The organism is Cryobacterium sp. PH31-AA6, from assembly GCF_030063195.1.
Classification (GTDB): Bacteria; Actinomycetota; Actinomycetes; order Actinomycetales; family Microbacteriaceae; genus Cryobacterium.
Map to the genome: position 1 here is coordinate 1 of NZ_JASISS010000005.1, position 163,395 is coordinate 163,395.

General features: G+C 68.5%; 157 protein-coding genes, 2 tRNA genes, 2 pseudogenes and 1 riboswitch. Of the genes and pseudogenes, 79 read left to right on the top strand and 82 right to left on the bottom strand.

The window, feature by feature from the left end; all coding sequences use genetic code 11:
• Positions 1-186: 186 nt before the first annotated feature.
• The 3 genes from QMG61_RS05595 to QMG61_RS05605 are packed head-to-tail and all read left to right on the top strand — an operon-like array spanning position 187 to position 3,022.
• Positions 187-1,158, top strand: coding sequence for a sugar ABC transporter substrate-binding protein (locus QMG61_RS05595; RefSeq protein ID WP_283493354.1), 972 nt, complete (start codon positions 187-189; stop codon positions 1,156-1,158).
• Positions 1,155-2,201, top strand: a complete 1,047-nt coding sequence (locus tag QMG61_RS05600; protein ID WP_283493355.1) for an ABC transporter permease — start codon at positions 1,155-1,157, stop codon at positions 2,199-2,201. Before QMG61_RS05595 ends, QMG61_RS05600 begins: the two co-directional genes overlap by 4 nt.
• Positions 2,198-3,022 (top strand): ATP-binding cassette domain-containing protein, encoded by an 825-nt coding sequence (locus QMG61_RS05605; RefSeq protein WP_283493356.1) that lies wholly within the window; start codon positions 2,198-2,200, stop codon positions 3,020-3,022. Before QMG61_RS05600 ends, QMG61_RS05605 begins: the two co-directional genes overlap by 4 nt.
• A 23-nt stretch (positions 3,023-3,045) precedes the next feature.
• On the opposite strand, the gene QMG61_RS05610 is transcribed toward QMG61_RS05605, so the two are convergent.
• Positions 3,046-3,912: a PhzF family phenazine biosynthesis protein gene (locus tag QMG61_RS05610; protein WP_283493357.1), complete on the bottom strand. Its 867-nt coding sequence runs from the start codon at positions 3,910-3,912 to the stop codon at positions 3,046-3,048.
• Between the two features lie 122 nt (positions 3,913-4,034).
• Here QMG61_RS05610 and QMG61_RS05615 point away from each other — a divergent pair, with 122 nt between their 5' ends.
• The 3 genes from QMG61_RS05615 to QMG61_RS05625 are packed head-to-tail and all read left to right on the top strand — an operon-like array spanning position 4,035 to position 5,658.
• Positions 4,035-4,628 carry a sulfite oxidase-like oxidoreductase gene (locus tag QMG61_RS05615; RefSeq protein ID WP_283493358.1) on the top strand — a complete coding sequence of 198 codons (594 nt, stop codon included), beginning with the start codon at positions 4,035-4,037 and terminating at the stop codon, positions 4,626-4,628.
• Positions 4,629-4,642: 14 nt separating this feature from the next.
• Positions 4,643-5,362, top strand: a complete 720-nt coding sequence (locus tag QMG61_RS05620) for a ferredoxin reductase (protein ID WP_283493359.1) — start codon at positions 4,643-4,645, stop codon at positions 5,360-5,362.
• Complete coding sequence (locus QMG61_RS05625) at positions 5,359-5,658, top strand: DUF6510 family protein (RefSeq protein WP_283493360.1); 300 nt, start codon at positions 5,359-5,361, stop codon at positions 5,656-5,658. Before QMG61_RS05620 ends, QMG61_RS05625 begins: the two co-directional genes overlap by 4 nt.
• 91 nt (positions 5,659-5,749) lie before the next feature.
• Here QMG61_RS05625 and QMG61_RS05630 read toward each other — a convergent pair whose 3' ends face one another.
• From QMG61_RS05630 to QMG61_RS05640, 3 genes are all read right to left on the bottom strand, one after another.
• A complete protein-coding gene (locus QMG61_RS05630) occupies positions 5,750-8,248 on the bottom strand; it encodes a glycoside hydrolase family 65 protein (RefSeq protein WP_283493361.1) in 2,499 nt (832 codons plus the stop codon).
• Positions 8,245-9,054: an HAD family hydrolase gene (locus QMG61_RS05635; protein WP_283493362.1), complete on the bottom strand. Its 810-nt coding sequence runs from the start codon at positions 9,052-9,054 to the stop codon at positions 8,245-8,247. The genes QMG61_RS05630 and QMG61_RS05635 overlap by 4 nt, the downstream gene beginning before the upstream one ends.
• Positions 9,055-9,468: 414 nt before the next feature.
• Positions 9,469-10,335 carry an NAD-dependent epimerase/dehydratase family protein gene (locus tag QMG61_RS05640; protein ID WP_283493363.1) on the bottom strand — a complete coding sequence of 289 codons (867 nt, stop codon included), beginning with the start codon at positions 10,333-10,335 and terminating at the stop codon, positions 9,469-9,471.
• Between the two features lie 144 nt (positions 10,336-10,479).
• Here QMG61_RS05640 and hemG point away from each other — a divergent pair, with 144 nt between their 5' ends.
• The 6 genes from hemG to QMG61_RS05670 all read left to right on the top strand — a co-directional run bounded on the left by hemG (position 10,480) and on the right by QMG61_RS05670 (position 17,490).
• Positions 10,480-11,964, top strand: coding sequence for a protoporphyrinogen oxidase (gene hemG / locus QMG61_RS05645; protein WP_283493364.1), 1,485 nt, complete (start codon positions 10,480-10,482; stop codon positions 11,962-11,964).
• Positions 11,961-13,172 (top strand): TIGR04053 family radical SAM/SPASM domain-containing protein, encoded by a 1,212-nt coding sequence (locus QMG61_RS05650; protein WP_283493365.1) that lies wholly within the window; start codon positions 11,961-11,963, stop codon positions 13,170-13,172. Before hemG ends, QMG61_RS05650 begins: the two co-directional genes overlap by 4 nt.
• Before the next feature lies 1 nt (position 13,173).
• Complete coding sequence (locus tag QMG61_RS05655; RefSeq protein ID WP_283493366.1) at positions 13,174-14,280, top strand: ferrochelatase; 1,107 nt, start codon at positions 13,174-13,176, stop codon at positions 14,278-14,280.
• Positions 14,281-14,382: 102 nt separating this feature from the next.
• Entirely contained in the window at positions 14,383-15,570 is a 1,188-nt protein-coding gene (locus QMG61_RS05660) for a LolA family protein (RefSeq protein ID WP_283493367.1), read from the top strand.
• A complete protein-coding gene (locus QMG61_RS05665; protein ID WP_283493368.1) occupies positions 15,567-16,544 on the top strand; it encodes an ABC transporter ATP-binding protein in 978 nt (325 codons plus the stop codon). Before QMG61_RS05660 ends, QMG61_RS05665 begins: the two co-directional genes overlap by 4 nt.
• A gap of 145 nt (positions 16,545-16,689) precedes the next feature.
• Positions 16,690-17,490, top strand: coding sequence for an ABC transporter permease (locus QMG61_RS05670; protein ID WP_283493502.1), 801 nt, complete (start codon positions 16,690-16,692; stop codon positions 17,488-17,490).
• A gap of 11 nt (positions 17,491-17,501) precedes the next feature.
• Here QMG61_RS05670 and QMG61_RS05675 read toward each other — a convergent pair whose 3' ends face one another.
• The gene (locus tag QMG61_RS05675; protein ID WP_283493369.1) at positions 17,502-18,197 is read right to left on the bottom strand and encodes a nuclease-related domain-containing protein; all 696 of its coding nucleotides are present in this window, start codon (positions 18,195-18,197) and stop codon (positions 17,502-17,504) included.
• A 245-nt stretch (positions 18,198-18,442) separates the two neighbouring features.
• On the opposite strand from QMG61_RS05675, the gene QMG61_RS05680 reads away from it, so the two are divergent.
• Both QMG61_RS05680 and QMG61_RS05685 read left to right on the top strand, forming a co-directional pair.
• Positions 18,443-19,084, top strand: a complete 642-nt coding sequence (locus tag QMG61_RS05680; protein ID WP_283493370.1) for a hypothetical protein — start codon at positions 18,443-18,445, stop codon at positions 19,082-19,084.
• Positions 19,085-19,088: 4 nt separating this feature from the next.
• On the top strand, positions 19,089-19,541 hold the full coding sequence (locus QMG61_RS05685) for a DUF2269 family protein (RefSeq protein WP_283493371.1): 453 nt from the start codon (positions 19,089-19,091) through the stop codon (positions 19,539-19,541).
• A 123-nt stretch (positions 19,542-19,664) separates the two neighbouring features.
• On the opposite strand, the gene QMG61_RS05690 is transcribed toward QMG61_RS05685, so the two are convergent.
• The 10 genes from QMG61_RS05690 to QMG61_RS05735 form a co-directional block, all read right to left on the bottom strand.
• A complete protein-coding gene (locus tag QMG61_RS05690; RefSeq protein WP_283493372.1) occupies positions 19,665-20,492 on the bottom strand; it encodes a sulfite exporter TauE/SafE family protein in 828 nt (275 codons plus the stop codon).
• Positions 20,489-21,400 carry a 3-hydroxyisobutyrate dehydrogenase gene (mmsB, locus tag QMG61_RS05695; protein WP_283493373.1) on the bottom strand — a complete coding sequence of 304 codons (912 nt, stop codon included), beginning with the start codon at positions 21,398-21,400 and terminating at the stop codon, positions 20,489-20,491. The genes QMG61_RS05690 and mmsB overlap by 4 nt, the downstream gene beginning before the upstream one ends.
• Positions 21,401-21,497: 97 nt before the next feature.
• Positions 21,498-22,559, bottom strand: a complete 1,062-nt coding sequence (locus QMG61_RS05700; protein ID WP_283493374.1) for a DsbA family protein — start codon at positions 22,557-22,559, stop codon at positions 21,498-21,500.
• On the bottom strand, positions 22,560-23,789 hold the full coding sequence (locus QMG61_RS05705; protein ID WP_283493375.1) for an aminotransferase class V-fold PLP-dependent enzyme: 1,230 nt from the start codon (positions 23,787-23,789) through the stop codon (positions 22,560-22,562). It abuts the gene before it with no gap.
• 23 nt (positions 23,790-23,812) lie between these two features.
• On the bottom strand, positions 23,813-25,327 hold the full coding sequence (locus QMG61_RS05710; RefSeq protein WP_283493376.1) for a multicopper oxidase family protein: 1,515 nt from the start codon (positions 25,325-25,327) through the stop codon (positions 23,813-23,815).
• The gene (locus QMG61_RS05715; RefSeq protein ID WP_349357980.1) at positions 25,327-25,584 is read right to left on the bottom strand and encodes an SHOCT domain-containing protein; all 258 of its coding nucleotides are present in this window, start codon (positions 25,582-25,584) and stop codon (positions 25,327-25,329) included. The genes QMG61_RS05710 and QMG61_RS05715 overlap by 1 nt, the downstream gene beginning before the upstream one ends.
• Positions 25,585-25,709: 125 nt before the next feature.
• Positions 25,710-26,684 (bottom strand): F510_1955 family glycosylhydrolase, encoded by a 975-nt coding sequence (locus QMG61_RS05720; RefSeq protein ID WP_283493378.1) that lies wholly within the window; start codon positions 26,682-26,684, stop codon positions 25,710-25,712.
• Positions 26,685-26,781: 97 nt separating this feature from the next.
• Positions 26,782-27,285, bottom strand: a complete 504-nt coding sequence (locus QMG61_RS05725; protein WP_283493379.1) for a hypothetical protein — start codon at positions 27,283-27,285, stop codon at positions 26,782-26,784.
• 165 nt (positions 27,286-27,450) lie between these two features.
• Positions 27,451-28,056, bottom strand: a complete 606-nt coding sequence (locus tag QMG61_RS05730) for a gluconokinase (protein WP_283493380.1) — start codon at positions 28,054-28,056, stop codon at positions 27,451-27,453.
• A gap of 1 nt (position 28,057) precedes the next feature.
• Positions 28,058-29,464 (bottom strand): GntP family permease, encoded by a 1,407-nt coding sequence (locus QMG61_RS05735; RefSeq protein ID WP_283493381.1) that lies wholly within the window; start codon positions 29,462-29,464, stop codon positions 28,058-28,060.
• 270 nt (positions 29,465-29,734) lie between these two features.
• Here QMG61_RS05735 and QMG61_RS05740 point away from each other — a divergent pair, with 270 nt between their 5' ends.
• The gene (locus tag QMG61_RS05740; RefSeq protein WP_283493382.1) at positions 29,735-30,499 is read left to right on the top strand and encodes a FadR/GntR family transcriptional regulator; all 765 of its coding nucleotides are present in this window, start codon (positions 29,735-29,737) and stop codon (positions 30,497-30,499) included.
• Positions 30,500-30,513: 14 nt separating this feature from the next.
• On the opposite strand, the gene QMG61_RS05745 is transcribed toward QMG61_RS05740, so the two are convergent.
• Both QMG61_RS05745 and QMG61_RS05750 read right to left on the bottom strand, forming a co-directional pair.
• Entirely contained in the window at positions 30,514-31,800 is a 1,287-nt protein-coding gene (locus QMG61_RS05745) for an ATP-binding protein (protein ID WP_283493383.1), read from the bottom strand.
• A 68-nt stretch (positions 31,801-31,868) separates the two neighbouring features.
• Positions 31,869-34,490, bottom strand: coding sequence for an excinuclease ABC subunit UvrA (locus QMG61_RS05750; protein ID WP_283493384.1), 2,622 nt, complete (start codon positions 34,488-34,490; stop codon positions 31,869-31,871).
• 315 nt (positions 34,491-34,805) lie between these two features.
• Between QMG61_RS05750 and QMG61_RS05755 the strand changes: the two genes are divergently transcribed.
• Positions 34,806-34,994, top strand: coding sequence for a hypothetical protein (locus QMG61_RS05755; protein WP_283493385.1), 189 nt, complete (start codon positions 34,806-34,808; stop codon positions 34,992-34,994).
• Between the two features lie 83 nt (positions 34,995-35,077).
• On the opposite strand, the gene QMG61_RS05760 is transcribed toward QMG61_RS05755, so the two are convergent.
• The 7 genes from QMG61_RS05760 to QMG61_RS05790 all read right to left on the bottom strand — a co-directional run bounded on the left by QMG61_RS05760 (position 35,078) and on the right by QMG61_RS05790 (position 40,862).
• The gene (locus tag QMG61_RS05760; protein WP_283493386.1) at positions 35,078-35,626 is read right to left on the bottom strand and encodes a helix-turn-helix domain-containing protein; all 549 of its coding nucleotides are present in this window, start codon (positions 35,624-35,626) and stop codon (positions 35,078-35,080) included.
• 97 nt (positions 35,627-35,723) lie between these two features.
• Positions 35,724-38,069, bottom strand: coding sequence for an MFS transporter (locus QMG61_RS05765; RefSeq protein ID WP_283493387.1), 2,346 nt, complete (start codon positions 38,067-38,069; stop codon positions 35,724-35,726).
• 65 nt (positions 38,070-38,134) lie between these two features.
• Positions 38,135-38,458 carry a YciI family protein gene (locus QMG61_RS05770; protein WP_283493388.1) on the bottom strand — a complete coding sequence of 108 codons (324 nt, stop codon included), beginning with the start codon at positions 38,456-38,458 and terminating at the stop codon, positions 38,135-38,137.
• Between the two features lie 36 nt (positions 38,459-38,494).
• Entirely contained in the window at positions 38,495-38,983 is a 489-nt protein-coding gene (locus QMG61_RS05775) for an SRPBCC family protein (protein ID WP_283493389.1), read from the bottom strand.
• A gap of 5 nt (positions 38,984-38,988) precedes the next feature.
• A complete protein-coding gene (locus tag QMG61_RS05780) occupies positions 38,989-39,984 on the bottom strand; it encodes a TIGR03086 family metal-binding protein (protein WP_283493390.1) in 996 nt (331 codons plus the stop codon).
• The gene (locus tag QMG61_RS05785) at positions 39,984-40,304 is read right to left on the bottom strand and encodes an ArsR/SmtB family transcription factor (RefSeq protein WP_283493391.1); all 321 of its coding nucleotides are present in this window, start codon (positions 40,302-40,304) and stop codon (positions 39,984-39,986) included. Before QMG61_RS05785 ends, QMG61_RS05780 begins: the two co-directional genes overlap by 1 nt.
• Positions 40,305-40,379: 75 nt before the next feature.
• A complete protein-coding gene (locus QMG61_RS05790; RefSeq protein WP_283493392.1) occupies positions 40,380-40,862 on the bottom strand; it encodes a heme-degrading domain-containing protein in 483 nt (160 codons plus the stop codon).
• Positions 40,863-40,999: 137 nt separating this feature from the next.
• On the opposite strand from QMG61_RS05790, the gene QMG61_RS05795 reads away from it, so the two are divergent.
• Entirely contained in the window at positions 41,000-41,203 is a 204-nt protein-coding gene (locus QMG61_RS05795; protein ID WP_283493393.1) for a three-helix bundle dimerization domain-containing protein, read from the top strand.
• A 171-nt stretch (positions 41,204-41,374) separates the two neighbouring features.
• Here the strand turns inward: QMG61_RS05795 and QMG61_RS05800 are convergent, their stop codons facing one another.
• Positions 41,375-41,884 carry a universal stress protein gene (locus QMG61_RS05800; protein ID WP_283493394.1) on the bottom strand — a complete coding sequence of 170 codons (510 nt, stop codon included), beginning with the start codon at positions 41,882-41,884 and terminating at the stop codon, positions 41,375-41,377.
• 174 nt (positions 41,885-42,058) lie between these two features.
• On the opposite strand from QMG61_RS05800, the gene arsD reads away from it, so the two are divergent.
• Genes arsD through QMG61_RS05815 form a run of 3 tightly spaced genes read left to right on the top strand, consistent with a single transcriptional unit; the run spans position 42,059 to position 44,927 of the window.
• Complete coding sequence (gene arsD / locus QMG61_RS05805) at positions 42,059-42,484, top strand: arsenite efflux transporter metallochaperone ArsD (protein ID WP_283493395.1); 426 nt, start codon at positions 42,059-42,061, stop codon at positions 42,482-42,484.
• 13 nt (positions 42,485-42,497) lie between these two features.
• Positions 42,498-44,300 (top strand): arsenical pump-driving ATPase, encoded by a 1,803-nt coding sequence (gene arsA / locus QMG61_RS05810; protein WP_283493396.1) that lies wholly within the window; start codon positions 42,498-42,500, stop codon positions 44,298-44,300.
• A gap of 45 nt (positions 44,301-44,345) precedes the next feature.
• The gene (locus QMG61_RS05815; RefSeq protein WP_283493397.1) at positions 44,346-44,927 is read left to right on the top strand and encodes a dienelactone hydrolase family protein; all 582 of its coding nucleotides are present in this window, start codon (positions 44,346-44,348) and stop codon (positions 44,925-44,927) included.
• 75 nt (positions 44,928-45,002) lie between these two features.
• Here QMG61_RS05815 and QMG61_RS05820 read toward each other — a convergent pair whose 3' ends face one another.
• Complete coding sequence (locus QMG61_RS05820) at positions 45,003-47,033, bottom strand: glucose PTS transporter subunit IIA (RefSeq protein WP_283493398.1); 2,031 nt, start codon at positions 47,031-47,033, stop codon at positions 45,003-45,005.
• A gap of 248 nt (positions 47,034-47,281) precedes the next feature.
• Positions 47,282-47,346: riboswitch (guanidine-III (ykkC-III) riboswitch) on the top strand.
• A 12-nt stretch (positions 47,347-47,358) separates the two neighbouring features.
• On the opposite strand from QMG61_RS05820, the gene QMG61_RS05825 reads away from it, so the two are divergent.
• Positions 47,359-47,682: a DMT family transporter gene (locus tag QMG61_RS05825; RefSeq protein ID WP_283493399.1), complete on the top strand. Its 324-nt coding sequence runs from the start codon at positions 47,359-47,361 to the stop codon at positions 47,680-47,682.
• 66 nt (positions 47,683-47,748) lie between these two features.
• Here the strand turns inward: QMG61_RS05825 and QMG61_RS05830 are convergent, their stop codons facing one another.
• Positions 47,749-48,576, bottom strand: coding sequence for an SDR family NAD(P)-dependent oxidoreductase (locus tag QMG61_RS05830; RefSeq protein ID WP_283493400.1), 828 nt, complete (start codon positions 48,574-48,576; stop codon positions 47,749-47,751).
• A 409-nt stretch (positions 48,577-48,985) separates the two neighbouring features.
• Here QMG61_RS05830 and QMG61_RS05835 point away from each other — a divergent pair, with 409 nt between their 5' ends.
• Positions 48,986-49,660, top strand: coding sequence for a haloacid dehalogenase type II (locus tag QMG61_RS05835; RefSeq protein ID WP_283493401.1), 675 nt, complete (start codon positions 48,986-48,988; stop codon positions 49,658-49,660).
• Positions 49,661-49,747: 87 nt separating this feature from the next.
• Here QMG61_RS05835 and QMG61_RS05840 read toward each other — a convergent pair whose 3' ends face one another.
• On the bottom strand, positions 49,748-50,041 hold the full coding sequence (locus QMG61_RS05840; protein WP_283493402.1) for a putative quinol monooxygenase: 294 nt from the start codon (positions 50,039-50,041) through the stop codon (positions 49,748-49,750).
• A gap of 61 nt (positions 50,042-50,102) precedes the next feature.
• The gene (locus tag QMG61_RS05845; RefSeq protein ID WP_283493403.1) at positions 50,103-50,417 is read right to left on the bottom strand and encodes a hypothetical protein; all 315 of its coding nucleotides are present in this window, start codon (positions 50,415-50,417) and stop codon (positions 50,103-50,105) included.
• A gap of 201 nt (positions 50,418-50,618) precedes the next feature.
• Here QMG61_RS05845 and betT point away from each other — a divergent pair, with 201 nt between their 5' ends.
• From betT to QMG61_RS05860, 3 genes are read left to right on the top strand one after another with little or no spacing between them, the layout of a single operon-like run.
• The gene (gene betT / locus QMG61_RS05850) at positions 50,619-52,757 is read left to right on the top strand and encodes a choline BCCT transporter BetT (RefSeq protein ID WP_283493404.1); all 2,139 of its coding nucleotides are present in this window, start codon (positions 50,619-50,621) and stop codon (positions 52,755-52,757) included.
• Positions 52,754-54,229, top strand: coding sequence for an aldehyde dehydrogenase family protein (locus tag QMG61_RS05855; RefSeq protein WP_283493405.1), 1,476 nt, complete (start codon positions 52,754-52,756; stop codon positions 54,227-54,229). The genes betT and QMG61_RS05855 overlap by 4 nt, the downstream gene beginning before the upstream one ends.
• 27 nt (positions 54,230-54,256) lie before the next feature.
• Positions 54,257-55,831, top strand: a complete 1,575-nt coding sequence (locus tag QMG61_RS05860; RefSeq protein ID WP_283493406.1) for a GMC family oxidoreductase — start codon at positions 54,257-54,259, stop codon at positions 55,829-55,831.
• Here the strand turns inward: QMG61_RS05860 and QMG61_RS05865 are convergent.
• From QMG61_RS05865 to QMG61_RS05885, 5 genes are all read right to left on the bottom strand, one after another.
• A complete protein-coding gene (locus QMG61_RS05865) occupies positions 55,828-57,057 on the bottom strand; it encodes a DUF2254 domain-containing protein (RefSeq protein ID WP_283493407.1) in 1,230 nt (409 codons plus the stop codon). The genes QMG61_RS05860 and QMG61_RS05865 overlap by 4 nt on opposite strands.
• 62 nt (positions 57,058-57,119) lie before the next feature.
• Positions 57,120-58,364 (bottom strand): MFS transporter, encoded by a 1,245-nt coding sequence (locus tag QMG61_RS05870; RefSeq protein ID WP_349357991.1) that lies wholly within the window; start codon positions 58,362-58,364, stop codon positions 57,120-57,122.
• Between the two features lie 32 nt (positions 58,365-58,396).
• Complete coding sequence (locus QMG61_RS05875) at positions 58,397-58,621, bottom strand: YgaP-like transmembrane domain (RefSeq protein ID WP_283493408.1); 225 nt, start codon at positions 58,619-58,621, stop codon at positions 58,397-58,399.
• A gap of 59 nt (positions 58,622-58,680) precedes the next feature.
• Positions 58,681-59,301, bottom strand: coding sequence for a class I SAM-dependent methyltransferase (locus tag QMG61_RS05880; RefSeq protein WP_283493409.1), 621 nt, complete (start codon positions 59,299-59,301; stop codon positions 58,681-58,683).
• A 121-nt stretch (positions 59,302-59,422) separates the two neighbouring features.
• Positions 59,423-60,790, bottom strand: coding sequence for a helix-turn-helix transcriptional regulator (locus tag QMG61_RS05885; protein WP_283493410.1), 1,368 nt, complete (start codon positions 60,788-60,790; stop codon positions 59,423-59,425).
• 120 nt (positions 60,791-60,910) lie between these two features.
• On the opposite strand from QMG61_RS05885, the gene hxlB reads away from it, so the two are divergent.
• Positions 60,911-61,513: a 6-phospho-3-hexuloisomerase gene (gene hxlB, locus QMG61_RS05890; protein WP_283493411.1), complete on the top strand. Its 603-nt coding sequence runs from the start codon at positions 60,911-60,913 to the stop codon at positions 61,511-61,513.
• A gap of 91 nt (positions 61,514-61,604) precedes the next feature.
• Entirely contained in the window at positions 61,605-62,228 is a 624-nt protein-coding gene (gene hxlA, locus QMG61_RS05895) for a 3-hexulose-6-phosphate synthase (RefSeq protein ID WP_283493412.1), read from the top strand.
• 28 nt (positions 62,229-62,256) lie between these two features.
• Here hxlA and QMG61_RS05900 read toward each other — a convergent pair whose 3' ends face one another.
• From QMG61_RS05900 to QMG61_RS05910, 3 genes are all read right to left on the bottom strand, one after another.
• Positions 62,257-62,925, bottom strand: coding sequence for an HAD hydrolase-like protein (locus QMG61_RS05900; protein ID WP_283493413.1), 669 nt, complete (start codon positions 62,923-62,925; stop codon positions 62,257-62,259).
• A 137-nt stretch (positions 62,926-63,062) separates the two neighbouring features.
• The gene (nucS, locus tag QMG61_RS05905) at positions 63,063-63,758 is read right to left on the bottom strand and encodes an endonuclease NucS (RefSeq protein WP_283493414.1); all 696 of its coding nucleotides are present in this window, start codon (positions 63,756-63,758) and stop codon (positions 63,063-63,065) included.
• A 26-nt stretch (positions 63,759-63,784) separates the two neighbouring features.
• The gene (locus tag QMG61_RS05910; RefSeq protein WP_283493415.1) at positions 63,785-65,035 is read right to left on the bottom strand and encodes an MFS transporter; all 1,251 of its coding nucleotides are present in this window, start codon (positions 65,033-65,035) and stop codon (positions 63,785-63,787) included.
• A 97-nt stretch (positions 65,036-65,132) separates the two neighbouring features.
• Here QMG61_RS05910 and QMG61_RS05915 point away from each other — a divergent pair, with 97 nt between their 5' ends.
• From QMG61_RS05915 to QMG61_RS05925, 3 genes and pseudogenes are all read left to right on the top strand, one after another.
• Positions 65,133-66,542, top strand: a complete 1,410-nt coding sequence (locus tag QMG61_RS05915; RefSeq protein WP_283493416.1) for a pyridoxal phosphate-dependent decarboxylase family protein — start codon at positions 65,133-65,135, stop codon at positions 66,540-66,542.
• Positions 66,543-66,623: 81 nt separating this feature from the next.
• Positions 66,624-66,857, top strand: a pseudogene (locus QMG61_RS05920) (aldehyde dehydrogenase family protein); the annotation flags it as partial.
• An 18-nt stretch (positions 66,858-66,875) separates the two neighbouring features.
• Entirely contained in the window at positions 66,876-67,148 is a 273-nt protein-coding gene (locus tag QMG61_RS05925; RefSeq protein ID WP_283493504.1) for an aldehyde dehydrogenase family protein, read from the top strand.
• Positions 67,149-67,179: 31 nt separating this feature from the next.
• Here QMG61_RS05925 and fdxA read toward each other — a convergent pair whose 3' ends face one another.
• From fdxA to sufB, 5 genes are all read right to left on the bottom strand, one after another.
• Complete coding sequence (gene fdxA, locus QMG61_RS05930) at positions 67,180-67,503, bottom strand: ferredoxin (protein ID WP_283493417.1); 324 nt, start codon at positions 67,501-67,503, stop codon at positions 67,180-67,182.
• A 45-nt stretch (positions 67,504-67,548) separates the two neighbouring features.
• Complete coding sequence (locus tag QMG61_RS05935) at positions 67,549-67,887, bottom strand: metal-sulfur cluster assembly factor (RefSeq protein ID WP_283493418.1); 339 nt, start codon at positions 67,885-67,887, stop codon at positions 67,549-67,551.
• Between the two features lie 32 nt (positions 67,888-67,919).
• Positions 67,920-68,684: a Fe-S cluster assembly ATPase SufC gene (sufC, locus tag QMG61_RS05940; RefSeq protein WP_283493419.1), complete on the bottom strand. Its 765-nt coding sequence runs from the start codon at positions 68,682-68,684 to the stop codon at positions 67,920-67,922.
• Positions 68,685-68,782: 98 nt separating this feature from the next.
• The gene (gene sufD / locus QMG61_RS05945; RefSeq protein WP_502847013.1) at positions 68,783-69,982 is read right to left on the bottom strand and encodes a Fe-S cluster assembly protein SufD; all 1,200 of its coding nucleotides are present in this window, start codon (positions 69,980-69,982) and stop codon (positions 68,783-68,785) included.
• Positions 69,983-71,401, bottom strand: coding sequence for a Fe-S cluster assembly protein SufB (gene sufB / locus QMG61_RS05950; RefSeq protein WP_283493420.1), 1,419 nt, complete (start codon positions 71,399-71,401; stop codon positions 69,983-69,985).
• 354 nt (positions 71,402-71,755) lie between these two features.
• On the opposite strand from sufB, the gene erpA reads away from it, so the two are divergent.
• On the top strand, positions 71,756-72,112 hold the full coding sequence (gene erpA / locus QMG61_RS05955; RefSeq protein WP_283493421.1) for an iron-sulfur cluster insertion protein ErpA: 357 nt from the start codon (positions 71,756-71,758) through the stop codon (positions 72,110-72,112).
• A 10-nt stretch (positions 72,113-72,122) separates the two neighbouring features.
• On the opposite strand, the gene QMG61_RS05960 is transcribed toward erpA, so the two are convergent.
• Together QMG61_RS05960 and QMG61_RS05965 are read right to left on the bottom strand one after the other, a co-directional pair.
• On the bottom strand, positions 72,123-72,470 hold the full coding sequence (locus tag QMG61_RS05960) for a hypothetical protein (protein WP_283493510.1): 348 nt from the start codon (positions 72,468-72,470) through the stop codon (positions 72,123-72,125).
• A 5-nt stretch (positions 72,471-72,475) separates the two neighbouring features.
• Positions 72,476-73,077, bottom strand: a pseudogene (locus QMG61_RS05965) (amino acid transporter); the annotation flags it as partial.
• A 250-nt stretch (positions 73,078-73,327) separates the two neighbouring features.
• Between QMG61_RS05965 and QMG61_RS05970 the strand changes: the two are divergent.
• Positions 73,328-73,885 carry a hypothetical protein gene (locus QMG61_RS05970; RefSeq protein ID WP_283493422.1) on the top strand — a complete coding sequence of 186 codons (558 nt, stop codon included), beginning with the start codon at positions 73,328-73,330 and terminating at the stop codon, positions 73,883-73,885.
• A 1-nt stretch (position 73,886) separates the two neighbouring features.
• Here the strand turns inward: QMG61_RS05970 and QMG61_RS05975 are convergent, their stop codons facing one another.
• Complete coding sequence (locus tag QMG61_RS05975; RefSeq protein ID WP_283493506.1) at positions 73,887-75,218, bottom strand: MATE family efflux transporter; 1,332 nt, start codon at positions 75,216-75,218, stop codon at positions 73,887-73,889.
• A gap of 280 nt (positions 75,219-75,498) precedes the next feature.
• Positions 75,499-76,812 carry an HNH endonuclease signature motif containing protein gene (locus QMG61_RS05980; protein WP_283493423.1) on the bottom strand — a complete coding sequence of 438 codons (1,314 nt, stop codon included), beginning with the start codon at positions 76,810-76,812 and terminating at the stop codon, positions 75,499-75,501.
• A 527-nt stretch (positions 76,813-77,339) separates the two neighbouring features.
• Here QMG61_RS05980 and QMG61_RS05985 point away from each other — a divergent pair.
• Positions 77,340-79,304: a M13 family metallopeptidase gene (locus QMG61_RS05985; RefSeq protein WP_283493424.1), complete on the top strand. Its 1,965-nt coding sequence runs from the start codon at positions 77,340-77,342 to the stop codon at positions 79,302-79,304.
• A gap of 72 nt (positions 79,305-79,376) precedes the next feature.
• A complete protein-coding gene (locus tag QMG61_RS05990; protein WP_283493425.1) occupies positions 79,377-80,285 on the top strand; it encodes a serine hydrolase in 909 nt (302 codons plus the stop codon).
• A gap of 68 nt (positions 80,286-80,353) precedes the next feature.
• Here the strand turns inward: QMG61_RS05990 and QMG61_RS05995 are convergent, their stop codons facing one another.
• Positions 80,354-80,569, bottom strand: coding sequence for a YbdD/YjiX family protein (locus QMG61_RS05995; RefSeq protein WP_283493426.1), 216 nt, complete (start codon positions 80,567-80,569; stop codon positions 80,354-80,356).
• The gene (locus QMG61_RS06000; protein WP_283493427.1) at positions 80,566-82,860 is read right to left on the bottom strand and encodes a carbon starvation CstA family protein; all 2,295 of its coding nucleotides are present in this window, start codon (positions 82,858-82,860) and stop codon (positions 80,566-80,568) included. The genes QMG61_RS05995 and QMG61_RS06000 overlap by 4 nt, the downstream gene beginning before the upstream one ends.
• Positions 82,861-83,016: 156 nt before the next feature.
• Between QMG61_RS06000 and QMG61_RS06005 the strand changes: the two genes are divergently transcribed.
• Positions 83,017-84,402 carry a glycine--tRNA ligase gene (locus tag QMG61_RS06005; RefSeq protein WP_283493428.1) on the top strand — a complete coding sequence of 462 codons (1,386 nt, stop codon included), beginning with the start codon at positions 83,017-83,019 and terminating at the stop codon, positions 84,400-84,402.
• A 99-nt stretch (positions 84,403-84,501) separates the two neighbouring features.
• Here the strand turns inward: QMG61_RS06005 and QMG61_RS06010 are convergent, their stop codons facing one another.
• Positions 84,502-85,113 (bottom strand): GNAT family N-acetyltransferase, encoded by a 612-nt coding sequence (locus QMG61_RS06010; RefSeq protein WP_283493429.1) that lies wholly within the window; start codon positions 85,111-85,113, stop codon positions 84,502-84,504.
• Between the two features lie 31 nt (positions 85,114-85,144).
• Positions 85,145-86,512 carry a glutamyl-tRNA reductase gene (locus QMG61_RS06015; RefSeq protein WP_283493430.1) on the bottom strand — a complete coding sequence of 456 codons (1,368 nt, stop codon included), beginning with the start codon at positions 86,510-86,512 and terminating at the stop codon, positions 85,145-85,147.
• 71 nt (positions 86,513-86,583) lie between these two features.
• Between QMG61_RS06015 and hemE the strand changes: the two genes are divergently transcribed.
• From hemE to QMG61_RS06075, 12 genes are all read left to right on the top strand, one after another.
• Positions 86,584-87,741 carry a uroporphyrinogen decarboxylase gene (gene hemE, locus QMG61_RS06020; RefSeq protein WP_283493431.1) on the top strand — a complete coding sequence of 386 codons (1,158 nt, stop codon included), beginning with the start codon at positions 86,584-86,586 and terminating at the stop codon, positions 87,739-87,741.
• Between the two features lie 31 nt (positions 87,742-87,772).
• Positions 87,773-89,482 carry a protoporphyrinogen/coproporphyrinogen oxidase gene (locus tag QMG61_RS06025; RefSeq protein ID WP_283493432.1) on the top strand — a complete coding sequence of 570 codons (1,710 nt, stop codon included), beginning with the start codon at positions 87,773-87,775 and terminating at the stop codon, positions 89,480-89,482.
• A gap of 123 nt (positions 89,483-89,605) precedes the next feature.
• The gene (locus QMG61_RS06030; protein ID WP_283493433.1) at positions 89,606-89,974 is read left to right on the top strand and encodes a YtxH domain-containing protein; all 369 of its coding nucleotides are present in this window, start codon (positions 89,606-89,608) and stop codon (positions 89,972-89,974) included.
• Positions 89,975-90,012: 38 nt separating this feature from the next.
• A complete protein-coding gene (locus tag QMG61_RS06035) occupies positions 90,013-90,459 on the top strand; it encodes a phage holin family protein (protein WP_283493434.1) in 447 nt (148 codons plus the stop codon).
• Positions 90,449-90,766, top strand: a complete 318-nt coding sequence (locus QMG61_RS06040; RefSeq protein ID WP_283493435.1) for a hypothetical protein — start codon at positions 90,449-90,451, stop codon at positions 90,764-90,766. The genes QMG61_RS06035 and QMG61_RS06040 overlap by 11 nt, the downstream gene beginning before the upstream one ends.
• A gap of 83 nt (positions 90,767-90,849) precedes the next feature.
• On the top strand, positions 90,850-91,614 hold the full coding sequence (gene hemQ, locus QMG61_RS06045) for a hydrogen peroxide-dependent heme synthase (RefSeq protein WP_283493436.1): 765 nt from the start codon (positions 90,850-90,852) through the stop codon (positions 91,612-91,614).
• Entirely contained in the window at positions 91,614-92,726 is a 1,113-nt protein-coding gene (locus QMG61_RS06050; RefSeq protein ID WP_283493437.1) for a ferrochelatase, read from the top strand. The genes hemQ and QMG61_RS06050 overlap by 1 nt, the downstream gene beginning before the upstream one ends.
• Entirely contained in the window at positions 92,723-93,676 is a 954-nt protein-coding gene (hemC, locus tag QMG61_RS06055) for a hydroxymethylbilane synthase (protein ID WP_283493438.1), read from the top strand. The genes QMG61_RS06050 and hemC overlap by 4 nt, the downstream gene beginning before the upstream one ends.
• On the top strand, positions 93,676-94,467 hold the full coding sequence (locus QMG61_RS06060; protein WP_283493439.1) for a uroporphyrinogen-III synthase: 792 nt from the start codon (positions 93,676-93,678) through the stop codon (positions 94,465-94,467). The genes hemC and QMG61_RS06060 overlap by 1 nt, the downstream gene beginning before the upstream one ends.
• A 137-nt stretch (positions 94,468-94,604) precedes the next feature.
• Positions 94,605-95,591 (top strand): porphobilinogen synthase, encoded by a 987-nt coding sequence (gene hemB, locus QMG61_RS06065; protein WP_502847015.1) that lies wholly within the window; start codon positions 94,605-94,607, stop codon positions 95,589-95,591.
• Positions 95,591-96,916 (top strand): glutamate-1-semialdehyde 2,1-aminomutase, encoded by a 1,326-nt coding sequence (gene hemL / locus QMG61_RS06070; RefSeq protein WP_283493441.1) that lies wholly within the window; start codon positions 95,591-95,593, stop codon positions 96,914-96,916. The genes hemB and hemL overlap by 1 nt, the downstream gene beginning before the upstream one ends.
• A 77-nt stretch (positions 96,917-96,993) precedes the next feature.
• The gene (locus QMG61_RS06075) at positions 96,994-97,338 is read left to right on the top strand and encodes a hypothetical protein (RefSeq protein ID WP_283493442.1); all 345 of its coding nucleotides are present in this window, start codon (positions 96,994-96,996) and stop codon (positions 97,336-97,338) included.
• Between the two features lie 40 nt (positions 97,339-97,378).
• On the opposite strand, the gene QMG61_RS06080 is transcribed toward QMG61_RS06075, so the two are convergent.
• The 5 genes from QMG61_RS06080 to trhO all read right to left on the bottom strand — a co-directional run bounded on the left by QMG61_RS06080 (position 97,379) and on the right by trhO (position 101,524).
• Positions 97,379-97,759 (bottom strand): DUF1304 domain-containing protein, encoded by a 381-nt coding sequence (locus QMG61_RS06080; protein ID WP_283493443.1) that lies wholly within the window; start codon positions 97,757-97,759, stop codon positions 97,379-97,381.
• Between the two features lie 9 nt (positions 97,760-97,768).
• Positions 97,769-98,785, bottom strand: a complete 1,017-nt coding sequence (locus tag QMG61_RS06085) for an MDR family oxidoreductase (protein ID WP_283493444.1) — start codon at positions 98,783-98,785, stop codon at positions 97,769-97,771.
• A 35-nt stretch (positions 98,786-98,820) separates the two neighbouring features.
• Entirely contained in the window at positions 98,821-99,657 is an 837-nt protein-coding gene (locus tag QMG61_RS06090) for an ABC transporter permease (protein ID WP_283493507.1), read from the bottom strand.
• 2 nt (positions 99,658-99,659) lie between these two features.
• Positions 99,660-100,547 (bottom strand): ABC transporter ATP-binding protein, encoded by an 888-nt coding sequence (locus QMG61_RS06095; protein ID WP_283493445.1) that lies wholly within the window; start codon positions 100,545-100,547, stop codon positions 99,660-99,662.
• Between the two features lie 71 nt (positions 100,548-100,618).
• A complete protein-coding gene (gene trhO, locus QMG61_RS06100; RefSeq protein WP_283493446.1) occupies positions 100,619-101,524 on the bottom strand; it encodes an oxygen-dependent tRNA uridine(34) hydroxylase TrhO in 906 nt (301 codons plus the stop codon).
• A gap of 136 nt (positions 101,525-101,660) precedes the next feature.
• Here trhO and QMG61_RS06105 point away from each other — a divergent pair, with 136 nt between their 5' ends.
• Positions 101,661-102,149: a YbhB/YbcL family Raf kinase inhibitor-like protein gene (locus QMG61_RS06105; RefSeq protein WP_349358029.1), complete on the top strand. Its 489-nt coding sequence runs from the start codon at positions 101,661-101,663 to the stop codon at positions 102,147-102,149.
• 31 nt (positions 102,150-102,180) lie between these two features.
• Positions 102,181-103,113 (top strand): LysR family transcriptional regulator, encoded by a 933-nt coding sequence (locus QMG61_RS06110; protein ID WP_283493448.1) that lies wholly within the window; start codon positions 102,181-102,183, stop codon positions 103,111-103,113.
• On the opposite strand, the gene QMG61_RS06115 is transcribed toward QMG61_RS06110, so the two are convergent.
• From QMG61_RS06115 to QMG61_RS06125, 3 genes are read right to left on the bottom strand one after another with little or no spacing between them, the layout of a single operon-like run.
• Positions 103,056-103,916 (bottom strand): aldo/keto reductase, encoded by an 861-nt coding sequence (locus QMG61_RS06115; RefSeq protein WP_283493449.1) that lies wholly within the window; start codon positions 103,914-103,916, stop codon positions 103,056-103,058. The genes QMG61_RS06110 and QMG61_RS06115 overlap by 58 nt on opposite strands.
• Positions 103,913-104,974 (bottom strand): NAD-dependent epimerase/dehydratase family protein, encoded by a 1,062-nt coding sequence (locus QMG61_RS06120; protein WP_283493450.1) that lies wholly within the window; start codon positions 104,972-104,974, stop codon positions 103,913-103,915. Before QMG61_RS06120 ends, QMG61_RS06115 begins: the two co-directional genes overlap by 4 nt.
• Entirely contained in the window at positions 104,968-105,939 is a 972-nt protein-coding gene (locus tag QMG61_RS06125) for an aldo/keto reductase (RefSeq protein ID WP_283493451.1), read from the bottom strand. Before QMG61_RS06125 ends, QMG61_RS06120 begins: the two co-directional genes overlap by 7 nt.
• Before the next feature lie 137 nt (positions 105,940-106,076).
• Between QMG61_RS06125 and QMG61_RS06130 the strand changes: the two genes are divergently transcribed.
• Positions 106,077-107,138, top strand: coding sequence for an alpha/beta hydrolase (locus tag QMG61_RS06130; protein WP_283493452.1), 1,062 nt, complete (start codon positions 106,077-106,079; stop codon positions 107,136-107,138).
• 39 nt (positions 107,139-107,177) lie between these two features.
• The gene (locus tag QMG61_RS06135) at positions 107,178-107,741 is read left to right on the top strand and encodes a thioesterase family protein (protein ID WP_283493453.1); all 564 of its coding nucleotides are present in this window, start codon (positions 107,178-107,180) and stop codon (positions 107,739-107,741) included.
• A gap of 15 nt (positions 107,742-107,756) precedes the next feature.
• Here the strand turns inward: QMG61_RS06135 and QMG61_RS06140 are convergent, their stop codons facing one another.
• The 4 genes from QMG61_RS06140 to QMG61_RS06155 all read right to left on the bottom strand — a co-directional run bounded on the left by QMG61_RS06140 (position 107,757) and on the right by QMG61_RS06155 (position 111,709).
• Positions 107,757-108,269, bottom strand: coding sequence for an SRPBCC domain-containing protein (locus QMG61_RS06140; protein ID WP_283493454.1), 513 nt, complete (start codon positions 108,267-108,269; stop codon positions 107,757-107,759).
• A 113-nt stretch (positions 108,270-108,382) separates the two neighbouring features.
• Positions 108,383-109,981 carry a phytoene desaturase family protein gene (locus QMG61_RS06145; RefSeq protein ID WP_283493455.1) on the bottom strand — a complete coding sequence of 533 codons (1,599 nt, stop codon included), beginning with the start codon at positions 109,979-109,981 and terminating at the stop codon, positions 108,383-108,385.
• A 9-nt stretch (positions 109,982-109,990) separates the two neighbouring features.
• Positions 109,991-110,743, bottom strand: a complete 753-nt coding sequence (locus QMG61_RS06150) for an SDR family oxidoreductase (RefSeq protein ID WP_283493456.1) — start codon at positions 110,741-110,743, stop codon at positions 109,991-109,993.
• A 9-nt stretch (positions 110,744-110,752) separates the two neighbouring features.
• Positions 110,753-111,709, bottom strand: coding sequence for a LysR family transcriptional regulator (locus tag QMG61_RS06155; protein WP_283493457.1), 957 nt, complete (start codon positions 111,707-111,709; stop codon positions 110,753-110,755).
• 146 nt (positions 111,710-111,855) lie between these two features.
• On the opposite strand from QMG61_RS06155, the gene QMG61_RS06160 reads away from it, so the two are divergent.
• From QMG61_RS06160 to QMG61_RS06175, 4 genes are all read left to right on the top strand, one after another.
• Complete coding sequence (locus tag QMG61_RS06160; RefSeq protein ID WP_283493458.1) at positions 111,856-115,464, top strand: proline dehydrogenase family protein; 3,609 nt, start codon at positions 111,856-111,858, stop codon at positions 115,462-115,464.
• A gap of 176 nt (positions 115,465-115,640) precedes the next feature.
• A complete protein-coding gene (locus QMG61_RS06165; RefSeq protein WP_283493459.1) occupies positions 115,641-116,663 on the top strand; it encodes a 3-oxoacyl-ACP synthase III in 1,023 nt (340 codons plus the stop codon).
• Entirely contained in the window at positions 116,660-119,614 is a 2,955-nt protein-coding gene (locus QMG61_RS06170; RefSeq protein WP_283493460.1) for an alpha/beta fold hydrolase, read from the top strand. The genes QMG61_RS06165 and QMG61_RS06170 overlap by 4 nt, the downstream gene beginning before the upstream one ends.
• A gap of 107 nt (positions 119,615-119,721) precedes the next feature.
• Complete coding sequence (locus QMG61_RS06175; protein WP_283493508.1) at positions 119,722-120,681, top strand: NAD-dependent epimerase/dehydratase family protein; 960 nt, start codon at positions 119,722-119,724, stop codon at positions 120,679-120,681.
• A 127-nt stretch (positions 120,682-120,808) separates the two neighbouring features.
• On the opposite strand, the gene QMG61_RS06180 is transcribed toward QMG61_RS06175, so the two are convergent.
• Positions 120,809-121,177 (bottom strand): GntR family transcriptional regulator, encoded by a 369-nt coding sequence (locus tag QMG61_RS06180; RefSeq protein ID WP_283493461.1) that lies wholly within the window; start codon positions 121,175-121,177, stop codon positions 120,809-120,811.
• Between the two features lie 89 nt (positions 121,178-121,266).
• Here QMG61_RS06180 and QMG61_RS06185 point away from each other — a divergent pair, with 89 nt between their 5' ends.
• Positions 121,267-121,716 carry a YdeI/OmpD-associated family protein gene (locus QMG61_RS06185; RefSeq protein WP_283493462.1) on the top strand — a complete coding sequence of 150 codons (450 nt, stop codon included), beginning with the start codon at positions 121,267-121,269 and terminating at the stop codon, positions 121,714-121,716.
• A gap of 38 nt (positions 121,717-121,754) precedes the next feature.
• Positions 121,755-122,525 (top strand): ABC transporter permease, encoded by a 771-nt coding sequence (locus QMG61_RS06190; protein WP_283493463.1) that lies wholly within the window; start codon positions 121,755-121,757, stop codon positions 122,523-122,525.
• A 115-nt stretch (positions 122,526-122,640) separates the two neighbouring features.
• Here the strand turns inward: QMG61_RS06190 and QMG61_RS06195 are convergent, their stop codons facing one another.
• A complete protein-coding gene (locus QMG61_RS06195; RefSeq protein ID WP_283493464.1) occupies positions 122,641-123,078 on the bottom strand; it encodes an Lrp/AsnC family transcriptional regulator in 438 nt (145 codons plus the stop codon).
• Positions 123,079-123,496: 418 nt separating this feature from the next.
• Between QMG61_RS06195 and ddaH the strand changes: the two genes are divergently transcribed.
• Both ddaH and rocD read left to right on the top strand, forming a co-directional pair.
• Complete coding sequence (ddaH, locus tag QMG61_RS06200; protein ID WP_283493465.1) at positions 123,497-124,360, top strand: dimethylargininase; 864 nt, start codon at positions 123,497-123,499, stop codon at positions 124,358-124,360.
• Positions 124,357-125,595, top strand: a complete 1,239-nt coding sequence (gene rocD, locus QMG61_RS06205; protein WP_283493466.1) for an ornithine--oxo-acid transaminase — start codon at positions 124,357-124,359, stop codon at positions 125,593-125,595. Before ddaH ends, rocD begins: the two co-directional genes overlap by 4 nt.
• 187 nt (positions 125,596-125,782) lie before the next feature.
• On the opposite strand, the gene QMG61_RS06210 is transcribed toward rocD, so the two are convergent.
• The 3 genes from QMG61_RS06210 to QMG61_RS06220 form a co-directional block, all read right to left on the bottom strand.
• A complete protein-coding gene (locus tag QMG61_RS06210; protein WP_283493467.1) occupies positions 125,783-127,042 on the bottom strand; it encodes an alpha-hydroxy acid oxidase in 1,260 nt (419 codons plus the stop codon).
• A gap of 52 nt (positions 127,043-127,094) precedes the next feature.
• The gene (locus QMG61_RS06215; protein ID WP_283493468.1) at positions 127,095-127,811 is read right to left on the bottom strand and encodes a FadR/GntR family transcriptional regulator; all 717 of its coding nucleotides are present in this window, start codon (positions 127,809-127,811) and stop codon (positions 127,095-127,097) included.
• A 135-nt stretch (positions 127,812-127,946) separates the two neighbouring features.
• Positions 127,947-128,981 (bottom strand): glycerophosphodiester phosphodiesterase family protein, encoded by a 1,035-nt coding sequence (locus QMG61_RS06220; protein WP_283493469.1) that lies wholly within the window; start codon positions 128,979-128,981, stop codon positions 127,947-127,949.
• A gap of 199 nt (positions 128,982-129,180) precedes the next feature.
• Here QMG61_RS06220 and QMG61_RS06225 point away from each other — a divergent pair, with 199 nt between their 5' ends.
• Positions 129,181-129,939, top strand: coding sequence for a dienelactone hydrolase family protein (locus tag QMG61_RS06225; protein ID WP_283493470.1), 759 nt, complete (start codon positions 129,181-129,183; stop codon positions 129,937-129,939).
• Positions 129,940-129,974: 35 nt separating this feature from the next.
• Here QMG61_RS06225 and QMG61_RS06230 read toward each other — a convergent pair whose 3' ends face one another.
• Complete coding sequence (locus tag QMG61_RS06230) at positions 129,975-130,370, bottom strand: DUF3592 domain-containing protein (protein ID WP_283493471.1); 396 nt, start codon at positions 130,368-130,370, stop codon at positions 129,975-129,977.
• A gap of 104 nt (positions 130,371-130,474) precedes the next feature.
• On the opposite strand from QMG61_RS06230, the gene QMG61_RS06235 reads away from it, so the two are divergent.
• Positions 130,475-131,941, top strand: coding sequence for a peptide MFS transporter (locus QMG61_RS06235; protein WP_283493472.1), 1,467 nt, complete (start codon positions 130,475-130,477; stop codon positions 131,939-131,941).
• 41 nt (positions 131,942-131,982) lie between these two features.
• Here QMG61_RS06235 and QMG61_RS06240 read toward each other — a convergent pair whose 3' ends face one another.
• Together QMG61_RS06240 and QMG61_RS06245 are read right to left on the bottom strand one after the other, a co-directional pair.
• Positions 131,983-133,320, bottom strand: a complete 1,338-nt coding sequence (locus tag QMG61_RS06240; protein ID WP_283493473.1) for an MFS transporter — start codon at positions 133,318-133,320, stop codon at positions 131,983-131,985.
• Entirely contained in the window at positions 133,317-133,736 is a 420-nt protein-coding gene (locus QMG61_RS06245) for a MarR family winged helix-turn-helix transcriptional regulator (protein ID WP_283493474.1), read from the bottom strand. The genes QMG61_RS06240 and QMG61_RS06245 overlap by 4 nt, the downstream gene beginning before the upstream one ends.
• 169 nt (positions 133,737-133,905) lie before the next feature.
• On the opposite strand from QMG61_RS06245, the gene QMG61_RS06250 reads away from it, so the two are divergent.
• Together QMG61_RS06250 and lplAB are read left to right on the top strand one after the other, a co-directional pair.
• Entirely contained in the window at positions 133,906-134,757 is an 852-nt protein-coding gene (locus QMG61_RS06250; RefSeq protein WP_283493475.1) for an alpha/beta fold hydrolase, read from the top strand.
• Between the two features lie 9 nt (positions 134,758-134,766).
• Positions 134,767-135,819: a lipoate-protein ligase LplAB gene (gene lplAB, locus QMG61_RS06255; protein WP_283493476.1), complete on the top strand. Its 1,053-nt coding sequence runs from the start codon at positions 134,767-134,769 to the stop codon at positions 135,817-135,819.
• Between the two features lie 105 nt (positions 135,820-135,924).
• On the opposite strand, the gene QMG61_RS06260 is transcribed toward lplAB, so the two are convergent.
• Complete coding sequence (locus tag QMG61_RS06260) at positions 135,925-136,245, bottom strand: GNAT family N-acetyltransferase (RefSeq protein WP_283493477.1); 321 nt, start codon at positions 136,243-136,245, stop codon at positions 135,925-135,927.
• Between the two features lie 34 nt (positions 136,246-136,279).
• Between QMG61_RS06260 and QMG61_RS06265 the strand changes: the two genes are divergently transcribed.
• On the top strand, positions 136,280-137,218 hold the full coding sequence (locus tag QMG61_RS06265; protein WP_283493478.1) for a DNA-methyltransferase: 939 nt from the start codon (positions 136,280-136,282) through the stop codon (positions 137,216-137,218).
• A 78-nt stretch (positions 137,219-137,296) separates the two neighbouring features.
• Positions 137,297-138,223, top strand: a complete 927-nt coding sequence (locus tag QMG61_RS06270; protein ID WP_283493479.1) for an LLM class F420-dependent oxidoreductase — start codon at positions 137,297-137,299, stop codon at positions 138,221-138,223.
• A 148-nt stretch (positions 138,224-138,371) separates the two neighbouring features.
• Here QMG61_RS06270 and QMG61_RS06275 read toward each other — a convergent pair whose 3' ends face one another.
• The 7 genes from QMG61_RS06275 to QMG61_RS06305 form a co-directional block, all read right to left on the bottom strand.
• The gene (locus QMG61_RS06275) at positions 138,372-139,400 is read right to left on the bottom strand and encodes a LacI family DNA-binding transcriptional regulator (protein WP_283493480.1); all 1,029 of its coding nucleotides are present in this window, start codon (positions 139,398-139,400) and stop codon (positions 138,372-138,374) included.
• Positions 139,401-139,439: 39 nt separating this feature from the next.
• On the bottom strand, positions 139,440-140,282 hold the full coding sequence (locus QMG61_RS06280) for a carbohydrate ABC transporter permease (protein ID WP_283493481.1): 843 nt from the start codon (positions 140,280-140,282) through the stop codon (positions 139,440-139,442).
• Positions 140,279-141,262 (bottom strand): carbohydrate ABC transporter permease, encoded by a 984-nt coding sequence (locus tag QMG61_RS06285; RefSeq protein ID WP_283493482.1) that lies wholly within the window; start codon positions 141,260-141,262, stop codon positions 140,279-140,281. The genes QMG61_RS06280 and QMG61_RS06285 overlap by 4 nt, the downstream gene beginning before the upstream one ends.
• Positions 141,263-141,384: 122 nt before the next feature.
• Positions 141,385-142,668: an ABC transporter substrate-binding protein gene (locus QMG61_RS06290; protein ID WP_502847014.1), complete on the bottom strand. Its 1,284-nt coding sequence runs from the start codon at positions 142,666-142,668 to the stop codon at positions 141,385-141,387.
• A 202-nt stretch (positions 142,669-142,870) separates the two neighbouring features.
• A complete protein-coding gene (locus tag QMG61_RS06295) occupies positions 142,871-146,338 on the bottom strand; it encodes a 1,3-beta-D-glucan phosphorylase, GH149 family (protein WP_283493483.1) in 3,468 nt (1,155 codons plus the stop codon).
• Between the two features lie 160 nt (positions 146,339-146,498).
• Positions 146,499-147,182, bottom strand: coding sequence for an NAD(P)H-binding protein (locus QMG61_RS06300; protein ID WP_283493484.1), 684 nt, complete (start codon positions 147,180-147,182; stop codon positions 146,499-146,501).
• 55 nt (positions 147,183-147,237) lie between these two features.
• Positions 147,238-149,010 carry an MDR family MFS transporter gene (locus QMG61_RS06305; protein WP_283493485.1) on the bottom strand — a complete coding sequence of 591 codons (1,773 nt, stop codon included), beginning with the start codon at positions 149,008-149,010 and terminating at the stop codon, positions 147,238-147,240.
• 115 nt (positions 149,011-149,125) lie between these two features.
• Here QMG61_RS06305 and QMG61_RS06310 point away from each other — a divergent pair, with 115 nt between their 5' ends.
• Both QMG61_RS06310 and QMG61_RS06315 read left to right on the top strand, forming a co-directional pair.
• On the top strand, positions 149,126-149,974 hold the full coding sequence (locus QMG61_RS06310; RefSeq protein ID WP_283493486.1) for a M15 family metallopeptidase: 849 nt from the start codon (positions 149,126-149,128) through the stop codon (positions 149,972-149,974).
• Between the two features lie 140 nt (positions 149,975-150,114).
• Positions 150,115-150,840, top strand: a complete 726-nt coding sequence (locus QMG61_RS06315) for an amidase domain-containing protein (RefSeq protein ID WP_283493487.1) — start codon at positions 150,115-150,117, stop codon at positions 150,838-150,840.
• Positions 150,841-150,993: 153 nt separating this feature from the next.
• Here QMG61_RS06315 and pgm read toward each other — a convergent pair whose 3' ends face one another.
• Positions 150,994-152,610, bottom strand: a complete 1,617-nt coding sequence (pgm, locus tag QMG61_RS06320; protein WP_283493488.1) for a phosphoglucomutase (alpha-D-glucose-1,6-bisphosphate-dependent) — start codon at positions 152,608-152,610, stop codon at positions 150,994-150,996.
• 36 nt (positions 152,611-152,646) lie between these two features.
• On the opposite strand from pgm, the gene pheA reads away from it, so the two are divergent.
• Positions 152,647-153,615: a prephenate dehydratase gene (gene pheA, locus QMG61_RS06325; RefSeq protein ID WP_283493489.1), complete on the top strand. Its 969-nt coding sequence runs from the start codon at positions 152,647-152,649 to the stop codon at positions 153,613-153,615.
• 14 nt (positions 153,616-153,629) lie between these two features.
• Here pheA and QMG61_RS06330 read toward each other — a convergent pair whose 3' ends face one another.
• Positions 153,630-154,625, bottom strand: coding sequence for a diacylglycerol/lipid kinase family protein (locus tag QMG61_RS06330; RefSeq protein ID WP_283493490.1), 996 nt, complete (start codon positions 154,623-154,625; stop codon positions 153,630-153,632).
• Between the two features lie 49 nt (positions 154,626-154,674).
• Here QMG61_RS06330 and serS point away from each other — a divergent pair, with 49 nt between their 5' ends.
• From serS to QMG61_RS06355, 5 genes are all read left to right on the top strand, one after another.
• A complete protein-coding gene (gene serS / locus QMG61_RS06335; protein WP_283493491.1) occupies positions 154,675-155,940 on the top strand; it encodes a serine--tRNA ligase in 1,266 nt (421 codons plus the stop codon).
• Positions 155,937-156,776 (top strand): HAD family hydrolase, encoded by an 840-nt coding sequence (locus tag QMG61_RS06340; protein ID WP_283493492.1) that lies wholly within the window; start codon positions 155,937-155,939, stop codon positions 156,774-156,776. Before serS ends, QMG61_RS06340 begins: the two co-directional genes overlap by 4 nt.
• A 118-nt stretch (positions 156,777-156,894) precedes the next feature.
• A tRNA-Ser gene (locus QMG61_RS06345) sits at positions 156,895-156,979 on the top strand.
• 41 nt (positions 156,980-157,020) lie between these two features.
• Entirely contained in the window at positions 157,021-158,277 is a 1,257-nt protein-coding gene (locus QMG61_RS06350; RefSeq protein ID WP_283493493.1) for an LCP family glycopolymer transferase, read from the top strand.
• A gap of 85 nt (positions 158,278-158,362) precedes the next feature.
• Positions 158,363-158,453, top strand: a tRNA-Ser gene (locus QMG61_RS06355).
• Positions 158,454-158,506: 53 nt separating this feature from the next.
• Here QMG61_RS06355 and QMG61_RS06360 read toward each other — a convergent pair.
• Together QMG61_RS06360 and QMG61_RS06365 are read right to left on the bottom strand one after the other, a co-directional pair.
• Positions 158,507-159,625, bottom strand: a complete 1,119-nt coding sequence (locus QMG61_RS06360; RefSeq protein WP_283493494.1) for a site-specific integrase — start codon at positions 159,623-159,625, stop codon at positions 158,507-158,509.
• Positions 159,626-159,628: 3 nt separating this feature from the next.
• A complete protein-coding gene (locus tag QMG61_RS06365) occupies positions 159,629-160,150 on the bottom strand; it encodes a hypothetical protein (RefSeq protein ID WP_283493495.1) in 522 nt (173 codons plus the stop codon).
• A gap of 397 nt (positions 160,151-160,547) precedes the next feature.
• Here QMG61_RS06365 and QMG61_RS06370 point away from each other — a divergent pair, with 397 nt between their 5' ends.
• The 6 genes from QMG61_RS06370 to QMG61_RS06395 all read left to right on the top strand — a co-directional run.
• Positions 160,548-160,922: a hypothetical protein gene (locus QMG61_RS06370; RefSeq protein WP_283493496.1), complete on the top strand. Its 375-nt coding sequence runs from the start codon at positions 160,548-160,550 to the stop codon at positions 160,920-160,922.
• A complete protein-coding gene (locus tag QMG61_RS06375; protein WP_283493497.1) occupies positions 160,922-161,065 on the top strand; it encodes a hypothetical protein in 144 nt (47 codons plus the stop codon). The genes QMG61_RS06370 and QMG61_RS06375 overlap by 1 nt, the downstream gene beginning before the upstream one ends.
• Positions 161,065-161,223 carry a hypothetical protein gene (locus tag QMG61_RS06380; protein ID WP_283493498.1) on the top strand — a complete coding sequence of 53 codons (159 nt, stop codon included), beginning with the start codon at positions 161,065-161,067 and terminating at the stop codon, positions 161,221-161,223. The genes QMG61_RS06375 and QMG61_RS06380 overlap by 1 nt, the downstream gene beginning before the upstream one ends.
• A 331-nt stretch (positions 161,224-161,554) precedes the next feature.
• Positions 161,555-162,865: a DUF3631 domain-containing protein gene (locus QMG61_RS06385; protein WP_283493499.1), complete on the top strand. Its 1,311-nt coding sequence runs from the start codon at positions 161,555-161,557 to the stop codon at positions 162,863-162,865.
• Positions 162,862-163,176, top strand: a complete 315-nt coding sequence (locus QMG61_RS06390) for a hypothetical protein (RefSeq protein ID WP_283493500.1) — start codon at positions 162,862-162,864, stop codon at positions 163,174-163,176. Before QMG61_RS06385 ends, QMG61_RS06390 begins: the two co-directional genes overlap by 4 nt.
• 2 nt (positions 163,177-163,178) lie before the next feature.
• On the top strand, positions 163,179-163,395 hold a 217-nt coding region (locus QMG61_RS06395; protein WP_283493501.1), incomplete at its 3' end, for a hypothetical protein.

The window sequence follows — 163,395 nt, forward strand, 5'->3', positions numbered from 1 at the left end:
ATACCCTTTCGTATGATCCGCCGGGAGTGGGTCACCTGCGGTGGCTCGACCACCTCGCGGGCAGCCGATTTGTTCGGCGAAGCACTGATCCCGATCGAGTTTGAGACAATAACTGTGGCCCTCAGGGCCGAGTGAATCCAGCAACCCTTCGAGTGCACTGAACTCGGGGCAGTCCCGAGGAACAAAATGAAGCACTCAACACGTTGGCTGGCGGCCCTGGTCGTCATCCCGATCGCACTCACCGGCTGCACCGCCAACGGCGTCAAGGACGCCGGCACGACCGGAGTTGCCTCCGGTGAGAAGGCGACCATCGCCGTCGTCACGCACGGCACAGCGGGCGATGCCTTCTGGGATGTCGTCAAGAGCGGAGCCGAGCAGGCGGGCAAGGATCTGGGAGCGACCATCACCTATCAGGGTGACGGCGACCCGGTCAAGCAAAGCCAACTCATCGACGCTGCGGTCGCCTCCAGGCCGGACGGCCTGATTGTGTCCATGGCGAACCCGGACGGCGTCAAGGGTGCCGTCGAGAAAGCCGTCGCTGCGGGAATTCCGGTCATCACCATCAACTCCGGCCTCGAGAAATCCGAGGAGTTCGGTGCGCAGACCCACATCGGGCAGAGCGAATTCATCGCGGGCCAGGCTGCAGGCGAGAAATTGGCCGCGGCCGGCGTGAAGAACGCGATCTGCGTGATCCACGAGGCCGGAAACTCCGGCCTGGAAGAGCGCTGTAAGGGCGCCGCAGACACGCTCGGGGGCACCATGAGCAATCTGCAGGTCGACGTGGCCAACCTCGCGGACACGCAAAACACCATCAAGAGCAAGCTCCTCGCTGATCCGTCCGTCGACGGTGTGCTCACGCTCAATTCGTCGATCGCTGTGGCCGCGAGCCAGGCTGTGACCGAGGCGAAGAGCAAGGCGACCCTGGCGACATTTGACGTCTCCGCAGACATCACAACGCTCATCGAGGATGGGAAGATTCTGTTCGCCGTGGATCAGCAGCCGTACTCCCAGGGGTACCTCCCGGTCGTGTTCCTTGTGCTGGAGAAGCGCAACGGCGACGTCGTCGGCGGCGGGCAGCCCGTCTACTCCGGCCCGGCCTTCGTGACCAAGGAGAACGCTGCGAAGGTCGCGAAGTTCGCGAAGAGCGGTACGCGATGACCCCAACAGCCACTGTGTCCCAGGGTGCGGACGAACGCATCCGAAAGGCCGGCCCGCTGATCACGATGCTGCGCCGACCCGAGGTCGGAGCGGCGGTTGCCGCCCTGGCGATCTTCCTCTTCTTCTCGCTCTCGACCCAGACCTTCCTGACTCCCGCGGGCGTCTCGACCTGGCTCTATTCGTCCTCCCTGTTCGGCGTCATGGCCGTCGCCGTTGCCCTGCTCATGATCGGTGGCGAGTTCGACCTCTCCGCGGGAGCCATGACCGGCACCACCGGACTCATAGTGGGAGTGATCACCACCGAGTGGGGCGTGAACATCTGGCTCGCAATGGTGATAGCCCTCGTGGTGGCGCTGGCCATCGGCGCCGGCAACGGCTACATCGTGATGAGGACGGGCCTGCCCAGCTTCATCGTGACGCTGGCGACCTTCTTCATTCTTCAGGGACTCAACCTCGCCGTGACAAAACAGATCACGGGCACCGTTGCGATTCAGGGCCTGAGCGCGGTTCCAGGCTTCGACGCCGTCAAGATCTTCTTCGGGTCGTCCTTTCCGTTCCTCGGGATGGACCTGAAGATCTCCGTGGTCTGGTGGGTCATTATTGTTGCCCTTGCCACCTGGGTCCTCCTCCGCACGAAGGCCGGGAACTGGATCTTCGCGGTTGGCGGGGCGGTAGCGAGTGCTCGCGAGATGGGTGTTCCGGTGCTGAAAACCAAGGTCGGCCTGTTCATGGTCACGGCCGGAGCCGGTTGGCTGGTGGGAATGCTGCAGCTCTTCGACGTATCCACCGTGCAGGCGACGACCGGCATCGGCCAGGAGTTCATTTACATCATCTGCGCGGTGGTCGGCGGATGCCTGCTCACGGGTGGTTACGGCTCCGCCTTCGGCGCGGCCCTCGGTGCGCTCATCTACGGAATGACCCTGCAGGGCATCGTCTTCGCCCAATGGGACAACAACTGGTTGAAGGCGTTCCTCGGCGGGATGCTCCTGCTCGCCGTTCTCGTCAACCTCTACGTTCGCAGGCAGGCAGGAGTCCGATCATGACCGAGAAGATCTCAGCCGGCGCCCCGCCCATCCTCGAAGTGCGAGACATCGGCAAGGCCTACGGTTCGATCATCGCGTTGCAGGGCGTCAGCGCGTCGGTCAGCGCCGGGGAGGTTCTCTGCGTTCTCGGCGACAACGGCGCAGGCAAGTCCACGTTCATCAAGATCCTCGCCGGAGCGCACCAGCACTCGGAGGGCACGCTTCTCGCCTTCGGTGAGGAGCGCAGATTCTCCAATCCACGCGAGGCACTGGACCTCGGAATCGCCACGGTCTATCAAGACCTGGCCGTGGTGCCGCTGATGCCGGTCTGGCGTAACTTCTTTCTCGGTTCTGAGTTGACTCGGGGGGTCGGGCCGTTTCGCAGGCTCGATGTCCAGGCGATGCGCACGATCACCAGGGACGAACTCGCCAAGATGGGGATCGATCTTCGGGACGTCGATCAACCCGTCGGCACGCTCTCCGGGGGAGAGCGGCAGTCGGTCGCCATCGCACGAGCAGTGCACTTCGGCGCCAAGGTCGTCATCCTCGACGAGCCGACCTCTGCGCTCGGCGTCAAACAGGCCGGTGTCGTACTCACCTACATCGCCCGCGCACGGGACCGCGGGCTTGGCGTGGTGTTCATCACCCACAACCCGCACCACGCCTATCCCGTCGGCGATCGCTTTCTGCTCCTGAACAGAGGTACGAGCCTGGGCGATTTCGCAAAGAGTGAAATCACGATCGAAGAGATGACCGGACTGATGGCGGGAGGCGCGGAACTCGAGGCGCTCGCCCACGAACTGGAGCGACCGACCGGCGCGTCCGGGGCCCCGGCGCCCTGACCGTTCCCCTCCGCCAGCCGCTCTCAGGCGATCGTCACCGCTGACCCGCTGACCACGATCCCCCCGGAGCGGGGGATCTCGACCGTGAGCAGGCTCGGCCGCCCCACATGCTCACCCTGGTGCACCACGACCGTCGCGGGCGCGGCAATCGAGCCGGTCGCGCGGAGGTAGCCGCCCAGCGAAGCCGCCGCCGATCCGGTCGCGGGGTCCTCGGTCAGGGTGCCCACCGGAAACAGGTTGCGCGCCGCGAAATCGGTCGGGGTGGTCGCGTGCAGCACGGAGACGGTTCCCTGCCAGCCCTGGGCATCCATCAGCGTGCGCATCGATGCCGGGTCGAAGGTGAACCCGTCGAACCGTGCCCGATCCCGCACGACCACGATCGGATGCCAATTGCCTGCGAAGGCAGAGCGCAACGGATACCGCGCGTCCAGGTCGCTGCGCATGAGCCCGAGCAGGGAGAGCAGTTCGTTCTCGATCTCGGGCTCGAGCGGCGCCAGCTCCGGCTCCACGCTCGTGAACGCGGCGACGATCCCGGCCGCTCCGGCCGTCGTCTCGATCACGACCGGGCCGACGGGGGTGTCGAACACGAAGGTGCCCACCCCCTCCCGCTCTGCGAGAGCGATCGCGGTGGCGATCGTCGCGTGTCCGCAGAACGGCACCTCCGCAACCGGGGAGAAGAAACGGATCCGGAGTCGGCGCGGGTCCCCTGTGACGTCGCGCTCGGTCACGAACGCGGTCTCGGCGTAACCGACCTCGGCGGCGATGCCCTGCATGGCCGAGCCGTCAAGCTCGCCGGCCGACAGGACGATTCCGGCCGGATTGCCTCCCTCCGGCGTGGCGGCGAACGCGGCATACCGCAGCACGGCTGGTGGTTCCTCGGTGGTAGTCACAACGATCCGTTCTCTGGGCTTTCGGCACGCTCTGGGACACCGTAGACCATGGGAAGGCGCGGCGGTAGGCTCCTACCACTTGGCCCTGTCGGCCCGGTGTCTGTGTTGCGGAGGAGAAGACCATGGGCATCATTTCGCCAGGATTTTTCGGTCGTAGACGAAGGGACGTGCCCGGACTGCCTCCTGGTCAGCACCTGACCGAGGATTTCCCCGTCCTGTCCGCGGGGCCCACTCCGAGAATTCGTGAGGACGAGTGGGAATTCACCATCAGGACCGAGGCCGGCGGGGCTCATCGGTGGAGCTGGGAGGAGTTCATCACGCTGCCGCAGGAAGACGTGACCGTCGACATCCACTGCGTCACCAGCTGGTCGAAGCTCGGCACCGGCTGGCGCGGGGTCTCCCTCGACACCTTGCTCGACTCGGTCGAGTCGACGGCCGAGTACAGCATGGCTCACAGCTACGGCGGCTACACGACGAATGTGCCGGTCGCGGATCTGCGCGATGGAAAGGCCTGGATCGTGCATCAATTCGACGGCTCGGCGCTGGCGGCCGAACACGGCGGGCCCGCCCGGCTCCTGATTCCCCACCTCTACTTCTGGAAGAGCGCCAAGTGGGTGCGCGGCCTCGAGTTGCTCCGTCACGATGCTCCGGGATTCTGGGAAAGCAACGGGTATCACCTGCACGGCGACCCCTGGCGCGAAGAGCGGTACTGGTGAGAAGCGGCTGGAACGTGGCAGACGTCCTGGAGGTGCGAGTCGAGACGCCGACTGCCCGGACGATCCGGTTGCGGTTGCCGGGACTCACCGGGCACCTCGCCGGACAACATATCGACGTGCGACTCACCGCGGAGGACGGGTACAGCGCGGTCCGCTCCTACTCGGTGGCGTCGGCCCTGCCAGGCGACGAACTGGAGATCACCGTGGAGGAACTGGCCGATGGGGAGGTGTCGCCCTATCTCGTCACAGGGCTCTCGCCCGGCGACCGGCTCGAGGTGCGAGGCCCGATCGGCGGCTGGTTCGTCTGGCGCCCGGAAGACCACTCTCCTGTGCAGCTCATTGCCGGGGGATCGGGCGTCGTGCCACTGATGGCGATGATCCGCGCCCACGAGGCATCCGCCAACCCGTCGGAGTTTCGGCTGCTCTACTCGGTGCGCGACCCGGAATCCGCCTTCTACCGCAGCGAACTCGAGTCGATGTCCCGATCGTCGCACCGATTCACGCTGACCTGGGTCTACACGCGCCGGGTGCCGCCGGGCTGGCCGACTCCCGCCGGGCGACTGGATGCCGCGACCCTCGAATCCGTCGTGTTTCCACCCGGGATCGCCCCGGCCGTGTATGTGTGCGGCGCCACCGGTTTCGTCGAGGCCATTGCGGACCGACTCGTTCAGGCCGGGCATTCGCCGGACCGGATCAGAGCCGAGCGCTACGGAGGAATGGACGGAAGTTCATGATCGAGTCACACGACGGGGCGTTGATGGCCGCGGGCAACGATGACTATCTCGACGGGAACGCCGCCGCGGGGCCCCTCTCCGAGCTGTTTGCCCTCGACGTGACCGTTGCCCGTGGGCAATGCGAGCACTGCGGTGCCGTCGCGGTGCTGGCGGGTGCGCGCTGGTATCCGAACTCACACGGTGTGATCCTGAGCTGCTCCATCTGCGATGGAGTGCTCCTGCGCCTTGTCGAGCGCGATGGCCGGCGTTGGCTCGACCTGCGCGGTCTCGGCTTCCTGGAGTTCGGCCCCGGCTAGGCGAGCGCGGTCCCTATGTCCCGGGCCGGTGGTGCTCCAGGCCCAAAAAAGGCCCCCACCGAAGTGGGGGCCTTCTCTCGTTACCGGCTGGTCAGTCCTGGGTCTCGAAGTCGAACTCGTGGGAGATCGTCGGGATCGAGGAGGTGATGACGGTGCCGTCCGCGCGGTGGCCGCCCTCGAATGCAGCCGCCGAGGGGGCGCCCGGGTCGCGGAGACCCTGGTGGGACAGCGGGACCGTCACGGGGTGGCCGGCCCGAAGGTCGAACTGCACGCCGCGCACGGCGAGCTTTGCGGTGTCGCCGTCTTCGATGGTGAGCACGATCTCCTCCTGCCTGAGGTCGAATCGCACCCGGGTGCCCTTGAGCGTGATCCGGAAGGTGAGTTCCTCCCAGTCGACGGGCAGGCGCGGGTCGAGGGTGATCCGCCCGTTGTGGTCGCGCAGGCCGCCGAAGCCGTAGACGAGCGCACTCCAGACGCCGCCGGCCGACGCAACGTGCACGCCGTCCGCAGCGTTGTGGTGGAGGTCGGCGAGGTCGACGAAGAGGCCGGAGGTGAAGTGCTTGAGCGCGAGCTCGTGGTAGCCGACCTCGGCCGCGATGATCGACTGGACGACGTCGGACAGGGTCGAGTCGCCGGTCGTGATCGGGTCGTAGTAGTCGAAGTCCGCGCGCTTCTGTTCGGCCGTGAATTGGTCGCCCTGCAGGAGGAGGGCGAGCACGACATCGGCCTGCTTGAGCACCTGGAAGCGGTAGATCACGAGGGGATGGTAGTGGAGCAGGAGCGGCCGGTGAGCGTCCGGCGTCGCCGAGAGGTCCCAGCGTTCCTTCTCCAGGAACTGGGCATCCTGCGGGTGGATGCCGAGCGTCTCGTCGAACGGGATGTGCATTGCCTCAGCGGCGAAGGCCCACTCCACGACCTCCGTCTGGTCGAGGCCGAGTCGCGCGACCATGGCGTCGTAGGACTCGATGTCGATGTAGCGCAGACGCCGCACGGCCGTCACGGCTGAGCGGAGGTTCGCCCTGGCCATGATGTTCGTGTACAGGTTGTCGTTGACGACGGTCGTGTACTCGTCGGGTCCGGTGACGCCGTGGATGTGGAACACGTCGTTGCCGTTTCCGCGCCAGAACCCGAGGTCAGCCCACATCCGGGCGGTCTCGACGAGGATGTCGATCGCCTCCCGGGAGAGGAAATCCTCGTCGCCGGTGGCGGAAACATACTGGCCGAGGGCATAGGAGACGTCGGCATCGATGTGATACTGCGCTGTTCCGGCGGCGTAATAGGCCGAGGACTCGAGGCCGTTGATCGTGCGCCACGGGAAGAGGGCACCGAGCTGGTTGAGCTCACGGGCGCGGACGCGCGCATGCTCGAGCATCGCGTGCCGGAAGCGCAGGGCGTTTCGGGCGGCGTTCGGGGACGTGTAGGTGAGGAACGGCAGCACATAGACCTCGGTGTCCCAGAAGTAGTGGCCGCCATAGCCGGAGCCGGAGACCCCCTTCGCGGACACTCCCTGGCCGTCGGCGCGCATCGAGGCCTGGGCGAGCTGGAACAGGTTCCATCGGGTGGCCTGCTGCAGCGAGGGCTGGCCGGCCAGCTGGACATCCGTGCGGGCCCAGAAGGCGCTGAGCCAGTCGCGCTGCGCGGTGAGGATGGACTCGAGGCCCTCGTCCCGAGCGCGGTCGAGCGTGCGGTCGCAGCGGTCGGCGAGCTCGTGAGTGGGCACGCCGACCGAGGTGTGGTAGCTCAGGGTCTTGGTCAGGCGGATGACGTTGCCCTGCGTGGCCTTGATCTTGTAGACGTGCTTCGCGACGTCGTCCCCGATCTGCGAGGACTCCTCGAACTCGTCGGCAGTGTCGATCGCGTGGTCTGCGCCGCAGGCGATGGTCATGCCCGAGTTGGTGCAGCGGAAACCGAGGAGGTAGCGGCCGTCCGAGGCTCGCTTGAACCGCGGCTGCAGCACCCGCTCGGTGAATGACTCGGCCTTGCGCGGGTCGAAGTCCTTGCCGTTGGTGGCCTTGGGCTGGTCGTACTCGCCGATGCCGTCCTGGCGGTTGAGAATCTGGCTGGAGATGACGATCGAGGCATCCGCATCGAGCAGGGTCACCTCGTACTGCAGCACGGCGAGGTGACGTTCGGTGAAGGAGACCATCCGGCGGGACCGGATCAGCACTCGCTTGCCCGATGGCGTCCGCCAGACGAGGGAGCGCGAGAGCACGCCGTCGGCGAAGTCCAGGCGGCGTTCGTAGCTGAGCAGGTCGGCGAGGGTCAGCACGAGGGGCTCGTCGTCGACGTAGATGCGAATGACCTTGGCATCGGGGGCGTTGACGATGGTCTGGCCGACGCGAGCGAAACCGTAGGCCTCCTCCGCGTGCCGGATCGGCCAGGTCTCGTGGAAGCCGTTGATGAAGGTGCCCTGCACGTGGCCGTCGCGACCCTCGTCGACGTTGCCGCGCAGACCGAGGTAGCCGTTGCCGACCGCGAACAGGGTCTCGGTGCGGCCCATGTCGTCGCCGGAGAACGCTGTCTCGACCAGCGCCCACTCATCGACGGGGAACCGGTTGCGGTCCAGGGGATCCGAGGGGTTCAGGTTCATGCGTTCGCCTCCGTGGTGGCTGAGGTGGTGTTCGGGATGGAATTAGCGGCTGCGTGCACGAGCTCGTCGAGGTCGGAGACCACGATGTCGGCGCCCGCGTCGAGCAGCGTCTGCCTGCCCACGCCCCGGTCGACGCCGAGCACGAGCCCGAAGTTGCCGGCGCGGCCGGCCTGGATGCCCGACTGGGCGTCTTCGACGACGACGCACTCGGCAGCGGTGAGCCCGAGCAACTCGGCGCCCAGCTCGTAGGTGGCGGGGGCCGGCTTGCCGGCCAGCCCGCGGGAGGCGGAGAGGAGGCCGTCGACGACGACCTCGAAGCGGTCGCGGATGCCGGCGGCGGCGAGAGTCATTTCGCCGTTGCGTGAGCTGGTGACGACGGCGACGAGGAGTCCGGTCTTCGTGGCGAGGTCGAGGAACTCCAGCGAGCCCGGGTACGGCGTCACGCCCTCCTCGGCCAGGGTCTCATTGAAGGCCTCGTTCTTGCGGTTGCCGAGGCCGCAGACAGTGTCCAGGTCGGGGGAGTCCGTCGGCAGGCCGTCGGGGAGGGTGATGCCGCGCGAGGCGAGCAGTGAGCGCACGCCGTCGTAGCGGGGCTTGCCGTCGATGTACTCGAAGTAGTCGTTGTCACTGTAGGCGGGAGAGACGCCCTGTTCCTCGAGGAATGGGGTGAAAAGCCGCGACCAGGCGTGCATGTGCACTTCGGCGGTCGGGGTGAGCACGCCGTCGAGGTCGAAGAGCACGCCGCGCAGGCTGTGCAGGCGGTCGAGTGCTTCGGCGTGGGAAAGGGGGTTCTGCGGAGATGTCATGTGTGGTGCCCTGCTCGGTCTCGGCCTGGATAAGGGGTTCAGCTTGTCGATTGACGGTGAATCAGGATGCGGGCCAAGGTGGGGGTTCTGCCACTGAGTTGTCGCTGGGAAGTGTCATCGCTGGGGAAAGAGCCTTTCCAGCCACCGGTGCTCGGCTGCAGGCGGAGCACCACGGAGTTGTGGCTTGAGTGCTGTGATCGGGAGGCGGCCGTGCGGTGGTGGGATCTCAGCCAACGGCGGCAAAGATTGCGATTGACGCGATGCGGACCAGGTCCGGGGAATGCATACGTCGTGATAACAGCAATAATTCTATGCCCAGGACGGCGCTTTTCCACCCGTGGGTTTGGTGTTGCCCGACCGCGGGGCAGACGGAAGTGCGGGGATCGGCCGTCGACAACGGCCGATCCGGTCCACTCAGTCGGTCGCCGGGGCCGCCACGACGTGGTCGCGCCAGCTGTGTTCCGGGGCGAAACCGAGCATCCGCCTGGCCTTGTCGATGCAGAGCAGGGTCTCGTTGGTGCCGACCTGCTTGCGGAACTCGACGCCGGGGAACACCTCGGCCGCGAGCTCGGTGTCGGGCCGGCTCATCACGGTGTCGGCGGCGGCGATGATGAACGCCTCGAAGCCGGGCTGCGCGTTCTCCAGGGCCCGCAGCACGGCCTGGGCGCCGTCGCGGCCGTCGATGTAGCCCCACAGGTTCCACTTGCGCAGGGTGGCGTCGTGGTCGAAGGCGGGGAATGCCGCATAGTCCTCCGGGTCCTTCACATTGGAGAAGCGCAGGGCGGTGATGCTCAGCGTCGGGTCCCAGCGGGTGAGCTGGATCGCCATCGTTTCTTCCAGGTGCTTGACCAGCGAGTAGGTGCTCTCCGGCCGCGCCGGGTATTCCTCGTCGACGGGCAGGTAGGGAGGGTCGAGGTCGAACGGCAACCCGAGCACCGTCTCACTCGACGCGTAGACCAGCCGGCGGATGCCGGCGCGCCTGGCCGCCTGGAACACGTTGTAGGTGGAGAGGATGTTGTTGTGGAAGGTGGCGACGTCAGGAACCAGTCCGGGGGCGGGGATGGCGCCGAGGTGCACAATCGCGTCGAACCCTGAGTGCCGGTCGTCGACTCCGAGCACGGCGTCGATGACCTGCCCGTAGTCGGTGAGGTCGATCAGCACGAGGCCGGGACTCTTCTCCCCGACACGGTCGAGGTTGAGCACCTCGTGCCCCTCCTCGATGAGCCTCCGAACGACCGTCTTGCCGAGTTTTCCGCTTCCGCCGGTGACCACAATTCTCATCAAACGCTCCTTAAGTCTTCTCAGCCATGCTACGAGCCTTCCGGGCGGCCGGGTTCCGTGCACAGAAGTGCACGCCGCCGGTTTCGACGGTCGCACCGGTCCTCCACCGCGGAATCCGTGGCAACGACCGCCGTAGGATCGAAGATGACAAGGATTGCCCCTGGCTGTCGGCTGCGCTGGCTCGCCCGGCAATTGGAGGAATATACAGTGCACTCGCGACAACGAATTGTCATTATCGGCGGCGGAATCAGCGGATTGACGAGTGCACACTATCTGCATCGCCGGCTCGCGGACGAGGTGCAGATCACCCTGGTCGAGGGCTCTCCGCGGCTCGGCGGGAAGATCGCGTCGGTGCCGTTCGGTGGCCACTCCGTGGACGTCGGACCTGATGCCCTCATGGTGCGTTCCCCCGCGGTCGCGACCCTGATCGAGGACCTCGGCCTCGGGGACCTCGTCGTCGCGCCCAACGCGAGCGGTGCGCGCATCTGGTCACGGGGGAAACTGCGCCGGCTGCCGGCCGGCACGCTGTTCGGAGTCCCCGACCGGCTGCTGCCCCTGCTGCGGAGCGGGCTGCTCTCACCCGCCGGAGTGGCCAGGGCCGCCCTCGACATCGTCCTGCCCCGCCGTCGGCGTCCGCAGCCCGCCGATCCGACCATCGCCGAGCTGGTGCGCCCGCGGATGGGCGCCGAGGTCTTCGACCGGCTGGTCGACCCGCTGCTCGGCGGAGTGCACGCCGGTCGCGCCGACGAACTCAGCGCCCTGAGCACCGCGCCGGACATGGCGAGCCTCGCCCGCGACAACCGCAGCCTCTACCTCGCCCTCGGCAAACGCCGCCGCTCAGCCCCGCCGCAAACCGCCGGTTCCCCACTGGTCACCCTGCGGGGCGGACTGGCCACCCTGATCGACGCCCTCGCCGCCCGGCTGGCCGGCGACGACATCCGCCTCGGCAGCCCGGCGTCACTGCTCACCCGGACCGCGAGCGGCTACACCGTTCTCCTCGCCGACGGCACGAGCATCGAGGCGGATGCCGTCGTGCTCGCCACCTCGGCGGCCGTGACGGTTGGCCTGCTGGGCGCCGAGTCGCCCGCACTGGCCGTCTCGTTGGCCGAAATCCCTTACGTCGACGTGGCCACCGTCTGCCTGGCCTACCCGAGCGCCGCGGTCCCGACCGACCTCGACGGCACCGGATTCCTGGTGCCGCCGATCGAGGGCCGGCTCGTCGTCGGCTGCACCTGGTCGAGCGCCAAGTGGCCGCACCTCGCCGATGACGACCTCGTGCTGATCCGCTGCATGGTCGGCCGACGCGGCGACGCCCGCTGGCTCGACCTCGATGACGACACCCTCGTCGGCCGGGTCCACGGCGAACTGGTCGAGGCCATGGGCCTGACCCAGGAGCCGATCGACCGGCACATCGAGCGCTGGCCCCAGGGGATGCCGCAATACGTTGTCGGGCATCAGGCCCGGCTTGACGCCGCGGCGACGGCCCTGCTCGCCCTCCCCGGCATCCACCTCACCGGGTCGTCCTACCGCGGGGTCGGACTGGCCAGTTGCATCGTCGACGCCGAACGCACCGCTGACGCGATTGCCGCCCTGACCGCTGACCGTTCCGTCACCGAGGTGGCGTCGTGAGCGTCGGAGACGTCCACGTCGGCGCCGAGGTGAACACGGTCGACCGCGCCGGCGTGCTGCCCAGCCTGCCGACCAAAAAGCGCGGCGCCGGCCCCGACTACGCGCTGCGGCCGATGCTCGTCTTCTGGGAGACCACCCGCGCCTGCGCGCTCGCGTGCCGGCACTGCCGCGCCAGCGCGACCATGCAGGCCCTGCCGGGCGAACTCACCACCGAGCAGGGCAAGAACCTGATCGACCAGGTCGCCGGGTTCGGCCGACCGTATCCGATCCTCGTGCTCACCGGCGGCGACTGCCTGATGCGCCCCGACCTTTTTGAGCTCGTCGAGTACGCCACCGGCCTCGGCCTGCCGACCGCGCTCTCGCCGTCGGTCACGCCCACCCTGACCAACGAGATGATCGCGAAGATCGCGGCCAGCGGGGTCAAGGCGGTTTCGATCAGCCTCGACGGTGCGATTGCCGCGACTCACGAGGGCGTGCGCGGCATTGACGGCCACTTCGAGGACACCGTGCGGGCCATCCGCGCGCTCTCCGCCGCCGGGCTCACCGTGCAGGTGAACACGACAGTGATGCGCGCCAACGTCGACGAACTGGCGGATGTCGCGGCCCTCATCGCCGATGCCGGTGCGTCGATCTGGGAGGTCTTCTTCCTCGTGCAGGTCGGCCGGGGCGTCTCCACCGAGGCCGTCTCGGCGCTCGAGCACGAGGAGATCTGTCACTTCCTCTTCGACGCGTCCCAGCACGGCTTCATCGTGCGCACGGTCGAGGCGCCGTTCTTTCGCCGGGTGGTTGCCCTCCGCCGGGCCGGAGAGCCGGCACCGGTCACGCCGCGCTACCTGGCGCTGACCGAACGCCTGGAAACCCTGATGGGTGCCCCGATCGGACTGCCCAGGGCGCAGACAGCCTCCACCCGGGACGGCAAGGGGATCGTCTTCGTGGCCTACGACGGCGAGGTCTACCCGGCCGGGTTCCTGCCGCTCGGCCTCGGGAATGTCGGCACAACGCCCCTCGCGGAGATCTACCGCGACAACCCCCTGCTCAAGCAGATCCGGGCGACCGAGTTCACCGGGCGCTGCGGCAGTTGCGACTACGCGGACCTCTGCGGCGGTTCACGGGCCAGGGCCTACGCCGACAGCGGGGACCCGCTCGGCGAGGACCCGGCCTGCCCCTACCAGCCGCCGGCGGCCGTGAGCCCCGGCGCCGGCGCCTGACATGGCGTCCACAACGCCGACGCCCGACCTGGCACTCGGCATCCGGGCCTACGACGCCGTGCTGCTGCTCGGATTCGGTGGGCCGGAGGGCCAGGACGACGTCATTCCGTTCCTGCGCAATGTCACCCGCGGGCGCGGCATCCCCGAGGCCCGGCTGGAGGCCGTGGCGACGCACTACCGGGCGTGTGGGGGGATCAGCCCCGTCAACGCGCAGAACCGCGCGTTGAGGGCGGCGCTCGAGGCCGAACTCGCGAGCCGCGGCATCGACCTGCCGGTCTACTGGGGAAACCGCAACTGGACTCCGTACCTCGGCGACACCGTGGCCGAGGCGACCACGGCGGGGCACACCCGGCTGCTCGCGCTCACGACCAGCGCCTACAGCTCATACTCGAGCTGCCGGCAGTACCGGGAGAACCTGGCCGAGGCGGCCGCTCATCCCGAACTCGACGGCCGGGTGAGCATCGACGCGGTGCGCCCCTACTTCGACCACCCCGGCTTCGTCACGCCGTTCATCGACGGGCTCAGGTCCGCCCTGGCCGACCTCGCCGCGCGCAACCTGGCGCCCGCCGACACGCACGTGCTCTTCACGACCCACTCGATCCCGTCTGCGGATGCCGCCGCGAGCGGCCCGCGCGACCTGGACTGGGGGCCGGGCGGCGCCTACGAGGCGCAACACCGCGCCGTCGCCGCCGTGATCATGGACGCATTGCCGGCCGAGCACCGCCCCGACTGGTCTTTGGCGTTCCAGTCGCGCTCCGGCCCACCCGGGATGCCCTGGCTCGAGCCCGACGTCAACGACGCGATCACCGCGCTGGCGCACCGCGGCGGCAGGGCCGTCGTGGTCGTCCCGCTCGGCTTCATCTCCGATCACATGGAGGTGATCTGGGACCTCGACACCGAGGCGGCCGCCACGGCCGCCGCGCTCGGACTGGCCTTCCTGCGCACGCCGACGCCCGGGCTGCACCCGGCCTTCGTGAGCGGGCTGGTCGACCTTCTGCTTGAGCGCGCGTCGACCGACGACGCCTCGGTCAGGCCCGCGCTCACCGGACTCGGGCCGTGGCGCGATGCGTGCTCACCCGGCTGTTGCGAGAAGGCCGCCGCCCGCTGAGAATCCACCGAGTGCGCACGCTTCCTGAACCGGGAGGGGTGTGGTTCGCCGGGACCGGACGTAGGATCGTAAGAGGATCAACTCCAGTCGAAGGAGGCTCGGATGGGCCGCAATCTACGCACCTGGCTCCCCGTGGCGGTCGTTCCCGCCGTCGTGATCATCGGCGCCCTGACCGTGCCGCTCCAGGCCGGAGCCGCCGTCGACCTGCCGGACAAGACCCCCGCCCAGGTGCTCGCCATGATCGGCGACAGCAGCGTGCAGGCGCTCTCCGGCACGATCGAACAGACCTCGGAACTCGGCCTTCCCGAACTGCCCAGCGCGGGAACGGGCTCCGGCAGCAACGCGGGGACCGGCGCATCCGCGTCCGCCTCCTCCGCCCTGGAACTGCTCACCGGTTCACACACGGCACGGATCTACGTCGACGGACCGGACAACCTCCGCGTGCAGATCATGGACCGGCTCGCCGAACGCGACCTTGTTCGGAACGCCACCGACCTGTGGATGTACAACTCCAAGGACAACACCGCCCTGCACGTCGCCCTCCCCGACCCGGTCGGAATGACGGGGCCCTCGACCGACAGCGCCCAGCAGACCCCCGCCCAGCAGACCCCGGCCCAGCTGGCCGAGCGGATGCTCGCGGCGATCGACCCGAGCACCGCGGTGAGCGTCGGCAAGGACACCCGGGTGGCGGGTCGCACGGCCTACGAGCTGCGGCTGACGCCCCGAACCGACGAGACCCTGGTTGGCGAGGTATCGATAGCGGTCGACTCCGAGACGGGCATGCCGCTCCGCGTCGAGGTGCTGGCGCGCGGCCAGTCCGCCCCGGCGTTCTCCCTCGCCTATTCCACGCTCTCCCTCACGGCGCCGGATGCCGACCGGTTCGAGTTCACCCCGCCCGCCGGGGCGTCGGTCGAGGAAAAGGCGTTGCCGGATGCGTCCGCCCTGCACGAGAAGATGAGTGACGCCGCGATGCCCGGCATCGAAGACGGAAAGATGCCGACCACCAAGGCCGAAGCCAAGGCGCTCGCCGAGCAGTTCAAGAGCGGCGGGGGCATGCTCCCCGGTGTGAGCGTTGCGGGAACCGGCTGGGCATCCGTCGTCGAGCTGCCGGCCGGCACGGTGTCGGCCGACGTTCTGGCCGACCCGATGCTCGCGCAGGTCACCGAGAGCGTCGATGGCGGTCGGCTGCTCTCCAGTGCCCTGATCAATGTGTTGGTCACCGACGACGGCCGGGTCTTCGCCGGTTCCGTGCCGTCGGCGCGGCTCCAGGCCGCGGCCGTCGGGGGTTGAGCTCCGCTACCCCGTCCGTCGACCTGGCGATCGAGACCCGGGGGCTGACCAAGCGGTTCGGCCACCAGACGGCCGTCGACGGCATCGACCTTGCGGTGCCCCGAGGCGCGGTCTTCGGCTTCCTCGGCCCGAACGGGTCCGGCAAGACCACGTCGATCCGGATGCTGCTCGGGCTCGCGTCGGCCAGCAGCGGCGACATTGCCGTGCTCGGCCAGGAAATGCCCGGCCGGCTGCGCGATGTGCTGCCGCGGGTAGGCGCCCTGGTCGAGGGGCCGGCCTTCTACCCGTTCCTCTCCGGAGCGGCCAACCTGCGCCGGCTGGACGCTGCAGACCCTGGGGCCTCCTCGGCCACGCGCACCGAACGGGTCCGCCTGGCCCTGGAGCGGGTCGGCCTCGGCCATGCGGCCGGCAAGAAGGTGCGCGCGTACTCGCTCGGCATGAAGCAGCGCCTCGGCATCGCCAACGCGCTGCTGGTCCCACGCGACCTGCTCGTACTCGACGAACCGACGAACGGGCTCGACCCGCAGGGCACCCGTGAGGTTCGCAGCCTGGTGCGCTCGCTCGCAGCGGAGGGAACGACGGTTTTCGTCTCCAGCCACCTGCTTGCCGAGGTTGAACAGATGTGCACCCACGCCGCGGTGATGAGCGCCGGCAGCCTCGTGGCCCAGGGCACCCTCGACGAACTTCGCCGGGTGGGCGAGGCCCATGTGCGAGTGCGCACGCCCGATATCGCCGACGCCCGGCGGATTCTGGCCGGCCTCGGCCTCGTCGCCGAACGGTTCGAGGCTCCGGGCGATCCGCACGCGGACGGCGTGCTCAGCGCGCCCCTGCCCGCCGAGGCGGCGGCCCCCGAAACCATCGTCGCCGCCCTCGTCGCGGACGGCGTGCGGGTGCGCGGCTTCTCCGTTGTCGGTGCCAGCCTCGAGGAACGATTCGTGGCCCTGACCGGGGAGGGGTTCGACATTGCCCAGTGACATTCAGCCCAGTGACATTCAGCCCAGTGACATTCAGCCCAGTGACATTCAGCCCAGCGACACGCGGTCCAGCGACACGCGGTCCGGCAATACGCCGGGCGCCGGGCCGATCGAGTCCGTCGGGCGCGCCTCCGGCTGGGCGCTGATGGTGTCGGAGCTGACCGTGCTGTTCCGGCGTCGACGCACCTGGGCGATGTTGCTCGCGTTGGCGGCCGTACCGGTGCTGATCGCCGTCGCTGTGCGACTGACGAGTTCCCCGGTGGCCCCTGGGCGAGGCCCGCCCTTCCTCGACCGGGTCACCCAGAACGGCCTCTTCGTGGCGATCACCGCGATGGTGGTTTGCATCCCGCTCTTCCTGCCGCTGACCATCGGCGTTGTGGCCGGCGACACCATCGCCGGCGAGGCGGGCCTCGGAACGCTGCGCTACCTGCTCGTGGCCCCGGCCGGGCGGGTGCGCCTGCTCGTCGTCAAGTACGCGGGCGCCGCCGTGTTCTGCCTGGCGGCCACCCTCACCATCGTCGTGTCCGGAGCGGCAATCGGTGCCGCCCTCTTCCCGGTCGGCCCGGTGACGCTGCTTTCCGGCGACACCATCGGGGTGGGGGAGTCCGTGCTGCGTTCGCTGCTCATCGCCGGGTACGTCACCGTCTCGATGCTCGGCCTCTCGGCGATCGGCCTGTTCATTTCCACGCTGACGGACGTGCCTGTCGGGGCGATGGCGGCCACGATCGTGGTCTCGGTCGTGTCGCAGGTGCTCGACGCGCTTCCGCAGCTCGACTGGCTGCATCCGTGGCTGTTCAGCCACTACTGGCTCGATTTCGCGGACCTGTTGCGCCAGCCGATCGAGTGGTCGTCGTTCGGCACCAATGCGCTGCTGCAGGGCGGCTACCTGCTGGTCTTCGGAGCGCTGGCCTACGGCCGGTTCGTCACCAAGGACATCCTGTCCTGACGCTCGCCGGCTCAGCCCGCGAGCTGGCGCAGCAGGGCCAGGGTTACCAGGACCATCGCGGTGGTCAGGCTGACCGCGAGCAGTGCCGCGAGGGGAAGCCGGACCGTGCGCTGCCGGCGGGCCGCCCGGATCTCCGCCTCCAGGGCGAAGAACCGGTCCAACAGGGCATCACCGGTGCCGACCGCGGTGTTGGCCCACATCGCCGGGTTGTCGAACAGCTCGACAATGCCCCGCCGATCCGACTCGTCGAGGACAACGGGGAGTGCCGCCAGCCACGCCAGGAGGTTCTTCAGGTCCAGAACGGTGACGTGCGACCCAACCGAGAGGGAGAGGATCTCCCGGGGGGCGACGAACACGACGACCGGGTGAATCGGCGGGATTGACGACCAGCGGTCCTGAAGGAGGGTCGAGACGTACTGCTCCTCGAATTCCGAATGGCGCAGGTACGGAACCGGTTGGCCGTCCACGGTCAGCTCGTTCCGGGAGACCCCGATGGGCAGGTCGCGGTGATGTTTGGTGTTGATGGTGACGATGCCGCCCGGACCGATGAGAATATGGTCGATGTCCCAGCCGTCCAGGCCGATCGGCAGCGAGTGGAAGACCGCCCACTCGGAGGAGAGAGTCCTCAGGCGTGCCCCGACGGCGATCTCACCCAGCGCACCCTGGTAGAGACCTTCGCAGTTCCGGCCGAGCGGGGATCGCCCCACCAGGCGCTCCCACCGGCTTCTGGGCCGGGCGCTGTCCTGCAACCGAAGAAGTCTCTCGATAATGGACTGGGCTGCGCGTCGCTTCCGGGTCCCGCCACCGTTCAGGGTTACCACGATGCTCCTTGGGTCATGATGATCGATGTCCCTACTGAACCTAGCTCAGGGCAGGCGTCAGACGCTCTGGGGGAGGAACTGTCGTCAGCCGCGACGGGTTACGCTCGATGCAGGCCAGCCAGGGAGAAACCGTGACGCACTCGTATCCGCTCTATGTGGCCATTCGGGCTCAGTGCTTCTGTTGCCAGGCGCTGCAGCCCTTCACCTTCACCTCCGCGACCGACCAGGTGGTCTGCGCGGTGTGCCGGCATCACCTCGGCGACGACAAGGCGGAGCGCCGCGACTCAGAACACGTACAACTCTGGCTGGCGCAGTACGCCGACCTGCAGGAGGTGCACCGGAAGGGCATCGAGAAGGCGACCGCGGATGCCACGGAGGCCGGTGCGACGATCCTGACCCTGACCGGGCAGGTCGACGAGCTCCGCGGCCTGGTCGCCGGTCGCTTCGACCGCACGGTGAGCGGGGAGATCCGCGCCGTGCTCGAAAACGACCTGGTCAAGCGGGCCGAACGCCGGGGCATGCTGGCGTTGCGCCAACTGGACTGGGCGATGGCCGTGATCTGGCGGCTCGGGACGCTGCACCACGATGACCCCGCCCGTTCCGGCTCCTGCGTGTGCGGGCGAACCGTCACGGCCTGCGCGGAGGGCCGTGCCCTCGACCCGCAGCGGCAGGCCGTGGCCGATTGGGAGAAGAAGAACCTGGCCCTGCTCGCCGCCGGGCAACGCCACGGCCTCCCCGCCGACCACCCGGGTGTCGCCGACGGCATACGCTGAAGCCATGGAAATTCTGTTCAATACCCTGCACATTGTCGCCGCGGTCTTCATCGTCGGTCCGATGGCCATCCTGCCGATGACCGCCATGCGTTCCATTCGCGCGGGGGAGGCCGGACAGGTCGCCACGCTGGCGAAGTCGGTGAACCTCTTCACCCTGTTGTCGATCATCGTCGCGTTCTTCGGCTTCGGCGCCCTCGGGGTCGCAGACCCGGAGGAGGGTTTCTCCTTCGGCTCAACCTGGGTACTGCTCTCGATCCTCTTCTACGCGATCGCCCTGGCCGTCAACCTGTTCGTCGTCGTCCCGGCCATGCGCCAGGCGGCCGAGGCGATCACGGTCGCCACGGGTGCGGCCGGCCCCGACACCAAGGTCGCCGGGTACTCCCGGGTGGCTATGGGTTCCGGGATCTCGTCGCTCATGCTGGTCATCGTGGTCGTGCTGATGGTCTGGAAGCCGTAGCTCAGGCATCCGTTTCGCGGCGCGCGGGTCGTGCGCCGCTGCGCGGGAGGCACAACTCCCGCGCTTCGGCGCGGCGCCCGCGGGCGGCCGGTGCGAGGTGAGACCCGCTCCAGGTGAGGGGGGTCAGGTCACGAAGAGCACCACGGCGGCGATCACCGCGACGAGCACGAGGATCGTGCGCAGCACCGGCGCGGGAAGCCTGCGCCCGATCCGGGCGCCCAGCCAGCCTCCCGCGGCCGAACCGACGCCGATGAGAAGCGCGATCCGCCAGTCCACCGTGCCGCTGGTGATGAAGATGATCGCCGAGACGAGGTTCGCCACCCCGGCGAGCACGTTCTTGGCCCCGTTCGCACGGTGCAGGTCGGTGGACCAGAGGATGCCGAGCAGCGCGAGCAGCACGACGCCCTGGGCCGCGCCGAAGTAGCCGCCATACACGCCGGTGGCGAGCACTCCGATAATGAGCCCGAGGGTCAGCGGGCGCGTATCCGGTGTCGCCGTCCGGGCATCGGGCTGGGCCGTTCCGGGGGTGGCTGCCTGGCTTGCCGTGCCGGCGGGAACCGCGGTTGACCTGCGCCTCACGAAGCGGGCCACGCGGGGCTGGATCGCCGAGAGCAGCGCGGCCAGCAACAACAGGAACGGGACGACTCCGGTGAAGAACTCCCCGGGCAGTACGAGCAGCAGCAATCCGCCGGCCACCCCGCCCACCGCAGAGAAGAGCGCCATCGCGGCCACCGGGCGCCACTGCGTCGCCAGCTCCCGCCGGTAGCCGACGGCTCCGGCGACGGAGGCCGGCACCAGACCGACCGTGTTTGAGACGTTCGCGGTGATCGGCGGCACGCCCAGTGCCAGGAGCACGGGGAACGTGATCAGGGTGCCGGCGCCGGCGACCACATTGATGATCCCGGCCGCGATCCCGGCCAGCAGGATGATCGCGCCGTCGAGCAGCGTCACGCGGGAGCGGCGGGAGCGGCGAGGGTCCCGTCGACGAGCCTGACGATCGCGGAGCAGTCCAGGCCGCCCTCACCGGCGTCGATCAGTCGCTGCATGAGCCGCTGCACGTGCTCGCCCATCTCCAGCGGCGTATCCGTCGCCTTCGCCGCGGAGATGGCCAGGTTGATGTCCTTGCTCGCCAGTTCGGCCGTGAACGTCGGGGCGAAGTCGCGGTTGGCGGCCGAGCCCGGCACCACCCCGGCAACGGGATACCAGGTGCGCAGCGCCCAGCTGTCGCCGGAGGACACCGACGCGATGTCCCAGAACACCTGCTTGTCGAGCCCCAGCCGGTCCGCGAGCACGGCGCCCTCCGCCGTCGCGGCCAGGTTGATGAAGAGCATCAGATTGTTGCAGATCTTGGCGGCCTGGCCCGTGGTCGCGCCCCCGGTCGGGATGATGTTGGCTGCCATCGGCTCGATGAAGCCGCGTGCATCCGCCACGGCCTCGGCGTCGCCGCCGATCATGAACGTGAGCGTGCCCGCCTCAGCGCCGCTGATCCCCCCGGACACCGGGGCGTCCACGAACCGGAAGCCGGCCTCGGCGGCGGCATCGTGCAGCCGCTGGGCCGACTCGATGTCGATGGTGGAGGAGTCCAGAAGCAGGGTGCCCGGCCCGGCGGAGGCCAGCACGCCGTCATCGTTCAGGTAGACGGCGAGGGCGTGCTCGCCCTTGGGCAGCATGGTGAAGACGGCGTCCGCCCCGGCCACGGCATCCGCGATGCTCGTGGCCGGGACGACCCCGGACGCCGCCGCGTTCGCGAGTGCGGCCGGGCTCAGGTCGAAACCGCGCACCGTGTGTCCGGCCTTCACGAGGTTCGCCGTCATCGGGCCGCCCATATTGCCGAGGCCGATCCAGCCGATTGTTGCCATGACCCAAGCTCCTTTGCCTCCCGCGCCGGTGTTCCGCGCGTCTTTCGTAGTCTGCGTCAGTCTGGCAGACGCGTGCCGGGTCCGTCCCGGCGTGGGGTCAGTCCAGGTCACCCACCGAGACCAGCCCGTCGTGCCGACGCCCGTCGAAGATGATGGACGGGATCTTGACGGTGTGGATGCGCTCCTCGACCAGGGTCTTGTTGTCGGCGATGATCCGGGCCACCTCGGTCGACGCGGCGACGGATGCGACGGTGTCGACCTGCGCCCGGCTCAGCCCGAACTCCTGCGCCCAGTCCTGCAGCAACGTGGTGGCCTCGGTGGCGTCGGTGCTGTTGAACACGCTCTGCCAGGACACGCCCTCGGCGTTCTCCTCGGTGTAGATCCGTTTGAGGATCTGCCAGTCGACCGGGGTCTTCGCGTCGGCGAGCGGGTTCAGTCGCAGCGCCTCGAGGTACTGGGTGACCAGCAGCGAGTTCGGGAACTTGTAGCCCGTCGCCGACTGGATCGGGTAGGCGATGTAGCTGAGGTTCTGCCGGTCGTCGAAGCCGGCCTCCTCGATGTTCTGGAACAGCTCCATGCAGTACGTGCAGCCGGGGTCGATGACCTCGAGCGCGGTCGGCTTCTTCGCGTCCAGGCCGTTGAGGTAGCTGGCATTGGCCGGCAGGTAGGTCTCCGCATCCCAGTTCTGCATTCGGGAGGGGATCGCCGAGAACGTCTCGCCGAGCCGCGCGAAGTCGTTGCCGAAGGCACCGACGATGTCCCAGGCCGCGAGGGATTCGCCGAAGGTCGGGGTTTGGTCGGGGATGGAGCAGGCCTCGGCGCCCAGACTGCAGGACGCGGAGTCCTGCTTGTTGCAGGTGCCGTAGACGTAGAGGTTCGCCGCGCTCTCGACGACGACGTAGCCACTCCAGATGGTCGTGAGCACGACGAGGAAGGCGACGACCTCGAGGACGACGCTGGCCGGGCCGACGAGGCCGGGCCTGCGGACCGCGAGCGGCGCGAGCATGTGGTCCTTCAGGTCTTGCTTGAAGGTCGTGTCGCAGGGGCGGAAGGTGATCCGGCGTAGCGTGCAGCTCGCCGCTTTCGCGAGGTAGCGCCGGTACCGCGCCGACACGGCGCCCATGAACAGAAGAACGATGAAGGCGGCAATGCAGAACATTTAGGAGAGGCCTTTCATGAGGCGCGCGAGGGCGTCGTGCGCCCGATCCACGTCCGCCGTGGTCGAGTGGAGTCCGAGCGAGAAGCGCAGCAGCGGGGGCAGGCCGAGACGGTTCTTCAGGTAGTGGTGGGCGCAGAAGTAGCCGCTGCGAGCGGCGATCCCCGACTGGGAGAGGAAGACGGCGAGCCGGTGCGAGTCCTGCTTCGGCGCGTAGACGCTGATCACCGGGCTGGCAGCGGCGTTGACCACGGTCAGGTTGGGGATGTCGGAGAGCGAGTCGAAGAGACGCTCCGACAGCACGGAGAGGTGTTCCGCCGGCGGCCGGCCGCCGGGGCGAACCTGGCCGAGCCAGTCGGTGGCGTGCCGGAGAGCGATGATCTCCGCCCAGGCCTGCAGTCCGGGTTCGAGCAGGGCGCCCGGGTCGTTCGGAAGCAGGTCGTAGGAGTCCTCGCGGACATCCGCGACCATCCCCCCACCGACGAAGGACAACTCGAGCGAGGCCAGCAGTGCGTGCCGGGCGATGACCACGCCCAGACTCGCGCTGTACATCTTGTGCGCGGAGAAGCAGATCGCATCCGCTTCGGTCTTCTGGAGCAGGGCGCGCTCGTGGGCCATCGACTGCGCGGCATCGAGGATGACGATCCCGCCGCGGGAGTGCGTGTCGCGCACGAGCTCGGCCAGGTTTGTCAGCAGGCGGCCGTCGATGTTCGAGGCGGTGTTGACGACCACGATCGCGCGTTCGAGCTGGGCCGGTTCGTAGAGCAACGCGCCGTCGGCGGCCCGGTCGAGCACGAGCCGGGGCACGCCCAGCCGTTTCGCCGCCGTCATGGTGGGCAGGAAGACCGAGTTGTGCTCGATGTGGCTGGTGACGACCCGGGCGTAACGGTCGTGCGGCAGCTGCTGCAGCAGCAGGTTGAGGCCAAAGGTCGTGTTCAGGGTGAATGAGACCGCGTAATGGCGGCCCGACAGGCCGAGCAGGCCGAGCACGCCCTGGCGGGCGGCCGCCACCTCGTCGTCGACGCGCCGGCCCCAGGCATATTTCACCCGACCGCCGCACGCGTTGTAGCCGGTGTAATACTCCGTGAGCGCATCAAGCACCGGCTGCGGACGCAGACTCTGGCAGGCGGAGTCGAGATACACCACCCCCGGTTCGAGGTAGGAGAAATCGGCGAGGCGGTCCGTCCCGATGGGCTCCGGCGTGGTCCGCCGGAAAAGTCCGTTGTGTTTCATGGTCCTGATTCTTTGGGCTCGGTCTAGGCGAGCGGTTGGTCGGCCGGACGCACGTCGATGACGCCCATCATGCCGTTGTCTTCGTGGTCGAGAATGTGGCAGTGGTACACGGTCTTGCCCGGGAACCCGGTGAAGTCGATCCGCACCCGCACGACACCACGGGCCGGCACATTGACGACGTCCTGCCAGAGCACGCTGTCCACGCTTCGTCCGTCGCGTTCGATGATCTGCATGGGCCAGACGTGCAGGTGCATGGGGTGATCCATCTGGGTGGCGTTGGTCAGGGTCCATTCCTCGACGCTGCCGCCCCGCACGGTGGTGTCGACGCGGCCGCCGTCGAATTCGCGGCCGTTGATCGTGAAGGCCATCCCGCCGCCCATCCCGCCGCCCATCCCCATGGCGAAGACGAACTCCCGGCGGGCCGTGACGGCAGCGCCGCGGAGGTCGACGGGTTTCCTCTGGGCGGGGAATGATGGCAGCGCGGCGACGCCGGCGCCAGCGACGGTCACCGTGGCGAGGTCAATGATCCCAGTCGTCCCTCCGAGGGCGTCGCCGCCCATCATCCCGCCCATCCCGGCGCTTCCCCGGTCGTAGGCGACGGCGCGCAGCACCCCGTCGCCCTCGGCCGCCGTGACCCAGAGATCCGCTCGGTTGCCGGGTGCCAACAGCACCTCGTCCACGCTCTCCGGCGCTTCGAACCTCCCGGAGTCCAGGCCGAGAAGCCGAAGGTCCTGGCCGTCCAGGCGCAGGCGCAGGTAGCGGGACACACAGACGTTGACGATGCGCCAGCGTTCGCGCTCGCCCGGACGCATGCCGAGGTTCGGCTTCAGCTGGCCATTCACCAGCACGAGCTCACCCTCGCGGCCGCGCATCCGTTCGCCCAGGCTGGACCTCGTCAGGTTTCCCGACTCGTCAAGGGTGATGTCGGAGATCACGAGCACGCGCTCACGGGCCGCCGGGATCGGGCCGGGATCGTCGACGATGATCGCGCCGTAGAGTCCGCCGAAGACCTGGTCGGCCACCAGGCCGTGGTGGTGCGGGTGGTACCAGTACAGGCCGGGCGGATGGTCGGCCGGCAGCCGGTACTCGTAATCGAATGAGTCGCCGGGCTCCACCATGACGAACGGGTTGTCACCGTTGCCCGCTGGTGAAACGTGCAGGCCGTGTACGTGCAGGTTGGTCGCCTCGGCGAGTCCGTTGTGCAGGCGCACGGCGACCCGGTCGCCGGCCCGAACGCGGAGGGTCGGGCCGGGAAGGCCGCCGTTGTAGCCCAGCGTCGTCGCGCCCCGGCCGCCGATGGTCACCCGGCCGGGTGCGGCATCCAGCTTCACCTCGAGGAGGCCGTCGGCGCTTCGCAGCTCGGAGGGCTGGCGTAGGGTGTCGCCCGGAACGGCCCCGAAGGCCGAGTCGGGTGCCTGGCCGCCGGCCGCGCCCTGGCCTTCCCGGCCGCTCCAGATCAGGCCGGCACCACCGATCGCGGTGCCGGCGACGCCCAGGCTGCCGAGCGTGAGGGCGGCCCGACGGCTGATCGGTTTCACTACACGCCCTCGCCGAGAACCCGGAGCTGTTCACGGTACTGCTCGACAGTGAGCTCACCCCGCGCGAAACGCTCGTCGAGGATCTCGTGGGCGCGACTCCTGCCCGGAACGCCGGGTGGCGTCGTCCGCGGGTCTTGCGCGTTCGGGGGGGCCGGCGTGTTCCGGTCGACTCCGCCGGCGAACAATCGAACCATGAGCACGACGAGCAAAGCCAGGCCGACCACGGCCAGCAGGCCGAACACCCAGGCCCATCCCATTCCCCCTCCGTAGCCATACATCATGAGTGGTCTCCCTTCGTGTGTGACGGAGTCTCCGTCGGTGCCAGTATGCCCCCGGGGGTAATGAAGAAGGTCGCGCCCCTGATCGATCTCCGGCTCATGGCCTAGGCCTCTGCCGGGACGAGGACGGTCCAGGTCGCTCCGAAGTCGTCGCTCGCCACGACGCCGCGGTCGTCCGCGGCGAGGATCCACGGCACGCTGCCGCCGACGTAGCTGAGGGCGAGGGGTGCCCCCTCGGTGTGGCCACCCTCGACCCAGGGACCGGCGGTGGACTCCTGATGCCAGACCAGGCCGTCCAGGTCGATCCCGACGAGGCCTCCGCCCGTCTGTGCATCGCCGACGTCGATCAGATACAGAATCGGTGCGGCGGGTTCCAGACTGAAGGTGCGGCCGGCATCGCTGCTGCTGACGAGTCCCTCGGCCGTGGTCGCGTAGACCTGGTCCGGATTGGCCGGGTCGGCCGCGAGGTCTCGCAGCGGGACGGTTTCGCCGGTCGTCCAGGTCGCGCCCGAGTCGTCGCTGATCGCCAGGGTGCCCTTGCCGGAGTCGTAGCCGTACACCCGCAGATCGTCGCCGGACAGCGGCACGGCGTCGAGATCGTGAAAGTCCGTCTCGCCCTCGAGTGACAGCTGAGTCCAGTTTTCCGCGGCATCCGTGCTGGAGATCAGGCCCAGGTTGGGGAGGGCCAGATCGGATGGCGCATCGGGATCGGGATGCCCGGAGGCCAACAACCGGCCGGGCTCGGCCACCGTGAAGGCCATGAAGTCGAGCACCCGGCCGGCGATCTGGGTCGGCTGTGCCAGGTCGCCAGCCGAGGATCGGGCCGGATAGCTGGACGGAAGCGTGTCCGTGGGGATCAGCCACATTCCCTGGTGGGTGGCCACGAACGTCTGCCCCGAACCGGTGTCCGCGCCGAGGCCGTGAATGTGCTCGAAGGCCGCGGCGGAGACCGAACCTGCGGGTGCGGCATCCGGGCTCGGAGCGCACCCGGCCAGGACGAGCGCGAGGCCGGTCGTGAGGGCGGCGGCACAACCGAGGCGCCCGGTCCTGCGTGTGGTGGGCAGGGAAATGTTCATCATCAAGTCATCCATTCGTCGTCAAGTCAGGTGTGAAACCGGTGGCCGTGGATCACGGCATCGCCACGCTGCCCGGCACGGGCAGGTGGGCGGATTCGGTCTAAACGCGACTGATGGAGAGGAGGGTGAGGCTGGGGCGATGCAGGTGTGGGGGAATGGCCCGGAAACTGTCGTTGACGAAACCGCCGGAGGCCAGCACCAGGCCGGAGTCGGCCGGCATCCGGGCGAGGACGGCGTGGGGGCCGACCGCGAGCACGTTGGGGCACGTCGTCGCCACCGTGCCGCTGCCGCCGAGCGAATTGCGCTGGGTGCACAGCGTCGGCTGGTTCGCGGGTGCGGCCAGGGTCATCGTCGGACCGGTGCGGGTCGTGGACAGCACCGGGAGCTCAGCGGTAGGCCGGGTGTCGGTCGCCACGTGATGCGCGGCCGTTCCGGTCGCTGCGGAGAAAGCCATCGAGTGGCTGGCGCTGAAGCCGTGGACCGCGATCAGGCAGAGCACGGTGGCCACCAGGGTGACCATGGTGAGGAGCACGGCGCGTGGCCAGGGGGCCCGTGAGGGGGTGTTGCGCGTTGTTGGCACCGTGGAGGAGGCGATCGGGTTCATCTTCCTCCGCTCGTCCGGCACGGGTGTGCGGCACGGCCACCGGCCGACACGCCGACAGGTACCCCTTCAGATTAGCCGATCTCCGCGGGGAACCCTGTGCGCCCCCGGTGCGCACGAACGGCCCCGCGCAATGCGGGGCCGTTCGTCAATCACGTGGTCGCTCTGCTACTCGGTCCGGCGCTCCGCGTCAGCGGCCGGAGCTGCGCGGCCGACCGATGATTTCCCCGGCTCCGTGGCACCGAGGCTCGATGAGCCCGGACGCGGCGTCAGCCCGAGCCGACGCACGATCTCTGCGGCCTCCTCGGCCGGTGCACGTCCCGCGTCGATGGTGATCGCCCGCTCGTCGGGGTCCGGCACCTCGAGGGTCGCCACCTGCGAGTCGAGCAGCGAGGTCGGCATGTAGTGGTCGTGCCGGGTGGCGAGCCGCCGCCCGATCAGGTCTTTCGACCCGGCCAGGTGCACGAAGATCACGTTGTGCTCGCGCAGCACGTCGCGGTAGCGGCGCTTGAGCGCGGAGCAGGTGATGATCCCGGGCACCCCGGCCATGGTGTGCTCGATGATCCACGACGAGATTGTGTCGAGCCAGGGCGCGCGGTCCTCATCGTTCAGGGCGTGGCCGGCCGACATCTTGTCGATGTTCTCCTGCGGGTGCAGGTCGTCACCCTCCTCGAGGTCCCAGCCGAGCTGGCCGGCGAGGATGCCCGCCACCGTCGACTTACCGGAGCCGGAGATGCCCATGATGACGAGGACGGGCTGCTGGTTCTCGAACATGCTAGATCACGATGTTCAGGAGGAGCACGCCGGCCAGGCCGGTGACCGAGATGAGACACTCCATGACGGTCCAGGTCTTGAGGGTCTGCCCGACCGTGGTGCCCAGGTATTCCTTGACGAGCCAGAAGCCGGCGTCGTTGACATGGGAGAGGAACAGCGAACCGGCGCCGATCGCGAGCACCATCAGGGAGAGGTCCGTGCCGGTCAGGCTGGCGGCAACGGGGGCGAGGATGCCGGCGGCGGTGACGGTCGCGACCGTCGCCGAGCCGGTGGCGACGCGCACGAGCGCGGCGACTATCCAGGCGAGGAGGAGCACCGAGATGCTGCTGCCTGCGACGGCGTTCGCGATGACCCCGCCGATTCCGGTGTCGATCAGGACCTGCTTGAACCCGCCGCCGGCGCCGACGATGAGGAGGATTCCGGCGATCGGGGGCAGCGAGTCGGCGAGCGACGTCGACACCGCGGCGCGGTCCATGCCGCCGCCACGGCCGAAGACGATCATGGCGTAGATGACGGCGAGGCCCAGGGCGATCATCGGGGTGCCGAGGAAATCGAGTGTCGCGTTGAGCGGGTCCGTCGAATTGGGGGCGATGGCGTCGGCGATCGACCTGGCCAGCATGAGGACGACGGGCAGGAGGATGCCGGAGAGGGTGATCAGGAAGCTGGGGCGCTTGGTCTGCGTCTCACCGGCACCGAGGTCTTCGGTGGTGATGAACAGCGCGGGCACGGGCACGGAGACCCAACGGCTGGCGAACTTGCTGAAGATCGGGCCGGCGACGATCACCGTGGGGATGGCGACGAGAACGCCAATCGCGAGAGTGAGGCCGAGGTTGGCGCCGAGGGCCGTGACGGCGACGAGGGGGCCGGGGTGGGGCGGGACCAGGCCATGCATGACCGACAGCCCGGCGAGGGCGGGAATGGCGATCCGGATGAGGGACATGCCACTGCGTCGTGCGACGAGGATGATCACCGGGATGAGGAGCACAAGGCCGACCTCGAAGAACATCGGCAGGCCGATCAGGCCGCCGATCAGCGCCATCGTCCACGGCAGCGTGCGAACACTGGAGCGAGTGACCAGCGAATCGACGATCCGGTCGGCTCCGCCCGAGTCGGCGAGCAGCTTTCCGAACATGGCCCCGAAGCCGACGAGGATGCCGACACCGGCCATGGTTCCGCCGAAGCCGGTGCTGAAACTGGTGACCGCGGCGCCCGGTGCGAGCCCCGCGCCGGCGCCGACGCCGACGGCGCCGATCGCGAGGGCGAGGAACGGGTGGACCTTGAGCCAGGTGATCAGCACGATGATGACGGCGATGCCGACGAGCGCGGCGATGATCAGCTGGGCGTCGCTTCCGGCCGGGGTGATCGGCACAACCGGCGCGGTGGCCATTGTCGCAAGGGAGAGATACATCTGAATGTCCATTCCGAGGCCGCGTCCCTGCGACCCCATCGTCAAAGTGGTGCACGGGGAATCGTCCGGCCGGCTGCGAGTCCGGTCTGGCGGGAAAAAACACCGTGCGGTAATTAATCTGATTAATCAGATATTTGAGTGTCGCATACGTTCGGTGGTTTTGGAAACGGCGACGGCACAATTCGCCGATACGATCGCGGTGGCGCTGTGAACGGCCGACGCAGGCTCGCCGCGAGCGACCGAGGCACCCGGCACCGGAAGGAAATACTGATGATCACTGGCGTTGGCCCCGGCTCGTGGCGCGAACGAGGACTGCACGCCCGCGTGCTGAACTCCCTCGGCCAGGAGATCGTCGACGGCGGCTACGCGCCCGGTGACATCCTGAACCTCGACGAGATCATCACGACGTTCGCGGTCTCTCGATCCGTGCTGCGCGAGGCGCTGCGGGTGCTGCAGTCGCTCGGCATGGTCGAACCACGCCAGCGCGTCGGCACGCAGGTGCTTCCGCGTGAGGCCTGGGACCTGATGAACCCGCAGATCATCGTCTGGCGCGGCCGCGGGCCCGAGTACTTCACCCAGATGCGCGAGATGCTCGAACTTCGGCTCGGGATCGAGCCGGTCGCGGCCCGGCTGAGCGCCAGGTTGATGACGCCTGAACAGCTCGCCGGCGTCGCCGAGGCCGCCTCGGCGATGGTCGCCGCCGATCTCGCCGGCGACGGCCGCGGGTTTCTGGAGGCGGACGTCGCCTTCCACTCGTTGATCCTGATCGGTTCGGGCAACGGCGTCATGGGCCACTTCGCCGGCACGGTTGCAGCCCTGCTGCGCACCAGGGAGGAGGAGAAACGGTTCACCATCACCGAGTACACCCCGCCCTCCGCGCACCGGCACAACCAGCTCGCCGTCGCTCTCGCCGAGCGCGACGGTGACGCCGCCTACCGGTGGTCGTACGCGACCATCGAGGCCACCCTGGCCGAGTTCATGCAGGAGGCCGTCGCTCCGTCCGGTCGGGGGCCCTCTGGCCGGACCCGCGGCTGACGCCGCGGCATCGCTCACAGCCGGGCGAGACGCTCGATGTCCTCCAGGAACTCGGCCGCCACCTGTGCCGAAACCGTGGTGCGCGTCGAACGGATTGCCGCCAGGTAGTCCTCGGTGCCCGGGCCGCTCGCATCGGCGTCGCCGCGGTCCTCGAAGAGCGCTCGCTCCAGCGCCTGCTGGGAGGCCCGCCGGGCGGCATACTCGATGTCGGCCGGCGAGAACCCTCCGCTCGCCTCCACCAGGGTGGCCAGGTCGACGGTTCCGGCGAAGGGTTTCGGGATGTATCCCTCCCAGATGGCCTGGCGGGCGGCATCGTCCGGCAGGCCGATCGGGATGACATAGTCGAACCGGCCGTGCCGGAGCAGGGCGGAGTCGAGGGCCCGGATGAAGTTGGTCGCGCAGACGAGTAGCCGGCCCGGCTGCTCCCGGAAGGCCGGGATGATCTTGAGCAGTTCATTGGTCACGCCCTGGAGGGGCGAGGGGGGTTCGCCGCCACGCTGCGCGGCGATCTCCTCGACCTCGTCGATGAACACGACCGCGTGCTCCAGCTCGGAGATCTTGAGGAAGGTCTCTCGGAGCGCCCCGGCCAGACCCTGGGGGTCTCCGGCGAGCCGCGACGGGAACACCTCGACGAACGGCCATTCGAGCCGGGAGGCAATGGCCTTCGCGAAGGTGGTCTTGCCGGTGCCGGGAGGGCCGAACAGCACGACGGCCTTGGGCGGAACGACGCCGTACAGGTCGGCCATCTCCGGTTTCGCCAGGGGCATGACGAGACGGCGCTCGAGCAGCTCCTTCTCCGTGCGCATGCCGCCGACCCCGGCCCAGAGGTCTCGGGGAAGCACCCGGCCGCCCAGCTCGCTGAGGGCGCGCAGGCCCTCGCGTTGCACGGGGATGTCGCGCTCGAAGTAGCGCAGGTGTTTTTTCACCTCGAAGCCGCGGTTGAGGAAGGCGTCGACCCGGCTGGCGGTCTCGGGCATCAGGGCGGACAGTTTCGTGATCCCGTGCGGCGCCATCCGCGCCTCGAGGGCCGCGAGCATGGCGCTGCCGATGCCCTGGCTCTGCCACACCTGCCGGGTGGCGAGGAAGACGATCCAGCCCTGGGCGTGCGCGGCCCGGCCGACGGCCGCGCCGACCACCTCATCGCCGTGCAGAGCGACGACGGCGTGGTCCATCTGGCAGGAGGCCAGCACCTCGGAGAGCCCATAGACCGGCTCGGTCTTGGCGGCCGTGATCTCCTGCCAGAGCTGGAGGATGCCGTCGAGGTCGTCGGCATGGAAGTCCCGAATACGCCAACCGGTCATTGAGGCTCCTTCGCGTCATGAGGTGTTCTGACAAATCTAGAACACCCGGAAGCCGAGTCGAGACGGCGCTACCCGGCGTTGCCGTCGGCGAGCCGCCTGGCGAGGTAGGGAGCTGTGCGGCTCGATGCGTGCGCGGCCACTTTCTCCGGCGGCCCCGAGACGAGGATGCGCCCGCCTGCGTCGCCGCCGGCCGGCCCGAGATCGATCACCCAGTCGGCCGCGGCGACCACGTCGAGGTCGTGCTCGACCACGATCACCGTGTTGCCGGCGTCTACCAGCCGATTCAGCTGACTCAGCAGGAGCCGCACGTCGGCCGGGTGCAGGCCGGTGGTCGGCTCGTCGAGGAGGTAGAGGGTGTGCCCGCGTCGGGCCCGCTGGAGCTCGGTGGCGAGCTTGATCCGCTGGGCCTCGCCGCCGGAGAGTTCGGTGGCCGGCTGGCCGAGCCGGAGGTAGCCGAGGCCGACCTCCCGGAGCGTGACGAGGCTGCGCGCGGCGGCCGGGACATCCGCGAGGAACTCGGCGGCGGCGTCCACGGTGAGGCCGAGCACATCCGCGATGGTGTGGCCGTCGTAGCGGATCTCCAGTGTTTCGACGTTGTAGCGGGAGCCGCCGCAGGCCGGGCACGGCGCGTAGCTGCCCGGAAGGAAGAGCAGCTCGACGGCCACAGACCCCTCGCCGAGGCAGGTCTCGCAGCGGCCGCCTGGCACGTTGAAGGAGAAGCGTCCGGCGCCGTAGCCGCGCGTGCGGGCCTCGTCGGTCGCGGCAAAAGCCGAGCGCACCGCGTCGAAGAGCCCCGTGTAGGTGGCGAGATTGGAGCGCGGGGTGCGGCCGATCGGTTTCTGGTCGACCCGCACGAGCCGGTCGACGGCGGCCAGCCCGGTGATGTCGTCGACGGACGTGCTCTCGGCGACCGTGCTCGGGGCGTCCGTGTTGACGGCGTCCGCGCCGAGGGAATCCGGCTCGGCGACGTCCCGGTCGCCAGGCTGCAGCGCGTGTCGCACGGCATCGGCGAGGACCTGGCTGACCAGCGTGGACTTGCCCGAGCCGGAGACGCCGGTCACCGCGGTGAGCACCCCGAGCGGGAAGCTGGCGTCGAGGCCGCGGAGGTTGTGGCGGCTGATGCCGTGCAGGCCCAGCCAGTCGGCCGGAACCCGGCGGTCCGGCTCGGCCGTTGTGGCGGAGGGGGCAGTGAGACCGTCCCCGGCCTCGGTGCCCGCCAATTCGGTGCCGGCGACGTCGGTGCCGGCGAAGAGGAAGCGGCGGGTGATCGATTCCGGCACGTCGGCAAGTCCGGCGATGGGTCCACTGTAGAGCACGGCGCCGCCCTCGGTGCCGGCCCGCGGCCCGACGTCGACGACCCAGTCGGCGCTGCGCACGACGGCCATGTTGTGCTCGACGACGAAGACGGAGTTGCCCGACTCCCGGAGCTGCGCGAGCACGACGAGCAGCGGTTCGGCGTCGGCCGGGTGCAGCCCGGCCGAGGGCTCGTCGAGCACGTAGATCACGCCGAACAGCCCGGAGCGCAGCTGGGTGGCGATGCGCAGGCGCTGCATTTCGCCGGGGGAGAGGGTCGGGGTGGCCCGGGCCAGGCTCAGGTAGCCGAGGCCGAGCTCGAGCAGCACCTCGATCCGGGAGAGCAGGTCGCGGGTCAGCGTCACGGCCACCTCCGTGACCTCGCCGGATGCCGCATCCGGCCGGGCCGCCCCGGCCTCGGTGAGCTCCGTCGTCGGCCGGATCACGTCGGCGAGCCCGGTCAGCGGCAGCGCGGCCAGCTCGGCGATCGTCAGGCCGGCGAAGGTGACGGTGAGCGCCGCGGGGGTCAGCCCGGTACCGCCGCAGAGCGGACACGGCCCCGACTCCACGAAACGCAGCGCACGTTCGCGCTGGCTTTGGCTTTTCGAGTCGGCCAGGGTGTGCATGACGTAGCTGCGCGCGCTCCAGAACCGGCCCTGGTACGGCTTGGCGATCCGGTCGCGCTGGGGCACGACCTCGACCACGGGCTGCTCCTCGGTGAACAGGATCCACTCCCGGGCGGCGGCAGGAAGGTCACGCCAGGCCGTGTCGACGTCGTAGCCGAGCACGATCAGGATGTCGCGCAGGTTCTTGCCCTGCCAGGCCCCTGGCCAGGCGGCGATGGCGCCGTCGCGGATGCTCAGGGTCGGGTCAGGCACGAGGGAGTCGGCCGTGACGGTGTGCGCGGTGCCCAGCCCATGACAGCGCGGGCAGGCTCCCGCGGCCGTATTCGGCGAGAAGGAATCCGACTCCAGGCGCACGGCACCGGCCGGGTAGGTGCCGGCCCGGGAATACAGCATCCGGAGCGAATTGGAGAGCGTGGTGAGTGTGCCGACCGACGAACGGGAGCTGGGGGTGCCGCGTCGTTGCTGCAGGGCAACCGCGGGCGGCAGCCCGGTGATCTCGTCCACCCGCGGGCTGTGCCCCTGCTGGATCAGGCGACGGGCATATGGCGCCACCGATTCGAGGAACCGCCGCTGGGCCTCGGCGAAGATGGTGCCGAACGCCAGGGACGACTTGCCTGAGCCGGAGACCCCCGTGAAGGCGACGATCGCGTCGCGCGGCACGTCGACGTCGACGTCCCTCAGGTTGTTCTCCCTCGCGCCGCGCACGCGAACGAATCCGGTCGGCGCGGCACTGGTCGGTTCGGAGGGCTGGCGGGAGGAATGCGGTTGCATCCGCACGACTCTAGCGGGCGAGACTGGCCGATTCCCCTGTGCGGGCATGCCGGAGGTATCATAGGGGATGCGATCCCGTCCACTGATGGTGGTGGGTCGGTGGGACATCCCTCGCAAAGTCCGATGCCAAACCGTGACAATCTCGATCGCTCATTCACCGAACCAGGCTCAGCGGCGTGCCGTTCATTTCACGTTTGAGACTGAGAGACCCATTGGCCGATTCCACGATAACTTCAACCCCCCACTACGTTTCGACGCTTCGGTGGGCAGCACTCAAGCGGGAGTTCGTGTCCCGCCAGGTCGCCGGCGGCGACCGTGACGACGACCGAGACTGAGGGCACCGTGGCCGAATCCACCCCGATTGACTCGACGCAACCGGCAAACCAGGTCTCCCTTCCCCGGTGGGCGGAGTTGAAGCGTGCCTATGTGGCACGCCAGGGCAAGGAGCACGGCGCCTCAGCGAAGGGTGCGGCCGACCCCGACCCGATCGCCCCGGAGCACTGACCGCCCGTCCCCAGCACTGAGTTGCAGAGATAGCACCCTCGTGCGCCGAGAAGAGGTGCGTTGTCCGTAATTGAGGGCTGGGGTCACGGCGCGGGAGCGAGAATCCAGAGCACTTCGCACTCGTCGGCGTCCGACGGGTTGCGCCAGGTGTGCGGGTCGCGGCCGCGGAAGGTGAGCGCGTCGCCGGCCTCGAGGGAGAACGTCTCCTCACCGATGACGATGACCAGGGTGCCGCGCAGTACGTAGGCGAATTCGACCTCGGTGTCGAGCGCGTAGAGGTCCAGGCCGGCCGAGCCGCCGGGGTCGATCACCGAGCGGATGACCTCGACCTGGCTTTGATTGCCGGGCGTCAGCAGGCTCTCGGTGGCGCCCCTTCCGCCGAAATTGATCGGTGCGCCGTGCCCTGCGCGCACGATCTGGGTGGGCGGCGCCTCGAACAGTTCGCCCACGCGCAGCCCGACCGCGTCGCAGATGGCCACCAGGGTGGCCACGGACGGCGAGACCTGGTCACGCTCCAGCCGGCTGACGAATCCCTGGGTGATCCCGGCGCTGGTGGCGACGGCCTCGAGCGTGAGGCCCTTGCCCAGCCGCGCCGCGCGCAGTCGCGCGCCGATCGGAACCTGACGTGCCATGAGGAACCCTTGCCTGTCGACCTGCCGCGCGGCCGTGCAGCGGGCTGCCGTCGGCTGGTCACTAGGCTACCGGTCGCACCGGATCACCGCCCTGCCGTCAGGGTCGCCGGAAAAGCTCCACGGGCATCATCGAGAGAGGTGCGCGCAGGGCGATGAGCGCCCTGGCCTGTTCGTCGAGGACTTTGTCCTCCGTGGTGATCAGGGTGAGGGGGGTGACCGGTTCGGCGTGCCCGTCCGGCCCCATCGCCACGAAGATGCTCATGCACGCGGTGGTGAGCTGGAGGTCGTGCGGGTTCCTCGGGCTGCCCGAGCGCACGCGAATGCTGATGTGCATGCTGCGATGGCCGGTGTGAATCAGCCGGGCATCCACCTCGACGATGTGCCCGATGTGAATGGGCCGGTAGAAGTGAATGCCGCCGGAATAGACGGCCACCGCCGCCTCCGAGCTCCACGCCGCCGCGGTGGCGTAGGCGGCCTCGTCGATCCAGCGCATGACGGTGCCGCCGTGGGCGTTCCCGCCCCAGTTCGCGTCGGCGGGAGCGGCCAGAAAGCGGAACACGGTGCGCGGCGTCGTGCCAGCGTCGGTATATTCTGCTGAGCGCATGACGGATTGGATGCGTTTGCGGGGCTCCAGCCTGGCCTGCGCGTTCTGCTGCAGTTCCCGGTCGACGTCCGAGTGGGGCACCCAGGTCGGTACCTCCCGGGGCTTGCCGGTGTCGTTGACGGCGACGAAAACGAGGATGCAGTGGGTCGCTGCACTATATTCCCTCGCGCGCACATCCGTGGTTTCGACCGTGACCAGCACGTGCATGCTCGTGCGTCCGGTGTGGATGATCCTGGCGTGTACCTCGACCAGGTTGCCCGGCTTGATCGGCCGGGTGAAGTGCACGTTGCCAACGTATGCCGTCACGGTGTCCGAGGCGCTCCAGCCGACCGCGCAGGCATACGCGGCCTTGTCGATCCACTCCAGCACGCTGCCGGCGGCCACCGTGGCTCCCGAGGCCGCCACGTCCTGGGGGACGGCCATGAAACGCAGCGTGATGCGGTCGGAGGGCTCAGCGGGCCCATCGGTGGCGGCGGTGGTCGGTGTCGTCGGGGTGATCACGGGAACTCCAAGGGAGCCGGGTCGGGGGCCTGGTTCCAGAATCCCACGCCGGACCTGGATAGGGGAAGGATCAACCTGCCGCGCATCGAGGCGTTGCCTCCGGATCGTTGCCCAGAGCAGGGCGACGGCCAGCCCCTGGAGGATGACGACGATGGTGGTGAGCACCGATACCCGGTCATAGAGCGCCCCGGCCAGCGCTCCACCCGCCAGTGCTGCCGCACCCTCGAAGGCGGCGAAGATGCCGTAGGCGGTGCCGCGCAGGCCGTTCGGCACCAGATCCGCGACGAGCGCCTTGACCGTGGACTCCTGCACACCGGTGGCGGTGCCCCAGAGCACGGCGCCGACGATGACGGCGCCGAGCTGGGCCGACAGGGAGAGCCCCGGCACGAAGGCGATCATCAGGGGCAGGGAGTAGAGCACGCCGGAGCCGAGCCTGTCATAGGCGTACCCGCTGGCCAGAGCGCCAAGCGCGGCCGAGCCCATGGCGGTCGCGTAGACGAGCGGAACCGCCGCGAGGGGAAGAATGCCGGCATCCACGAGGTGGAAGGCGATCACGCCGAAGCTGACCAGTCCGATCGTCGACACGCCAACGGTCGACGCGAACAGGTAGAACGTGCGCGGAAGCCTGAAGGCCGCAGGAGGGTCGGCCGGGTTGCTCGCACTGACCGGCGGCGTCACGGGCCGAGGCCGGTCCCGGCTGCCCTCATAGACGCTGAGGTCTGGCACGCGTGCGCGCATCCAGACGAGGATGCCGATCGCCAGGGCACCCGGAACCGCCAGCACGGCGAAGGCCGGCCAGATCACCGTCGTCGCGGCGATCACGGCGGAGACGAGCAGCGGTCCGAGCAGCGCCCCGGCCTGGTCGAGGGACTTGTGTACGGCGAAGCCCCGCCCGCGGCCGACGGCACCGGCCGCGTTCGCGAGGAGCACGGTCTTCGCCGGGCTGCGGATCGCCTTACCGGTGCGTTCGGCCAGGATGAGCGCGCTGGCGAGCACCAGGCCGGCACCGCCCACGAAGGGGGTGACGGCGAGCAGGGGAACGCAGAGCGCCGTCAGGGCATAGCCGGCAATGGTGAAGGTCCAGTAGCGGCCGGTTCGATCCGACCAGGGTCCGGAGACGAGCCGGAGGACGAGCGCACAGGCCTCGCCCAGACCCGCGACGACGCCGACGATCAGTGCGGATGCCCCGAGCTGGCCCAGAAGCGGGCCGGTGAGTGACTGGGCACCATTGGAGGCGATGTCGACGACGAGGCTCACGATACCGAAGTTCAGCACCACCCGCCAGGCCGACCACCGGCGTGCGGGCGGTGCGGCGCCGACGGACTCTGGCTCGACCATCGGTGCCTCCTGACGAAGAGGGCGGCCGGCCGGGGTGCCGGCCCCGGCCGGATCTTGATCTGAGGTTACATCTGTCCGAGTTCGAAGATCTGCAGGCTGAACCGGCCCTTGCCTTCGCTGAGGAACGGGTGGCCGTCCGCGAGGGCTTTCGCCTGGTCGAGGTCAGCGGCCTCGACGATGCTGTACCCGGTCAGGTCGGCCGCCGGTGCGGTCGATCCGTCGTCGACGACAGCGGCGCCGCGGGCGAACGGGGCGCCGCCGTCGACGAGAGCCGACCCGATCCGACCCATCCAGGCTCCCCATGCCGCGGTCTCCTTCTCACTCTGTTCAGGAGTGAACTGGTCCATTGGGGTGGCGGGGCCCTGGTAGATGTAGATGAACTTGCTCATGGTGTTTCCTTCCTGTCGGGGCACCGGGCCGGGCGGTCAGGTGCGGTTTTCGTGGGTATCGGGCACCCCCGGGCCTGTGGCTCCGGGGTCGGTCGCTTCGAGGATGCCGGCGAGTCGTCGTAGGTCCCCGGTGATATTGGATCTCATCGCCACCGCCATGAACGGGGCGACGAGCCGGGAGAAGCCGCTCGGCGCGCCGCTGTTGCGCAGGGTCATCCGGGTGCGCGAAGCGTCCAGGGCGGCCCAGGTGTATTCGGTGCGCATCGGGAATGGGCCCTCCAGGGTGCGCATCACGAGCCGTTCGCCAGGCACGTACTCCTCAATCTCATAGGTGTAGTCGAGGGTCCGGCCGAGGAACGTCGCGATGAAGGCGATCCGTGCGCCGGGGGCCAACGGTCGCGGACTGCGCCACTCCGCAGAGGCGATTCTCGAGTACCACGTCGGCGCGTTGTCGGGATTGGCCGCGTAGTCCGCGACCTCCCGGCAGGGACGGCTGATGATGATCTCCGTTCGCACATCGACCACGGGAATCACTCCGAGTCCCGGCGGCCGGTGAAGGCCAGCAGCCGGGTCAGGCTCGAGGCCGAGTCCTCGACCTCCCTGGCCGCGTGGAATCTGCCGGAGCCGCGGACCGGGTCGGTAATCGTCCGGCGGGCCAGGTCGAGGACGTAGTCGGAGAGCGCCGGGGCCACCTCCAGGTGTTGCCCGGTCGCGGTCGCCAGATCCCAGGCGTGCACCAGCAACTCCAGGTTCAGCATGTTCGTCACCGTCGTCGTGGGAATGCGGCCCCGCCCGAGGTCGAGGGTGCCGTCCAGCCCGCGGAGCCTGAGGGCCTCGAGGGTCTTCTGGGCGATGTCGGCGATCCGCACCTCGGCAGGGGCAGCGGCGGGGCCGGCGGAGGAGGTGGAACCGGGCACGGGGATCCCGAGGGCCGCGCCGATCCGGGTAATCGAACCGTCGAGGTGAGTGACAAGTTCGACGACGGTGAAATCCTCGCACGGAGTCTGGGCATCCACGTTCTCCGCGGTCACGCCGCGCAGCACGCGCTGCAGAATGGCGAGGGCCGCCTCGGCGCTGGCAAACGGGTCGAGCGGATCCGGGCTGGCGGCCCACTCGTCCGGCCCGACGTCACCCTCGACGCCGAGGGTGACCAGGCGGCCGAGGAAGTGGTTCCAGCCCTCCGCGTGGCTTGCCGCCTGCTCGGCGGTGAGGCCGTCGTGAACGAGCCGCAGGGTCGTTCCGCCCTCGACCGCGTCGAGGGTGATCGAGACGGTGGAGGCCCCGGGCGGCAGGTCGGTCGAGCCCTCCCAGCCCCAGGTGAGCACGACCCGCTTGCCCGGTTCGATCTCGGTGAAGGTGCCGGCCGCGGAATGGCCGGGCAGGATGGTCCACCGGTACTCACCGCCCACCCGAAGGTCGACCCGGGCGGCGACGGCCTTCCAGCGGCGCAGGCGCTCCGGCTCGGTGACCAGCCGGAAGACCGCGTCGGGGTCGAGCGGCAGAAAGACGGTTTTGTCGAAGGGCATCAGGATTCTCCTTGTGCGTGGCGCGGACGAGTGTCCTGCGCATCGGCTACGAGCTGATCGAGTTCGCTGGTCCAGAAGGCGTCGAAAAGGCCGCGGAGCCGGTTCATTCCCGCCCGGTCCAGACGGTAGTGGCGGTTGCGGCCCTCCTTGCGGGCGGCAACCAGCCCGGCGCCTTCGAGCAGCAGCAGGTGCTGCGAGATCGCGGAACGGCTCACCGCGAACTCGCCGGACAACTCGGTCACGGTGCGCTCTCCGTGGGCGAGTAGTTGGAGCAGCCGGCGCCTGCTGGGTTCGGTTGCCACCTCGAGCAGATCGACCATGAAGAAAGGTTAGCAGTCGCTAACGCATCTGGCAATGGCTCGGTCGCCCAGGCCGGAGCCGTGAGGTGGAGCGGATCAGCCTCGTGCGAGCCGGTGTTCCGCCAGCGCCTCGACGACGAGGTCGTGGTCGTCGCGCTGGGCCAGTCCGGAGACGCCGACCACGCCGATCAGCGAGCCCCGCACGCGCAGCGGGAATGCGCCTCCGTGGGCGGCGTGCGTCGCCGGGTCCAGGTTCGACGACGTCTGGAAGTCCCGCCCGAGGGAGCGGAACCGCGTGCCGACCGCGAACGAAGAGTTCGCGAAACGGCGCACGACCCGGAACTTGTTCTCGAGCCAGGCGTCGTTGTCCGCACTCGAGCCGGGCAGCGCGGCGTGGAAGACCCGCTGGTCGCCGAACATGATCGAAACGGCGATCGGATGCCCGCGGTCCAGGCCCAGCTCGACGAGCCGGGAGCCGACGGCCCAGGCGTCGCCGAGGTCGAAGGAGTCGAATTGGATGGTGCGTTCCTGGTCGAGCAGGATCGTGAGAAGCTCTGCGGCCTCCGATGCGTCCGTCATGGCGCGCCTTTCGACGGGCGCGTCGGTGTGCGCCCGAGGTGCCAGTCTTCCATGGGCCAGACCCGACGAGGCCGGCAAAGCCGAGCGGGGCCGGGCGGCGAGTTGACCAAACGTCGGGCGGGGCAGACACTGGACAGGTGAACCCTCAAGAGGAAAACCGTGCCGTCGCCAAGGTCATTGACCGTTTGGCCGAGAAATTCCCCGAAGCACCGCGAGAGCGCATCGAAGAGACCGTGCACGAACAGCAGTCCGCACTGGCGGACAATCCCGTGCGCGATTATGTTCCCGTTTTGATCGAGCACGCTGCGAGGGATCGCCTACGGAGCCCTGCGGCACGCTGAACGCGGCCGGCGACTGGGGTCGTTGAGTCAGTTCGATCTCGATCCCTCGCTTCGCCGGCGAGCAGTACGCGGTCGTCGTCGACCATGATCACGTCCGCTTCGGCTTCCCCTCGCCGGGACCCGCAGCCCGGGACGCGGGCGCGACGGCGGTCAGCCGAGTTTCAGTTCAGGTCAGCCCAGTTCCCAGGGGAGCCGTTCGTCAATCGGAATCGGAGCGAGCGGGATCATCACCACCGGGCGATGCTGGCGGTGAGCGAGCCGCACCGCGATCGACCCGGTGAAGAAGGCCTGGAGACCGCCACGGATGCCCGATTCCCGGGTGCCGACGATGATCATCGCTGCGCCCAGGGTCTCGGCGAGATGGCCAAGGGCCAGGGCGGGGTCGCCGGCCAGGGCCCGCGTGCTCCACGTCACCCCGCGCCCCTCGAGCAGGGTCTCGAGGTGGGCGAGCAGACCGGGGTGGAACCCCTCGTCACCGAGGTCGGTGATGTCGGGGTCGAACGACAGGGTGGACATGCTGCCGTCCTGGTGTTCGGAGACCATGTACCGGCCGGAATCGACCCAGGCGAAGACGAGCTCCGCGGCGAAATGCGAGGCGAAAACAACCGCCTGCAGCACGACGGCGTCGGGCTGGCCGAGTGCGACGCCCACGATCACCGTGGCCGGATGCCGTTCGGTCATGTTGTGCTTCCTTTCGACGGGCTTCGATGCCAGTGTGATCGTGGCACCGACCAGACTCGAGCGCGAGGGACACGCTATCGGCACGCATTGATCGATGTTCATCGATATGATGGAGTCACCGACACCACGGACAAGTCGTCCCCCCACGGATGCCGGACCAGGAGTTGGTGCGCAATGGCAAACATCCAGATTTTCGAACCGGGCCTGTGCTGCGGCACGGGAATCTGCGGCGTCGATGTGGACGAGGCACTGATCACCGTCTCGGCCGACCTCGACTGGGCGAAGTCCCGGGGCGGGCAGGTCACTCGGTTCAATCTGGCCCAGGAGCCGTTGGCCTTCGTCGAGGACGCGGTGGCCAATGCCTTCCTGCAGACGGCCGGGGAAGAGGGGCTCCCGCTCACCGTTGTCGACGGCGCCACGGTGCTGACCGGGCGGTATCCGTCGCGGGCGGAGCTGGGCAAGTGGGCCGGAATCAACGCCCACGACTCCGCGGTGCAGCCGGAGGGCTCACCACGCCTGCTCGCCATGGCGGCACCGGCCGCGACGCCCGACGCCGAGTCGGCCTGTTGCGGCGGCGGCGCCGACGGTGGCTGCTGCTAGTCAGGGGAACGCTATGACCGGCCCCCGCTTCCTCGACCATCCACCGCGCTTCCTCTTCCTCACCGGCAAGGGCGGGGTGGGGAAGACGTCGATCGCCTGCGCGAGCGCGGTGCGCCTGGCCGACGGTGGGGCATCCGTGCTCCTGGTCAGCACCGACCCCGCGTCCAACGTGGGCCAGGTCTTCGGCGTGGTGATCGGCAACACTCTCACCCCGATCGACGCGGTGCCCGGGCTGACCGCCCTCGAGATCGATCCGGAACAGGCGGCGGAGCAATACCGTGAACGGATCGTCGGACCTGTGCGGGGCCGCCTGCCTGCCGCCCAGGTGGCCTCGATCGAGGAACAACTGTCCGGCGCCTGCACCACCGAGATCGCCTCGTTCAACGAGTTCACCGAACTGCTCACGGATGCCGGCTGGACCGCCGCGTACGACCACATCGTCTTCGACACGGCCCCTACTGGGCATACGATTCGGCTGCTCCGGCTGCCCGGCTCGTGGACCGACTTTCTCACCGAGGGAACCGGCGATGCCTCCTGCCTCGGGCCGCTGTCGGGGCTCGAGAAGCAGCGCGAGGTCTACGCGGAAGCCGTTGCGGCGCTGTCCGACCCTGACCGGACCCGGCTGGTGCTGGTCGCCAGGGCACAGCGTTCGACCCTCGCCGAGGCCGCCCGCACCCAGGCCGAACTGGCCGGGATCGGCATCACCGGGCAGCATCTGGTCGTCAACGGGATCCTGCCCGAGCCGGTGGGGGACGCCGGGAACGGCCAGGCGGGCGACCGGCTGGCCGCGGCCATCCGGGCCAGAGAACAGGGGGCGCTCGCAGCGATGCCCGAATCCTTGCGGAACTCACCGACTGACCTCGTGGCGCTGAAGAGCACGAACATGGTGGGGCTCAGGGCGTTGCGGGGTCTGCTCGAACCGGAAGTCGTGCCGGTGCAGAGTGGCCCGTCGGCGCAGGTGGACCCGGCGCCGCTGGCTGCCCTCGTCGACGAGATCGCGGCCGGCGGCCACGGGCTCGTCATGCTGATGGGCAAGGGCGGGGTGGGCAAGACCACCATGGCGGCGGCGATCGCCGTGCAGCTGGCCGAACGCGGACACCACGTACACCTGACGACGACGGACCCGGCTGCCCACCTCGTCGACACGCTGGTCGGCGAACTCGCGGGGCTCGAGGTGTCCCGGATCGACCCGGCCGTCGAGATCGCGACCTACACGGAGCGGGTGATGCGCACCAAGGGCGCCCACCTCGACGAGCAGGGCAAGGCAATGCTCCGGGAGGACCTCCGGTCGCCCTGCACGGAGGAGATCGCCGTCTTCCAGGCCTTCTCACGGGTCACCCGCGACGCGAAGGACTCCTTCGTCGTGATGGATACGGCCCCGACCGGTCACACCCTGCTGCTGCTCGACGCCACGGGCTCGTACCACCGCGAGATCCAGCGTCAGATGGGCCCGGGAATGCACTTCACCACTCCGATGATGAAACTGCAGGACCCGGAGCAGACCAAGGTCATCCTGGTCACCCTGGCCGAGACGACACCGGTGCTCGAGGCCGCCGAACTGCAGGACGACCTGCTCCGCGCCGGAATCACGCCGTGGGCCTGGATCGTGAACAACTCGATCGCGGCGGCGGAGCCGCGGTCCCCGCTCCTGCGGCTGCGGGCTCAGGGTGAACTGCCGGAGATCGCTCGCGTGCGAGAGCTGGGGGCGCCCCGGTTGGCGGTCGTTCCCCTGCTCGCGGTCGAGCCGGTCGGCATCCCGGCACTGGCCGCCCTCGGCGGGTTCCCGGCGCTGCAGGAATCCGACCGCCGGGTGTAGGGTCCTCTCGCCGGTCGACCTCGCCGGTCATTGAAGGAGGCAGTCATGACCCGGATCGTGTTGTTCCACCACGCGCAGGGGCTGACCCCGGGGGTGCTCGCCTTCGCCGACCGGCTCCGCACCGCCGGACACGAGGTGCATACTCCCGACCTGTTCGACGGTGCGACCTTCGGAACCATCGAGGCCGGCATGACTCATCTGGGCGAGCTCGGGTTCGAGGAAATCATGGACCGCGGCGCCCGCGCAGCCGAAAATCTCGGCGGGGACCTGGTGTTCGGCGGGTTCTCGTTGGGCGTGGTGCCGGCCCAGATGCTGGCCCAGACCCGCCCCGGCGCATTGGGTGCCGTGCTGTGTTACTCCTGCGTGCCGGCGACGGAATTCGGGGAGGCGTGGCCGGCCGGGGTGCCGGTGCAGATCCATGGCATGGACGCCGACCCGTACTTCGTCGGCGAGGGTGACCTCGATGCAGCCCGCGCCATCGTCGACTCGGCGCCCCTCGCCGAATTGTTCCTCTACCCGGGCGATCAGCACTACTTCGCCGACAGCTCGCTGCCGTCCTACGACGCCGCGGCCACGGAGCTCCTGGTGCAGCGGGTCAGCGACTTCCTGGCCCGGGTTCGCGGCTGAACGCCCGGAAACGACACAAGGTGGGCAGAAAACTCTCTGCCCACCTTGTGCCCCGGCTGTGTTACCCGGAGGGTTCTACTTTGCGCCGACCGTGATCAGCGGGCTGCCCACCTCGACCGAGCCGGATGCGGCCTGGTCGATCGAGCCGAACTTCTTCGGGTTCGTCACGAGCACCGGGGTGACCAGCGAGTAGCCGGCCTCCTCGATCACGGCGCGGTCGAAGGTCACCAGCGGAGTACCGGCCTCGACCCGGTCGCCTGCGGAGACCTTGACCTCGAAGCCCTTGCCGGCCAGGTTGACGGTGTCAATGCCCACGTGAATGAGCATTTCCACGCCGTTGTCGAGCAGCAGCCCGAAGGCGTGGCCGGTCGGCTGAGCGACGACGACCTTGCCCGCACCGGGTGCGTACACGGTGTCCCCGGTCGGGTCCACTCCGACGCCGAGTCCGACGATGCCCTTGCTGAACACGGGGTCCGGCACGTCGACGAGGGGAACGACGATTCCGGCAACCGGCGAACCGATCGTGGCGAGCACGGTGGCAACCGCGGTGCCCGTACCGGCCATTGAAGCGACGGCAACCGGCGCTGCGACGTGCGAGGCAGCAACGGCGGCCTTCTTGGCGCTCTCTGCAGCTTCGTCCTCGGCAGCCTGAGCGGCAACTTCGGCCTTCTGCTCTGGCGTCTGGTAACCGGAGAGGATCACGAGGATCATCGCGGTGAAGAAGGCTGCGGCAATGGCGATCGTGTACAGCGGGATGTTGTCGAACGCGGGGATCGTCAACAGCGAGGTGAACACGAATGCGCTGGTCTTCACGCCGCCGCCGAGACCGATGATAACGCCACCGACGAGGCAACCGATGAGCATCCGCGGGTAGATGCGCTTGAACCGGAGGTGGATTCCGTAGAGCGATGGTTCGGAAATACCACCGAGGAGTCCGGCCGCAAGAGCGCCGGTCGCTGTCTGCTTCATCAGCCTGTCCTTCTCGCGGATGGCGAGGAAGAGCACACCGGCAGTCGCGCCGAAGGCCGCGAAGTTCCAGGCACCCATCGGGCCCTGGATGAAGTCATAGCCGAGGGACTGGATGTTGAGCAGCATGACCGCGTTCAGGGGCCAGTGCAGGCCGAGCGGAACCATGAACGGGTAGGCCAACGGAATGACAACCGCGAAGATGAACGGCGAGAAGTCGTTGATCGAGTTGAGGAAGTTACCGAGCCCGGCACCGCCGTAGACGCCGATCGGGCCGATGACGAATGCGGTCAGCGGGATCATGACGAGCATCGCGATGAACGGCACGAAGATCAGCTGAACGCTGGACGGGATGATCTTCTTCAGGTACTTGGTCAGCAAAGCGAGGACCGCGGCCATGATCAGCGGCGGGAACACCTGCGAGCTGTAGTCGAAGACGGTCAGCGGCAGTCCGAAGATCTGCACGACGGATGCGTGGCCGCCGAAGACCGACTCTGCACCGTCGGTCTGCCCGATCGCGGCGAAGCCGGGCAGCATGACGACGGCCATGATGCCGAAGCCGACCCAGGGGTCGGCGCCCATCCGCTTGGACGCGTTGTAGGCAACCATGAGCGGCAGGAAGACGAAAACACCCTGCCACATCAGGTTCACGAACTGCCAGGACGGGTCCAGGGTGACGCCCGGCGCGTTCCAGGCCGGAATGACACCGAGGGTCGCCATCAGGGCCATGAAGGTGATGAACAGTGACGCGCCAAGCAGCGCACCCAGGATCGGACGGAACGAGTCGGACAGAACCTCGAAGAATGTGTCGAGTCCGGCGAACTTTCCGCGGGGTCCCTTTGCGCGTTCCGCTGCCTTAACGTCGGCGATGCTGTCGCCCTTGCCCATGTTCTTCAATTCGGGAAGCGCCATAATGTCGTTGTACACGGTCTCAACGGCTCCGCCGATGACAACCTGGTAGCGGTTGCCGGTCTGCGGGACGGCGCCGAGGACCAGGGGGATCGCCTCGACGGCCTTCTGATCGATGCCCGACGCGTCCTTGAGCGTGAAGCGTAGGCGGGTGGCGCAATGGGTGAGGGCCACCACATTATCGGCCCCTCCAATGCTGTTAATAATGTCTGCAGCGGGTTTCGATGCCACCGTGGACTCCTTTGGTATTGGTGCGGAACACGTGGTTCCCGCTTGGCACAACCCAGCGCGTACCTAATAGCCGCCTGAGAAGTTCCTACTTGTCGTGCATATCATTAGCAATGATAAGGGATTTCGGCCGTATCGGCGAAAGCGCTTGCATACGGCGGTGCCGGAGAGTGCCCGGACGCGGTGCCGGAGAGTGCCTGGACGCGGCGCCGGGGACTCCCCGTGAACGCGCAGGCTGCTCCGATAGCCTGATCAGGCCGCGAACCGCGGCACCGGACGAGGGATCAGTACCCGGCACGCGACAAGACTGGCCAGGAAAGTGGTCGTCATGTCATGGATCGTACTTATCGTGTCCGGTGTTCTCGAGGCCGTCTGGGCCACCGCGCTGGGCAAGTCCGCCGGCCTCACCAGGCTGTGGCCATCGGTGGTCTTCGTCGGGGCGCTGCTGCTCAGCATGGGCGGGCTGGCCTGGGCCATGCGAGACATATCCACCGGCACGGCCTATGTGGTCTGGGTCGGGACCGGAGCGGCGCTCACCGTTCTCTATGCGATCGTCTTCGATGCGGAGCCGGCGTCGCCGGTCAAGATCCTGCTCATTCTCGGGCTCGTGGCGTGCGTGGTCGGGCTCAAGATCGTTGACGGCGGGCACTGAACCGTCCGACCGGGCCGGCCGGGGGCATCCGCCGCGCGAATGCCCCCGGTCGACCGCGACCGTTCGCTAGATGCTGCGGTGGTCGCGCACCGCGAGCTCAAGAGCCTCAAGCCCGGGTGCGAGGGCCGCGTCGACCGCCAGCGGGTCGGTGACGTTCAGCTCCTGCATCGCCCGGCGGCCTTCCGGGGCGGTGTTGATCTCATGTTCTCCGGCCTCGAGCGCGGCAATCAGGTCGGTGATGACGTCCTCGAGGCTCCGGCGTCCCCAGCCGAGGTCTGCCCCGGCGTTCTGCGAGGCCATCATGGCCGTGTCGGTCGCACCGGGATAGACGGTCGCGACGTGAACGCCCGTTCCGATCAGCTCGCGGCGGAGGGACTCGCCGAACTGGGCGATGCCCGCTTTCGTGGCCGCGTAAATCGAGTAGAAGGGCATCCCGACCAGCGCAATCCCACTGGAAACGTTCAGGAGGATGCTGCCGTGCCTCTGCCCGCTCTGACGCAGTGCGGGCAACAGGGCCTTGGTCAGCAGGATCGGGGCGGTGAGGTTCAGATCGATCATTGAGTGGACATCCGCGTCGCGCGTCAGCTCGAGCCGGCCCGCCCGCACATTGCCGGCGTTGTTGACGAGGAGGTCGACGACTCCCCAGGACGCGACCGTCTCCGCAATCCGCTCAACGGAGCCGGGTTGGGTGAGGTCCTCGACGAGGATCTCGGTCGTGCCGCCTTCCACGGCGACGAGCCGCGCGGTTTCGGTGAGTGTGGCCAGGCGGCGACCGACCAGCAGCAGGTGGCCTCCACGACGACCGAACTCGAGTGCGAGGGCTCGCCCGATTCCCTGCCCGGCGCCCGTGATGATTCCGCGTCGGTTGGTGAGGTCCAGAGTGGTGCGATCCATGGGAGATCTTCTTTCCGTTGATTCCGGCGGGGCGACGGCGGCCGGTCTTCCCGGCCGCCGTCCCCGATGCGTCTCAAGGAGAACCACGCGCGGGGGGAGAAATTCCCGGCTGTATGGCCCCTGAGAGCGACCGTGGTTGTGTTACCCGGCGACGGACGCCTCTGCCGCGACGACGACCTCGCCCAGCGTCCTGCCGGACTCCACTAGCGCGTGCGCCGCCCGGAGGTTCTCCGCGTTGATCGGATCCTGGCTCGTGGGGTCGGCTGCGCGCGGCTGGTTGTGTAGGCGATAGCCTTCATGGTTTGGGTCATGGGTCAACCAGGACCCAGGGGTACTAGCTACCGTCAAGGGCCACTGGTAACTTTCGGATACCAAACAACGGGCCTCATCACCGACCAAGGAGCCGACAGTGAACACCACGCCGTCAGTGATCGTTTTCGACGTCAACGAGACCCTCTCGGACATGTCCCCGATGGAGGCCCGGTTCATCGAAATTGGCGCCCCCGGTCACCTGGCCCGCACCTGGTTCGCCGCCCTGTTGCGCGACGGCTTCGCCCTGGCCGCGGCGGGTGGCAGTGCGAAATTCTCGGTGGTCGGCGCCGACGTCCTGCGCGGTCTGTTGCGCGATATCGCCCTCACCCGAGCCCTGGACGAGGCCGTGACTTTCGTCATGGACGGCCTTGGGGAATTGACCCTGCACCCGGACATCACCGACGGGGTCCGGACCCTGAGAGGCGCTGGCTATCGCCTCGTGACGCTGTCCAACGGGTCAGCGCAGGTGGCCCAGACCCTGCTCGGCAGTGCGGGGATCCGGGATGACTTCGACGCCCTGCTCACGGTCGAGGACGCCCCGGCCTGGAAACCGGTCCGATCCGCCTATCAGTACGCCGCGGATGTCTGCGGGGTTGAGCCGGCCGAGCTGCTCCTGGTCGCCGTGCACCCGTGGGACATCCACGGGGCAGCCCAGGCGGGCCTGCGGACTGCCTGGCTGAATCGAACCGGCGCGGACTATCCCCGCTACTTCGAGACCCCGGACTACACGGTCTCTGCCCTGGGCGAGCTCGTGGGCCACCTGCGGGCCTAGGCACATTCAGCCGTCGGTAGCGCTCCGTCCGGCAGGCCCTCGGCGGCGGTCCAGCTCCCACTCAGCGCGATCGCAGTGTCTGCCGATTCAGATGTCGACGGCGGTCTCGAACTTCGACACCTGAGGGGCGGCGGCCAGAAGCGAGCCGAGTTCGGTCGCCCCTGCGCCGGCGCGCCATTCGCGGTACGCCGCATCGGCTTCGGCAGAAGCCCACCGCTCCAGCAGGATCAGGTGAGCTGGGTCTTCGGAATCGATGAGGACGTCGACGCCCAGGCACCCCTCAAAGGCCCGGGTCCCGGCGAGGATGTCCCGCAGCACGGCCGGCGCGCCGGCTTGCGCCTCTGGCTTCAGGCGGAGGTCGAGAAGAACGGTCAGGGCCATGGTGCTCCAAACTTGGTGAGGGGAAGACGAGTCGCGGTGTGGCTTGGACATTGAGGATCTGCTAGCCGTCTACACCGAGGTTACGGATGCTTGCCTCGCCCTTGTTCTCGGTCAGCAGCGGCCATCCACCGGACGTGATCGGCTCGGTGACCTCGTGCAACGTGACGCAGAATCCGCAGACACCCAGGATATTGTCTTCGAGTGCGACGGCGAGAGGATTCATCTTGTGCCCGTGGTTCGAGATGGCGGCCAGGTCCTGCTCTACGACGCGACCGTCAAGGCAGCGAAGGTGGGCCGCGACGCCGGCCTGGTTCGCGAGGCAAGCTGAGATCCAGCGTTCACGCACGTCGACGATGATCCGCTTCGCGGTCGACATTTCGGCTTCCAGCAGACATCATGGCAGGTAAGCCTTTTCCACCACCCTCGTTTGAGGACAGCCAGGACCCCGCTATCCGCAATGGAAGCGACAGCGCCTGTGCCCGTGAACTGCTTGCCTCCACTCCCTGCGTATTTCTGCGCACACCTGTGCACCTCTGCTCGCCTGACCGATTGTCACCCCATTTAAGGACGTGCGGCCATGGCCGAACAACCGATCTCAGCTTCATCCAACAGTGCCCCACCGGCATCCCGCCCGTCGGAGCCCGCCACGACCAGGGTCAATAAGACCGTCTTCCTCGGGTCCGCGACGGGCATCATCGCGATTGCGCTGTGGGCCATCCTCGCTCCAGAGAACGCGAACGCGGTGATCGGCTCCGTCGTCACCTGGGTGTCGACCAACCTTGGCTGGTACTACTTCCTCATTGTCACTCTCGTTGTGATCTTCGTCGTCGGGACTGCCGTGTCCAGAGTCGGCAAGACCAGGCTCGGACCCGACCATTCCCGGCCACAGTTCAGCCTGTTCACGTGGACGGCGATGCTTTTCGCGGCGGGGATCGGCATCGACCTGATGTTCTTCTCCGTATCCGAGCCGGTGACCCAATACCTTGCTCCACCGACGGGCGACGGCAGCACCGTCGAGGCCGCCCGCCAGGCCATGGTCTGGACGCTCTTCCACTACGGCGTCACCGGTTGGGCGCTTTACGCGCTGATGGGATTGGCGCTGGGCTACTTCGCCTACCGGCACAATCTGCCACTCAGCATCCGCTCCGCCCTGTACCCCATCTTCGGCAAGAGAATCCACGGCGGAATCGGCCATGCCGTGGACATCGCGGCGATCCTGGGCACAATCTTCGGCATCGCCACGTCACTCGGAATCGGTGTCGTACAGCTCAACTACGGGCTGAAGTTCATGTTTGACATGCCGGAGAACGTCTACGTGCAGGGATCACTGATCGCCTTGTCCGTGCTGATGGCCGGTGTGTCAGTTGTTTCCGGCGTAGAGAAGGGCATCCGTCGGCTGTCCGAGATCAACGTCATCCTGGCCATCGGCCTGATGCTCTTCGTGCTCATCGTCGGCAACACGAGCTTCCTGCTCGACTCCATCGTGCAGAACATCGGTGACACGCTCAGCCGATTCCCTGGCATGACTCTGGACACGTTCGCCTACGACCGCCCGGATGCCTGGATGAACGGGTGGACGTTGTTCTTCTGGGCCTGGTGGATCGCCTGGGCGCCGTTCGTCGGACTGTTCCTCGCCCGCATCTCACGCGGCCGCACCATTCGGGAGTTCGTCGCGGGCACGATGATCATCCCGTTCGCGTTCATCCTGCTTTGGATCTCCATCTTCGGCAACAGTGCCCTCTCGATCGTCATCGGCGGCGACGCGGGCTTCGGTGACGTGGCGATGAATTCGCCGGAACGGGGCTTCTACTCGCTGCTGGCAGAGTTCCCCGGCGCGCCGTTCAGCGCCGCCGTTGCCACCTTCACCGGCCTGCTCTTCTACGTCACCTCCGCCGACTCCGGTGCGCTCGTGATGGCGAATTTCACCTCGCACCTCAAGGATGCGGATGCCGACGGACCCAAGTGGCTGCGGCTGTTCTGGGCCATCACCACTGGTGTGCTGACGCTGGCCATGCTGCTGGTGGGCGGCATCCCGACGCTGCAGAACGCGACCATCATCATGGGGCTCCCGTTCTCCGCGGTACTGCTCTTCATCATGCTGGGCCTGTACAAGGCGCTACGACTCGAACAATCCCTGTCGGACAGCTACCGGGCGAGCCTGCCCGGCCTTCTCTCCGGTCGCTCCGGCGAGACGGCACGCGGAGGAAACTGGCGGCGGCGGCTCTCCCGCGCCATGAGCTTCCCCGGGCAGCGCCAGGCCGAACGATTCGTGGCCCAGGTGGCACAGCCCGCACTGCAGGAGGTGCATGACGAACTGGTCGCCCAGGGCGCCGACGTCACCCTCAGCCAGGGACTCGTGGATGGGCTGCAGATCCCGCACCTCGACCTGCTGGTCTCGATGGGTGACGAGCGCGGTTTCAAGTACCAGATCTACCCGGTGCAGTTCGACACCCCCACCTATGCGGTGAGGGCGGCGTCGGCCGGCGCCAAGTACTACCGGATGGAGGTGTTCTCCCTGGAGGGCAGCCACGGCTACGACCTGATGGGTTACAGCAAGGAACAGGTCATCACCGATGTGCTCGACCACTACGAGACACACCTGGATTTCCTGCACCTGAACCGGGAAGCCCCCGGCGGCAACACCCTGGTGGCGGACGATCATCTGGCCAAAGACAATTGGGAAGCCGACTTCGAGTCGGATGAGGTACCACAATGACCGCGACGACACTCTTCATCGATGGGGCCTGGGTCGGGTCGTCCGACGGCGGAACCCGCCAGATCTCCTGCCCGGCGGACGGAACTCCCGTCGGCATCGTTTCCGAGGCGACGACGGCGGATGTCGAGTCCGCGATCCGCGCGGCCCGCACCGCCTTCGACGCGGGCGCCTGGCCCTCCACGCCGGCACCCGAGCGGGGCGATTTCCTGCTTCGGGTGGCCGCAGGACTGCGGGAGCGGAAGGACGCCTTTGCCCGGGCCGAGACGCTCGACACCGGCAAAAGGCTGGTCGAAAGCGAGATCGACATGGACGACATCGCGAACTGCTTCGCCTACTTCGGCAAGCTCGCCGGCCAGGACGCCGGACGGGTCGTCGACGCGGGCGATGAAAGCGTGGTCAGTCGCATCGTGCACGAGCCGGTCGGGGTGTGTGGCTTGATCGCGCCGTGGAACTACCCGCTCCTGCAGGCCGCGTGGAAGATCGCCCCTGCCCTCGCCGCCGGGAACACGTGCATCCTCAAGCCCAGCGAACTGACCCCGCACACCTCCATCCTGATGATGGAACTCCTGGACGATCTCGGCCTGCCGAAGGGCGTGGCCAACCTGGTACTCGGCGCCGGTCCCGTGGCCGGCGCGCCGCTCTCCAGCCATCCCGATGTCGACATGGTCTCCTTCACCGGCGGTCTGGAAACCGGAAAGAGGATCGCGGCGGCGGCCGCCGCAACGGTGAAGAAGGTGGCACTCGAGCTCGGCGGGAAGAACCCCAACGTCATCTTCGCCGACGCCGACTTCGACGCCGCCGTGGACAATGCGCTCAACGGCGCCTTCGTGCACTCCGGCCAGGTTTGCTCAGCCGGTGCGCGCATCGTGGTCGAGGAATCGATCGCGGAGAAATTTGTCGACGAGCTGGTGCGTCGGGCCGGGCAGATTCGCCTCGGCGGTCCGTTCGATCCAGACGCTGAGACCGGCCCGCTGATCTCCGCCGCGCACCGCGACAAGGTCAGCGCCTACGTGGCCAGGGGTGTTGCCGAGGGCGCCCGGCTCCGCTGCGGCGGAACCTGGGGAGAGGGCGACCTCGAAAAGGGCTTCTATTACACCCCCACAGTGCTCGACCAGGTGCGCCGCGGCATGTCCGTGGTCATCGATGAGGCCTTCGGCCCAGTGGTGACCGTGGAGACGTTCCGGGGCGAAGACGAGGCCGTTGCAATCGCCAACGACACCGTCTACGGTCTCGCGGGTGCGGTCTGGTCGCAGGACGCGGGGAAGTGTCAGCGGGTCGCCAAGCGGCTCCGCCACGGCACGATCTGGATCAACGACTTCCACCCCTACCTGCCGCAGGCCGAGTGGGGCGGTTATGGCCAGTCCGGCACCGGTCGGGAGCTGGGGCCAACCGGCCTGGCGGAGTACCAGGAAGCAAAGCACATCTACCAGAACACGGCCCCGCAGGTCACGGGTTGGTTCGCTGTCCGTTAGCGGGCGTCGAGAAGAGGAATGCAGGCCATGACAGAACTCACCATCAAGGAATTCGACTACATCGTGGTGGGCGGCGGTTCCGCCGGCGCAGCCGTCGCAGCCCGGCTGAGCGAGGACCCGGAGGTGTCGGTGGCGCTGGTCGAGGCCGGTCCCGACGACCGCGGCATCGATGCAATCCTCCGGCTGGACCGCTGGATGGAGCTGCTCGAATCCGGCTATGACTGGGACTACCCGATCGAACCGCAGGAGAACGGTAATTCCTTCATGCGTCATGCGCGCGCGAAGGTGATGGGCGGCTGCTCCAGCCACAACTCGTGCATCGCCTTCTGGGCGCCCAGGGAGGACCTGGACGAATGGGCAGGCAAGCACGGCGCTGAGGGGTGGGAGGCCGCGAGCACGCTGCCCCTGTTCACCCGGCTGGAGACCAACGAGGACACGGATGATCACCACGGCCAGGACGGCCCGGTGCACCTGATGAACGTGCCGGCCACCGACCCGTGCGGGATCGCTCTGCTCGATGCCTGCGAACAGGCCGGAATCCCCCGGGCCAGGTTCAATGCCGGCACCACGGTGGTCAATGGCGCAAGCTTCTTCCAGATCAACCGTCAGGCCGACGGCACCCGCGCGTCCTCGTCGGTGTCCTACATCCACCCGATCATGCAGCGGGAGAATTTCACGCTGCTGACCGGCCTGCGGGCGCGCAGGCTCGTCTTCGACGAGGCCCTCCGTTGCACCGGCGTCGACGTCGTTGACGCGGCTTTCGGCAGGACGCACCGACTCACCGCGCGCCGGGAGGTCATCCTCTCCGCCGGGGCGATCGACTCGCCGAAGTTGCTCATGCTCTCCGGGATCGGCCCGGCCGAGCACCTGCGCGACCACGCAATCACGGTGCTGGTGGATTCACCGGGCGTCGGCGAAAACCTGCAGGACCACCCGGAGGGTGTCATTCAGTGGGAGGCGAAGAAGCCCATGACGTCGACGTCCACCCAGGGGTGGGAGCTCGGCATCTTCACGACCACGGAGGACGGTCTCGACCGCCCCGACCTGATGTTCCATTACGGCTCGGTACCCTTCGACATGCACACCGCGCGCCAGGGCTATCCGACCACGGAGAACGGCTTCTGTCTGACCCCCAACGTCACCCATGCCAGGTCGCGCGGCACGATTCGGCTGCGCAGTAACGACTATCGGGATAAGCCGATGGTGGACCCGCGGTACTTCACCGACCCCCACGACATGAGGGTGATGGTCGCCGGCATCCGCCGGGCACGCGAAATCGTCGCCCAACCGGCCATGGCCGAGTGGGCTGGGGTCGAACTCTACCCGGGTGACGCCGTGCAAACGGATGCCGAGATCACCGAGTACATCCGCAAGACCCACAACACCGTGTACCACCCCGCCGGAACGGTGCGGATGGGCGCGGCGGGCGACGTCGGGTCTCCACTCGACCCGCAGCTCCGGGTCAAGGGCGTGACCGGGCTTCGCGTCGCCGACGCCTCGGTGATGCCGGAGCTGGTCACGGTGAACCCGAACATCACGACCATGATGATCGGTGAACGCTGCGCCGATCTGGTGAAGGCGGCGCGCGCCGAAGTGGGCTAGCCCCGGGCCGCCGGGCCGCCCTGCGCCGGACGGCGCAGGTCGCTGACGACGGCGTTGAGCAGCTCCGTCGTGGTCGGCCCCGCGACCGCCAGCAGGCGATCGGCCAGGCGGAGGGCGGTGGCGACGACGAGGGGATGAGCGAGGCCGTAGGTGGTGACGCCGGCGAATACGTCGCGAATGAGGTCGTCGGGATCGGGCCAGTGCACCAGCACCCGCGGGTTCCCGTCCGCATCCGTGAGCGCCGTCGGCGCGGACGGTCCTTTCAGGAGGGGGACCAGGGCGGTGGCCGCGAGATCGAGGGCGGTGACGGCGGTGTACGGGTCGTTGCTGCCGGAGGCGAGACCGCGCACGGCGACTTCGACGAGTTGCTGCAGGGCGAAGCGAACGTCCTGGCGTGGGGTGCGAGCGGTCCCCACCGTGAAGGCCGCCCGAACGCCGTTGACCACGTCGGCCGCGTGGCCGGACGGGGAGACCTGCACGAGGGGTTCTCCGTGGACCACGTAGTCGCCGGGCATTGCGACCACGTCGATGAGGCATCCGGCATTCTCCGCGATCCGCTCGAGTTGGTCGAGGTCGACCTGCTCAACGTATCCGTCGGTCGCGGTCGTGACCGGAGCCGGATCGTAGAGCGGGAGGCGGGGCGAGTGGAGTGTGCGCTCGGCTGCCTCGGCCGGGTAGATGAGGGCGATGGCGCCGAGCAGGTCGTCCTGGACGCGACGTTGCAGGGTGGTGATCTGCACGGAGTCGGCGATGTGGTGGATGAAGAACACCAGCACCGCCACGTTCACGATGCCGATGAGGACGGCGGCGTGGATGGACACCGACGGGACGAAGCCGCTCCCGTCGGCGGCGGAGCGCACGGAACGCAGCACGACCAGGGCGTAGAGGAACGTGGAGGTGAAGACCGCCAGGACGATCTGGTTCGCACGGTCGGCAAGGAAGTTTCGCACCAGGCGGGGCCCGTAGGTGGAGGAGGTCGTCGCGAGGACGGAAATCGTGATCGAGAACGAGGTGCCGGCGACCGTGATCATCGAGGTGCCGATGATCGAGAGGATGCTTCGTGCGGAGGAGGCGCTGAGCGCGTCCAGGAACACCAGGCGGGTGCCGTTATCGATCAACGTGCGATCAAGGAAGACCAGGGTCTCCGCCACGATAATCGCAACGATCCCGAAGACGGCGGGGAGGAACCAGAACGATTCCCGCGTGCGAAGCAGAAAGGAGCGCATAACTCCTCATCTAATCACGATGCAGAATCAGGGACCCAGGGTTTCCGCACCCGCGCTCGAAGCTAGCGACCTCGCCTCGCCGCGACGAGTCTCAACGTCGACCAGCTCACGATCACGGCCACGAGGATCATGGTGACCAGGCCGAGCCCCGAATAGCCGGCCATCGAGAGGATCGGGCCGGCCAGGGCGCCACCGAGAGCACCGGCCGCGTTCATCGACAGGTCGGAGAAGCCCTGCAGCGGGGCGCGATCGTGCACGCCGACGGCCTCGGCGATCAGCGCGGAGCCGGCGACGACGGATGCCGACCAGCCCAGCCCGAGGAGGATCAGGCCGGCAGTCATGGCGACCGTGGATTCGCCGTTCAGCCAGAAGAGGGTCAGCGCAGTCAACAGCAGCGCCTGGCCGGTGAGGATCACCGGCATCCGTCCGACCCGGTCCGCGAGGGCGCCGAAGACGGGGGAGAGGGCGTACATGCCGGCCACGTGCAGGCTGATCGTGAGGCCGACCACGGTGAGCGTGGCGCCGTGGTCGCGCAGGTGCACGGGGGCCATCGACATCAGGGCCACCATCGTGGCATGGCTGAGGGCGATCACGGCAACGGCGAACCGGGCATTCGGGTTGGACCGGACGATTCCCAGCCCGCCGATCCGGCGCTCGCCGGCGGGCGGGCTCTGGCGGGTGGCCAGCGCCGTGAGCAACGGGTCAGGTCGGAGTCCGACCGAGTAGACGACGGCCGCGCCGAGCGTGGCGAGCAGGGAGAACGCGAACGCCCCGGTGAGCGGCGGGAGGCCGAGGAACGCGCCGACGACCTCGCCGGGGCCGAACAGGTTCGGGCCGAGCACCGCCCCGAGGGTGGTCGACCAGACGACGATCGAGAGGTCGCGGGCGCGGAAGCGAACGCTGGCCAGGTCGGTTGCGGCGAACCGGGCCTGGAGATTGGTGGCCGACCCCGCCCCGAGGAGCATGAGCGCGAGCAACAGCAGCGGGAACGTGTCGACGGCCACGGAGGTGATCGCCAGCACGGCTCCGGTCCCGGCGATCACGGACCCGGTCGCCAGGGATCGACGGCGGCCGCGGGCCTGGGCGAGTCTGGCGAGCGGCACGGCGACGAGTGCCGCGCCGAGCGTGCTCATCGTGGCGGCCATGCCGGACCAGGCGCTGGAGCCGGAAAGCTGGGCGGCCAGCAGGGCTCCCAGGGACAGGGTGGCTCCCATGCCGATGCCGCCGAGGATCTGGCCGATGATGAGTACCCGCACCACCCGGCGCTGCATCGGGCTGTGGTCGGGTGGCGTGCTCGGCGGCGTCACGGGTCGCGACCCGGTCGCGGGCTGGTCGCGGTTCAGGATGGGTAGCTCTTCCGGAAGGCGCGCCCCTGCAACGGCTTGCCGGCGAGCGGGGCGAGCAGGCAGAAATCGAACGCGCCGGCGGCGATGAACACAGCGCCGAGGGCGGCCAGAATCCACCACCAGCCGCCGAGGAGCACGGCCAGGAGCACGAGGATGAGGCCGGCGAAGACTCGCGCCCAGCGACCGGGGGTGGATCCGAGGAACTGAAGAATGAACATCACGTGCTCCCTTGTTCGGTGACTCTCAATATACCCCTTGGGGTAATTGGCGCCGCGCCTCAGGCCGTGGCGACCAGGATGGTGTCCAGCGCCACCCCGCCGGTGTCCGCGGGGGACTCCGGGTCGGCGGCCACGTCCCGGCTGACGGTTTCGCAGCGCAGGATGTGTTCCGGCCCCGCGATCGACGACAACAGTTCCGGGGTGTAGAGGATGTCCGGGTTGCCCGGGCCGTGGCCGCCGGCCGCGATATTGGCCCGGTCGTGGCCGAGCACGAGCAGGTGTCCGCCGGGCGCGAGCCAGTCCAGTGCCCGGGTGAACAGGGTGCGGAGCAGCGCCTCCGGCAGGTGCAGGTACATCACGGTGACCAGGTCGAAGCGTTCCCCGGGTTGCCAGGTCGTGGCATCCGCCACCAGCCAGTCAACGTCGACGCCGGAGGCCGTCGCGTGCTCGGCGGCCTGGGTGATCGCTTCGGCGGAGAAGTCGAGCCCGGTGACGTTCCAGCCCCGGCCGGCCAGCCAGATTGCGTTGCGGCCGTCGCCGGTCGCCAGATCGAGCGCGCGCCCCGGCTTCCAGGGCGCCACGGTGTCCTGGACGAGCTTCGCCGGCAGGGCCGACCAGAGGCGAGCGTCCTGGCCGTCGCGCGCCTGCCGGTAGCGGATGTCCCACTCGTGTGCGTCCATTGCGAGGTCCCCTTCGATACTGCCGGCTTTCGATCTGGCAATTTTCGCACGGTGGATGGATCGTTGATTACCCGGCCTGAGCAGTAGCCGGTTCGTGGCCGGTTCGTGGGAGCGGACGCCGTCAACGGGCGAGCGAGGCGAGCTCCGCCCTCGTGGAGGCACCGACCTTGCGAAGCAGGTTCGCCACGTGGAACTTGACGGTGTTCTCGCTGATCGACAGCGCCTCGGCGATCGCGCGGTTGCGCAAACCGGAGGCGACCAGTTCCAGCACGCCCTGCTCGCGGGGGCTGAGGCCCCATTCGGCGGCCGGAGCCAGGGCGGCGACCGGCGCGTCCAGCGGCAGGGTCACCACCATCTCGGAGCCCCACCCCGCGGTGGCCTCCACCTCGAGGCTGCCGCTGAGCGCGGCAACCCGGCCGGCCAGTCGGCTCACGCTGGGAACGTCGGTGGTGAGGTCGCCCGGCCCGTCGTCGCGGACGCGGATGAGCAGGTTGCTGCCGTCGCAGTCCCACTGCACCCGCACCCGGCCCACCCCCTCCTGGTCGATCAGGGCGAGCACGGCGCCGCGAACGATGGCCCGCCCGGCGTGGGCAACCTCGCCGGGGAGCGCCCGGCCGTTGAGCGGAGGTTCGATGAACTGCACGTCCAGGTCGCCGAACCGCACGAGCGGCCGGAGATCGTCACGCAACCGCTCGAAGGCCTGGGCGACCGGTTCCTCCGACAGCGACCGGTCGCGGTCCGAGACCGCCCGCAGTCGCACCATGGCCTTCGTCGTCAGGTCGATCGCGTTCTGGCGCGCCGCTTCCGGGCTCGCGTCTCGCGCGCGCAGAACGGCGAGGAGCGACTCCAGGGTGGTCGCGTGTGCGTCGGTGAGGTCGGCGATCACCCTGGCCCGCTCAGCGGATGCGGCCCGCGAGTCGAAGAGGTAGGCGGGCGGAGCCGCGGCCACCTGACGACGGATGCCGGCGGCGACGAGCTCCCACAATTGGCCGATCACGGCCAGGGACCGGTCCGGTCCGGTCTCTGGTTCGTCCTCCGAAGCTCCGTCCTCCGAAGCTCCGTCCTCCGAAGCTCCGCCCTCCGTAACGGTGCCGGGTCTGCCGGGCGTCTCGTCCGACTCGGATTCCGGCCCCGGCTCGGGGTCGGTGAGCACGAGCAGCGCGCCCGTCGCGGCGAGCCAGACCGCTACCGGGTGAACCTCGGCGCCGATCATCGCGCCGGCCAGCCACCGGGGTGCGGAGCCCTCCGGCAGGGAGCAACGAAGCGTGTCCAATTCCGCGATCGATACCCGGTCGCTGATCCTGGGGTCTCCGGCCTTCTTCTGCGGCCGCCCGGTGCAGTCTTCGGTGAAGATCACCAGGGCGCTGTGGCCAAGGAGGGGGCGCACCAGCTCGGAGAGGCTCGCAGCCACGCCGAGGAGCGGGCTCGAGAGCACCAGGTCGACGCGCTCGAGCAATTCGATCGAATGGGGTTGGAGAAGGATGTTCACGACTTCAGCCTATCCATTCCCACGTTTGACTCGCTGAATCCACGTCGACCTACCCGGACGGGTAGGCGTACCGTCCTTTTGGCGGGCCGCGCGCCTGCCCGGAACGGCGCACGATGAGGTATGCCTTCCCGCAGCACAGCCTCGCACCCCGAGTCCACCCCCTCGGTCCTGCCCGCCCTTGAACTCATCGCTGCCGAGAACGCCGCCGCCATTCGCCGGCTGCAGGCGGACGCCGGGGCGTCCCTGGACTCGGCCGCCGCACGGTTGCTGGCCGCCCGCAGCGTTTTCGTCCTCGGGGTCGGCCGGTCGGGCCTCGCGCTCAAGATGACCGCGATGCGCCTCATGCACCTGGGACTCCGGGTGCACGTGGTGGGGGAGACGACGTCGCCGGCGATCGGCCCCGGCGACGTGCTGCTGGTGGCCAGCGGCTCGGGCACCACCGGTGCGATCGTGCGTGCGGCCGAGGCTGCGGCCGCGGCCGGCGCCGGGATCGTGGCGATCAGCACGGATCCCGACTCGACGCTCGGCGGCCTGGCCGATGTGACGGTCGTCGTTCTTGCCGCCCGGAAGCAGGACCACGACGGGCAGGTCTCGGCCCAGTACTCCGGCGGCCTGTTCGAGCAGAGCGTCGTGGTCATCGGCGACGCCATCTTCCACGGCTTGTGGAAGGCATCCGGCGCATCGGCCGAGGAGCTGTGGCCACGCCACGCCAACCTCGAATAGTCCGGCACCGTCTCGCCCACCCCGGCCTCCCAGCCCAGCCCGTCTTTCCGACGAATCCAGTCAATCCAACCCACACAGAAAGAAGAACACCATGAAGCTTCAAGTAGCCATGGACGTGCTCACCACGGATGCCGCCCTCGCGCTGGCCGCCCAGGTCGCGCCGCACGTGGACATCATCGAACTCGGCACCCCGTTGATCAAGGCGGAAGGCCTGCGTGCCGTGACCGCCATCAAGGCGGCGCACCCGGATAAGACGGTCTTCGCCGACCTCAAGACCATGGATGCCGGGGAACTCGAGGCGGACCTGGCCTTCACGGCCGGCGCCGATCTGGTGACCGTGCTCGGGGCGGCCGGTGACAGCACCATCGCCGGGGCGGTCGCCGCGGCGCGGAAGCACGGCAAGAGAGTCGTCGTCGACCTGATCGGGGTCGCCGACAAGGTGACCCGCGCCCGAGAGGTCACCGAACTCGGCGCCGCGTTCGTTGAGATGCACGCCGGCCTCGACGAGCAGGCCGAGCCCGGCTTCTCTCTGGCGACGCTGCTCAACCAGGGCGAGACGGCCCGGGTGCCGTTCTCGCTGGCCGGCGGAGTGAGCGTTGCGACGATCGCGTCCGTGCAGCGGGCCGGCGCATCGGTAGCCGTCGCGGGCGGCGCGATCTACGGCGCCCAGGACCCGGCGGCCGCTGCCCAGGCCCTGCGCGCGGCGATCATCTAAGCCTCGCGCGCACCGAGTGCGAGGTGGGTCAGCCGAGCAGGAGCCTGGTGAGCTGGTCGACCGAGTAGACGGTCGCGGTCGCCGCGACGGCCTCGGCGGGGGAGCCGTAGCCCCACTCGACGAGGATGGTGGGAACGCCGTGGGCGGCGGCACCCTCGGCGTCGTAGCTGCGGTCGCCGACCATGACCGGGGTCGCGAGGTCGGCGCCGACGGCGCCGAGGCGGTTCAGCGCCTCCGCCACGATGTCGGCCTTTGAGCTCCGCGTCTCCGTGTCGGACGCGCCGACCATGACCGTGAAGTACTTGGCGAGGTCGAAGTGCTCGAGGATCGCGACCGCGCTGTGTTCCGGCTTGCTCGTGGCCAGGGCCAGGGGAATCTTCGCCTCGTGGATGCGCTCGAGCAGGCCGGCCACGCCGGGGTACACGGCCGTGTCGAGCATGTTCTCGCCGTGATAATCGGCCCGGTAGACGGCGAGGGCCTCGAGGGCTTCGTCCGGCGTCATTCCGCCGTACTCACGGAAGGCCGCAAGCAGGGGCGGGCCCACGTAGGCGAGGAGCTCGGCGGCCGGCGGAACCGGGCGGCCGAGGAGGGCGAAGGTGCGGGCCAGGGAGTTGGTGATGGCCGGGGCGGAATCGGTGATCGTTCCGTCGAGGTCAAAAAGGATGGCACTCCAGGTGCGCGTCAATGTCGAATTCACTCGCCCATCCTAGGCGGCGCGGCCGCACAAGTGCACACCAAAAAAGGAAAGCTCAATTTTATTCTGGAATTTCCGTGACCGCCAGCCTCTTGTGCGGTGAGTCCTGGTTCTGCTAGAGAGCGGTCAGGCCCTCGGGCCTAGAACAATTTGGACTGGGTGTCGTCGAGACCGCGCATGGCGTCGTAGTCCAGCACCAGGCACCGGATGCCGCGGTCCTCGGCGAGCATCCGCGCCTGGGGCTTGATGATTTGCGCCGCGAACACGCCGGCCACGGGGGCAAGGTGCGGGTCCCGGTTCATCAGCTCGAGGTACCGGGTCAGCTGCTCGACGCCGTCGATGTCGCCGCGGCGCTTGAGTTCGACCGCGACCGATCCGCCCGCGGCGTCCCTGGCCAGGATGTCGACCGGGCCGATCGCCGTCATGTATTCGCGACGCACGAGGGTGTGGCCGTCGCCCAGCAGATGGATGTGCTCGGCCAGGAGTTTCTGCAGGTGCGCCTCGACGCCGTCCTTGATCAGGCCAGGGTCGATTCCCAGCTCGTGGGCCGAATCGTGCAGCACCTCGTAGATGCTGACGATGAGCTGGTCGGCGGTCTTGGCGTGGGTGACCGTCCAGACCTCGGTGACTCCGGCATCCGTCTGGTCGTCATCGGGCTCGGCGACGGCGAGGGCGCAGGGCGGGCTCATCCAGTTCAGCGGCTTGTACGAGCCTCCGTCGGAGTGCACGAGCACGCTGCCGTCCGACTTGATCATCAGCAGCCGGGTGGCCAGCGGCAGATGTGCGCTGAGCCTTCCGGCGTAGTCAACGGAGCATTGGGCAATTACGAGGCGCACCCGTTGAGCCTAACCGGAGACGTGGCCTAACCGGAGACGTGGCGGGTTTCGCGCGCAGCCGGCGCGGCCAGCCCGGCGAGCACCATCAGCCCCAGGATGAGGAACAGCGCGTTGAGGATGCCCCAGGACTGGCCGAGAATCCCCAACACGGGCGGGCCGACCAGGAACGCGAAATAGCCGATCATGGCGACCGCGCTCACCCGCGCGGCGGCGTTCTTGGTGTCGTCGGCGGCGGCGGACATCCCCACCGGGAAGCCGAGGGAGGCGCCGAGCCCCCAGAGCACGGTGCCGGCGTAGATCAGGGCGTGACTGGGCGCCAGGATGAACAGCAGCAGGCCGAGCACGCCGAGCACCGCACAGCTGCGGAGCACCGGCACACGACCGAAGCGATCGATCACGGGTCCGCCGATCACCCGGCCGACGGTCATCGCCGCGACAAACACTCCGAAGACGATCGCGCCCTCGGCGTTGCTGAGGCCATGGCCGTCGACGGAGGCCAGCGCCAGCCAGTCGTTTGCCGAGCCCTCGGCGAAGGTCATCCCGAGCACGATCATGCCGATCAGCAGGATCTTCAGGTCCGCCCAGACGGTAAGGCTCTCCCGAAGGCGTGCGCGGCGGCTTTTCCCGCTCGTGGCGGGTGAATCGGCCGCGATCTCGACCGGCGGGTCCACCAGCGGGATGTAGCGCAGGGCCACGACCGCCGTGGCGAGCACGAGGATGGCGATCCCCGCGAGGTGCCACTGCACAGCCAGCCCGACCAGGGAGGCGCCGGCGCCGATGAAGGCCCCGACCACGGTGCCGAGGCTGAAGCAGGCGTGCATCAAGGGCATCAGCGTCTTGCCGATCTCGCGCTCCGCCGCCGCGCCTTCCACGTTCATCACGACATCGAGCGAGCCGATGCCGAAACCGACGAGGGCCAGGCCGCAGAAAACGAAGGGGGCCGAGCCGAGACTGGAGCCGGCTCCGACGAGGAACAATCCGATGACCGTGAGCGTGATGCTGAGCAGCATCGACCGTCGCGCGCCGAATCGGGCGAGCATCCAGACGGCGGAGACCAGCCCGAGCACGGATCCGGCGGAGAGGCCGAAGATGAGGATGCCGACCTCGGCGGTGCTCAGCCGCAGCCCATCGCGCACGGCCGGAATCCGAGACATCCAGGTGGCGAGGGTGAGCCCGCTGATGAAGAAGATCACGAAGACCGCGTTGCGCCAGGCGAGGACGCCTCCGGTCACCTGGCTGGGGCCGGCCGTGCGGGTCTGGTCTGCGGGCTGGGTCACTGGTCAATCCTCGATATCGGTGTCGGCGGTCCGCCGAGCAGCCGTCCCTTCCAAAACTAGCCGACCCGATCGTTCGGCGGAGGAGTACGCTGGCGCCATGTCGGCCAAGCCGGACGCCTTCGATGCGGCATTGCAGCGGGCGAGAGTGCACTCGATGGAGTGGCTCGCGTCGATTCCCACCCGCCCGGTCGGCCCGGCGGTGCAGGCCGACGACCTGCTGGCCGGATTCGCCGCTCCACTGCCGGAGCAGCCCACCGATCCGGCCGCTGTCATCGACGAACTCGCGCGCCTGGCCGAACCCGGCCTGATGGCAATGCCCTCCGGGCGCTTCTTCGGCTGGGTGATCGGGGGGACGCTCCCCGCGGCGCTCGCCGCCGACTGGCTGGTCAGCGCGTGGGACCAGAACGCGGGTATGCGGTTCGCCACCCCCGCTGTCGCGGCGGCGGAGGAGGCTGCCGCGGGGTGGCTGCTCGACCTGCTGCACCTGCCGTCCGGGTCCGATGTGGGCTTCACGACCGGCGGGACGACCGCCAACTTCGTCGGCCTTGCCTCGGGGAGGCAGGCCGTGCTCGACCGCCTCGGCTGGGACCTGGCCGGCCAGGGGCTGTCCGGGGCGCCGCGCATTCGGGTGTTCGTGGGCGCGGAACGGCACGCCGTCATCGACCTCGTACTGCGTTACCTCGGTCTCGGCGCGCCCGTCGTCGTCGACGCCGACGAGCAGGGGCGCATTCTCCCTGACGCCCTGGCCGCCGCCATGGATGCCGGCGAAACCCCCGCAGGGCCGGCAATCGTCTGCCTGCAGGCCGGAAACCTGCACTCGGGCGCGTTCGATCCGATGGCGCAGGCGATCACCGTGGCGCACGAGCGCGGGGCGTGGGTGCACGTGGACGGCGCGTTCGGCCTCTGGGCCGCGGCGAGCCCGCGCTTCCGGGAGGCACTTGCCGGGCTCGAACTCGCCGACTCGTGGGCAACCGACGCGCACAAGACCCTCAACGTGCCCTACGACTGCGGCATGGCCATCGTGACCAGGCCCGAGGTCGTGCGCGCGGCATTCGGCGTGCACACCGCCTATCTGATGACGGACACGTCGGGCCCCGGGGACCAATTCGACAAGGTGCCGGAACTCTCCCGTCGCGCCCGCGGTGTGACCGTCTGGGCCGCGCTGCGCTCGCTCGGCCGGGCGGGCACCGTCGACCTCGTGGAACGGCTGGCCGACCGGGCCGCCGAACTCGCCGAGGGGATCAGCCGCATTCCCGGCGCCGAGGTGCTCAACGACGTGGTGTTCACCCAGGTCAGCGTGAGCTTCGGTGACGATGAGCGCACCCGCCGGGTGACCGCGGCACTGCTCGACGGGGGCGTCGCCTGGATGTCGGGGTCGCGCTGGCACGGCCGGGACGTGCTGCGGATCTCGGTGAGCAATTGGTCGACGGATGCCGACGACGTCGCGCTCTCCCTCGCCGCGCTCGAACAGGCGGTCGCCTCGGTTGACGCGATAGAATTATCCTGATCAGAGGAGAATCCGGTTGGTTCCATCGACGCTCCGATGTGCGGGGAACCACCGAGGGCAGGCTGAGGGGCATCCGCCGCCGATCTGGACCGGGCCGTCGGCGCAGCCCGGCGCGCGTTCACCGGCCACGGCTGGCGCGACCTGACACCCACTGAGCGGGCCGGCCACCTGCTGCGACTGGCTGACGAGGTCGAGAAGCGGGCCGAGGCGATCTCGCACACCAACACCTGGGAGAACGGGTCCCCGGTCGCGGAGACCGCCAGGGCAGCGTCGAACGCAGCCGCAGTCTTCCGCTACTTCGCGTCGCTCGCGCCGCACCTGGAGACCCCCGACATCCGACCCTTCCCCGACGTCACCCCCGGGATGCGGATCGCCAACAACACCGGCTTCGGCCTCGGCGGCATCGTGTTCTCGACGGATGTCGACGCGGCGTTCGAGGTGGCCGCCCGAATGGACACCGGCTCGATCGGGCTCAACTTCTTCGCGTCGAACCATGCCGCGCCGTTCGCGGGCCGCCACGACTCCGGCCTCGGCGTCGAGTTCGGGCTGGAGGGACTGCACGTGTACCTCAAGCCGCAGTCGGTGCACCGCCGCATCCGCCCGTAGCGGGCGCGGCGGTGCCGGTAGAGACGATGGGTCAGGGCCGCACCTGCGGGGGCAGAGCGGCGATGATCGGGTGGTCCTTCTGGAAGACGCCGGACTTCGCCGCCCCGCCGGGCGACCCGATGTCGTCGAAGAACTCGACGTTGGCCTTGTAGTACTCGGCCCACTCCTCGGGCACGTCATCCTCGTAGAAGATGGCCTCGACCGGGCAGACCGGTTCGCAGGCGCCGCAGTCGATGCACTCGTCGGGGTGGATGTAGAGGGCGCGGCCGCCCTCGTAGATGCAGTCCACCGGGCACTCGTCCACGCAGGCGCGGTCTTTCACGTCCACGCAGGGCAGGGCGATCACATAGGTCACCGGCACACCCCGATCGGAGTGTGCCGTGACGGCGCCGGGGGCAGGCTAGATGGTGAATCCAAGGGCGCTCATCATCTCCCGGCCGTCGTCGGTGATCTTCTCGATGCCCCACGGCGGCATCCAGACCCAGTTGATGCGGAACGAGTCGACGACGCCGTCCAGGGCGATGCCGGTCTGCTCCTCGAGCACGTCGGTCAGCGGGCAGCCGGCCGAGGTGAGCGTCATGTGGATGATCAGGGCGTTGTTCTCGTCATCCCAGCCCAGGTCGTAGATCAGCCCGAGGTCGACGATGTTGATGCCGAGTTCCGGGTCGATCACGTCCTTGAGGGCCTCCTGGATGTCATCGAATCGCTTCGCGGTCAGCGTCGACTCCGTCGACTGCATCGGGGCCGTTTCCGCGGTGGCCGTTTCGAGGTTCAACTGGCGACCGCGGCGCTCTGGTAGCGATCGTAGCCCTCGTCCTCGAGCCGGTCGGCGAGTTCGGGGCCGCCCTGCTCCGCGATCCGGCCGTCGACGAACACGTGCACGAAGTCCGGCGTGATGTAGCGCAGGATGCGGGTGTAGTGCGTGATCAGGAGCAGGCCCAGGCCGGTGTTCTCCTTGGCCCGGTTGACGCCCTCCGACACGATCTTGAGCGCGTCGACGTCGAGGCCGGAGTCGGTCTCGTCGAGAACGGCGAACCGGGGCTTCAACAGTTCGAGCTGCAGGATCTCGTTGCGCTTCTTCTCACCGCCGGAGAAGCCCTCGTTCACGTTGCGCTCGGCGAAGGCCTTGTCCATCCGGAGCGCCTTCATCGACTCGCGCACGTCTTTGATCCAGGTGCGGATGGCCGGGGACTCTCCGTCGATCGCGGTCTTGGCGGTGCGCAGGAAGTTCGTGACGGTCACGCCGGGGATCTCGACCGGGTACTGCATGGCCAGGAACAGGCCGGCGCGGGCGCGCTGGTCCACGGTCATCGTGGTGACCTCTTCGCCATCGAGCAGGATGGAGCCGCTGTCGACGGTGTACTTGGGGTGACCGGCGATCGTATAGGCGAGGGTGGACTTGCCGGAGCCGTTCGGGCCCATGATGGCGTGGATCTCGCCCTCGTTGATGGTCAGGTTCACACCGTGCAGGATCTGCTTGGTGCCCTGGTCGGTCTCGACACTGACGTGCAGGTCTTTGATCTCAAGAACAGACATGGATTCTCTTTCATTCTTCGGCGCGTGCGCCGGTATATATATAGGGGGGAGCGGCCGACGGGTCGGCCGGGGTTCGCCGGCTGCGCGGCGCCGGATGCTTAGCTCGGGGTGCTCTCGGTCAGTTCTGCTTCGATGGCGGCCTGGAGGCGGTCTTCGAGCGTGGGGGATCCGATCTGCTGCACGATTTCGCTGAGGAAACCACGCACGACCAGGCGCCGCGCCTCGTCTTCCGTGATGCCGCGGGACTGCAGGTAGAACAACTGCTCATCGTCGAAGCGGCCGGTCGCACTCGCATGCCCGGCACCCTTGATATCGCCGGTCTCGATCTCCAGGTTCGGGATCGAGTCCGCCCGGGTGCCCTCGGTGAGCACGAGGTTACGGTTCTGCTCGTAGCTGTCGGTGCCCGTCGCGTTCCGGCCGATCAGCACGTCTCCGATCCACACGGTCCGGGCGCCCTGCCCCTGCAACGCACCCTTGTACGTGACCCGGCTGCGGCTGTTGGGGGCGTCGTGGTTGACGAACACCTGCTGCTCGAGGTGCTGGCCCGCGTCGGCGAAATACAGGCCCAGCAGTTCCGTGTCCGAGCCTTCGCCCGCGAGCCGCACAGACGGGTTGACCCGCACGATGCTGCCGCCCAGGGACACGACCACGTGCTTCAGGCGCGCGTCACGGCCGATGGTCGCGAAGTGGTTCGCCAGGTGCACGGCCGTGTCACCCCATTCCTGCAGGCTCACCACCGTCAGGTGCGCCGAGTCGCCCAGGATGATCTCGACGTTCTCACTCAGCCGGGCCTCGCCCGTGTTCGAGAGGATCAAGATCGCCCGGCTGAACGGCTTCGCCTCGATGATCGTGTGCGCGCCCCGCGGCCCGGAACCCAGGTCCGCCCGGGTGAGCGTGACCTCCTTGGCGTCCTCGCCGCTGATCGTGATCGCGAGGGCCCTGTCGAAACTCGACCAGGCGTTCGCCGCGGCGCGTTCCTCCGGGGCCCCGGCGGCACCGATCCTCGGGTCGGTGCGGTCGACCCAGGCGACGCTGACCCCGGGAACGGCTGCCGACTCGACCGGGTACACGGACCCGTCCAGGACCCCCTCGGTCAGGTCGGTGAACTTCTTCACCGGGGACAGCTTCCAGACCGCTTCACGCCCGGTCACGGGAGCGAAATCGGCCACCTGGACGCTCGTGAACCGCCCGGAGCGGGTCTGCACCGGAACGAAACCGAACCGGCCGTCCGTGTGCTCTTTGATCCCCTGTTGCTCGGAGGTGGGCATGGCTGTATTGAGGGTTGCAGTCGCGGACATCTAGCCGACCGCCCCTTCCATGCCCATTTCGATGAGTTTGTTGAGTTCAAGGGCGTACTCCATCGGGAGTTCCCGGGAGATCGGTTCGATGAAGCCGCGCACGATCATCGCCATCGCCTCGTCTTCGGGCATCCCTCGGCTCATCAGGTAGAAGAGCTGCTCCTCACTGACCCGCGACACCGTGGCCTCGTGGCCGAGCTGCACATCGTCGACGCGGATGTCGATCGACGGGTAGGTGTCGGAGCGGGACTGGGTGTCGACCAGCAGGGCGTCGCAGCGCACCGTGTTCGCGGAGTGATGGGCGGTGGCATCCACCCGCACCTCGCCGCGGTAACCGGACCGGCCACCCCCACGCGCAATCGACTTGGACACGATCGACGACTGGGTGTACGGCGCCATGTGGATCATCTTGGCTCCGGCGTCCTGATGCTGGCCGGGGCCGGCGAAGGCCACCGACAGGGTCTCGCCCTTGGCGTGCTCACCCATCAGGTAGATCGACGGGTACTTCATCGTGACCTTGGAGCCCAGGTTGCCGTCGATCCACTCCATCGTCGCGCCCTCGGCCGCCGTCGCGCGCTTGGTGACCAGGTTGTAGACGTTCGTGGACCAGTTCTGGATGGTCGTGTAGCGAACGCGCGCGTTCTTCTTCACCACGATCTCCACCACCGCCGAATGCAACGAATCCGACGAGTATGTGGGAGCCGTGCAGCCCTCGATGTAGTGCACGTAGCTGCCCTCGTCGGCGATGATCAGGGTGCGCTCGAACTGGCCCATGTTCTCCGTGTTGATGCGGAAATAGGCCTGCAACGGGATCTCCACGTGCACGCCCGGCGGCACATACACGAAGGACCCGCCCGACCACACGGCCGTGTTCAGGGCGGCGAACTTGTTGTCACCGGAGGGGATGATGGTGCCGAAGTACTCCTCGAAGAACTCCGGGTGCTCCTTCAGTGCGGTATCGGTGTCCATGAAGATGACGCCCTGCGCCTCGAGGTCGGCGTTGATCGCGTGGTAGACCACCTCGGACTCGTACTGCGCAGCGACCCCGGAAACCAGGCGATTGCGCTCCGCCTCGGGGATGCCGAGCTTCTCGTAGGTGTTCCTGATGTCCTCGGGCAGGTCGTCCCAGGTCTGGGCCTGCTTCTCCGTGGACCGCACGAAGTACTTGATGTTGTCGAAATCGATGCCCGACAGATCGGCGCCCCAGGTCGGCATGGGCTTCCGCTCGAACAGTGCGAGGGCCTTGAGGCGACGCTGCAGCATCCACTCGGGTTCGCTCTTGAGGTTGGAGATGTCGGTTACCACCTCCGGCGAGATCCCGCGGCGGGCGGAGGCGCCCGCGGCATCGGGATCCGACCAGCCGAATTCGTAGACGCCGAGTGTTTCGAGTTCTGGGCGGTCGAGAAGGACGTCAGGCATGTTTACCTCTTCTTCCATCCACCACAACCCGGATATCAGTCCGGTCATCCCCGGCCGGTCTCGATGAGGAGAACCGCGGGAACGGGTTGTGAGGACGGCTACTTTGCGCGCCTTTACACGTTCAAGGATCACGCCGTGCTGCATCGCGGTCATCTGGACCGCGCGCATAAGAAACCATTGAACACTTCACCCTAGGCTCTTGGTTTTGCTCTTGGCTAGGGTTCGGAGCGGTTTGGGGGCGGCCAGACCGGTCACAGATCAGAAGAGCCTAGAGTGTCTGAATACTCGTGCAGACGACTTCGCCCCACCGAGCGGGCCCGGCGCGAGCCCCAACGTGAAAGTCCGAGGAACCCCATGACCGGCACCATTGCTCCCACCAGGCCCGCCCACGGAGTGGGCCTGACCGAGGCGGCCGCGCAGAAGGTACGCAGCCTGCTAAGCCAGGAAGGCCGCGAAGACCTGCGACTGCGCGTCGCCGTGCAGCCTGGCGGCTGCTCCGGCCTGATCTACCAGCTCTACTTCGACGAGCGCATCCTCGAGGGCGACGTGCAGGTCGACTTCGACGGCGTCGAGGTCATCCTCGACAAGATGAGCGTGCCGTACCTCGAGGGTGCCTCCATCGACTTCGAAGACACCATCGCGAAGCAGGGCTTCACCATCGACAACCCGAACGCCGGTGGCAGCTGCGCCTGCGGGGATTCCTTCAGCTAGCGAAGATTCCTCAGCCGCCGCCGACGTGGATGCCGGGTCGTCGGGCCGGGTCTGACTCGCTGGTGCGGAGGATCTCCCGCGCCACCTGCGCGGTGTCGCCCTGCCCGAGCAGAAGGTAGCGGAAGAGGTGGGTTACCGGATTGCCCTCCGACCACTCGAAGTAGGCGTGCGGCCGCACACCGGCGGCGTCCCGGAGCGCCAGCAGGATGGCGGCGATGGCGTTCGGGGCTGCCGGGCTCTTCGCTCGCAGTACCCGGTAGCCGTCGACTTCGACGCCGCGCACCTGCAGGCGTTCGGTGAAGCCGGACGGGTCGACGACGTCGATCTCCAGGAACAGGAGGTCGGCCGCCCCCGGCACCGGGGGAGCAGCAGGAACAGCGCAACCAGGGGGATCGCGACCGAGATGGCCGCGCTGAAGCCGAGGAGGAAGACCCCGCCGAGGATGAGCAGCAGCACGACCGTGACGGTCACGGCATGTCCCTGAATGAAGGCCGGCGAGAACGGGTTCTCCAGAAGGTGCACCGTCGCATCCGCCGACGACAGCGTGATCGTGATGATCCAGCTCGTGGCGACGAAGCCGAGCAGCACGAGCACGAAGACCTACCCGCGCCAGAACGGCAAGAGCCGCTCCAGCATCACCACCGACCCCTGGCCGCGCGGGCTCTCCCTGGCCACCCGCCGGTACATCGGCAACATGCCGAGCAGGGTCAGGGCCACGATCAGCAGCGTCGCCAGCGGCGAGAGGGCGCCGGCTGCCAGGGCCGCGATGCCGGGAAATAGTCCACACCGGTCAGGCACATCACCTTCCACCAGGAGTTGGTCGCCGTGGTCTCTTCGCTGCTCTCCGGCCCCACCGGCTGCACCGGGTTCTGGAGCATCCAGCGCGTGAAAGCGCTGGTCGGGGCCGTGGCGCGCGGCGGGCGTGGCACGCTCGCGGGAATCAGCGGTCCGGCAGGTGATGTCATGGTTTTCTCTCCCGGTGGCATCCGGCCTGCCTCGGGGCCCGGTGGAACCACGTCGGCAGATCACCATTGTCGACCCGTTCGCCGTTTCCTGGCCATTCGCGGCGCGGTGATCCGCAACGTCGCCGGGGCGCGCCCGCCGGACCGCCGGGCACGACCATAATCGACGTGTACCCCCTGGGCAGTCGGCCCACCGGGAGGAGAGGTCCCGAGCCGGGCATCCGCCCGCGCTCGCCGCCGGAAAGCGACGTCCATGCCAGGCATTCCCACCACCCGGGTCGCCGTTCGGGCCGTCTGGGAGAGCGGAACCCCGGACTACGCCGACGTCGGCGACGCCGAGACCGCCGGCCGGGTGCTCACCGCGCTCCTGCGGTCCGCCCTCGAGCTGCTGCAGTACCGCCGGCTCGACTGGGCTCCCGACGCGATCCAGCTCGTGTCCAGCGACCTGACGGCCTACCTCCGGTTTCCGGCGGCCGACGAGCGCACGGCGGATGTCGCGGTGCAACTCTCGCAGGCCCTCGCCGCCCACGCCACGGACGGGCTGAACCTCGGCCGGATCATGGGGGCCAACCCGCCCTGGCGGTCGGCGCGCATCCTCGTGCTCGCCGACGAGGACGGCGCCTCGACCACCCGGCTCGACCTCGATCCGGAGGGGGAGTGCCGGGTGTCCTGGTACGGCCCCTTCGACAACGCCCGCTTCACCGAGATCGCCATCGGGTTCGCACTTTTCCTCACCCACATCGTCGCGAATGTGTTCGACGACGACGACGGCAGCGAGACGTTCGAGGAGTCGTTCGACTGGGTGATCTGATTCAGCGCGCTCCGACGACCATCCAGGTCGAAGCACGGGCGCGCAGGCCCAGGGTCACCGCGCGGGCGCCGAGGTAGCCGAAGGCGAACGCCGCCATCAGCCAGGCCAGCCCGGCCGCCCCGGCCGGCGCCCAGAGCAGCGCGCCGACGGCCAGCGGAACGAAGGCGGCCAGGTTCACGACACCCGTGACGGCAAGGTACCGGGCGTCGCCGGCTCCGATCAGCACGCCGTCGAGCACGAAGACCACGCCGCCGAGCGGAACGGACAACCCGAGCACGATCAGCGTGGCCGGGAGCAGGGTGCGTACCTCGGCTGCATTGGTGAAGAGGGTGCCGAGCACGCCGCTGGTGGCGATCACGAGCAGTCCGAGCACCGCGCCGCTGAGCAGGCCCCACTCCAGGCAGCGCCGCAGCACGGCCCGCACGCCGGCCAGGTCCCCGGCGCCGAGGCCCCGGCCGACCAGTGCCTGCGCGGCGATGGCCAGCGCGTCGAGGGCGAACGCGAGGGTGGCGAACAGCGTCATCGCGATCTGGAAGGCCGCCAGTTCGGGCGAGCCGAGGCTCGTCGCCGTGAACACCGCGAGCAGCATTGCCGCGCGGAGGCTGACCGTGCGGAGGAAGAGCCAGCCACCGCTGGTCGCACCGCGCAGCACGCCCGCGCGGTGCGGGCGCAGCCTCGCCCCCTCGCGCCGGGCGTGGCGCCCGACCACGACGAGGTAGACGGCGACCATGGCCCACTGGGCGACGATCGTGCCGAGAGCGGAGCCGATGAGACCGAGCCCGAGCCCGTAGATGAACCACAGGTTCAGCAGGATGTTGGCCGAGAAGCCGAAACCGGCCACCCAGAGCGGGGTGCGGGTGTCCTGCAGCCCGCGGAGCAGGCCCGTGGCCGCGAAGACGAGCAGCATGGCGGGGAGCCCGAGCATCGAGAGGCCGAGGTAGCCTGAGGCGGCATCCGTGACGGCCGGCTCGGCCCCGAAGGCACCGACCAGGGCCGGGGCGGCCAACCAGCCGGCCGCCGCGAGCAGCACGCCCAGGCCGAGGGCGAGCCACAGGCCGTCGATGCCGACCGAAACCGCGCGCCCCCGGTTGCCGGCGCCCAGCCAGCGGGCCACGGCGGGGGTCGTGCTGTAGGCGAGGAACACCATCAGGCCGATGATCGTCTGGAGGACCGCACTGGCGAGGCCGAGTCCGGCCAGTGGCACCGTTCCGAGGTGCCCGACCATTGCGGAGTCAGCGAGCAGGAACAGAGGCTCGGCGATCAGGGCGCCGACGGCGGGAATGGCGAGGCGCAGGATCTCGCGGTCGATGGGCTGCGGGCGGAGGAAGGAGATGCTCCAGAGTATCCGTCCGGCCGTGCGGAGATGAGCTCGTCCTCCTGTCGGGATCAGGCCCGGCCCAGCCCGCGCCCGTTTCCGCAGCCCGCGCCCGCGGGCGCGGTAGCGCCCTGCCGTTCCCGTCGCGGCGAGTCTCCTGGTCGGGGCGGCCTCGCGCCGTCCGATCCTGTCTCCCGGTGGTCGAGCCGGTCGAGACCGGGACGGCCGGCGGGGCCTCGCGACGGGCTCGACCACCGGCTCGAGGCCTGTTCCGGAGCTCCGGCGGCGACCGGTCGGGTCAGAAGGGGGCGGGTTCGGGCGCGGGCGGCTCGTTCGGTGGCGGTCCCGAGGCCGGGGGCGCGGTCGCGTCCGGTGGTGCGGCTTCCGTGGGCGGCGGGGTGGTCTGGATGAATGTGGCGGGTTCGGTGGTGAAGGTGCGCCCGGTGGGGGAGGTCCATTGGAGGAGTCCGTTGTCGAGGTGTCTGACGGTCCAGCCGGTTTCGCTTTTGAGAGCGTGGCAGCCGGGGCAGAGGTGGGCGAGGTTGTCGTGGGCGGTGAGTCCGTTGAATTGCCAGTCGAGGGAGTGGTCGAGGTCGGAGTGGGCTGCGGGTTTCGTGCAGCCGGGGAATCGGCAGGTTTCGTCGCGGAGTCGGAGCCACCGTTTGAGGTGTGTGGGCACTGGGTAGTGGTCGCGGCCGACGGAGAGTACGACGCCGGTCTCGGGGTGGGTGAGGAGCCGGGTGAAGCCGGCTGCACCGCCGGCGAGGCGCCTGGCGGTGTCGGGGTCGATCGGCCCGTATCCTTCGAGGTGGCCGGGTTCTTCGGACTGGTCCATCAGGGTGAGTACCGGAACGGTCACGTTGACGGTGGCGCGGATCCCGGCGCCGATGCCGGTGGGGGTGACCCCGTCTAGGAGCAGGTCGGTGAGCACGTCCGTTCGCAGTTGGCTGAGGGTGCGGGGTTCGTCCGGGGTGTGCAGGCTCAGCGCCGTGGTGGTGATGCGCAGGTATGCGGCGTGCACGCGTTCGGCGGTGTCGTAGAGCCAGAGCGAGGCCATCCCGTCGGCTTCGGCCTCCATCATCACCCTGCGGTCGAGGACGGATATCGTGTGCCGGGCCTGGATCGTCTCGGGATGCAACCGTTCCCGGAGCACCCGGGCCTTGTACTTGAGCTTGGACGCGGTCAGGTGCCCCGCCGAGCGCAGCAGTGCGGCCTCGAACGCGGCCTTGGCGGCCGAGGGGACCCTCCACGCCTGCCCGATCAGCACCTGCGCGTGCCGGTAGCTGATCTCCCCGGTCTGGAGTGCGGCCCGGGTTGCCGGGAGTTCCTCGGCCAGGGCGCGGCTGTCTTCGATCAGGTTCTCCGCGGTGCGTTGCGGGAGACGCAGGGTGAGCGCCAGTTCGCTGACGAACTCACGCTGCGCGACCGTCTCCGCGGGCCACCGGCCGCCCGGCACGGCCCGGCTCGCGGCCGTGGCCTCGCTGAACCGGCGGGCCTCGTCCACGAGAGCCGCCCGCCGCGCACAGGCCGACGCGATCTCCCGCTCGGCCGCGGCGATCGCGTCGAAACGGCTGCCGAGCGCCTCCTGCCGGGCGATGAAAGCTGCTGTCATGCGAGTCAGATTACGGGCAGCCACCGACATTCCCGGCCCCGAATCGGGCCGGTTTGACAGGTGTGGATAAGCTGATCAGGAGCGGAATGTGGAGGGGGTCTCGACAGGCTCGACCACCGGGGGTCTCGACAGGCTCGACCACCGGGGGTCTCGACAGGCTCGACCACCGGGGTGCTCGACCACCGGGGGTCTCGACAGGCTCGACCACCGGGGTGCTCGACCACCGGGGGTCTCGACAGGCTCGACCACCGGGGTGCTCGACCACCGGGGGTCTCGAGCACGAGGGTGCGCTCGCGGCCCGCGTTGGCGCTCGGGGCGCGCGGTCTACGGTGCGCCCGCTTCCCGGAGGCGCGCCGCGAGGGCTCGGAGGGTCTCGACGAGCTCGACCACCGGGGATCGACTCGCGCGGCTCGATCACCGGGGGCGCGACCGGGACGCCGGGACGCTGGGACGCTGGGACGCTGGGAGGGTGCCCAACGCCGCGGTGGCGAGGTCGATCCGGGCTGCGCAGCGAATAGGCTGGGAGCATGACTGCTCAGGGGACCGCATCCGGAATCGACCGCGACGAACTCGACCCGGGAGTGCGTCCACAGGATGACCTGTTCCGCCACGTGAACGGCAAGTGGATCGGCCGCGCCGAGATCCCGGCGGACAAGGCCCGCTGGGGTTCCTTCTACCTGCTGGCCGAGGAATCGGAGAAGGCCGTGCGGGAGATCATCCTCGAGGCCCAGACAGCCGAGCCCGGCTCGGAAGAGCGCAAGTTCGGCGACCTGTACGCCAGCTTCCTCGACGAGCAGAAGGTCGAGGCGCTCGGCGCAACGCCGCTCGCCGACGACCTCGCCACGGTCGACGGCATTTCCTCCATTCCCGTGCTCCTGGGCACCCTCGGACGCCTCGAACGCGCCGGCGTCGCGGGAGCCTTCCAGCTCTACGTCGACAACGACCCGGGAAACCCGGAGCGCTACCTTGTCTTCGTCGAGCAGTCCGGGCTCGGCCTGCCCGACGAGTCCTACTACCGCGACGACACCTCCGGCGCGATCCGCGAGGCGTACCAGGCCTTCATCGAGCGGATGTTCGGCCTCGCCGGGATCACGGACGCCGCGGCCAGGGCCGCCCGCGTCTTCGAGCTCGAGACCGAACTGGCGACCCATCACTGGGACAAGGTCCGGTCCCGCGACAGCGAGAAAACCTACAACCTCAAGACCTGGGGCCAGGTCACCGCGCTCGCAGCGGGGGCCGACCTGCAGCTCTGGCTCGAGGGGCTCGACGCTCCGGCCACGGCCTTCGATGACGTCGTCGTGCGCCAGCCCAGCTTCATCACCGGACTCGCCGAGATGCTGACCGAGGAGCGACTCCCGGCCTGGCAGGACTGGCTGCGCTGGCAGATCATCCGTTCGAGCGCCGCCTACCTCTCTGGCGACTTCGTCGACGCCAGCTTCGATTTCTACGGCCGCACCCTCACCGGCACGCCCCAGCTGCGCGACCGGTGGAAGCGCGGCGTCTCCCTCGTGGAGGGCGCCCTGGGCGAGGCCGTCGGCCGCATCTACGTCGAGCGTCACTTCAAGCCCAGCGCCAAGGCCAGCATGGACGTGCTCGTTGCCAACCTGGTCGAGGCCTACCGCCGCAGCATCGCCGACCTCGACTGGATGACCGAGGAGACGAGGGCCCGCGCACTTGACAAGCTCGAGAAGTTCACCCCGAAGATCGGCTATCCGGTGAAGTGGCGCGACTACTCCACCCTCGCCATCGACCCGGGTGACCTCATCGCCAACGTGCGCGCCACCAACGAGTTCGAATTCCAGCGCGAGCTCGGCAAGATCGGCAACCCCCTCGACCGCGACGAGTGGTTCATGACCCCGCAGACCATCAACGCCTACTACAACCCCGGATTCAACGAGATCGTCTTCCCCGCCGCCATCCTGCAGGTGCCGTTCTTCGACGCCGACCGGGATGCCGCGGCCAACTACGGCGCGATCGGCGCGGTGATCGGCCATGAGATCGGGCACGGCTTCGACGACCAGGGCTCCAAGTACGACGGCGACGGGCTGCTCACCGATTGGTGGACCGAGGAAGACCGTGCCGCCTTCGAGGAACGCACCAGCTCGCTGATCGAGCAGTTCAACGCCCTGGCTCCCCGGCAGGTTCCCGACCACTTCGTCAACGGCGCTCTGACCATCGGCGAGAACATCGGCGACCTCGGCGGCCTCTCGATCGCGTGGAAGGGTTACCTGATCTCCCTGGCCGGCGCCGAGCCGCCCGTGATCGACGGGCTTACCGGGGCCCAGCGTTTCTTCCTCTCCTGGGCCCAGGCCTGGCAGCTCAAGATGCGTGACGCGGAGGCCATTCGCCTGCTCGCGATCGACCCGCACTCGCCCAACGAATTCCGCTGCAACCAGATCGTCAGCAACATCGACGACTTCTACGCCGCGTTCGATGTCGTCGAGGGTGACGCGCTCTGGCTCGCCCCGGACAAGCGCGTCACCATCTGGTGAGAACCCTCCAACCTCGTTGAGTTATGGTGTTGCCGGGCCAGCAGGTCCGGCGCACGGAAGGACCCGCATCCGGTGGTGAAGCCAGCCCAGGGCTCAGAACGACGGTCGCGGCATGCCGCCGCGCAGCTCGGAAAACACGGCGGCGCGAAACCCGGCGCGAACTTCGGCCGTGGATTCCAGGCCCTCGGCGACCTCGCCGTCAACGGGGTACAGGTCTCGGCGCGCGCCACCGACCTGGTCACCGGCCGGGTGCTGTTCTCCGTCGACGACCACGTCGTGATGCCGACCGCCGGGATCGGCACGGTTCTGGTCCTGATCGAGGTCGCGGCACGGTTGCGCGAGCCCGACTTCGGCGCGTACACGAGCCTGGACCGCACCCACCTCGACTCGGTCGGCGGATCGGGCGTCTGGCAGCACCTCCAGGCTCCGTCGCTGCCCGTGGCCGACCTCGCCGCGTTGGTCGCCGCCACCGGCGATAACCTGGCCGCGAATGTGCTCATCCGTGCGGTCGGTCTCGAGGCCGTGCGCGCCCGCACCGAACAGCTCGGCCTCTCTCGCACGGCGCTGCTCGATCTGGTGCGCGATGAACGCGGACCCGACCACGCGCCTCAGCTCTCGGTCGGAAGCGCCAAGGACCTCACCTGGTTGTTCACGGCGCTGGCACGCGGCGAGATCGTTGACGCCGCGGTCAGCGAGCGGGTGATCGGCTGGCTGTCCCTGGGCAGCGATCTGTCCATGGTGGCCAGCGCATTCGGCTTCGATCCGCTCGCCCACCGCGAGGGCGACCACGGCATGCTGCTGGTGAACAAGACCGGCACGGACGCCGGGGTGCGCAGCGAGGTCGGGATCCTGCGCGGTCCGCGCGCCGGCGTGACCTACGCGGTGTCGATGTCGTTCGCCGATACGGCGCTCTCGGCCAGGCTCGCCGTGCTCGACGGGATGCGGGCGGTCGGCCTGGACCTGCTCGAATACGTGCACTGACCGGCTGAAGCCGGAAACACGGATGCCTCCCCGGGTTGGCGGGGAGGCATCCGTTCAGCGTCGGCGGGTCAGCAGCACCGACCCTGCGGGTTGGTGTCCTGGCGGTCGGTCTGGTCGCGCCAGAACTCGCGCTCGGTCATCACCGGGGGAGTCTCGCCCGCGTCGCAGGCGTGCCTGGACTCGTGATGGGCCCGGTACTTGTCGTAGGCGTCTTCCCCCATCACGCCCTTGATGAACCAGGCCAGATCCCGCGCCCCCTTCTTCAGGAGCCCGACGGTGTTCATGAACGGTTCGACTTTGCCGACCTTGCCGACTTCTCGAGCCGGGCCTGGGCGTCCCAGCTGGCGCCGAGCTCCTTTTCGGCTGCGGTGGGCAGGAACCCGGAGGGCGCGAACATCTGCGACGGAACGGCAGGGTCTTCGCTGGTGCCGAAGTCGCGGCTCTTCCAGGAGTGCCAGGTGGCCTGGATCGCGGAGACCATCACGATGATCGCCAGCACGACGAAGAGGATCGACAGGACTCCCTGCACCATCGTGTTGCGCACGACGGCCTCCATCGCGGCCACGGACTTGGCCGTGCCGAAGCTGGTCTCTCCCGCCGCCAGTGCCTCGGAGAAGGCCCGGTTCTGGGCGAAGTAGCCCACCGCCGGGATGGTGGAGAAGATCTTGAGGAACGACGCCGAGATGGTCACGACGGCGGCGAATGCCAGCGGCATGGCCACGATCCACAGGTACTTGAACATGCCCCGCTTGGCGACGATGGCCATGCACACGGCCAGGGCGATCGCGGCGAGGAGCTGGTTGGCGATGCCGAAGAGCGGGAACAGGGTGTTGATGCCGCCGAGCGGGTCGGTGACGCCCATCATGAGCACCGCACCCCAGGCCAGGACCATGATCCCGGTGGTGAGCCACGCCCCGGCACGCCAGGAGGTGTTCTTGAACTTCGGGAAGACGTTGCCGAGGCTGTCCTGCAGCATGAACCGCGCCACCCGGGTGCCCGCGTCGACGGCGGTCAGGATGAAGAGCGCCTCGAACATGATCGCGAAGTGGTACCAGAACGCCATCATCCCGCTGCCGCCGGCAACCTGCTGCATGATGTGGGCCAGGCCCACCGAGAGGGTGGGGGCGCCACCGGTGCGGGAGACGATGGTGGCCTCGCCGACATCCTTCGCCGTCTGGGTGAGCATGTCGGGGGTCAGGTTGACGCCGGTCAGGCCGAGGCTGTTCACGAAGGCGACTGCTCCCTCCACGGTGCCGCCGGTGAGCGCGGGCGAGGAGTTCATCGCGAAGTAGATGCCGCGGTCGATCGACAGGGCGGCCACCAGGGCCATGATCGCGACGAAGGATTCCATCAGCATGCCGCCGTAGCCGATGAACCGGGTCTGGCGTTCCTTCTCGATCAGCTTCGGGGTGGTGCCGGACGCGATCAGGGCGTGGAAGCCGGAGAGGGCGCCGCAGGCGATCGTGACGAAGAGGAACGGGAAGAGCGAACCGCTCACGACGGGGCCGCCGTTGGCGGTGAACTCGCTGAAGGCCGGCACCGAGATCTCCGGGCGCACGACGATGATCGCGATCGCGAGCATCCCGATCGTGCCGATCTTCATGAAGGTGGAAAGGTAGTCCCGCGGGGCCAGCAGCAGCCAGACCGGCAGGATGGCGGCCACGAAGCCGTAGACGATGATGCCGATCGCGAGCGGAACCGGGTCGACGTGGAAGAACGCCGCGCCCCACTCGGTGCTGGAGATCATCCCGCCGCCGATAATGGCGGCCAACAGCAGCACGAAGCCGATGATCGAGATCTCGCTGACCTTGCCGGGGCGGAAGAAGCGCAGGTAGCAGCCCATGAAGAGCGCGATCGGGATGGTCATCGAGACCGAGAAGACGCCCCAGGGGCTGGCGGCGAGGGCGTTGACGACGACGAGCGCGAGGATGGCCACGATGATGACCATGATCGCCATCGTCGCGACGAGGGCGGCCGTGCCGCCGACCTTGCCGAGCTCGTCCCTGGCCATCTGGCCGAGGGAGCGGCCACCGCGGCGCATCGAGAAGAACAACACGAGGTAGTCCTGCACGGCGCCGGCGAGGACGACACCGACGATGATCCAGATCGTGCCCGGCAGATAGCCCATCTGGGCGGCCAGGACCGGGCCGACGAGCGGTCCGGCGCCGGCGATCGCGGCGAAGTGGTGGCCGAAGAGCACGCGGCGGTCGGTGGCGGCGTAATCCTTGCCGTCGGCCTTGTACTCCGCGGGGGTCGCGCGGCGGTCATCGGGCTTGAGCAGGTGCTTCTGGATGTAGTTCGAGTAGAAGCGGTAGCCGATGAGATAGGTGCAGACGGCGGCGAAGACGAACCAGATCGCGTTGACCGTCTCCCCGCGAACCACGGCCAGCATCACCCAGCTGAGTCCGCCGAGCAGCGAGATGCCGCCCCAGATGGCGACCTTCGCGGGGGTCCAGTGGGCCTCCTCCGCGTCGTGCGTGGTTTGGTCGAGGGCAACTGGCAGCAGGGCCGGATCCCGATCCAGCACCCCCGCCTCCCCCATCGAATCGTTCGGCGTGCGGGGCGTGGCGCCCATGGTCTCTCCTTTGAGGTTCCGCACCGGCTGCGGGAATCCTTAGCAAGGCTAACAGCTGGACGCCGGAGTGGGGACGAACGCCTAAAATAGGCTGAGCGCCGCCGGGCTACCGACCGCGTGCGACACACTTTCCCACCTTCGACCATTGGAGCCACCGTGGCCGCCCCCACCCGCCTCGATTCCGTCATCGCCCTCGCCCGCCACCGCGGGTTCGTCTTCCAGGCCGGTGAAATCTACGGCGGATCCCGCTCCGCGTGGGACTACGGACCCCTCGGGGTGGAGCTCAAGGAGAACATCAAGAAACAGTGGTGGCGCTTCATGGTCACCAGCCGTGACGACGTGGTGGGCCTGGACTCCTCGGTGATCCTGCCCCGCAAGGTCTGGGAGGCATCCGGCCACGTCGAGGTCTTCAGCGACCCGCTGGTCGAGTGCACGAGCTGCCACAAGCGGTTCAGGGCCGACCACCTCGAGGAGGAATTCGAGGAGAAGAAGGGCCGCCCGCCCGAGGGCGGCATCGACGGCATCCCCTGCCCGAACTGCGGAAACCGGCACATCTGGACCGAACCGCGCGCCTTCTCCGGCCTGCTCAAGACCTACCTCGGCCCGGTCGACGACGAGGCCGGCATGCACTACCTGCGCCCGGAGACCGCGCAGGGCATCTTCGTGAACTTCGCCAATGTGCTCCAGGCCGCCAGGATGAAGCCGCCGTTCGGCATCGGCCAGATCGGCAAGAGCTTCCGCAACGAGATCACCCCCGGCAACTTCATCTTCCGCACCCGCGAGTTCGAGCAGATGGAGATGGAATTCTTCGTCGAGCCCGGCACGGATGAGGACTGGCACCAGTACTGGATCGACCAGCGGATGGCGTGGTACACCGGTCTCGGCATCGACGTGGACAACCTGCGTTTGTTCGAGCACCCAGCGGAGAAGCTCTCGCACTACTCCAAGCGCACCGTGGACATCGAGTACCGCTTCGGCTTCACCGGCAGCGAATTCGGCGAGCTCGAGGGCGTCGCGAACCGCACCGACTTCGACCTGAAGACGCACGCGGCGGCATCCGGCAAGGACCTCTCCTACTTCGACCAGACCAGGAACGAACGCTGGGTTCCGTACGTGATCGAGCCGGCCGCCGGCCTGACCCGTTCGCTGATGGCCTTCCTGGTTGACGCGTACCACGAGGAAGAGGTGCCCAACGCGAAGGGTGGCGTCGACAAGCGCACCGTGCTGAAGCTCGACCGGCGCCTGGCGCCGATCAAGGTCGCCGTGCTCCCATTGTCCCGCAACGAGGCGCTCTCGCCGATGGCCAAGGCGCTCGCCGCCCGGCTGCGCGAGTCGTGGAACGTGGACTTCGACGACGCCGGCGCGATCGGCCGCCGCTACCGTCGCCAGGACGAGATCGGCACGCCGTACTGCGTCACGGTCGACTTCGACTCGCTCGAGGACCAGGCGGTCACCGTGCGCGACCGCGACACCATGGCCCAGGAGCGGGTGCCGCTGGACAAGCTCGACGCCTACCTCGCCGAGCGCCTCCGCGGCGCGTAGTTCCCGTACCTCGCGACCGTCGGCGCGGTTGAATCACGGAAAGAGCACCTTCACCTTGCCCGTGAAGGTGCTTTTTCCGCGATTGAGCGCCGTTCGGGGTTATGAACGAGTGGTCCAGTCGCGGGCGAGGATGGCGAACACCTGCAGGTCGGACCACTCGCCCTTGAAGAACTCGCTCTCGACGAAGTGGGCCTCGAGGCGCATCCCGAGCCGGAGGCAGAGGGCGACCGATGCTTCGTTCCGGGGATCGAGTTCGGCGAACACCCGGTGTGCGCCGAGCTCCCCGAAGGCGAGGTCGAGCACGGCAGTCGCGGCCTCTGTCGCGAAGCCCTGGCCATGCCAGTCGGGGTGGAAAACCCAGCCGAGCGCGATTTGCGCGTTCTCGCGGTCCTTGAGGAACACGCTGAGGTCCCCGATCACCGGTCCGGGTGCGCCATCGGCGCCGACGAGTTCGGCCGCGAGGATGAGACCGTCACCGTCGTCGGCCAGGTGGGTGAATGCGGCTCGCTTCCGCGTGTGCTCCCGCGACTCGGCGGCGTTCCGCTCCGGCCAGGGCAGATACCGCACCACGTCGGGCCTGGCCTGGTAGGCGGCGACGTCGTCGGCGTCGTCCTCCGTCAGTGGGCGCAGCAGCAGGCGCTCGGTGTGGATCGGGTGGGCGTCGAAAGGGACGGTTGCGGAGGTGCCCGCCCCGGTCACGATTCTTGCCACGTCACGCGGTTTGCCATGTCAGGTCTGAGGTTCAGGAGGCGTTCGGGGTGATCTCGACGTCGTCCGTCGCGGCGGCGACGGCGGGGAGGTCGACCTGGATGCCGAACATCGCGTCGAGCCCGGTCAGGAAGGCGGCCTGCTCCCCGGCGCGGGCGAGCTCCCTGGAGCGCACCATCGGGGTGTGCAGGAGCACGCTGGCCAGGTGCCGCAGCGCCACCTCGGTCTGCTCGCTCGAGTCACTGCGGCGGCGGGCCCGCTCGATTTCCGCGTCGAGCAGGCCGAAAATGTGGCTGCGCAGGGCGACGACGGCCGGGGCGAGACTCTGTTCCTCGGCGACGGCCGAGAACTTGCGCGCGGCCCGGCCGACGAGGAGGCGGGCGTCGCTCGTGGCGTTGAGCTCTTCGAGCGGGGCGTGGATGCGGATGGTCTCGAGGTCGAGAAGCTCCACCCCGGCCAGCTCCGTCACATCGGGGTCAACGTTTCGCGGCAATCCGAGGTCGATGATCAGTCGCCGGGGCTCGGTCGGTGCCTCGTCGACGGGGCAGCCGGCGGTTGCGGCCGGGGACGCGGCATCCGCCTGGGCCTGCAGAACCTGGGCCTGCCCGGCGCGGAGCAGGGCCGCCGTGATCACGTGGTGATCGACGGTCGTGCAGGTGAGGATGAGGTCGACGCCGGCGGCCGCGGCGGCGAACTCCGATTCGGCGACGGCGGTTATCTGGTGCGAGGCCGCGAATTTGTCGGCGCGCCCGGACGGGGAGTAGACCAGCACGTTCTCGGCGCCGAGGTCGCGCAGCGCCGCCAGGGAGGCCCCGGCGTAGCGGCCGGTCCCGACCAGGAGCACGCGGGTCTCGGCCCAGTCGGCGATGCGGCTTTCGGCCAGTTCGAGTGCCAGCCGCACGAGGGACCGGCCGGCGGCGCCGATCCCGGTGCGATTCTTGATCCCGCGGGAGGTCTGCGACGCGCGCTGGAAGAGCCGTTCCAATTCGGGGCTGGTGGTACCCACCAGCCTGGCCTGCTCGAGCGAGCGCCGCACCTGGCCGGCGATCTCGCCCTCGCCGACGATCACGGATTCGAGGCCGCTGGTCACGGCGAACAGATGCTCGGCGACGGTGTTGCCGTGCACGAGATCGAGCGTGGCCCCCAGCACTTCCGCAGCGACGCCGGTGGCAGAACTGACCCCATCGAGCGCGGCGTGCACGGCCGCCTGGGGATCTGCGCCGGCCGGCTCATCCAGGTCGAGGTAGGCCTCGAAGCGGTTGCAGGTTGCCACGACAATGGCACCGACGAGCGCGGGGTGGCGCTCCAGAATGTTCGCCGCGGCATCATTCGCACCGACAGACAATTTCTCCAGCACGTCGAAGCTGGAGTTCTTATGGCTGGCGGACAGGCAGATCAACACCGTTGGAGTCTACTTTGCGATTCTGGGGGTCGAATCGTCCGGGCCTTCGAAGTTTGACAGAATTGGGACAAATGAACCTCGAAGCGCAGCATCCCCTCGCAACCGGACTCACCGCCGACGCCCGTCTTATCCGGGCCTATCAGGGCACTCGTCCGGAGGTGACCCCCGTCTGGTTCATGCGCCAGGCCGGGCGTTCCCTGCCCGAGTACCGCTCGCTGCGGGTGGGCACCCGGATGCTCGACGCCTGCCTCGACCCCGAGATGGCCAGCGAGATCACCCTGCAGCCCGTGCGCCGCCACAACGTCGACGCGGGCATCCTGTTCAGCGACATCGTGATCCCGCTCAAGCTCGTCGGCGTGGACGTCGAGATCGTCGCCGGCATGGGCCCGGTCCTGGGCAAGGCCGTGCGCACCGCGAAAGACGTCGCCGAACTCACCGCCCTCGACCCGTCCGTGCTCGACACGAGCCTCGCCCCGATCCGCCAGGCGGTCGCCCGCACGATCGCCGAGCTCGGCTCCACCCCGTTGATCGGCTTCGCCGGCGCTCCGTTCACCCTGGCCGCCTACCTGGTCGAGGGCGGGCCGTCCAAGGATCACATCCACGCCCGTACCCTGATGCACGCCGACCCGGAGGCCTGGGCCGCCCTCATGGCCTGGACCGCCGAGATCACCGGCCGTTTCCTGCGCGCGCAGGTGCTGGCCGGGGCGAGCGCGGCCCAGCTGTTCGACTCCTGGGCCGGCGCCCTCTCGCTGGACGACTACACCCGTTATGTCGCCCCGGCATCCGCCGCCGCGATCGCCCACGTGCGCGACCTGACCTACACCGAGAACGGCGCCCCGACGGATGCCGACCAGACCGGCGAGACGACGGCCACGCGCCGCAACGTGCCTGTCGTGCACTTCGGCGTCGGCACGGGCGAGCTCCTCAAGGAGATGCACGGGGTGGGCGCCGACGTGGTCGGAGTCGACTACCGGGTGCCGCTGGACGAGGCCAACCGCCGGCTCGGCGGCATGGTCCCCGTGCAGGGCAACATCGACCCTGCCTTGCTCGCGGCGCCGTGGCCGGTGCTCGAAGCGCACGTGCTCGACGTGCTCGAGCGGGGCCGCACCGCCCCGGCCCACGTGCTCAACCTCGGCCACGGCGTCCCGCCGCTGACCGATCCGAACGTGCTCACCCGCCTGGTCAGCTTCGTGCACGAGATCGGCGCCTCCGCGCCGGTCGCCTCCTGATCGTTCGCCGACCGGGGAGCTGAGAGCGCGCATGCGGGACGTCATCGTCATCGGCGGAGGTGTGGCCGGCCTCGTCGCGGCCAGGGCGTGCGCCCGGGTCGGACTCTCCGTGACCGTGCTCGAGGCGTCGAGCACGGTGGGCGGTGCGGTCGCGAGTCACCAGGTGGCCGGCCTGACCCTGGATAGCGGCGCCGAGAGCTTCGCGGTGCGCCGCAACGCGGTCGCCGAGTTCGTCGATTCCCTCGGTCTGAGCGGTGAGGTCGTCGCCCCGAATGCTGCCGGGGCCTGGCTGCACCTGCCCGACGATGGTCCAGGCGGCGGTGCGATCAGCGTGCCCCTTCCCCAGGCCGGGGTGCTCGGGATTCCCGGCTCACCGCTGGCCGACGACGTGCGCCGGGTGATCGGCTGGGGCGGCGCGGTGCGCGCCTACCTCGACCGGCTGATGCCGGTGCTCACGATCGGCCGGGAGCACAGCCTCGGCGACCTCGTCCGCAAACGGATGGGCCACCGCGTTCTCGAACGGCTCGTCGAGCCCGTCGCCGCCGGAGTGTACTCCTCGTCTGCCGCCGAGCTCGAGATCGACGTCGTCGTGCCCGGGCTCAACGCCGCACTGACCACCGCCGGGTCGCTGTCCGGGGCGGTCATGTCCCTCCGGTCCGCGGCGCCGGCCGGCTCCGCTGTCGCGGGCCTTCGCGGCGGCATGTCGCGGCTGGTGGTCGCGCTCGTGGCCGATCTCGACCACTTCGGGGTCGAGATCGTCACGGCGGCGCCGGTCACCTCGTTGGCGCGCAGCGGGCAGCCCGACGCGGAACCGACCTGGCGCGTGCGGCACGAGGTGCCGGAGGAAGCCGCCGCTGAACCCGCTGAACCCCCTGAACCCGCTGAACCCGCTGAACCTGCCGAACTTGCTGAACCTGCCGAACCTGCCGGACCTGCCGGACCTGCTGAACCTGCTGAACCTGCCGGACCTGCCGGACCTGCCGGACCTGCCGAACCTGCTGAACCTGCCGGACCTGCCGGACCTGCCGAACCTGCCGGACCTGCCGAACCTGCCGAACCTGCCGAACCTGCCGAACCTGCCGGACCTGCCGAACCTGCCGAACCCCTGACCCTGGACCGCGAGGCCCGCTTCGTGATCCTCGCGACCCCCGGCGCGCAGGCGCTTCGTCTGGTGGCCGGCATCGCCCCCGAGCTGACCGAGCTCGCCGCGCTCGACTGGCCGGAGCCGACCGCGGTCGAATTGGCCACGCTCGTCATCGAGGCTCCGCTGCTGGACACGCACCCCAGGGGAACGGGCGCGCTCGTTGCGGCCGGCACCCCCGGTGTGACCGCCAAAGCACTCACCCACGCGACCGCGAAGTGGGACTGGCTCGCCGAGGCGGCCGGACCGGGCCGCCACGTCATCCGTCTCTCCTACGGCCGGGCCGGCGAGGAAAGCCCGACGGCAGCCCTGGCCGACCCGGAGCTGCGTGCCCTCGCCCTGCGGGACGCGTCGGCCATCCTCGGGGTCGACCTCGACGCGGGCGCGGTGCTCGGCTTCGCCCGCACGGTGTGGGGCGATGCCCTCTCTCCGGCGACCATCGGGGCGCCGGACCGGGTTCGACAGGTCCGGGCCGCCGCCGAGGCGACGCCGGGCCTGGAACTGACCGGCGCCTGGCTGGCCGGCACGGGGCTCGCGTCCGTGATTCCGGACGCCCTCGCCGCCGCCGCCCGGGTCAGGCACGCGGCGCTCGGCATCTGAACGAGCCGGCACGATGCCGGGGAATCGCCCGTCCGGTCCGGATTTCCTCCGGCTCCGCCCTGCGCGTGAACCCGGGGCGGGATACGCTGGTCAGACACATGAACGTCGAGGAATGGAGTGACAATGCGGGGAAAGCTTCTTTTCATCACGGGCGGACTCGTCGGTTACGTCCTGGGCGCCCGCGCCGGGCGTAAGCGTTACGAGCAGATCGTGGCTGCCGCAGAGAACGTCTGGAGCGCCCCGCCCGTGCAGCGCCGCGTGACCGAGGTGCGCGACTTCGCCCTCGAACGCGTCGGTGACGTGCCGAGCGCCTTGTTCGACGCCGGCAAGAAGATCGTCACCGCGGTGCAGGCGAAGACGACCGGGTCGACGGATGCCGTGAGCACCCCGGCCAAGCCTGCCGCCTCGGCGAAGGCGAAGGCTTCGGCCAAGCCCACTGCGGCGAAGCCCGCGACGGCCAAGCCCGCCGCAGACGACACCACGACGAAGTAACCGCAGCGAACACTCGAGGAACCAAGGAAGGCAATGCTGTGAGCAACAGCGAATTCAACCCGAATGGTGTCAACCCCGGTGGCCTCGGCCCCAGGACAAAACGATCACTCGTCGTGCTGCTCGGCCAGCTGCCCGGTCAGATCATCGCGCTGGTCAAGGCTGAACTCGCTGCTTTCAAGGCCGAGATCGCCGGCAAGGCGAAGAACATCGGACTCGGCATCGGGCTCTTCGCCGTGGCCGGAGTCTTCGCGTTCCTCGCCGTGATCGTGCTGATCGCCCTCGCGGTGATTGCGCTGGCGCTCGTGCTGCCGCTGTGGCTGGCGACGCTCATCGTCGCGGTGTCGCTGCTGCTGATCGCGGCGATCCTGGTTCTGATCGGCCTGAACCGGGTCAAGGCGGGCACGGCCCCCGACCCGGAGGGCATCACGGCAAGCATCCGACGCGACGTTGACGCGTTCAAGGGAGTTGGCGAATATGAGCACTGACAAGGCCAGGACGACCGACCAGGCGAAGGCGGACATCGTCACCGGCGATACGACCAGGAACCCTTCGAAGACCGAGCTGCGCGCCGACGCGATGGCAGCCAGGTTCGAACTCGCGCGCACGCTCGACGCGATCGAGTACAAGCTCAACCTGCCCAAGCAGGTCCGCAATCGCGCACTCCTGCTCAAGCGGCGGCTGCACCGTCTCGGTGAGGACAACCCGGCCGCCCTGGCCGGGATCGCCGTCGCCGGTGCGCTCGTGGCCGGAGCGGCGGTCTGGCTCGGCGTGAAGGCCGTGCAGAACCGCTGAGTCACCTCGCGGAATCCCGGTCGAATACGCGGGTTCCGGCCGAGCTTTTGGCTCTGGTCGCAAAGAAGTAGAGACTAGTACTCATGACTCACCCGGCTGCCGGAGAGGCAGTAAACCCACTTCACCCGACCAGTCCCGCCGAGACCGCATCCGCGGCCGACGCCTCCGCGGAATCCCCCCAGGGGTTCACGCTCTTCACGGTCCTGCGCAAGGATCCGACCAACCCGGATGACCTCGACGGGCGCGACGTGCCGCACGCCGTGCTCGAACTCGACGATGTGGTGAAACTGGTCGAGGCGGAGGGTGTCACCGTGCGCGGGTTCTACGACGTCTCCGGCCTGCGGGCCGACGCCGACGTGATGATCTGGACCCACGCGCCCGAGGCGGAGACGCTGCAGTGGGCCAACCGGGAACTGCGCCGCAGTCGACTGCTCAAGAGCCTGCTCCCCACCTGGAACGCCATGGGAGTGCACCGCGACGCCGAGTTCAACAAGAGCCACGTGCCCGGTTTCCTCCGCGGTGTCGAGCCGAAGGGCTGGCTGACGGTCTACCCGTTCGTGCGCAGTTTCGAGTGGTACCTGCTCCCACAGGCCGAGCGCAGCGCCATGCTGGCCGACCACGGCCGCAAGGGCGCCGCCTACCGCGGTGCGATCGCCAACACGGTCTCCGCATTCGCCCTCGGTGATTACGAATGGCTCCTGCCGATCGAGAGTGACGACCTGACCGAGCTGGTCGACCTCATGCGCGGACTGCGCGAGACCGAGGCCCGCATGCATGTCCGCGAAGAGATCCCGTTTTACACCGGCCGCCGCATCGACACGGCCGAACTCGTCGAGGTGCTGCAGTAATGGCCCGCTACGACGCCATCCTGCTCGCCGGATTCGGCGGGCCGGAGGGCCAGGACGACGTGATCCCCTTCCTGCGCAATGTCACGCGTGGCCGCGGCATTCCGGAGGAGCGCCTCGAAGAGGTGGCGCACCACTACCGCCACTTCGGTGGCGTCAGTCCGATCAACAACCAGAACCGCGTGCTCAAGGCCGCCCTCGAGGCCGAGCTGGCCACCCGCGGGATCGACCTGCCCGTGCTCTGGGGCAACCGCAACTGGGGTCCCTACCTGCGCGACGTCGTCGCTGAGGCGCACACGAACGGCCAGGACCGGCTGCTCGCCATCGCCACCAGCGCATACAGCTCCTACTCCGGCTGCCGTCAGTACCGCGAGGACTTCGCCGAGGCGCTCTCCGCCAACGAACTCGAGGGCATCGTCCAGATCGACAAGGTGCGCCAGTTCTTCGACCACCCCGGCTTCGTGATGCCGTTCATCACCGGGGTCCGGAAGGGCCTCGAGGACGTCGCAGCCTATATCCCCGGCATCGACCTCGCCACCGAGGTGGAGATCCTCTTCTCCACCCACTCGATCCCCATGACGGATGCCGCCAAGAGCGGCCCCGCGACCCTCGGCTTCGGTGAGGGCGGCGCCTACAAGGCCCAGCACCTGGCCGTCGCGCAGGTCGTCATCGACGGCGACTCCGTGGCCGAGCCGATCGCGAGCCCCTGGCAGCTGGTCTTCCAGTCCCGCAGCGGGCCGCCGAGCATGCCGTGGCTGGAGCCCGACATCAACGATGCCATCGCACTGCTGCCGGCCAGAGGCATCCGAGCCGTCGTCATCGTTCCGCTCGGCTTCGTCAGCGACCACATGGAGGTCATGTGGGACCTCGACAATGAGGCAACGGAAACCGCCAGGGAACACGGTCTCTTCTCGGTGCGGGTGCCGACCCCCGGGGTCGACCCTGCCTATGTCAGCGGGCTGATCGATCTCGTCGTGGAGCGGCTCACCGACCTTCCCGTCTCCGAGCGCCCGGCGATGACGGACCTGGGTCCCTGGTACGACGTGTGCCGACCGGGTTGCTGCGAGAACGTGCGCCTCGGGTTCAAGCCCGCCGTCGCCGGGATGGCACCGTGAGCCCCATTCGCGTCGGCACCCGGGGGAGCGCCCTGGCCCTGGCCCAGACGACGCAGATCGCCAACCGGATCGCCACCGCGGCCGGGGCTGAGGTCGAGATCGTCCAGGTCACGACCCACGGCGACACCTCCAGGGAGCCGTTGTCCAGCCTCGGTGGAACGGGCGTCTTCGCCAGCGCCCTCCGGGATTCGCTGCTCGCCGGGGAGTGCGACCTGATCGTGCACTCGCTCAAGGACCTACCCACCGCCGAGTATCCAGGCCTGGTCATTGGGGCGACGCCCAAGCGCGCGGATGCCCGTGACGTGCTCTGCGCGCGTGACGGTTTCACCCTCGCGACCCTCCCGCAGGGGGCCCGCGTCGGCACCGGATCGCCTCGCCGGGTGGCGCAGCTGCGCTCGCTGCGCCCCGACCTCGACGTCGTCGACATCCGCGGGAACGTCGACACCAGGCTCGGTCGCGTGGTGGAGGGCGATCTCGATGCCGTCGTGCTCGCGGCCGCCGGCCTCGGCCGGCTCGGGCTGCTGACCACCTTCGAACCGGAGTTTCTCGAGCTGTCCGCCTGGCCGACCGCGCCGGGCCAGGGTGCCCTGGCGATCGAGGTGCGCTCCGGCCGGCCGGACCGCGCGCTGGAACGAGCGCTGGCCGCCATCAACCATTCCTCGACCCAGGCCACGACGACGGCGGAGCGGCTCGTCCTCGCCCGCCTCGAGGCCGGGTGCGCCGCGCCGATCGGCGCCATGGCCGCGATCGACGACGGACTCCTCTTCCTTACCGCAACGGTGTACAGTCCAGATGGTGCTCAAAGTGTCGTGAGCTCACATGCGGCGACACCTGAATCATTTTCCCTTGCACACCTGGTCGACGCCGCCCAGGACGTCTCAGAACGTGTGTCCCGAGACCTGCTCTCCGGCGGTGCTGCCGACTTCGCCCCGATGAAGGTGACTTCGTAATGACCTGGCGTTACAAGACCAAACCGAACCTGACCAAGCCGCTGACCGGCTGGCGCGTCCTTGTGCCGCGCGGTGGACCGTGGGGCGACCACGTCGCCGCCGACCTGCGCGCCAGGGGTGCGCAGCCGGTCGTCGCGCCGATGATCAACTTCGCCGCGACCGATGACGCGCCCGCCCTCGAAGCGGCACTGGCCAGGCTCGCTGCCGGCGACTTCGACTGGATGACGGTCACCAGCGCCACCACGGTCGATGTTCTGTCGTCCCACCGGGCATCCGTCGCCGCCGGCACCCGGATCGCGGCCGTCGGCGAGACCACCGCCGCGGCGCTGATCGCCGCCGGGTATCGGGTCGACATCGTGCCGTCGGAGGACAACTCGGCCCGCGGCCTCCTCTCCGAGTGGGAGGCGGCGACCCAGGGTGTCGTGCCGCTGCGCATCCTCACCCTCCGGTCGGAGATCGCCAAGCCGCTGCTCACCGAGGGACTGCGCCGGATCGGCCACGAGGTTGAATCGGTCGTCGCATACCGCACCATCGGCGTGCCGGTCGCCGACCGGGTCGTGGCCGACGTGCTGGCCGGCCGCGTTCAGGCGGTGCTCGTCACCTCGGGGAGCGTCGCCCAGCAGGTGCAGGACCAGCTCGGACCGGTTCCGGAGAGCACGATCGTCGCCTGCATCGGGCCGCGCACGGCGAAGGATGCCGCGGCGATCGGGCTCAGGGTCGACGTCGTCGCCGACGCACCGAGCGCCGAATCGCTGATCGAGGCCCTGGTCCAGGTGGCGCTCTCCCGCTAACCCCGCTAACCCCCCTCGTCCCCGCCCCCAGACCTCCGACCCCGCGAACTGTGAGTTGCGCACCATTTCGAGCCCCAAAACGGTGCTTAAGTCACTGTTCGCGGAGCCTCGGCCGGGCGACGTAGGGTTAACGGGTGATAAACCCCGTCATCCGCCCGCGACGGTTGCGCTCTACACCCGCGCTCCGTCGCCTGGCCAGCGAAACCCGCCTGCACCCCTCCGAGCTCGTCCTACCGATGTTCGTTCGGGAGGGCACCGGTGATTCGGTGCCGATCCAGTCGATGCCCGGGGTCGTCCAACACACCATCGACAGCGCGAGGCGCGCCGTCGTGCAGGCGGCCGAGGCAGGCATCGGCGGGATCATGCTCTTCGGGGTGCCCGCCGTTCGCGATGCCATCGGCACCGGCGCGACCGACCCCGACGGGATCCTCAACGCCGCGACCCGGGCGCTCGTCGCCGAGGTCGGGGACGCCCTCGTCGTGCAGACCGATCTCTGCCTCGATGAGTTCACCGACCACGGCCACTGCGGAATTCTCTCCGTCGACGGCAGCGTCGACAATGACAGCACCCTCGAGCGTTACCGTGAAATGGCACTCGTGCAGGCGGCATCAGGGTCGCGGCTGCTCGGCCTCAGCGGCATGATGGACGGCCAGGTGGCCGCGGTTCGCGACGCGCTCGACCAGTCCGGCTACGTCGACACCGCGGTGCTCGCCTACTCGGCCAAGTACGCCTCCGCCTTCTACGGGCCCTTCCGCGACGCCGTGGAATCCACCCTCGTCGGTGACCGCCGCAGCTACCAGCTCGACCCCGCCAACCGCAGGGAGGGCGTGCGCGAGGCCCTGCTCGATATCAGCGAGGGTGCCGACGTCGTCATGGTCAAGCCGGCCGGGAGCTACCTCGACGTGCTCGCCGACGTCGCCGCCATCAGCGATATTCCCGTCTGGGCATACCAGGTGTCCGGCGAATACGCGATGATCGAGGCCGCCGCCGCCCACGGCTGGATCGAACGCCGGCGAGCGATCGAAGAATCCGTGCTCAGCATCCGCCGTGCCGGCGCGGATGCCGTACTCACCTACTGGGCCGTCGAGCTTGCCGACTGGCTGAACGAAAGGCCCACCCGCTGATGACCCGCAACGACGACCTCTTCGAGCGCGCCCAGCGCGCCATCCCCGGCGGCGTGAACTCGCCCGTGCGCGCCTTCCGCGGTGTCGGCGGCACGCCCCTGTTCCTGGTCAAGGCGAAGGGCGCATACGTCACCGACTCCGATGGGCGCGACTACGTGGACCTGGTCAGCTCCTGGGGCCCGGCCATTCTCGGCCACGCCCACCCAGGGGTGGTCCAGGCGGTGCAGGATGCCGCGGCCCTCGGGCTGTCGTTCGGGGCTTCGACCCCCGGCGAGACCGTGCTGGCCGAGCTGATCGAGGCCAGGGTGGGTGCGGTTGAGAAGCTGCGTCTGGTCTCTACCGGCACGGAGGCGACGATGACGGCCATTCGCCTGGCCCGCGGTTTCACCGGGCGTGACCTGCTGATCAAGTTCGCCGGTCACTACCACGGGCACTCCGACGGGCTCCTGGCGCAGGCCGGGAGCGGCCTGGCCACCCTCGCCCTGCCCGGCTCGGCCGGCGTCACGGCGGCGACTGCCGCACAGACGCTCGTGCTGCCCTACAACGACCTCGCGGCCGTGAGGCTCGCCTTCGAGGCCCACCCCGGCCGCATCGCCGCCGTGATCACCGAGGCCGCCGCCGCGAACATGGGTGTCGTCGCCCCGGACCCCGGCTTCAACGCCGCCCTCACCGACCTCGCGCACGAGCACGGTGCGCTGCTCATCATCGACGAGGTGCTCACCGGTTTCCGGGTCGGCCCGGCCGGCTACTGGGGGCTTGAGAACGCGGGTGCGCTGCCGCGGTACAGCCCCGACCTGTTCACCTTCGGCAAGGTCATCGGTGGCGGCCTGCCCGTGGCGGCGCTCGGCGGCCGGGCCGACGTGATGGACCACCTCGCCCCCAACGGCCCCGTCTACCAGGCCGGCACCCTCTCCGGAAACCCGGTGGCGGTCGCCGCGGGCATCGCCACGCTGGAGGCCCTGGACGAGGGCGTGTACGCCCAACTCGATGCCACGGCGTTGCGCCTCTCCGGTGCGGTTTCGGCCGCGCTGAGCGCGGAAGGCGTCGCGCACAGCGTGCAGCGGGCCGGCAGCCTGTTCAGCTTCGTGTTCGGCGAGGAAGCCGCGGCATCGGCGCCGCGAGACTACGCCGAGGTTCAGCGCCAGGAGGCCTTCCGGTACGGGCCGTTCTTCCACTCCATGCTCGAGCAGGGGGTGTCCCTGCCCCCGTCGGTGTTCGAGGCCTGGTTTGTCTCGGCCGCCCACGACGAAGGTGCGATCGAGTGGATCCTCGAGTCGCTGCCCAACGCCGCGAAGGCCGCCGCGGCAGCCACGGAGGATGTGTGAGCATCCGCTACCCGGACGTTATTCCTTTGTGAGGATTCGATAAGCCGATTTCCGCCCGGAACAGGCAGACTAGGAGCATGGCTTCCCTCCGCGTTCACCCCGACCGGCTTGAGATCCACCTGACTGCGGCGGAGAAGACCCTCTCGCTCCGGCGAGAAGACATCGTGGTGCAGCGGGAGAACATCCGCTCGGTGACCATCACCGACGACCCGTGGATCTGGATCCGCGGAATCAAATCTCCCGGCCTCGAGGTGCCGCTCGTGCTGGCGGTCGGCACGTGGAAGTTCCATGGCGGCAAGGATTTCCTCGCGATCAAGCGCAGGCGCCAGGCCGTCGTGATCGACCTCGGTGACGAGGATTTCGCCCGCGTCATCCTGACCACCAACCACGCACCCGACCTGATCGCCTCGCTCCAGCTCTGAATTCGCTCAAGCCGAGTTCGCCCTAGCCCTGTGCCGGGTGTCAGCCGACCAGGAAGAGAACGAAGCCGATCAGCGGCAGGGTGCCCTGGGTCAGGGCGGCCCGCAGATAGCCGGCCCCCGTCGTCGTCAGCACCGTCGCCGCGAGCACCATCGAGCCGGTGCAGAACAGCACCAGGGCGGTGCCGGCGGCACTCTGGCCTCCGAAGAACAGCAGCAGACCGATGGCGGCGCCGACGCCGAGGAACAGGTTGTAGAAACCCTGGTTGTAGGCCATCGGCCTGGTTGTTTCCGCATCGGCCTGGCTGCGCACCCCGAACCGTTTCCAGGTGGCCGGACGCGTCCACCACACGCTCTCCATCAGAAAGATGTAGCCGTGCAGCAGCGCCGCGAGGGTGACGAATACTGCCGCGGCAATGATCATTGCTGAATCCTAGCTACGAACGGCGACCACGGTGCGCCCGTGGATCGTGCCCGCGAGGATGCGTTCGGCCGCCCCGAAGGCATCGGTGAGGCCGATTTCCTCGGTGAGACCGTCGAGCAGGTCGAGGTCGAGGTCTGCCGACAGTCGGGCCCAGGCCTCCTCCCGCAGGGGGAGCGGCGCCTCGACCGAGTTGATGCCGAGGAGGCTGACGCCTCGCAGGATGAACGGCATGACCGTGGTCGGCAGGTCGGAACCCTGGGCGAGCCCGCAGGCGGTCACGACGCCGGCGTAGTTCATCTGGGCGAGCACGTTGGCCAGGGTGTTGCTGCCGACCGAGTCGATTGCCGCGGCCCAGCGCTGGGCCTGCAGGGGCTTGCCGGCTTCGCTCAGGCTCCGACGGTCGACCAGTTCCGCGGCACCGAGCCGACGCAGGTAGCCGCCGAGCTCCTCGGCCCGGCCGGTGGAGGCGTGCACGCGGTAGCCGCGCGCGGCCAGGAGGGCGATCGCAATCGACCCGACGCCGCCGGCGGCGCCGGTGACGAGCACGTCCCCGGCGTCCGGCGTGATTCCGGCCCGTTCGAGCGCCAGCACCGAGAGCATCGCCGTGAACCCGGCCGTGCCGATCGCGGCCGCGCGCCGTGCGCTGATGCCCGCGGGCAGGCGGACGAGAGACGCGCCGCTCACCCTGGCGCGCTCGGCGAGGCCGCCGTGATGCGTTTCGCCCAGTCCCGCACCGTTCAGGATGACCTGGTCTCCGGGGACCCAGCGCGGGTTGGTGCTCGACTCCACCGTGCCGACTGCATCGATTCCCGCGATCAGCGGCCAGACTCGCGCGACGCCCGGCCGACCCATCATGGCCAGGCCGTCCTTGTAGTTGACGCCCGAATAGTCGACCGTGATGGTCACGTCGCCGGGCATCAGGAACCCGTCATCGACCGTGCGCAGTGCCGAACTCTGGGTCTTCTTGCCCGTCGCGTCCTCTGTGCGGTCGACGACGATTGCGCGGAACTGGGTCTCAATACTCATGGGCCGAGCCTACGCTCCGTCCACAGGGCTCTGGATCAGGTGACGTCGCGGCGCCAGCTGACGAAGTAACCACCGACCGTGGTGACGGCCGCATAGGCGAGCAACACGAGCCCGCCCAGCCACCAATCGAGCGAGGATGTCACGCCACCGACCGGACTCGCCACCGTGAACACGCTCGCACCGACCAGGGCATCCGACGCCGCCCCGGGGAGGAACTGTCCGATCCCCGCCGTGGCCTCGGTGAACATCGAGGCGAAGCGAAGCAGCGGCTCGACGAACTGGGTGAACGCGAGCACGATCACGATCGAGGCCACCTGGCTGGGCACGAGAACCCCGAGGCCCACCCCGATGGTCGCCCAGAGGGCCATGGCCAGGAGGATGCGGCCGAACAGGGCCCAGGTGTCCCCGTCGCCGAGGAGGGTATCCACCCCGAACGCATTGATGACCAGGCTGCCGACGCCGACGGAGGTCAGCAGTGCGATGACCCCGAAGGCGCCACCGGCCAGGAACAGGGCGATCGCCTTCGCGCCGAGCACCTGGGCTCGCCGGGGGTTGGCCAGAAACGTCGGGGTGAGGGTCTGATGCCGGAACTCACCGGTGGTGGCCAGCGCGCCGAGCAGCACGGGAAACACGTAGCCGACGGAGGACGCGAAGCTGTAGACCAGCGGGGGCAGGCTGCCGACGGGTGGGGCGCCCTGGCCGGTGCCACCGGCGGCGTCGGGGGCGATCGCACCGCTCTGGATACCGGCGAACAGCGCCGCGAGTCCGCCCGAAAGCATGCCGATGTAGCCGAACATCACGATGGCGAGCACCCACCAGATGCGGGTGGTGAGAAGCTTGGCGAACTCGGCCCTGATGGCGCGCAGCAACATGGTCACAGCGAGTCACCGCCGTCCACGAGGGTGAGGAACGCGTCTTCGAGGCCCTTCTTCTGACGATGCAGGACGCTCACCTCCACGCCGGCGGTGTAGGCGATGTGACCGATCGTCCCGGGGTCGGCGGCCGTTGCCAGCAGCCCGGTGCGGCCCGGGGAGAAGGCAATGCCCGCCTGGGTCAGCGCGGTCGCCAGGGCGTCGCGATCCGGGGAGTCCACGACGATCTGCGAGGCGACCTGGGTTTCCAGGCTGGACAGCGGCCCACGGTGCACCAGCCTGCCCTTGGCGATGATGATCACGTCGTCCACGCTCTGCTGCACCTCGCTGAGCAGGTGCGAACTGACCAGGACAGTGCGACCCTCGGCGGCCATGTCCCGCAGGAAACCGCGGATCCACTTGATGCCCTCCGGGTCGAGGCCGTTGATCGGTTCATCGAGCACGAGGACCCCCGGGTCGCCGAGCAGCGTGCAGGCCAGTCCGAGGCGCTGGCGCATGCCCAGGGAGTAGCCGCCGACGCGCTGGCCGCCGTGCTCGGCCAGGCCGACCAGGTGCAGCACCTCGGCCACCCTGGTCTGCGGCAGCCCGGCCGCGGTCGCGGAGATCGCGAGGTGGTTGCGTGCCGTGCGTCCGGGGTGGAAGCTGGCGGCCTCCAGGGCCGCTCCCACCGTTGCCAGCGGGTGCGGCAGGTCGTGGTAGCGCAGGCCGCCGAGGGTGGCGGTGCCTGAGCTGGGGCCGATGAGGCCGAGCAGCATCCGGAGGGTCGTGGTCTTGCCTGCGCCGTTGGGGCCGAGGAAGCCGGTGACCCGCCCCGGCTCGACGGTGAAGGACAGATCGTCCACCGCGGTGACGTCACCGAATCGTTTGGTGATATTCCTGAATTCGATCACCGATCCGACTGGCATCCGCGCACCCCGTTTTCCTATTTGACCTCAGACTATGCCCTGGTTTGCGTGCCCGGTCAGTGCGGCGCGGCGTGCCCGGCGCAGGCCGGCGCGCCTGCCTCTGCGCACGCCTCGCAGACGACCAGCTGTTCCCGGCAGGAGACGTCCCGGCAGTTGAGCATGTGCTTGGTCGGCTCTCCGCACGCCCGGCATCGACCGAGCACGGCGGCGTGGTCGCTGAAGTCCACGGACATCCGCTGGTCGAAGACGTACAGCGACCCGTTCCACAGGCCGTCGTCCCCGAACGCCTCGCCGTAGCGCACGACGCCGCCGTCGAGCTGGTAGACCTCGCCGAACCCGCGGTCCTTCATCAGCGAGCTGAGCACCTCGCAGCGGATGCCGCCCGTGCAGTAGGTGACGACGGGCTTGCCCTTGAGATGGTCATACTTGCCGCTGTCGAGTTCGGCGACGAATTCGCGCGTGTTGGCGACGTCGGGCACGACCGCGTTCCGGAACCGGCCGATCTCCGCCTCGAACGCGTTGCGGCCGTCGAAGAAGACCACGTCGTCGCCGCGCTCCTCGACCAGGGTGTTCAGTTCGGCCGGGCTCAGCTTCTCGCCGCCGCCGACGACGCCCGCGGCGTCGACCCTGAGCTGGCCCGGCGCCCCGAAGCTGACGATCTCGTCGCGAACCTTCACGACCAGCCGGGGGAAATCGAGGCTGCGGCCGGCCCGGTCGAGCGCCGTACCGTTGCTCCACTTGAAATCGATCTGCTTGAACGCCGCGTAGTCGCGCGTCTTCCGCACGTAGCGCTTGAGCGCGGCGAGGTCGCCGCCGATCGTGCCGTTGAGGCCGTCCGACGAGATCAGGATCCGCCCGCGGATGCCCAGCGACTCGCAGAGGTCGCGTTGCCAGAGGCGCACGGCATCGGGGTCGGCCAGCGGGGTGAAGACGTAGTACAGCAGAATCTTCGGGATGGCCATCGGCCCATTTTACCGGGCCTCGCGTACGGGGCGAATTTCCCTAGGCTGGAGTCACCCCATTGGAGGCAACGTGAATTCACCTGATCCCCTCGCCCGCTTCGGCGAAGTCCCGCTCTTCGGGCTGGCCAGCACGGACATGACCGCCGGCCGCCCCCTCGCCCCGGCGCAATACGGCGTCGGTTCGGGCGGCGCGAACACGTCGCCCCAGCTTTCCTGGTCCGGCTTCCCCGCGGAGACTCGGAGCTTCGCGGTCACCGCCTACGACCCTGACGCGCCGACCGGCTCGGGATTCTGGCACTGGGCCGTTTTCAACCTCCCGGTGACCGTCACCAGGCTCCCGGCGGGAGTGGGCGCGGCAGGCGGCCACCTGCTACCGGCGGGCGCCGTCACCCTGCCCAACGAGGAGGGCCAGCGCTCCTTCATCGGTGCGGGACCCCCCGCAGGCACCGGCACGCACCGCTACCAGTTCATCGTGCACGCCGTCGATCGGCCCCGCCTCGACGTCGGCCCGGGGTCGACGCCGGCCGTGCTCGGCTTCACCCTGCACTTCCACACGCTGGCCCGAGGCATCCTCGAAGCGACGGGTGTGTTCGGCGGGGCCACGGGTGACACGGAGAACCATTAGAAGCTGGGCCATCCAGCAGTAGAATTGCTCAATGGAACTGCGTCAGCTCGAACACTTCGTCGCCGTGGCCGAGGAACGTCACTTCACCCGCGCATCAGAGCTGCTGCAGATCTCACAGTCGGGCCTGTCGGCCTCGATTCGCGCGCTGGAGATCGAGCTGGGCACGTCGCTGTTCATCCGCAGCACCCGGCGCGTCGAACTCACGGCGGCCGGCCGCGCCCTCCTGGCCGATGCCGTACGCACCCTGGCCAGCGCGGCCGCCGCCCAGAACGCGGTGGCTGCCGTGCGCGGACTGATGCGCGGCACCCTCACGGTCGGTGCCGAGCCGTGCCTCGGCTCGGTCGACCTCCCCGCCGAGCTGGCCGAGTTTCGCAGGCTGAACGCCGGCGTCGAGATCCGGCTGCGTTACGCCGGCTCCGTCGACCTCGTCGAAAGCGTCGCAACCGGGCAGACGGATGTCGCGCTCGTGGTCGAGACCGGCGACACCCCGCCCGGCGTGTGCCTCCGACGGCTGAGCACCCAGAAGCTGATCGTGCTCTGTCACCCGGCGCATCCGCTCGCCGGCAGCGCCGAAATCGAGATGGACGACCTGCGCACCGAGCCGCTGGTCGGTTTCCACCCAGGCTGGGGGGCGCATGTGCTGACCCGGCGTGCCTTCGCCGCCGCGGGCTTCGACTACCGGGCCACGCTCGAGGTCAACGACGTTCACCCGCTGCTCGACCTCGTCGGCCACAACCTGGGGATCGCGATCGTGCCGGAGAGCTTCGCGGGGAAGCGGCCCGACGCGTTGCGGGCGGTGCCGCTGCACGCGGGCATGCCGCAGTGGCACGTCGCGGTGGCCGTCGCCGACCAGCCGAGCCCGGCCGCCACGGCGTTCCTCGACCAGCTCCGCGGCCGGGTGCCCACTCAGGCGGCGTCGAGCGTCGCCGATTCCTCCGCCGTGAGCGTGAACTCGGCCGCCTGAACCGAGTCCCGGATGCTCTCCGGGCGGGAGGCGCCGGGGATGGGGATCACCTGGGGCGACTTCGACAGGTGCCAGGCCAGGCAGACCACCTGCGGGCTCACACCGTGCGCAGCGGCGACGGCCTGGAACGCGGGGAACCGGTCGCCGAGCGACGCGGCGGACTGGATGCCGCCGAGCGGCCGCCAGGGGAGGAACGCGATGCCGAGTTCGTCGCAGAGCCGCAGCTCCGGCTCGCTGCTGCGGAATGCCGGCGAGAACTGGTTCTGCACCGACGCAAGGCGCCCGCCCAGGATCTCCCTGGCCAGCAAAATCTGCTCCGGGTTCGCGTTGGATATGCCGGCCAGCTCGATGGTGCCGGCATCGAGCAGGTCACGCAGGGCCCCGATCGAGTCGGCGTACGGCACGGCGGGGTCGGGCCGATGGAATTGGTAGAGACCGATCGCGTCGCCGCCAAGGCGTTTCAGCGATGCTTCAGCGGCCTGTTTCAGGTATTCCGGCCGGCCGTCCTGCGTCCACGTGCCGTCACCGGGCCGCAGGTGCCCGCCCTTCGTCGCCACCAGCACGGACGACGTGTCGCCGCCCCAGGATGCGATCGCGCCGGCAATGAGGCTTTCGTTGTGGCCCACCTCGTCCTTGTGCAGGTGGTATGAATCCGCCGTGTCGAAGAGAGTCACGCCGGCATCGAGGGCGGCGTGGATGGTGGCCACGGAGCGGGCTGTATCGGGCCGACCCTCGATCGACATGGGCATGCCGCCGAGGCCGATCGCGCTGACCGTGCGCTGGGCGATGAGCCTGGTTTTCATGAGTCCTTCGATCCCCCGGCAGCGCCGGATCCGGGCCGTGCGGCCGCGATGAGTGTGTCGAATGTGCGCTCCAGCGCCGGGTCGCGCCGTTGCTGTTCCGGGTGTGCGTCGAACCAGGCGATGGCGGCCCTGGCGCCACGCCAGAGCGGCGTCGTGCAGACGAACTCCGGCACCAGCGCCCTGACCTTGGTGTTATCGAAGATCACCGAATGGGCCTTGTCGCCGAGAAACGACGCACCCAGGTCTGGATTGGCGGCCGCGATCGTGTCCGAGGTCACGTGCACGAGATCGGGTTCTGGGGCGCCGGCGGCCGCGGCGTACACGGCATAGATGGCGTTCCACGGCAGGACCTCGTCCGAGGTGATCGTGAAACTCTCGCCCACCGCTTGCGGAAGACCGAGCAGCCCGACGAATGCCTTCGCGAAGTCGCTGCTGTGGGTGAGGGTCCAGAGGGACGTGCCGTCACCGTGCACGACAACCGGCGCCCCCGCCCGCAGCCGGATGATGTCCGACCAGCCTCCGCTGAGCGGGATCTGGGTGCGGTCGTAGGTGTGCGACGGGCGCACGATCGTCACCGGGAAACCGCGCTCGCGATACGCGGCCAGGAGCAGGTCTTCGCCGGCGATCTTGTCTCGCGAGTACTGCCAGAACGGGTTGCGCAGGGGAGTCGATTCCCGGATCGGCAGCGCGGCGGGCGGCTTCTGGTAGGCCGAAGCCGAGCTGATGAAGACGTACTGCGCGGTGCGCCCCTCGAACAGCTCGATGTCGGCCGCGACCTGGCCGGGCGAGAAGGCGACGAAGTCGACGACGACGTCGAAGCTGCGGCTGCCGAGCGCCGCCCGGACCGACCCGGCGTCACGGATGTCCGCGACCAGCACCTCGGCTCCGGCCGGCACGGGGCGGAGCGTCTGGTGGCCGCGGGTGAGGACGGTCAGCCGGTGGCCGGCCGTGACCGCCCGCTCCGCCGCGGCGGCGCTGATGACCCCGGTGCCCCCGATGAACAGAATCGTCAGCCCGGATCCGGCGCGCGCGAGGGATTCGGACGCCGGCGTCACCATGCGTAGTGTTCCGGTGCCGGCTTCTTGCCCGGGAAGATCTCGTCCAACCGCGCGAGGGCGGTCGCGTCGAGGCGCACCGTGAGCGCGCGCACCGCGGCATCCAACTGGCCCTGGGTGCGCGGGCCCACGATCGGGGCGGTGACGGCCGGCTGGTGCAGCAGCCAGGCGAGTCCCACGTCGCCGGGCTCGTGGCCGAGCTCCGCGCAGAAGTCTTCGTACTGGCCGAGCGCGGTGCGGTGTTTCTCCAGCAGCTCGCCGACCTTGCCCTCGAGGCGGCGCTTGCCCTCGTGTTCCGCGCGGAGCACCCCGCCGAGCAGCCCGCCCTGCAGTGGAGACCAGGGGATGATGCCCAGACCGTTGCTCACGGCGGCAGGAATGACCTCGAGCTCGATGTCACGGGTCAGGAGGTTGTAGATGGACTGCTCGCTGACCAGCCCGGTGAAATTGCGCCGTCGGGCTTCCGCCTGGGCGGTGGCGATGTGCCAGCCGGCGAAGTTGCTGCTGCCGGCGTAGAGGATCTTGCCCTGCGTGACGGCCGTCTCCATCGCCTGCCAGATCTCGTCCCACGGGGTGTTTCGGTCGATGTGGTGGAACTGGTAGATGTCGATGTAGTCCGTCTGCAGTCGGGTCAGGCTCGCGTCGAGTGCGCGCCGGATGTTGAGCGCGGACAGCTTGCCCTCGTTGGGCAGCCCGCTCATGTCGCCGTACAGCTTGGTCGCGAGCACCGTTCCCTCCCGGCGTCGTCCGCCCTGGGCGAACCAGTTTCCGATGATCGTCTCGGTGCCACCCTTGCCGGTGCTGTCGCCGTAGACGTTGGCGGTGTCGAAGTAGTTGATTCCGTGGCCGCGGGCGGAGTCCATGATCGAGTGCGCGTCGACTTCCGGGGTCCAGTGGCCGAAGTTCATCGTGCCCAGGCAGAGGCGGGAAACCGCCAGCCCCGAGCGGCCGAGTTGTGTGTAGTCCATCTGCCCAGCATCCTCTCGCGACGAGCGACCTGTCCAACAGCGGGTGCGGATGCCATTGTGCGGCTGGGCTTCTCAATCATCCGAGAAAGGTGAGTTGCTCTCAGCTTGCTCACGGTCCGGCGGTTTACAGTCATCGGGTGATCCAGACGCACCACGCACCGCAGACGACGAAACAGCAGACGACGAAACAGCAGACGACGAAGCCACACAAGGAAACCGCGCTCTCGCGCGTTCCCGTCTGGGTCTGGCGGGCGCTGATGCACCGCATAGCGCCCGGCGAACTGCACAAGTTCAACGCCGAGCCGATCGACACCGTCGACTACCATTTCGACCTCGACTACGCCGGTGACGGCATCCGTGATCACCGCCTCGATGTGCTGGTGCCCCACGATTCGCCGGAACCGCTCCCCGTCTACATCTACTTCCACGGTGGCGGCTGGACCTCGGGCGACAAGGCCCCGCTGACGAAATACTGCGCGAGCCAGGCGGCTGACGGCATGATCGTCGTCAACGCGAACTACCGGATGGCCACAAGCTTCCAGCTCAAGCACATGCTCGAGGACGCGAACGACGTGCTCGACTGGGTGGCTCGCAACATCGAACGTTTCGGCGGCGACCCGACCCGAATCGTGCTCGGCGGAGACTCGGCCGGAGGGCACATCGCCGCGCTCCTCGCGGCCTCAGCGTACGAACCCCGGCTGGCCGCCTATTACGGCATCCGGCCGCGGGTCGAGCCGGAGAACCTGCGCGGCCTGGTGCAGCACTGCAGTATCGCGGATGTCTCGGTGATCTTCGAGCGCGGCTTCGTGTTGAGTCTCAACTTTCTGCGGATCCTGCTGCCCGCGCGCGGGCGCGGGCTCGTACTGCGCGCCGCCGCCCGGTTCATGTCGCCGATCGAGTGGCTGGACAGCGGATTCCCGCCCGTCTTCGTCACCACCTCTGAACGGGACTACTTCTACCGGGCCAACCTGAATTTCATCGCCGCGCTGCGTCGCCGTTCCATCGTCGTGGACACCCTGATCTACGAGCGGGGCCAGGCGAACACGCACCACACCTGGCAGCAGGATGCCCGGCACCCGGAGTCGCAGGAGGTCTACCGTCGGCTCGGAGCGTTCGTGCGCCGCGTCGCCGCGCTGCCGGTCGCGCTGCCGACCGCCCTGCCGGCCGCCGGTCCGATCGGCGGGCTGCAGGCGGTTTAGCCGTCGCCGGCCGTCGCCGCGAAGGGCTAGCATCCAAGGGTGCACATGCTCTGGCGAACCCTCCTCCACAGTCTGCTTTCCCGCTTCGGCCCAAAGCTCGGACACTATGACGTGGCCCGTACCCGTTTCATCACCCTGCCGACCGATCAGGACATCCTCCGGCACATGAACAACGGGGTCTACCTGTCGATCATGGACATCGCTCGGTTCGACTTGCTGCACCGAACCGGCATCTGGGCGATCTTCCTCGCCAAGGGCTGGTACCCGGTCGTCGTGTCGGAGACCATCAGCTTTCGCAAGTCCCTGACCCTGGGCCAGCGTTTCACGGTCGAGTCGCGCATCCTCGGTTTCGACGAGAAGGCCGTCTACCTTGAACAGCGTTTTGTGCGCCCGGACGCCGACGGAGAGCCGGAGGTCTACGCCCAGGGCTTCATCCGCGGGCGGTTCCTCAAGCGCAGCGGCGGCGTCGTCACGATCGACGAGCTCGTCGACGCGGTCGGCGCGGTTCCGGAATCCGTCACCGTGCCGCACTGGTTGCTCGAGTGGAGCACGGATGTCGCGATGCCCGCGACACGTGCGGCCGCGCCCAGCGTCTGGGAGTAGCGCCCGCCCGGTCGGTCAGTGGGTCGGCTCGGTGGCGCGCTTGGGCACGACGAGTTCCCGGTAGTACTCCGCGTGCGGGTGGTAGTGCGCGTGTTCGGGGAGCGGCTTGCCGAGCCGGGCGGCGACCAGGCGATCGAAGTAGTAGTCCCAGTGCGGGCCGACGGTCACGGCGTCCGACGCGCTGTGCAGGCGCTGGCCGAAGGTCAGGGTGGTCATGCCCGCACCCTCGACGAGGTGCAGGATCACGTGCCGGGCGGCGTCACCCTCGCCGATATTCACGGTGAACCGCTTCGGCGGGATGCACGTGAGGATCGTGACGTACTCCCACTCCGCGTCCGGCTCGTCGAGGCGGAAGCGCACGGCGCCCGTCTCAGGGGAGCCGGTGTAGGTTCCGATCCAGCCGGCGAGGCCGCCGGGTCGACTCAGGCTCGCCCACACGTCGTCGATCGGCGCGTTGAAGAGCCGGTCGAGCATGAGATAGAGCCCGTCCTCGCGCTGGGCGAGGCGGCCGGTTGGCTTGGCTGACATGGGAACCTCCACGGTGAGTGAGGCACGAGCCTCACTACCAAGCTATGCCCATCTCCGGTCCGAGACCAGCGGCGACGCGAAGCTCGCGCGCCCCGGCCTCACGTGGTTCCCGGTCAGGAGTCTTCGAGCACCGCCATGGCCGCGTTGTGCCCGCCGATTCCGCTCACCCCGCCGCCGCGCCGGGCGCCGGCGCCACAGATCAGGATCCGCGGGTGCGCGGTGGCGACTCCCCAGCGGGCCGCCGGGGTGTCCCTCGGCTCGTCGTCTTCGAGGAACGGCCAGTCGAGCGGGCCGTGGAAGATGTTGCCGCCCGGAAGGTTGAGCGCGTGCTCGAGGTCGAGGGTGGTCCTGGTCTCGACGCAGAGGTCGCCCTGGGCATCCGTCAGTAGCAGGTCCTCGATCGGCTCGGCGAGCACAGAATTGAGCGACGCGAGCACGGCCGCCTGGAGCCTTGCCCTGGTGGCGTCGTTGTTCTCGTCGTTCAGCCAGCGATTCGGTGCGTGCAGGGCGAACACGGTGAGGGTCTGGGCACCGGCCGCGATCAGCTCGGGGGAGAGGATGCTCGGGTCGGTCAGCGAGTGACAGTAAATCTCGCAGGGCAGCAGCTCCGGGATCACGCCGTTGGCCGCCTGGTCCCAGGCGCCCTCGAGCTGGCTGAAGGTCTCGTTGATGTGGAAGGTGCCGCCGAACGCGGCCTCCGGCGACACCGAGGGGTCGCGCAGCTTCGGCAGTCGGCGAAGCAGCAGGTTCACCTTGACCTGAGCGCCCTCCGGTTTGACGATGGCCGCTGCCGGGGCAGATGCGGGGCCGGGCTCGCCCCCGGCCGTTGCGGCCAGGAGCTCCTGCAGGACCCACGGGGCGACGTTGGAGAGTACGTGCCGGCCGACGACGACCCGTTCCAGGTCCCCGCGCCGATATCTGACCTCGCCATCCGGGCTGACCGAGGTGACCGGTGCGCCGGTGACGATGCGGGCGCCGGCCTCGCGGGCCGCGTGCTCGAGGGCCCCGGTGACGGCTCCCATCCCGCCGATGGGCACGTCCCAGTCCCCGGTCTCATTGCCGATGACGTGGTAGAGAAAACAGCGGTTTGCGTCGAGGGACGGGTCATTCGTCGAGGTGAACGTGCCGATCAGGCCGTCGGTGGCAACAACGCCGCGCACGAGATCGTTCTCGAACCGCTCGGTAATGACGGCGCCGAGCGGGCTGTCGATGAACTGGTTCCAGACGGTGTCGTTGCCGACCAGGCGCCGCGCCTCTGACCGGGTCGGCAGCGGCTCGCAGACCGTGGGGAAGAGTGCCCTGGCGAGGGTCTCCGTGTCGCGGTAGAACGCGTTCCAGGGAGCGAAGTCCGCGCCGGCGCCGACCCGGTCGAAGCTCGCTCGGGTAGCGGCGTCGTCGCCACGGTCGACCAGCAGTCCGCCCGTCGTGTCGGCGGGGTCGGGGGTGTACGAGGAGTACCGGCGCCGGGCGAGTTCGATCGACAGGCCCAGCTCGTCGATGATTCGCTGCGGGAGGAGGCTGACCAGGTAGGAGTAGCGGGAGAGTCGGGCGTCGACCCCGGGGAAGGCCTCGGCGGAGACGGCAGCGCCACCGACGTGGTCGTCGCGTTCGAGCAGGATCACGCTCTTTCCGGCCAGGGCGAGGTAGGCCGCGGCGGTGAGGCCGTTGTGGCCGCCGCCGACAATCACGACGTCGTGAGTGGGTTCAGTCATGACTTGAGACTAGTCAGTCTGTGAGTCCAGCCAGTCCTCGAACCTGACTCTGTCGATGGTTGTGACTGCGTGTGGGAGGAGGCCGCCGGTGGCGATGCCTGCACCGAGAAACGGGGCCGAGAGCACCCGGGTTCTGGGTTCTTCGACGGCAGCGATGCGGCGGGCGAGCTCGGACAGATCGTGTTGATCCGGGCCGGCGATTCGCCGATCGGTCTCGGCACGGTGTCCGTCGGCAACGACGTCGGCCAGAAACGTCGCCACGGAGCCGGCGGACACGGGCTGGGCGAGCATCCGCGGCACGAGCGCGATCCGGCCCACCCTGACCTGACCCAGCAGCGACCGCGCGAGCTCGAACCACTGCGCCGACGAGACGACCGTCGACGGTACTCCGGCAGAGCGGTAGACGGCTTCCTGCGCGGCCTTGCCTCGGTAGTACCCCAGCCGGGAGTTGACCCGAGGGTCGCCCACGTTCAGGATCGACAGGCAGATCAGGTGGCCGACTTTCGCTGCGTGGGCGGCGTCTGTGACGGTGCGCGCGGTCGTGGAGAAGAACCCGATCGCCTTCCTGGCCGACAGCGTCTGCTTGTTCAGGCAGTCCAGAACGGCATCGGCTCCGGCGAAGGCTTCGGCGAGGCCCTTTCCGGTGACGGCGTCAACCCCAGTCGAACGCGAGGCGCGCCCCACGCTGTGGCCGCGGGCCTCCAGCAGGTCGGAGACCCGGCGGCCCATCTCGCCCGTGGCCCCGAGGACAATCACTCGCACCCCGGCAGCCTACAACTGCACGACTGCATCCGCTGCGGCGTGGCCGGCGGACCAGGGCGCGGTCGGCCCGGCCACCAGGCCGACCGCCCTGGCCAGCGCGTCGCGCACCGCGAGCACGCCGGGCCGGTTCGCGCTCGATCGTCGGGCGGCGGAGAATACCGCGCGGTGTGGCCGTCCCGGCAGGTCGACCAGGTTCACGGTGGGATCCTGGCCTGCCCAGATCAGGTCGGGCAGGATGCCGACGGCGTTGCCCGATTCGATCAACCGGATGTGCGCGATCAGATCGGCGGTCTCGAATCGCACGTCGGGTTCGAAGCCGGCCGAGCGACAGAGCTGCCTGGCCCAATGCCGCGAAGCCGTGCCCTGTGGTTCCATCACCCAGGGCAGGCCCGCCGCCTCGTCCAGCGACGTGGGGGCCGGTTGGCCGGCGAGAGAGGGAGGTACGGCGAGCCGGAGCGCGTCCGTCGACAGGTTGACCCGGTCGAGGTCCGGCCAGTGCGCGCGGGTGTGCCCCGGGTACTGCTCCGCCAGCACGAGGTCGAAGTCCCGCGCGGAGACCTCGAACAGTCCGCGCTCCGGTTCTCGTTCGGTGACCTCGATCCGGAGGTCGGGATAGTCCCCGGCCAGCAGGGTGAGCGCCTGGGGGATCAGGGCGTGTGCGGCCGACTGGAACAGGGCCACCCGTACCGTGCCGGACACGGTCGTCAGCGACGCCTTCATCTCCGCCTCGGCCAGTTCGAGGCGTTCGAGGAGATGGGTCGTGTGCTCGACCAGAATCTCGGCCTGCGGGGTGAGCCGCACCCGGCGTCCCACCTTCTGCAGGAGCGGAACCCCGGCCTCCGTCTCGAGCAGGGCGAGTTGCTGGGAGACCGCGGAGGGGCTGTAAGCGAGGGCCTCGGCGACCCCGGCCAGGGTGCCGCGAATCTTCAGTTCGCGCAGCAGGCGCAGGCGCCGGACATCCAGCATGGGAGGTTCCTTCGGATCGTTCTCAATTGATAAGTAATTGTAATCAATATCATTCGTGAAGAATCGCTTTTGCTAAAGGGACTGGGGGCGCACACTGAAAATAGAATCCTCTGGTATGAGGCGCGCCGCAACGAAAGACTAACCTCATGACCATGACCAACCCCTCTTCCCCCGCGCAAAAAGACCTGAGCGTCGAGGTCGTCGCGCTCGTCGAGAAGTGGCTCGCCGACAGCGCCACCATCCCCGCCGACATCTCGGCCGAACGCCTCGCCGGGGTGCTCAAGGATCCGAACGGTCTGGACTTCACGGTCGGCTTCGTCGACGGCGTGATGCGGCCGGAAGACCTGATGGTCGCCGGCTACAACCTGCAGGCCGTGGCCAAGAAGGCGCCGGGGTTCCTGCCGTCGTACATGCGCGGGGCGATCGGCCTCGGCGGGGTGTTCGGCCCCGTGCTGCCCTGGGTCGTCATCCCCGCCGCCCGCAAGGTGCTGCGCCAGATGGTCGGCCACCTCGTCGTCGACGCCACGCCGGACAAGCTCGGCCCGGCGATCGCTCACCTGGCCGAGTCCGGCAACCGTCTCAACATCAACCTGCTCGGTGAGGCCGTGCTCGGCGAGAAGGAGGCCCTCCGCCGGCTCGAGGGCACCCTGGCCCTGCTGCTCCGCGACGACGTCGACTACGTGTCGATCAAGGTGTCATCGATTGCCAGCCAGCTCTCGATGTGGTCCTTCGACGAGGCCGTCGACCGGGTCGTCGAGCGCCTCACCCCGCTCTACGAGCTGGCGTCGGCCTCGGTTTCTCCCAAGTTCATCAACCTGGACATGGAGGAGTACCGCGACCTCGACCTCACGATCGCGGTCTTCGAGCGCATCCTCGACCTGCCGCAGCTCATCAACCTCGAGGCCGGTATCGTGCTGCAGGCCTACCTGCCCGACGCGCTCACCGCGCTGCAGGGATTGACCCAGTGGTCGCAGGGCCGCAGGGCCGCCGGCGGCGCACCGATCAAGGTGCGGGTCGTCAAGGGTGCCAACCTCGCCATGGAACACGTCGATGCCGCGGTGCACGACTGGCCGCTCGCGACCTACGGCACCAAGCAGGACAGCGACACGAACTACAAGCGGGTGCTCAGCTGGGCGCTCACCCCCCAGAACACGGATGCGGTCAAGATCGGTGTCGCCGGCCACAACCTCTTCGACGTGGCCTGGGCCCACCTCCTCTCCAAGCAGCGCGGCGTGGATGACCAGGTCGAGTTCGAGATGCTGCTCGGCATGGCCACCAGCCAGGCCGCGGCCGTGCGCAAGGACGTCGGACGTCTGCTGCTCTACACACCGGTCGTCAACCCGGCCGAGTTCGATGTTGCGATCACCTACCTGATCCGTCGTCTCGAGGAGAACGCAAGCCAGGAGAACTTCATGTCGGCCGTGTTCGAGCTGACCAGCACGCCCGCCCTGTTCGAGCGGGAGAAGCAGCGTTTCCAGGCCTCGCTCACCGAGCTCGACGCCACCGTGCCGACGCCGAACCGCACCCAGGACCGCTCCGTGGTGACCCAGCTCGAAGCCGAACCCCGCACGGAAGCGGAGACGGCGGGCACCGATGACGGCCTCACCGCGGCCGTGCTCGGCCTCAGTCGCGGGTCGGCCGTCACCGCCCTTGACCCGGACGCCGCTTCCGCGGCCGCCCAGCCCGCGACCCCGCGGTCCGGTTTCCACAACGAGCCGGACACCGACCCGTCGTTGCCCGCGAACCGCGCCTGGGGTCGCCGCATCCTCGCCAGGGTCGACGCCTCCCGACTCGGCGTCGACGCCATCGCCGAGGCCGCCGTGACCGACGCCGACCAGCTCGACTCTCTGATCGCATCCGTCGCCGCCAGCGGTGAGGCCTGGGGCCAGCTGCCCGGCGCCGAACGCGCCGCCGTGCTGCACCGGGCCGGGCTCGCGCTCGCCGCCAACCGCGACCGCCTGATCGAGGTGATGGCCGCCGAGACCGGCAAGACCATCGCCGAGTCCGACCCGGAGGTCAGCGAGGCGATCGACTTCGCCCACTACTACGCCGAGCGGGCCAAGGCCCTCGACGCCGTGCAGGGCGCAATCTTCGTGCCGTCCAAGCTGACCGTGGTCACCCCGCCGTGGAACTTCCCGGTCGCGATCTCGGCCGGCGGCGTGCTCGCGGCCCTCGCCGCGGGTTCCGGCGTGATCGTCAAGCCAGCCAAGCTCGCCCAGCGCACCGGCGCCGTGATGGTCGAGGCGCTCTGGGAGGCCGGAGTGCCCCGCGAGTTGCTCGCGCTGGTCGACCTCAAGGATCGTGCCCTCGGCACCCAGCTCATCTCGCACCCCGCGGTCGACCGGGTCATCCTGACCGGCGGCTACGAGACCGCCCAGCTCTTCCGCAGCTTCCGGGAGGACCTGCCCCTGCTGGCCGAGACGAGCGGCAAGAACGCCATCATCGTCACCCCGTCCGCGGACATCGACCTCGCCGCGATCGACGTGATCAGGAGCGCCTTCGGTCACGCCGGCCAGAAGTGCTCCGCAGCAAGCCTGGTCATCCTGGTCGGGTCCGTCGCCCGGTCGGAGCGTTTCCTGCGCCAGCTGGTGGATGCCGCGACCTCCCTGCGCGTCGGCTACCCGACAGACCCCAACACCCAGATGGGGCCGATCATCGAACCGGCCGAGGGCAAACTGCTGCACGCCCTCACCACGCTCGGCGCCGAGGAATCGTGGCTCGTCGAGCCCCAGCGACTCGACGAAGAGGGCAAGCTCTGGTCGCCGGGCATCCGCACCGGAGTCGCGCCCGGGTCCTACTTCCACCTCACCGAGTTCTTCGGCCCCGTGCTCGGCGTGATGCACGCCCGCAACCTCGCCGAGGCCATCCGCTTTCAGAACGCGGTCGACTTCGGCCTGACCTCCGGCCTGCACTCGCTCGACTCGGCCGAGCTGGCCGAATGGCTCGACACGATCGAGGCCGGCAACCTCTACGTGAACCGCGGCATCACCGGGGCGATCGTGCAGCGCCAGCCGTTCGGCGGCTGGAAGCGCTCGGCCGTCGGCCCCGGCACCAAGGCGGGCGGCCCGAACTACCTGTTCGGCCTCGGCAACTGGGTGACCGACCCGGGACGCAACAGCTCGACCCTGCACCTGCGCGGGTTGGAACAGCGCGTCACCGAGGTGATCGAAGGCTCGCAGCCGGTGCTGGACTACGCAGACTTCGACGTGTTGCGTCGCTCCGCGCTCAGCGACGCCCTCGCCTGGCGTGAGGAGTTCGGCGCGGTCAAGGACGTGTCGAACCTCGGCTACGAACGCAACCTGTTCCGCTACCTGCCGCTCCCCGTCACCATTCGCCTGACCGAGGACGGGACGCTCTCGAACCTGCTCCGGGTGATCGCCGCGGCGACGCTGTCGAAGTCCCGTTACGTGGTGTCCAGCGCGATCCCGGTGCCGCCGATCGTGCGAAACCACCTCGCCGAGCGCGAGATCCCGGTCGCCGTCGAGAGCGATGCCGAGTGGCTTGAGCGCGCGGCCGCCGGTGGCATCACGACCAGCCGGGTGCGTCTGATCGGGGGAAACCCTCTCACGGGGGCAACGGATGCCGCATCCGCCCTCGCGCACGCCCTCGGCGGCAGCCCCGACATCGCCGTGTACTCGCACCCGGTCACCCAGGCCGGGCGGGTCGAACTCCTGCCGTTCCTTCGGGAGCAGGCAATCTCGATCACGAACCACCGGTTCGGCAACCCGAGCACCCTCTCCGACGGCATCATCTAGGCACCGCCTCCCCGCCCGCGAGATCGCGGCCGCCAACACGCGTAAAATAGGCCGTTGGCGGCCGCACCATCGGGCTCGACGCGTACAGCGGGCGCACGGACGACGATCAGGTTTCTGGTGGATGATGACCGGGGCCCTGGCTCGCCACGGCCGCACACTCGACAGGGGAACCATTGTTGGACGGAAACGCAACGACGACGCACAACAACGTCGCCCTGCTGTCGGTCGCGAGTATGCTCGCGCCGCGCATCACGACGTCAGCGGACATCGACGACCGGCTCCAGCCTGCCCTCAAACGGCTTCGGCTCCCGACCGGGCTGCTCCAACGCGTCGCCGGGGTGCAGGAACGACGCAACTGGGATGAGGACACCACCTTCGACGATGCCGCCGTCTCCGCCGGCAAACTCGCCCTCCGCCAGGCGGGCATCGAGCCCGGCCAGGTCGGCCTGTTGATCAACACCTCCGTCACCCGCAAGCACCTCGAACCCTCCGTCGCCGTGCGGATCCACCACGGACTGGGCCTGCCGTCCTCGGCCACCAACTTCGACATCGCCAACGCCTGCCTCGGCTTCGTCAATGGGATGACCCTCGCCGCCCAGCTGATCGACTCCGGCCAGATCGACTACGCCGTCGTGATCGACGGCGAGGATGCCGACGAGATCCAGTCCAACACGATCGAACGGCTGGGCCGTCCCGACATTTCCCGCAAGGACTTCATGAGCGAGTTCGCGAGCCTCACCCTGGGTTCGGGCGCCGCGGCCGCGGTGCTCGGGCGGGCCGACCGGCATCCGGAGGGCCACCGTATGCTCGGCGGCGTGACCCGCGCCGCAACCCAGTTCAACGGGCTCTGCGTCGGCAGCGTCGACGGTATGTTCACCGACGCGAAGGCGCTGCTCAAGGGCGGAATGGAACTCGTCGTCTCGGCCTGGACCGAGGCAAAACGCGATTGGAACTGGTCGAGCATGGACCGTTACATCCTGCACCAGGTGTCCGACGTGCACACGAACGCGATCGTGAAGGCGACCGGCATCGAACGAACCAGGGTGCCGCTGACCTATCCGCTGTTCGGCAACGTCGGCCCGGCCTCGATCCCGATCACCCTCGCCGAAGAGGCCAGGACGCTCCAGCCGGGCAACCGGGTGCTGCTGATGGGCGTGGGCAGTGGGCTGAACACGGCCATGATGGAACTCGCCTGGTGACCGGTCCCGGCAGGACCTACCGTCTCCCTCCGGCCGCCTTCACCCCGGCCGCTGCGACGCTTCCGCCCGGCGGGCTGCCGGGACTCGACCCGGCGTACTCTCGTCTGGTCGAGGTCACCGAGAGCGGCACGGCCGTCCCGGCCAGCCGCACCTGGCACATCCTCGACAACGCGGCCCGGCTGGCGGAGCTCGGGGTCACCCCGGTCGGCACCGTGCTCTGCGTGCATGGCAACCCGACCTGGTCTTACCTGTGGCGCGAGCTGCTGACGGCGGCGACGGATGCCGCGGCCGCCGGCCGGGACGCCTGGCGGGTCATCGCGGTCGATCAGCTCGAGATGGGCTTCTCCGAGCGCACCGGCCTGGTGCGGCCGCTGGCCCGCCGGGTCACCGACCTCGGTGACCTCACCGACTCCCTCGGGCTGGCCGGACCGGTGGTCAGCTTCGGGCACGACTGGGGCGGAGTGGTCTCCCTGGGCTGGGCCGTCGACCACCCCGAACTGCTCGGCGCGGTGATGCTGCTCAACACCGCCGTGCACCAGCCGGAGGACTCGCCCATCCCGGCGCCGCTCCGGCTCGCGCTCGCGGGGCCCGTGCTGGCCGCCGGGACCGTGACGACGCCCGCGTTCCTCGAGACGACGCTCGCGCTGGCGCACCCGCCTCTCTCCGCAGCCGTCAAGCGGGCCTACCGGGCCCCGTATCGCGGCGCCGCCCGTCGCGGCGGGATCGGCGCGTTCGTCGCCGACATCCCGGTGGACTTCGGTCACGAGAGCGCCGCCGAGCTCGACCGCATCGCCGAGTCGATCCGTGCGCTGCGCGTGCCAGCCCTGATGCTGTGGGGTCCCCGGGACCCGGTCTTCAGCGACCGCTACCTCGACGACCTTGCCTGCCGCCTGCCGCACGCCGACGTGCACCGGTACGAGGGCGCCGGGCATCTGATCGCGGAAGACGTGGACTACGCCGCCGCGGCCCTGACCTGGCTGGGCGAGACCTCGGTGGTCGAGTCTGTCGAGACCCCGCCCACCTCGGTGGTCGAGCCTGTCGAGACCCCGCCCACCTCGGTGGTCGAGCCCTCGGTGGTCGAGCCCCCGGTGGTCGAGCCTCCGGTGGTCGAGCCTGTCGAGACCCCGCCCACCTCGGTGGTCGAGCCTCCGGTGGTCGAGCCTGTCGAGACCCCGCCCACCTCGGTGGTCGAGCCTCCGGTGGTCGAGCCTGTCGAGACCCCGCCCCCCTCGGTGGTCGAGCCTCCGGTGGTCGAGCCTGTCGAGACCCCGGCCCCCTGGGCCGCCGGGCCGCACCATCCGCTCTGGCACTACCTCGACGAGCTGCGCTACAGCGACGAGACTGCCCTCGTCGACATGTCACCTCCAGGCGGCGGCGCACCCCGCGTCGTCAGCTGGCGACTGCTCTCCCGCCGGGTGCGCCAGCTCGCCTCCGGCCTCGACCTGATCGGGGTGCGGAAGGGCGACCGGGTGTCGCTGCTCGTGCCGCCCGGCGCCGACCTCACCGCGGTGCTCTACGCCTGCCTCCGGATCGGGGCGATCGTCGTCGTGGCCGATGCCGGGCTGGGCCTGCGCGGCCTGACCCGCGCCGTGCGCGGAGCACACCCCGACCACGTGATCGGGGCCACCCCCGGGCTCGTCGCCGCTCGCGCCCTCGGCTGGCCGGGGCAGAAGATCTCGGTCGCCCGGCTGCCCAGGCCGGTACACCGCGCGCTTGACGTGTCCTTCACCCTCGCCGAACTCCTCTCGCTGGGCGTCGCCGAGGAACTGCCGGCGCCTCCCGGCCCTGGCGACACCGCCGCGGTGCTGTTCACCTCCGGTTCGACCGGCCCTGCCAAGGGCGTCGTCTACACCCACGCCCAGTTGGCCGCCGTCGCCTACGCGCTGCACGCCCAGTACGGCGTTGGCCTGGGCACCGGCCTGGTCGCCGGGTTCGCGCCGTTCGCCCTGCTCGGCCCGGCGCTCGGCGCCCGCTCGGTCACCCCGGACATGGACGTCACCTCGCCGAAGACCCTCACCGCGACCGCCGTAGCCGCGGCCGTTGCCGCGATCGACGCCACCGTGGTCTTCCTCTCCCCGGCGGCGCTCGCGAACGTCGTCGCCACCGAGGCCGCACTGACCCCGGCCGACCACCGCGCCCTCTCCGGCGTGCGGAGCTTCCTCTCCGCCGGTGCCCCGGTGGCCGAACCGCTGCTGGCCGGCGCGGCCCGACTGATGCCGAAGGCGAGCGCGCACACCCCCTACGGGATGACCGAGGGCCTGTTGATGACGGACATCACCCTCGAGGGCATCCGGGATGCCTCGCCGAGGTCCCTCGCCGACCTGGCCGGACCGGGCGGTGTGTGCGTCGGCCGACCGGCGGCGACCACCCGCATCCGGATCAGCGCCCTCGATGCCGGCGGGGCCGCGACCGGGGAACTCTCGGATGCCCCGGGCGTCACCGGCGAGATCGTCGTCTCCGCGCCGCACACCCTCGACCACTACTCCCGGCTGTGGCTCACCGACCGGGCGGCGCGGCGCGGTGCGGTCGCCGGGGAACGCTGGCACCGCAGCGGCGACGTCGGCCACTTCGACTCGGCCGGACGGCTCTGGATCGAGGGCCGCCTGCCCCACGTCATCGCGACCGCGTCGGGCGTGTTGACCCCGGTCGGCCCCGAGCAGCGGATCGAGGGCGTCGCCGAGATCGCCCGCGCCGCCATCGTCGGTGTCGGCCCGGCCGGAACCCAGCAGGTGGTTGCCGTCGTCGAGACCCGCCCGCCCGGTCGTCGGGTCGCGCTGGCCACGCCGGGCCTCGCGGACGCCGTGCGGGAAGCCTCCGGCCTGCCGCTCGCGGCGGTGCTCGTCGTGCCGCACCTGCCCACCGACATCCGGCACAACTCGAAGATCGACCGCAGCCGGCTCTCCCGCTGGGCCGACACCGTGCTCTCCGGCGGGCGGATGAGCCGCCCGTGACCGGTTCCGCGGGTGCTGCGCCGCACCGCGGGACTCCCGCCACCCGCGGAGCGGCGCGGCACCCGCACACGGGGACCGCGGGGGCGCCGGAGACGGCGGCGCTCAGGGTGCTCGTCACCGGCGCAAGCGGGTTCCTCGGTCGCGCCGTCGCCGCCCGGATCGCCGCCGCCGGGCACGAAGTCTTCACCTTTCAGCGCCGGGCGTCCGGAGTGCCGGGGGTGGCGGACCGGCTCGGCTCGATCGGTGACCCCGTCTCGGTCGCCCGTGCGGTCGCCGACATCGATGCCGTCGTGCACCTCGCCGCGAAGGTTTCCCTCGCGGGCGAGGCGGCCGATTTCGAAGCCGTGAACGTGGGCGGAACCCGCAGCCTGCTGGCCGCGGCGGAGGATGCCGGCGCCTCCCGTTTCGTCTACGTGTCGTCGCCGTCCGTGGCGCACGCCGGGGCATCCATCGTCGGCCTTGACGCCCTCCCGGCCGACCCCGACCGGGCTCGCGGCGACTACGCCCGCACGAAGGCCAGGGCCGAGCTGATCGCGCTCGCCGCTGACTCCCCGCGGCTGCGCGTCGTCGCGGTGCGCCCGCACCTGGTCTGGGGGCCCGGCGACACCCAGCTCGTCGCGCGAATTGTGGAGCGCGCCCGGGCCGGACGGCTGCCGTTGCTCGGGCACGGCGCCGCCCTGATCGACACCACCTACATCGACAACGCGGCCTCGGCCATCGCCGCGGCGCTGGAGCGCGCCGACGCCGTGCACGGGCGCGCCTATGTGGTCACCAACGGCGAGCCCCGGCCGGTGGCCGAGCTGCTCGCCGGAATGTGCGAGGCCGCGGGAGTGGCTGCCCCGGGCTGGCGGGTACCGGCGGTGCTCGCCCGCGGCGCCGGATCGCTGATCGAGGCGGCCTGGCGGGTGCGGCCGGGCGCCGATGAGCCACCGATGACCAGGTTCCTGGCCGAACAGCTCTCGACCGCGCACTGGTTCGACCAGCGCCAAACCCGGGCCGACCTGCATTGGACCCCCGAGGTGACCCTCGATGAGGGCTTCCGGCGGCTCGCGGCGTCGTACCGGTAGCATCGGGCCGGGTCGGGTCCTGGTCGGCGTCGGCGTCCAGGTCCTGGTCGGCGTCCGCGTCGGGGTCAGGGTCCCGGTCGGGTCCGGGTCGGGTCCTGGTCGGCGTCGGCGTCGGGGTCAGGGTCCGCTACGGACGAATCCCGAGGGCCGCCGCCACGATCCGGAGGGCCTCGGCCGCGTCAAGTCCGAGCGCCCGCGCCCGTTCGGCGTAGGCGATCGCGGCCAGTTGCGCCTGCTTGTGAGTGGCGTCCCCGGTCGCGGCGATGAAGGAGCCGAGCCGGCCCCTCGTCTCGATCACCTGGTCGCGCTCGAGTTCGCGGTAGGCCCGGGCGACCGTGTTCGCGGCCAGGCCGAGCGTCTCGGCCAGGCGGCGCACGGTGGGCAGTTTGTCGCCCGGCGCGAACGCGCCGCTGCGCACGCCCTCGATCACCTGCGTCCGCAGCTGCTCGAACGGCGGCGTCGGCGAGTGCGGGTCCAGCATCAGGGTGATGGCCATGTGACTCCTTTGTGCAATTTATGTACCAAGCTAATCGCCGGTTAGCCGCGAGGCAAGGCGGACGGCCCAGGGCGGGGCATACTCGAGTCATGAAATTCACCACGGTGCTCGAACTCGGCGGCAAGACCGCGACCGGAATCCCCGTGCCCGAGGCTGTCGTCGCGGCCCTGGGTGCCGGCAAACGGCATCCGGTCGTCGTGACCATCGGCTCGCACAGCTACCGCAGCTCGGTCGCGCCCTACCGCGGGGCGTACATGATCGCGATGAGCGCGGAGAACCGCGCGCTCGCCGAGGTGGCCGCCGGGGACGAGATCGAGGTTGACCTCCGACTCGACACCGAGCCCCGTGAGGTGGAGGTGCCCGCTGACTTCGCCGCCGCCCTCGCGAACGAGGATGCCCGCGCCGCCTTCGACGCGCTGTCCTATAGCAACCAGCGCCGGCACGTGCTCGCCATCGAGGGGGCGAAGGCCGCAGAGACCCGCGAGCGGCGCATCCTCGCAGCGCTCGCCGAACTGGTGCCGCCGTCCCCGGCCGAATAGTACGAGAGCGCACGGTCGGCGGTCGGTAGGCTCTGAGGGTGACCTGGCCCAGCGACCTGCCCGCCCAATTGGCGGGGCTCCTGCCGAGCCTGGTCGGCATCCTGGTGCTGATCAGCATCGTCTCTTTGGTGTTGAAGGCCTACCGGGTGTCGCGCCCGTTCGCCCCGGCGCTCGCCGTGTTGCGCGGTGCCCTCCAACTCGCGGCGATCAGCCTGATCCTCAGTGGGATCATCTCCGACCCGTTCTGGGTCGGCGTCGGCCTCACGGTCATGTTCATCGCGGCGGTGAGCACGGTCAACCGTCGGCTCGGCGCCACCCGACGGCACTTCGGCTGGGTGGCCGCGTCGATGGGGCTCGGCATCCTGGTCACCCTCGGCGTGGTCTTCTCGGTTGGAGCGATCGAATTCTCCCCGCGGTATGTGCTCTCGTTCGGTGGAATCGTCATCGGCAACGCGATGTCGATCGCGACGCTCTCCGGCCGCCGGTTCGGCGAGGCCGTCACCGAGCACTGGGATGAGGTGGAAGGCTGGCTCGCGCTGGGCGCGACTCCCCGTCAGTCGACGGCGGAGCTCGCCCGCCGGGCCGCCTACTTCGCGATGATCCCGTCGACCGACCAGACGAAGACCACCGGGCTGGTCACCCTGCCTGGCGCCTTCGTCGGCGCGATCTTCGGCGGGGCGAGCCCGCTCGAGGCCGGCAGATTCCAGATCGTCGTGCTGGCCGGCATCCTCTGCGCCGGCTCAATCGCCGCCGTCACCCTGATCCGTTTCCTCGCCCCGGTCACCCACCGCCCGGTCCCGATCCCCTAAACCCCGCCCGCTCCTACCCGCGAGAGTGCACTTTTCGCCCGTTCGCGGGTGGGGAGGGGGCGAAAAGTGCACTCTCGCGGACGGGGACGAAGTGGGGCGAGGCGAGGCGGAGCGGCTACTGGGCGGCTCGGTGGATGAGGCGGGAGAGCACGATGGCACTGCGGGTGTGATCAACGTTCGGGGCGAGCCGTACCTTTTCGAGTGCCGCTTCCAAGCCGGCGATGTCGCGCGCCCTGATGTGCACAATGGCGTCGGCGCTGCCGGTGACCGTGCCGGCATCGACCACCTCCGGCACGCCGGAGAGGATGCGCAGCAGCTCTTCCGGCGCGACCGTGCCGCGGCAGAACAACTCGACGTAGGCCTCCGTGCTCATGCCGTCGATGGCCGGGTCGACCTGGATCGTGAACCCGCGGATGATGCCGTCCGTGACCAGCCGGTCCACTCGCCGTTTCACGGCCGACGCAGACAGGCCGACGATCGAGCCGATGTCACCGTAGCCGGCGCGGGCATTCTGGCGAAGAAGATCGAGAATGCCGCGGTCCAGGTTGTCCATCCCGCGAGTCTAGGCGAAATCGTTGCGCTTTCGAGGGCTTTCGCGCACCAAATTTGCGCCCGATAGCGGGAATCACTGGATACCTGCGCAGGGTTCTGTTGCCGCGGCGGCGACCGCGGGTCCGGTCTCGACAGGCTGGACCATCGGCACGTCCACCGCTACGGCGACCGCTACGCCGACCACTGCGGCGACCGCGGCGCCGGTCTCGCACGCATGCGTGCGCGGCGAGCGAGGATCACGCAGGAATCGAGCGTGATTTAGCGTGACATGCCGATTCATGCTGTGTGAGACTGGAACCGGCGTCCCTGCATGGTCTTCGGTTTCAGCCGGGCAGGGCTCTCGTGAGTGACCTGGTCCGCCATCCACCCCCGTGTTCCGATCTTGCCCCCAGCGGCGGAACGCAGACGAAGGAGCTCCAATGACGACCAATCTCGACGCGCTCGTCTCGCCAGAGGCACCCGTGCGCACGCCGGTCAAGCGCACGATCCTGATGTGCAAGCCCAGTTATTTCACGGTGGTCTACCGGATCAACCCCTGGATGGACCCGGCCGTGCCCACCGACACCTCGCTGGCCGTCGCCCAGTGGCAGACGCTCTACGACACGTACATCGGCCTCGGCTTCGACGTGCACCTGATCGACCCGATCGACGGCCTGCCCGACATGGTCTACGCGGCCAACGGCGGCTTCGTCATCGACAACATCGCCTACGGCGCGGCGTTCACCTATGAGCAGCGCCAGCCCGAGGGCCCGGCCTACATGGACTGGTTCCGCGACAACGGCTTTGACGTGCGCGCGCCGAAGGAGATCAACGAGGGCGAGGGCGACTTCCTCCTCGTCGGCGACGTCATCCTGGCCGGCACCGGCTTCCGCAGCGCCTCGCACAGCCACGAAGAGGTCTCGGCGATCTACGGCCGCCCGGTGATCACGCTCAACCTGGTCAACCCGAACTTCTACCACCTGGACACGGCCATCGCTGTGCTCGACACGTCACCGGGCTCAGGGAACGGCCACATCGCCTACCTCCCGAGCGCCTTCGATGAGCCCAGCCTGGCCATCCTGCGTGAGCGCTACCCGGATGCCGTGATCGTCACCGAGGAAGACGCGGCCATCCTCGGCCTCAACTCCTACTCCGACGGCTACAACGTGGTCATCGCCGCCCGAGCCAAGGACTTCGAACGCCAGCTGCGCGAGCGCGGCTACAACCCGATCGGCGTCGACCTGTCCGAGCTGCTGCTCGGCGGCGGCGGCGTGAAGTGCTGCACCCTGGAGCTGCGCCGATGACCGACCTGCAGGCCAGCCGCACCCTCGGCCAGGCCGACTACATCGCCCTCGAGAACGAGCATGCGGCCCACAACTATCATCCGCTGCCCGTCGTCGTGGCCTCCGGCGACGGCGCCTGGGTGACGGATGTCGACGGCAAGCGCTACCTCGACTGTCTGGCGGCGTACTCCGCGGTCAACTTCGGGCACTCCAACCCGGTGCTGCTCGAGGCCGCCCGCGCGCAGCTCGGCCGGATCACGCTCACCAGCCGCGCCTTCCACAACGACCAGCTCGGCCCGTTCGTCGCCGCGCTGGCGAAGCTCGCCGGCAAGGACATGGTGCTGCCGATGAACACGGGCGCCGAGGCGGTCGAGTCGGCCGTCAAGGTGGCCAGGGCCTGGGGCTACCGGGTCAAGGGCGTCGCGGACGGACTGGCCAACATCATCGTGGCCGGCGAGAACTTCCACGGCCGCACCACCACGATCATCAGTTTCTCCGACGACGAGTCCGCCCGCAAGGACTTCGGCCCGTTCACGCCGGGCTTCCGCACGGTGCCCTATGGGGACGCCGCCGCGCTGGAGGCCGCGATCGACGAGAACACGGTCGCCGTGCTGATCGAGCCGATCCAGGGCGAGGCCGGCATCGTGGTGCCTCCCGCGGAGTACCTGCCCGCCGTGCGCGAGATCACCAGCCGCCACAACGTGCTGTTCATCGCCGATGAGATCCAGTCCGGCCTCGGCCGCACGGGCGCCACGTTCGCCTGCGACCTCGTTGGCGTCGTGCCCGACCTGTACCTGCTCGGCAAGGCGCTCGGCGGCGGGATCGTCCCGGTGTCCGCCGTCGTCGGCGACACGGATGTCCTCGGGGTGCTCCGTCCCGGTGAGCACGGTTCCACCTTCGGTGGAAACCCCCTGGCCGCGGCCGTCGGCCTTGCCGTGGTCGAGATGCTCGCCACCGGCGAGTACCAGGAGCGTGCGCGCGTGCTCGGCGCCCGGCTGCATGACGGCCTGCTCGGCCTGGTCGGCCATGGTGTCGTCGCCGTGCGCGGCGCCGGACTCTGGGCGGGAATCGACATCGACCCCGCGCTGGCCTCCGGCCGTGCCGTCTGCGAAGCACTGCTGGAGCGCGGCGTGCTCGCCAAAGACACCCACGGGTCGACCGTGCGGCTGGCCCCGCCGATCGTCGTCTCGGAAGAGGACATCGATTGGGCGGTCGCGCAGCTCGCCGCCGTGCTCGAGGAATTCGCGGCGGCCTAACCCGGCCGGCCTAACCCGGCCGGCCTAACCCGGCCGGCGCGACCCGGCCGGCGCGACCTGGCCGGCGCGACCTGGCCGGCGCGACCTGGCCGGCGCGACCTGGCCGGCGCGACCTGGCCGGCGCGACCTGGCCGGCGCGACCCGGCCGGCGCGACCCGGCCGGCGCCACCCTGCGGCCTAACCCGGGTCAGCGTGAGGCGGGGATGCCCGCCGGCCGGGCGATCGGGCTGAGCCGGGCGAGCTGGGTGACGTGGCCGGGTTCGAGTTCCTCGAGCGAGTTGACGCCGAGCAGCCGCATGGTGCGGGTGATCTGGTCGCTGAGGATCTCGATGGCGCGGTCTACTCCGGCCTCGCCGCCGGCCATCAGGCCGTAGAGGTAGGCGCGGCCGACCAGGGTGAACCGGGCGCCGAGGGCCACGGCGGCGACGATGTCCGCGCCGCTCATGATCCCCGTGTCCAGGTGCACCTCGAGGTCGCTGCCGACCTCGCGGACGACCTTCGGGAGCAGGTGGAACGGGATCGGGGCCCGGTCGAGCTGGCGGCCGCCGTGGTTGGACAGGATGATGCCGTCAACGCCGAGTTCGGCGAGCCGGGTCGCATCCGCCACGGTCTGCACGCCCTTGACCACGATCTTGCCCGGCCACTGCGCCTTGATCCAGGCCAGGTCCTCGAAGGTCACGGTCGGGTCGAACATCGTGTCGAGGAGGTCTCCGATGGTGCCGCTCCATCGGTCCAGGGTCGCGAAGGCGAGCGGCTCGGTGGTGAGGAAGTTGATCCACCATTCGGGCCTGGGCAGGGCGTTGAGCACCGTGCCGACGGTCAGGGCTGGCGGGATGGAGAACCCGTTCCGCTTGTCGCGGAGCCTGGCCCCGGCGACCGGCACGTCCACGGTCACCAGCAGGGTGTCGAACCCGGCCTTCGCCGCCCGGTCGACCAGGGCCATCGACCGGTCGCGGTCCTTCCACATGTAGAGCTGGAACCAATTGCGCCCGTCCGGGTTCGCCGCCTTCACATTCTCGATCGAGGTGGTGCCCATTGTGGAGAGGGAGAACGGGATGCCGGCCTTCGCGGCAGCGTGCGCCCCGGCGGTCTCACCCTCGGTCTGCATCATCCGGGTGAACCCGGTCGGCGCGATCCCGAACGGCAGTGCGACCGGCGCCCCGAGCACGTCCCAGCCGGTCGAGACCGCCGAGACATCGCGCAGGATTGCGGGGTGGAACTCGATGTCCTCGAATGCCTGACGCGCTCGGGCGAGAGAGATCTCCGACTCGGCAGCGCCCTCGGTGTAGTCGAACGCGGCCTTCGGGGTGCGGCGCTTCGCGATGGCCCGCAGGTCGTGAATGGTCAGCGCATTCTCCAGGCGGCGTTTCCTGGCGTTGAGTTCCGGCGCCTTGAACCGCATCAGCGGAGCGAGGTCTGTGAGCCTGGGGATTCGTCGTTGAACCATGCGTGGGTGTCCGTTCGGTCTGGTGGTCAGCAGTGGGCGGCGCGCGGGCAGGTCAGGGGTGAAGCGGATGGCCGTGCGTTTCGGCGTAGTAGCCCTCGATGTGAGCCACCACGAGCGTGCGGGCCCGTGCGGGCTCAGTGGTTCGAATGGCGGCGAGGATGCCCCGATGTTCGCCCCTGAGCCGGGCGGAGGTCTCCGCCCAGGAGGCCAGGCCGAGCGCCCCGGCTCGCGCGTAGCCCTCGATGGCGCTCCGGAGCCCGGCCATCGTTGCGGTGATCACCTGGTTGCCCGAAGCGGTGGCCAGCGAGAGGTGGAACTGGGTGTCGAGCGCGAGGAACTCGGCCTCGGTCAGCTCCGGATCGTCCATGGCCTCGAGCAGCTGCTCCGACTCGGTGAGATCGGAGACGATGGCTGCCCCGGCCAGCTCGGCCACGACCGCGGCCTCCAGGATCAGCCGGGTCTTGACGACATCCGCGACGGGGAAGCCCTGAGCGGCGACCTGCAGGCGCATCAGGGCCGACATGCCGCCCCCCGGCAGGGCGACGATGATCGCGCCCGCAGACGGGCCGGAACCCGCAGCGGTGCGGATGAGCCCGAGCACCTCGAGCACGCGGAGCGCCTCGCGAACGCTGGAACGACCCACACCGAGGGCCGCGGCCAGGGCGCGTTCGGCGGGGAGGTGGTCGCCGGGGGACAGGCGGCCGGACAGGAGGTCGGACTCGATGCTTTCGAGCACGAGTTCCCACGCGCGGCGCTCGGTGCCTGGCACAGGGTCCTCCTCGACGTCGGGGCGGCAGTCGTGCCCGGATCTCGGCAACTGCTGTGGTCTGACCACGTTACCTGACGAGGCCGCGTCGGTCCAGCCTCTCGGTGGAGACGGCGGGTATGCCGCCGCCGGCATCCGCTATCGGGTGTATGCGCGGGGCAGCTTGAGACCCCGGTCGGCCATGATCTGCCGCGCGCGGGTCGGGTAGTCGGTGATGATGCCGTCAACGCCACCGTCCATCAGGCCACTGATATCTGCCGCCTCGTTGACGGTCCACGGGATAACGGTGAGCCCGAGGGAATGCGCCTCGGCAATCATCGCCGGTGTGGCCGAGGCGAAGTTCGGCGAGATGACGTCGTAGCCTTGTGCGGCGGCGGCCTGGGCGAGGGAACCGTCGAACGAATCGATGTCGATCCCGCCGAGGTTCGGGCTCATGCCGGGCGCTCCCACGCCCAGCCAGTCGTCTCCGGCGGAGAGGGCGACCAGGGCAAGGTCCGGAGCGATCTCCCTGGTGAGGTTCAACGAGGCCCAGTCGAAGCTCTGAACCGTCGTGTTCGAGGCCAGGCCGGACCCCTGGATCTCGCCGACGACCCTTCTGGTCAAGGCCGCCATCTCATCGGTGCCGTCCGGGCCGGCCACCTCGACCTTGGTCTCGATGTTCAGGCGAACCTTCCCGGCGTGGTGGTCGAGGACCAGGGCGAAGACGTCCTGCAGCAGGGCGACGTGGTTTCCGGCGATGACCGTTTGAGAGGGGAAACCGGGGAGCTGTTGGTAGCCGCAGTCCATCGTGCGAATCTCGGCGAGGGTGAGGTCACGCACCCGGTCGTTCGCGTACGGGAACGCGGGGTCGCCGACGAAGGCGGGGGCGGTGTCCGCACACTTGCTCGCCGTCATGACGTCGTCGTGCCAGACGACGACCTGGTCGTCCCTGGTCAGGTGGGTGTCCAGTTCGAGGGTCGAGACGCCAAGCTCCAGAGAATGGGCGAACGCGGCCGTCGATTCCTCGGTCCATTCGCCCCGTCCGCCACGGTGGGATTGCAGGTCGAAGGAGGAACGTCGGTCGTCGTCCTCGTGGCGCGGCTCCGCGGCCACGGCCGGAGTAGCCAGCGACGCCGCGGCCATCGCCGTTGAGAGTGCAGCCGTGACGGCGGTCTTGATGAGAATTGAACGCATTGTTGGTCCCCCTGGTGGAGCCTGTGCCGGGGCGGCGGAGCGCCGCCCACCGACCCAAGCTAGGAAGCAGAGATTGCCGGGCCGGGTCGCCCGCGTGTCTCCGCGGTGAACGCGCGGGGAGATCCGAGCGGGCCGCGTCCGGACGCCCGCTCTCGTTCAGGGGCTTGCACTACGATTCAGCCACCAGAGGGAGCCCATCATGACGACTGCTGCGAAACTGATCGACCTCACCCTGCCCGGGTCGCCCGGCGGCAGCGCGGGGCTCACCGCACTCCTCGGCGTCCCTGCGGGGGAGGGCCCCTGGCCCGGCGTGGTGCTCGTGCACGAGGCCTTCGGTCTCACCGACGTGATGCGTCGCCAGGTCGTCCGGATGGCCGAGGCCGGTTACCTGGCGCTGATGCCCAACCTGTTCACCGAGGGCGGGCCGCGCAGGTGCCTGATGGCTACCTTCCGTGCGCTGCAGGCCGGTGAGGGACGTGCGTTCGTCGATATCGAGTCCGCGCGCACGTTCCTGACCGGCCGATCGGACTGCACCGGCCAGGTCGGCGTTCTCGGCTTCTGCATGGGCGGCGGGTTCGCCCTGGTCGCGGCCGCGCGCGGCTTCGACGCCGCATCCGTCAACTATGGGCGGCTACCCGTCGACGTCGACGCGGCCCTCGTCGGCGCCTGCCCGATCGTCGCGAGCTACGGCGCGACCGACGCGTCCCTGAAGGGAGCCGCCGGCAAGTTCGAGGGCGCGCTTGTGCGCAGCGGGGTTCCCCACGACGTCAAGGAATACCCGGGGGCCGGGCATGCCTTCCTCAACGACGCCGAGAGCGGGCCGCGCGTGCTGCGCTTCGTGCTCCGACGCATCCTCGGCGCCGGCCCCGACCCGGTCGCGGCAGCCGACGCCTGGCAGCGAATCGATGCCTTCTTCGGTGCCTACCTGACCACCCCGAAGAAGGCGCCGGGCAGCTAGCGCGTGGCCTGGACGGCCGGTCTCGCCGCCGCTGGTCAGACGAACATCAGCACCACACCGACCACGGCCGCGGCGACCCCCGTGCCCAGCAGGATGAGTCCGGTCAACCGCAGCGCCCTGCCCGCGGACTCCGGCGAGTGGGTGTGACAGCGCGACGGCGTTCGGGAATTGAACCAGACCGGCACATCCTCCCCGGCGGGCAGCTCACTCGTCTCGTGGGTGGTCGCGGGGCACTCGTGTACCTCGCCGTCGCGGTCGAACCAGCGGATGACCGTGCCCGTCCCCGACGTGGCGATCACCCCGTCGGTCAGGATCCACCCGCCCTTGATCCCGCGCACGAACATCCCGGCGAGGTAGAGGATCACGCCGAGGACCAGGCCCACGATGGACAGCACCTCGCTGATCAGCGAGGTGAGAGCGTGCGTGTCCAATCCGGCCCTTCCGGCAATAGCGGTGCGGTATTTTCGATCGTATCGTGCGGGGGCCGCCCGGCCCCGATGCCCCCGCTCTGGGGGGTGCGCGGTAGGGTCAAGCAATGAGCACGGTCGCGGAACGTACCCCAACGCACGAGGACAGTAGCTTCTTCGGGCAACCGCGAGCACTCGCAAACATCTTCGGCGTGGAGATGTGGGAGCGGTTTTCCTTCTATGGGATGCAGGGCATCCTGCTGCTGTATTTGTACTACTCGGCGACCAGGGGCGGACTGGCCATCCCCCAGGCGACGGCCGCGGGGATCGTGGGTGCCTACGGCGGCGGCGTCTACCTCTCGACCATCCTCGGGGCCTGGGTTGCTGACCGGCTGGCCGGGTCGGAGCGGGTGCTGTTCTACAGTGCCATGGTCATTGCGGTGGGCCACCTCGCCCTCGCGCTCATCCCCGGGGTCGCCGGCGTCACGGTCGGACTGATCCTGATCGCGGTCGGCAGCGGTGGCCTCAAGGCCAACGCGACCTCCGTCGTCGGGGCGCTCTACCAACGGGACGACGCCCGGATCGACGCGGGCTTCTCTTTGTTCTACCTCGGGATCAACCTGGGCGCCTTCTTCGGCCCGGTCCTGACCGGACTGCTGCAGTCAACCCTCGGCTTCCACTACGGCTTCGGTCTGGCGGCGGTCGGTATGACGATCGGCCTGGTGCAGTATTCCTTCGGGCGGAAGCGCCTGCCGGAGATCGTGCACCACGTGCCCAACCCGCTCCCGACCGAACGCCTGATGCCCTACCTCGCAGCGGCCCTGGCCGGCGTCGCCGCGATCGTGGTTCTCGTGCTGGTGGGCGTCATCACGCCGACCAGTCTGGTCACCATCATGATCGGCCTCACGGTGATCGCCACGATCAGCTACTTCGTCGTCATCCTGCGCAATCGCCAGATCACGACGGTGGAACGCAAACGCGTGTACGCGTTCATCCCGCTCTTCATCGCGAGCGCCGCGTTCTGGTCGCTGTCGCAGCAGCAGTTCACCGTGGTCACCATCTACGCCGACGAGCGCCTGAATCGCGACCTGTTCGGCTGGGAACTGCCGGTCTCCTGGATTCAATCGTTCAACCCGATCTTCATCATCCTGCTGTCCGGCGCATTCGCGGCACTGTGGACCAGATGGGGTTCGCGGCAGCCGTCGACGCCGGTCAAGTTCGCGATCGGAACGGCCGTGATGGGCGTCGCCTTCCTTCTGTTCCTGCCCTTCACCGGCGGCGGCGCGAATTCGACCCCAATGGCGGCGATGGTCGGCATCCTGCTCGTGCTCACGGTGGCCGAACTCCTGATCGGCCCGGTCGGCCTGGCGATCACCACCAAGTTGGCACCCGAGCCGTTCAAGACCCAGATGGTGGCGCTGTTCTTCCTCTCGATCGCGCTCGGCACCGCCGTCTCTGGCCGGCTGGCGGAGTGGTACACCACGGTCCCGGAGACGCTGTACTTCAGCGTGATCGGCGGCGTCGCCATCGGGCTCGGACTCCTGCTGGCGCTGATTTCCCGCCCGATCCTGCGGTTGATGAACGGCGTGCGCTGACAGTTCGGGGGCACTGACGTTCGGCGTGCGCTGACGGATGCCTAGCGGCTGGCCGTGGCCTCGACGATCGCGATCTCGCGGGTTGCGGTCTCCGGCGTCCCGGTAGCCAGGTCGCGCCCGTCGCCATCGTGCCGGAGCAGCAGCCGGGGTGAGCGCCCCGGACGGTAGCGCACGCGCAGACTCCGGTACCGCACCATCCAGAAGAGCACCGCCCCGGCCGCCAGGAGGCCGGACAGCGCTGCGACGCCGAGCGCCCAGCGGGGGCCGTATTGGTCGGCCACCCAGCCGACCAGCGGCGCCCCGAGCGGGGTGCCGCCGGCGAAGATCGCCATGTACAGCGCCATCACCCGGCCGCGCATCGCCGGTCTGGTCGTGGTCTGCACGTAGGCGTTCGCGGTGGTCATCAGGGTCAGCGAGGCGAATCCGATCAGCGCGAGCGACAGCGCGAAAGTGGCGTAGTTCGGCATGACGGCGGCCAGGGCGCAGGACAGCCCGAACACCGCCGAGCCGGCCACCACGAGGCGCAGGCGTGGCCGACTGCGCCGGGCGGAGAGCAGCGCTCCGGCGACCGACCCGATGGCCATGATCGAACTGAGGAAACCGAATTCGCCCGCGCCCATCCCGAATTCGACCGTGGCCATGGTCGCCGTGAAGATGGCGAAATTGAAGCCGAATGTACCGACCAGAAAGACCGTGATCAGCACGACAACGATGTCGGCTCGATGCGACACGTAGCGGAAGCCGGCCATCAGCTGGCCTCGCTCACGGGATGCCCGCGGCTGTGATCGCAACTGCTCGGTGCGCAGCATCGCCATCGCGACAACGGTCGCGCCGAAGGTGGCCGCGTTGATGATGAAGACCCAGCCGGCACCGATGGCGACGGTGAGCAGCCCGGCGGCCGCGGGGCCGATCAGGCGGGCGCCGTTGAACGACGCGGAGTTGAGAGCCACCGCGTTGGAGAGTTTGTCGTCCGAGACCAGTTCGGAGACGAAGGTCTGGCGCGCCGGGGCGTCGATCGCGGCGACGATGCCCAGGCCGAGGGCGAACAGGTAGACATGCCAGAGTTGGGCGATGCCCGTGACCGTGATGAGGCCGAGCCCCAGCCCGAGCAGGCCCATCAGGCTCTGGGTCACGATCAGCAGCCTGCGCCGGTTGAACCGGTCGGCGATGAGCCCCGACCACGGCATCAAAACGAGCTGCGGCCCGAACTGCAGCGCCATGACGATACCCACCGCCGTGGCGTTGTGATCGGTCAGGTCGGTGAGCACGATCCAGTCCTGGGCCGTGCGTTGCATCCAGGTTCCGATGTTCGACACCAGGGCGCCCGCGAACCAGATTCGGTAGTTCGGGACGCTGAGGGAACGGAACATGGCACTCAACTGTCGGTGAGCTCCTTCATGAGGTCGATGGCTTCCGTGAGCACGCGGCGCTGTTCCGGCGTGAACTTGACGATGCGCTGGGCAAGCCAGGCGTCCCGGCGCTTGCGCGTGTCGCGCATCATGGTGCGCCCGGGCTCGGTCACGGTGAGGATCACCTTACGTCCGTCATCGGCCGACATGGCGCGGTTCACCAGTCCGGCCTGTACCAGCGCGTTCACGGTGCGGTTCATCGACGGCGGCGTCACTTTTTCGTGCTCGCTGAGCTCGCGGAGGGTGAAGGGGCCGTAGAAAAAGAGCGTTCCCAACGCCGAGAACTGACTGCCGCTGAGTTCGTTGTCGGCCTTCTCCTGGCGCAGGCGTCGGGCCAGGCGCCCGTTTGCCAGCCGGAAGTCGTGGCTCAACTCGGCCACCGTCATTCGACGACCGGTTGACGAGCCGGAGGCGGGGGGCGCTGAAGCCGATGTTGATTCCATAGATACCAACCATAACCACTTAGCGACGCTAAGTATTCCCGCCCCGCTCGTTCAGGTGGCAATTTTTCGGCCGGTACCGGCGCGGCTTCGCCAGGCCTGACAGACTGGCTCCGTGCCTACCTACACGGACGACTTCGGCGTTGCCATCACCTACTACGAGTGGGCGGTGCCGGAGCCGCGGGCAATCGTGCAGCTCGTCCACGGTGTCGGTGAGCATGCCCAGCGGTACACAGAGGTCATCGGTCGGCTGAATGCCGCGGGCTACAGCGTCTACGCCGACGACCATCGCGGTCATGGCCAGACCGGGGTGCACCAATACAATGGCGATCTCTCCCGGCTCGGTCGGCTCGGCAAGGGCGGGCTGCGGGCCGCCGTCGCCGCCGTGCACCAGCTCAGCGGAATCATCCGGGCCGAGCGCCCCGGAGTTCCGCTGGTGCTGCTCGGTCACAGCTGGGGTTCGTTCATGGCGCAGATGATCCTCAACCGGCACCAGGAGGAGTACGACGCCGTGGTGCTCAGCGGTACCGCCTACCGGATGCCCGGTTACCTCGACGGCGGCGACCTGAACCGCAGGCACAAGAACCTGGGCACGACGGGCGTGGAGTGGCTCAGTCGCGACCCGGCCGTCGCCGAGGCGTTCGTCGCCGACCCGCTGACCACCGCCGTGCCGCTGGCGAAGCTGTTCGGGATCCGGGATGCCGCGCGGCTCTTCGGGCGCCCTGCCCGCGGGCTCCCCGCGTCGCTTCCGCTGCTGATTCTGGTCGGCAGCGACGACACGGTCGGAGGGGAGCGAAGCGCTCGCATGCTCTCAAAGGCATACTCGGAGCGGTCGGGGCTGCGCGACATCCGTCTGATCGTTTACCCCGGCGCCAGGCACGAGGTCTTCAACGAGACCAACCGGGCGCAGGTCTTCAGCGACCTCATCGTCTGGCTGAACGAGCGGGTACCGCCCCGCGCCGATTAGTCTGGTGTCATGCACGGTGAATACAAGGTTCCTGGTGGCAAGCTCGTCGTCGTCGATCTCGAGGTCGTCGACAACACGATTGTCGACTTCCGGCTGGCCGGTGACTTCTTCCTCGAGCCCGACAGCGCGCTCGGTGACATCAACTCCGCGGTGAACGGGCTGTCCGCGGACAGCGATGCGGTGAGCATTGCCGCCGCGGTGCGCCTGGCCCTCCCGGCCGACGCCACCCTGCTCGGGTTTTCGCCGGAAGCCGTCGCGGTCGCGATCCGCCGTTCGCTCGCCAGGGCCAGCAGCTGGCGCGACTACCAGTGGCAGATCATTCACTCTCCGCGTCCCGTTCCGCCGGTGATGCAGATGGCGCTCGACGAGGTGCTCGCGACCGAGGTCGGCGAAGGTCGCCGCAGCCCCACGCTGCGGATCTGGGAGTGGAACGAGCCGGCCGTGGTGATCGGCAGCTTCCAGTCGCTGCGCAACGAGGTGGACCCGGTCAATGCGGAGAAGCACGGTTTCACCGTGGTGCGCCGGATCAGCGGGGGCGGGGCCATGTTCATGGAGGCCGGTTCGGTCATCACCTACTCCATCTACGCGCCCACCGACCTCGTGCTGGGGATGACCTTCGCGGATTCCTATGCCTACCTCGACGAGTGGGTGCTCACTGCGCTCAAGTCGCTCGGCATCGACGCCTACTACCAGCCGCTCAACGACATCACGAGCCCCAAGGGCAAGATCGGCGGGGCGGCCCAGAAGCGCCTCGGCAGCGGGGCCGTGCTGCACCACGTCACCATGAGCTACGACATGGACGGCGAGAAGATGGTGCAGGTGCTCCGGATCGGGCGGGAAAAGCTCAGCGATAAGGGGATCACGAGCGCGGCCAAGCGCGTCGACCCCCTGCGCAGCCAGACCGGCCTCAGCCGCGCCGAGATCATCGACCGGATGAAGGAGACCTTCACCGGGCTCTATGACGCGGTCGGCGGAGACGTGACCGAGGAGGAATACGCCAAGGCTGCCGCGCTGGTGGAGAGCAAGTTCGGCACGGCAGACTGGATCGGGCGCGTCCCGTAGGACGCCCGCCCCCTCACTAGCTCGCGAGAGTGCAGTTTTCGCCCATTCGCGAGCCACGAGGGGGCCAAAACTGCACTCTCGCGGGCACGACGGGTTGCGGGTGGGCTACTTGCCGCGGGTGAGGAGGTCCTGGTATTCGGCGTGGGTGTCGATCCAGCTGACCACGTAGGGGCAAACCGGCACCACGGTGAGCTCGGTGCGCACGCGCACGTCGTCGAGGGCCTGCTCGACCAGGATGCTGGCCAGTCTCTGGCCGCGGCGCGCCGGATCGACCTCGACATGGGTGAACAGCACTTCCGTGCCGTCGACCTCGTAGTCGGCGAACCCGGCCGCAACCCCGTCGACCTGGAGCGAATAACGGGCCAGGGCGGGCTCGTGGCGGACGATGGCCGTCGACGACCCGGTGGACGCAGAGTCAGTAGTCATCTCATTAGCGTAAGCCGCCTGACACAATGAAGGAATGCCAACCGCGTGGTCCCAGTCGTCTCCCAGCCGTGTCGTCCATGCCGATAACCTCGAGATCCTGCCCGGGCTGCCGGCCGAAGCGTTCACGTTGATCTACCTCGACCCGCCGTTCAACACCGGCCGGAAGCAGAACCGCCAGTCGACGACATCCATTCGATCGAGCGTCGCGGTGGACGCCGGGGCGCTCGGGGCCCACGCGGCGGGCACGATCACCGGGTTCAAGGGCCAGCGCTACGAGCGGATCAAGGGCGACCTGCTCGGCTACGACGACCAGTTCGAGGACTACTGGGCGTTCCTGGAGCCCCGCCTGATCGAGGCCTGGCGGCTACTGGCCGACGACGGCACCCTCTACCTCCACCTCGACTACCGTGAGGCGCACTACGCGAAGGTGCTGCTCGACGCGCTCTTCGGCCGGGATTGCTTCCTCAACGAGCTGATCTGGGCCTACGACTACGGCGCCAAGTCGAAGAACCGCTGGCCGACCAAACACGACACGATCCTCGTCTACGTCAAGAACCCGGCCCGGTACTACTTCGACTCGACCACGGTCGACCGGGAGCCGTACATGGCGCCCGGCCTGGTCACCCCGGAGAAGGTGGCCAAGGGCAAGCTGCCGACGGATGTCTGGTGGCACACGATCGTGTCGCCGACGGGCAAGGAGAAGACCGGGTATCCCACCCAGAAGCCGGTCGGCATCCTGCGCCGGATGATCCAGGCCTCCAGTCGTGAGGGCGACTGGGTGCTCGACTTCTTCGCCGGCAGCGGCACGACCGGCGCGGTCGCCGCGGCGCTCGGCCGCCGGTTCGTGCTGATCGACCGGAACCCGGAGTCGATCCAGGTCATGCGGGCGCGGTTCGCTTCGCTGCCCGAGGTGGAGTTCATCGCCGCCGCCGCCGCGGACGCGGACGCCGCCGCCGCCGACGCCATCGCCTGATCTCCACGGGCTCGATCACCCCGTCGGTGGTCGAGCTTGCCGGGATCCGAGCCCGCCCGGACCTGAAACACTGGAACCATGAGACTCCGGATTTTCACCGAACCGCAGCAGGGCGCCGACTACGACGACATCCTCGCCGTCGCCCAGACCGCGGAGAATCTAGGCTTCGACGCCTTCTTCCGCTCGGACCACTACCTCGCGATGGGCGAGCACGTCTCAGGCCTGCCCGGGCCGACGGATGCCTGGACCACCCTCGCCGGACTCGCCCGCGAGACCTCCCGCATCCGCCTCGGCACGCTTGTCTCCTCGGTGACCTACCGAGCGCCGGGCATCCTTGCCATCCAGGTGGCGCAGGTCGACCAGATGTCGGGCGGCAGGGTGGAACTCGGCCTCGGCACGGGCTGGTTCGAGCAGGAACACCTGGCCTACGGCATCCCCTTCCCGGCAAGAAGATTCGGCATGCTTGAGGAGCAGCTCGAGATCGTGACCGGCCTGTGGTCCACGCCCGTCGGTGAGCAGTACAGCTTCGCCGGGGAGCACTACACAATCGTCGATTCGCCCGCACTGCCGAAGCCGACGCAGTCCCGTGTGCCCGTGATCGTCGGCGGCGGTGGCGCGAAGCGCACCCCGGCCATGGCGGCTCGGTTCGCGACCGAATTCAACCTGCCGTTCCCCGACTTCGCGGATGTCCCCGGGAAGTTCGCCGGGGTGCGGGCCGCCTGCGAGGCCATCGGTCGCGACCCGCGCGAGCTCGTCTACTCGACCGCCCTGATTGCGATCGCCGGCCGGGACGAGGCCGAGTTCGCCCACCGCGCCGCCGCGGTCGGCCGCGAACCGGCCGAGTTGCGCGAGCACGGCCTGGCCGGGACCGCGTCGGAACTCGTTGATCGGCTGGGCGCACTCGCCGCCGACGGCGTCGAGTGCGTCTACCTGCAGATCATGGACCTGTCCGACCTCGACCATCTCGACTTCATCGCCCGAGAGGTCATGCCCCAGCTGGATTGAGCCGCTGGGGCGCGCCGCTCCTGCGGTTGGCAGCATCCGGGACCGCCGCGCCCGTTTCGGCGGGCCGCGCCGGCGCCGGCGGGCGCGCCCTGCGGAAGAGGGCGCGCCCTGACGAGGTGATGCGCCAAGTGGGGGACGCGCGGCCGGCCTAGGCCGAGTCGCGCAAGACCAGATGGGTCGGCATGATGGTGCGATGCGGCACCTGCTCGTCGCCGGCGAGCCGCCGCAGGAGGGTGTCCGCCATCGCGTAGCCCATTTCATTGGAGGGCTGGTGCACGGTGGTCAGCGGGATCGGACCGGAGGTGGCGGCCGGACTGTCGTCGAACCCGACGATGGCAATGTCTCCCGGCACCGACCTGCCGAGCTCCTGCAGAACGGCCACCGCGCCGGTGGCCATCAGGTCGCTGGCCACGAAGATGCCGTCGATGTCGGGGCAACGCTCCAGGAGGCGGCGGGTGGCCGCGGCCGCGCCGACGACAGTGAAGTCCGCGTACTCGACGGCATCCGTCGGCATCCCGACCCGGTCCAGCGTTCGCTGGAACCCGGTCACCCGGTCGATGCCGGCCGGCATGTCGATCGCCCCGGAGATCGAGCCGATCCGGCGGCGACCGATGTCGATCAGGCGCTGGGTGCCCCGCTCGGCGCCCGCGGCGTTGTCGACGTCGACAAAGTAGGCCTCGAGGTCGTCCGCCGCCGATGGACGGCCGCCGAAGACCACCGGCATCGTGGCCTGGAGTTCGGCGACGAAGTCGTCACCGGTGTGGTGCGAGATGATCAGGGCCCCGTCCACGTTGCCCGACCGCAGGTACCGCAAGGTCTTGTGCAGGGGGTCACTCGACGCGACGAGCAGGTTGAGTGTGTAGTCGCTCTGGTCGAGCCTGCGGGTGATGCCCTGCACGACGGCGGCGAAGTACGGGTCGCCGAAGAAACGGGTCATATCCTCGGGCACGACCAGCGCGAGGGCCTGGGTCTGCCGACTGGCGAGCGATCGCGCGGCCCGGTTGGGAACGTAATTGAGCTCGTCGATGGCAGCGGTGACGGAGGCGACGATTCCGGGCCGGACCTTCGTTGACCCGTTGACCACCCGGCTCACGGTCGCCCGGGACACCCCGGCCACCTCGGCCACCATCTCCAAGGTCGGCTGGGGAGGTCGCGCCTGGCGCACACTGGATGTCATGGCGTCACTCTAATCGACCGTGTCCGTGTGCGAGCGGGGTCATCCCTTGACCGCGCCCTGCATGATGCCGGCCACCAACTGCTTGCCCAGGACGATGAAGACCAGAATCAGCGGGATGATCGACAGTACGACACCGGCGAGCACGAGGGAGTAGTCGACGTAGAAGGCCGCCTGCAGTTGCTGCAGCGCCACGGGGAGGGTCGGGTTTCCAGGGCCGAGCACGATGAACGGCCAGAAGAAGTTGGTCCAGGTTCCGATGAAGGTGAACAGGGCCAGCATCGCGGCGGCCGGGCGGGCTGCCGGGAGCCCGATGTGCCAGAAGCTGCGGATCATGGACGCGCCGTCCATGCGCACGGCCTCGATCAGTTCGTCCGGGAGTGCGTCGCGCAGGTACTGGGTCATCCAGAACACGCCGAACGCGGTGACCATGGCGGGCGCGATGACCGCCCAGAGGCTACCGGTCCAGCCGAGCCGCGCCATGACGATGAACAGCGGTACGATGCCGAGCTGGGTGGGAACCGCCATGGTCGCGATCACGAAGATGAGCAGGCCCTCACGCCCGCGGAACTTCAACTTGGCGAAGGCGTAGCCGGCCAGCGTGGAGAACACGACGACGCTCAATGAGACCGCGCTGGAGACGATGATGCTGTTGCCGAGGGCGGTCCAGAACGGAATGCTGTCGATGACGGTCGCGGCGTTGGCAATGAAGTTGCCGCCCGGAATCCACATCATGCCGTTTTTGTTCAGGGCTGAGGCATCCTGGCTGCCGATCAGGAACGACCACCAGATCGGGAAGGCCGAGCCGAGCAGGACCGCGATCAGGATTCCGTAGACCCAGATCCCGGGGCGGCGGTCGTGGCCGCCGATGATGGTCTTGCTCATGAGATGCCTTTCGCACGGGTGCGCAGCTTGCGGTCAGCGGATCCGGCGATGCGCCGGGTGATCATGAAGTTGATGATCGCGATGACGATGATGATCAGGAAGAGCAGCCAGGCCACGGCGGAGGCCCGGCCGAAGTTGCGCTGGCCCCAGCCGAGTTCGTAAATGTAGAGCGTGAGCGTCTGCCACTGACGGTTCGCCCCGCCCTGGCCGACGTTGTCGAACATTCGGGCCTCGTCGAAGATCTGCAGTCCGCCGATCGTGGAGGTCAGGATGACGAAGATGATGATCGGGCGAAGCAACGGCACGGTGATCGACCAGAAGGTGCGCAGCCGGTTGGCGCCGTCGATGATGGCGGCCTCGTAGTAGTCGCGGGGGACCGCCTGCATGGCGGCCAGGAAGATGAGGGCGTTGTACCCGGTCCAGCGGAAGTTGACCATCGTGGCGATGGCGATGTGGCTGGGGATGACGTCAACGTGCCAGCGGATGGGCTCGAGCCCGAGGCTCATGATCCCGCTGTTGATGAGGCCGAACCGGTCCCCGAAGAGGTCGTTGAAGATCAGGGCGACCGCGACGGGTGCCACGACGTAGGGGAGCAGAACACCCATGCGCCAGAAGGTCTTACCGCGCAGGTTGAAGTCGAGCACGGCGGCGATGGCGATTGCGGCTATGACCTGGGGGATGCTCGAAAGCAGGAAGATGCTGAAGGTGTTGCGCAGTGAGGTCCAGAAATACGGCTGGCCGAGAACCGTGGTGAAATTCTCCAGACCGACGAAGTCACCCTGGCCTCCGATGAGGTTCCAGTCGTGCACCGACACCCACGCCGTGTACAGCAGAGGGAAGAGTCCCACCAGGCCAAAGAGGAGAAAGAACGGTGAGATGTAGAGGTAGGGCGAGAAGCGCACGTCCCATCGGCTGAGCCGGTGGCTGAGGGCAATGCGACGGATGCTGCGGGCAGTCACCTCGGCGGCGGCGGTAGTCATGGATATTCCTTGCGTCTGTGTCGGTGGTCGAGCGGGTCGAGACCGGTGTCTGGTTCGCGGTTGGCGGTCTAAGGCTGTCGAGACCGAGTGGCCTCGACAGCCTTAGATCGCGCGGTGGCTGGTTAGCCGAGTGCCTTCACGTCGGTGACCCACTGGGCCCACGACTCGTCGGCGGTCATTGTGCCATCTTCGACGCGCGTGAGCGCCTGCTGCATTGCGTCGTTGATCGGGAAGTAGTTGACACCCTTGAACGGCGTCACGTCTACGGCCGCGGCACGGTTGGCGAGGATCTCACCGGTCGGTGCGTTGTTGAAGAACTCGTTGGTTGCTCCGAGGAGTTCATCGCTGGCGAGAGCATCGATCTGGCTCGGGAAGGTGCCCTTCGCGGCGAACGCCTTGAGCTGCTGCTCCGGGGCGGTCAGCCACGCGGCGAGCTTCTTGGCTTCATCCTGGTGCTTGGACTGGTTGGGAACGGTCAGGTACGAGCCGCCCCAGTTGCCGCCGCCGCCGGGGAACGTGTCGGCGATGTCCCAGCCGGTGACGCCCTCTGCGTTGCCCGAGATCACGCCGAGCATCCAGCCCGGGCAGAGCTGCGTGGCGAAGCCGTTGTTCTGGAAGCTTGCGGTCCAGTCGTCGCTCCACTGTCCCAGGTGTGCGGAGAGTGTGCTGCTGGCTGCGAGAACGCTCGTGTACGCCTCTTTCACCTGCGGGTTCTCGGTGGCGATGATGGTGCCGTCCGCCTTCTCGTAGGCGTTGGGGATCTGGTTGACGACGCCCTGCCAGGTTGCTCCGGCGGAGTCGAACCACGGCACGTTGGTGCCGGCGGCTACGAACTTCTCACCGGCGGCGTAGTAGCTGTCCCAGCTGGTGCCGAGGAGCTTGGCGACCTCGGCGCGATCGGTCGGCAGGCCGGCCGCGGCGAACAGGTCGGAGCGGTAGCAGACGGCCTCAGGGCCGATGTCGGTGCCGTAGGCGATCAGGCGGCCGTCGGCGTCCGTGGCGGCCTCGGTCTTCCATTTCAGCCAGCGGTCCTTGACGTCGGCCGAGGACAGGTCGGCGAACTGGTCCGAGTAGGTCAGGAGCTCGGGGAGCCAGTCGACCTCAATGGCTTCGACGTCGCTCAGGCCGCTGCCGGCTGCAAGCCGGGTGGTGAGGTTGTCGCGGGCCTCGTTGGAGGTGGCCGCCTTCTTTTGCGTGATTTTCACGTTCGGATTTGCTGCTTCGTACTCGGCGAAGAGGTCGTCATAGCCGAATTCATTGAACGTGGCTACGGTCAGTTTCACCTTCCCGTCCTTGGACGGTTCCGAGCCGGCGCCGGCTGAACAGCCGGACAGAACCAGTGCGAAAGTTGCTGCTCCGGCGACGGTTGCTGCGATTGTGCTGCGCGGGAAACGCTTCACGGTCACTCCCTTGTGTGCGTGCTGATGATGGTGGATTGCAAGCCCGCCCCCAGGTGCTGAGAGCGCTCTCACGTTTGTGATCCTCACGCTAGCGGGTGCGTCGCGGGATGTCAAGAGAGCGCTCTCATGCGCGTGGTCACGGTTTGGGCACGGAGTCTCGGGGGAGCCCCGACGAGTGGCGCACCGCCGAGACTCCGCGCCCTCGTCTTCAGGCTCCGGAGCCGTCCGGCACGCTCACCGTGAGCGATACCACTCGGCCGTCCCGGCGGAAAATGCCGGCACTCAGATCGGCGTTCAGCCTGCCGTTCTCCCCGGGCATGCGGGTGCCGTCGCTCAGTTGCGCGACCACCTCGAGGGGCCCGCCTCGGTGGAACACGACGGGAACCTGGCAGAAGGTGAACGCGAGCGCACCGACCGGAAGCTCGATCGTCTCGCGGTGACCGGAGAGGTCCAGATAGGCGAACGTGGTGGGTGCCGTCGTCCATTCGCTGACACGCAGCAGGGTGGGGCGCACAAGGAGGCGACCCGCTTCGACGCGCAGGCCCAGCTCACCGAGGCGCGTGAGCACCTCTTCCTTTACCTGTCCGGTCATTCCCGGTTGTCTCGCCCCATGGCCCGCGGGTGTGTGCGAGTACGGATCGGTCGGGAACGCGCCGTAGGTGAGCGGGTCCTTGCAGTAGCCGAGGCCGGCCCGCACGTCTTCGTAGGCTGCGGCCAGACCCCGGAGAGTGGCTTCGTCCGCGCCCTCCGCGACGGCCCGTTCGAGCGTCTCCTGCACCGCGAGCAGCAATTTCGACACCATGTGCCAGTAAATGCTGCCGAGCCCCTCGTAGGCGAAGAAAGTGCCGGAGCGCCCGGTGAATTCCGCGTGCCGGAAGACGTCTTCGAAGATCCCGAGCAGTTCCCTCCGGTTGCCCTCGACGATGTCGTGGAGCGCCGGGTCGGCGCTCAGCCTGTCGAGTTCGATCGCCACGCCCTTGGCGTTGTGGATCTGCGCGGCGAAATGCACGTCTCCGTTCACGTCCCGGACGACGATGCTGCGGTCCCCGGCCGTGATGAGCCGGTCCACGAGGGGGCAGGAGGCGGCACGCGCGGCGCTGAAGGTGTTGCGCGCGAGGAAGGTCGGCAGCTCCTTGTTGGGATAGAGGATGTAGCTGTGCTGGTCGGCCCGGTAGAGCCGGCTGTTGCGCAGCGCGCCCAGCAGTGCCAGTGACTCCACGGGGTCGTACAGGCCGGACGACAGGATGGCGACCTGGCCCTCGAGCATTTCGGCGAGCCGCCGGACGCCGGCCTGCCCGCCGTCCAGATCGAGCACATTGTACGAGTGGACGAGCCCGTCGTCACGGCGGTTGGCGCGAAGGCCGGCGTCGACGAAGCGGAGTGCCAGGCCGAGCAGTGCGGCGACGTCGGCGGCGGCGACCAGACCCCTGGCGCCGCCGAGCCCGGTGTACACCCGCTCGCGGTAGGTGGTGCCCGCCCGGCCAAGGCCGTCCATGACGGCCTCGCGGCGACCGGGGTCGAAACCGTCGGCCAGGGCGTCCTCGTGGGTGGCGAGCACGTCGTGCACGCCGGTCATCAGGTCGGTGAGTTCAGCGCTGAGTTCAACGTCGACCGTCAGCAGGTCCTGAAGGAAGACCAGGTAGCGACGGAGGTAGGAGAGGGTGACCACGGAGAGTCCTCGACCGACGAGTGCGTTGTTGGCATCGTTCCACTCCGGACGCTGGGTGTTCATCCAGATGCCGCCGTCTGGCACGAGGTTGACGAGTTTGGCCAGCAGCAGCAACAGCACCTTCTCGGCCAGCGTCACCCGCGTCAACTCACCGTCGGCGCCGTGCACGAGCCGGCCATCAGCGCCCTCGGCGGCGACGCGCACCAGGATCGCGCTCTGCCGCTCCTCGTCGAAGGTGATCGTGTTGTAGGGGTCCTCGAGGATCTGCGCGTACGACGCGATGCGGTAGGGCACGTCCGCGTGGGTGAAGACCCTCCGGTTCACGAGCCCGTCCAGGCGCCCGGGATGGAAACGGTGGGATGTTTCGAGGAGCTTGAGCAGGTAGACGATCTGGTGGTCGCTCCAGTAGCCGATATTGGACCACGGGTCTTCCGGCTCGGGGACCTCCCAGTCGATGCCGGCACGGGAGATTCGATAGGGGTTGTAACCGTCCGCCGTCGTCGCATCGAGGAAGATCGTGACCATTGACTCGACGTACTCGGGGAAGGACCAGGCCAGCGCCTCCCAGTTCTGGAAGATGTCGCGCCAGTTTCCCTGGTATTCCAGGCGGCGTGCGCCGTGCTCGTCCCGGAGGGTGATGCTGAACTGGTTCCACGGTCGGCTCGGGTCGCCGTGCCGCCGGCTGAACGTGAGCGGCAGGTATTCCATGCAGAGACGCCAGAGGTCGACGTCACCGTCCTCCTGGGCCAACGCCACGAGCTCATCGGCGCGCAGCCGCTCGGGCAGCGCGCCCAACAACGCGGCGCAGCGTCGTGCGGTTGCGTGGCTCCGTTGAGCGACGAACGCTCGCACGTCGCTGGCCTCGACCGTGTAGCCCTCGGCGGGGACGCCGCCGCGCATGGTGTTGAAGAGCACGTTGGCAGTGTGGTGCATCGTCGCGAGCTGATCGCCGCTGGACTGGGAGGCGTCGGTGGCCGCGAGGATCGTCTCGAGATCGGACCGGGTGTCGGAGATGTCGGCCGCGAGCTCTGTCGCGAGGAGATCGGGGTGTTGCAGCTTTGAACGCAGGCTGACGACATCCGCCGCGTCCTGGTTGACATCGGCGACGACCGACCAGCGCCGCTCGTCGCCGGGGGACAGGGTGAACCGGGCGCGGGTCAGGTATGCACCGCGCTGGCCGCGAACGTCGGTCTCGGCGACGATGCCGCGGCCCCGGGCGAAGGCCGCAACCTGCTCGACGGACAGGAGATGCTCTTCGGCGGCGAGTCCGACCTGCCAGGCCACGTTGGCCTGCAGGGATTCGCTGGGTTCCGCGAGGTCCGTGAGCGTCGCGCTGAGGGTGAGCAGGCCGAGGCCCGTCCGGGCGTCGAGCTCGGCGCGCTTATATGCGTCGAGGAGCACGCTCAGATCGTTCTGCGTCTTCTTCCCCGCGCCGGCCGGAAGGATGTTGACCAGTCCGTCGATGAGGTCCACGTCCCGGGGCTCGTCCGCGAGCGAGGAGAGGGCGCAGCTGCGCACGACGCCGAAGCGGGCGCTTGTCTGCCAGGTCACGCGCAGGCGCAGGGCAAGATCCGGGCGGGTCTCCTCGAAGACGAGGGTCGTTCCGAGGCTGTCCTTGTACAGCGCGCGCTGCACGGCCCGATCGCCGGGTCGAACCTCTGCGAATGGCTGCCAGTGCGCGGTCGAACCGTCGGGGAGTCGCACGAGGATGACACTCAGCCCGCCCGTGCGACCGGCGCTCTCCGTCACCTTATCGTCCGTGTAATAGGGGAACAGGGCGCGTTCGGCGTCCACCCGGCCGGCCGTGAGGCCGCCGGTGCTCGAGATGAATAGCCAGACGTCGCTGGCGCCGACGATCGTCATGAAGAACGGAGGCATCTGGTCGTAGGCCGTGATCCGGTAGAAAAGGCGCCCATCGAGCTCGACCGGTTTACCACTGACGACGCCCTCGGTGTTGTCCGTCATGCCGCTCGCGACGAGGTGCTGGGCGATGGTCTCGATGGGCATGCGGTCCTCCATTGGATTCACCCCGGCGGATACCCGGCGGGTGGAGGCTCAATCATCTCACCTGAGAGAGCGCTCTCACGCATAGCTTGTCAGACATAGTCAATTGGTTCAAGGGCCGCCCGAGCGCTGTTCGCCGCCGGGCGGCCGAAGTCGAGTCTCGTTAGGCGAACGCCGCCACGGCGGAGGAGATCGTGTCGTCGCCGGAGACGAGATGCACGATGCGGCGCTCTGCGGCGCCGCCGGTGATCAGCTCGGCCAGCACGGCCGCGACGTCCTCGCGGGGTACGGTCGCCTGCTCCTCGGCGAGGCCCGGGCCGGCGGGGCTGAGGCGCACGCGCCCGGTTCCCGCGTCGTCGACCAGTCCGCCAGGGCGAACGATGGTCCAGGTCAGGGGGCGCGCGACGAGATCCTCCTCCGCGGCCAGTTTGGCCTGGAGGTAGCCAAGGAAGTCCGCCGGGACGTCTCCGGGGATCCGTCCGTCGCGCACCTTCTCCGTGCCGGTCGAGGAGATTTGAATGAAGCGGGCCACACCGGCGGCCTCGGCGGCGTCGGCCAGAAGCACGGAGCCGCCGAGGTCGACGGCCTTCCGGCGCTCCTCGCTCCCGCCCGCACCGGCGCCGGCGGCGAAGACCGCGGCATCGGCGCCGGACAGAAGTGCGGCCACCTCCGACGTCGATGAGTTCTCCATGTCGATCACGACCGGCGTCGCCCCGTCGGCCGTGAGATCCGCGATCTGGCTGTCGCTTCGAATCAGGCCGATGACCTCGTGCCCGTGTCGGGTCAGCTCCCTGGTGAGGTGCCGAGCAATTTTTCCGTGTCCACCTGCTATAACAATTCGCATCATCGGGACAACGCCCCGGACGCTCGATTCATTCCTCACGCCCCGTGACGTGCGGCCCTCAGTTCGCCCTGGCCGGGCCCGGGCGCTCGAACTCGTCGGAGTCGATTCCCGGTTCGATCAGGGCACCCATGGTGTCGGCGGCGCGCTGGGCGTCCCTGGTCAGTTCGGCCTGTTCGGCAGCGTGCTCATCGGCCGCTTCCTGAAGCGCGGAGGTCTTCCGCAGCGGCGGGGCCTTGAGGAAGAAGCTCAACAGGAACGCGATCAGCACGACGATCAGGCTCACCCAGAACACGGTGAGGGCGGCGTCGTTGAAGCCGACGAGGAACGGCTGGGCCAGGCGCGAGTCAGCGGCCTTGAGGAAGGACGTGTCCCCGTCCAGGGCACCGCCGATTCCGCTCGGGTTCGCCAGCAGTTTGAGGATTCCCGCGTTACCCGGATCGGCCTGGACGGCGGGGTCCGTTGCGGCGGCCTTGACGCCGGCCAGGAGCGTCTTGTTGCCGAAGGCCGCTTCGAGAGTGTCCGGAATGCGCGTGAAGAGCACAGAGAACAGCACGGCGGTGCCCAGTGTTCCGCCGATCTGGCGGAAGAACGTCGACGCACTCGTCGCGACGCCGATATCGCGCGGGCCGACAGAATTCTGGCTGGCAATGGTGAGCGTCTGCATCAGCTGGCCGAGGCCGAGGCCGACCAGGAGCATCCCGATCATCATGAACCAGACCGGCTTGTCGGCGGTCGAGAAGGTGAAGAGCAGGAAGCCGGCCGACATGAACGCAGTGCCGATGGTGGGGAAGATCTTGTACCGGCCGGTGCGGGCGATGATCTGGCCGCTGACGATCGACGAGATCATCAGGCCGAGGATCATCGGCAGCATCATGAACCCACTCTCGGTGGGGTTCGCTCCGTCGACGAGCTGCAGGTAGAGCGGAACGGTCATCATGGCGCCGAACATGCCGAACCCGACGAACACGCCGAGCACAGTCGCCATCGTGAACGTCGGCGACGTGAAGAGCTTGAGCGGGATGAGCGCATCGTCGCCCATCATTCGTTCGGCCAGAATGAAGGCTGCGATGCCGAACGCGCCGATCGCGTAGCAGGCGAGTGAGGCCAGGGAAGCCCAGCCCCAGGTGCGGCCCTGTTCGGCGACCAGCAGCAGCGGGACAGCGGCGAGGACGACGGTGACGGCGCCCCACCAGTCGATGCGGACCGGGCGCTTGAAGTGCGGGACATGCAGGAACTTGAGCACGATCGCCAGCGCCACGATGCCGATGGGGATGTTGATCAGGAAGACCCAGCGCCAGCCGGTGACGCCGAGGATTGTTGTGGCGCCGGAAAGCAGCCCGCCGATCAGCGGGCCGATCACGCTGGAGACGCCGAAGACGGCCAGGAAGTAGCCCTGGTACTTTGCGCGTTCGCGCGGCGCGAGCATGTCGCCCATGATCGTGAGGGGAAGCGCCATCAGACCGCCGGCACCCAGCCCCTGGATCGCCCGGAACACCGCCAACTCATACATGGAGTTGGCCATGCCGGCCAGCAGGGAGCCGACGAGGAAGACCGTGATCGCGATCAGGAACAACGGGCGTCGCCCGAAGATGTCGCTCAGCTTCCCGTAGATCGGGGTGCTGATGGTCGAGACGATGAGGTACGCGGTCGTCACCCAGGCCTGCAGGGCCATGCCGTCGAGGTCGTCGGCGATGGTGCGCATCGACGTGCCGACGATGGTCTGGTCGAGGGCAGAGAGGAACATCCCGGCCATCAGACCGAAGATGACAAAGAGAATCTGCCGATGGTTCATCAGCGGGGCGGCGGAGACGGGAGCGGGTGGAGTTTGCATCGCCTGCAAAGTTACACGACGAGCAAACAATCTTCAACCATCGCCCGCCACGTCCCGGAGGGATTCGCTTTCCGGGTCTAGGATCCATGCTGTGGGGCGAGATCAGCAATCGGTGATGTCGCCGTCGTTCCGACGACGGCGCATTGTTGCGCTGACCGTTGTGGGCGCAGTTCTTGCCGGCGGCGCGCTCGTGGTCGGCACGATCTCAGGACAGGCGACGCACTCCCTTGCCGGCGTCGTCGCGTCGAGCGCACCCTCACCGACGCCGGCCTCGCTGCCCATTCCCGTGCACACCCAGGCCGGACCGTCACGTCCGGCGCCCACGGGCTCGCAGCATCCGGCCACCGTTCCCACCTTTAACGGATCGGCCCGCTCCATCGACGATCCCACCAGCCTCTGGGTCGTCGTCGATAAGGCCCGAGCCCTGAACCCGCCCGACTACGTTCCGCCCGATCTGGTCGACGTTCCGGTGCCGCACGTCTGGGAGCCGAGGCTGCGCGCGGAGGCGTCGAGCGCCGTCGTCTCGATGTTCGCCGCCTTCACCGCCGAACAGGGGCTGCAACTCCAGTCGCACAGCGCCTATCGCAGCTATCCGACCCAGGTCGATGTCTACGGCACGGATGTGACGGAGCACGGCCAGGCCGTCGCGGACACGAGCACGGCCCGCCCGGGAACGAGCGAGCACCAGACCGGTCTGGCCATCGACATCAGTTCCCTGCCCGCGGAGTGTGCGTTCGAGGCCTGCTTCGGCGACACCGTGCACGGCCAGTGGCTGGCGCAGAACGCGTGGCGGTTCGGGTTCCTGCTGCGGTATCCGGCCGACAAGGTCGCGATCACGGGCTACGCCTATGAGCCCTGGCACTTCCGGTACATCGGAGTGGACCTCTCGACCGAGATGCACCGGACCGGCGTGACCACCCTCGAGGAGTTCTTCGGCCTACCGGCGGCACCCACCTACCCCTGAGTTGCTGCTCGGGCTAGTGGCTGCTCGGTTCGGGAGCGTCGAGCACCTTCTGACGCCGGACAGTTCACAGCCTGCACTGTGAAGATAGATCCCGAGTGTGCTTATCTGGATTTGTACCTCCCCAACGAATTGAGGCATGTGTGTTGTTAACCCGGCGTTTCCGCATCGGCGTAGTCGTGCTGGTCCTCGGCGGACTCGTTGCCGGAACGGCGGCGGTCGCTTCTCTCGGCGACGACGAGCCGTCCTCAGCGGCACGGGCCGCGGGTGCCGGGGACACCGTGACCGGCGAGGCCTCGAAGTCGAAGGCGCCGACCTCCACCTCCCGTGCGGTTCCGGCCGACGCCGGCGCTCCGGTCGCGGTCGCGGGCGAGCCCGCACCCGTGGCCACTGTGGGCGTTCAGGCACAGGTCGACTACATGCTCGCGCACTGGACCGACTACAACACGGCCGACTACGGCATCATCGGCGACAATGACTGCGTGAACTTCACCAGCCAGTCCCTGATCCAGCGGGGCTGGGCCATGGACGACGACTGGTGGTCGGATGGCACCGGCGGCTCCTTCACGCATTCTTCGGCCTGGATCAGCTCCACCTCGATGATGAGATACCTCGCGAGCTCCGGCCGGGCGTCCGCTCTCACCGACGACCAGCGTGACGAGGTCAAGCTCGGCGACGTCGTTCAGTTCGACTGGGACAACTCCGGCGACCGTGACCACACCGGCGTGGTGACGCGGATCGAAGGCTCCGGCGACAACATCGAGATCTTCTACGCCGGTCACACCGACGACACGGACTTCCGCTCGGTCGACTACGCAATCACCGAGAAGCACCCGGGCGGCACGGCGTACTACTGGAGCATTCCGTAGCGGGTCTCGACAGGCTCGACCACCGGACGGGCTCGACCACCGGACGGGCTCGACCACCGGGCTCGACCACCGGGCTCGACCACGGGGCTTGACTGCCGGACGGGCTTGACTGCCGGACGGGCTCGACCACCGCGGTGATCGAGCCCGTCGAGATCACGCGATCGCCGCGTCGACGATGGCCTTGGCCTCGACCTGCACCTGGCGCAGGTGCTCCTCGCCCAGGAACGACTCGGCGTAGATCTTGTAGACGTCTTCGGTACCGCTCGGCCGGGCCGCGAACCAGGCGTTTTCTGTGACGACCTTGACCCCGCCGATCGCCGCGCCGTTGCCGGGGGCGTGGCTGAGCTTGGCGATGATCTTCTCGCCCGCGAGTTCGGTGGCCGTGATCGCTTCGCCGTCGAGCTTGCCGAGTTGCGCCTTCTGCGCCGGCGTTGCCGCGGCATCGACCCTGGCGTAGGCCGGGGCCCCGAAATGCTCGGCGAGCTCGGCGTAACGCTGGCTGGGGGACTTGCCGGTCACGGCGAGGATCTCCGAGGCGAGCAGGGCCAGCAGGATGCCGTCCTTGTCTGTGGTCCAGACGGTGCCGTCGAAGCGCACGAAGCTCGCGCCGGCGCTCTCCTCACCGCCGAACGCGACCGATCCGTCGATCAAGCCGGGCACGAACCACTTGAACCCGACCGGAACCTCCCAGAGTTCCCGGCCGAGGAAACCGGCGACCCGGTCGATCATGGTTGACGAGACGAGCGTCTTGCCGATCTGGGCGTCGGCGCGCCAGCCCTCGCGGTGGCTGTAGAGGTAGTCGATGGCGACGGCCAGGAAGTGGTTGGGGTTCATCAGTCCGGCGTCCGGAGTCACGATGCCGTGGCGGTCCGCGTCGGCGTCGTTACCGGTGAGGATGTCGTAGTCGTCCTTGTGGGCGAGTACGGAGGCCATCGCCGACGGGCTGGACGGATCCATCCGGATCTTTCCGTCCCAGTCCACGGTCATGAAGCGCCAGGTCGGGTCGACCTTGGGATTCACGACGGTCAGGTTGAGCCCGTAGCGGTCACGGATGGCGCCCCAATAGCCGACGCTGGCTCCGCCGAGCGGGTCGGCGCCGATCCGGATGCCGCTCGCCTTGATCGCGGCCATGTCGATGATGTTCTCGAGATCGTCGACGTAGTGGCCACGGAAGTCGTAGGTCTCGACCGCGCTCGGCTCGCTCATCTTGACGTCGCGCAGACCGGCCGCGATCAGCTCATTGGCCCGGTTCGCGATCCACGAGGTGGCGTCGCTGTCGGCCGGGCCGCCGTGCGGCGGGTTGTACTTGAAGCCGCCGTCGGAGGGCGGGTTGTGGCTCGGGGTGACCACGATGCCGTCGGCCTCGTCGCTGTTCCCGGCCCGGTTGTAGGCCAGGATCGCGTGCGAGAGCGACGGGGTCGGCACATAATCGTCGAACTCGTCCACCAGCACGCGCACGCCGTTGGCGACCAGCACCTCGAGTGCGGTCGTGTAGGCCGGGCCGCTCAGGGCGTGCGGGTCGGTGCCGATGAAGAGCGGTCCGGTGATGCCCTGAGCCGCGCGGTACTCGACGATCGCCTGCGTGGTGGCGATGATGTGGTCCTCGTTGAAGGCCGTATTCAGGGAACTGCCCCGATGCCCCGATGTGCCGAAGGCGACCCGCTGGGCGGGCACCGAAACATCCGGTTTCAGGTCGTAATACGCCTTCACCAGCGCGTCGACGTCGATCAGGTCAGATTCCTGGGCCGGGGTGCCCGCTTGTGCTGTCATGGAACCCAGTCTTGCACTGCAAGTAGGCTGTGAGCCATGTCCGAGACGCGCAATGTCAGCTACAGCTTCCTCGGCCCCGCCGGTACCTTCACGGAAGCGGCCCTCGCGCAGGTGGCCGAGGCTCGCGGGAAGGCCTGGCGTTCGGTCAACAATGTGGGCGAGGCGCTCGCCGATGTCGTCTCCGGGCGCAGCGTCGCCGCGATGATTGCGATCGAGAACTCGGTTGACGGCGGCGTGTCCGCCACCCAGGATGCCCTGGCGAGCGTGCCAAACCTGCGCATCATCGGGGAGTACCTCGTGCCGGTGAATTTCGTGCTCGTGGCCAGGCCCGGCACCGAATTGGCCGACGTGAGGGTCGTGAACGCGCATCCCGTCGCCTACGCCCAGTGCCGCGGCTGGCTCGAGGCGACCCTGCCGCACCACGGCCACATCCCGGCGTCAAGTAACGTGACGGCCGCGTCGGCCCTCCTTGACGGTGACCAGGCGGATGCGGCGATCGCGCCGATCGGCATCGAGAAACGCTATGACCTGGACGTTCTCGCGACCGGGATCGGCGACAACCCCAACGCCGTCACCCGATTCGTGCTCGTTAGTCGCCGCACCTCCGTGCCGGCCCGGACCGGTGCCGACAAGACGAGCGTGATCGTCGAGTTGCCGGAAGACCGGCCCGGATCGTTGTTGGACATGCTCGAACAGTTCGCCACCAGGGGCGTGAACCTCAGCCTGATTCAGTCACGGCCGATCGGCGACGCGATGGGACGGTACCGGTTCGTGATCGACGCCGACGGTCACATCCAGGACGAACGCGTCGCCGACGCGCTGCTCGGGCTGCGCCGGTTCAGCCCGAAGGTGCTGTTCCTCGGCTCGTATCCGCGCGCGGACAAGCGGCCGATCGAATTCACCTCGCACTACGACGACGGCGTGTTCATCGGGGCGAGGGAATGGCTTCGGGAACTGCTCGGCGACGTCCCCGCCACGCACGCCTCCGCTGACGAACAGGCCTGATCCCGAATCTCGGCTCAGGCGGTGGGCGGCATCCGCACGATCAGCGCGCCCGGGTCGGCGCGGAATGAGGCCGCGCGCACCGCGGCGAATTCATCCCCGTCCATCTGGAACTCCTGTGGTTGCTCGAGCACGATCCGGATGTCGGTGCCGCGCAGGGTGGTCATCACCCGTTCGTTGCTCGATTCGGTGCGGTCGATGCTTCGCCGGCCCGCCGCCGACCGGCGGAGCACCCCGTTCTCCCAGGTCACCCGGCGCCAGATGGTGAGCCAGCCGAGGAAACCCTTCGGCTGTAGCACCGCAATGTCGAGAATGCCGTCGTCTGTGCGTGCCTCAGGGAGGAACTGCACGTTCCCCGGCAGCAAGCCGCAGTTGGCGACCAGGATCGTGCTGACCTGGGCTGGTCGGTCGGTGCGTCCCTCGACGCTGTAGCGGATTCGAAACGGCTTGGCCGTGGGAATCACCCGGGCTCCCGCGTCGACGTAGGCGAGCCAGCCCACCCGCTTCTTGAGGTCGGCGCGGGTGTTGGCGATCATTCGTGCATCCAGGCCGATTCCGGCCATCACGAGGAAGACATGCTCTGCCGTGTCGCCGGACTCGGTCGTGACGCTCGCCACCCCGACGTCGATGGCCTTGTCCACACCGGCGAAGGCAATCGCGACCGATTCGTCCAGGCTCGACAGCGGGAGCTGCAGGTTGCGGGCGAGGAGGTTGCCGGTGCCCGCCGGAACTATGGCCATGGCGACTCCGGTGCCCCGGAGCGTTTCGGCCACGGCGCGTACGGTGCCGTCGCCGCCGGCCACGAGCACGACGGATGCGCCCTGCTCCAGGGCGAGCCGCGCGGCGCCGTGGCCCGGATCGTCTCTGGAGGTTGCGAACCAGAGGCTTTGCTCCCAGCCGGCGTCCGAGGCGGTCGCTGCCACGCTGGTCTGCAGTTTCTCCAGGTCAACCTTGATCGGGTTGTACACGACGGCAGCGCGCAGAACTCTGTCGGCCTGACCGGGAGTATTCACGGGGTAAGGCTAGCAAGGTGTCCCGGCGGGCGCTTGTAGACTGGCCAACGTGATTGATCCTGTGCTGCTGCGAGAGAATCCCGACCTCATCAAGCGTTCTCAGATGGCGCGCGGTGCGTCCGTCGAGGCGGTTGATCGTGCCCTCGAGGCCGACACCGAACGGAGGGCATCGATCAGGACGTTCGAGGACCTGCGGGCAGCCCAGAACCTGTTCGGCAAGCGGGTCGCATCCGCCCCCGCCGCGGAGAAGAAGACGCTTGTCGCCGAGGCCCAGGCGCTCGCGGCCGAGGTGAAAGCCGCCGGCGTGGCCGCGGCCGATGCCGAGACGGCGTTCACCGCGGTGATGCGCACGCTCGCCAACCCGATCATCGACGGCGTCCCGGCGGGCGGCGAGGACAACTTCGTCACGCTCCGCACGCACGGTGAATTCCCCGTCTTCGACTTCGAGCCGCGCGACCACCTGGAACTCGGCGAACTCCACGGTGCGATCGACATGGCCCGCGGGGCCAAGGTGTCCGGTGCGCGCTTCTACTTCCTCAAAGGCATCGGCGCCCGCCTCGAGATCGCCCTGATGAACATGGCCCTCGACCACGCGCTCGCCGCGGGCTTCGTGCCGCTGATCACGCCCACCCTCGTGCGGCCGGAGATCATGGACGGCACCGGATTCCTCGGCGAACACGCCGACGAGATCTACTACCTGCCCGCCGACGACCTCTACCTCACCGGCACGAGCGAGGTCGCGCTCGCCGGCTACCACTCCGATGAGATCCTCGATCTGACCGAGGCGCCGCTCCGCTACGCCGGCTGGTCGACCTGCTACCGCCGCGAGGCCGGCTCGGGCGGCAAGGATACCCGCGGGATCATCAGGGTGCACCAGTTCAACAAACTCGAAATGTTCACCTACGTGCTTCCGGAGAACGCTGAGGCCGAACACGACCGTCTCGTCGCGTTGCAGGAGGATATGCTCCAGTCGCTCGGGCTGAGCTACCGGGTCATCGACGTCGCCGCCGGCGACCTGGGCTCGAGCGCGGCGCGCAAGTTCGACATCGAGGCCTGGGTCCCGACCCAGGGCGCCTACCGCGAGCTCACCAGCACGAGCAACTGCACCACCTACCAGGCCCGGCGGCTGGACATCCGTTATCGCACCGAATCGGGCAAGACGGCCCCTGTCGCCACCCTCAACGGCACCCTGGCGACCACTCGCTGGATCGTCGCGATGCTGGAAACCCACCAGCAGGCGGACGGGTCCGTGATCATTCCGGAGGCACTGCGGCCCTGGCTCGGCGGTCTCGCCGTGATCGAGTCTGCCCCGTGAGCATCGACGCGGCCACGGTGAGAAATCGGGGCAAGACGGATGCTCCCTGGCTGGTGGCCCTCGACATCGACGGTACGACGATGCATGAGGACGGAACGATCAGCCAGCGTGTGCTCGAGCAGGTGCGGCGCCTCGATGCGGCCGGCCACGAAATCATGCTCGCGACCGGGCGCTCCGCGGCGACCACGCTGCCCGTGCTCGACCGCCTCGAGATCGCGCCGCGCTATGTCGTCTGTTCCAACGGTGCGATCACCATGCACCGCGACCCGGATTCGCCCACCGGCTACCGCCGCGAATGGGTCGAGACCTTCGACCCGACCGACGTTCTCCTCTCGATCAAGTCGCACCTGACCACCGCCCGCTACGCCGTCGAAGACGAGCACGGTTATTACCGCTATACCGAGCCGTTCCCGGACGCGACCATCGGACTCGATAGCGAGCACGTCGATTTCGACGACCTGCTCCGCCACGCGGCGACCCGGGTCGTCGTGATCTCGCCGGACCACGACATGGACGACTTCCTCCGGGTGGTCGACCGGATGGGCCTCAACCGGGTCAGCTACGCGATCGGCTGGACCGCCTGGCTGGACATCGCTCCCGACGGCGTGAACAAGGCGACCGCGATGGAACGAGTGCGCGCCGAGATCGGTATTCCCCGTGACCGGGTGATGGCGGTGGGTGACGGCCGCAACGACATCGAGATGCTGCAGTGGGCGGCCGTTCACGGACGCGGAGTGGCGATGGGGCAGGCGCCGGACGAGGTCATCGCCGCCGCCGGCGAGACGACAGGGGCGGTCCAGGATGACGGCCTCGCCTTCGCGCTGAGCAGCCTGTAGCCGCTGCCGGCCCGTGGCCAGCGTCCGCTGGCGTTTTGAACGGCGGCTCATCGGCTAGAATCGGTCGGTATTCGCCTGTTTCGATCGCGTGTGTTCTGCGCTACTGTGCGGCGATATTGGAGGGCTGTCCGAGCGGCCGATGGAGCCAGTCTTGAAAACTGGTGGGCAGAGATGTCTCGTGGGTTCGAATCCCACGCCCTCCGCAGCTGGATGCTGTACGCCGGCATACGACGAAGGGACCTGAGTGAGCGACCAACTGCGCCCCCGTTCGACCCGCTCCGGCAAGCTCTCGACCTTCGCCCGGCACGGCCGGCTGAAGCGGTCCAACCCCCTCGTTGCCGTCGTGAAGATCCTCGCCGCCACGATGGCCGTGGTACTCGTCAGCGGCGTGTCCGTGGCCGCCCTCGCCACCTACGACGTCGCATCGAGCGTGCAGCCGAGCGTGCACCTGGCCAACGAAACCGCGGGCCCGGTCCCACAGATCGGCGCGATCCCCGGCGGTGTGAACCTGCTCGTGGTCGGCAGCGACAGCCGCAAGGGCCAGGACGCCCGATTCGGCGATGAGGATTCGACCGGAGACCTGAACGACGTCACGATGTTGCTGCACATTTCGGCCGACCACAGCAACGCATCCGTGATCAGTTTCCCCCGCGACATGTTCGTGCCCATCCCGAGCTGCCCCGATCCCCAGGGCGGGTCGTTCAGCTCGATGAGCCGGCAGAAGATCAACACCACGCTCACCTACGGCGGCCTGGCCTGCACCGTCCTCACCGTGGAGAAACTGACCGGACTGGACATTCCTTTCGCCGCAGAGGTGCAGTTCAGCGGAGTGATGGCCATGTCGACGGCAGTCGGTGGGGTTCCGGTCTGCGTGGCCGAGGAAATCCAGGACGACTACACCCAGACCTACCTCACCCCGGGAATGCACACACTCGAGGGCGTCGCCGCCCTGCAGTTCCTGCGCACCCGCCACGGCATCGGAGACGGCAGCGACCTGACCCGGATCAACAACCAGCAGGTCTTCATGTCGGCGCTGGTGCGTACGATCAAAAGCGCCGACACCCTGGCCGACCCCCTCAAGGTGTATTCCCTGGCCAAGGCCGTGACGGCGAACATGGACCTGTCGGCGAGCCTGAACAATGTATCGACGCTCGCCTCGATCGCCATGGCGCTCAAGGACATCCCGCTGGACCAGGTCGTGTTCGTGCAGGTTCCGACCGGCGGCACGGAGGGCGGCGTACTGCCCCTGCAGCCGGACTTCGACGACCTGTTCACGGCCGTCGCCGACGACCAGCCGTTCCAGCTCGGCGGCTCACTCGGCGCCGGTGCGACCCTGGACCCGTCCGTGACACCCGCTCCGACCGACCCGGCAGCCGACCCGAACGCCACACCCGAGCCTGCGGCTACGCCGCCGGGCGTCGTCGTGCTGTCCGATTCGGCGACCGGCCAGACGGCCGGAGAACTCACCTGTTCCGTCGGTCGCACCCTCGAAAACCAGTAGAAACCGCGGCATCCGGCGCCCGGGTTCAACGGACGCCGCGAGTGAGGTTATGATTGCTGAGGTGTGTTTGCATTGCAGGCACCGAGGAGACGTCGCATAGTACGGCTTAGTGCACCACCCTGCTAAGGTGGAGTACCCTTCACGGGGTACCGTGGGTTCAAATCCCACCGTCTCCGCACAGAACTAACCCCCTGCATCCCATATAAACACTGGGAAGTAGGGGGTTTTCTCATCCCCGAGAATGCCCGTTTGACAACGGTTTGACAACACCCGAGAACGTAGCAGCGTCATTCAACCGGTCCGCAACTGCGTTTAGGTCGTCATCGAACAGGTCCGCGTAGGTGTCAAGGGTCATGGCCGCGGAAGCGTGACCGAGCATCCGCTGGACTGCCTTCACGTTCGCCCCGACGCTCACCGCCAACGATGCCGCCGTGTGCCTCAAATCGTGAAAAGTCATCTTCGGCAGGCCGGCAGTAGACAGAGCGGTGAGAAACCAGCTCCGCGTTCCCTCGCTAACCCTGGTCCGCTTCAGGTGTTGCCCGTATTTGTCCGCAAACACCAGATCATCACGACTCTTGCCCTCGCATTGTTGAGCGAGCAGCGGCGCCAGAAACGCGGGGAACGGCACCGACCGCCGCGTATGGCTCTTCGGCGTTCCCACCTCAATATGCGCCCCGACCTCGACCGCATTACGGGTGACGTTGATACGCCGCCGCAGCATGTCCAGATCCTTCACCTGAAGCCCGATAGCCTCACCCCACCGAAGGCCGGTGTAGGCCAGCAGCAGCACCAACCCCGCCCGTTCACCGGATGCTTCAGCGAGTGCCGCCACCTGGTCGTGAGACAGGTAAACGTGTTCCTTGCTGACCTTCCTGGGTAAGTTCACGCCGCGGGCAACATTGACACTCACGCGCCGATCCTTCACCGCCGTATCAAGGATGCTGGCAAGCACCCCATAGGCCCTTAGAACAGTCGTAGCGCCCCGAATCCCGGTGAGGTCAGTAACCCACGTCTGAACCTCGCTATGCCGTATAGAGCCAACAGCGCGCTTGCCCCATACCGGCTCGACGTGCAGCCGCCACGCAATCTCCACCGGGCGCAGGCTCGAGGGCTTCAGGTGAGACTGTGCCTTCAGCCATTCAACGCCGAGGGTGCCGACTGTGGATCGTGCCGCCGTCGCGTCGACAAACTCGCCTCGAGCTTTCGATACCTCGACGGATGCCAGAAACAGCTGTGCATCCCGCTTTGTCTTGAAGCCGCGCTTAGTCCCCTGGGAGTGGTCAGGCTTCCGGTACGTTGCCCGGTATCGCGTGCCGGCTGACGAGTCGTAAGGGTGGATGCTACCCATGGTCTAGTCCGTCAGGTGGCCGCGATCGCGCGCCAGTTTTATCCAATGTGAAGCCGTTCTGTGAGGAATTTCAAAGAAGCTGCCAACGTACTGAGTTGGCGGCATGAGTTTGATACGGGCCGTCTTGTAGATCCTGGCTACCCAATCAAGAGTCTCTGGCTTTGGGCCCTGCTTTGACAGTCTCTTAGCCTCCGCGTCGGAAATCGCGATATGTCGGAGCTCGAAACCTGATTCGGCAGGGACTTTGAACTGTATTGCGCGGCTAATTGCCGCTCGCAACATGGCCTGGATCGGCAGCGCGCGCAATAACGACCCGTTTAGCTGCTGGTCCCCTGCCCTGGTCAACTTCAGTTCGGCGATTTCATAAGTGAAATGCTCGCTGTCCCAATACACCTTCATGCTGGCCTCGGTGTCGGTATCGATGTCTTCAGCGTCGAATTCCACGGTGAATTCTTTGAGGATCACCAGCCCGCCGCCGATATCAACAAGATTCGACGGCCCCATTTTCGAAGAAATCTTTATCACGAGAGCAGCTTACCGATTACGTCACGTATTCGCTATTGCTTATTGTTGACGTGGACGGAGATTTATGATTGACTGTTCACGTCAACCCCTCGCAAGTAAGGAATGAAATGGAAAATTACCTCAGCATTGATCAGGTCGTTGCACTGATTCCCGGCATGACTAAGGGGCAGCTAGCACAGCTTCGATTTAAAGGGACAGGTCCTCGATACAGGAAGCCCACACCCAAGACCGTGCTCTACACAGAGCGCGAGTGCATCGAGTGGCTCGAAGCCTCAGCTCGCAGCGGCACAGCAGCGGAGGCCGTCTGATGCGTCAGCTAAAAGAAAAAGCCGCCGAAGCCTGGCAGGGCATCGACGGCAACGAAACCGAATCCAACTCTCACGAAGGAACAGCTCACATGAATACTACGACCACCGTACCAGCAACCACCGTCGCCGACCTGAACGACCCGTTCGACCGCCTGGAGATTCTCCCGTGTGAATCGTTCGGCTGGTGCGAAGGACACGAAGCGGGTGAGCGCAAGCACAAGCCCGAGGAAAAGACGCACCTCGGCGAAGACAAGACCATCTGGCACGAGACCACCGCCGAACCCCACATGATGGACTGGGATGTCCTAGCCCAGAGAATGAGGATCGGCCTCAACGGAGCCGACACCATCGCCATCTCGTTCCAGATCGACGGCCGGCTGAGCATGCTCGAGGTGCCAGGGTTCGCTCTTGCGCTCGAGGGTATGGCCGCGAAGTTCCGCGCCATCGCCGGAGAGATCTCCTAATGGGCGCGCCGACTGTCACGAGCCCGTCAGGCCGCACGATCCGCCCCGACGACCTGGACATGCTCACCCTCTGCAACGGCGACCAGCACGCGGTTGGTGGCAGCCTCGAGCGTGCCGGCTACCTCGTGACGGCGACCCGGTAATGGCTATCCACCACGTGGCCGTAATTGGTGGCCGTGGCGTTGTCTACATCGACGCCCGAGAAGAACACCTGACCCCTGACGAGGCGCGACGCCTGGCGACCAGGCTCATCGAGCTGGCACACCAGGCAGAGCGCCCCGCCGATCCCGATTGGCCCTAGTCGTGGCGCGGGAGGCTGGACAGTACCCGCAGCGGATCACGCTGAGCGATACGGCAGAGCACTACCTGTCGAGGCTGGCCGACGACTTGACCCTAGGCAATGTCGAGTTGTCCCAGCTTCCCCCGGCTCTCATGGCCCTCTGGACGTTCGCTTTCGAGTCTGGCAGGCAATCACTCGCCCCGGCTCTAGAACGCGCTGAGAGCGCCGCTGATCGGTACTACGCACGGTGGGCTAACCCCGGCGTCAAGTTTCAGGAGTGGCAGCGGGGGCAGCTCGACCAGGCCGCCGCGGACTACTGGACTCAATTTCTAACTGAACAAAGGAACGCAGCATGACAGAAAGCGCCTTGCGCATCACGGGTGAGAGCCCCCCGCCGGACGGTTCGGACGGTTCCGGCGGCTCTGGCGGTTCCCTAGAGGGGGTACTGACCGACATTCGAGCATGGTTCCGCTGCTACATCTCCGTAACCGACGACCTCGACCTCGACCTACTCACCTTGTGGGCAGCACACACGCACGTTGCATTGGAAACCTACTCAACCCCGCGGCTCATCCTCGATAGCACCATGCCAGGGTCAGGCAAGACGACAGTCCTAGAACATCTCCACCGGCTCTGCCTGGCCCCGATTCAGGCCGCGTCCCTGTCCTCGCCCGCCCTGCTCACCCGCATGTTGGACAAGGGTATTCGAACGATCCTGATTGACGAGGTAGATAGGTCACTCGACCCGAAGAAACCCGGCGTAGAGGATCTGATCGCGGTTCTCAATAGTGGGTACAAGCGCGGGGGCACGCGGCCGGTATTGGTGCCCGGCAAGGGAGGCGAGTGGGAGGTGGCCGAGATGCCCACCTACTCGCCCGTAGCAATGGCTGGCAATGCCCCGAACTTGCCAGACGATACCCGCTCACGGTCGATCCGAGTGCTGCTCATGCCAGACCTTCAGGGGCTCGTTGAGTCCTCCGACTGGGAAGAGATCGAGCCCGACGCGCGCGACCTAGCCGAGGCCCTGGCGAACGCCATGGAGGAAGCGCGGGAGTTCGTGCGAACAGTTCGCCCCGAGCTTCCCGCCGGCTGCATAGGACGAATCAAGGAACGCTGGAATCCGCTTATGCGTGTAGCAGCCGCAGCAGGCGGGGAATGGCCGGGAATCACCGCGCAGCTCATCGAACGCGACATGCGCGAGGCGGAGATGGAGCGGGAGGACGGACTGACCAAGCTCCCGCCCGCAGTCGTGTTGCTTGGCGACCTTCACGGAGTTTGGCACGACGGCGAAGGCTTCATCCGATCGAGCGAACTGGTCGAACGGCTCATCGCTTTCAATGCCGGGTACTGGGGGGAAGCCAGCTCCTACGGCCACCGCCTCACCGTGCAGCGATTCGGGAGGCTCCTTACCCAGGCGTTCAAGGTGTTCTCATCGAAGAGCCCCGAAGGCATCCGCGGGTATCGCGTCGGACAGTTCGAGAGAATCTGGCACCGGTTCGGGATTACCCCCCTCCCAGTAACCGCCGGAACCGCTGAAACCGTCCGAACCGTCCAGAGCGAGTCTTGCTCGATATGCGGTCAAGGGCTTTGGTCCCCGTCGTCAAAGGCCGAGGGTATCTGCGCAAAGCGCGACCAGGCGCACCTGAGTCGAGGTGCCGCATGAAGCCCGAAGGCACGACCCCGGCGGGAGCGTCGATCTACATTCGCCGTTCCCGGCATCACTCCATTGTTTCGGTCGACCGCTGGCCGATCACGGACGCGACCGACGAACAATGCGCGGCCGTGCGCGCATTGTTCCTGGCCGAGTTCTTCCGGTACGTCACGGCAGAGGGAAAACCGGGTGCAACTTTTCTAGCGCAACCCTCCATCTGGACCGGCACGACTACCCGCCGGCGCGAACAGAAACTGCTCGCCCGGCTCATCGACATCGAGGCCGGCAATCCCGGCACCAACCAAGTGAAGGAAGAAATCTAACCATGGCCGGTGGCTACCCCCAAGGCGGGACCGAGATCCAGAAGTTCCTCCGCAACTTTGACGACATCTTCCGCCGTCTGCGTGAGCTCGAGACACCAACGGGCACACAGACAAGCTCCCTAGTCCGGCAGGTGCAATCAGCGCTCGCGAACATCAACGCGACCGTCACAGCAGCTATCACGGCACTGTCATACACGCGCGCCGAGATCGACTCGAAGG

What these genes read in the sequence shown, in the direction of transcription:
- QMG61_RS06360 (WP_283493494.1), bottom strand. Translation starts at nt 159,625, where the DNA reads ATGGGTAGCATCCACCCTTACGACTCGTCAGCCGGCACGCGATACCGG.
- QMG61_RS06155 (WP_283493457.1), bottom strand. Translation starts at nt 111,709, where the DNA reads ATGCTGGATGTCCGGCGCCTGCGCCTGCTGCGCGAACTGAAGATTCGC.
- QMG61_RS05635 (WP_283493362.1), bottom strand. Translation starts at nt 9,054, where the DNA reads ATGACATCTCCGCAGAACCCCCTTTCCCACGCCGAAGCACTCGACCGC.
- QMG61_RS05855 (WP_283493405.1), top strand. Translation starts at nt 52,754, where the DNA reads ATGACCGCGACGACACTCTTCATCGATGGGGCCTGGGTCGGGTCGTCC.
- QMG61_RS05765 (WP_283493387.1), bottom strand. Translation starts at nt 38,069, where the DNA reads ATGGTCGAGCCAGAGTCCGTCGGCGCCGCACCGCCCGCACGCCGGTGG.
- QMG61_RS06080 (WP_283493443.1), bottom strand. Translation starts at nt 97,759, where the DNA reads ATGATCATTGCCGCGGCAGTATTCGTCACCCTCGCGGCGCTGCTGCAC.
- arsA (WP_283493396.1), top strand. Translation starts at nt 42,498, where the DNA reads ATGACCGGCCCCCGCTTCCTCGACCATCCACCGCGCTTCCTCTTCCTC.
- hemQ (WP_283493436.1), top strand. Translation starts at nt 90,850, where the DNA reads ATGACTCACCCGGCTGCCGGAGAGGCAGTAAACCCACTTCACCCGACC.
- QMG61_RS05915 (WP_283493416.1), top strand. Translation starts at nt 65,133, where the DNA reads ATGTCGGCCAAGCCGGACGCCTTCGATGCGGCATTGCAGCGGGCGAGA.
- QMG61_RS06305 (WP_283493485.1), bottom strand. Translation starts at nt 149,010, where the DNA reads ATGCAAACTCCACCCGCTCCCGTCTCCGCCGCCCCGCTGATGAACCAT.
- QMG61_RS05735 (WP_283493381.1), bottom strand. Translation starts at nt 29,464, where the DNA reads ATGTATCTCTCCCTTGCGACAATGGCCACCGCGCCGGTTGTGCCGATC.
- QMG61_RS06090 (WP_283493507.1), bottom strand. Translation starts at nt 99,657, where the DNA reads ATGTTGCTGCGCGCCATCAGGGCCGAGTTCGCCAAGCTTCTCACCACC.
- QMG61_RS05840 (WP_283493402.1), bottom strand. Translation starts at nt 50,041, where the DNA reads ATGGCCCTGACCGTTCTTCTCGACCTCCGCCTGAAGCCAGAGGCGCAA.
- QMG61_RS05640 (WP_283493363.1), bottom strand. Translation starts at nt 10,335, where the DNA reads ATGAGAATTGTGGTCACCGGCGGAAGCGGAAAACTCGGCAAGACGGTC.
- QMG61_RS06210 (WP_283493467.1), bottom strand. Translation starts at nt 127,042, where the DNA reads ATGGTTCAACGACGAATCCCCAGGCTCACAGACCTCGCTCCGCTGATG.
- QMG61_RS05715 (WP_349357980.1), bottom strand. Translation starts at nt 25,584, where the DNA reads ATGGGATGGGCCTGGGTGTTCGGCCTGCTGGCCGTGGTCGGCCTGGCT.
- QMG61_RS06040 (WP_283493435.1), top strand. Translation starts at nt 90,449, where the DNA reads ATGAGCACTGACAAGGCCAGGACGACCGACCAGGCGAAGGCGGACATC.
- QMG61_RS06295 (WP_283493483.1), bottom strand. Translation starts at nt 146,338, where the DNA reads ATGCCCATCGAGACCATCGCCCAGCACCTCGTCGCGAGCGGCATGACG.
- QMG61_RS05595 (WP_283493354.1), top strand. Translation starts at nt 187, where the DNA reads ATGAAGCACTCAACACGTTGGCTGGCGGCCCTGGTCGTCATCCCGATC.
- QMG61_RS05670 (WP_283493502.1), top strand. Translation starts at nt 16,690, where the DNA reads ATGGTGTCGGAGCTGACCGTGCTGTTCCGGCGTCGACGCACCTGGGCG.
- QMG61_RS06000 (WP_283493427.1), bottom strand. Translation starts at nt 82,860, where the DNA reads ATGGGCGCCACGCCCCGCACGCCGAACGATTCGATGGGGGAGGCGGGG.
- QMG61_RS05625 (WP_283493360.1), top strand. Translation starts at nt 5,359, where the DNA reads ATGATCGAGTCACACGACGGGGCGTTGATGGCCGCGGGCAACGATGAC.
- QMG61_RS05980 (WP_283493423.1), bottom strand. Translation starts at nt 76,812, where the DNA reads ATGACAGCAGCTTTCATCGCCCGGCAGGAGGCGCTCGGCAGCCGTTTC.
- QMG61_RS06185 (WP_283493462.1), top strand. Translation starts at nt 121,267, where the DNA reads ATGAAATTCACCACGGTGCTCGAACTCGGCGGCAAGACCGCGACCGGA.
- QMG61_RS06120 (WP_283493450.1), bottom strand. Translation starts at nt 104,974, where the DNA reads ATGGTGACGCCGGCGTCCGAATCCCTCGCGCGCGCCGGATCCGGGCTG.
- trhO (WP_283493446.1), bottom strand. Translation starts at nt 101,524, where the DNA reads ATGGCCATCCCGAAGATTCTGCTGTACTACGTCTTCACCCCGCTGGCC.
- QMG61_RS05740 (WP_283493382.1), top strand. Translation starts at nt 29,735, where the DNA reads ATGATCACTGGCGTTGGCCCCGGCTCGTGGCGCGAACGAGGACTGCAC.
- QMG61_RS05860 (WP_283493406.1), top strand. Translation starts at nt 54,257, where the DNA reads ATGACAGAACTCACCATCAAGGAATTCGACTACATCGTGGTGGGCGGC.
- QMG61_RS05800 (WP_283493394.1), bottom strand. Translation starts at nt 41,884, where the DNA reads ATGACCGAACGGCATCCGGCCACGGTGATCGTGGGCGTCGCACTCGGC.
- QMG61_RS06300 (WP_283493484.1), bottom strand. Translation starts at nt 147,182, where the DNA reads ATGATGCGAATTGTTATAGCAGGTGGACACGGAAAAATTGCTCGGCAC.
- QMG61_RS06285 (WP_283493482.1), bottom strand. Translation starts at nt 141,262, where the DNA reads ATGACTACCGCCGCCGCCGAGGTGACTGCCCGCAGCATCCGTCGCATT.
- QMG61_RS05770 (WP_283493388.1), bottom strand. Translation starts at nt 38,458, where the DNA reads ATGAGCAAGTTCATCTACATCTACCAGGGCCCCGCCACCCCAATGGAC.
- mmsB (WP_283493373.1), bottom strand. Translation starts at nt 21,400, where the DNA reads ATGGCAACAATCGGCTGGATCGGCCTCGGCAATATGGGCGGCCCGATG.
- QMG61_RS05760 (WP_283493386.1), bottom strand. Translation starts at nt 35,626, where the DNA reads ATGGCACGTCAGGTTCCGATCGGCGCGCGACTGCGCGCGGCGCGGCTG.
- QMG61_RS06085 (WP_283493444.1), bottom strand. Translation starts at nt 98,785, where the DNA reads ATGAGTATTGAGACCCAGTTCCGCGCAATCGTCGTCGACCGCACAGAG.
- QMG61_RS06160 (WP_283493458.1), top strand. Translation starts at nt 111,856, where the DNA reads ATGACCATGACCAACCCCTCTTCCCCCGCGCAAAAAGACCTGAGCGTC.
- QMG61_RS06275 (WP_283493480.1), bottom strand. Translation starts at nt 139,400, where the DNA reads ATGACATCCAGTGTGCGCCAGGCGCGACCTCCCCAGCCGACCTTGGAG.
- sufD (WP_502847013.1), bottom strand. Translation starts at nt 69,982, where the DNA reads ATGTCCGCGACTGCAACCCTCAATACAGCCATGCCCACCTCCGAGCAA.
- lplAB (WP_283493476.1), top strand. Translation starts at nt 134,767, where the DNA reads ATGCACGGTGAATACAAGGTTCCTGGTGGCAAGCTCGTCGTCGTCGAT.
- QMG61_RS05655 (WP_283493366.1), top strand. Translation starts at nt 13,174, where the DNA reads ATGGCGTCCACAACGCCGACGCCCGACCTGGCACTCGGCATCCGGGCC.
- QMG61_RS06265 (WP_283493478.1), top strand. Translation starts at nt 136,280, where the DNA reads ATGCCAACCGCGTGGTCCCAGTCGTCTCCCAGCCGTGTCGTCCATGCC.
- QMG61_RS06050 (WP_283493437.1), top strand. Translation starts at nt 91,614, where the DNA reads ATGGCCCGCTACGACGCCATCCTGCTCGCCGGATTCGGCGGGCCGGAG.
- QMG61_RS06235 (WP_283493472.1), top strand. Translation starts at nt 130,475, where the DNA reads ATGAGCACGGTCGCGGAACGTACCCCAACGCACGAGGACAGTAGCTTC.
- QMG61_RS05630 (WP_283493361.1), bottom strand. Translation starts at nt 8,248, where the DNA reads ATGAACCTGAACCCCTCGGATCCCCTGGACCGCAACCGGTTCCCCGTC.
- QMG61_RS06390 (WP_283493500.1), top strand. Translation starts at nt 162,862, where the DNA reads ATGAAGCCCGAAGGCACGACCCCGGCGGGAGCGTCGATCTACATTCGC.
- rocD (WP_283493466.1), top strand. Translation starts at nt 124,357, where the DNA reads ATGACCGACCTGCAGGCCAGCCGCACCCTCGGCCAGGCCGACTACATC.
- QMG61_RS05700 (WP_283493374.1), bottom strand. Translation starts at nt 22,559, where the DNA reads ATGTTCTGCATTGCCGCCTTCATCGTTCTTCTGTTCATGGGCGCCGTG.
- QMG61_RS06370 (WP_283493496.1), top strand. Translation starts at nt 160,548, where the DNA reads ATGAATACTACGACCACCGTACCAGCAACCACCGTCGCCGACCTGAAC.
- pgm (WP_283493488.1), bottom strand. Translation starts at nt 152,610, where the DNA reads ATGACAGCACAAGCGGGCACCCCGGCCCAGGAATCTGACCTGATCGAC.
- hemG (WP_283493364.1), top strand. Translation starts at nt 10,480, where the DNA reads ATGACAAGGATTGCCCCTGGCTGTCGGCTGCGCTGGCTCGCCCGGCAA.
- QMG61_RS05605 (WP_283493356.1), top strand. Translation starts at nt 2,198, where the DNA reads ATGACCGAGAAGATCTCAGCCGGCGCCCCGCCCATCCTCGAAGTGCGA.
- QMG61_RS05875 (WP_283493408.1), bottom strand. Translation starts at nt 58,621, where the DNA reads ATGTTCATTCTTCAGTTCCTCGGATCCACCCCCGGTCGCTGGGCGCGA.
- QMG61_RS06195 (WP_283493464.1), bottom strand. Translation starts at nt 123,078, where the DNA reads ATGGACAACCTGGACCGCGGCATTCTCGATCTTCTTCGCCAGAATGCC.
- QMG61_RS06310 (WP_283493486.1), top strand. Translation starts at nt 149,126, where the DNA reads ATGTCGCCGTCGTTCCGACGACGGCGCATTGTTGCGCTGACCGTTGTG.
- QMG61_RS06125 (WP_283493451.1), bottom strand. Translation starts at nt 105,939, where the DNA reads ATGGACTACACACAACTCGGCCGCTCGGGGCTGGCGGTTTCCCGCCTC.
- QMG61_RS05750 (WP_283493384.1), bottom strand. Translation starts at nt 34,490, where the DNA reads ATGCAACCGCATTCCTCCCGCCAGCCCTCCGAACCGACCAGTGCCGCG.
- QMG61_RS05790 (WP_283493392.1), bottom strand. Translation starts at nt 40,862, where the DNA reads ATGACGGACGCATCGGAGGCCGCAGAGCTTCTCACGATCCTGCTCGAC.
- hemL (WP_283493441.1), top strand. Translation starts at nt 95,591, where the DNA reads ATGACCCGCAACGACGACCTCTTCGAGCGCGCCCAGCGCGCCATCCCC.
- QMG61_RS05880 (WP_283493409.1), bottom strand. Translation starts at nt 59,301, where the DNA reads ATGGACGCACACGAGTGGGACATCCGCTACCGGCAGGCGCGCGACGGC.
- QMG61_RS05600 (WP_283493355.1), top strand. Translation starts at nt 1,155, where the DNA reads ATGACCCCAACAGCCACTGTGTCCCAGGGTGCGGACGAACGCATCCGA.
- QMG61_RS06270 (WP_283493479.1), top strand. Translation starts at nt 137,297, where the DNA reads ATGAGACTCCGGATTTTCACCGAACCGCAGCAGGGCGCCGACTACGAC.
- QMG61_RS06075 (WP_283493442.1), top strand. Translation starts at nt 96,994, where the DNA reads ATGGCTTCCCTCCGCGTTCACCCCGACCGGCTTGAGATCCACCTGACT.
- QMG61_RS05970 (WP_283493422.1), top strand. Translation starts at nt 73,328, where the DNA reads ATGCCAGGCATTCCCACCACCCGGGTCGCCGTTCGGGCCGTCTGGGAG.
- QMG61_RS05785 (WP_283493391.1), bottom strand. Translation starts at nt 40,304, where the DNA reads ATGGTCGATCTGCTCGAGGTGGCAACCGAACCCAGCAGGCGCCGGCTG.
- QMG61_RS05725 (WP_283493379.1), bottom strand. Translation starts at nt 27,285, where the DNA reads ATGAACCCGATCGCCTCCTCCACGGTGCCAACAACGCGCAACACCCCC.
- QMG61_RS05615 (WP_283493358.1), top strand. Translation starts at nt 4,035, where the DNA reads ATGGGCATCATTTCGCCAGGATTTTTCGGTCGTAGACGAAGGGACGTG.
- QMG61_RS05830 (WP_283493400.1), bottom strand. Translation starts at nt 48,576, where the DNA reads ATGGATCGCACCACTCTGGACCTCACCAACCGACGCGGAATCATCACG.
- QMG61_RS06105 (WP_349358029.1), top strand. Translation starts at nt 101,661, where the DNA reads ATGACCGCCGGCCGCCCCCTCGCCCCGGCGCAATACGGCGTCGGTTCG.
- arsD (WP_283493395.1), top strand. Translation starts at nt 42,059, where the DNA reads ATGGCAAACATCCAGATTTTCGAACCGGGCCTGTGCTGCGGCACGGGA.
- QMG61_RS06280 (WP_283493481.1), bottom strand. Translation starts at nt 140,282, where the DNA reads ATGAGCAAGACCATCATCGGCGGCCACGACCGCCGCCCCGGGATCTGG.
- QMG61_RS05660 (WP_283493367.1), top strand. Translation starts at nt 14,383, where the DNA reads ATGGGCCGCAATCTACGCACCTGGCTCCCCGTGGCGGTCGTTCCCGCC.
- QMG61_RS06375 (WP_283493497.1), top strand. Translation starts at nt 160,922, where the DNA reads ATGGGCGCGCCGACTGTCACGAGCCCGTCAGGCCGCACGATCCGCCCC.
- QMG61_RS06245 (WP_283493474.1), bottom strand. Translation starts at nt 133,736, where the DNA reads ATGACGGTGGCCGAGTTGAGCCACGACTTCCGGCTGGCAAACGGGCGC.
- QMG61_RS05705 (WP_283493375.1), bottom strand. Translation starts at nt 23,789, where the DNA reads ATGAAACACAACGGACTTTTCCGGCGGACCACGCCGGAGCCCATCGGG.
- QMG61_RS06260 (WP_283493477.1), bottom strand. Translation starts at nt 136,245, where the DNA reads ATGACTACTGACTCTGCGTCCACCGGGTCGTCGACGGCCATCGTCCGC.
- QMG61_RS06115 (WP_283493449.1), bottom strand. Translation starts at nt 103,916, where the DNA reads ATGAAAACCAGGCTCATCGCCCAGCGCACGGTCAGCGCGATCGGCCTC.
- QMG61_RS06145 (WP_283493455.1), bottom strand. Translation starts at nt 109,981, where the DNA reads ATGACTGAACCCACTCACGACGTCGTGATTGTCGGCGGCGGCCACAAC.
- QMG61_RS06025 (WP_283493432.1), top strand. Translation starts at nt 87,773, where the DNA reads ATGCGGGACGTCATCGTCATCGGCGGAGGTGTGGCCGGCCTCGTCGCG.
- QMG61_RS06140 (WP_283493454.1), bottom strand. Translation starts at nt 108,269, where the DNA reads ATGTCAGCCAAGCCAACCGGCCGCCTCGCCCAGCGCGAGGACGGGCTC.
- QMG61_RS05720 (WP_283493378.1), bottom strand. Translation starts at nt 26,684, where the DNA reads ATGATGAACATTTCCCTGCCCACCACACGCAGGACCGGGCGCCTCGGT.
- erpA (WP_283493421.1), top strand. Translation starts at nt 71,756, where the DNA reads ATGACCGGCACCATTGCTCCCACCAGGCCCGCCCACGGAGTGGGCCTG.
- QMG61_RS05845 (WP_283493403.1), bottom strand. Translation starts at nt 50,417, where the DNA reads ATGTCGACCGCGAAGCGGATCATCGTCGACGTGCGTGAACGCTGGATC.
- QMG61_RS06380 (WP_283493498.1), top strand. Translation starts at nt 161,065, where the DNA reads ATGGCTATCCACCACGTGGCCGTAATTGGTGGCCGTGGCGTTGTCTAC.
- pheA (WP_283493489.1), top strand. Translation starts at nt 152,647, where the DNA reads ATGTCCGAGACGCGCAATGTCAGCTACAGCTTCCTCGGCCCCGCCGGT.
- sufB (WP_283493420.1), bottom strand. Translation starts at nt 71,401, where the DNA reads ATGCCTGACGTCCTTCTCGACCGCCCAGAACTCGAAACACTCGGCGTC.
- QMG61_RS05745 (WP_283493383.1), bottom strand. Translation starts at nt 31,800, where the DNA reads ATGACCGGTTGGCGTATTCGGGACTTCCATGCCGACGACCTCGACGGC.
- QMG61_RS06030 (WP_283493433.1), top strand. Translation starts at nt 89,606, where the DNA reads ATGCGGGGAAAGCTTCTTTTCATCACGGGCGGACTCGTCGGTTACGTC.
- QMG61_RS05780 (WP_283493390.1), bottom strand. Translation starts at nt 39,984, where the DNA reads ATGCCCTTCGACAAAACCGTCTTTCTGCCGCTCGACCCCGACGCGGTC.
- QMG61_RS06060 (WP_283493439.1), top strand. Translation starts at nt 93,676, where the DNA reads ATGACCTGGCGTTACAAGACCAAACCGAACCTGACCAAGCCGCTGACC.
- QMG61_RS05935 (WP_283493418.1), bottom strand. Translation starts at nt 67,887, where the DNA reads ATGCAGTCGACGGAGTCGACGCTGACCGCGAAGCGATTCGATGACATC.
- QMG61_RS06220 (WP_283493469.1), bottom strand. Translation starts at nt 128,981, where the DNA reads ATGCGTTCAATTCTCATCAAGACCGCCGTCACGGCTGCACTCTCAACG.
- betT (WP_283493404.1), top strand. Translation starts at nt 50,619, where the DNA reads ATGGCCGAACAACCGATCTCAGCTTCATCCAACAGTGCCCCACCGGCA.
- hemE (WP_283493431.1), top strand. Translation starts at nt 86,584, where the DNA reads ATGAACCTCGAAGCGCAGCATCCCCTCGCAACCGGACTCACCGCCGAC.
- sufC (WP_283493419.1), bottom strand. Translation starts at nt 68,684, where the DNA reads ATGTCTGTTCTTGAGATCAAAGACCTGCACGTCAGTGTCGAGACCGAC.
- QMG61_RS05995 (WP_283493426.1), bottom strand. Translation starts at nt 80,569, where the DNA reads ATGAACACCGTCGGGCTCCTGAAGAAGGGGGCGCGGGATCTGGCCTGG.
- QMG61_RS05685 (WP_283493371.1), top strand. Translation starts at nt 19,089, where the DNA reads ATGGAAATTCTGTTCAATACCCTGCACATTGTCGCCGCGGTCTTCATC.
- ddaH (WP_283493465.1), top strand. Translation starts at nt 123,497, where the DNA reads ATGACGACCAATCTCGACGCGCTCGTCTCGCCAGAGGCACCCGTGCGC.
- hxlA (WP_283493412.1), top strand. Translation starts at nt 61,605, where the DNA reads ATGAAGCTTCAAGTAGCCATGGACGTGCTCACCACGGATGCCGCCCTC.
- QMG61_RS05730 (WP_283493380.1), bottom strand. Translation starts at nt 28,056, where the DNA reads ATGTTCGAGAACCAGCAGCCCGTCCTCGTCATCATGGGCATCTCCGGC.
- QMG61_RS06225 (WP_283493470.1), top strand. Translation starts at nt 129,181, where the DNA reads ATGACGACTGCTGCGAAACTGATCGACCTCACCCTGCCCGGGTCGCCC.
- QMG61_RS05985 (WP_283493424.1), top strand. Translation starts at nt 77,340, where the DNA reads ATGACTGCTCAGGGGACCGCATCCGGAATCGACCGCGACGAACTCGAC.
- QMG61_RS06180 (WP_283493461.1), bottom strand. Translation starts at nt 121,177, where the DNA reads ATGGCCATCACCCTGATGCTGGACCCGCACTCGCCGACGCCGCCGTTC.
- QMG61_RS06110 (WP_283493448.1), top strand. Translation starts at nt 102,181, where the DNA reads ATGGAACTGCGTCAGCTCGAACACTTCGTCGCCGTGGCCGAGGAACGT.
- QMG61_RS05865 (WP_283493407.1), bottom strand. Translation starts at nt 57,057, where the DNA reads ATGCGCTCCTTTCTGCTTCGCACGCGGGAATCGTTCTGGTTCCTCCCC.
- QMG61_RS05815 (WP_283493397.1), top strand. Translation starts at nt 44,346, where the DNA reads ATGACCCGGATCGTGTTGTTCCACCACGCGCAGGGGCTGACCCCGGGG.
- QMG61_RS06385 (WP_283493499.1), top strand. Translation starts at nt 161,555, where the DNA reads ATGACAGAAAGCGCCTTGCGCATCACGGGTGAGAGCCCCCCGCCGGAC.
- QMG61_RS05825 (WP_283493399.1), top strand. Translation starts at nt 47,359, where the DNA reads ATGTCATGGATCGTACTTATCGTGTCCGGTGTTCTCGAGGCCGTCTGG.
- hxlB (WP_283493411.1), top strand. Translation starts at nt 60,911, where the DNA reads ATGCCTTCCCGCAGCACAGCCTCGCACCCCGAGTCCACCCCCTCGGTC.